A 226,596-nucleotide genomic window follows, 5' to 3' on the forward strand; every position below is an offset into this window, starting at 1 on the left:
AGACTCAGGTAGCGGTCGGCCATCGTCCAACTCCCAGCTCGGTCGTATTCTTACTCTGGAGTAAGGTTACCCGAGGTAAGACTACGTCACGGTGAGGAGCAGGTCGAGATGAGCCCCCTGGAACCCCTGCCGGAACCCCTGTCGGAACCCACCCGGGAACCCTTCGGGGAGCCCCTCCGGGCGCCGCGGCCGCGTCGCGTCGCGGTCGTCGGCGGCACCCGTATCCCCTTCGCCCGCTCGGACGGCCCGTACGCGACCGCCTCGAACCAGGAGATGCTGACCGCGGCGGTCGACGGACTCGTCGAGCACGTCGGGCGCCGCAGCCGCTTCGGGCTCGAAGAACCAGGCGCGGTGGGGGAGTTGGTGGCCGGTGCCGTGCTCAAGCACAGCCGGGACTTCAACCTCGCGCGCGAGACGGTGCTCGGGTCGAGGCTGGACGCCCGCACCCCCGCGTACGACATCCAGCAGGCCTGCGGCACCGGCCTCCAGGCCGTCGTCGCGGCGGCCAACAAGATCACCCTCGGCCAGACCGAGTCGGCGATCGCGGGCGGCGCGGACACGGCCAGCGACGCCCCGCTCGGCGTCAACGACCAACTGCGGCGCATCCTGCTGGAGGTCCGGCGCGCGAAGTCGGCGGGCGCCCGGCTGAACGCGCTCGCCCGGATCCGCCCCGGCCACCTCGTCCCGGACATCCCGCGCAACGCGGAGCCCCGTACGGGCCTCTCGATGGGCGAGCACGCGGCCGTCACGGCCCGCGTCTGGGGTGTCACCCGGGAGGCGCAGGACGAGTTGGCGGCCGCGAGCCATCAGCGGCTGGCGGCGGCGTACGAACGCGGCTTCTTCGAGGACCTGGTCGTGCCGTTCCGGGGGCTGGCCCGCGACCAGAACCTCCGGCCCGGCTCGACCGTCGGAAAACTCGCCTCCCTGAAGCCGGTGTTCGGGCTGAAGGTCCCGGGCAGTCCCGATGGCCCCGACAACCCCGGCCCGACCATGACCGCCGGGAACTCGACGCCGCTGACGGACGGCGCGGCGCTCGTGCTGCTCGCGAGCGAGGAGTGGGCCTCGGTGCGCGGTCTGGCGCCGCTCGCGTATCTGACGGCGTACGAGACGGCGGCCGTCGACTTCGTGAGGGGTGATGTGGCCGGTGGCGAGGACGGGCTGTTGATGGCGCCCGCGTACGCCGTGCCGCGCATGCTGGAGCGGGCCGGACTGGGCCTGGACGACTTCGACTTCGTCGAGGTGCACGAGGCGTTCGCGTCACAGGTGCTGGCCACGCTGGCTGCCTGGGAGAAACGGGGGCTCGGCACGGTCGACCGGGCCCGGCTGAACGTGGCGGGCTCCTCGCTCGCGACCGGTCACCCCTTCGCGGCCACCGGGGCGCGGATCGTGGCGACCCTCGCGAAACTGCTCGCCGAGCGGGACGCTCCCGGGCGCGGCCTGATCTCGGTCTGCGCCGCGGGAGGGCAGGGTGTCACGGCGATCCTCGAACGCCCGTGAGGGGCCGACTCGAACGCCGGTGAGGGGGCCGAAGGGCACGAACTCGGCGGATGCGCGGGCAACGCCCTTGTTGCGTCGGTATGTTGGGCAAAAGATGAACAGGCGTCCGAACGTGCACGAACCTCTCACTCTTCCGCACAGAAGCACCTCACTTTCCCAGGTGAACCCGCCACTTCACAGGTCCGTAATGGGGGGAGTGCAAGAGTTAGGAGCCGTCAGTGTCCCGCGATCCCTCCGACAATCCCGAGCTCGTCATCCCTGAACCCGAGGTCAGGCGGCTCGACGGGGTCGTGCGCGAGGTCTCGGTGCCCCCGATGGTCCACCCCGTGACGCACGGCTCGCTCGCGGACATCCCCTTCGACAACGCGGAACAGGCTCCCGACGCCCCGGTGCTCAGCCGGAAGGGGGCGGACGGCAGCTGGACGGACGTCACGGCCGCCGAGTTCGCGGCCGAGGTCCTTGCGGTCGCCAAGGGGCTGATCGCGGAGGGTCTGCTGCCGGGCGACCGGCTCGCGATCATGGCGCGTACGACGTACGAGTGGACGCTGCTGGACTTCGCGGCCTGGGCCGCCGGGCTCGTCACCGTCCCGGTCTACCCCACCTCGTCGATCTTCCAGACCCGCTGGATCCTCCAGGACTCCGGCGCGGTGGCGATCGCCGTCGAGCACGTGGCGCAGGCCGCCGCGCTCGGCCCGGAGCGCGACCGGCTCCCCGACGTCCGCCACATGTGGGTCTTCGAGAAGGGGCACACCGAGCGCCTCGCCGAGCTCGGGCGTGACGTGCCGGACCAGGAGGTCGCGGTACGCCGTGGCGTCCTCGGCCCCGACTCGCTCGCGACGATCATGTACACCTCGGGCACCACGGGCCGGCCCAAGGGCTGTGCGCTGACCCACGCCAACTTCTTCGCCGAGGTCGACAACGCCGTCCAACTGCTCCACCCGGTCTTCAAGTCCAGCTTCAAGGACCCGGCGTCCACGCTCCTCTACCTGCCCCTCTCGCACGTCTTCGGCCGGATGGTCGCCGTCGCCTGTATGCGCGCGCGAGTGCGTCTGGGCCATGCACCGAGCATCCGTACGGAGGAACTGCTGGCCGACCTCGCCGGTTTCAGCCCGACCTTCCTCCTGGCCATCCCCTACGTGCTGGAGAAGGTCTACAACACCGGCCGTGCGACCGCCGAGAAGATGGGCCGCGCCGCCTCCTTCGACCGGGCGGCCCGGGTGGCGCGCGGCTACGGCGAGGCGCTGGAGGCCCAGCAGCACGGCACGGGTCCGGGGCCGGGTGCCAAACTCAAGGCGGCCCGCGCCCTCTACGACCCGCTCGTCTACCGCCGGATCCGCGCGGCCCTCGGCGGGAAGGTCCGCCAGGTCGTCTGCGGCGGCTCCCCGCTCGGGCGCCGCCTCGCCTCCTTCTACGCCGGCGCGGGCATCCAGGTCTTCGAGGGTTACGGCCTGACCGAGTCGACGGCCGCCGCGACCCTCACCTATCCGCACCGGCCGCGGCTCGGCACGGTCGGCTGGCCGCTGCCCGGTACGCGGGTCCGGATCGCCCAGGACGGGGAGATCCTGCTCAGCGGGGAGCAGGTGTTCCGCGGCTACTGGGATCCGCGGGCGGGCGGGGTGGTGCCGGCCGACCAGGAGGGCTGGTTCGCCACCGGTGACCTCGGTGAACTGGACGACGACGGCTACCTCACCATCACCGGCCGCAAGAAGGACATCCTCATCACCACCAGCGGCAAGAACGTGGCCCCCGCGCCGCTGGAGGACTGGCTCCGGGCCCATCCCCTCATCAACCAGTGCGTGGTCGTCGGTGACAACCGGCCCTACATCACCGCGTTGTTGACCCTCGATGCCGAAGGGATGGCCCACTGGTGCCGCATGACCGCCAAGTCGGATGTTCCGGTCGCCACGCTCGTCACCGACCCCGAGCTCCTCACCGTCCTCCAACGCGCCGTCGACGACGCCAACCGCCTTGTCTCCCGGGCCGAATCCATCCGCAGCTTCACCGTCCTGCCCCTGAATTTCACGGAGACGGCGGGCCACCTGACCCCGACGATGAAGCTTCGCCGGGCCGTGGTCACAAGAGAGTTCGCCCGAGAAATAGACGAACTGTACGCGGAGTAGGCCCCCGGCCGGGGCTTTTCCTCGCCCCCGCCGCCCCTACCCATTCCCGTCCCTTACTCAGGGGCTCCGCCCCCGAACCCCCGCATCGCGCTGAACGCGCTCGTCCTCAAACGCCGGACCGGCTGGGTGGGGGCTGGCGGGGGTGGGTGGGTTGACGTGGGTGGGTGGGGAATCGGCCTGAACGGCCTCGTCCTCAAACGCCGGACGGGCTGGGTATTTCAGCCCCTCCGGCGTTTGAGGAGCGGGGGTTCGGGGGCTGGCCCCCGAAAAGGGACGGGAATGGGTAGGGGCGGCGGGGGCGAGGAAATAGGTCGTCGCTATCTGCGCTTCGGTTTCAGCAACTGTTCACGCAACGCCGTCAGTTGATGGGACGTCTCCACCGCCCGCGTCTCGTCGAGAGCCGTCAGCGCGAGCAGCAGCGCGTCGGCGACCACGACCGCGGTGAGGGCCTCCGCCGTTATGCCCGTCGGCGTGTGCGGGGCGATGAGGACGGCGTCCACACTCGGCCCGTACAGCTCGGCGAGCTCGTCGGTGACGAGGATGACCCGGGCACCCACCGATCGGGCCCGCTCCGTGATGACCGTCAGCTCGGCCAGCGCACGACCAGGCTGGAAGATGACCACCGCGTCACCCTGGCGCAGCCGGAGCAGCGGATCGGCCAGCGCGAAGCCCGTCTCGCCGAGATGCCGGGCCCGGCACCCGATGCGCCCGAGCGCCAACGCCAGGTGGCGCGCGGCGAGTTCGGAGGCCGCGACGCCGTAGCAGTGGATCTCTCCGGACTCCGCCGCCTCGGCCAGGATGCCCACCGCGTCCCGAAGCGCGTCACCCGGCGTGAGCCGCCGCGCGTGCTCGATCCGCTCCTGGGCCTCGTCGAAGACCTCGCCCCAGATACCGTCCAGGTCCCGCCCCACATGGGCGATGCGCTGCTGGAGACGGACCTCGGGCGCCACGGCGGAGGTGAAGTCGGAGGCCAGCTCCCGCTTGAGCGCGGGCAGCCCCGCGTAGTCGAGGCGCTGGAGGGTGCGTACGACGCTGGCGTTGCTGGTGCCGCTCGCGCTGCCCAGCTCCTGGGCGGACGCGAACAGCAGGGACTCCACAGGCGCGCTGACCAGGTGCTGCGCCACGGCCCGCTCGGAGGCGGACAGCGACTCCCACTTCTCGCGCACGGTCGCGCGCAGCCGTGCGAGACCCTCGCCGCCGCCCGGCTCCTCTGAAATATTCATTACGGGTATTGACTCCGGTGTGATTGCCGTTACTCTCCTGGGCAACGCATTCCAAAAGGAGAGTATCTCGTAACCAACGTTACAGGACGGTTGCGGAGAGCTCTCCACCGCGAGGAGAAGAATGGCACCCCGCACCCTCCCCATCATCGAGATCTCAGGCAACCCCCTGGACCGCGGCCGCCAGTACGGCGAAGCCGTCCGCCCCCGGCTGCACACCGCACTCGCCTACTACGAGGAGGCGTTCGGCCACTCGTCGGGCCTCACCTGGCAGCAGGTGACCGCCCGCGCCGCCCGCTGGCTGGACCCCGTACGCGACTACGCCCCCGACCTCGTCGAGGAGATGCAGGGGATCGCCGAGGGCGCGGGCGTGGACCTGCTCGACGTCCTCGCCCTCAACGCCCGCGGCGAGGTCATCTACGACCGGTCCTTCGCCAGGATGGCCGAGGGACGGCAGGAGCTGGAGACCCCGGCGGAGGTGGCCGTCGAGGAACGCTCCGAGGGCTGCACCTCCTTCGCCGCCTACGGAGAGGCCAGCGGCGACGGCCGGGTCTGGGCGGGCCAGAACTGGGACTGGCGGGCCGGTGTCTCCGACACGGTCGTCATGCTCCGCGTCGTCCAGCCGCCGAAGCCCACCCTGATCATGCAGGTCGAGGCGGGCCAGATCGGCCGCCAGGGCGCCAACTCGGCGGGGATCGCGCTCAACGCGAACGGCCTGGGCGGACGGTTCGACGACGCGGTGGGCCTGCCGCAGACCGTCGTACGCCGCCGGGTCCTGGACCAGCACACCATCACCGACGCCCTCGAAGTGCTGTGCCGCACCCGCGCGCACATCGCCAGCAACGCCCTGCTGACCTGCCGCGAGGGGTACGCCATCGACCTGGAGACCACCCCGGCCGGGCACGGCTGGATGCATCCGACCGACGGGCTCCTCGTGCACGGCAACCACTACCAGGCGGGCATCCCCGCCGCCCTCGCCGCCGGCTACCGGCCGCTGTCGTCGGACTCCCTGGTCCGGGTGCCGCGCGCCGAACAGGGCCTGCGCGTCCTGCGCGGCTCCACCGGCCCCGACGAGAGCCGCAAGCTGATCAAGCAGGCCATGTCGGACCACCTCGGCCTCCCCGAGTCGCTGTGCACCCACCCCGACAGCCGCATGCCCGCGGTCCAGCACTGGACCACGCTCGTCTCCTCCTGCGTCGACCTGACCGGCGGCGACTACCACGTGACCGCGGGCACGCCCTGCGACCGCGACTACCAGCACCTGCCCTGGAACCTGTACGACGGCCCTTACGGAGATGCCGGATGACGACCCACAGCGACAGAAGGCGGGGCGCCACCGCGGTCCTCGCCGCAGCGACCCTCCTGACCGTCGGCGCCTGCAGCGGCGCAGACACCACCAGCGGCACCGGCGGCGCGTCCGCCGACGCCGCCAAGCTGGAGCTCAGCCCCACCACCCCGGCCGCCAAGGGCACGCTCGCCAGGGCCGACTGGCTCCTGGAGGACGAGCCCGACTCGCTCGACCTCGACACCCAGGGCACCAGCGCGGGCCGCGTCGTCCTCACCAACGTCTGCGAGCGGCTCTACCAGCTCCAGCCCGACATGACGACCAAGCCGTTCCTCGCCTCGTCGGCGAAGACCTCCACCGACGGCAGGACCCTCACCCTCACCGTCCGCTCCGGCGTCACCTTCCACGACGGCTCCAAGCTCACCGCCGACGACGTCCTGTGGTCCCTGAAGCGGCACGCCGACCCGGACATGGAACAGTCCGACGAGTTCGGCAACGTCTCCTCGATGAAGAAGACGGGCGCCGACGAGATCACGATCGGCTTCAAGGCCCCCGACGCCCTCTTCACCAAGGCCCTCGCCGGAGACGCCGGAATCGTCTGGAACAAGGAGCAGGTCGAGCAGTCCGGCCAGGACTTCGGCACCCCCGGCCAGGCGGACGCCTGCTCCGGACCGTACGCGCTGAAGAACTGGAGGTCCGGCGACTCGATCACCATCGCCGCGTACGACGACTACTGGGGCAAGCAGCCGATGACCCGCGAGGTCGTCTTCCGCTGGGCCGCCGACAGCGCGCTCGTGAACGCGCTCAAGACCGGCGCCGCGGACGGCGCGTACGCCGAGACTCCCAACACGGCCGCCGCCCTCCTCAAGGACAAGGACATCGCCCAGCACTACGGGCCGTCCACCGCCTCCCTCGTCCTGATCCCGACCGCCCGCGGCGGACTGGGGGACGAGCGGATCCGCCGTGCGCTCTCCCTCTCCCTCGACCGCAAGGGCATCGCCGACTCCGGGTACGGCGGCCTCGTCGAACCCTGGGCCACCCCCGTCGGCTCCGGCGCCTGGGGCTACGAGAAGGCCGAATTCCAGTCCGCACAGAAGCAGTTGGCGTCGCTGGCCCCCGCGTCACCCACCGCCGACGACCTCGCCGAGGCCAAGAAGCTGGTCAAGGAGGCCGGCACACCCGGAGCGCCCCTCGTCATCGGCACCGACGCCAGCCAGGGCCGGACCGTCACCGCCAACGCCGTACGCGCCGCACTCCAGCGCATCGGACTCAAGGCCCAGATCAAGACCGTACCGACGTCCCAGTTCGAGGAGTTCTACAGCGACCCGCAGGCCCGTGACGAGATCGACCTGCTGGTGGGCGACTGGTACATCTCCAAGGCCGACCCCATGGGCTTCTACGACAACGGCCTGTCCGACTCCTCCAACAACTGGGTCGGCTTCAAGGACGCCACGTACGACAGGAACGTGAAGAAGGCGCTCGCCACCCTCGACGACGCCGAACGGGCCTCGCTCGCCATCGACGTACAGAAGCGCTTCGCGGACGCGGCGGTCTGGATCCCGATCGCCCAGGTCCCCACGATCCTGCTCCTCGACGCGAAACTGACCGGCCCGCCGGCCTCCCAGGCCTACCTCTACTACCCGTGGGCAGCCGAACTCGGCTCCAGGAAGAGCTAGTTCGCCAAGCAAGGCTGGTTGGAGACACCACTCATGCTCGCTCGCATATCCCGGCGGCTGGCCGGCCTGCTGGCCACCCTGTTCGCCGCGTCCTTCGTCATCTTCGCCGCCGTGTACGCGGCTCCCGGCGACCCCGCCGTGTTCCTCGCGGGCGGCCGCGACAAGCTCACCCCCGAACGGCTCGCCTCGGTCCGCGCGCAGTACCACCTCGACGAGCCGCTCGTCGTCCAGTACGGGCGCTGGCTGTGGGACTGCGTCCACCTCGACCTCGGCCGTTCCTTCCAGTACAGCGACCAGGTCGGCGACCTGGTCTCCGCCCGCCTGCCGACCACCCTGCAACTCGTCGCGTACGCCACCGTGCTCTTCGTCGTCCTCGGCGTCGGCGCCGGAATCCTGGCCGCCGTGCGCCGCTCGACCTGGGTCGACTCGGCGGTCGTCGGCGGCACGACCCTGGCCGCCTCCGTGCCGTCCTTCGTCGCCGCGATCGCACTCGTCTCGCTCTTCGGCGTACAACTGGGCTGGTTCCCGGTGACCGGCAGCGGTACGGGAATCGCGGGCACCCTGCACCATCTGACGCTGCCCGCCCTGTCGTTGGCACTCGGCGCGCTCGCGATCATCAGCCGCGTCACCCGCCAGGCCATGGCGGACGCCGCCGCCTCCGACCACGTGGAGGCGGCCCGCGCCTCCGGCGTCCCGGAACGCGACATCATCCGCCGCCATGTCCTGCGCAACGCCCTCGGCCCCATCGTCACCATGTGCGGCCTGGTCATGGCGGGCATGCTCGCCGGCACGGTCGTCGTCGAGACGGCCTTCGGCCTCAGCGGCATCGGCTCGCTGCTGGTCGGCTCGATCAACGCGCACGACTTCCCGGTGGCCCAGGCGGTCCTGCTGCTGATGGTCACCGGCTATGTCGTGGTGACGACCGTCGTCGACCTCGTCCATCCGCTGCTGGACCCGCGCGTCAAGGAGGTGCGCCCCGCATGACGACCACGACGACCACGACGATCACAACGACCCCAGCCCGGCCGAAGGAGGCGCGCACCGCATGACCACCCTCGCCCTGCGGCCCGTGGCGACCGGTCCCCGCCCCCGCAGACGCCCCCTCGGCGTCCTGATCGCCGCCGCCGTCCTCGCCCTGGTCGTCCTCGCGGCGGCCCTCGCCCCGCTGATCGCGCCCTACGCCCCCGACGCCATCGACCTCTCCGCGTCCCTCGCCGGCACCAGCGCGGACCACCTTCTCGGTACCGACTCCTCCGGCCAGGACCTGCTCTCCCGCGTGCTCCACGGAGCCCGTACGAGCCTGATCGCACCGCTCCTGCTCCTCGCGGTCGCCGCCGTGCTCGGAGTCACCCTCGGCGTGCTCTCGGCCTGGCACGGCGGCTGGATCGACAGCCTCGTCTCCCGGATCACCGACGTGATGTACGCCTTCCCCGGCCTGCTCTTCACCGTCCTGATCATCGCCGTCTTCGGCACCGGGACCACGACCTCCGTGCTCGCCCTCGGGCTGGCCTTCACCCCGACCGTCGCCCGGTACACCCGCTCGCTCGCCCTCTCCGAGGTCCGCAAGCCGTACGTCGACGCCTACCGCGTCCAGGGCATGGGCGGCACCCGCATCTGCGCCCTGCACCTGGTGCCCAACCTGGGCCGCGCGGTCCTCGGCTACCTCGTCGTCCTCTTCGGCGAGGCCGTGATGTCCCTCGCGACCCTCTCCTACCTGGGCTTCGGTGCCCAACCACCCTCCTCCGACTGGGGGTTGATGGTCCAGGAGGGCCAGTCCGCCGTCGTCCAGGGCGCCCTGCTGCCCGCCCTCGTCCCCGGCACGGCCATCGCCCTGGTCGTCGTGTCCGTCAACGTGGCCGGCGTCTGGGCCGCCGACCGCCTAGGAAGTCAGGACTGAGCCCATGCTCCTCTCCCTCGAAGACCTCACGGTCCAAGTCCCCGGCACGGCCCGCCCGTTGCTCGACTCCGTCACCCTGACCGTCGCGGAGGGCGAGGTCGTCGGCCTGGTCGGCGAGTCGGGCTCCGGCAAGTCGACCACCGCGAAGGCGGCGCTCGGCCTGCTGCCCACGGGCGCCGACTTCGACGGGTCGGTCCGCGTCGACGGCACGGACGTACTCGGCCTGCGCGGCGAAGCCCTGCGCGCCCACCGCGCCGACACCGTCGCGATGATCCACCAGGACCCGCGCGCCACCCTCAACCCGGTCCGCCGCATCGGTGACTTCCTCGTCGAACGCGGCGCCACCAGGGAACGGGCCGTCGAACTCCTCGCCGCCGTCGGCCTGTCCGACCCCGAACAGCGCGTCCGCCAACGCCCCCACGAACTCTCCGGCGGCATGCTCCAGCGCGTCGTCATCGCCGGCGCTCTCGCCGCCCGCCCCCGCCTCCTGCTCGCCGACGAGGCCACCAGCGCCCTCGACGTCACCACCCAGGCCGAGATCCTCGCCCAACTCCGCACGGCCCGTGAGGAACAGGGCGCGGGCCTGCTCTTCATCACCCACGACCTGCACCTGGCGGCGGCGTACTGCGACCGCGTGTACGTCATGTACGCCGGCCGAGTAGTCGAAGAACGATCGGCCCGCGCCCTCTTCACGACCCCGGCCCACCCCTACACCCAAGGCCTCCTCTCCTGCTCCCCAACCCTCGGCGACACCCACCCCCTGACCCCCATCCCGGGCCGCCCCCCATCCCTCTCGGACACGTTCCCGGGCTGCCCCTTCGCCCCGAGATGCGGGGAGGTGGAGGAGGAGTGCGAGACGTGGCTCCCGGAGCCGATACCACTGGAAGAGGGCGGCTCGGCAGCATGCCTGCACGTTGTGCCCACCCGTTCCGCAGGGCGGAACGGGTGGGCACAACGCACCACGGCGGGTCAGCCAAAAGACAAGGTGAGCCACAAATGACAAGCCCCCTGCTGAAGGTAGAAGGCCTGGGCAAGACCTACCCCCTCCCCGGAGGGGGCCGCCACACAGCCGCGGAGGGCATCTCCTTCACCCTCCGGCCCGGCGGAGCCACAGGCATCGTCGGCGAATCGGGCTCAGGCAAAACCACAGTCGCCCGCATGCTCGTAGGCCTGACCACCCCCGACACCGGAACGATCACAGTCGAGGGCCGCCCTCGCGAACCCCGCACACCCCGCCGCCGAGCAGCACGGCTCACCCGAGCCCGCGAGATCCAGATGGTCTTCCAGGACCCGTACGTCTCCCTGGACCCCAGACTCACCGCGACCCAGTGCCTCCGCACGGCCCTCCGCCTGCACGGCCGCGCCGAGTCCCTCGCGGCAACGCTCCTGGACCAGGTGGGCCTGGGGGAACGCGAGGCGGAGGCCCGCCCCCGCCACCTCTCCGGCGGCCAACGCCAACGACTCGCGATCGCCCGGGCCCTGGCCGTGGACCCACGCATCCTCGTCCTGGACGAGGCGGTCGCCGCGCTTGACGTGTCGATCCAGGCCCAGATCCTGCGGCTCCTCGACGACATCCGCCGGGACACCGGGGTCGCCCTGGTCTTCGTCAGCCACGATCTGGCCGTCGTCCAGCACGTCACGGACGAGGTCCTGGTGATGCGCCGCGGCCGGACGGTGGAGCAGGGGCCCACCGCCCGCGTACTCACCGACCCGTCGGACCCGTACACCCGCCTGCTGCTCGCCTCCGTACCGGGCGAGGGCTGGGACCCGGCGGACGCGGTCGCGGCGCGGTCATCTCTCAGTGTCTGAACGGCAGGAAGTGTCCGAACGGCAGGAGCCGTGAGAAAAGGCAGGAGCCCCGACACCTGACGGTGTAGGGGCTCCTTGGGTACTTCTACTCGGTTCCGGATCAGAGTATTGGGCTCATGGAGCCAAGACTCGGCCGAAGGATCAGACGGGGGTGACGTTCTCCGCCTGCGGGCCCTTCGGACCCTGGGTCACGTCGAAGGTAACCGCCTGGTTCTCTTCGAGAGAGCGGAATCCGCTCGCGTTGATCGCGGAGTAGTGGACGAAGACGTCCGGGCCGCCGCCTTCCTGGGCGATGAAACCAAAGCCCTTTTCAGCGTTGAACCACTTCACGGTTCCGGTAGCCATAAGCCCTCCTTGGGCCCAAAGGGTTGCCCTGCTCCAGAACCTGCAAGGTGTAAACAAAAGCTTGTAAACAACTGCATTCGTCTGAAAACGACGAGAGCCCGCGGTCACATGCTCCGCAGGCTCTGTACTGCAAGGGAAACCAAACTGCAACTTGCGACGAGCCTACCCACGAGGGCAGCCGAAAGCAATAGAGGGCAAGATCACGTCACCCGGAAGTTTGGCGGGGTCGCCCGATGGGTTGACGTCGCGGTATCACTTGGCGTCACAGGGGTTGACAGGAGCGGGCCAGATCGCTTCGGAAACCACTCGGGACCCTGAAGCCTGCACCGTACCCCATGGGCGCTAGCCTCGCGATGTGGACAATTCTCCCGAGTCTCCCGAGGGGCGTCCCGACGCCCGCCCGTCCAGGCCGCGCGTCGGCCACATCCAGTTCCTGAACTGCCTGCCCCTCTACTGGGGGCTCGCGAGAACGGGCACGCTGCTCGACTTCGAGCTCACCAAGGACACCCCGGAGAAGCTCAGCGAGCGGCTGGTGCGGGGTGATCTCGACATCGGCCCGATCACCCTCGTCGAGTTCCTCAGGCACGCCGACGAACTGGTCGCCTTCCCCGACATCGCGGTCGGCTGCGACGGCCCGGTGATGTCCTGCGTACTCGTCTCCCAGGTCCCGCTGGACCAGCTGGACGGAGCCAGGGTCGCCCTCGGCTCGACCTCCCGTACGTCCGTACGTCTCGCGCAGCTCCTGCTGTCGGAGCGGTACGGCGTCACGCCGTCCTATTACACGTGCCCGCCCGACCTCAGCCTGATGATGCAGGAGGCCGACGCGGCGGTGCTGATCGGTGACGCCGCCCTGCGGGCCAACCTCCTCGACGGCCCGCGCTACGGACTCCAGGTGCACGACCTGGGCACGCTGTGGAAGGAGTGGACGGGCCTGCCGTTCGTCTTCGCGGTCTGGGCGGCGCGCCGCGAGTACCTGGAGCGCGAGCCCGTCCTCACGCGCCAGGTCCACGAGGCCTTCCTCTCCTCCCGGGACCTCTCCCTGGAGGAGGTCGGCAAGGTCGCCGAGCAGGCGGCCCGCTGGGAGGCCTTCGACGAAAGCGTCCTTGAGCGCTACTTCACGACCCTCGACTTCCGCTTCGGGGGCCCGCAGCTGGAAGCGGTCACCGAGTTCGCGAGGAGGGTGGGGCCGACGACGGGGTTCGCGGCGGACGTGAAGGTGGATCTGCTCCAGCCGTAGGGGAGGTCACCGGCGTACGGCACGGCATTACCCTGCTGGACAGTGCGGGTGCGGCACGGCGGACCGTGCGGCACGTACGGGGGACGGGTAGGGGACGGGTAGTGGAACACGGGGGAGGTGCGGGCACCATGCAACCGCTCGGAGTCGATGAACCCACCGTCGTGGGGCCCTACCGGCTGCTGGGCCGGCTCGGCTCGGGCGGGATGGGCCGTGTCTATCTGGGCCGCAGCGCGGGCGGCCGTACCGTCGCGGTCAAGATCGTGCATCCGCACTTCGCGCTCGACGAGGAGTTCCGGGCCCGTTTCCGCCGGGAGGTGGAGGCGGCGCGGCGGGTGGGCGGCGCGTACACGGCTCCGGTGCTGGACGCCGGTCCGGACGCACCGGTCCCTTGGGTCGCCACGGCCTACGCCGCAGGACCGTCCCTCGCCGCCGCGGTCGCCGACGCGGGCCCGCTCCCGGAGCACTCCGTACGGGTCCTCGGTGCCGGCCTCGCCGAGGCGCTGTCGGCGGTGCACGGCCTGGACCTCGTCCACCGTGACGTCAAGCCGTCGAACGTCCTGCTGACCCTCGACGGCCCCCTCCTCATCGACTTCGGCATCGCCCGCGCGACGGACGGCACGGCCTCCCTGACCTCGACCGGCGTCTCCGTCGGTTCGCCCGGCTACATGTCGCCCGAGCAGATCCTCGGCAAGGGGGTCACGGGCGCGGCGGACGTCTTCTCGCTGGGCGCGGTACTGGCGTACGCGGCGACGGGCTCGTCCCCGTTCCCCGGCGACTCCTCGGCCGCGCTCCTCTACAAGGTGGTCCACGAGGAGCCCGAACTGGGCGCGCTGTCGGGCGACTTGAGGGACGTGGTCGCCGACTGTCTCTCGAAGGACCCGGCCGCCCGCCCGTCCCCCTCCGCTCTCGCCTCCCGCCTCGCCTCGGAGGGTGCGGCGCGGCTGGTGACTGCGGGATGGCTGCCGGGACCGCTGGTGGAGCAGGTCAGCCGCAGCGCGGTCCAGCTCCTGAACCTGGAGGCGGCGGACGTCACGCCGTCAGGAGTGGTGGGCTTCAGCAGCCCTTCGGTGGGCGACTCCAACGGATCGGCGCGGGCGGAAGGTCCCGGAGCGGCGGTGGCGGATGGGCCCCGGGCGACGCCGGTCCCGTCCCCGTCCCCGGCCGACTCCGCACCTCCCGCCGGCGTGTTCGGCCCCCCGGACCCGTCGTACGCGCCCTACGCGCCGCACGCATCCCAGTCACCCCATGCATCCCAGTCACCCCATGCACCCCTGTCCGGCCCCCCGACCCATGTTCCGGAACCACGCGACGCGGCAGGCCAGGACACCTCCCCCGGGAAGGTGTCCGTCAGCGTGGCGGCGACCTCCGTGCCGACGGCCAACGGCCGTGGCCGCAAGCTGAGTTGCACGGTGGCGCTCGCGGTGGCGGGAGCGCTGGCGGCGGTGGTGATCGGCGGGGCGTTCGTGGGCGACCTGCTGCCGGGCGGGGACGACGACAGCGACAGCGGCAGTGACGCGGGCGGCCCGGCCAACTCCCAGCCCGCGGCCACCCCGAGCGCCTCCGCCCCGGACGGCAACGACCTCTCCGCCGTTCCCAGCTCCTACCTCGGCACCTGGGAGGGCGACGGCTTCGCCCTCGACGGCAAGCTCCCCATGGGCACGTTCCGCGTCACCGTCCGCCAGGCCGCGCCGGGCGACCAGCTCGGCACCTTCCGCCAGACCGACCTCATCGGCGGCGCCTGCGACACCGACCTCATCCTCAAGAAGGTCACCCCCAAGCAACTCGTCGCCACCAGCATCTCCAAGCCGTCCACCACGTCCGAGTGCACGACGGGCCGCCACGAGGTCCGCCTGGTCCCGGTGGGCGACGACCTCCGGTACGAGACGGACAACGCGGACGCGGGGGATCCGGTGGCCCGGATGTCGAAGGTCGAGTGAGCCGCTGAGAGGTTGAGCGGCTACAGAGGCACGGTCACCGTGACCGGCTCTCCGTTGCCCAGGTGCAGCATGCCCTTGCCCGGGGTGATCGGACCGCCGACCATGCTGCGGGTGGTGCGGATGCCGATCAGTTCGCCGGCGCCGGAGTCCTGGGGGGAGAGGAGGATGCCGCGGCGGCCCTTCTTGGCCTCGACCTGCCAGCCGGAGAAGCCGCTGCAGACCTCTTCCTCGTCGCCGCCGATGACGAGCGCGAGGCCGCGGTCGGCGCCGCGCTGGACGAGTCGCTTCAGCTCGCGCTCGCAGTCCGCGTCCTCCAGGACCTCGCCGTCGTCGACGATGACGACGATCGGCTCCTCGGGGGACGCCGACTCGATGGCCTCGTTGAAGTCGTCGCTCTCGATGTCGTCGTCCGTGAAGACCTTCAACACGCCGTCCTGGCCGTCGAGTTCGCGGAGTGGCGAGGGCCGCGGGGCGGCCACGACGATTCGTACGCCCTGGAGGAGGTACGAGCGGGCGAGGTTCAACAGGGCCGTGCTGCGGCCGGACTTCGCGGGGCCCGCGACGACGAACGTCGGCACGCCCTGCGAGAGGTCCGGGCCGAAGGCCATGATGTCGTCGCCGCCGATGCCCGCCAGACCCCACAGCTTGGACTGTGCGACCGCCGGGTCCCGCATCTCCCAGGCGTCCGCGAAACCGATGCGGGAGGGCAGGGAGTCCACCCGGAACGGGCGCCTGGCGCGCGGGACTTCGGCGTCCCGGGCCGTGGCCGCCTCGCCGATCGCGGCGAGCGCCGCCGCCTGACCCTGACCGCTCAGGTCGTCCGACAGCAGCGCGAACTGCGTCTCGATCGCCGTCTCGTTCTTGAAGCCGCGCCCGGGCGGGATCTCCTCGGGCACCTTGCGTGCGTTGATGCCGAGCATCGAGAAGTCGGACTTGTCGGCGAGCCGCAGACCGTACTTCTCCTCCGTGAGCGAGGCCATCCGGCCGAGCAGCACCTGCCGGTCACCGGTGACGACGAGGTGGATGCCGACGCTCGCGCCCTCGCGCATCATCGTCTGCAACTCGTCAGTCAGCTCACCGTGGTTGTACTCGCCGAGCGTCGGCAGCCAGCCCTCCCACCGGTCGAGCAGTACGACGATGTGCGGCAGCCGCTCCTCCTCGGTGACGGACGCCCGCTGCTCCCCGATGTCGGCGAACCCCTTGTCGGACAACAGGTCCTGACGCCGCGTCAACTCGCCCTTGAGGCGCGTGACCAGTCGTACGGCCCGCTCCGTCTGGTTACGTGCGACGACGGCACCGCAGTGCGGCAGCCGCGTCAGCGCGTTGAGCGCGCCGTTGCCGCAGTCGATGCCGTACAGGTGCACGTCCGACGAGGAGTGCGTGCGGGCGATCGACCCGGCGAGGGTCCGCAGGATCTGCGAACGGCCACTGCGCGGAGCGCCGCCCACGATGAGGTGCCCGAAGGAGGAGAAGTCGACGACGACCGGGCGGCGGGCCTGGTCGGCGGGCAGGTCCTCGACACCGAACGGGGCCGGCGGCAGCTTGCCCGCAGACAGCGCGGCGACCGCGGGCATCTCGACCTCGTCCAGCAGCAGCGTCTCGGAGAGGGCGGGCAGCCACGGGCTGTGCTGGGAGGGGATGCCGAGCGCCCCGTTGGCGTCGCGGATCGCGTCCACGAGCACCTTCAGGTCGGTGATCTCCTCCTCCTCGCGTGCCTCGGCCTTCGGCTTGACCAGCGCGGCCCGCCCCAGGTCCTCCCAGGCCAGCGGCCCGGCCCAGGGCGCGAGCACGGTCGGGTCGGCGGCTCCGGGCCGCCGACCGCCCACGCGGCCGGACTGGAACGGCACGAGCGAGGCGTGCCCGAGCCGGACGTACGCGCGACCCGGCGTGCTCTTGGAGATGTGCCCGGCCTCGGGCGAGTCGATGACGTCGCTCGACTCGCCGCCGTCCGTCACCCGCAGCGCGATACGGAGGTTGGTGTTGGCCCGGATCTCGGGAGACACGACACCGCTCGGCCGCTGGGTGGCCAGCAGCAGGTGGATACCGAGCGAACGGCCTCGCTGGGCGATGTTGACCAGACCCGTGACGAAGTCGGGCAGATCGCGCACCATCGAGGCGAACTCGTCGATGACGATGAGGAGTCGGGGCAGCGGCCGGTTGTTCGAGGGATCGCGTCGTACGAGGTCCTGGTAGTCCTCGATGTCCTTGGCGTCGGCGGCGGCCAGGATGTGCTCGCGCCGGTGCAGCTCGGCGCCGAGCGACTCCAGGGCCCGCTCGACGAGGTGCGCGTCGAGGTCGGTGACCATGCCGACGGTGTGCGGCAGGTTCACACAGTCCTTGAAGGCCGCGCCACCCTTGTAGTCGACCAGCACGAACGTCATGTTCTCGGGCGTGTTCGCCACGGCCAGCGCGGCCACGATGGTCTGCAGCAGCTCCGACTTGCCCGAACCGGTCGTACCCGCGATCAGACCGTGCGGCCCGTCCCGCCGGATGTCGATGCCGAACGCCCCGTCGTACGACTCACCGACGACCGCCATCGTCGACTGCCCGCCCATGCGCCAGCGGGCGGAGATCGCGTCGCTCGTCGGCGGCTCCAGCTGGAGCACGTCGAGCAGCCGGCTGGAACCGGGCAGCGCCGAGTCCTCGGTCTCGCCGCTGATGTCGCGGATGGGGGAGAGGGACCGGGAGAGACGGGCGCACCAGGCCGCCGACACGAAATCCGGCCGTACGTTCTTGACCCGGGCCGTGCCCGTCTGCTCGACGCGCAGCCGCAGTTCGAGCGGCTTCTGCTCGCCGGACTGCTGGTCGTCGGGCTCGGCGGTGTGCCAGGCCTGGAAGGAGGGGAAGCCGCCGCCCTGGGCCGCCGGTTCCCGGGACGCCGTGACCGCGGTGACGTGCTCCTCGGGCTTCGGCTCGGCGATGACGATGGCCTGGCACTCGCCGGGCAGGAACCGCTCCTCGGCGTCGAGGCAGATCGCGTACATGCTGACGCCGGGACCTTCGCGCAGCAGCCGCACCACACCGGGCATGGACCGCAGCCGCCGCGAACCGTCCCAAATGACCACAATGTCCGGGTCGGTGAAGCTGGTCTGGCGGCCGTTCTCCTTGGCGGCCTTCTGGCGGGCGTCGAGGAGCTGGGTGAGTTCGCCGATGCGGGCGCCGACGGTCTCGGCGTCCGTACCGATCAGGACGTTGGCGTCCTGGGCGCCGGAGGGACGCGAGTGCGGCAGCCAGCGGACCCAGTCCCAGGTGGTCTGGGCGCTGTTCTCGGTGAGGACGTAGAACTGCACGTCGAGAGGGCTGTGCAGGACGGCGCTCTGCGCGACGATCCAACGGCCGATGGCCTGCGCCGAGTCGCCGGGCCCGGCGATCCCGACGACACCGCGCTCGCGCAGCGGCAGCGTCACCGGGGCGTCCTGGATCTTCCAGGTGACCTCGCGCTTGTGGTCGTCCTGCTCGGGGTCGTCGAGCACGACCTCGGAGGGCAGCTGTCCCGTGCCGACGCGGAGGACGAGATGGTCGGCGTCGGTGCGCCGCCGTTCCCAGAGCCGCGTACGGGGCCCGGTGCTCATGGAGAGCACGGAGGCGGGATCGGGAACGGCGAGCCGCCGATCAAGCCGCTCGGCTATCAACGCGTCCTGAGCGTCCTTCTCGATCCGCTCCTTGTGCTCCTTGTACTCCTTGACCTGCTTCGCATGGGACTTGCGCCCGTGCTTCTTGTCCATGAAGTAGTTGCCGAAGAGGATCAGCGGGCTCAGCAGAGCCATGATCAGGTAGTACCAGCGCCCGAAGATCATCACGGCCACGACCGCGCCGACCAGCGGGGTCAGGGCCATCAGCCAGGGCAGCGGCCGGGCCTCGAAGTCGCGCGGCGGGGTGGGCAGCTTGAACCGGGTCTGGCGCTCGGGGGGCTGGAGCCGGGGCGGCCGGTTGTAGTCGAGCCCCGCGCCGTCGTCGGACCACTTCAACGCGGCGTTGGGCGGGGAGTAGCGGTCGAGTTCGAGAAGGGTGTTGCCGACGGCGACCTGGGCACCGAGGGGCCAGTCCTTGCCGTCGAGGGGCTCGCCGTCGAGGGTGACGCCACCCTTGTCCTTGTCGTCCTTGTCATCCCTGTTGTTCCGGTCGTCCCCGTGTGCGACGACCTGACAGGTTCCGTCCGTTGCAACTGACAACGTCAGCGCGCGGGAGGGAAGCTCGGGATCGTCGATCCGTACGTAGGAGGCGGGGCCGCTGCCGATGTCGTACCGCCCGATGCCGAGCCGGTGCACGGCGCCGGCGGCGGGCCCGCTCGCCACGCGCAGCTCGACGAGGCCGGTCGGCTCGCCCGGCAGGCAGCCGGCGGGGTCGTGCAGGCTGACGACGGCGCCTTCGCGCAGGGGTGAGGTGCCGATGGTGGAGGCCGGGTCGACGGGATGGCCGTCGACGTAGGCGAGGGGCGCTCCGCCGCTGCCCGCCTGCTGTCCGTGCTGTCCGTGGTGTCCGATGGGGATGATCTGCGCGCCGCCGCTGTAGCCGACGTGCGCGGCCAGCTCTTTCGCGATGTCCCCCACCGAGGACTCGGGATCCGCGTCGAGCACCACGTCGGCGTTGGCGCCGCCCAGTGGATCGACGACGGTCAGAGTCAGGCGCACGATCGTCCTCCCCGTTGACTGCTCTCCTACTGCCCAGTTGCTGCCCAGTGACGATATCCGCTCCACCCTTCCCACAGGCAACGGCGTATGTGCTGGTTCCCTGAAGGCTCTTGAAGGATCCGGGGTGTGCGGCTGCAAGCGTCCTGCGTAAGCTGCAGACTCGGCGGACGATCGCATCATCCGCAACGGGAGCCACGGGGGTTGGCCCTGCGGCAAGTCGAGTTGTTATGGAGGACGCCACATGGCCGGCGGCAAAGACGCAGATATCACTTATGACGAGATGCACAAGGCGGCTACCAAGCTGACCGACGCCAAGGACAAGATCGACGAGAAGCTCGACGCCCTTGAGCGCTACATCCAGGGCCTCGTCAAGGACGGCTACACCACCCGCAAGGGCTCGCAGGCCTTCGAGGACTCCTTCACCGAGTTCAAGAAGGGCGCGAAGGACACGATCGAGGGCCTGACCGGCATGTCCAAGTTCCTGACCAGCGCCGCGAAGGCGTACCAGGACCTGGATGACGAGCTGGCCAAGGGTGTCAAGGGCTGAAGTGGCCCTTTTGAGTGGTTGAGATCGCCTTCTGGCGGCTGGGGCCGCTCGGTGATGGTGTGGTCTGGTGCGGTGGGAAGCTGCGGCGTCCCACCGCACCGGTCTGTTTCCGGGGCCGGTGTGACTGCTGTGGGTTGGTGCAGGGGGTGCCATGGGTGACGAAGTCGGGCATACGAAGCTTGATCTTGACGTGATCAAAGGGATGGGCGCTGGTCTCGGCAACGTCAAGAAGGCGTTTGAAGGGCTGGAGAAGCTCACCCAGAAATATGGCGACGACTTCGGGCAAACCGATCTTGCCGAAAAGTTCGAGGACTTCGCCGGCAACTGGGAGATCAAGCGCGAGGAATTGACGGCCGAGATCGACACGTTGGCCAAGATCGCCAAGGCCGCCGCCGAGGCGTACGAGGACATCGATCACCAGTTGGCCGAAGCCATTCGAGGCGCTCAGGACCCCAAGCCCTCGAAGAAGGGGAAGTAGTCGTGGGGGGACGGCCGCGCGACTGGCACCCCGTAGCGGATGACGATCCTGTTCCTGGTGATCCCGACCAGCTGGCTTCTCTGGGACGGAAACTGCGTAAAACTGCCGAGGAGTTGCAGCGGCAGATCCGAAACCTCAATGCCGTCGCCAAGGTCGAGGCGTGGGACAGCAAGGCGGGCAAGGAGTTCCGGGAGAAGGCGAAAGGCAACGTCAAGAAGCTTGAGGCTGCCTTCAAGAGGTACGACGCGGCCGCTGACGCCATCGGATCCGAGGTGACGGAGGTGGGCGGCGGTTACCAGGACAAGCTGCATGCGAAGCCGAAGAACTACGCCTCCGATTTGAATCGTGCCCAGGAGATTGCGGACGCCGCGCTCAAGGAAGCCAGGGATGCCGACGAGAGGAAGGGGGCGGCCCAACGCAGCCTGGATGGGCTGACGGAGAAGCAGAAGGACGACAAGAAGAAGATCGAGGAGAAGCGGGATGCCGCTGGAGATGAGATCCAGGCGGCCAGGGAGAAGGTCGGAGAGGCTGAGCGGATCCGAAACGAGGCTGCGCGGAGAGCACGCGAGGCCATCGACGACGCAATCAGCAACGATTCACTGAAGGACGGATTCTGGGATAAATTTGATGATTGGGTCAATGAAATTGGAGAGTGGACAGGGAGCATCGCCACATGGCTCGGCGTTGCGTCACTCCTGATTGGTTGGATTCCCATCATCGGGCAGGCCCTGGCTGGAGTTCTGGGTAGCCTTGCCATGGTTCTCACCCTGGTGAGTACGCTGGCCACTCTTATCCAGTTCGCGCGAGGCGACAAGGGGTGGATGGATCTCGGAATGGCCGTGGCAGGCTTCCTCATGATGGGAGTCGGTAAAGCTTTTTCCAAGATGGCAGGCAAGTACGCGAAGACCGCTCTTGGTCGTATGGGAAAGGTGATTGGGTCCGCCACCTCGAAACAGTACAGGCGAAGTGCCAAGAGGGTGAACAAGCTTGCTGCCGGCCCGATCAAGTGGCAGCGAGGGGAGTTCGTCAACTCGGTGAAGGGGAGGCTGCAGAATTCCAAACTGGAGAAGGGAGATGGCTGGAAGTCCATGACGGAGCCGTTCACGGAGCCCTTCTCAGGGAGGGCGTGGGGGGACAATCTCGGCACGTTGAGGAGCGCCGGAAGTTATCGTGACGCTTGGCGAACGGTGGTTACCAGAGGAGACGGCAACGCAGCGCTGGGAGTCGGGCGGTCTGTTTCTGCGGCTGATGCGGGTGTCGCATCGCAGCTCAAGGACGTCAAGTTTGCTTCGCAAGGCCTGAACAGTTCGGAGGCGGTCAACAGGATCTCGCGGACGGCTACGGGCATCTCGCTCGCCGGCGCTGGGGTCACGGTCGGAGGAATGGCCTTGGACAGCAATCTCAATCCGCTTCTCGACTGAAAGGAAGAACGATGACCTCAGGAGGCGTTCCCTTGGGTGCTGACGACTTCGCGTGCCGCTTCGATCTCGGGGCGGGTTGGGTGGATCTGACACTCCAAGGCGGGTCGAAGGGCGAAGCGACGGGTCTGGCCGGTGCGGCGCTCGACGGGTTCAACCCGCTCGAACTCCAGGTCGGACGACGGGAGCTGTTGGGTGACCTGATCGATCGGGCTGTGGATCTCAACAGTGACGATCCGATCTTCGCGGCCTCCTACTATGGAAAGGACGGGGTCGGCCTGATCAATTTCGTGGTCGACGCCTATGGCGAAGAAGATGAGCCCCGGCCATCTCGCGAAGAGGTTCAGCCATTGCTGGTCCGATCGGGACCGGATCGTACGGTGGTTGCCGGCGAACCGGAAGTTTCATACATGGATCTTCCTGCCGGACCTGCTGTCCGGATTCAGGCGATGGCGAAGGCCAAGCGAATGTTCGGCTTCGGGAGTCGCCTTAACGAGTTCGTCAAGTATGCCGTGTTCCCGCCAGGGATCGAACAATTCATTGTCATCACAGCGAATTGGCAAGACATCCAGCTCACGGATGAACTCACGCAAGTGACCGATGAGTTGGTGGCCACGATGAGGAATGTTCCGCTCGACGCCAACGGCCAAGAGATCGCCTCAGGCCCCGTGGAGTGACAGCAGCGTGAAGACAGCCAGTGAGTTCAGTTCGCCGCCGCAGGACTACAACGTGATTGTTCCGGATGGCTGGTTTCAGCTGTCGCTTGACCCCGAACAGCGCGATCGAGGCATTGCAGCCCTTGCCGATCTGCAGTTTCGTGGAATCGACAACGCTCCGCACCTCAGAGAGCAGTTCATGCGAGATGTGCAGAGAAAGGCGAAGGACGCATACGACGTCGGAGGTATGGAGCTGTACCTCTCGACCCTTGTCGTTGGACCTGTCCCGCTCGCTTCCTCGCTGCTCACCAGCTTGCCGGGCCCTGACGAGTGGCCGAAGTGTTCGGATGCCGAAGAGCTCGCGGAACACCTTGCGGTGCTCGATGGCGGCGAACCCGAGGGTGAACTGGGCGTCGTGCGTCTGGACGTGGCGGGCATGGCCGTACGCCGACGTCGCCGCGATGCCCCGGACCCCACCGCCCAGTTGGGCAACACGTTGCCCACCACGACCCTCACCTACTACGTCCCGATTCCGGCGACAACCAGATGGCTGATGCTGAGCTTCTCCACACCGGTGGACCCATTGGCGGACCAGATGGTCGAGCTGTTCGATGCCGTCGCAGGAACGCTGCACTGGGTGTGATCGCCGTTGAGCGAGGCGAGTCATGGGTTCCGGGCATGGGACTAGCCGGGCATGCCGTAATGATCATCGGCTGCCGTGTGCGGCAGTCGTGACGACCTGCGGTGTGTTGGCGTTCGGGAACCATGTGTCAGCATCTTTGCGTGTGTCCCTGTGCCCTCTCGTGCCACTCAAGTCCGTTTCAGTACGCGGCACTTCTTCGTTTCTCAACTTCCCCAACGCTTCCTGACCGCACGACCACCGGACATTCCGATCACTCAACCCTGGGATACGTACATGCTGACCACGCGACGGCGGACGGCCGTGGCCTGCCTTCTCGCTGCTGCCGCTCTTTCTCTCACCGGTTGCAGCAGCGATTCGGGCGACTCCGGGAACGACAAGATCGCAGGAGCGGGCGGGGACGGGACGAGTTCTCCGACGCCGTCGGCGTCCGCGTCCGCCGAGAAGGGGGCGCCGGACTTCGACCTGCCCTCGGACATCACGGTGGACGTTCAGAAGGAGTCGACCGGGGACGCGGCGAAGGACGCGATCGTGCGGGACGTGGCGTACGCGGCGCAGGCCCGTATCGAGGCCTTCGCCGAGGGAGACGGCCGGACCGCCAACATGAACCGCTACTTCGCGGCGAATGCCCTCGCCTACTGGGGCGATCGAGTGGCGACGGTCAAGAAGGACGGGCTGACCGTCACGGGCGACTACCGGTACTTCGACTTCGAGGTCACCGACGTCGCGAACGGCAAGAAGGCGGCGGCCCGTTACTGCGAGGACCAGAGCAAGGCGTACAACAAGGTGATCAAGACCGAGAAGGTGCAGCGCACCCAGCCGAGCGACAAGGACTTCGTCCTCTACACGCTCCAGGTCGAGAAGGACTCCCGCGGCGACTGGCAGGTGACGCAGCAGAACTGGAAGAAGGGGGACGCGTCGTGCGTGCAGGGATAGGTACGGGGATACGTACGAGTATCGGCACAGGGACGGGCGTGGTTCGTCCTGTTCTGCGGACGGCCGTGGTCGCGGGGCTGGTCATGGCACTGGGGACGGGCTTCCCGGCGTACGCGGGTGAGACCACCGGCGGAGACCAGGGGACCACCGCGCCCGACCAGCCGAACCAGGACTCCGGCGCCGGTTCCGGCAACGGCACCATCGGCGCCCACATCCGTATCGACCAGAGCAAGGCCGGTTCGGGCGGCCCCACCTCGACCACCACGTCCTCGAACGCGAACTGGAAGCCCCCGGTCTGCTGGTACGAGCCCATGTACACCTCTGAGGAGTACGAGGAGTTCATCAAGACCGCGTACGACGGGGCGCAGGAGCCCGCGGCGAGCTACGCCAGGAAGCGCGAGGAAGAGGGCTACCGCAAGGACGACAAGGGCCTGTGGTGGCAGGTGCAGTTCCGCAACGACGAGTACACCGACGCCTGCCCCGTCACCACGGACAACTGGGAGATCTGGGTCCCGCCGGCCGACCCGCAGCCCGATCCCAACAAGCTCACCCCCGAGACCCTTTCCGAACTCGCCTTCAACTCCACCAAGTTGCCCGCGCCGCCCGTCGAACTGAGCCCGCGCGCGGACCGGCTCATCGTGAACCTCGGTACGCGGGTGAAGTTCAAGGGCGACTTCGATCGCGTGTGGACGACCGCGAGCATCGACTACAAGGGCGTCCAGATGGCCGCGACCACCGTCGCGACCCCGGTCGCGCTCAAGGTCGAGGCCGGTACCGACGACGCCGACCCGGCGACCTGCACGTACGACCTCGTGAAGGGCAAGAACGGCTACACGGTCGACAGCGGGGACGCGGGCTGCAACGTCACCTACCGTCGCTCGTCCGGCACCGGAACCTACCCCTTCAAGGCGTCGATCACCTGGAAGGTGACCTGGACCGACTCCGCCGACCCGGACGGCCCGCCGCAGCAGCCCGCTCTGCCGGACGGTCTGTCCACGTACGAGGAGAACGTCACGGTCAAGGAGATTCAGTCCGTGAACCGCTAGGCGGTTGATTCCGGGGGCGGTGCGGGCGCCGGTCGGCTGTGCAGGGTGCTTCCGTATGGAGCCGCCCCCTCCGGTTCCGGCCCCCGCCCCACTCCTCCTGGCCGACCCGGCCAGCTATCCTCGTCCGGACCCCGCGAGGAATGGGAGAGTCCATGTCTGTTGGATCAGGGGCCGGGGAGTCCCCGGGGCAGAGTCCTGGGCGGTCGACGGCAGGGAACATCGCGTTCGGTGCGGGGCTGCTGCTCGTCCTGGCGACCATGACGCTCGGCGCCTTCGCGGGCGTTGCCCTGACCATCGGCCTGGCCGACGACTCGTTCCTGTCGTCTGCGGTCCCTGACGACGGACGGAACGCCGTGGGCATCGGCGGCATCGGCATGGGTGGCCTGCTGGGTCTGATGCTGCCCCTGCTCCTCCTCGCGGCGGTCCGCGGGACCGACGAGAAGCCCAGGCTCGGACCGGGCGAGGCCCTGCTCAAGGGGCTCGCCATCGTCGTGTTCAGCGTCTACCTGGTTGTCGTCTCGCTGTTTGCCGCCCAGCTCGGCTGGATCCTTCCCAAGGGACCGACGACCCTGGTGAGCTTCTTCGTCGTCGGCTTCAGCTGGATGCCACTGGCCTTCGTCCCGTGGGAACGGTTCGGGCTGGGAGGCGTGGGAGGGCTGCTCCCCAGCTCTGGCGGCACCTCTCGCGACACCTCTGCCGACACCTCTCCCGGCACTTCCCTCGGCACTTCTCTCGACAAGGACGGCGAGTCAGACAAGTCGGACTGAGTCCGCCAGCTCGTCGGCCATCTTTCCCAGCTCCTCGCCCAGCCCCGGAGCGCCCCAGAGCAGGCGGCACTCCAGCGCGGTGGGGTGCTCGCGCGGCAGCACGTAGTGCGCCACACCCTCCAGCACATTGCCGCTGTCCGCCTCGGGATCCGTGGGCTCCAGCCGGTGCACGCGCAGCGCGGCGCCCAGCGGCAGTTCCACCTCCGTGATCTCCGGAGGACGGAAGAACGGCCCCTCGGCGGCCTCGGCCTCCGCGCGCAGCACATCCAGGCGCAGCGACTCGGCCGGGGCGCCCCCCAGTTCCCGTACGCAGTAGAACGCGGCCACGCCGCCGTCCTGAGGCGCGAGGACCGCCGCGCAGAGCGCCTTCTGCCGGGCGGCGACGGCCCAGTACCAGAGCACGTCCTCGGCGAACGCCTCGCGCCAGTCGGCGGGGGTGTCGTCGGCCGAGAAGTGCTCGTCGGCCGCCGCCCGCGCCCACTGCTCGGGCCGCTCGGCGGTGAGGTCGAGTACGAGCCAGTTGTGCGGGGCGGGCAGTGTGACGCGGCACTCGTGCCAGTCGGCGGCCGCGGCCGTCTCCGGGGTGTTCACCGGCGGCTACCTCCCCGCCAGCGAGGCGTCGGGGCCGGTCACGTCGATGTCGTTGCTCTCGAAGAGCCCGATGAAGCTGTTGGAGTCGGAGGTGGCCCCGGTACCGGTCGCCCCGAGCGCCCACGAGTTGTACGACATGGCCTGCTTGAAGGCGTCGGGCGTGCCGATGAAGCTCAGGTCCGTCGGATCGATGTTCTTGATCCTGGAGAGCTCGTCGACCATTCCGGGGCCGACGTACATGCTCGCGAGGCCGCGCGCGCCACCCGCACGGTAGGCGTCCCGTACCGCCGAGACGTTGTCGCCGACCTTGAACAGGTCACTCCAGTTGCTCCGGATCGTGCCCAGGTCGTCGACGAAGGAGGTGCCAAGACCCCTGAACGCGCCCCCCAGACCCACTCGGGGCGCGGCGGCCGCTCCGGTCGCCCCGGCGCGCGCACCGACCATCTCGATGACCAGCGCGCGCCGCGCGGCCGAGCTCATAGCCGGATTCCACCCGCGTACGTACTGGGCCGCCGCGGTCCAGACACGACTGCGGCCGGCCGTGGCGGCGAGCTTGGCACCGGCGGAGAAGACCCGTCCGATACCGAAGGTCGCAAGGCCCAGTACGTCCATGGCGACGTCTCCCCACGACCCGTCGCCGTTGATGGCGAGGAGCAGATGGCAGACGAGTGAGATGGCGGTGGCGATCAGCGCGATCGTGCCGAGGACACCGGCGATCGCCTGGCCGATGATCGGGATCCAGCCGACAAGGAGCGCCACCACCCCGCAGACGGCGGCGACGGCACCCGCGATGTCGGCGACGATGTTCAGGGTGTCGCGCAGGTCGTCCAGCCAGGAGTCGTTGAGGTCGTCGCCCTCGGTGATCTCGTGGATGCGCTTGGCGGCGGAGTTGCCCGCCGTGTTGTGGCGGCTCTTGAGCGTGGCGAGCTGCCCGCGCAGGCCGTCCAGGTCGCCCTGCAGGTCCGTCACCGCGGTGTCGAGCGTCTTCTGCCCGGCCCTGTCGGTGTCCTTGGGCGGGTTGTCGGCCTTGGACTTCGCGGTCGTGAGATCGCCGCTCTTCGTCTCGGCCTGCCTCAGTAGCCCGTCCGCCTCGCCCTGGATCGTCGAGAGTTCGGTGTGGTACTCCTTCAGCGCGGCGCCGGCCTCCTCGTAGCGGCCGTGCGCCTTGCTCACGGTCTTCGCGGTGTCGTCGGCTTTCTCGGCGAACTCCCGGCCCGCCTTGGAGTCCCAGCTCTTCTGGTCGCCGAGCCTGCGCAGCGCGGCGGCGGCGTCCGAGATGGTCTTCGCGGTGGCGGTGAAACGCTTGGCGAGCGCCGTGAGGTCGTACACATCACCCGGTACGGGGTCCTCGCTCTCGCCCAGCACCTCCCAGCGGTGGTCGGCGGGGCGCGTCACTTCTGGTCCTTGCCGGTCTTGCTCTTGCCGTTCTTGTCCTGACCGACGAGCGCCTTGTAGAGCTCGTCGTCGATCTGGGTGTACGCCTCGCCGGCCGTCTTGGCGACCTCGCCCAGGCCCTTGATCTCCTCGATCATCTTCTCGCGGTTGTCGTTCCAGCCGTCGGAGAACTCCTGCAGCCTCTCCTGCAGCAGCTTGTGCCCGACCGTCCGCCGGTCGTACGCGTCCAGGAGCTTGTCGAGCCCCTCGAACTCCGTGGCCACCGTCCGCAGACCCACCCCGGCCGTGTGCAGATCCTCGGTGGAGACCCTGAGTCGCCCCTCCGTCATGCCTGTTGCCCCCGTGGTTGCTGAGTTGCTTGAGCTGCCTGACTTGTTTGAGTTGTCTGGGCTGGTTGAGCTGCCTGACTTGCTTGAGTTGTCTGGTCCGGTTGAGTTGGCTGGGCCTTTTTCTGCCAGCGCAGGGTCCCGGCGACCGCGTCGAAGAGCTCCACCATCGAGTCCGCGATGGGCTCCAGCGGGGTGCTGAACGTCAGCATCAGAACTTCGTCGCGATCCGGTACGGGCACGAAGTACTCCACGATCGTGTCCTCGAACTCGGTGCCGAGCCGCCGGGCCTCCCGGGTCCGCTCCGACCGTCGCCGCCGGGCCGCCCGCCCAGCGGCCGGCAGCCGTACGAGAGCCGCCTCGCCCTTGCCCCTGAGCGCCGAGACCGCGTCGAGGCTGTCGAACCGCTGGTGGATGCGGGAGATCAGCAGGGACGCGGAGAGAGGGATGCCCGCCGCTTCCAGGAACGACAGGTAGAGCACCACTCCGCCCTGCTCGACACCCGCCTCGGCGGCCCCCAGCAACTGTTCCTCCGCCTGACGGCGAAGCACCGGCTGGTCGTCCACACCTGCGAACTGCCTCTTGATCAGGGCACTCACGGACGCTTCACGCCGTTCCTCGGGAAGAAGCGGAATGCGAAACCAGTCCTCGGGCGTGATCAGGCCGAAGACGTTCTCACCGTCGGTCTCACCCTCGTTCTCGCCATCGGTCTTGCCATCGGCGGTCCGGTCGGCGGGCGCGGTCTGTCGCATGTCGCCCGACGCTAGCTGTGGGGGGCGGGTTTTCGCCACTGCGAAGTTCTCCGCGAGAGACAACAAGAGGCGGCAAACGGAGTCAATTCGGTTCGGGCGCACCGGCGTCACCGGCCGGCGACGTCCGCTTGTCGCGTGCCACGGCCAAGGCGATCAGCAGGGTGGCCGTGGCGATGGTGGACACCAGGCCGACCGCCCACAGCCAGGGGTAGTTGGTGAAGACCCAGCTGGGGGGAGTGTCGCGACCGCGGCCCCACTTGCCGGTGTCCTGGGCGTTGAAGATCAGCGACACGAGCTGCAGCATCGCCACTCCGCACATGACGGCCAGCAGCGTGCAGCCGAACGAGCGTGCCTTGTGAGCCTTCCAGGATTTCCAGTCCGTACGGGATGAGGTCAGGACGAAGAGCGTCGCCACACACGGCACCAACGCACCCAAGAACACCGCGAAGCCGTACGCGCCGCCAAGCCATGTGTCGGCCGACCATTCCCAGGTTTCGTCGCCCCAGAACATGTCCGAAAGGACGAGGAGGGCGAAGATGGCTGAAAGGGAGAGGAAGACGAGACAGCCGAACGCCTTGTCGCCCTTCTCGGAACCCTTGCCCTTGCTCCCCGACCGTTTGCCGGGCCGGTGCTCATACCGCAACGAAGGTGCGGCTGCCCTCGGCCGTCTTGGCTTGGCCGACCCTGCCATGTCCTTGTCCCCCAAGGTGTTCTGGTCCGCGTGTCCGCGGAGTTGGTCAGGCGATCCGAATGCTTCTTGCGAAGTCGTCGATGGCGTCGAAAGAGGCTTCGAGGAGCTCGGGGTCGTCGTAGTGGCCCTTGAGTACCAGGTCGATATCGCGGGCCGCGTCGTTCCATGCGTAGGCGACGGAGATGATCGGGCCACCGTCGGGGCGGGTCCAACTGCGCACGCAGCGCAGGCCCTCGCCGAAGTGGGGCGAGACGAAGGGGACCGTGTCCACGTGCCGACTCGCAGCGGCGGCCGCGGGGTCGGGGTCGGGTTCGACCAGCATGCTCAGGTGCAGGGGGCTGTGTTCCTCGTCGCAGACGAACTGCTTGGTGAAGAGGACCAGAGGTGACGCCTGCGGGGGCATCGGGCCGAAGAGGAACGCCTGGTCGGCCTCGACGCGGTCGCGCAGCATGGCGGCCGAACTCTCCAGGAACTTCTTCGTCTGCCGCTTCTCACGCCAGGTGAGCTTGCGCCGGTGGACCAGTGCTCTCGCCTTGAGTCGCAGGTCCATCCACTGCGCGAATTCCGCCCCGGTGCCACGCAGGGGCATGTGAAACCACACGGCTGGGTTGGAATCGGTCTCGACGATCACCATGCTTGGCTCTCCTCCGCACCCTCCGCACCCTCCGCACCCTCCGCACCCTCCGCACTCTCCGTCGGATCCGTGAAGGACACCGTCTGGAGGACGGCTGCCATCAGGTCGCAGAACTCGGTCCAGTAGTCCATGGACGCCGTGTGGAGCGTGAAGACCGCGGTGAACGGGCCCGTGGGGAAAGGGACATGGACCTGGATCTGTCCTGTGAGCAGATCGACCTGCTCGCCGGTCTCCGTCAGTTCCGGTTTGATCCTGTACTCGCGCAGCGTCACGCAGGACACAGCAGGACCGCAGGGCAGGTCGAGCCAGCGGGCGTCGTTGTACTCGTCGCCGGAGAGGATCGCGAGGATGCCCTGGGCCACGACGTCGGTGTCGGCATCGGCCTGGTCCGTCGGCACGGCGGCCACGGTGAGGGCGCACTGGGCGACTCCGTCGGCTCCTTCGTGCCGGGCGACTTCCCCGTCCTGCGTCCCGTCGACCTGCACCCCGTCGTCCTGCGTCCCGTTCTCGTCGGCCGTCGAGAACAGCCCCATCGCCGAGTACGAGACTCCGGTGCCCGCCATCATCTCGGCCATCGCCGCGTAGTACGGGGCGGCCGGTTCCCATATGTTCTCGTCGCCGCGGGAGTAGAGCTCTCGTACGAAGGACTGGGAGAGCTCGGCTCGTTCCTCTGCAGTGGCGGCGAGAGGGAGGGCGAAGAAGCCTTCGGGGGCCAGGAACCAGATGGGCGGGGGTTCTTGGGAGGAGGGGGCGGTGGGAAGGGGGCTCGTGGTCTCGGTGGGGGGAGTCATGGAAGGCGGGGCCGTTCTGGTCAGGCGTACGGGGAGTCAGAGGTCTTCGGGGCGGATGTCCTCGTGCGGTACCTCGACCCCGTCGGTGTCCATGACCAGACTGCGGCTGCCGGAGCCGAAGAAGGAGCTCAGCTCGCTCGGCACCGGAACCTCGACCCGGAAGTAGCCGGAGGAGCGACGAGTGACCACGGGGGCTCCGAGGTCAGGGGCGTGGGCCGTCGCGACGAAATTCTCGATGGCGCCGCGCTGTACCGGTGTCAGGTCGTCCAAGGGGATCAGGTCGAGGGGATGGACCAGATACCGGGTGACCTTCTGCCGCCTGATGCTGCTCAACCTGCACCACGAGCCGTCGGAGAAGACGATTCTTACGTCGTGTCCGTCCTTGTAGTCCCAGTGCTTGAACCCGCTGATGCTGGACCGGGGCGTCTCCCAGAGGACTTCGTCCTCGATGAGTCTGTCGTCCTTCTTGTGGTATGGGAGGCCTACGATGACCAGTCGGCGGTCGGTGATGATCGCGTGCGTTCGGTAGTGCTTCTCGTCGGAGCGACCAGGGTCCAGTTGCCAGGGCAGGGTACGGGCGAGCGTGTCCGGCGCGGCCCACATGACCGGAAAGTCCTCGACCTCGTTCTCGCGGTCGTCCGGGGTGTCCTTGCCCGAGTCGGGGCCGGAGGATCCGCTCACATTGCCTCCGGCCGAACTGAGGGCGGCCATGACGGCGACGCCCAGCGCCATCGCCGCTCCCTTCACGGTGTTCCTCGCGACCGCGTCCCCCGTGGACCTGCTCGTGTACACCGGTCCCTCGGGCCAGCCCGGCAACTCGCTCTGGATGTCGTTGCGCTCGGTGTCGCGGAACCAGCGCATGCCCTTGACCCGCATGGCGGCGCCCGTCGCGAAAGCAATCGGAGCGCGCCCGAGAAGTGTCTCCCCCGGTTCCGGCTGCCAGATGTTCATATTTTTGTGCATCTTCCTTACTCGGCGACTCAGGAGGGTCGTTCTGGGCTGTCCACTCTGTCACTCCCGGCCGGAGCCTCAGCCTCCGGTGGCCGACTTCTCGAACTGGTCGCCGGGGAACAAGGCATCCCCCACGTGCTGGTGGATGCTCGTGATCTTGGGGAAGATCTTGGCCCCCGCGTCGATGGCGATACCGGCTCCCAGGGGGTTGATGTTCACGCCCGGGATCAGGTTGAGGCCCTTGGAGCCGATCCACTGGCCCTCGTGGTAGCCGGCGGCGGCAAGGCCCCCCATACGTGATTTCAGGCCGCTGGCTGCGTGAGCGACCTCGTAGACGTCGTCGGCCTTGCCGCCGATTTTCACCAGGCCCGCCTTGCCAAGTCCCCCTGTGATCTCCGAGGAGTTCTTGCCGAAGGCCATCAGGATGCGTGAGCTGCCGATCGAGGTCTTCGTGAAACCCTGGCCGAGGTTCCCGGCCATCGTCGCGGCCTTGCCGGCGCCGACCACCTTGATGCCCTTGCTGAACATGCCGATGCCCGGCATCAGCCCCACCGCGTCGAGCCCCATCTGCATCCAGCTCACATCGGCCCCGCCCCACTTGGCCAACCCGTGTGCTGCCAGCGCGAGACCGCTCGCGATGAGGGCCGCGGTACCGAAGATCGCCGCCAGCGGCGGGAAGGGCAGAGTGATGATGGCCAACAGGCCCAGCACGGCGCTCAGATCACTCAGCAGATCGCCGATCAGCTTGATCATGTCGGCGTGGTCCTTGATCCACTGCCCGGTTGCGTCCCACGCGTCCGAGACGCCCTTGGTGAGCTTGTCCCAGAAGCCGGGCTCGTCAGGCGCGATGTCGCCGGCCTTGTCGAGCTCCTTGCTTATGTTGCCGGCGGCCCGCTTGTAGCGGTCCTCCAGGTCGTGGACCTTGCCCGTGATCTCGTCGACCGCGCCGGAGGCCTTGCCGAGTTCCTCGCTGCCCTTGCCGTCGCCTTTTGCGTCGGCTTTCTGCTGGGCCGTCTCCCTGGCTTCCAGCTTCTCCCCGGCGGACTTCTCCAGCCGGTTCGCCTCGTCCTGGAAGTCGAGGAGTTCGTTCGCCCACCGGTGCAGGGCGCGCGAGGCCTTGTCGAAGGAGTCGTGGCTCTTGCGGATGAGCGGGGTGACGTCCTTGCCGACGTACTCGGTGAAGGCGACCGCGGTCTTGCCCTTCCAGGCACCGGCCTCGATCCGCTCCAACTCGCGGAGAGTGGTGCCGAGGTCACTCGCCAGGCCGCCGAGTTTCTTGGCGAGGTCCTGGGTGTCGTCGACGTCTCCCGGCGTCGGGTCCCAGCCTATGTTCGGAAAGGCGGGGCGTTTGCCGGCCACGACTACTTGCCCTTCTTCTTCGTCTTGAGGGACTCGGCGAGATCGTGATCGAGCTTGCCGAACTCCTCACCTATCTTGTTGATCATCTTCACGGCGCCCTGAGTGTGCTTGCCGAGCTGCTTGATGCCGTAGCCCCAGTCGTCGGCGAATTCGTGGACCTCCTCGACGAGTTTGTTCTCCCCGACCGCGGAGCCGTCGGCACCGCGGAGGGTGCGGCGCGCGCTGTCCATCCGGTCGCTGATCGTCGAGAAGGTCTTCTTCAGGTCTTCGAAGACGGTGTCTTCGAGACGAAGGTCACTCATGTGATGGTCCAGGTTCCCTGAGTGGTTGGTCAGTGGGGGGAGGGAGGGGGAGACCAGTGGTCGGTGCGAGTCGCGGCCGGCTCCGTGGGGTTTGAACCGGCCGCGTACCCCTTGCTCCGCTCAGCGGTTGACGGCCTGGGCTTCCTGGACGGTGATGTCCTGGACGGCCTCGATCGTGCCGTCGGGCAGGGCCACCGGGCCGGCCTGGCCGGTGCCGGTCCAGCTGATCTCCCAAGTGAGGGAGGCCCTGAGCGGGAAGGTTCCGCCGTTGGAGGAGCGGTCGTAGACGATGCCGCAAGGCGGGGTTTCCCTGGCCTTGCCCTTGGCGTAGGGCTCGCCGATCCTGCCGTCGACGATGGGGCATTCGCCGTTGGCCGGGATGGTGGTGGCGTCTTCGGTTCCCGGATCGAGGGTGAGCGACTTGGGAGTGGCGGTCGTGGTCGCCTCGATGTTGAAACCGGGGACGTTGATGGCTGCCGTCGCCTGGACCTCGTCGAAGGCCGCGTCGTCGAGCCAGGCCCAGGTCGGCAGGTTCACCTTGGTGATGGCCTCCGGAGCCAGCGTGACCTCGGTGTCCGGGAGCTCCATGTGCTGGTACGCGAGGGCGGCGAGCATCTCCGGAGTGATGGCCTCTTCGTACTGGGGCGGCGGGGCCTCGCCGTTCTCGACCCAGAAGGGCAGGTCGGTGCACGATTTCCGCTTGAGGTAGTCCGGCTCGTCGGGGTTCTCGACGCCGGCCCAGAACATCCCCTCGCCGTCCTTCTCGACGTTGTAGTCCTTGTAGCCGGGGGTGTCGGTCCAGCCGAAGTCGTCCTCGTAGTGGCGCTCCATCTCGCCGATGGCCGAGCCGGCGGTGCCGCCCATGCCGGGCGTGTTCTTCGAGGTGTCGATGTCCTTGGACATCTTCTTCTTGAAGTCCTTGGCGCCGAGGTAGGGGGCGTACCAGCAGGGTGGTGGCGTCCAGTTGACGTCGGAGGAGGCCACGTTTCCGCTGCCGCCCTTGGCGACAGCTCCGGAGTACTGGATGCGGGCTGCGGCGTAGATGCCGGTTTCGTCTCCGCCGCCTTGTTGATCTGTGCTGGCTCCCTTGTCGGAACCCACCGGCTTCGCCGCGTAGGCGGATTCCGGGAGAACGAGGGCACCGAAGGCCAGTGTCAGAGCCGCGGTGCTGAGGACTGCGCGCCGCGGACTGTTCACTGGCACTTCGCCGCCTTCGTCTCGACGAACACCTTGGATGCCTGCCACAGGCCCGTGCCCGTGGGCAACTTGGTCATGATGATCTTGAAGTAGTCGAAGTCCTCAATGCTGGGCTTGGTCGTCAGGATCTTCTTGGTCTTGATTTCCTTGCCGTAGAACTTGCCCGCGTCCGCGCAGAACGCCACCTCCACCGCCTTGCCGTTGGTGGTGGACCGGGTGGTGGCGTCGTAGTGACGCAACGTGCCGGTGGCGGTCCAACCGCCGTCGATCCAGGCGTCGATCTGTGTCTTCGCGTAGTTCAGGCCGTCGCCGGTGGCGTAGGCGGCAACGGCCGCGTCCTTGGTCGTGCGCTTGTCGACGCCTCGGTAGATCGCGCGGAGGAAGTTCGCGGCGTCATCCATCGCCGCCGCCTCGTTCTCGTCCTTCGGCTTGTCCCAGTCGAAGACCAGGTCCATATCCGCGGGCAGCGACACGTCGACGCCGTCCGGCTTGTCCTCGGCCGGTGCCCCCGAGGGCTCCGCCGACTCCTTCGGCGTCTCCGCCCCCTGGTCGGAGCCCGCGATCTTGTCGTTGTCGCTGGACTTGTCGTCCCCGCTTCCGCAGGCCGTCAGCAGCAGGGCCGCGGTCGCGGCGAACGCGGCAGCAACGGGCAAAGAGCGGCGCTTCACAGTGAACTCCCCGTGAGACAAAAGTGCAGTCAAGAGCACTGACGGTATCCATGGGGCGATGGGTTTCGCTACCGCGAACTTCCCTACACGTTTGGGCGGATGGGGATGAATCGGGACAAGCGGAGGACGCTTGTGGCCTGATCGTGTCTGGGTACACAGCGGCCCGAACGCGGGGCGGCGTTCGGGCCGGGAGGGTGTGATGGGCGTCGGCTGACACCTGTCAGGATCAGGCTTCCTGAGTCGTCCCCCGCTCCCGCGTCCGGCAGCGCGGGCATCCGCACGGCGGGTACGCCGACGTTCGCGGGAGTGGGTCGCCACGGCCGGCGGTCCGGACTTCGACCTTGCCCCGATCCCCGGTCACGGCACCGTCCACGTCGACCGTGTAGACGCGAAGGGTGAGGCGGGAGCGGCGGCGGGGAGCGGGCTCCGGGAGTTCCAGTACGTCGGTCATGGGTGGGTAGAGGTCGGCGCACTCCGAGCATGCGTACACGTTGAAACCCGGCCCCGTCGCCGCGTGCACCTCGTGGACGAGTACCGGGTGGCTCGTCGTGCGGTGGCAGCGTGCGCACATCCGTACGGCGGGACGCGTCATCGGGCGGTCACCGGGACGCCGTGGATGCGGTCCGGGCCGATGTCGATGCCGAGCGTGGCGAGATAGAGGGCGCGGCGGCGTTCGCGTTGGCGGCGGTGTTCGGCGGCGCGGCCGCGGAGGACTCCGCTGAAACGGGGCGGTGGGACGAGGGTGAACCGGAGGGGCGGGATCACTCCGAGCCGGTGGCGGCCTCGGGGGTGGGGGTGCAGATGCTCAGCATCCGGGAGAGGCATCGGAGGGTAAGGTCCAGCACGTTGGCGCTCCATTTCAAGGGTTTAGCGTCGGCCATGCCCCGGGACGGTTGCCTCCGTCGCCGGGGTCTTTTGCGCATAAAGCACGTACAGGGTGCAGCTGGGAGGTGTATAGCGGTTTGCCGCGCTCCAGTGAGCCGTGGAGTTCTCTGCTGTCGTACGTTGTTCGAATGACATCAGAGTCAGGGCAGTCGCCGATCGACCCGACGAAGATTGCCTACGTCTATATGCAGATGGCGGACCACATCGCGGCCCGTATCGCTTCAGGGGAGCTGCGCCCCGGTGCGCGGCTACCGGGGGAACGGGACCTGGCCGAGGAGTACGGGGTCGCGCACCTGACCGCCCGCCGTGCCACCCGCGAACTCCGCGAACGAGGCCTCGTCGTAACGCTCCCCGCGAAGGGCACCTTCGTCGCGTATCCCGAGGTCGACGAGCCCGTAGGCAGGGGCCAGGAGCAGTAGCAGCTCAAGGAGCGGGGCGATCCTAGTTCCGACCAGATCGATGGCGGGGGCGTACCAAGCGTCTTGGTACGCCCCCGGCCGCAGTCTTCTGCGTCGCTGTCGTCAGCGGTTGACCGACTGGATCTCCTGGACGGTGATCTCCTGGTCGGCGCCAAAGGTGCCGTCGGGGAGGTCGCCGCCCGCGCCGCCGGTTCCCGTCCAGCTGATCTCCCAGGTGACGGTGGCCTGGAGCTTGAATGTTCCGTCGCCCGACGAGCGCAGGTACCTGATGCCGCACGGCGGTGTCTCGTCGGACTTGCCCTTGGCGTACGGCTCGCCGATCGAGCCGTCGTCGTTGATCACGCACTCGCCGGAGGCGGGGTAGGTCTCGGCATCCGTCGTGCCCGGCTCCAGTTTGAGAGACACCGGCTTGGCGGTGGTCGTGGCCTGGATGTTGAGGCCGCCCGCGTTGAGTTCGGCGGTGACGTCGACCTCCTTGAACGTGGCTTCGTCCAGCCAGGCCCATGTAGGAAGGTTCACTTTGGTATTCGCCTCGGGAGCGAGCGTGACCTCGGTTTCCGGGAGCTGAAGGCGGTTGTACGCGAGTTCGGCGAGGATTTGCGGGGTGACCGCGTTGGGGACGCCCGGGTCGTCACCGTTCTCGACCCAGAACGGCTGCTCGTCGCAGACCTGCGCCTCCGGCTCCATCCAGCGGTCCTCGTCACGGACGGCGACCCACCAGTTGCCCTCGTCCGCCACATCCTTGTTGTAGTCCTTGTACTCGCCGTCCTTGTACTTGTCCCTGAACTGGCCCACAGCCGTCTTGGCATAGCTGTGCTGGCCCGGATAGTTGACCGTCTCGTTGTACGTGTCCTCGACGTACTTGCCGAACTGGTCGGCCGTACGGGGCTCGTACCAGCAGGCCGGCGGGTCCCAGTCGCCAACTGGCTGTACGTTGCCCGTTTTTGCCTTGCCCCCGCCGCCTGTACTGCCGCTGAAGGTGACGAGGGAGTCGATGGCGCCGCCGCCCTGGCCGCCACTGGTCTGGGCCTTGCCGCTGCCCTGCGCGTTGTTACCGCCCTTGTCGGCGAATGCGGTGCCGGGAGTCAGTACCAACGCGGTGGCCGTCACTCCCGTCACGAACCATCCGCCCCGCAACGTCACGGAGCGCACTTCGCGTTCCCCCTCTCCGAGAGCAGACTCGTGGTCTGCCAGACGCCCTGATCGTTCTTCTGAACGCGCGTGCTGTAGGTGACGTACGAGTTCTTGGTGACGGTTGTCTTGTCGGCCTTGTCCGTCTTCCGGTCCTTGTCGTACGCCTTGCTCTCGTCGGAGCAGTAGGCAACAGCGGCCGTGTCCTTGTCCGCGATCTTGATCTCGGGGTTGAAGTAACGCGTCGTCCCTGTGATCGACTTGCCGTCCTTCTTGTAACCCTGGACCCACTCGACAGCATCGATGAGGGCGTCACCCTCGTAGTAGAACTTGATCGCCTCGGAGTCCGGCTCGCCTGCCGTGATGGACGCGTCCGTGGCGTTGATCCGCCGGGTGACGTCCGCGAGTACCGCGTCCTTTACCGCGTCGCCCGTCTTCCAGCTCTCGAAGACGTTATTGACGTCCCTGGGAAGCGTGACCTCGGGGCGCTCGACGGCATCCGATGCTTCCGCGCTCGGCGAAGCCGATTCCTTGGACGCCTGGTCGGCACCTGCGATCTTGTCGCTGTCGTCCGACTTGTCGTCCCCGCCGCCGCAAGCCGTCAGCAGTAGGGCTGCGGTCGCGGCCAACGCGGCAGCAACGGGCAAAGTGCGGCGCTTCACAGTGGACTCCCCGTGAGATATAGGTTCAGTCAAGAGCAGTGACGGTATCCGTGGGGCCAACGGTTTCGCCAGAGCGAATGTGTCCCGCTGATTCCCGTATGGGCCGGGTTCGGTGATTTGGTTGTGACGAGCGCCCCGGAAAGCCGGGCCTAGGCTGCCCGGATGTCGAAAGAGACCGCCCGCTGGCTCGCCTTCAGCCTCGCCTGTGCCCTGGGATCCGCCGGGCTCGGCTGGCTCGCACCCGTGGTGCCGTTGAAATCATGGGTCGGTGGAGCGGCCGTACTGACGGCGTGGTTCCTGCTGCCGCTGGCAACGGTGCTCGTGCCGATGCTCGGGCTGCGACGCGTTCCGCGTGCCCAGCGGAAGATGGCGTGGCAGCTCATCGTTCCGGTGGTCGCGGGCGTAGCTCTGGGTGTCGTGGCGGGGGAGGCCGGGCAGCAGTCGGCGCTCGCCGAGCGCGGACGGTGGACCACGGCCACGGTCGTGGACATAGAGGACGCCAAAACCGACCAGTGCACCCTGCGGCGGCGGGCGGACGGCACAAGGATCTCGCCGACGCTCTCCGAGGGCGATGGCTGCCGCTCGGCCTCGAAGGGCGACATCCTGCGCGTCCGGTACGACCCCGAAGGCGTCGCCGGCCCGGTGACCGACGCCGAGTCCGACTCGTACGGAGGATTCATCGCCGCCCTCGTCCTCGCCGCCGTGGCGATGGGCGCCTGGGGGAGTGTACGAATGAGCCGCTGGGACCTCGCGTACGCCGCCTCGTAGGCTTACGCGCACATCAGTACTGCAGTTTGTTTCGGAACCGGGGGAGACCAACCACATGGCCCGCTACATGGAGACGCTCACGATCGAGCGCGGCGGCTTCCTGATCAAGGTTCCGGAGTCGTGGTGGGAGTTCGACGTGCGGCCCGAGTCGCGGGACGACTCGATCCGGCGGATGGTGGCCGAACGGGTGCGGCAGCAGCCTGAGTTGGCCAAGTACCAGGACACGTACACCGCATTCCTCCGGAAGGCCGCGGCGGACGCCTGGAAGTCGGGCGCGCTGTACTGCGGCTGCATGGCCGAGAGTTTCGGCGGCGACACCCCCATCACCGGCTCGATCACCGTCTCGCTCGTCGGCGGGCGTACGCAGGCCGGCGAGCCCCTCTCCACCGACCCGCAGGTCATCGCGAGCCAGCTCGCCGTGCGCGAGGCCAAGAAGGAGGGCGACGCGTGGCGGAAGGTCACGACGGTCGACATCCCGGGCGTCGGCACGGCCGCGCGGACGTACGGCATCGAGGACATCCCCGTACCCGACGACGCCCTCAAGCGCACCATTCGCGCCGTGCTCATGCAAACGTTCATCCCCGTCCCGGGGCAGGAGGGCAAGGTCGCCCTCGTCGCGGGCAGCAGCCAGGTGCTCGACCTCGCCGACTCGTTCTTCGACATCTTCGACGCGATCACGTCGACGTTCCGCTTCGCGGAGTAGCCGGCGGACCACGGCGGCGGAGGGCCGTCGTGACCGTGAGGTAGCCCCGCCGCCATCGTGACCTTTTCATCGAACGCCCGTACCCAGTAACTTCACTTGTGCGTATGTGTGGTTGACGGGGTTGGCGTGACGGGGGTTGCGGCGTGGCGGGGTATCGGCCGACGGACTGGCATGTGCTGGATCTGGAGAAGGATCCGACGCCGGGGGATCCGGTCCGGGTGAAGTCGTTGGCGAAGAGCCTGCACGACTTCGCGGATGACGTGCAGGACGCCCTGCGCCTGGTGAAGGGGATGGCGGACGAGGATGCCGTCCTGACGATGGTGGGCAAGACCGCCGATGTGTTCCGGGACGAGTTCTCCGGTGTCCCGAAGAATCTCAAGAAGCTGAAGAAGTCGTACGACCTGGCGGGGGACGCGCTGGCCGCGTACTGGCCCGAACTCGAACGCGCCCAGGCTCTCGCCGACAAGGCGCTGGCCCAGGGGCGGGAGGCGCAGGCGGACCTCTCCTCCGCCAAGTCCCGTCTCTCCTCGGCCGATTCGTGGGTCACCCGGGCGAACAAGGAGGCGGACAAGTACAAGGACGACCCGGGGTCGGCGGGCAAGGACGTCCCCAAGCCGGACGAGTCCAAGGTCCGCGCCGCCACCCGCGACGCCCAGAGCGCCAAGGACGCCCACACCTCCGCCCAGTCCGACGTCACCACCGCGCAGAACGCGCTCGATGCGGCGAAGAAGATGGCCGGGGACGCGCGGAAGATGCGCGAGGACGCGGCCGGCGACGCCAAGCGGAAGCTGGACGAAGCCTCCGACGCGGGCATTCAGAACCGTAAGTGGTACCAGGAGGTCGGGGACTGGTTCACCGACAACTGGGACACCATCGTCGCCGTCTGCAAGGTCGTCGTGGCCGTCCTCGGTGTCATCGCCCTGATTATTGGCGGGCCGATCCTCGGCGCGATCGTCCTCATCGCCGCCCTCGTGGTCCTGGCCGACACCCTCAACAAATATATGAAGGGCCAGGCATCCCTGTTGGATGTGGCCTTTGCCGCGCTGGACTGTATACCCGGGATGAAAGGCCTGACGACTCTCGGCGGCCTCGCCAAGGGGCTCAAAGGGCTCGGCAAGCTAGGCCTGAAAGGTATGGCGAAAGGCCTCGGGAAAGGGCTGCGCCGCGGAGGTGATGACGCGCTCGCCAAGAGCAAGCCCACGAAGGGGCGTTGCAAGGGTGGCGACCCGATCGACATGGTCTCCGGCGAGATGCTCATGGAGCAGACCGATGTGGTGCTGCCCGGGCTGCTCCCGCTGGTTCTGCGTCGTACGCATCTGTCGACGTACCGGTGGGGCCGCTGGTTCGGCCCGTCCTGGGCCTCCACGCTCGACGAGCGCCTGGAACTCGATGCCGAGGGAGCGCTGTTCGCCACCGAAGACGGCATGATCCTGGTCTATCCCGTGCCGTCGCCCGGCACTTCGGTGCTGCCTGTCGAGGGGCCTCGGTGGCCGCTGGACTGGGACGGGGCGCCCGGCGCCCCCATCCGCATCACCGATCCGCAGACGGGCCACGTTCGGCACTTCGCCCCGGTCGGCAGATCCGCGCCCATGGATGAGGCGTTCACCCTGCCGCTGGCCGCGATATCCGACCGCAACGGCCACCGCATCGAGTTCGACCGGGCCGATGACGGCACGCCCGTGGCCGTTCGGCACACCGGTGGCTATCACGTCGACGTCGACGTCGAGAACGACCGGATCTCCCGTCTGCGGCTGCGCAACCCGGAGGACGGCCCGGACGGCACCACCCTGCTGCGCTACGCGTACAGCGACGGCGATCTGACCGAGATTCACAACTCCTCCGGCCTGCCCCTCCGGCTGACGTATGACGACCACGCGCGCATCACGTCCTGGACCGACCGCAACAACTCCTGGTACCGCTTCACCTACGACGGCCAGGACCGTTGCGTACGCGGCGAGGGCATCGACGGCATCCTCGACTGCACCATCGAGTACGACACCGAGCGCCGGGAAACGCGTTACACCAACTCGCTCGGGCACACGACCACACACTCCTACAACGAACTCCTCCAGCGCACGGTCGTCACCGACCAGCTCGGCAACACCACCCGCAGCGAATGGGACAGGCACAACCGCCTTCTCGCCAGCACGGATCCGCTGGAGAACGTCACGCGTTTCGCCTACGACGACGTGGGCAATCCGACCGCGATCCACCACCCCGACGGCACGATCGAAACCGCCGAGTACAACGAGTGGCACCAGCCGACCGTGGTCGTCGACGCCGACGGGGCGATCTGGCGGCACGACTACGACACGCGGGGCAATCGGATCGCCACGACCAACCCCGCCGGATTCACGACCAGTTACACCTACGACGACCAGGGCCACCCCTCCGAGGTCGTCGACCCGCTGGGCCGCACTCGGCGTTTCGTAACCGACTCGGCGGGCCTGGTGGTCGCCGCCGCTGACCCGCTCGGCAACTCCGCCCGCATCGAGCGGGACGCGTTCGGGCGGCCCAGGACGGTAGAGGACGTCCTGGGCCGTGCGATCCGCATGGGATGGTCCGCCGAGGGCAAGCTGCTCTGGCGCACGACACACGACGGCCGACGTGAGCGGTGGACGTGGGACGGCGAGGGAAACCTCGTGGACCACACGGATGTCGCGGGGCGTGCCACCCGCTTCGCGACCGGCCCTTTCGACCTGCCGCGTGCACGGACCGGGCTCGACGGAAGGGCGTACTCCTTCACGTACGACACCGAGAGGCGTCTGAGCCGGGTCACCAACCCACAGGGGCTCTCCTGGTCCTACGCGTACGACGGGGCCGGCCGTCTCGTGTCCGAGACCGACTTCAACGGCCGGTCGATCACGTACTCCCACGATGCCGCGGGGAACCTCACCTCACGAACCAACGCGGGCAGCGAGACCGTCCGGTTCACCCGCGACGCCATGGGACGGACCACGTCCCTGGAGACCGCCGACGAGACGACGACGTACGCGTACGACGCTGTCGGCCGGCTGATTCACTCGGTCGTCCATTCGGCCGACGAGGATGCCGAACTCCGTGTCGACCGGGATGCGTTGGGCCGCATCGTCGCGGAGAGCGTGAACGGACGCAGCACGGCGTACGCGTACGACGCGATCAGCCGACGCGTGTCCCGGACAACGCCGAGCGGGCACGTTTCCACGTGGTCCTACGACGACGCCGACCTGCCGGTGTCCCTGGAGACGGCGGGGCGGACGCTCACCTTCAGCCACGACGTCCTCGGCCGTGAGACCGGCAGGCGCCTTGGTGACGCGTTCGCCCTCACCCAGACATGGGACTCGGTCGATCGGCTCATCGGCCAGACCGTCGAGGCACACCCGGACAGTGTGACGGAGCTCCTTCAGGAACGCGTCTTCACGTACGAGGTGGACGGACGCCTGGCCGGGATCACCGACCGGTCGGCCGGAGCGCGACGCTTCGACTCCGAGCCCGACGGACGCATCACCGCCGTCGTCGCCCATGACTGGACCGAGCGATACGCCTACGACGGAGCAGGGAACGTCACCCACGCCGAGACACCGGGCGACGGTGCGGCGGAAGGGGCCCGGGAGTTCACCGGCACGCTCGTCCGGCGCGCCGGACGCACCGTCTACGAGCACGACGCTCAGGGCCGACTCGTCCGCAAGACGCGCCGTCTGCTCAACGGCCAGTCGCGCACGTGGACATACACCTGGAACACCGAAGACCGGCTGATCGGGACGGTCACGCCGGACGGACACCGGTGGAGTTACCTCTACGACCCCATCGGCCGCAGAATCGCCAAGCGGCGCGTGGCCGAGGGCGGCGAAACGCTCCAGGAGATCAGGTTCAACTGGGACGGCACCCGGCTCGCCGAACAGGTCGACGACACTGGCCGGGTCCAGACCTGGGACTACACGCCGGGGAGCCACCGACCGATCGCCCAGACGGTCGAGGACGGCGACACCGACACCCGCTTCTACGCCATCGTCGCGGACCTCGTGGGTGCTCCCACCGAACTCGTCGACGAGGACGGTGACGTCGCCTGGCGGCGGCTCGCCACGGTCTGGGGCTCCGGCGTCCGGGGCGACCCGGCCCCTGCGGAGCCCGGCGCCGTCGACTGCCCACTGCGGTTCCCCGGCCAGTACGCCGATCCTGAGACCGGCCACTACTACAACTACCACCGGCATTACGACCCCGAGACAGCCCGCTACATATCGCCGGACCCGCTCGGTCTTGAAGCGGCACCGAACCATCACGGGTATGTGGCCACACCCCAGCAGACCTCCGACCCGTTGGGCCTGGCTCCGGACGATTGTGTTCCAGAGGGGATGGATCCGGAGTTCCCGACCATTCGGCTGGAGAATTACCGGGGACGGTTCCAGGCAGCGCTGCACCGCGATGGCCGACAGCGACTGCCCGCTGACTGGGACGCGCATCACGCGATACCCCAGGAGTATCGTGGGCACCCCGATTTCGCAGACTTCGACTTCGACCACCCGTCGAACATGCGGGGAATTCTTGGTAGCAGGTCGGGGGGACGTGCAACCAATCACCATCAGGACATAACCAACCACTGGGCAGACTTCCGGACCGCGAACCCGAACGCGTCGCGGGCCGAGATCGAGAGTTTCGCCCGGACGATCGATGAGGGATTCCGTGACTATTACTGGTGAGTGGATCGGCGAATGGGCCGGGCGTATGGACGCGCTCGCTTCGACCTTCATGGAGCAGTTCACGTCCAAGTTCGGCTACCCGCCGGACGAGAACTACGTGGTTCGTGCCTCGACTTCTGGATCCGAGGAAATCACGGGCGTCGGTGGCGTGCCCGAGGATCTGGTCACGTTCTACCGATACGTGGAGCGGGTCAGCCTTCCGGACGTGGGCTCGGGGTTCTTCGTCCACCCGGAAGCCCAGACGGTGGCCGGGTTGCGCGGGGACCTGCCGACGCGGATCGTCGGCTCACGCGAGGACTCCGTCGTGGTTTTCGGGTCCGACGGCGGAGGGGCCCTGTTCGCCCTGAGCACCACCGACGGCTCGACCGTGTACCGCCTGCCCCCTTCCCGAGTCGAAGGGGATGTCTACACAGAAGGGCCGATCCCGTGCGAGATCGCCGCTCCGGACCTGGCCGGCTGTCTGTCTCTCCTCGAACGTGAACTGCGGGCGGGGATCTAGCAGTCCGCGATGCTGGGGCCTGCTTCAGCGGTGCCGGTCAGTCCGACGTGTCAGTGATCGTGAACAAGTCCCCGGCGGTCGTGACCGTGAGCGAGCGCCTGAGCCAGGTCCGAAGGACTTCCAGATCGATGCAGTCCGTGATCCGGGCGCGTACGTCGTCCGGGACCTCGATGCCGCGCTCGTCCAGGATCACCAGGATGTCCTCGACGCGGCCTTCCGCACGCAGGCGCTGGGACGTCTCCGAACGGAAGAAGGAGAGGTCGACGGACATCAGGTGCCTCCAGATCTTGGCGGACGGCATGGTGCCGAGGCCGAGTTCGGTGAGTTCGGCGAAGATACGCGCGGTCTCTTCGTCGATGGTCTTCAGGGCGGCGGCCAGGGCTTTCAGTATGGCAGTGGCGTTGTCGTCCTTGCCATGAGTGATGGCGGAGAGCGTGGCGAGGGGGATGTCGCGGGCCGCGGTGGACGGGTCGGTGATGGCCGGGACGTTGTGCGGGCCCAGGACGAGGGGGCGGAGAGTGAGGGTGCGCCACTGTCGAGGGCCGATGGTGACCGGCTCGGCGGCCCATGTGGCGGTCGCCTTGTCCTGGCAGGTGATGAGCAGGACGGGCGGGATGCGGTACTTCGCGTAGAGGTGGGCGATATAATAGGCCCAGCTGGCGGGCTTGTCCGGATCCCTCTTGCCTTGGGCCTCGACGACCAGGAGGTGGCTCTCACCGGAGGCGGTGTCCAGTCTCAGGAGGGTGTCGACCCGTCGCTCCAGCGGTTTAATCTCGGTGAGGTCGGTGGGCATGAGGGACACCGCGACCGGGTCCGGGAACGGGAGGTCGAGGGCCCGAAAGGTCCGCGCGAAAGCGCCGGGGTCCTCCTGGAAGATGCGGTGCATCGCCTCGTGGGATGAGCTGACCATGTGGCGGACGGTAGTGGCCACAGGTCAGGGGCGGTTTGGCATATGTCTATGACTCACTCGTACGGGCGAGTCGGCGAGTCATAGACAGGCCTCAACCCAGCTTCGCGTTCTGCGCCCCGACCACCCCGGTCGCGAGCTTCACATCGCTCGGTCGCGACTCCGCGATCGCCCTGCCGTCCACCGAGAAATAGACGGCGATGACGTCGTCGCGGCGTACGGCGGCCGAGTGGAGCGTGTGTGTGGTGTCCAGGACCGTCATCGTGGACTTGAAGGCGAGGGGCTCGTCGCCCGCCTTGGTGGTCGGTTCCCGCGGTGACCGAGTCGTACGGGCTGGTGCCGCTCTTCGACTTGGCGGTGAAGCCGTCGCCGCAGGAGGCCACCGCCTTGGAGAGGCCGGCCATGGCCGACTCCGCCCCGCCGTCCTCGTAGGCGGTGAGCGTGACGTAGGTGTAGCCGCCGTTGAGGCCGTCCTTCGAGGCGACCCGCGTGAGGTCCGCCTGCGGTTCGCCGAGCGGGAGTTGGTTCATCGCGTACGCCAGCGGGGCGCACATCTTCTTGTCCAGGGTTACCTCGTCCGCGGACTTGGCGAAGACGAACTCGTCGGAGGGCTTCTCGACCTCGTAGCCGTCCTCGTGGTCGTCCACGTCGGCCTTCGTGATCACGAGCTTCGCCAGGCGCTCCGCCGGGCTGACCTCTTTGGCCTTGGAAGCCGTGGCCCCGGCCCCACCCCCGCCCCGCCCCCGTGAGCGAGTAGTGCAGACCTGATGGACGGAGCGTGACGAACGCCCGTCGGAGCAGGGCCGGATGATTCGCTGGTGCACAGCGGCAGCCCCGTATGCAGGCCCTTCCTCAACCGGGAACCGAACGCCCCGCGTTGCGCGTGGATAACGTCGGGGCGTGTGAGATTCGAGGCCATGGGCGCGCCTTGAGGGGCTTATGCGCTGCTGATACGGTGCGATGACTTGACACTCAGTCCGGCCGTGGCTATTCGACCAGGTCGGGCGGTACGCCCGGTGCGGCCGAAGTGTTCCAAGTGTCCTGAATGACGAAACCTTCTTGGGTGTACGGGGAGCGGTTGCGTGAAGATCCAGGAGCGTACGGGGGCGGGCAACAACCGTTCCGCTGCGCCGGTTCAGCCGACGATGGGGGAGCGCCTTCCCTCGCCGCCTCGCGAGCGCAAACCGGCGTTGGCCGCGCTCGCGGTCCTGCTGATCCTCGTGGGTGCGCTCGGGGCGACGATGCTGGTGCTGCGCGCCGGCGACCGCATCGAGGTCGTGAAGGTGACCAGCGACATCCAGGCCGGTCAGTCCGTCGGCGACAACGTGGAGTCGGTGCTGGTCGCGGGCGACTCCGGGGTCAACTACATCAAGTGGACCCAGGTCGACACCCTGAAGAAGCTCAAGGCCAAGTCCACGATCTACGGGGGCACCCTCGTCATCGGCGAGATGTTCGGCACCGAGAGCGCCCTCCCGGCCGGCAAGGCCATCGTCGGTCTCTCCCTCAAGGAGGGGCAGTACCCCGAGGGCATCGAGCCGGGTGACCTCGTGGCCGCCTACCAGGTCGGCAACACCAGCTCCTCGAACTCGGACGACGAGACGGGTACCGGTGCCGCGGGCAGCGGCAGCACTCCGATCGTCTCCGACGCGCGTGTCAACACCGTGCCCTCGACCAAGAGTGACGCCACCATCAGCAGCACCAACAAGCGTTACACGGTGACCGTCGACGAGAGCGATGCCGCCGCGCTGGCCCGCGCCGCCGCGGCGAACCAGGTCGCCCTCGTCAAGGTCCCCGGCAACTAGCGGCGAAGAGAGTCACACACACCATGGCCCTCATCGCCCTAGCCGCCGACAAAGGTTCCCCCGGCGTCACCACGGCGGCCGTCGCCCTAGCCGCCGTCTGGCCCCGCAGGGTGCTGCTCGCCGAGACCGACCCGGCCGGCGGCGACCTCGTGTACCGCAGTGCCGCCGCGCACGGCGGGCCGCTGAACCCGAACACCGGCATGCTGTCCATCGCCGCCACCGCCCGCCGTGGCCTCGTACCGGACCAACTCTGGGACCACGTACAGCCGTTGAGCGGTGGGCTCGAAGTGCTCGTCGGGCTCGGGAACGCCGAGCAGGCCGCCGGGCTCGCGGGGCTGTGGCCCACGCTCGGCCGGGCCTTCGCGCAGCTCGCCGACTCCCCGCACGCGCCCGCCGACGTCATCGCGGACTGCGGGCGGATCAGCGGGGACACCCCGGCCGTCGAGATGTTCTCGCAGGCGGCCCTCGTACTCCTCATCTCCCGCACCGAGCCGGAGGCCATCGCGCGCGTACGCGACCGGGCCGCCGCCCTCGGCGCCAAGCTGCACGGCGGAGCACGGGGCGCGGCCGCCCTGGGCACGCCCCTCATCGGGGTCGTCCTCATCACCGACCCGGGCGAGTCCGGCAAGCTCGTCCACCAGGTCAACGACATGCTGGTGGCCGCGCAGACCGGCGCCCGCGTCGTCGGCACGATCGCCGAAGACCCGGCCGGGGCCGACCAGTTGGCCGGCCGCAAGCGTGGCCGGCTCGACAAGTCGCTGCTCATCCGCTCGGCGCGCAAGGTGACCTCGGATCTCTACCAGCAGTTCGGCGCGGCCTGGGCCGTACCGGCGGCCGGCGGTTCGAACGGTCAGGCCACCGCCGGAGCCGGCCGATGACGGCGGGGACGTACACGCGTAGGGCAGCGGGGGGCGGGCGATGACCGCCGTCGACCACCAGCTGGTCAAGCGGTTCCGGCAGGAGGCCGGCGACCGTATCGCCGAGCAGCGCCGTCTCGACCAGGTCTCCGGCGTCACGCCGATGTCCAACGAGGACGAGCGGCACTACGCCCGCGCGGTGATAGCCCAGATACTGGAGGAGTACGCCCGTACGGAGATCAACTCCGGGCGTACGCCGCTGGACGCGGAGACCGAGGAGCAGTACGCGGCCGCCGTGCACGCCGCGCTCTTCGGAGTGGGGCGCCTGCAGCCACTGCTGGACAACCCCGAGGTCGAGAACATCGACATCAACGGGTACGACCAGGTCTTCGTCGGCTACTCGGACGGGCGGGAGGAGAAAGGCGATCCCGTCGCCGAGACCGACGAGGAGCTCATCGAGCTGATCCAGATCCTCGGCGCCTACTCCGGTCTCTCCTCCCGGCCCTTCGACTCCGCGAACCCGCAGCTCGACCTGCGGCTGCCGGACGGGTCCCGGCTCTCCGCCGTCATGGACGTGACCCGGCGCCCGGCGCTCTCCATCCGTCGTGCGCGCATGGGCAAGGTCTTCATGTCCGACCTCGTGGGCAACGGCACGCTCACCCCCGACATCGGGCACTTCCTCGCCTGTGCCGTCCGGGCGCGCAAGAACATCATGATCGCGGGCGCGACGAACGCCGGTAAGACCACCCTCCTGAGGGCCCTGGCGAACGAGATCCCGCCGCACGAGCGCCTCATCACCGTCGAGCGAGCCCTGGAGCTCGGCCTCGACCAGTTCGCCGATCTGCACCCGAACGTCGTGGCGTTCGAGGAGCGGCTGCCCAACTCCGAGGGCCAGGGCACCATTTCGATGGCGGAGCTGGTCCGGCGGTCGCTGCGTATGAACCCCTCGCGCGTCATCGTCGGTGAGGTCCTCGGCGACGAGATCGTGACCATGCTGAACGCGATGTCGCAGGGCAACGACGGCTCGCTGTCCACGATCCACGCCAACAGCTCCAGCGAGGTCTTCAACCGTATTTCCACGTACGCGCTCCAGGCCACCGAGCGGCTGCCCATCGAGGCCAGCCAGATGCTCGTCGCGGGCGCGGTGAACTTCGTCGTCTTCGTCCAGCGGCGCAACAACTACCAGACGGGCGGCCGACTCCAGCGCATGGTCACCTCCATCCGCGAGGTCAACGGCGTCGACGGACGCGTCCTGTCCAGCGAGGTGTTCGCCGAGGCGGCGGACGGCCGGATCGTGCCGCACGCGCCCCTCGCCTGTCTCGAAGACCTGATCCAGCACGGCTATCGCCTGCCCGGCGGCGGGAACTGGGGGTGAGCTGACCATGAACCTCGACGGACTCGGCTCCATGGGCGGGCTGTTCTCCACCACGGTCCTGTACGCGCTCGGCTGCGGCATCGCCGTCGGCGGCGGTCTCGCGCTGTTCGCCGTCGCGGTCCGCGGACTGCCCGCCAAGCCCGAGCACGAGAAGCAGAAGGCGAGCGAACGGGCCTCCGAGCTCGTACGGTTCGCCGGGCAGCGCGGTTCGATCGCGGCCGGCGCCGGAATCGTCGTGCTGCTGCTCACGCGGTGGGCCGTCGCCGGAATCGCCACCGCCATCCTCGTCTTCTTCTGGGACAAGCTCTTCGGCGGCGCCTCCGAGGAGAAGTCCGCCATGCGCCGCGTGGAGGCCCTCGCCTCCTGGACCGAGTCGCTGCGCGACACCATCGCGGGCGCGGTCGGCCTGGAGCAGGCCATCCCCGCCTCCGCACGTGCCGCGGCACCGGTCCTGCGCCCGCACCTCGACGCCCTCGTCGACCGCCTCCGCTCCCGTACGCCGCTGCCGGAAGCCCTGCAGCAGCTCGCCGACGAGATCGACGACGCGTCCGCCGACATCATCGTGGCCGCCCTGATCCTCAACGCGCGGCTGCGCGGCCCGGGTCTGCGGCAGGTCCTGGGCGCGCTGGCCAAGTCGGCGCGCGAAGAGGTCGACATGAGGCAGAGGGTCATGGCGCAGCGCGCTTCGACCCGTCGCTCCGTACAGATCGTCGTCGCGGTGTCGGTCGCCTTCGTCCTCGGGCTGTCGATCTTCAACCGCGAATTCGTCGAGCCGTACGGCACGGCGGTCGGCCAGCTCGTACTCGCCTGTGTCTGCGGCCTGTTCGCGCTCGGCTTCGTATGGCTGCGCAAGCTGTCGACCATCGAGACGCCGGAACGCTTCCTGGTACGGGACGAGTCGTCCGTCCAGTTCGTCCGGCCCCGTACGTCGTCGCCGACGCCGTCCCAGCCCCAGTCGTTGCCGGAGGAGGGGGTACGCCGATGAACTCGTCCCTGACCATGCCCGTCGTGGTCGGCGCCGTCCTGGGCCTGGGCATCTACGCCCTCGTACGCGCCCTGATGCCGTCCAAGCGCAGCGCGGTCTCGCAGGTCGCGCGCATCGACGCCATGCGGGCGCGGGGAGCTGCGTACGAGTCCTCGCACCGCACCACCTCCGACAAGGGGCGGCTCGGCGGCGTACGGACCGGAGTCGGCGCGCGCGTCTCCGAGTTCTACATGCAGCAGGGCTGGGAACTGCGGTCGCTGCGGGCCGACCTGGCCGTGCTGGACCGGAGTTGGGAGAACTTCCTCGCGACGAAGGTGCTGCTGGCGGCCGCCGGGCTGTTCTTCGGCCCGTTCATGTTCGCCGTGGTCTGGACGCTCGGCTTCGGCAGCAGCCCCGTCATCCCGGTCTGGCTCGCGCTGATGTTCGCGACCCTCTTCTTCTTCCTGCCGGACCTGGAAGTACGCAGGGACGCGGCGGAGAAGCGGCGTGACCTGCGCCGCGTGATCGGCGCGTATCTGGACCTCGTGTCGATGAGCCTGGCGGGCGGCCGGGGTCTCCCGGAGGCCCTGATGGCCGCCGCCGAGGTCTCCGACGGCTGGGCCACGCAGCGCATCCGTAATGCGCTCGCGGACGCCCGGATCACCGGCATCAGCCAGTGGCAGGCGCTCGGCTCGCTGGGCGAGGACCTGGGGGTCGAGGAACTCAAGGACCTGTCGGCGTCGTTGGCGCTGGTCGCGGACGACGGCGCGAAGGTGCGCGAGTCGCTCGCCTCCCGCGCCGAGACGATGCGGCACCGCGAACTCGCCGAGATCGAGGGCAGCGCGGGCGAGAAGTCGCAGTCGATGCTCGTCGCGCAGCTGCTGCTCTGCGCGGGCTTCCTCGTCTTCCTGATCTTCCCGGCGGCGATGCGTGTGTTCCAGGTCTGACAGGTCTGACTCCGGTACCGACAACTGCACCAACTGCATCCCCGAACTGCTCTGAAATGACTCGAGAACTGTCTTGAGAGGACAACTCACCATGAACGGACGGAACTTCAGCACCGGGATCCCGGGGGTGGACTTCCTGATCACCTTCCTCCAGGGCCGGGTGCAGCGCGCCCGCTCCGGCGAGCTCGACCGTGGTGCGTCCGCGGTGGAGTGGGTCATCATCTCGGCGGTCGTCGTGGCGATCGTCGGCGTGGTCGCCGCGATCATCAACGCCGCGCTGAGCGACGGCGCCAACAAGGTCGGCGACTGCATCAAGGGCGCGGACGCGGGCAGCACCTGCTGATTCCGCCTTCCGACTCTCGCCCCTCTCATATCTCTCATATCTCTCATACGGGGTAACTGGTGAGCGTACGACGCTGGGTACGCCGCCGGGTGGAGGCCGCCTCCGCCCGCGGCGACTCCGGCATGACCGCGATCGAGTTCGTGCTGCTCACGCCCGTGCTCTTCTTCATGATCTTCGCCACCGTGCAGTTCGCGCTGTACTTCTTCGCCGACCACGTGGCCCAGGCGGCGGCCCAGGCCGGCGCCCGCAAGGCCCGCGCGACGGCCGACGAACAGCCGGGCGCGTGGCGGGGCGAGGCACGGGACGTCGTCGACAGCTACATCGCGCAGCTGGGGCCGCAGTTGGTGCTCTCCCCGAACGTGGAGATGCTCCAGCCGGAGCAGAACACGGTGGGTGTGGAGATCACGGCGAAGGTGCCGTCGGTGTTTCCGGGGCTGGACATGACGGTGCACGCGCAGTCCTCGGGACCGGTGGAGCGGTTCGTGCAGGAGGAGGGCAACTGATGCGTGCGCTTCCTGCCCGAGTGCGCTCGGCGGCACGGGCTTTCGTGGGGGACTCCGGTGGGGGCTTTGCACGAGACTCCGTACGGGGCTTTGTACGGCGGCGGGCTCGTGTCGCCGCCGCGGCCGCCGCGGGTGCCCGCGACCGGGGGCTGTCCACCATCGAAGTGGTCATCCTGGCCCCGGTGATGATCCTCTTCATCCTGGTCCTCGTGGCCTTCGGGCAGCTGGTGGACGGGCGCGGTGCGATCGACGGCGCCGCGCGGGACGCGGCCCGGGCCGGCTCGATCCAGAAGAACCACGCCATCGCCATGTCCGAGGCACGCAAGGCGGCCGCCGCGGACCTCGGCGACGTCTGCTCGGGCCCCGTGACCGTCAACCAGACCAGCGCGGGGTTCGAGCCCGACAGCATCTTCACGGTCGAGGTGAGCTGTGAGGTGCGGGGCCTGGCGATGCTCGGCCTCGACGTCCCCACGACGCTGACCGCGAGCTTCAGTTCGCCGATCGACCCGCTGCGGAGGGCCGCGTGAACATCCCTCCCGCCGTACGCGACTGGGTCTCCGCCCGCCGCACACGGCTCGACGACCGGGGCTCCGGCGCCGGAGCGGTCATCATCTTCGCCCTGGTGTTCCTGTCCCTCTCGGCCTTCGTCATCGACGGCGGCCTGTCGATCTCCAAGCGGGAACGCGCCGCCGACATCGCCGAACAGGCCGCCCGGTACGCGGCCCAGGACATCGACCGCGAGGCCCTGTACGAGAACGAGGGCGGCCCCGCCCCCATCCTCTTCGAGAACTGCGGCGCCCGGGTCAAGGCCTTCGCCCAGGAGATGGGCATGAACGGCGCGGACATCGCCGCCACCCACTGCGTTGCCGCCAACGCCGACGAGGTCGAGGTGGAGGTCCAGCTCACGTACTCGCCGGTCTTCACGGGGATGTTCTACGGCGGGGATGTGACGGTCCGGGGACGGGCGGTGGCGGAGAACGAGGTCGGCTGACAACGAGGTCGGCTGACAACGCCCCCTGCGGGGCGGCCTACTTGCCGCCCTCGCCGCCCTTGCCGTCGGACTTCACGCCCTCGGAGACCTGCTTCGCCAGGTCGTCGTCCAGCTTCTTGAACTCCCGGACGATCGCCTCGGACATCTGGGCCAGCGCGTCGAGCTGCTGGTTGATGTCCTCGCGGCCGTCCTCCCAGTTGGACTCGAAGTCCTCCAGCTTGTCGTAGACGCCGCCGTCACCGATGTCGTCCTTGTAGGACTCGAAGAGCTTCTTGGTGTGGTTCATCCGCGACTTGATGTCACGCAGCCGGGTGCCGTAGTCCTCCAGCTCACTGAGCGGCAGCGCGAGGTCGGGCTTGCCCATGTGCGTTCCCCCTGTGGTGTCCGTGCCTCGTGATGTCTACCGAAACGAAGGTACCCGTACCCGCGTCGAAGATGCCGTACGAGATCGGCTTCGGCGGCGGTGCGGGGAGACCGCCGCCGGTCTCGTCGTCTACTTCGAGTCCGTCATCCGGTACTCGTACGCGATCACCGAGGGCTTGCCCGACTTCGGCAGGGTGGCGAGCGTCATGCCCTGGAAGGTGTCGGTGACGAGGGCGCGCTTGGCGGGGTTGTAGACGGACTCCTGCTTGTTCGGGTTGATCTCGAAGCTGCCCATGTACTGCTGCTTGAGGAGCGTCTCCTGGGTGTGGGCGGTCGGGACGACCGCGAGCACCCCGCCGTCGGCCAGCCGCAGCGCGTAGGTCGTCCCGTACGCCGGGTCCTTGGCGAAGTACTTCTTGGTCGCCCACTTGGCCAGATCGAATGTGTCGCGCTCCTTGTAGAGCTTGAGGGCGTCCTTGGCCGGGTCCGTGGTGTGGGAGATCCCGGCGCCGGCCTTCTTCCCACCGGTCTCGTACAGGTCCTCGAAGGCCGCGCTCACGTCGTTCGGCGCCAGGGCTCCGACACGGGTGGAGGGCGCCACGGCGGTGGCGAGACCGTGGTTGCCCGTGTCGATCGCCGGGATCGGTGCCTCGGAGTAGACCGCCGACGTCAGCTTCCAGGCCCCGCCCTCCTTGTCGAAGACCAGGAGGGCGGGGGTCTTCGATCCACTGGCGGTGGCCTTGACGGCGAACCAGTCCTCACCCGCGGGGAGGTAGTACGTACGGTCCTGGTAGGTGAAGGGCTTCTCGTAGTCGCTCTGGTCCGCCTTCGTCCAGGTGCCGAAGGTCTTGTAGTCGGCTTTGCTCTGCTCGTGGACCTGGCCGCCTTCGACCGTCGCCAGCAGCTTGGCGTTCCGCGTCTTGTTCGCCTTGCCGTTGACAGCCGCGTAGTTGTCGACGATCTTCGCGGCCTGCTCGCGGGTCACGGCGCCCTTGGGGGCGGTGGAGGCCGGGTCCTTCGTGCCGGCCTTCCCGTCGCCCTCGTCCGTGGTGCCGCCGCACCCGGTGAGAGCGACGGTGGAGGTCAGACCGAGCATCAGCAGAGCGATACCGGTCGTGCGTACGGCGCGTGCCGAGTGGGGGGATGCCATGGTGTGCGCGTCTCTTCTTCTGTTGTGGGTGCCGGAGAAGTTGCGGGACTCGGAGCAGGGGAACGCCTGCCGCGAAGGGAACGACTGCCGCGAAGTGGTGGCCGCGCGTCAGCGGTTGATCGACTGGATCTCCTGGACGTTCATGTCCTGGGTGGTCTCGAAGGTGCCGTCGGGCAGGTCACCGCCCGCACCGCCGTTGCCCTCCCAGGAGATCTGCCAGGTGACGGAGGCCTTGAGCGCGTACGGCTCTCCGCTGGTGGCACGCAGGTACGTGATCCCGCAGGGAGGCGTCTGCTCGGCGTCGCCCTTCTTGTACGGGGTGCCGATGGAGCCGTCGTCGTTGATCTCGCACTCACCGGAGGCGGGGTAGGTCTCGGCGTCCGCCGTACCGGGTTCGAGATGAAGACTCACCGGCTTCGCGGTGGTCTCCGCCCAGATGCCCGTGTTGGGGAGTTCGGCACGGACCTGGACGTCTTGGAACGTGCCCTTGTCCAGCCACACCCAAGTGGGCAGGTTGACCGTGGACTTGGCCTCCGGCCGCAGCTCGATCTCCGTGTCGGGGACCTCGATCTTGTCGTAGGCGTACTCGGCCAGGGTCTTGGCAGTCGGCGCGTTGGGCACGTCGGGGATCTGGCCGGCGTCCTGCCAGAACATGATGAGGCCGCAGTCCCAGGAATCCGGGTCGGAGTCGTCGGGCGCGACGCTGCGCCAGAAGTAGCCGTCCTTACCCTTGTTGTAGTTCTCGTAGCCGGGGGCGGACGTCCAGTTGTCGTCCATGTTGTCTTCCGGCTTGCCGTCCTTGTAGTGGTCGGTCCAGAGCCCCTTGCCGATCCACGACTGGTGGATACCGACGTCTCCGACGCCGTCCGACTCGTCCACGAAGCGCTCAAGGCTCTCGGGGGTGAAGACGGGCTCGTACCAGCAGGCCGGGGGCTTCCAGTTCGGGTCGACCGCCCCGAGATTGCCCTTCTTCCCGCCGCCGTCCCCGCCCTTGGGGTACGAGATCCGGATCTGTGAGTGGGTGGCGGAGGCGTAGATGTCCTTTCCGCCCGCGCCGCCGGACGACTCGCCTTCGTGTCCCGGTTCGCCGAGGGCGAGTGCAGGTGACGGCGCCAGTGCGGTTGTCAGTGCCAGCGGGACGACCAAACCCACGAGGACGTACCGAGCCGTGCGCATCATCAGCACCCTCCCGGCTTCGTCTCGACGGTCTGGGTCTTCCAGACGCCGTTCGCCTCTCTCCCCAGGCTCGTCCGGTACTGCACCTTCGGGGACTCACCCTTGGGAGTGCCGGCCTTCTCGCCGGTCTTGAGGTCCTTGCTGAAGCCCTTGCTCTCGTCGACGCAGTAGAAGAGCGTGGCGCGCTTCTTCGTCTTGCCGATGTAGGTGATCTCGGGGGCGTAGGCCTTGACTTCGCCGACGATCGTCAGGCCCTTGTAGCCCTTGACCCACGCGGAGCCGGTGCTCATCGCCCCCTGCCCGCTGTAGAAGGACATGGAGGCGGCCTCCGGGTCGCCGTCGATGATGGCGGCGTACGAAGCCCGAAGCCGTTCCTTGCCGTCGTTCAGAGCGGCCTGGAGTTCGGGATCGCTGTCCGTCCAGCCCTCGAAGTCCGCCTGGAAGCTCTTCGGCAGCTCGATGACGGGCCGGTTTGCCTTCGAAGCCGCGGACGCTGAAACCGACGGACTGCTCGACCCCTTGTCCGCCCCCTTGATGTCGTCCGACGACGAGTCGTCGCCCCCACCACAAGCGGTCAGCAGAAGCGCCGCGGTGGCGGCGAGCGCGGCAGCGGTGGTCACGGTGCGGCGGGCCACGGGTGTACTCCCCCTGTATAAGGCATGTGTGCAACAGAGAACGAAGCTACCAGGGGCACGTAGAGGGCCTCGGGGCGGTGGTGGGGGATTGTGTGGGGATCGTGAGATCTGTGACGTGACAGTTGCGAAGTGCTTGGAGTCGAGGCGTGGAACGGCGGACGCCCGAATGGAAATCGCGGGCATAGGGGGCGGGCGGTGAGGAATCGGTCGGGCTCAAGGACTGCTTCTCTCCCCGCCCTTCGACACCCTCAATAGGATCTAAGTAGGCTCAGCACACCCCCGCTCTCCCTCCCTCCACACACGACACCAGGACACCCGCCATGGCGCGACGTACCACTTCCAACTCGACGGGAAGCTCGCCGGGTCCGAGGAATCGGACGCCGCAGCCCTTGCCTCGGCGGCGCCGTACGGTCGGGGACTTTCTGAAGGCGTTTCTCGCCTTCGTGGCCCTGCTCGTGCTGCTCATCGGGGTGCCCGGGGCGCTGGCCTCGCAGATCGGGTGGCCGCTGCCGAGCGGTTCGCCGAGTCTGGACTGGCTCCAGAAAGAGATCAGCGTCGATACGTTCGTCAACACGCTGACCGTCGTCGTCTGGTTCGCCTGGGCCCAGTTCACCGCGTGCGTGCTCGTCGAGGTGAAGGCCGCCCTGTCGGGTGTCGGGCTGCCGAACCGCGTGCCCGGCGCCGGCCCGAGCCAGCTGCTCGCGCGGCAGCTCGTCGCGGCCCTGCTGCTCGTCGGCGCGACCGCGGCGAGCTTCACGCCGGGGCTGTCGCAGCTCGGGCAGCAGCTGGACGGGAACCAGCGGCCGGTCGCCGCGGCCGCGCAGCAGACGCCGGGCGGGCTGCTGGGCCAGCAGCAGGAGCAGGCGGCCTCGACGGCCGCCGCCCTGGCCGAGCAGGCGGCCTCCGCCGCCGCGCACGCCGAGAGCGGGACCGGCGCCCACGCCTCCGACGACGACACGAAGTTCTACCGGATCCAGCCCCCCGAGGGCCGTCACCACGACTCCCTCTGGGAGGTCGCCGAGCGCCACCTCGGCGACGGGCGGCGGTACAAGGAGATCTACCAGCTCAACAAGGACCGTACGCAGCCCGACGGTTCGAAGCTCTCCGAGGCCAGCCTCATCCGGCCGGGCTGGATCATGGAGATGCCCGGCGACGCCCGCGGCGGCGAGCTGGTGGAGATGCCCGACGAGGCCCCGAAGGTCTCGGAGGAAGTGCAGCAGCAGATCTCCGACTACGCCCGGACCGGCGGTGCCGAGGGCGCCGGCGGCCGGCAGGGCGGCGGCTCCGGGTCCCTCGACCGCGACACCGCCCACATCAGCCTTCCCGAGCAGCGGCCCGCCCCCGACCAGGGACACCAGCAGGGTGGGGACGGGCGGCAGGGGCAGCAGGGGCAGGAGCATGCCGCACCCGCCGCCGGGGAAGACGGCGGGTTCGGGCTGCCGCAGGCACTGCTCGGCGCGCCCCTCCTCGCCGCCGGACTCCTCGGCGCACTCGGCCGGCGCCGCCGTCAGGCCCTGTGGCAGTCCGCCCTCGGTGCCGTCGGCGGACGGCGCGGCATGGAACCGCCGACGCCCACCGGCGCCGCCGCCGACGCGCAGGACGCGCTGCTGGTGGGGGCCGACCCCGAGGGCGTACGCCTTCTCGACCTCTCCCTGCGCGGGCTCGCCGCGTCGCTCGCGGGCGAGTCCCGCCCGCTGCCGACCGTCTACGCGGCCTGGATGAGCGGCAACGGCGACCTGCACCTCCAGCTCGCCCAGCCCGCCGGGAAGCCGCCGGCGCCCTGGCAGCTCGGACAGGACCAGACGTTCTGGATGCTCGCGAGGGCGGACGCCGAGCGGTACGAGGACGTCGACACGGCCGCCCCCTACCCCGGCCTCGTCAGCCTCGGCACGATGGACGACTCTCGGCTCCTCCTCAACCTGGAGGCCGTGCCCGGCATCGTCTCGCTGAGCGGCCGCGAGCAGGACCGGGCGGGCGTGTTCGCCTCCGTGGCCGCCGAGTTGGCCACCAACGGCTGGTCCGACCGCATGACGATCACGCTCGTCGGCTTCGGCGAGGACCTCACTCCCCTCGCGCCCAACCGGCTCCGCCACCTCGACGACATCGAGGCGCTCGTGGAGACCATGGAGGCGGAGACGCGGCAGCGGCGCGGTGCGCTGGGTGCCGCGGGGCACGACTCGGTGCTGACCGGGCGTACGGGCCCTGCCCAGCACACCCGTTGGGCCCCGCACCTCGTGCTGCTCGCCGCCGAACCGTCCGCCGAGGACGCCGTCACGCTCGCCGAACTGGCCGCCGACGCAAGCCGGTTGGGTATCGGGTACCTCGTGGGTACGCAGTCGGGCGATCTGCCCGGCGCCGCCTGGGAGATGGAGATCACCAGCGAGGGCAAGCTCCTCGCGCCGCTCCTCGGACTCGAACTCGACGCGCAGCTCCTGCCGGTGTCCCAACAGCGGGCCGTCGTCGAGCTGTTCACCGACGCCGACCCCGAGCGCGACGACGACCGCCCCACCACCACCCCGCCGTTCCTCGTCGACATCAGCGAGCAGGGGCGTCCCGCGGTGTACGCGCGGCTCGTCGGCCCGTACGAGATCATCGGCCTCGAAACGCCGGACGGTGAGCGCAGCCCGCTGCTGCACGAGGCGTTGGCGCTGCTCCTTCTGCACCGCGAGGGTGTGCATCCGCGGGTGCTGTCCTCCGCGCTGTGGCCGCGCGGGGTCACCGACGACGTGCGGGACGCGCTCGTCGAGCGGCTGCGCGCCTGGCTCGGCAACGACCCGGACGGTACGCCGCGGCTCGGCACCGACTCGACCGGGCGGCTCAAGCTCGCCAAGTCCGTCGTGTCCGACCTGGACGTGCTGCGGTCGCTGTACCACGAGGCCACGCAGGGGCGGGGCGCCAACAGCCGTGCCGTGCGCGGGCGTCTGCTGACCGACGCGCTGGTGCTGGTGCGGGGGCCGTTGCTGGCCGAGCGGCCCGCGGGGCGGTACGGGTGGCTGACCCACGAGATCATCGACGCCCAACTGCCCCTGCTCGTCGCGGACATCGGGCTCGCCCTGTCCGCGTTCCACCTGGAGAAGGACCGGGCGGAGAAGGCGATCGAGGCACTGAACGCGGCGCTGGGCTCCGCGCCTGGGGATGAGCGGCTGTGGAACGAGTTGCTTCGGGCCACGCATGCCACCGGTGACAGTGATCGCCTCAAGAGGCTCGCTGCGGATCTGGTGGCGCGGAGTGGGGCGCGTGGGCTGCCGCCCAGGACCGAGGCCCTGCTGGACGAGTTGCTTCCTGCTTGGCGGAGTGGTGTTGCTGCCGTCGGATGAGTTGGGGTTGGTTGGCAGGGCGCCCGGACCCGGTGGCTGTGCCCACCCGTTCCGCCCTGCGGAACGCCTGCCCACAGTGGTAGCGGGGAGCGCCCAGTGGACCTGTTGCTGATGATCGTCGGCGCCGCCCTCTGGGGCGGTGCCGCCGGGCTGCTCATCCCCCGCGCCGCCCACCGCTTCTCCGTCACCCCCGACGAGCCGTGGCAGACGCGATGTCCCGAAGGGCACCTCGTCGGCGGCTGGGTCGGCCCGGCCCGTTGCCAGGAGTGCGCAGGGCGGCGGACGTACGGGCCCAGCACCCCCCTCGTCGTCCTCGCGACCGCGCTCGTCTGTGCGGCGCTGGCCGCGGCGACCGGTACCCGGCCCGAGCTGGGCGTCTGGCTGTTGCTCGCGCCCCTCGGTGTGCTCCTCGCCGTCGTGGACTTCACCGTGCAGCGGCTGCCGGACGTGCTGACGCTGTCGCTCGCGGGAGCCGCCCTGGTGCTGCTCGCGGGGGCGGCCGCCGCCCCCGAGAACGCCGGGGACTGGCTGACCGCCCTGTACGGAGCCCTCGCCCTCGGCGGCGGCTACTTCGTCCTCTTCCTCATCAACCCCAACGGCATGGGCTTCGGCGACGTGAAGCTCGCACTCGGTCTCGGCGCCGTCCTCGGCTGGTACGGCTGGGGAGCCCTGCTGCTCGGCACCTTCGCCGGGTTCCTGTTCGGCGGGCTGTACGGGCTGGGCCTCGTCGTCGTCCGCAGGGCCGGGCGCAAGACCTCCATGCCGTTCGGGCCCTTCCTGATCGCGGGCGCCTTCGTGGGCCTGCTGATCGGGGCGTACGCGGCCTGACGTCGGGTGATCAGGTTGCCTGGCGTCGGGTGATCACATTGCCTGGCGTACGCTGGATCAGTCCGTCCACACCCCTATGAAAGGGACCGCTCCGGTGACCGAGAAGGCCGACCTTCAGTCCGTCCTCGACCGTGCCGCCGAGGGTGGGCGGATCACCCCGGAAGAGGCGCTCGACCTCTACCGCGACGCCCCGCTGCACGCGCTGGGCGCCGCCGCCGACGCCGTACGCCGTCGTCGGTACGCCGGTACGGAGCACATCGCGACGTACATCATCGAGCGCAACATCAACTACACGAACGTCTGCGTCACGGCGTGCAAGTTCTGCGCCTTCTACGCGCCGCCGAAGGACACCGCCAAGGGCTGGACGCGCGACCTGGACGACATCCTGCGCCGCTGCGCGGAGACCGTCGAGCTCGGCGGGACGCAGATCATGTTCCAGGGCGGGCACCACCCGGACTTCGGCGTCGAGTACTACGAGAAGCACTTCGCCGCGATCAGGGCCGCCTATCCGCAGCTCGTCATCCACAGCCTGGGGGCGAGCGAGGTCGAGCACATGGCCCGTATCTCCAAGGTCTCCGCCGAGGAGGCGATCCAGCGCATTCACGCCGCCGGGCTCGACTCCTTCGCCGGCGCCGGGGCCGAGCTGCTGCCCGCCCGGCCCCGCAAGGCCATCGCCCCCCTGAAGGAGAGCGGCGAGCGCTGGCTGGAGATCATGGAGGCCGCGCACAACCTGGGCGTCGAGTCCACGTCGACGATGCTCATGGGCACCGGCGAGACCAACGCGGAGCGCATCGAGCACCTGCGGATGATCCGTGACGTGCAGGACCGGACGGGCGGCTTCCGGGCCTTCATCCCGTACACGTACCAGCCCGAGAACAACCACCTCAAGGGCCGCACGCAGGCCACGCTCTTCGAGTACCTGCGCATGATCGCCATCGCGCGGCTCTTCATGGACAACATCGCCCACATCCAGGGCTCCTGGCTGACCACGGGCAAGGAGGTCGGCCAGCTCTCCCTGCACTACGGCGCCGACGACCTCGGCTCGATCATGCTGGAGGAGAACGTGGTGTCGTCCGCCGGCGCCAAGCACCGCTCCAACCGCATGGAGATCATCGACCTGATCCGCAAGGCCGGCCGTGTCCCGGCCCAGCGGGCCACGACGTACGAGCACCTCGTCGTCCACGACGACCCGGCGAACGACCCGGTCGACGAGCGGGTCCAGTCCCACATCTCCTCGACGGCGATCGAGGGCGGCACGGCCCACCCGGAGCTGAAGCTCCTCGCCTCCAACTGAGCCCTTACGAGGACCAGTTGGAGACGATCCACACTGCTGACGAGGTACGCGTCGTCTGGGACGGCGGAGAGCCGATCAAGGACGGCGCGGTCGTCGTGGAACGGGACCGGGTGGGGGCCGTAGGGACGTTCGCGGAGATCCGCGAGCGGTTCCCGGGCGCCCGCGTCCGGCGATGGCCCGGAGTGCTCGGGCCCGCCCTGATCCACGAGGGCCCGCTCCCGGACGCCCCGACACCGCGCGAACGGCTGCACTCCGTGCTGAAGCGGGGGGCGGTGGCGGTTCTGGAGGAGTACGCCGACACGGCCGAGCTGAGGGCGGCGGCCGGGCGCAATGACGTGGCCGTCCTGTCCCGGGTCCGCCCCGCGGCGATCGTGGCCGGGGGCCGGGCCGACCTCGCGGTCTTCGACGAGGACGGGGCGTGCGTGGCGACTGTTTGCGCGGGGCGCCTTGTGCATCGGCGCCGTTGAGCTTTCTGTTGCTTGAGGGTGCGGGTTCGTTGTGGCTGGTCGCGCAGTTCCCCGCGCCCCCGCGCCCCTAAAAAGCGGGTCGGCCTTCAAAACCGCGGTGCACCAGGCGCCCTGGTCTTTTGTCTTTCAGGGGCGCGGGGAACTGCGCGACCAGGCCCCACTCACCCGCAGCCGAAATGTGACGGTAGTCACCCGGTAAACGCCTCCGCGAAATCCCCGGCCCCTTGTTCCACCCCACTGCAATTCGTCGCCGCGTCATCCGAAGCCGCGTCGTCCCCCTCGCACGGCTGGTCCCGGAACGTCGACCACATCGACACCCACGCGACCCCCTTCTCCTCCGCGAACGAGCGAACCTGCGCCGCGTCGGACAAGGAGAACGTCTCGTTGTCCACGTCGTTGACGCCGATCATCGAGGTGAGGGCGAGCCCCTTCCAGGCCCCGTCGTCCGACAGCCCGAAGACGTCCTTGAGTTGATCGTGGGCGGCCTCGGCCGACGTCTTGGCGTAGTCACCCATGTCCTCGTCGTACGAACTGCCGTAGTTCATGGTCATGATATTGACCGTGGAGACCTGGACGCCGTTGTCGTTGGCGGACTCCAGCAGCGCCAGGCTGTCGTTGTCGAGCCCGGACGGCATCACGGGCAGGGTGAAGGTGACCGCGAGGTCGGAGCGCTCCTTCTGGAGCAGGGCGATCGCCTCGGAGCGCAGCGCGACCGAGTCGGAGTCGGTCAACTGCTTGCCCTCGATGTCGAAGTCGGCCTCCGTGGCCCCGGCCGCGTCGAGCGCGGCCCCGTAGGCCTCGGCCAGTTCGGAGGCGCTGTCGCAGGTCGAGGCGAGCTCCTTGCCGGAGGCGCCGCCGAAGGAGACGCGCACCGCGCCACCGGACTCCGTGAGCGCCGATATACGGGACTTGACCGCCGAGTCGCCGATCGCCGTCGTGCCGTTCCACTTCGGCGTGCAGCTGCTGCCGCCCGCGATGACGAAGGCGAGGTTGTACGTGGCCGGGGAGCCGGCCGAGTCGTTGTCGGAGGCGGTGGTGGCGCTGACGTACGGGGCGTACGTGGTGGCCACCGAGGCCGAGGCCGATGGCGATGACGACTCCGAGGCCGCCCCCGCCGCCGACGGCTGTGAGGACGACGAGGACGACGACTCCGAGTCCGGTTCCGAGGAGCACCCGGCGCAGGTCAGGGCCGCCAGACAGACGAACCCGGCAGTCGGCTTGAGGAAACTCCGCATTGCGTATGCACCGCTCTCTGGTTCACGTCGTGGACCGAAAACGTCTCACAGGCGACCGCGGTGCACGAAGCCGAGCCGGACTCTCTCAGGGAAACGACAGGATCAGGCATTTCTCATGGCTGTCTCACAAGGAAATCAGAGTTTCGGACACATAAAGGCTGCCTAATATCCGGGGAATGCATTCCGAGCCTGCCATCGAATCCCGCGCCGCTGGGCGCGACCGCCGCCGCAAACGCGGCAACGGGTCCAACGGGTCCGAAGACGGTCCCGTGTTCGTTGACAACTCCGGGCGCAGAGCCAGGCTGCTGCGCCGGATCGGTCTCCTCCTGGGCGTCGTCTGCATCGGGTACGCGGTCGTGCTCGGCATGGCGTTCATGGGCTGGGGCCCCTCACTCTCCCCGTCCTCGCTGCTGCCCTTCGGGGGCGGCGGCCCGGGCAACCAGAACTCCCGGCCCGGCGGCGGTGCCCAGCCGCAGGGCGGCACCGGCACCCCGCCCGCGCAGCCCACCGGCGTCCCGCCCACGGGCGTCGCCACCGGCGCCCCGCCGGCCGGAGCCGCGCCCACCGCCGCCCCGTCGGCGTCCGCGGATCCCGCCTCCGTCTCCGCTCCGTCCGCGTCCGCCTCGGCGGCCGCGGGCGCCAACTGACCGGAACGCACTCACACTCATGGCTACCACGACGCCCTCGCGCGGCCGCAGGCGCGCCCCGTCCCGGATGACACGGGCCGCGGGCAAGGCCGCGGCGCTGCAGAAACCGCGTGTCATCCTCGCCCTGCTGCTCCTTCTCGCGCTCACCAGCGTGATGCTGCTCGACGGCTATCTGCGCGCCGAGGTCGGCGGCGACGAGCGCGTACGCAGCAACGCCAGTTCGAGCAAGGTCCCCGACAAGGTCCTCGACGGCGGGCCGATCCTCTCTTTCCGGGGCGGAGAGGCACAGAGCCAGTCCGTCCCCGAGAAGACCATCGCGCTCACCTTCGACGACGGCCCCAACCCCACCTGGACTCCGCAGATCCTCAAGATCCTTGAGGCGAACGACGTCCCGGGCACGTTCTTCGTGGTCGGGTCGATGGTGTCGCGCTATCCGGGCATCGTGAAGGACCTGGTGGACCAGGGCAACGAGATCGGCATCCACACCTTCACGCACGTCGACCTCTCGTACCAGAGCGACGACCGGATCGCCCGCGAGATGGACCAGACGCAGCTCGCGCTCGCGGGCGCGGCGGGCATCACGACCACGCTGTTCCGTGCTCCGTACTCCTCCGAGGCGGACGCCATCGACAACTACAGCTGGCCCGTCTACAAGAAGCTCGGTGAGGAGGGCTACACCAGCGTCTTCGTCGACACCGACAGCGACGACTGGAAGCGCCCGGGCGTCTCGAAGATCATCAAGTGGGCCACGCCGTCGAAGAACAAGGGCGCCTCGGTCCTCTTCCACGACGCGGGCGGCGAGCGTTCGCAGACGGTCAAGGCGCTGGGGACGTACATCAAGAAGATGAAGGCGAAGGGTTACACCTTCACCACCATCAGCGGCGCCATCCGGCAGGGGAACGGCCAGAACACCGAGAACGCTCAGAGCGGCCAGGCCGCCCAGAACGGTCAGCAGCCCGGCAGCGAGCAGGGCGAGCAGAGTGGGCAGGCGGGCGATCAGGTGCCCGGCGGTCAGCAGGGCCAACAGGGCCAGCAGCCCGGCCAGTCGGGGCAGGCGGGCCAGGCCGGCGGAGTCAACAGCCTCCAGGCCGCCCACCGCACCGCAACCGGCACCACCCTCTACGAAGGCAAGGCCCTCGTCGCGGCCGTCGCCGTCGCCGAGTGGACCGTACCGGGGCTCGCGACCGGGCTCGCCGTCGTCGGCGTCGCCGTCATGGGCCGCTTCGGGATGATGCTGATCCTCGCCCGCAGGCACTACCGGCAACGCAACAAACGCCGGTTCAGCTGGGGGCCGACCGTCACACAGCCCGTCAGCGTGATCGTGCCCGCTTACAACGAGAAGGAGTGCATCGCCAACACCCTTGAGTCGCTGGCGAAGAGCACCCATCCGATCGAGATCATCGTGGTCGACGACGGCTCGACGGACAACACGTCCGAGATCGCGCGCAGCGCGGCCGAGTCCTTCGGCATGACGAACGTCCGGGTCATCCGCCAGGAGAACGCGGGCAAGCCGGCCGCCCTCAACAACGGTGTCCGCAGCGCCAGTTACGACATCGTCGTGATGATGGACGGTGACACGGTCTTCGAGCCGGACGCCGTTCACCAGCTCGTCCAGCCCTTCGCGGACCCGGAGGTCGGCGCGGTCGCGGGCAACGCCAAGGTCGGCAACCGCAACACGGTCATCGGCGCCTGGCAGCACATCGAGTACGTGATGGGCTTCAACCTCGACCGCCGTATGTACGACCTGCTGCGCTGCATGCCCACCATCCCGGGCGCGATCGGCGCGTTCCGCCGGGACGCCGTCCTGGAGGTCGGCGGCATGAGCGAGGACACGCTCGCCGAGGACACCGACATCACCATCGCGATGCACCGCGGCGGCTGGCGGGTCGTCTACCAGGAGCACGCCAGGGCCTGGACGGAGGCGCCCGCCTCGCTCAAGCAGCTGTGGTCGCAGCGCTACCGCTGGTCGTACGGGACGATGCAGGCGCTGTGGAAGCACCGCAAGTCCCTTACGGACAAGGGTCCTTCGGGCCGCTTCGGCCGCGTCGGCATGCCGCTGGTCGTCATCTTCCAGATCGTCACGCCGGTCTTCGCCCCGCTCATCGACGTGTTCACCCTCTACTCGATGATCTTCATCGACTTCAAGGCGGCCCTGCTCGCCTGGCTGGCCGTGCTCTGCGTCCAACTAGTCTGCGCCGCCTACGCGTTCCGGCTCGACCGCGAGAAGTACCGCTACCTGCTGATGATGCCGCTGCAGCAGCTCGCGTACCGCCAGATGATGTACCTCGTCCTCATCCACTCCTGCATCACCGCCCTCACCGGCGGCCGCCTGCGCTGGCAGAAGCTGAAGCGCACGGGCGAGGTCGGCACCCCGGCGGGGGTCGGCTGATGAGCTGGGGGACGGATCAGCCGGGCTACCCACAGGATCAACCGCAGGGCTACGGCTACGGGTACGACCGGCAGCAACAGCCGTACGGTCAGCCGCAGTACGGCGGCACGCCGTACCCCCAGCAGTACGCCGGCCACGACCAGCAGGGGTACGCATCGGAGTACGCGCCGCAGTACACGGCGTACCCCGTGCCGGAGCAGGCGCCAGAGCAGGTGTCGGGCGACACGGCACAGCTGCCTACGGTGGAACCTCCGCCGGTGGAAGGGAAGTTCGCGGCCGCCACCGGGGCCGAGGCCGGGCTTCGTGACCGCGGGCCGGAGTCCGAACCGGCCCCGGACGCGCCGCCGAAGCCCGTCGGCCGCGACCGCTACTTCGACACCCTGCGCGCGGTCGCCCTGGTCCGCGTCGTCACGTACCACACCTTCGGCTGGGCCTGGGCGGGCATGGTCTTCCCCTCCATGGGGATCATGTTCGCGCTGGCCGGCACGCTGATGGCGAAGTCGCTGGAGCGGCCCGCCCCCAAGGTGATCAGGAGCCGGATCCGCCGGCTTCTGCCGCCCTTCTGGTTCTGGGGCTTCTTCGTCGTGGTCGCGATGCTGATCCACGACTGGATGCCCGGCTGGCAGATCGTCTACTGGATCGTGCCGCTCGGCGACCCGCCGGGCAACGCGTGGGGCGAGCAGGCCTGGGAGATCCTCTGGTACCTGCGGACGTACCTGTGGTTCGTCCTGCTCTCGCCCCTTCTCCTGAGGGTGTTCCGGCTGGCCCCGGTCGCGGTGCTCGTCCTCTCCCTCACCCCGATCCTGGTCGTCCACTTCCTGTGGGAGCCGCCGGACAACCGCTTCGGGAGCGCGCTCACCGACCTGGCCGTCTTCCTCTTCTGCTGGATCCTCGGCTTCGCGCACCGTGACGGCGTCCTGCAACGGCTGAAGCCGTTCGCCGTCGTCGTCCTCTCGCTCGCCGCGATCGGCTACGGCGGCTGGTACGCCTTCACCCACCAGGCCGAGACGGGCTCGTACGACCTAGACGACATCCCGCTCGCGCAGGCCTTCTGGTCGGCGGGGTTCGTGACGCTCCTGATGTACGCGAAGGCGCACTTCGCGATCGACTTCGCCGGGCTGGCCCGCTTCAGGCGCCTCGACCGGATCGTGACGATCTTCAACGCCCGTGCCGTGACCCTCTACCTATGGCACGAGATCGCACTGATCCTGGCCGTCCCGCTGATCGACCAGTTCTGGAACGTGCCGGCCTTCGAGACGTATCTGCCGCTGGAGAGCCAGTGGTTCATGTTCGGCATCGGCTGGATCCTCATCGCCGTGTTCATCCTGCTCTGCGGGTGGGTGGAGGACGTGGCGGCGAAGAAGAAGCCGAGGCTGCTGCCCTGACGGGCCCGCTGCTGCCCCGAGGGCCCTTGCGAGAGCCGTCCTCGCGGCGGCGTTCCGACCGGCGTACGGGCCGGGTGCTGGAGAGTCACCCGGCCCGTACTGCCACAATGGGACCGTGACCCGCGCATCCCTGAACAAGCAGCCGCACGAAGTCGCCTCGATGTTCGACGACGTGGCGGAACGTTACGACCTGACGAACGACGTGCTGTCGCTCGGCCAGGACCGGGTGTGGCGCAAGGAGGTCGCGAAGGCGGTCGACGCGCGGCCCGCGCAGAAGATCCTCGACCTCGCGGCGGGCACCGCCACCTCGTCGTTGCCCTTCGCACGCACGGGTGCGTACGTCGTCCCCTGCGACTTCTCCCTCGGGATGCTGAAGGTCGGCAAGAAGAACCACCCCTGGCTGCCGCTCACCGCGGGCGACGCCACGAAGCTGCCGTTCAAGGACGACACCTTCGACGCGGTGACGATCTCCTTCGGCCTGCGGAACGTGCAGTCCACCAGCATGGACACCGCGCTGCGCGAGCTGTACCGGGTGACCAGGCCCGGCGGACGCGTCGTGATCTGCGAGTTCTCGCATCCGACTTGGGCACCGTTCCGCACGGTCTACACCGAGTACCTGATGCGCGCCCTCCCGCCGGTGGCCCGCGCGGTCTCCTCCAACCCCGACGCCTACGTCTACCTCGCCGAGTCCATCCGCGACTGGCCCGACCAGCCCGCCCTCGCCGAACGCCTCACCAAGGCGGGTTGGTCAAAGGTCGCCTGGCGCAACCTGACGGGCGGGGTCGTGGCCCTGCACAGGGGCTACAAGCAGGCTTCGTAAGCCAACGCGACCAGCCCCACCGGCCCGCGGTGTCCCCACAACCCGCAGCCCCAGCGGCTACCGCAGCACGGCAAACGGATCCCCCGGCTCATCAAGCTCCCGGTACAACCCCCCGGGCGGCGGCCCACCCCGCCGAGGCTCCCGCACACCCGCCCCGCCACCGCCTTCCCCCTCGCCGAAGTCGAACCACACGGTGACGACCGCACCCCGAGGCACCTCCGACCCGGGCAACGGGTACTGCCGTACGACGTAATCGACGACGGTCAGATGGAAGTCGGGCCGATCCGGCGCGGCGAGCAGCACCCCTCGCGCCTCGGCCGTCTCGCGCGCGTCCACGGCCATCAGACCGACGAGCCGCGGTACGCGCACTTCGGGTGTCTTGCGTGGTATGCGCACAGACGTCACCCCCAGCGGTACCGGCAGAGTAAGCCCTGCCGGGCCGTGCCGGAAGGTGTCGGAAGCCCGGCCGAAAGCCCCCGGAATTCCCCGGAAACCCGGTGGGAGCCTGGTCGGAAACCGTCAGAGAGCCAACCGGTAGCAGTGCCCCAGCTGGTCCGACGTCTCCGTCGTGAACGTCTCGGCGAGTTCCATCCCGAGGCGTCTGGTCACCGCGATCGAGCGTTCGTTGCGGGAGTTCACCATGGCCACCACGCTGGGTACGCCCGTCGCCCGCACCCGTTCCAGCGTGATCCGCGCGGCCGTGGTGACGTACCCCTTGCCCCAGTGCCTGCGCCCGAGCCGCCAGCCGATCTCGATCTCGCCCTTCGGCCCCCACTCGCGCGGCCACGGCTGGGCGCCGGTGAATCCGATGACCTGGCCCTCCTCGTCGAGCATGGTCCAGAAGCAGAATCCGTACTCGGCGTCGTGCCGGCGCTGCCGGGCGGTCAGTTCCTCGTAGAAGGACAGCTCGGCCGGCTTTCCGCCGTGGAACTCCATCACGTCCGGGTCGTCGAAGACCCGGTGCCAGGCGAACGCGTCCTCGTCGGTCGGGACGCGCAGGTGTACCACGGGGAGAGCTCGGTTCACGGGGCAGCCCTTCAGCCAGGTGATCAGTACCGCTGCATAGACTGCCCATGTCCCGTGCCCCTCAGCACGCGGATTTCGAGACTTCGCACTTCGAGACCTAGAGACCTAGAGCCTTCGAGACTTGGGGAGAACCCGCCGTGACCGAGTCCCAGCCCCTCTCCGAACACACCGCCGATGTGATCGTCGTCGGGGCCGGGCCAGCCGGTTCCACCACCGCCTACTACTTGGCCAAGGCCGGACTGGACGTCCTGCTCCTCGAAAAGACCGCGTTCCCGCGGGAGAAGGTGTGCGGTGACGGGCTGACGCCGCGCGCCACCAAACAGCTCGTCTCCATGGGCATCGACATCTCGGAGGAGGCGGGCTGGCTCCGGAACAAGGGGCTCCGCATCATCGGCGGCGGCGTCCGCCTCCAGCTGGACTGGCCGGATCTCGCCGCCTACCCCGACTACGGACTCGTACGGAAGCGGGACGACTTCGACGAGCAGCTGGCCCGGCAGGCGCAGAAGGCGGGCGCGCGGCTGCACGAGCGCTGCAACGTCGGCGCCCCGATCATCGACGACCGCACGGGCCGGATCACCGGTGTGCACGCGAAGCTCGGCGACGCCGACTCCAAGGAGAAGCGCGAGGTCACCTTTCACGCGCCCCTCGTGGTCGCCGCCGACGGCAACTCGACCCGGCTGTCGCTCGCGATGGGCCTGCACCGCCGCGAGGACCGTCCGATGGGCGTCGCGGTCCGTACGTACTTCACGTCCCCGCGCCACGACGACGACTACCTGGAGTCGTGGCTGGAACTCTGGGACAAGCGCGGCCCGGGCGAGGACCGGCTCCTGCCCGGCTACGGCTGGATCTTCGGCATGGGTGACGGTACGTCGAACGTCGGCCTGGGCGTCCTCAACACCACGTCCTCCTTCAAGGAGCTGGACTGGCGCGAGGTCCTGAAGGCCTGGTGCGCCTCGATGCCCGAGGACTGGGGCTACACCCCGGAGAACATGACGATCCCGATCCGGGGCGCCGCCCTCCCGATGGCCTTCAACCGCCAGCCCCACTACACGAAGGGCCTGTTGCTCGTCGGCGACGCGGGCGGCATGGTGAACCCCTTCAACGGCGAGGGCATCGCGTACGCCATGGAGTCCGGGCAGATCGCCGCCGACGTGATCGTCCAGGCGCACGCCCGCGCGACCCCCGCCCAGCGCGAACTCGCCCTCCAGCGCTACCCGAAGGTCCTCAAGGACACCTACGGCGGCTACTACACGCTGGGCCGCGCCTTCGTGAAGCTCATCGGCAACCCGAAGGTCATGAAGATCGCCACGCAGCGGGGTCTCACGCACCCCGTTCTAATGAAGTTCACGCTGAAGATGCTGGCCAACCTGACCGACCCGACGGGCGGTGACGCGATGGACCGCATCATCAACGGTCTCTCGAAGGTGGCCCCGAGGGCGTGATGCACGGACGGCCTGGAAGCGGACGCGCCGGAAGCTGGCGGGGTCCCGCTTCCAGGGGCGCGCCGGGGCGCGTCGTTCGGGTGGGGCCGCTGAGGCACGGCTGAGGGCCGCTCCCCGTGTTGGGGGAGCGGCCCTTCAATGTGCGTGGCCGGGGCCCGGAGAAGCCCGGTCAGGGGGCGGGAAGGCGTGACCGAGGTCAGAGGACGCGTACCGCGCCGCTCGCCGGGTAGCCCGACAGGTCCTGGATGACGACACCCTTCGAGGGGTTCGCGGCGTCCAGGTACTGGCCGCCACCGATGTAGACACCGGTGTGGTACGCCGAGCCAGCGCCACCCCAGTAGAGGATGTCGCCGACCTGGATGTTGGACAGCGAGACCGGGGTGCCGGCCACGGACTGGTCCTGGGAGACGCGCGGCAGGTCCACGCCGACCTGCTTGAACGCGGCCTGCACCAGGCTGGAGCAGTCCCACGCGTTGGGGCCGGTGGCGCCCATGACGTAGGCGTCGCCGAGCTGCGCCTTGAGGAAGTTGACGACCGTGCCGACGCTGCCGCTCGCGGGTGCGGGGACGTCACTGTCGGCCGACGTCGATGTCGAGGTGAGCGTGGTCCGCTCCGACGACCGGGTGGCGCGCTCGGCGGCGGCCTTGCGGGCGTCCTCGGCCTTCTGCTTGGCCTCCGCCTTCTTCTTGGCGTCGGCGAGGTCGGCCTTGGCCTGCTTGGCGGCCTTGGCGGCGGCCGCGTCGCGCTCGGCACGCAGCTGGTAGTCGGCCGCGGCCTGCTGGGTGACCTCCGCGGACTCGGCGACCTGAGCGGTCATGTCGGCCGTGAGGGTGGGCAGCTCGATGGTCTGGGTCACCGGCTCGGCAGCGTTCGCCGATCCGGCCGCACCGGCCACTGCCAGGGTGCTGAGGACGCCACCGGCAACTCCGGCGCGCATCGCGAGCGCCGAGCTGCTGCGAGGCCGGGGTTTCCGGTGGCTGCGTATGTGAGCGGTGTGGGACATAGGGACAACCGGTATCAGGGGCTCCTCCATACCTTCAAGAAACGTGTGGTGCGCCACAGTTGTTCAATGGGCCGCCCGAATCCCGGGCGTGGCGTTCCTTATTGACGCCGTAACGGGCATTGCGGACACTGCCCGTCAGGGCTGTGATCACGGCCTTTCCGCGTTACGCCCGAATTGCCCGCGACCTACCACCCGTTGGAGCCGTTGGCCAAGCCCGGTTGTTTCCCGGCCGTTACCAATGTGACGCAGGTCACGGAACGGCTGCCCCTGCGGCGGTGTCGCGCGCGTGAGGCGGGGGAGTCGTGGAGGTCGGGCCGGCGACCCTCTTTCGCTCGTGAACGGATGCACGCGCGATGCGCGCACCCGGGTCGTCCACACCGGGCACTCCAACTCCCCCCGAAGTGTGAACGAGTTCCTCTATCAAGCACCGATGTCCAAGGCCAATTTGCCTTGGATCTCACCGCCTTGATAGTGCGTCGAGGCCTGGACCAGCGATGACGGGCGAAAATGTCACCTCTGGTGATCACTCGGACGCTTCTCGTACGAAGATCGGCACTGATCCGACTTCATGATCGTTCGCCAGGTGGTGGAGATCACAAAGGCGTTGTCGTACCCCGTGTCGCAGATCACAGACCCGCAGGCATAAGATGCGAGGCAGTTGGGCTTGTGACCTGCTTCACATGTACGCGATCTTCGTGGAGCCGCACGGAGCTCGTGGGCCTCATGAGGTTCATGGGGCACGCGGGGCAGGGAACAACGCCTGATGCAACCGCCAGCAGTCAATGCCGACTGAGAGGAGCGAGGAGCGGTGAACGCGTATGCGCCCATCCTCGTACTGGGAGCCCTCGGAGCAGGCTTTGCGATCTTCTCCGTGGTCATGGCCACGCTTATCGGTCCAAAGCGATACAACCGGGCCAAGCTCGAAGCCTACGAGTGCGGTATCGAGCCGACCCCCACGCCGGCCGGCGGCGGGCGGTTCCCCATCAAGTACTACCTGACGGCGATGCTCTTCATCATTTTCGATATCGAGATCGTCTTCCTCTATCCCTGGGCCGTCACGTTCGACGCACTCGGGGTTTTCGGGCTCGTGGAGATGTTGCTCTTCGTGCTCACCGTCTTCGTCGCGTACGCGTACGTGTGGCGGCGAGGCGGCCTGGAATGGGACTGAAACCCGCATGGGACTGAACCCCGCAAGGGACTGAGCCCCGTATAGGGGACAGAGGAGCCACTGAGCATGGGACTCGAAGAAAAGCTGCCGAGCGGCTTCCTGCTGACCACCGTCGAGCAGGCCGCGGGATGGGTGCGCAAGTCGTCCGTCTTCCCCGCCACCTTCGGCCTCGCCTGCTGCGCCATCGAGATGATGACGACGGGCGCGGGCCGATACGACCTGGCGCGCTTCGGCATGGAGGTCTTCCGCGGCTCGCCGCGCCAGGCCGACCTGATGATCGTCGCCGGACGCGTCAGCCAGAAGATGGCGCCGGTCCTGAGGCAGGTCTACGACCAGATGCCGAACCCCAAGTGGGTGATCTCCATGGGGGTTTGCGCCTCGTCGGGCGGCATGTTCAACAACTACGCGATCGTGCAGGGCGTCGACCACATCGTCCCTGTCGACATCTATCTGCCCGGCTGTCCGCCACGGCCCGAGATGCTGATGGACGCGATTCTCAAGCTCCACCAGAAGATCCAGTCCTCGAAGCTCGGCGTGAACGCCGAGGAGGCGGCCCGCGAGGCGGAGGAAGCGGCGCTCAAGGCGCTCCCCACCATCGAGATGAAGGGCCTGCTGCGGTGAGCGACGCGAACGGCAACGGGGTGAACCCCGAGAAGGACCTCGGCGCCTCCAACCTCCCGGGCCAGCGCGGCGAGGGCGGCGAGGAGATCCGCGTCCAGCGCGGCATGTTCGGCGCCAACAACGGCGGGGACACCTCCGGCTACGGCGGCCTGGTCCGCTCGATCCGGCTGCCGGGAGCGGCCTCCCGCCCGTACGGCGGCTGGTTCGACGAGGTCGCCGACGAGCTCGAAGGCGCTCTGGAGGAACAGGGCCTCGTCCCCGAGAACGCGATCGAGAAGACGATCGTCGACCGCGACGAGATGACCTTCCACATCGACCGCGAGCACCTGCTCCAGGTCGCCCAGACCCTGCGCGACGACCCGGCCCTGCGCTTCGAGCTCTGCACCGGAGTGAGCGGGGTCCACTACCCGCAGGACAAGGGCCGCGAGTTGCACGCCGTCTACCACCTGCGCTCGATCACCCACAACCGGCTGATCCGCCTCGAAGTCAGTGCCCCGGACAGCGAGCCGCGCATCCCGTCCCTGGTCACGGTCTATCCGACGAACGACTGGCACGAGCGCGAGACGTACGACTTCTTCGGCATCGTCTTCGAGGGCCACCCGGCACTGACGCGGATCATGATGCCGGACGACTGGCAGGGCTTTCCGCAGCGCAAGGACTATCCCCTCGGCGGCATCCCCGTCGAGTACAAGGGCGCCCAGATCCCGGCTCCGGACCAGCGGAGGTCGTACTCATGAGCACGTCGCACGCATCTGCCCGCGAGACGACCGAGGGCACCGTATACACGGTCACCGGCGGCGACTGGGACGAGGTCGTCCAGACCGCGGCCAAGGCCGACGACGAGCGCATCGTCGTCAACATGGGCCCCCAGCACCCGTCCACGCACGGCGTGCTCCGGCTCATCCTGGAGATCGACGGCGAGACGGTCACCGAGGCCCGCTGCGGCATCGGCTATCTGCACACCGGCATCGAGAAGAACCTCGAGTTCCGTACGTGGACACAGGGCACGACCTTCGTGACGCGCATGGACTACCTGACGTCGTTCTTCAACGAGACCGCGTACTGCCTGGCCGTCGAGAAGCTCCTCGGCATCGAGGACCAGATCCCCGACCGCGCCACGATCATCCGAGTGCTCCTGATGGAGCTGAACCGGCTCTCCTCGCACCTGGTGTGCATCGCCACCGGCGGCATGGAACTCGGCGCCACCACGATCATGATCTACGGCTTCCGTGATCGTGAACTCATTCTCGACATCTACGAGCTGATCACCGGCCTGCGCATGAACCACGCGTACATCCGGCCGGGCGGCCTCGCCCAGGACCTGCCCCCGGGCGCGGTGGACCAGATCCGCGAGTTCGTGAAGAAGATGCAGAAGAACCTTCCCGAGTACGACAAGCTCGCCACCGGGAACCCCATCTTCAAGGCCCGTATGCAGGACATCGGTCATCTCGACCTGGCCGGCTGCATGGCCCTCGGCGCCACGGGCCCGATCCTCCGCTCGGCCGGCCTGCCGCACGACCTGCGCAAGGCGCAGCCGTACTGCGGCTACGAGACGTACGACTTCGACGTGCCGACCACCGACACCTGCGACGCGTACGGGCGCTTCCTGATCCGCCTTGAGGAGATGCGCCAGTCGCTGCGGATCGTCGAGCAGTGCCTGGACCGGCTGCAGCCCGGCCCGGTCATGGTCACCGACAAGAAGATCGCCTGGCCCGCCCAGCTCGCGCTCGGCCCCGACGGACTCGGCAACTCGCTCGACCACATCAAGCAGATCATGGGCACCTCCATGGAGGCCCTGATCCACCACTTCAAGCTGGTGACCGAGGGGTTCCGCGTGCCGCCGGGACAGGCGTACGCGGCCGTCGAGTCGCCGAAGGGCGAACTCGGGGTGCACGTCGTGTCCGACGGAGGCACCCGCCCCTACCGGGTCCACTACCGGGACCCGTCCTTCACCAATCTGCAGGCCATGGCGGCGATGTGCGAGGGCGGCCAGATCGCCGACGTCATCGTCGCCGTCGCGTCCATCGACCCCGTGATGGGAGGCGTCGACCGGTGACCACGACCCCCGAGGGCGTCAGCCTGGGCATGCCCCAACTGCCCGCGCCCGACTACCCGGACGACGTTCGAGCCAGGCTGGAGGCGGACGCGCGCGAGGTCATCGCCCGCTACCCGGACTCCCGGTCCGCCCTCCTGCCGTTGCTGCATCTCGTGCAGTCGGAGGAGGGCCATGTCACGCGCACCGGGCAGCGGTTCTGCGCGGAGATGCTCGACCTGACCACTGCGGAGGTCACCGCGGTCGCGACCTTCTACTCCATGTACCGGCGCAAGCCGAGCGGTGACTACCAGGTGGGCGTCTGCACCAACACCCTGTGCGCGGTCATGGGCGGCGACGCGATCTTCGAGTCCCTCCAGGACCACCTCGGTGTCGGCAACGGCGAGACCACCGACGACGGCAAAGTCACCCTGGAGCACATCGAGTGCAACGCGGCCTGCGACTTCGCGCCGGTCGTGATGGTCAACTGGGAGTTCTTCGACAACCAGACCGTGGCGAGCGCGAAGCGCCTCGTCGACGACCTGCGCGCGGGAACACAGGTCGAGCCGACGCGCGGTGCCCCCTTGTGCACGTTCAAGGACACCGCCCGCATCCTGGCGGGCTTCCCCGACGAGCGCGAGGGCGCGGTCGAGGCGAGCGGCGGCGCTGGCCCCGCCTCGCTGATCGGCCTCCGGCTGGCCAAGGGGGAGACGGGCCCCGCGCGCGTGGTGCACCCGCGAGGGTCCGGCGCTCCCCAGGACGAGGCGCCGCACGACCCGTCCCCGTCCGAGCACCTCAGTTCGCACGACGCACCGCAGGACACGTCGGCCTCCGACCCGTCCCACCCGGCCGGGCCCACTGCCGAGGAGGGGGAGTGATGACCTTGTCCACTCAATACGGGGGCACCTCTCAGCCGGAGGCCGGCGGAGAGACCAGCCCCGAGAAGCTGCTCTCACCGGTGCTGTCCGCCTTCTGGGACGAGGACAAGTCCTGGTCGCTGGACGTCTACCGGAGGCACGACGGGTACGAGGGCCTGCGCAAGGCGCTCGCGATGTCACCGGACGACCTCATCGCGTACGTGAAGGAGTCCGGTCTGCGCGGCCGTGGCGGCGCGGGATTCCCCACCGGAATGAAGTGGCAGTTCATTCCCCAGGGTGATGGAAAGCCTCACTATCTAGTTGTCAACGCCGACGAATCGGAGCCGGGCACCTGTAAGGACATCCCGCTTCTCTTCGCGAACCCGCACAGCCTCATTGAGGGCATTGTCATTGCCTGTTATGCGATCCGGTCGTCGCATGCCTTCATCTATCTGCGTGGTGAAGTCGTCCCCGTGCTCAGGCGGTTGCACGAGGCCGTCCGCGAGGCCTATGCGGCGGGCTACCTGGGCGAGAACATTCTGGGCAGCGGGCTCGATCTGCAGCTCACCGTGCACGCGGGCGCGGGCGCGTACATCTGCGGTGAGGAGACCGCACTGCTCGACTCGCTCGAAGGCCGCCGTGGACAGCCGCGACTTCGTCCCCCTTTCCCTGCCGTCGCGGGCCTCTATGCCTGTCCGACTGTTGTGAACAACGTCGAGTCCATCGCGTCGGTTCCCGCGATTCTCCACAAGGGCAAAGAATGGTTCCGGTCGATGGGAAGCGAGAAGTCCCCGGGCTTCACGCTCTACTCCCTCAGCGGGCATGTCACCAATCCAGGTCAGTACGAGGCCCCGCTCGGCATCACACTCCGTCAGCTCCTCGACATGAGCGGCGGCATCCGGCAGGGACACCGCCTCAAGTTCTGGACGCCGGGCGGCTCCTCGACCCCGATGTTCACCGACGAGCACCTCGACGTCCCTCTTGACTACGAAGGAGTGGGCGCCGCGGGTTCCATGCTCGGCACAAAAGCACTCCAGTGCTTCGACGAGACGACCTGCGTCGTCCGTGCCGTCACCCGGTGGACCGAGTTCTACGCCCACGAGTCCTGCGGCAAGTGCACGCCCTGCCGCGAAGGGACGTACTGGCTCGTGCAGTTGCTGCGCGACATCGAGGCCGGCAAGAGCGTCATGTCCGACCTCGACAAGCTGAACGACATCGCCGACAACATCAACGGCAAGTCGTTCTGCGCCCTCGGCGACGGCGCCGCCTCGCCGATCTTCTCCTCGCTCAAGTACTTCCGCGCGGAGTACGAGGAGCACATCAACGGCCGGGGCTGCCCCTTCGACCCCGCCAAGTCGACGGCCTGGGCCGACAAGGAAAAGCACACGGAGGTGAACGCATGACGGTAACCACGAGCGCTCCCTCCGGAGGCGGGGAGGCTGCGGTTCCGCCGGAGGATCTCGTCTCGCTGACCATCGACGGCGTCGAGATCAGCGTGCCCAAGGGCACCCTGGTCATCCGCGCGGCCGAACAGCTCGGCATCGAGATCCCCCGCTTCTGCGACCACCCGCTCCTCGACCCGGCCGGCGCCTGCCGTCAGTGCATCGTCGAGGTCGAGGGCCAGCGCAAGCCCATGGCGTCCTGCACGATCACCTGCACGGACGGCATGGTCGTCAAGACCCACCTCACCTCTCCTGCCGCCGAGAAGGCCCAGAAGGGTGTGATGGAGCTCCTGCTCATCAACCACCCGCTGGACTGCCCGGTCTGCGACAAGGGCGGCGAGTGCCCCCTGCAGAACCAGGCCATGTCGCACGGCCACTCCGAGTCCCGCTTCGAGGGCAAGAAGCGCACGTACGAGAAGCCCGTCCCGATCTCCACCCAGGTGCTGCTCGACCGCGAACGCTGCGTCCTGTGCGCCCGCTGCACCCGGTTCTCCAACCAGATCGCGGGCGACCCGATGATCGAGATGGTCGAGCGCGGCGCGCTCCAGCAGATCGGCACCGGCGAGGGTGACCCCTTCGAGTCGTACTTCTCCGGGAACACCATTCAGATCTGCCCGGTCGGCGCGCTGACCTCGGCGGCGTACCGCTTCCGCTCCCGGCCGTTCGACCTCGTCTCGTCGCACTCGGTGTGCGAGCACTGCTCCGGTGGCTGCGCGACCCGCACCGACCACCGGCGCGGCAAGGTCATGCGGCGCCTCGCCTCCCCGGACCCCGAGGTCAACGAGGAGTGGCTCTGCGACAAGGGGCGGTTCGGCTTCCGGTACGCCCAGCAGCGGGACCGGCTTCAGACGCCCCTGGTGCGCGGCGAGTCCGGTGAGCTGGAGCCCGCTTCCTGGCCGGAGGCCCTGGAGGCCGCTGCCCAGGGGCTGCTGGCCGCGCGCTCCCGGGCCGCCGTCCTCACCGGCGGCCGGCTGACCGTCGAGGACGCCTACGCGTACAGCAAGTTCGCGCGCGTGGCCCTCGACACGAACGACATCGACTTCCGCGCGCGCGTGCACAGCGGCGAGGAGGCCGACTTCCTGGCCGCCCGGGTCGCCGGACGCGGACGGGACCTCGACGGTACGGGCGTCACGTACACCGCACTGGAGAAGGCACCCGCCGTCCTGCTCGCCGGATTCGAGTCCGAGGAGGAGGCGCCCGGTGTCTTCCTGAGGCTGCGCAAGGCCTGGCGGGGACACGGGCAGAAGACCTTCTCGCTGACCACGCACGCGACCCGCGGCCTGGACAAGGCGGGCGGCACGCTGCTGCCGGCCGCCCCCGGCACCGAGACCGAGTGGCTGGACGCACTCGCCTCCGGGGCCGGCCTGGAGGGCGACGGAGCGAAGGCCGCCGAGGCGCTGCGCACCGAGGGCGCCGTGATCGTCGTCGGCGAGCGGCTGGCCGCGGTGGCGGGCGGGCTCACCGCCGCCGTACGGGCCTCCACCGCGACCGGCGCCCAGCTGGTGTGGATCCCGCGCCGGGCCGGGGAGCGCGGCGCGATCGAGGCGGGGGCACTGCCCTCGCTGCTGCCCGGCGGACGCCCGGCCACCGACCCGCGCGCGCGGGACGAGGTCACCCTGGCCTGGGGCATCGCGGCACTGCCGCACCGCCACGGCCGCGACACCGGACAGATCGTCGAGGCCGCCGCCACCGGGGAGCTCTCCGCGCTCGTCGTGGCGGGCGTCGAGGTCGCCGACCTTCCCGACCCGGCACGCGCGCGTGAGGCACTTTCCGCGGTGGGCTTCCTGGTGTCGCTCGAACTGCGCCCCAGTGAGGTCACCGAGCAGGCGGACGTCGTCTTCCCCGTGGCCGCGGTCGCCGAGAAGGCGGGCACCTTCCTCAACTGGGAAGGCCGTGCACGCCTCTTCGAGTCCGCGCTCAAGCCCGAGCAGCTGACCCGCCGGCTGTCGCCCACCGACGGGCGCGTCCTGCAGATGCTGGCCGACGCCATGGACGTACACCTGGGGCTGCCCGACCTGCGCACCGCGCGCGTGGAGCTGGACACGCTCGGCACCTGGGACGGGGCGAGGGCCACCGAACCCGTGGAGACCGCGGCCGTGCTGCCGCGGCCCGCCTCGGGGGAGGCCGTGCTCGCCGGACACCGGCTGCTGCTCGACCAGGGCCGCCTTCAGGAGGGCGACGAGGCGCTCGCCGGGACGCGGCACGCCGCACACGCGCGCGTGTCGGCCGCCACGGCCGCCGAGGCGGGCGTCAAGAACGGCGACCTGCTCGCCGTGACCGGCCCCTCCGGAGTGGTCGAACTTCCCCTGCAGGTCACCGAGATGCCCGACCGCGTGGTCTGGCTCCCGCTGAACTCCGCCGGAGGAGGCGTCGCCTCGGACACGGGCGCGCTGCCCGGCGCACTCGTCCGCATCGGTCCGGCGACGCTCGCCGCCGAGACCCCCAAGGAGGTGGAGGCATGACCGGAAACCTCGCCGCGCCCGTGTACCTGGCCGCGGAGGACCTCTCCATGTTCGGCCGCGACCCCTGGTGGCTCGTCGTCATCAAGGCGGTCTTCTGCTTCGCCTTCCTGATGATCACCGTGCTGTTCTCCATCGTGTGGGAACGCAAGGTCGTCGCCTGGATGCAGCTGCGCATCGGCCCCAACCGGCACGGCCCCTGGGGCATGCTCCAGTCGCTCGCCGACGGCATCAAACTGATGCTCAAGGAAGACCTGATCGTCAAGCGCGCGGACAAGGCCGTCTACATCCTCGCGCCTATCGTGGCCGCGATCCCGGCCTTCATGGCGATCGCCGTGATTCCCTTCGGACCGGCCGGCAACGAGATCTCGATCCTCGGCCACCGCACCACGATGCAGCTCACCGACCTCCCGATCGCGATGCTCTACATCCTCGCGGTCGCCTCAGTCGGCATCTACGGCATCGTGCTCGCGGGCTGGTCCTCCGGGTCGACGTATCCGCTCCTCGGCGGTCTGCGCTCCTGCGCGCAGATGATCTCGTACGAGATCGCCATGGGCGCCGCGTTCGCGTCGGTGTTCCTGTACTCCGGCTCGATGTCGACCTCGGAGATCGTCGCCCAGCAGCAGGACCGCTGGTACATCATCCTGCTGCCGGTGTCGTTCCTGATCTACATCGTGACGATGGTCGGCGAGACCAACCGCGCCCCCTTCGACATGCCGGAATCCGAGGGCGACCTGGTCGGCGGCTTCAACACCGAGTACTCGTCCATCAAGTTCGCGCTGTTCATGCTCGCCGAGTACGTGAACATGGTGACCGTCTCGGCGGTCTCCGTGACGCTCTTCCTGGGCGGCTGGCGGGCCCCCTGGCCGGTCAGCACCTTCTGGGAGGGAGCGAACCACGGCTGGTGGCCGATGCTCTGGTTCGTCATCAAGGTGCAGCTGCTGCTGTTCTTCTTCATCTGGCTGCGCGGCACGCTGCCCCGCGTCCGCTACGACCAGCTGATGAAGCTCGGCTGGAAGGTCCTCATCCCGGTCTCCGTGGTCTGGCTGATGTGCGTCGCGACCGTACGGACCCTGCGGAACGAGAACTACGACTTCGCCGACATCGCCCTGTACGTGGCGGGCGCGGTCCTTGTCCTGCTGTTGCTCTCCTTCATCGCCGACATGTACCGCGACCGGAAGGACGCCCAGGAGACGCCGGACGAACCCGTCGCCTTCGACCCGATGGCGGGCGGATACCCCGTACCGCCGCTGCCCGGACAGGAGCTGCCGCCGGTGCCCCGGCGACGCCCGCGCCGGGAGCGGGAGTTGATTGTCAGTGGTGGCGTGAATACTGACGGTGACGGAATCGATGGACCTCGTGATGGAAAGGAGGCGTCCGATGGCTGATGAGCAGAAGGAGACCAAACCCGGTTTCCAGAACCCCGTCGCAGGCTTCGGCGTGACCTTCAAGGCCATGTTCAAGAAGCGGCTGACCGAGCAGTATCCGGAGCAGCCGAAGACCACCGCTCCGCGGTTCCACGGCCGGCACCAGCTCAACCGCCATCCGGACGGCCTGGAGAAGTGCATCGGCTGCGAGCTGTGCGCCTGGGCGTGTCCCGCGGACGCCATCTATGTGGAGGGCGCGGAGAACACCGAGGAGGAGCGCTACTCCCCGGGCGAGCGGTACGGCCGCGTCTACCAGATCAACTACGCCCGCTGCATCCTGTGCGGCCTGTGCATCGAGGCGTGCCCCACACGCGCGCTGACGATGACGAACGAGTTCGAGCTGGCCGACAGCAGCCGCGCCAACCTCATCTTCACCAAGGAGCAGTTGCTCGCCGGTCTTGAGGAGGGCATGGTCGAGTCACCGCACTCGATCTTCCCGGGCATGGACGAGGGGGACTACTACCGGGGTCTGGTCACGGAGGCCGCGCCCGGCACGGTGCCCCAAGTAGCGGTCTCCAAGGGCGAGGTCGTGCAGGAGGGTGAGTCGACCTTCGGTGAGGGCGAGCCGGCGTCGGAGAAGGTGATCCGCCGATGATCGCGCAGCTCGCCACCCCGTCCACCTCCCTCGCGGCCTACTCGACGTCCACCGGCGAAGCCTTCCAGTTCTGGATCCTCGGCACCGTCGCCGTGATCGGCGCCCTGTGCACCGTCTTCATGAAGAAGGCCGTGCACAGCGCGCTCTGCCTCGCCGGGACCATGATCGTCCTGGCGGTTTTCTACCTCGCCAACGGCGCGTACTTCCTGGGCATCGTCCAGGTCGTCGTCTACACCGGCGCGATCATGATGCTGTTCCTCTTCGTGGTCATGCTCGTCGGTGTCACCGCGGCGGACTCCCTGAAGGAGACCATCAAGGGCCAGCGCTGGCTGGCCCTCCTGTGCGGCCTCGGCTTCGGCATCCTGCTCTGCGCGGGCATCGGCAACGCCTCGCTGTCGGAGTTCAACGGCCTGACCCAGGCCAACTCCGGTGGCAACGTGGAGGGTCTGGCGGCCCTCATCTTCACGAAGTACGTCTTCGCCTTCGAGATCACCGGCGCCCTGCTCATCACGGCCGCCGTCGGAGCCATGGTGCTCACCCACCGCGAGCGCACCGAACGGGCCAAGACCCAGCGCGAACTGGCCGGGGAGCGCGTACGGGCGAACAAGCAGCTCCCGCCGCTGCCCGCCCCCGGCGTCTACGCCCGGCACAACGCGGTGGACATCGCCGGTCTTCTCCCGGACGGCACCCCGTCCGAGCTCACGGTCATCAAGACGCTGCGAGACCGCGGCCAGATCCGTGACGTGTCGGACGAGGCGATCAAGGACCTCAAGGCGCTGGAGCAGCGCTCCGAGGAGCGGCTCGGCCGCGAAGAGCGGGAAGAGGAGGCAGCGAAGTGAACCCCGTCAACTACCTCTACCTCGCCGCCCTGTTGTTCACGATCGGCGCCACCGGCGTCCTGATCAGGCGCAACGCGATCGTGGTGTTCATGTGCATCGAGCTGATGCTCAACGCCTGCAACCTCGCGTTCGTCGCCTTCTCCCGGATGCACGGCAATCTCGACGGCCAGATCATCGCCTTCTTCACGATGGTCGTCGCCGCCGCGGAGGTCGTGGTCGGGCTCGCGATCATCGTGTCGCTGTTCCGTTCCCGCCACTCGGCCTCGGTCGACGACGCCAGCCTGATGAAGCTGTAAGGGGTCGCTGAATCGTGGAGAACCTGATTGCGCTGCTTGTGGCGGCGCCTCTGCTCGGAGCGGCCGTACTGCTGTGCGGCGGTCGGCGGCTGGACGCCGTCGGCCACTGGATCGGTACGGCTCTCTCGTCCGTCTCCTTCGTGATCGGCGCGATTCTGTTCGCCGACATGCTGGGGAAGGACGCGGAACACCGGGCCATCGGCCAGCACCTGTTCAGCTGGATCCCCGTAGAGGGCTTCCAGGCGGACGTGGCCTTCCAGCTCGACCAGCTGTCGATGACGTTCGTACTGCTGATCACGGGCGTCGGCTCGCTGATCCACGTGTACTCCATCGGGTACATGGAGCACGACGAGCGGCGCCGCCGCTTCTTCGGCTATCTGAACCTGTTCCTCGCGGCGATGCTGCTGCTCGTCCTCGCGGACAACTACCTGCTGCTGTACGTCGGCTGGGAGGGCGTCGGCCTCGCCTCGTACCTCCTGATCGGTTTCTGGCAGCACAAGCCCAGCGCCGCCACCGCCGCGAAGAAGGCCTTCCTGGTCAACCGCGTCGGCGACATGGGCCTGTCGATCGCGATCATGCTGATGTTCACCACCTTCGGGACCTTCGCCTTCGGGCCGGTCCTGGAGGCCACGGGTGAGACCGGCGAGGGCACGCTGACCGCCATCGCCCTGATGCTGCTGCTCGCCGCCTGCGGCAAGTCCGCCCAGGTACCGCTGCAGTCCTGGCTCGGGGACGCGATGGAGGGCCCGACCCCGGTCTCGGCCCTCATCCACGCCGCGACCATGGTGACCGCGGGCGTGTACCTGATCGTCCGCTCCGCCGACATCTTCAACGCCGCGCCGGACGCCCAGCTCGTGACCACCGTGGTCGGAGCGGTCACGCTCCTCTTCGGTGCGATCGTCGGTTGCGCCAAGGACGACATCAAGAAGGCGCTCGCCGGTTCGACCATGTCGCAGATCGGCTACATGATCCTCGCGGCGGGCCTCGGCCCCATCGGCTACGTCTTCGCGATCATGCACCTGGTGACGCACGGCTTCTTCAAGGCCGGGCTCTTCCTCGGCGCCGGTTCGGTCATGCACGGCATGAACGACGAGGTCGACATGAGGAAGTACGGCGGCCTCAGGAAGTACATGCCGGTCACCTTCGTGACGTTCGGCCTCGGCTACCTGGCCATCATCGGCTTCCCGGGCCTGTCCGGCTTCTTCTCCAAGGACAAGATCATCGAGGCGGCCTTCGCCAAGGGCGGCACCGAGGGCTGGATCCTCGGCAGCGTGGCCCTGCTCGGCGCGGCCATCACCGCGTACTACATGACGCGCGTGATGCTGATGACCTTCTTCGGAGAGAAGCGCTGGCAGCCTGACGAGAACGGCCACGAGCCGCACCCGCACGAGTCCCCCAGGTCCATGACGATCCCGATGATCGTGCTGGCCTTCGGATCGGTCTTCGCGGGCGCCTTCTTCGGCGTCGGCGACCGTTTCATGCACTGGCTGGAGCCCGTCACCGAGCACGCGCACGGCCACCCGCCGATCAGCGCGACGACGGTCACGCTCTCCACCATGGTCGTGCTCGTCATCGGCGCCGGTCTCGCGTACGTCCAGTACGGGCGCCGTCCCGTCCCGGTGGTCGCCCCGCGCGGCTCCCTGCTCACCCGGGCCGCCCGGCGCGACCTCCTCCAGGACGACTTCAACCACGTCGTCCTCGTACGCGGCGGAGAGCACCTCACGCGCTCCCTGGTGTACGTCGACCACACCCTGGTCGACGGGGTCGTGAACGGCACGGCGGCCTCGATGGGCGGCCTCTCCGGACGGCTCCGCAAGCTGCAGAACGGCTATGCGCGGTCGTACGCGGTCTCCATGTTCGGCGGTGCTGCGATCCTCATCGCCGCGACCCTGCTGATGAGGGCGGTCTGATACCGATGTCCTTTCCTCTGCTGACAGCGACGGCGGTGCTCCCGGCAGTCGGGGCCATCGCCACGGCAGCCGTGCCGGCCGCGCGCCGCACCGCCGCCAAGTGGCTGGCGCTGCTCGTCTCGCTCGCCACCCTGGTACTCGCCCTGGTCGTCCTGATCCGCTTCGACCCGGACGGCGACCGCTACCAGCTCACCGAATCGCACGCCTGGATCGCGGACTTCGGGGTGCGGTACGAACTGGGCGTGGACGGCATCGCGGTGGCGCTCATCGCGCTGACCGCCCTGCTGATCCCGTTCGTGATCCTCGCGGGCTGGCACGACGCCGACCCGCTGGAGACCAGCAGCAGCCGCTGGCGCCCGACCCAGGGCTTCTTCGCCCTGATCCTCGGTGTCGAGGCGATGGTGATCATCTCCTTCGAGGCCACCGACGTCTTCCTCTTCTACATCTTCTTCGAAGCCATGCTCATCCCGATGTACTTCCTCATCGGCGGCTTCGGGGACCGTGCCCACGCGGGCTCGGACGAGCACGCGGCGGCCCAGCGCTCGTACGCCGCCGTGAAGTTCCTCCTCTACAACCTGGTCGGCGGCCTGATCATGCTGGCCGCCGTGATCGGTCTCTACGTGGTGGCGGGAAACTTCTCGCTCCAGGAGATCGCCGAGGCCCGGGCCAACGGCACGCTGGACATGGCGACCAACACCGAGCGATGGCTCTTCCTGGGCTTCTTCTTCGCCTTCGCGGTGAAGGCGCCCCTGTGGCCGCTGCACACCTGGCTGCCCAACGCGATGGGGGAGGCCACCGCCCCGGTCGCCGTCCTCATCACGGCGGTGGTCGACAAGGTCGGCACCTTCGCGATGCTGCGCTTCTGCCTCCAGCTCTTCCCGGAGGCCTCGAAGTGGGCGACGCCGGTCATCCTCGTGCTCGCCCTGATCAGCATCATCTACGGGGCGCTGCTCGCGGTCGGCCAGCGCGACATCAAGCGGCTGGTGGCGTACGCGTCGATCTCCCACTTCGGGTTCATCATCATGGGCATCTTCGCCATGACGAGCCAGGGGCAGTCGGGCGCGACGCTCTACATGGTCAACCACGGAATCTCGACCGCCGCGCTGATGCTGGTGGCCGGCTTCCTGATCTCGCGGCGCGGCTCGCGTCTGATCGCCGACTACGGAGGGGTGCAGAAAGTCGCGCCGGTGCTCGCCGGAACCTTCCTGATCGGCAGCCTCGCGACGCTGTCCCTGCCGGGGCTCGCGCCGTTCGTGAGTGAGTTCCTGGTCCTGGTCGGCACGTTCACGCGCTACCCGGTGATCGGGATCATCGCCACCTTCGGCATCGTCCTCGCCGCGCTCTACACGCTCGTGCTCTACCAGCGGACGATGACCGGCCCGGTGAAGCCCGAGGTCTCCGCGATGCCCGACCTCCGGGTGCGGGAACTCGTGGTGGTCACCCCGCTGATCGCCCTGCTGATCTTCCTCGGTGTCTATCCGAAGCCGATCACCGACATCGTCAACCCGGCGGTCAAGCAGACCATGTCCGACGTACAGAAGAAGGACCCCCAGCCCGAGGTGGAGGCGGCCCCGTGAGCGCTACAGCCGTCCACAGCCTGTGGACAATGGCGGCCGACCCGATCGACAAGATCGACGCGCCGAAGATCGAATACGGGCAGTTGTCGCCCACCCTGATCGTCATCGGTGCGGCGATCATCGGGATCCTGGTCGAGGCATTCGTGCCCCGGAAGTCCCGCTACTACGTCCAGCTGTTCGTGTCCGTCGTCGCCCTCGCCGCCGCCTTCGCCGCGGTCGTGGGACTCGCGGCCGGCGGATACGGCACGACGAAGGCCGGTATCGCCGCGATGGGCGCCATCGCGGTCGACGGGCCCGCGCTGTTCCTGCAGGGCACGATCCTGCTGGCCGGTGTGCTCGGCGTGTTCACGTTCGCCGAGCGGCGTCTCGACCCGGTGGCCCACGGCAACCGCGTCGACTCGTTCGCCGCGCAGGCCGCGTCCGTGCCGGGCAGCGACAGCGAGCAGGCCGCGGTCAAGGCCGGGTTCGCCACCACCGAGGTGTTCCCGCTGCTGCTCTTCGCGATCGGCGGCATGCTCGTCTTCCCGTCGGCGAACGACCTGCTGACGCTGTTCATCGCCCTGGAAGTCTTCTCGCTGCCGCTCTACCTCCTGTGCGCCGTGGCCCGCCGCAAGCGGATCATGTCGCAGGAGGCCGCGGTCAAGTACTTCCTGCTCGGCGCCTTCGCCTCCGCGTTCACCCTCTTCGGCATCGCCCTGCTCTACGGCTACGCCGGTTCCGTGTCGTACGCGACGATCGCGCAGGTCGTCGACGGCACCATCGGGACGGTGAACCCGGCACTCGCCGACACCATGGGCAACGACGCACTGCTGCTCATCGGCGCCGCGATGGTCGTGATGGGCCTGCTCTTCAAGGTCGGCGCCGTGCCGTTCCACATGTGGACCCCGGACGTCTACCAGGGCGCGCCGACCCCGGTCACCGGCTTCATGGCCGCCGCGACCAAGGTGGCCGCCTTCGGCGCGCTGCTGCGGCTGCTGTACGTCGTGCTGCCGGGCCTGCGCTGGGACTGGCGGCCGGTGATGATGGGCGTCGCGGTCGTCACCATGCTGGGTGGTGCGATCGTCGCGATCACCCAGACCGACATCAAGAGGCTCCTCGCGTACTCGTCGATCGCGCACGCGGGATTCATCCTCGCGGGTGTCATCGCGACCACGCCCGACGGTGTCTCGTCGGTGCTCTTCTACCTGGGCGCGTACTCGTTCGTGACGATCGGCGCCTTCGCGGTGGTCACCCTCGTACGGGACGCGGGCGGCGAGGCCACGCACCTGTCCAAGTGGGCCGGTCTCGGACGCAGGTCACCGCTGGTGGCCGCCGTGTTCGCGGTCTTCCTGCTGGCCTTCGCGGGCATCCCGCTGACCTCCGGCTTCGCCGGGAAGTTCGCCGTGTTCAAGGCGGCGGCCGAGGGCGGCGCGGGCGCGCTGGTCGTGGTCGGTGTGATCTCGTCGGCCATCGCGGCGTTCTTCTACATCCGGGTGATCGTGCTGATGTTCTTCAGCGAGCCCCGTCCGGAGGGGCCGACGGTCGCCGTACCGTCGCCGCTCACGATGACGGCGATCGGGGTGGGCGTGGCGGTCACGCTGGTACTGGGTGTGGCGCCGCAGTACTTCCTCGACCTGGCCGGTCAGGCGGGCGTGTTCGTTCGCTGACCTGGTGTTCTTCGGGCCCCGGTTCCTTTGGGAGCCGGGGTCCGAGGTGTTTTTCGGGGCGTGGCGGAGGTGTTTCGGGGCGCGTCGGCGGGTGCGTTGCGCAGATACTCCGTCGCAGCCTGTGGATAACTCTGAGGCTGTCGGTGCGGACCCCTATCGTGGACGCAGTGGTCGAGGCACGACGCACGGGGGATGGGACGATGGGCGGGACGGGTGTGATGACAGAGGTGGCGGAGAGCGAAGCGCTCGGCACGCTCCACCGGGTCTTCGGTTACGAGGCCTTCCGAGGTGAGCAGGAAGCCGTCATCGAGCATGTGGTGAGCGGCGGGGACGCGGTCGTCCTCATGCCCACGGGCGGCGGAAAGTCGCTCTGCTACCAGATTCCGGCCCTGGTCAGACCGGGCACGGGAGTGGTGGTCTCACCCCTCATCGCGCTGATGCAGGACCAGGTGGACGCGTTGCGGGCGCTCGGCGTGCGCGCCGGGTTCATGAACTCCACGCAGGACTTCGGCGAGCGGCGCGCCGTCGAGGCCGAGTTCCTCGCGGGCGAGCTCGACCTGATCTACCTCGCGCCGGAGCGGCTCCGCCTGGAGTCCACGCTCGACCTCCTCAAGCGCGGAAAGATCTCCGTCTTCGCGATCGACGAGGCGCACTGCGTGGCGCAGTGGGGCCACGACTTCCGCCCCGACTACCTTTCGCTCTCGCTGCTGGGCGAGCGCTGGCCCGACGTACCGCGGATCGCGCTGACCGCGACGGCCACGGACGCCACGCACAAGGAGATCACCCAGCGCCTGGGCATGCCGGACGCCCGTCACTTCGTGGCGAGCTTCGACCGGCCCAACATCCAGTACCGGATCGTGCCGAAGGCCGACCCGAAGAAGCAGCTCCTGTCCTTCCTGAAGGAGGAGCACGCGGGCGACGCGGGCATCGTCTACTGCCTGTCGCGCAACTCGGTCGAGAAGACGGCCGAGTTCCTCGCCCGCAACGGCATCGCGGCGGTGCCGTACCACGCGGGTCTGGACTCCGGCACGCGCGCCGCCCACCAGTCGCGGTTCCTGCGCGAGGACGGGCTGGTGGTGTGCGCGACCATCGCCTTCGGCATGGGCATCGACAAGCCGGACGTCCGGTTCGTCGCCCACCTCGACCTGCCGAAGTCGGTCGAGGGCTATTACCAGGAGACGGGCCGCGCCGGCCGCGACGGACTGCCGTCCACGGCATGGATGGCCTACGGCCTGAACGACGTCATACAACAGCGCAAGATGATCCAGTCGAGCGAGGGCGACGAGGCGTTCCGGCGCCGGGCAGCCTCGCATCTCGACGCGATGCTCGCGCTGTGCGAGACGGCCCAGTGCCGGCGCGGTCAGCTGCTCGCCTACTTCGGCCAGGACCCGGGGGCCCCGGCCTGTGGGAACTGCGACACGTGCCTGCTTCCGCCCGAGACCTGGGACGGCACGGTCGCGGCCCAGAAGGTGCTGTCCACCGTGGTGCGGCTGCAGCGTGAGCGGGGGCAGAAGTTCGGGGCGATCCAGATCGTCGACATCCTGCTCGGGCGAAGGAGCGCCAAGGTCATCCAGTTCGACCACGACCAGCTGTCCGTGTTCGGCATCGGTGAGGAGCTGGCCGAGGGCGAATGGCGCGGTGTCGTCCGGCAGCTGCTGGCCCAGGGGCTCCTCGCGGTCGAGGGCGAGTACGGCACGCTGGTGCTGACCGAGGCGAGCGGGACCGTGCTGCGGCGCGAGCGGGAGGTGCCGCTGCGCAAGGAGCCGCCGAAGCCGGTGACTTCCCGTTCCTCGTCCTCCTCGTCCGGTTCCGGTCGGAGCGAGCGCAAGGCCAGGGCGGCGGCCGCGGCGGCCGAGCTTTCTCCGGATCTGCTCCCCGCCTTCGAGGCCCTGCGCGCCTGGCGTGCCGGTCAGGCCAAGGAGCAGGGCGTTCCGGCGTACGTCATCTTCCACGACGCCACGCTGCGGGAGATCGCCACGGTGTGGCCCGGCTCCGTCGCGGAGCTGGGCGGGATCAGCGGGATCGGCGAGAAGAAGCTCGGGACGTACGGGGAGGGTGTGATCGGGGTGCTCGCTTCCCTGGAGCGCCCCTCCGCCTCCGGCTCGGGCCCTGATTCCGGCTCGGGCCCGGGCTCCGGCTCCGGCGCTGGGCGAGTGGAGGATCCGGGGAGCGGCGAGCGGTCGGTCCCGGCGCCTCGGAGCGACGACGCCCCCGGGTTCTACTGGCCCGAGATGGAGCCGGAGCCGGAGGACTGGATATAGGTCTGGGCGTGGGTCTGGGCACAGGCCGGCTCGGTGGGCGGTGCGACGCGTGCTTCCGCACCGCCCGGGGCACGGCGTACGCGCTAGAGCGTGCGTGAGGCGTACGCCCTGACGTCCGAGTCCGTCGTGGCCGTGGCGAGAGCGGCCCGGGCGGCGGCGGTCGCCGAGGCGGTCGACGTGTCGGTGTCCCCGGACTGGGCGTGCCGGACGAGTGCGAGGACCGCGGCCTTCCGGACGTCCGCGTTCGGGTCGCTAAGGATCTTGGCGAGGGCTGGCAGGGCGACCTCGGCGTCGGCCGCGGACAGCGCGGTGGCGGCGCCGGCCCGGACCTCCCACGCGGGATCGGCCTGAGCACGGACGGCGCGTTCGGCCGACGGCGCCTGGCATCCCGTGCCGACCAGCGACGCGAAGGCGGCGCCGCGGACCAGGGCGTCGGTGTCCCCGGTGAGACGGTCGAGGGCGGCGAGTACGGCGTCGGCAGCCGTGGCGTCCGGCGCCGCAGCGGGGCCCGCGCCCGCCTCACCGCCTGCCGCGCCCGCGCCGCCCGCCGCGACAGCCACGTTCCGGCGGTCGGCGCCCGTGCCCACCGTCGCCAGTGCCTTGGCCACGGTTACCCGGACCTCGCGGGAGGTGTCGTCCGCCGCCCGGACCAGTTCGCCGGCCGCGTCGACGGAGACCAGTGCCCGGACCGCTTCGATACGGACGGAGATATCAGGATCGCCCAGTGAGCGGGCGAAGAGGCCGGCGTCGCCCAGCCGCAGGGCGCGCAGGACGTCGAGGGCGGCGGCGCGGACGACAGGGTCGGGCTGTGCGAGGGCATGGGTGAGCGGGTCGCGCAGGGCCGGTTCCGGTGTGAGCGTCTCGACGAGTTCGCGCAACGAGGCCGCCGCGGAGGCACGTACGGCAGCGTCGGTGTCGGCGAGTGAGGCGGCCAGCGCCGGACCGGTTCCGGGAGGCGTGGTCTCGGTGAGCACGCTGACGGCCGCTCGCCGGACGGAGGGCTCGGAGTCGGTCAAGTAGGGCTGCACGGCGGCGAGTTCGGGCTCCTCCTCGGCGAGGGCGAGAAGTTCGAGCAGCCGGGGTGAGGCGTTCTCGCGGGCGCTGTCGCTGCCGGCGCCCTCGCTGCTGGTGCCGTCGCTGTCGCCGTCGGGACCGGTGCTCCCGGCCGCGGCGGTGGACGGCCGCGCGGCCACGGGCGCCGCGTCCCGTGCGCCCGCCGTGGCCACACCCCCCCCGGTGGACCTCGCCGAGGTGCCGGGAGGGGCCGCCGGCCGGGTCGAAGCCGTCGACGGGGACGGCGTAGGGAGCCACGGGACGAGCCGTGAACTCCATCGAACCAGAGGGGGACTTGTGCAGGTCGAGGTGGAGGTGGTGGAACCAGGAGACGTCGTCGCGCGCGGGATGGTCCGTGCGGTCGTGGTAGAGACCCCAGCGGGACTCCGTACGGGCCAGCGAGGCGCGGGCCGCCATCTCCGCGCAGTCGCGGATGAAGGTGACCTCGGCGCACCGCATCAGTTCGTGCGGAGTGCGCCCGCCCATCGCGGAGATGTCGTCGCGCATCCGCTCGAAGGACTCGACGGCGAGCGACAGCCGGGCACCGGACTTGGGGGGCGCCACGTAGTCGTTCACGAAGCGGCGGAGCTTGTACTCGACCTGGGGCTGGGGCGGCCCGTCCGGGTTGCGCAGCGGGCGGTAGACCAACTCGTGCGCCTCGCGCAGCTGCTCCTGGGGCAACTCGCCCTCGTGGGCGCGGTACTGGGCTGCGTCCGCCCGTGGGTGACGAAGACGACGGTCGCCCCTGTGCCGTGCAGCACCTCCACCAGCAGGTCCTGCATGCCGGCGCGGGTCTGGGCGTCGAGGGCGCCGAAGGGTTCGTCCATCAGGACGGCGCGCGGGCGCGGGGCGAGCGCGCGGGCCAGCTGCGCGCGCTGGCGCTGGCCCCCGGAGACGCGATGCGGCAACTGCGTCGACCGGTCGGCGAGTCCGACCCGGCCGAGCCAGGACTCGGCCTGCCTCCTGCGTTCGCCGCGCGGCAGTCCCTGGATGGCCAGGGGCAGTTCGACGTTGGCGCGCAGGGTGCGCCAGGGGAGCAGGGCGTCCTCCTGGAAGACGAGGGCGCGATCTGCCACCGGCCGCCGCCCATGGTGCGTACGGCCTCCTCCCAGGCGGGAGTCAGCGCGCGGACCGCGTGCCGGGTGCAGACCAGGACCGGGAAGCAGGCGGCCGTGAAGGTGATGAAGACGATGCCCTGTTCGTTGGAGGGGAAGAGGAGGATCGCGACGGGGACGAGGGCGATCGCCGAGATCGGCCGGACGACCTCCAGCAGCGGGCCGAGCAGGTCCTCGGCGAGGCGGGAGCGGGCCACGAGCACGCCCGTGGCCACGCCCAGGACGGCCGCGAGCAGGAAGCCGGTGAGGATCCGGGTGAGGCTGTCGGTGAGGTCGGTCCAGTAGTCGGGGCCGCTCACCCGGTCGGCGAAGGCGTGGGCCACGTCGGCGACCGTCGGGAACTGCGAGAAGCGCGGCCACAGGTCGACGTTCAGGCTGGTCAGCAGCTGCTCGGCGTGCCCGAGCGGCTGTCCGGTGATGCCTTCCAGGAGGCGGAAGACGTCGGTGTTCTCCAGGTCGGCGCCGAGCAGGGCGGTGCCGAGGTCGAGTGGGATGTAGGTGAGGTCGAGGGAGAGCGGAAGGCCGTTGAGCCGTCGCAGCCGCTCGATGTAGAGGACGTCGGCGCCTACGGGCACCCGCAGCCGTTCGGCGACCGGTGCCGGTGCGGCGACCGGGCCCGCGGTGCGTACCTCGTTGCTCACCCGGCCGTGTTAGCGCAGGGTCTCCGCGAGTCTCATCAGCCGGTCGAGTCCGTGCGGGTACTTCTCGGCGACGACGACCGTGCCGACACCGGGCTGCCGTTCCACCAGACCCTCGGCCCGCAGCAGGTCGAGGGCCTGGCGCACGGTGTTGCGCGAGGCCCGGTAGTCGGCGCCGATGGCCGCCTCGTGCGGCAGCGTGCCGTGCGGGAAACCGCCCGCCAGCACCCGGTGGCGCAGCAGGTCGGCGAGTTGCCTGGCCCGGTCCGCGCGCAGCCGCCGCCGGCGGGCGGCGACGGTGGTCGCGCCCTGGCCGGCGTGGTCACGGATGCGTTCGGTGGGCATGAGACGGACCATACCGAGGGGGTACGGGATGTGGTGTTGCCGGAGTGTTGCGCCACCAGGGGCGCCGTCGGTCGAGCCGATGACCTGCGGGTTCTCCGAGGGCGCGGCAAGATCTGCCACTGCGGGCGCCGCCGGGGAGGGCACGTGCCCGTGGCGCGCCGCCTCGTGAAGGGCCGCCTCGGCAACGGCTCCCTTCAGGGGCGCGGGACTGTGACATTTTGCGGCTCCGCCGCGTGGGCGCGACAGGCCCCCACCGCCCCGCAGGTCCGAACAACCCCGCGTCAGCGAGCGCCGACGCGGACGCGCCCCACCGGAAAGGCCGCCCCAGCCAGGTGCGGACCGCTCCGGCTAGGTACATGGACCGCTCCGGCAAGGTACACGGACCGCCCCCAGCCAGGTACATGGACCGCTCCGGCCAGGTACGGGACCGGCCCGCGTACGGAACCCGGCCCGCGTACGGGACGGGCCCGCGTACGGGACGGGCCCGCGTACGGGACGGGCCCGCGTACGGAACCAGCCCCGCGTGCGGGACAGCCGCGCGGCCGGGCGCGCCCGCGTGCGGACAGTTACGCGCTCGCCGCGATGCGCCCGCTCACCTCGCCGAGGCCCACCCGTGTGCCATGCGGCCCGGGAGCCCACGCGGTCAGCGTCACCGTGTCCCCGTCCTCCAGGAACGTCCGCTTGCCGTCCGGCAGTTCGAGGGTGTCGCGCCCGTTCCAGGTCAGCTCCAGGAGGGAGCCCCGCTCGTTGTCCGAGGCCCCGCTCACAGTGCCCGATCCGTACAGGTCGCCGGTGCGCAGCGACGCGCCGTTCACCGTCATGTGGGCCAGCTGCTGGGCGGCCGTCCAGTACATGGTCGAGAAGGGCGGCTCGGAGACGACGTGGCCGTTGATGGCGACGGAGATGCGCAGGTCATAGCCGCCGGGGTCCTCCGCGGCGTCGTCGGCGTCGTCCAGGTACGGCAGCAGCGGATGCGTACGTGTCGGGGGCGCGACCCGGGCGTCGTCCAGCGCGTCGAGCGGTGTGATCCAGGCCGACACCGAGGTGGCGAAGGACTTGCCGAGGAACGGGCCGAGGGGGACGTACTCCCAGGCCTGGAGGTCGCGGGCGGACCAGTCGTTGAGGAGGCAGAGCCCGAAGACGTGGTCGCGGAAGTCGCTCAGCGGTACGGCCGTGCCCATCGCGGAGGGTGTGCCGACCACGAAGCCGACCTCCGCCTCGATGTCCAGCCGGACGGACGGCCCGAAGACCGGCGCCGGGTCGGCCGGGGCCTTGCGCTGGCCCGAGGGGCGTACGACCTCGGTCCCGGAGACCACGACGGTGCCCGACCTGCCGTGGTAACCGATCGGCAGATGCTTCCAGTTGGGGGTGAGGGAGTCCTCGGCGTCGGGGCGGAAGATCTGGCCGACGTTACGGGCGTGGTTCTCGGAGGCGTAGAAGTCGACGTAGTCGGCGACCTCGAAGGGGAGGTGGAGAGTCACCTCGGAGAGCGGGTGCAGCAGGGGCGCGATCGTCTCGCGGTGGGCCGGCACCGTCACCCACGCCGTGATCGCGCGCCGCACGTCCGACCATGCCGTGCGGCCGGCCGCGAGCAGTGGGTTCAGCGAGGGACGGGCGAGCAGCGCGGCGTACGGGGAGCCGAGTTCCACGGCCGCGGCCCCCGCGTCCAGCACGTGGTCGCCCAGCCGAACGCCCACGCTCCGCCGGCCGGAGTCGCTGTCGGACCCGCTGTCGGACCCGCTGTCGGATCCGCCAAGGGAGAACACGCCGTACGGAAGATTGTGCGGGCCGAAGGGATCGCCCTCGGGGACATCGAAGGGGGGCATGGGGTGCTGCCTCGCTTTCCGTGTGGGTGGGGCACACGTTACGGGGGAGTTGCCCTCCTTGGGCAGTGTCTAAAGGGTTCGCAATGTCCGTTCTAAGGGGTTCGCAAGAGTTCGCAATGTCCGATTGGGGCCCGGGGCGGAGTGGTTGATTCCGGCTTAGCGTCCATTCGGGGGGCACGGGCGAGTTGGGTCCGCGTCCGTAGGGGGGACACGTGGGGGGACCCGTGGCCAGAAGCTCCGCAGGCATGCCTTTCGACGTGCCTTTCGACCTGGACCGGGAAGTGCCGGGCCTGATCGTGAAGTTCGGCGACTACCCGCTGCACCACGGCGGAGTGGGCGCGATCCGCAGCCTCGGGCGCCTGGGCGTACCGATGTACGCGATTACGGAGGACCGGTACACGCCCGCCGCGGCCTCGCGGCATCTGCGGCAGGCGTTCGTCTGGCCGACCACGGGCACGGAGCGGCCGGAGCGGCTCGTCGAGGGACTGCTGCGCGTCGGACGCCGGATCGGCCGGCCCACCGTGCTGATCCCGACCGACGAGGAGGCCGCGGTGCTGATCGCCGAGCACCAGGCGGAACTCGCGGACCGCTTCCTGTTTCCCGGAGTGGACGCCGGCCTTCCGCGCCGCCTCGCCAGCAAGCAGGGCCTGCACGAACTCTGCCTGGAGCACGGCATACCCAGCCCGGAGTCCGCCTGCCCGGAGTCGTACGAGGAGATCGAGGACTTCGCGGCGAAGGCGACCTTCCCGCTCGTGGCCAAGAACCGCGAGGCCTTCGTGCGCCGCGCGCGACCGGCCGTGAGCGGGACGACCCGAATCGCGACCCGCGGGGGGCTGCTCGCGCTCGCGCACGGCTGGGGCGAGCGCCCCGGGGTGATCCTCCAGGAGTATCTGCCCAGGGAGGACGCCGAGGACTGGATCGTGCACGCGTACTTCGACGCGGACTCGACGCCGCTCGCGATGTTCACCGGTGTCAAGGTCCGCTCCTGGCCGCCACACGCGGGGATGACGGCGAACGCGTACGTGGTCGACAATCCGGAACTCTCGGACATCGCCGCGCGTTTCATCAAACAGATCGGCTTCAGCGGCGTCATCGACCTCGACCTGCGCTTCGACCGGCGTGACGGCCAGTACAAACTGCTCGACTTCAACCCGCGGATGGGCGCGCAGTTCCGGCTCTTCGAGAACGAGTCGGGGATCGACGTCGTCCGTGCCATGCATCTGGACCTGACCGGCCGCACCGTTCCGGAGGGGGAACAGCTCGCGGGCCGGCGCTACATCGTGGAGAACATCGACCTGCCCGCCCTGCTCGCGTACCGCCGCAGCGGCTACACGACGCCGCACGCCCCCGCCCGCGCGAGCGGCACGGAGCTGGCGTGGCTGGCGGCGGACGACCTGCGGCCGTTCTTCACCATGCTCGCGCGCTTCGTACGGCCCGGAGTCAAGCACATGTACCAGCTGTGGCGGACCAACCGCCGGCGCACCCGTCCGAGCACGGGGTGAGGGTTCCCGAGTACGAGCGAGTACGAGCCAGCAGTACGACGAGTCAGCAGCGGGACGAGTCAGCACTACGACGAGTCGGCACTACGACGAGCCAGCAGTGCACAGCACCTGTTGGTGCTGACCACGAGGTGACGAAGCAGCGTCCTGGGGAGGGGACTTCGTGATGGAGCCGGTGGCAGTGATCGGTGCCGGGCCCTTCGGCCTGTCCACCGCCGCGCATCTGCGAGCGCGCGGCATTCCTGTACGGGTGTTCGGTGAGCCCATGGTGAGCTGGCGTGCGCACATGCCTGAAGGGATGCTTCTGAAGTCGACCCCGGCCGCCTCGAACATCGACGCCCCGCAGCGCGGGCACAACCTCGTCGACTACTGCGACGCGGCCGGCATCCGCCGACTCGTCACGGACGAGGACATCGTCCCGGTCGAGACGTTCGTCGCGTACGGGGAGTGGTTCCGGCAGAAGCTCGTGCCGGACCTGGAGCGGGTGCGGGTCGTCTCGGTCGACCGGCGCGGCGATCAGGGGGATGCAGGTCAGGGCGGTCAGCGGGGTGGCCCGGGGGACGGTCGGCGTGGCTCGGGGGGCTTTGAACTCAAGCTGGACTCCGGGGAGTTGTTCACCGCGCGGGCGGTCGTGGTCGCGACCGGGCTGTCCGGACTGGCGTACCTGCCGCCCGAGCTGACCGCGGCCGCACCCGACGGACCGACCCCCACGGGGCCCGTCTCGCACAGCTCGCAGCTCCACGACCTGTCCCGGTTCTCCGGCAAGGAGCTGATCGTCGTGGGCGCGGGCCAGTCCGCCCTGGAGACGGCGGCGCTCGCGGCGGAGGCAGGCGCGCAGGTGCGAGTGGTGGCGCGCGGCAAGGGCTCGGTCGCCTTCGGTGCGCCCCCCTGGGCGCAGCCGCGGCTGCGCCCCGAGTCGCCCTTCGGACGGGCCTGGTCGCTGTGGGCACTCAGCTACTACCCCCACCCCTACCGCCATCTGCCGCCGCAGGCCCGGCACTTCCTCGTCCGCCGTGTGCTCGGTCCTCTCGGCGCCTGGTGGCTGCGGGAGCGGTTCGAGGGGAAGGTGCGGGTGAGCGAGGTGTCGCGGATCGTCCGCTCCGGATCGGCGGGCGGCCACCCGGCCCTCGCCGTCCGGAACCTCGACGGACGCGTCGAGGAACTCTCCGCGGACCACGTCGTCGCCGCGACCGGATACCGCGTCGACCTCGCCGCGATGGACTTCCTCGGGCACGAACTGCGTACGGAGCTGGCGGTGAGCCGGGGGACGCCGAAGCTGGGCGCCGGGTTCAGGTCCTCCGTACCCGGGCTGTACTTCACGGGGCTGCCGGCGGCGGCTTCGTACGGACCCGTGATGCGGTTCGTGTGCGGGACGGAGTTCGCCTCACCGAGGTTGGTCCGGCATCTGGTGGGGGCGCACGGCTGAACGGAACCTCCGCTTCGTGCGCGTACGCATCAATGCGTCACTGAAGCCGCCGAGCGGCGCGAAGGCCCGCGCGCGAGCCGTGTCCACGGGACGAGGCCGGGCACGGGGAGGCGGGGCCAGGGGGCGGGCGAGGGGCCGGTTGACCGGGGGCGGGGGAGCAGGGCGGGCATGGTCAACTGCTCCTCCTCGCCCGCGAATTGCCTTTCGGTGGCCGACGGATGGTGCCGGCGAGTACCCCTGTGCCTGACGAGATACCGGACGACGTCCGGTTCCCGTCGAGTCGTTGGGGCGTTCGATCCGTATTCTCTGATCATGGCCGCACCGATTGCATATTCACTCATCGCCACTGACCTGGACGGGACGTTGTTGCGAGGCGACGACACCCTTTCGGACCGGTCACGCGCCGCGCTGGCGATGGCAATCGGGAGAGGTGCCAGGCACCTCGTGGTGACGGGGCGCCCGGCGCCACGCGTACGCCCCCTGCTGGACGAACTGGGCAGCCAGGGACTGGCGGTGTGCGGTCAGGGGGCGCAGCTGTACGACGCCGGCGCCGAGCGCATGGTGTGGTCGGTCACCCTCGACCGCGAGCTGGCCGAGACGGCGCTCGGAAAGATCGAGGCGGAGGTCGGGGACGTGTACGCCGCGGTCGACCAGGACGGGGTCGACGGACTCACGCTCATCGAGCCGGGGTACGAGATGCCCCACCCGACACTCCCGGCGGTACGCGTCCTGCGCCGCGACGACCTCTGGACGGAACCCATCAGCAAGGTGCTGCTGCGCCATCCCCTGCTGTCCGACGACGAGTTGGCGTCCGCGGCCCGCGGAGCGGTCGGTTCCCTCGCCACGGTCACGATGTCCGGCCCCGGCACAGTCGAACTCCAGCCATGTGGCGTGACCAAGGCGACGGGGCTCGCCCTGGCGGCCGAACATCTCGGCCTCACCCCCGCCACAACGATCGCCTTCGGTGACATGCCCAACGACATCCCGATGTTCGACTGGGCGGCCCACGGCGTCGCGATGGCCAACGCCCACCCCGAACTCCAGGCGGTGGCCGACGAGGTGACCCTGTCGAACGAGGACGACGGCATCGCGGTGGTACTGGAACGGCTCTTCGGCCCGCGGGTCTAGTTCTCCGTCGCCGAGCAGGCGCGGCGGGCCCGCGGAGAGGTCGGTTCCCCTCGCCGCGGGCACATCCGGTGTCGGCTCATGCGGTGTCGGCTCGCGCGGTGTCGGTCCGCCCGGTACCGGCGGCCCGTTCGCTGCCGGCTCGCTCAGTAGGCCCCGAAGACGTTGTCGATCGAGCCGTACCTCGCGGCGGCGTAGTTGCACGCCGCCGTGATGTTGGCGACCGGGTCGAAGGGGTCCATCGAGGTGCCGGCCACGTGGTAGGCGTTGAAGGTCGGGTCGATGGTCTGGAGGAGCCCCTTCGACGGCGTACCGGCCGCGGCGTTGGAGTCCCAGTTGTTCATGGCCTGCGGGTTGCCCGACGACTCGCGCATGATGTTGCGGTAGATGCCGTCGTACGACCCCGGGATGCCCTGCTGGGCCATGATGTCCAGCGACTCCTTGATCCAGCCGTCCAGGTCGTTCGTGTACGTCTTCGCGGCGGCGGGGGTGACGGCGGACGCGGTGGTCGCCTTGGAGGCAGTTGCCGTCTTTGCTGAGGTTTGGGCGTTTTTCGTGCCGACCGTCAGCTTGAGGCCCGGGCGGATGACCGCCGGGTCGTCCCCGATGACCGCACGGTTGGCCTTGTACAGCTTCTGCCAGCCGCCGCTCGTGGAGTGCTTCTTGGCGATCTTGGTCAGGGTGTCGCCCGCGACCACCTTGTACGTGACGAGCGAGACCTGCGGGACCGCGGCCGGTGCGACCTGGGCGGCCTGCGTCGGCTGTGCGGCGTGGGCGCCTGTGGCCCCCACGATGGGGAGCGCGAGCGCGGCTCCGCCGGTTCCCGCGGCGACGATGCCACGCGTGAGGGTGTTCATTCTGGGGCGGCGGTGCTTGCCTCGTGCGGCCATGGCGCGTTTCCTCTCCGACGCCTGCGAGGTGAGCTGTCGGGTTCGGGCGGGAGCTGCCCGGCCGCATGCTGCACGCGGCTTCACCCCGAGCCGTTCCGGAATCCGGACCGGCGGCCTACCTGGGTCCCCCGCTCCTGCCGTACGCGAGTGAATGGGTGGTTGGGATCTCCGGGCGGCGGCAGGATTAGGCGGTCCATCCGGAGTGACGTGAACGTATGCGAGAGCACATGCCGTGAACAAGCCCAGAATTCACATCGCGATGCCATTTACCTGTTCGGGGCGGATGGGAATTCTTGATCCATTCGGAAGGCAAAGTTCAACTTGCTTTGAGCAAAGGTGAATCGACCGGCTCGGCAAAACTGCGGCCCCGGGCCGACGTGACTCAATTCACTGGCGCAGGTGGGGAATTAAGTGCGACACGTGCGTAATACGGGCAAGTCGGGCGGAGTCTGGATGTCCGCCCAGTCAGCATAAGGGGCTATTTATCCAGAAACGTTCTCGCTGCTCTTCGGGATTCCGGAGAGTTCAGTCCTCCGGGTTCCAGAGGGTCAGTACGTCACGCAGTTTCTGCCGGTGGCTGTCGATCCAGTTCCGGGGAAGATCGACGGGGACGCACACGGTGGCCATGGAAATCGTGTCGTCCTCCACGATCACCTCGGGGCAATCCCGTTCTCCCGTGAGCCGAATGGAAATCGACGGGCCTCGCTCCACCGTCATCCATGCGATGTCCTCGCCGCGGTGCAATGCGGCGTCCAGGGCGTGCCCCCAGGTCTCAAGTCGGCGGCGCCACAGAGCGAGTTCGAGGCGGCCGCTGACGAAAGGCGTCTCCACGACGATCTCGGCCGCGAGACCTGCCACCATCCGCGGGTGCCGGCCGAGGACCGTGATCCTGACCGAATTGCCCTCCTCGTCGGCGAGGAGCGCGAGGTCCGTCGGGCCGGTGCGGTGGTCGGCCGGGAGGTCGGCGTCGCAGAGGGCGCAGACGAAGTGGGCGTCCTGTACGGAGTTCCACTCGGCGCAGGACGGGCAGCGGCGGTAGGTGATCGGGTGTGTGTAGCCGCCGGTGTGGGCGCCGGCGCGGTCGATGCTCACACGGGTGAGGGCCGCCGCGAGCGACCGCCACGACTCGGGGTCGGGGCAGTAACCGGTGGACTGGTTGCTCGCGTACGTGACCGCCCAGCCGGAAGAGGTCCGCGCGAAGCCCAACTCCCCGGCGGCGCGCACCGGTTTCCCGTCCGCGCAGGCCACGTGTTCGGATCGGCGTGGAGCCAGGCGCAGGGTCATGGAGGTGTCGACGACGAAGGTGAACGGCTCGGCGAGTTCGTCGGCGGGGCGGGCGGACAGGAAGGCGTCGAGGTCGGCCGGGGTCCGTATCCGGGCGCCGCCCCCGCTGGACCGGACGGCCTCCCTTATGTCTTCGGGCCCCACATAGGCGTACGCGGTCATGGGGTCTCTACATACGCGTCTGCGGTCGCACGGCCTACGTACGCGTCCGCGGTCGTGGGACCTGCATACGCGACCGCAGTCGTGGGACCTGCACACGCGTCCGCGGTCGTGTGGCCCACGTACGCGTTCGCCGTCATGCGGGGAGCGTACGAGCTCACCCCGCGGTCCGCGGAATCCTTTTCTCCCAGGTGCGGTGGAACACCACCTCGTGACCGTCCTTGCAGATCACCTCGTTCGAGGTGATGAAGTCCGCCTCGTCGCAGGTGGTTTCGGAGTGCGCCTCGACGCTCGCGTCCCACGGCAGGTCCGGCCGGTGCAGCCGGACGAACCAGTCCGAGCGGGCGCGGGCCGACAGCGGGTCCGACTCGACGATCGTGTACGTGTCCAGGGCCTCCTCGGTGAATTCGAGGCCGTCGGGATACACCCGGGTGCCTCCGTACCGCGGGTCCACCTCCAGGCGCCACTCGCCCTTGGCGACATCGCGGACGACGAGACGCTCGGGGCGCGGCTCGTCCAGTGTCGCGGGGAAGTTGACCCCCATGGGTTCCGCCTGCTCCGGCTCCCCGAAGGAGATGGAAGGGTCCGACTCCTGTGCGCGGAGCGGGAGTTCCAGCACGCTCCCCGAAGGGGTGAGGGTGGAGCCCGCCTCCGAACCCGGCTGGGGCCAGATCCACGGCCAGTACGCGGAGGAGACGGCGAGACGGACGCGATGGCCCGGAGGGAAGGCGTGGCCGATCGCGTTCAGGTCGAAAGTCACATCCTCCGTAGAGCCCGGTTTCCAGGGAACGACCTGGTCACGGCCATGACGGGCTGACAGGTTCAGGACGCCTCGGGTGACGAGGGTCGAGGAGCCGTCGGGGGCCACGTCGCAGATTCGGGCCACTACTTGTCCTCGCGTCGCCTCCGTGGTGAGCCTCAGGCGCACGCGCGGGCGGCCCAGCACCCAGATCTCCTCCGGGACCTCGAAGTCGAAGCACGCCGACCTCGCGTCCTCGTCCCGCTGGTCGGGCGGCAGGTCCGCGTCGTTGCCGAAGGGGAAGAAACGGCCGGCGTCGACCCCCGTGTGCTGAGGGGACCGGACCACCACGGGCTCACCCCCGAGGGCGTACGTCACCGGGGCCACCAGGGGAGAGGGCCAGGACGGATCGCCGACCCAGCGGCCCGGCAGCGTCGGGTACACGGTCGCGGGCGGGTGGGAGTCGCTGACGTACGAGCGCAGCAGCGGCTCGGACATGATCCCGGTCTCGGTGCCCTTGAGCCAGTGGTCCCACCAGCGCAGCGTCTCCTGGAGGAAGCCGATCGCCGGGCCGGGCGGCAGGCCCCGGTCGGGGTACTGGTGCGACCACGGCCCGACGATCCCCCGTACGCGGTCCGCGGGGAGGTGTTCCACCAGGCGCAGGACCGTGTCCCGGTACGGGTCGTGCCAGCCGCCGACCGCGAGCACCGCCGCCCGGATCGCCGGGTAGTCCTCGCACACGCTGCCGCGGCGCCAGTGGTCGTCCCTCGTCTGGTGCGCCAGCCAGGTGTGCAGGAACGGATCGACGGTCTCCAGTCGTTTGATCCACAGGTCGTGCCAGGCCTCGCCCGCGTAGACCGGATCCGGCGGGCGGGAGACGAACGCGAGCATGGTCGCCGCCCACGCGTGCATGTCGACGGCGAGCACGGAACCACCCATGTAGTGCACGTCGTTGTCATAGCGGTCGTCCGTCGAGCAGACCGTGACGACCGCCTTGAGCGGCTCGGGCGCGAGGGCCGCGATCTGGAGGGAGTTGAAGCCGCCCCAGGAGATGCCGAACATGCCGACCTTTCCCGAGCACCAGGGCTGGGCGGCGAGCCAGTTGACGACCTCGACCCCGTCGGCCAGCTCCGTCGCCGAGTACTCGTCGCCGGGCATGCCCTCGGAGTTGCCGTGCCCCCGGATGTCCACGCGTACGGAGGCATAGCCGTGCCCCGCGTACCAGGGGTGGCGCTGCCAGTCGCGCGGGGCCGTCCAGTCGGTCAGGCGGTAGGGCAGGTATTCGAGCAGGGCCGGTACGGGTTCGTCGGTGAGCGGGCGCCACACGCGCGCGTAGAGCTTGGTTCCGTCCGGGAGGGGAACGCGGAAGTCCTCGTGAGTCGTCTCGTAGGGGAAGGACGTACGGATGCGCATGGCGGTGACCTCCAGGGCCTGTGGGGTCTCAGTGGACCGGGTGCATCGTGCGGCGCAGCCAGGGCGCGGCGGCGATCACGAGCAGGCCCGCAGCGACGGCGATCGCGCCGTTGACGCCGAAGTAGGCGGGCTTGGAGACGTCGTCGTAGAGCTTCACGGTCTGGGCCTGGATGCCGTTGGCGAGCGCCAGCGAGAGGAACCAGAGGGACATCGTCTGGCTGGCGAAGGCCCGCGGGGCGAGCTTGGTGGTGGCCGACATGCCGGAGGTCTCCAGGAGGACGTCGCCGAGCCCCAGCAGGAGGTACGAGCCGACGATCCACCAGGCCGACATCAGGTAGTCGTCGTTGTCATGGCCGGAGGTCGGCAGCACCATCAGGAGGAAGGACAGGCCTCCCAGCACGACCCCGAACGCGATTTTGTTGGAGGCGTGCGGCTGGCTGTGCCCCGTCCGCACCCACAGCGCGGCCACGACCGGCGCGAGTGCCACCTCGAAGGCGCCCAGGGCGGACGCGTACCAACTGGCGGGGAAGTCGAAGCCGAGGATCGTCGTCCCGGCGTTGGACGCGGCCAGCAGCATCATCGTCGAGTACGCCTGGAAGAGGATGAAGTTGAAGACCGTGGAGGCCAGGAACAGCACGATGTACGGGCGCAGTCGGCCCCGTTCCCCGGGCGTCACCCGGGGGCTCGTGAACATCACCGCGAAGTAGACCACCGGCGCGATCACCGAGATCAGGGTCAGCAGGTCCACGAACCGGCTCATGGTCAGCCATCCGGCGGCGGCCAGCAGGACCGCGAGGACGGCCGCCACCAGCAGGCCGAGGGCGATCAGGCGGACGGCCCTGCGCATGGACGCCAGCGGCAGCGCGAACTCGGCCATGTTCCTGCGTCCGGCCAGGTGACGGCGGCCCGCGACGTACTGGATCAGACCGAGGGTCATACCGACCGCGGCCGCCGAGAAGCCCCAGTGCCAGCCCTGGTGGTCGCCGAGCCAGCCGGTGATCAGCGGGCCCGCGAAGGCGCCGATGTTGATCGCCATGTAGTACACGGCGAAACCGGCGTCGCGGCGGTCGTCGTCGGTGCGGTAGAGCTTGCCGACCATGGTGGCGACGTTCGGCTTCAGCAGGCCCGTGCCCGCGCTGATCAGGCCGAGTCCCGCCCAGGTCATGGCCGCGGTGGGCACCGCCATCGCGTAGTGGCCGCAGGCGATCAGGACGCCGCCCCACAGGACCGCCCGGTACGAGCCGAGGATGCGGTCGGCCAGCCAGCCGCCGGCCACCGAGACCAGATAGACCAGCGTCCCGTACGCGGCCGAGACGGACGCGGCCGTTCCGGCGGACATGCCCATGCCGCCGTGGGCCACCGTGTCCGCGAAGTACAGGACGAGGATCGCCTGCATCCCCAGGAACGAGAACCGCTCCCAGACCTCCAGGCCCGAGAGGGTGAGCAGACCCCTGGGCTGTCCGAGGAAGGCATGGTCGTCGGCGGGGCCCGAGGGCGGGCCACCGGGCTCCGGATCGGGCTCCGGATCAGGGTCGGACTCGATCGTGTCGCGGGACAAGAAGCATCACTTCCTGAAAAATGGCTCGCTTTCAGGACGTACCGCATGTGTCGTCAGTACCGGATGTATCAGTCGTATCGGCAGATCAAGAACATACCTTCCGTGATCGGATACCGCCCGGCTGGGAGCGGGGGGCAAAAGGGGGCAGGTGGAGCGTGTCAGGCAGGGTGGTGGCAGGTGACGGGCGGGCGCTCACTGTGATCGAAAGGCGACCGGATACGCTGACTTGAGTGCCAGCAGCGACACATCGACAAACACCCACAGCATCCGCAGCACCTGTAGTACCCAGCAGGCACAGCACACTCAGAGCATCCAGAGACCGCCGCTGAGAGCGTCAGCAGACAGGAGACCCTCGTGACCGTCGTCGGGCCGTTCGGGCTGAGCGTGCGGGACCAGGCTCTCGAAGCCGATGTCCAGGCCGGATTGGCGGCTGTCGAGGAGGGACTGCTCGAAGCCACCAAGAGCGAGGTCCCGTTCATCACGGAGGCCGCGCAGCACCTCGTGCGCGCGGGCGGCAAGCGGTTCCGGCCGCTGCTCGTGACGCTCGCCGCACAGTTCGGCGACCCGTACGCGCCGGGTGTCGTGCCCTCGGCCGTGGTCGTCGAGCTGACCCACCTCGCCACGCTGTACCACGACGACGTGATGGACGAGGCGGACGTGCGCCGCGGAGTGCCCAGTGCCAACAGCCGCTGGGGCAACTCGGTCGCGGTCCTCACCGGCGACTTCCTCTTCGCGCGGGCCTCGCACATACTGGCCGACCTCGGCCCCGAGGCCGTACGCATCCAGGCGGAGGCGTTCGAGCGGCTGGTCACCGGCCAGATCCTGGAGACGGCGGGGCCGCGCGACGGGCGCGACCCGATCGACCACTACATGGACGTGCTCAGCGGCAAGACCGGCTCGCTGATCGCCGTGGCGGGACGATTCGGCGCGATGATGTCGGGCGCCGACGAGACGGTCGTCGACGTGCTGACGCAGTACGGCGAGCGGCTCGGCGTCGCCTTCCAGCTCGCCGACGACGTGCTGGACATCGCCAGTGACTCGCGCGAGTCCGGCAAGACGCCGGGCACCGACCTGCGCGAGGGCATCCCGACGATGCCCGTGCTGCGGCTGCGCGAGCGCGTGGAGCGGCTGGGGCTCGCCGAGGACATCGCGCTGTCGGAGCTGCTCGCCTCGGACCTGTCCGACGACGCGCGGCACGCCGAGGCGCTGGCCAGGCTGCGGGTGCACCCGGCCCTGGACCTGGCCCGCCGCGACACCGTGCGGTACGCGGAGGACGCCCGCGCCACGCTGGCGCCGCTCCCCGAGTGCGACGCGAAGGCGGCGCTGGTGGAGCTGTGCGACGCGGTGGTCCACCGGGCGGGCTGACCTGCGCGTCTCCCCGTTTTCCCAAGACCCCCTCGGGCAGTCTCCAAGATCCTCACTGCATGTGATGCAGGTCACAGACCTGGAACAAGTCCAATCTCGGATCCCGTCCGTAGTTCATTCATAGAAGCTGACGCAGGGGGCGTCAGTGGAACTACGGGGAGAAAAAAGAATCATGGGGACAATCGTTACGTTCGCACAGCGTCGTAAGAAGCTCGTCATGACCGGCGTCGCGGTGGCCACCGCGGCCGGAGTCGCCGCCGCCGTCATCCCGGCGGTCGCCGACAGCGGGAGCTCCGGCAAGGGTTCGAGCGAGAGCGCGAGCGTGGGCCACTCGGGGCACGGGGGCCAGTCCATCGAGGTACAGAGCGGCGCTCTCGCCGGCGGCAGCGGTGGCACCATCCTCGCCGCGAGCCTGAACGGTGCCAACGAGGTGCCGGTGCAGGGCGGCCCCGCCGTCGGTGACAAGGACGGCGCGGCGCTCCAGTTCGTCAAGGTCAAGGGGGACAAGGTGTCCGTCGCCGTCAAGTGGCGCGGCACCGGAAAGCCGACCCTGCTCCACATCCACCAGGGCGCCAAGGGGGTCAACGGCGGTATCAAGGTCGACTTCACCAAGCTGCTGGACAACGCCAGGGGCCGCACGGTCACCGGCACGGTCAAGGTCAAGGACGCCGCACTGCTCGGGCAGCTGAAGGCCGACCCGGGCGGTTTCTACGCCAATCTGCACACCGCCGAGTTCCCGGGCGGAGCCGTCCGCGGCCAGCTCCACAAGGTCACGACGAAGTTCGACTTCCGGCACGCGCTGAACAACTTCCAGGCGTCCGTCATCAAGGGCAAGCAGATCTACGAGTGCAAGAGGGCGGCCGACGGCACCACGTCCTTCGCCCAGCGTGACGTGGCCGCTGTGCTCGGCGGTCCCATCGCGCACTCGTTCGTGAAGCCCAACTCGGGTACTCCGCAGTGGATCGCGGCCGACCGCAGCGCCGTCACCGGCGCGCTGATCTCCAAGACCCCCAACGGCGACAAGAACATCCCCGAACTGGACCTCAGGGCCACGCAGTCCGGCAAGCACCGGGGGCTGCTCGCGGGCACCGCGGAGATCCTGCGGCTGAACACCGTGGGTGGGGTGGCTCCGGCCGGGTCCTGCAAGGTGGGCAAGATCGTGGGAGTTCCGTACGGGGCGGACTACGTGTTCGTGAACCGGTGAACAGCACGCTGACCACCGGCTGATTCGCCGGATCGCGAAGCCATCCACCCGGATCGGGAAGCCATCCACCCGGGATCAGGAAGTGATCCACCCGGATCTGAAAGGGTTTCACCCGGCTCCGGCGAGATACACGGACGGCGTCTTCCCCGCACGACCCCTACGGGTCGGGGGAGGCGCCGTCCACCCATGTCATACCGCAGGTGTACACGGAGTTGGCTCCGAGGTCTGATGCTTTCCGCCGGCCGATTTGGTCAGATTGGACACACCACTTCACAGGAGTTCGGGTGACAATGGCGGCCAGGGGTGGACGAGTGCATCAGCCGCCGACAACGGAGGTAGGGCACACATGGCACCGTACGAATCCGACGACAACACGAACGAGGACCTGCGCACCGGCCGACGCAAAGCCGCTCGGTACGTCGTCCCCGTCGCGGTGCTGGGGGTGGCGGCGGCGACCATCGGGCTCGTCCCGGCGTTCGCCGGTTCCGGCGACCCGGACCTGCCGGACATCACCGCCCAGCAGCTCATCGAGAAGATCGCGGCGTCGGACGTACAGCAGCTGTCCGGCACGGTGAAGATCAGCACGGACCTCGGCCTGCCGAACCTCGGCGGCCTGGAGAGCAGCCTCGGCGGCGGAATGGGCGGAGGCGGCGACGACTCGGGTTCCTCCGCGGACCCGTCGTCCAAGCTGCTTGAACTGGCGTCCGGTACGCACACGTTGCGGGTCGCGTCCGACGGCGAGGACAAGCAGAAGCTCTCACTGCTCGACAAGGCCGCCGAGTACAGCGTGATCCACAACGGCGACGAGGTGTGGGCGTACGACAGCGCGTCGAACGAGGCGTACCACATGAAGGACTCCTCCGGCGCCGACGAGAAGGGGACGAAGGGCAAGTCCGAGGACGTGCCGGCCACTCCCAAGGAACTGGCCGACGAGGCACTGAAGGCGGCCGACGACACGACATCCGTGACCGTCGACGGTACGGCGCAGGTCGCGGGCCGCGACGCCTACAAGCTGCTGATCAAGCCCAAGGCATCCGGTTCGACGGTCGGCGCGATCTCCATCGCGGTGGACTCGAAGACCGGGCTGCCCCTGAAGTTCACGCTGACCCCGGCGAGCGGCGGCGCGGCCGTCATCGACGCGGGCTTCACCAAGGTCGACTTCTCCAAGCCGGCCGCGTCCACCTTCGACTTCAGCCCGCCCAAGGGCACGAAGGTCACCGAGGGCGACGAGGCGAAGGCCGAGGGCAAGGCGGACCGGGCGCGGCCCAAGGGCGGCGAGGACCTGGGCAAGGAGTTCCAGGGCCTGAACGTCATCGGTGAGGGCTGGAGCTCCATAGCCCAGTTCGACACCGGCGGCGAGGGCCTGCCGTCGGAGTCCTCCGGCGCGGGCGACGCGGGTCGCTTCCTCGACTCGCTGGGCGACCACGTGACCGGCAAGTTCGGCTCGGGCACGGTCTTCTCGACCCGCCTGGTCAACGCGCTCATCACGGACGACGGCAAGGTCTACGCGGGCGCGGTCACCAAGGACGCGCTGGTGAAGGCGGCCAACGCGGCGAAGTAGCGCACGCGGTCCCGGAGCCCCTTGTGGGAAAGGCGAAGTGAGGGAGTCGATGGCGGAACTGTCCACCGCGGACGGGGACATGGCAGGTGAGAGCGGCACGGCCGACGCGGGCGACACGGCGGAGGCCGGTCACACGGCGAAGGCCGGTGACACGGCGGCGGACGCGGCAGCGACCGCGGACACGGGTGACACCGTGATCGCCACCCGCGCGCTCACCAAGCGTTACCGCGGCGGACAGCTCGCCGTCGACGGCCTCGACCTGGCCGTCCCGGCGGGCAGCGTCTTCGGCTTCCTCGGACCGAACGGCTCCGGCAAGACGACCACCATCAGAATGCTGATGGGCCTGATCGAGCCGACGTCCGGCACGGCGCGCGTGCTGGGGCAGCCCATGCCGCGCGCCACGAGCACCGTGCTGCCGCACGTCGGCGCGCTCATCGAGGGACCGGCTCTCTACGGCTTCCTCTCCGGCCGCGACAACCTCCTGCGCTACGACTCGGCCGACCCGACCGCCGACCCGCGCACCCGGCGTACGCGCGTCGCGGCCGCGCTGGACCGCGTCGGCCTGACGGCAGCCGCGGGCAAGAAGGCGAAGGCGTACTCCCTGGGGATGAAGCAGCGGCTCGGACTCGCGGCGGCTCTGCTGCAACCGCGCCGACTGCTGGTGCTGGACGAGCCGACCAACGGGCTCGACCCGCAGGGGATGCGGGAAATCCGTTCCCTGGTGAGGGAGTTGGCGTCGGACGGCACCACCGTCTTCCTCTCCTCGCATCTGCTGGACGAGATCGAGCAGGTGTGTACGCACGTGGCGGTGATGGCCCAGGGACGGCTGATCACCCAGGGGCCGGTGGCCGACCTCGCCGCGGGCGCGCGGGGCCGACTCGTCGTGACGACACCGGATCCTGGCGACGCGGCCCGGGTGCTGAAGGAACAGGGCGTGAGCGATGTCGTGGTCGCCGAGGACCGTGTGACCGCCGAGCCACCGGACCGCGAACTCGCCGAGGTGAACGCGGCACTGGTGACGGCGGGCGTCCGCGTCCGGGGCTTCGGGGTCGAACGGGCCTCGCTGGAGGACGCATTCGTGGCGCTCACGGGGGAGGGATTCGATGTCGCGGGCTGAACTCACCGAGCCGCCGGCCCAGGCCGCGAAGACCGCGGCCGGGGTACGGACGCCGACGCCGCTGTGGACCCTCGGCCTGCTGCGCAACGAGCTGGGGACCACACTCCGGCGGTGGCGGACGATCGCGCTGCTCGCCGTGCTGGCCGCGGTGCCGGTGCTGGTCGGGATCGCGGTCAAGATCGAGACGAGCGACGGTTCGTCGGCCGGAGGAGGCGGAGGCGAGGGGCCCGCCTTCATCGCGCAGATCACCAACAACGGACTGTTCCTGGTCTTCACCGCACTCGCCGCCACCCTGCCGTTCTTCCTGCCGATGGCGGTCGGCGTCGTCGCGGGCGACGCGATAGCGGGCGAGGCCAACGCGGGGACACTGCGCTATCTGCTGGTCGCCCCGGCCGGCCGGACCCGCCTGCTGATCACCAAGTACGCGACCACGCTGGCCTTCTGCGTCATCGCGACCCTCGTGGTGGCGACCTCGGCGCTCATCGTGGGCGCGCTCCTGTTCCCACTGGGCGAACTGACGACGATCTCCGGCACGCGGATCAGTTTCGGCGAGGGGCTCGGGCGGGCGCTGCTGATCGCCCTGGCCGTCGCCGCGTCACTGATCGGGATCGCGGCCCTCGGCCTGTTCGTCTCGACCCTGACGAACAGCGGGATCGCGGCGATGGCGACGACCGTCGGCCTGCTCATCACCGTGCAGATCCTCGACCAGATCCCCCAGCTCCACGCGATACAGCCGTACTTCTTCTCGCACTACTGGCTGTCCTTCGCCGACCTCATGCGCGACCCGATTTACTGGGACGACCTGATACGCAACCTGCAGCTCCAGGGGCTGTACGCGGCGGTGTTCGGCGCGGCGGCGTGGGCGCGGTTCACGGCGAAGGACATCACGGCGTAGCTCAGCCGTCGTACGGGAAGCGGGCGAGCGGGGGCTCCTGCGCGAAGAACGTCTTGGCGCGGGTCAGGGCGGCGGAGTCGGTCAGGACGTCCCCGGGCTTGCTGCCGTTGCCGAGGAGGACGCCGCCGAATCGCATCCCCATGTACGCGGCCGAGTGGTTGAGCGTGCCGATCAGCGGGTCGGCGACCTCTTCCTCCTCGTGCGCGAGGGCGGTGACGCCCCACAGCGTGCGCCCGGCCATCGTCTTCTTGAAGTCGAGACCCGGGGTGCGCAGCCAGCCCGACCAGTGGTCCAGGTAGCGCTTGGTGTGCGCGGACAGGGAGTACCAGTACAGGGGGGAGGCGATGACGAGGTCCGTCGCCGCGAGCGTGGCGTCGAGCAGCAGGGCCGTGTTGTCGCCGGACGGCCGGACATGGTCGCTGTCGTGGCGCAGGTCCTCGAAGTCGGGCACCGAATGCTCGGTGAGACTCAGCCAGCGCTGTGTGACGTCGGCCGGCAGTTGTTCCGCGGCCTTGCGGGCCAGGAGCTCGGTGTTGCCGCTGTCGCGGGCGCTGCCCAGGAGGAACAGGAAGTGGCGGGTCATGAGCGGCTCCGTCATGGAAGGCGTACGACGACTGCATGCGTACGCAGTATATGCACACGCATGCAGTCGTCGGCTACCCCGGAGATCGGGCCGCGGCGGACCGGAGTCGTCCGGAGTCGTCTGGAGCCGACCGGATCCGACCGGAGTCTGCCGGAGTGGATCCGCCTGTCCGGCTACTCCGATAGCTCCCAGACCGCGTACGCCAGTGCGTCGCTGTTCCGGTTCAGGGCGGTGTCGTTGATGTTCGACGTCGTGTCGCACGAGGAGTGGTAGCAGCGGTCGAACGACTGGCCCGCCGTGCCGCCCCACTTGGCGGCCTGGGCCGCGGACTTGGTGTTGCTCGCGCCGGTGAAGAGGCCGCCGACGGGGATGCCCGCGCTCTTGAAGGGGGCGTGGTCCGAGCGGCCGTCGCCCTCGGTCTCGATCTCGGTGGCGACGCCGAGACCCGCGTAGAAGTCCTTGAAGGTCTTCTCGATGGCCGGGTCGTCGTCGTAGACGAAGTAGCCGGGGTTCGGCGACCCGATCATGTCGAAGTTGAGGTAACCGCTGATCTTGGCGCGGTTGGCGGTGGAGAGGCTGTTGACGTAGTAGCGCGAGCCGACCAGGCCCAGCTCCTCCGCTCCCCACCAGGCGAACCGCAGATGCTTCGTGGGCTGGTACTGGGCGCGGGACACGGCGAGCGCGGCTTCCAGTACGGCCGCCGAGCCAGAGCCGTTGTCGTTGATGCCGGCCCCCGTCGTGACGCTGTCGAGGTGGGAGCCCGCCATGACGACCTGGTTGGCGTCGCCGCCGGGCCAGTCCGCGATCAGGTTGTAGCCGACGCGGCCGGAGGCGGTGAACTGCTGGATGGTCGTGGTGAATCCGGCCGCATCCAGCTTGGCCTTCACGTAGTCGAGGGAGGCCTTGTAGCCGGTGCGTCCATGGGCGCGGTTGCCGCCGTTGGCGGTGGCGATGGACTGCAGCTGGGTGAGATGGGCCTTGACGTTGGCGACGGGTATGTCGGGTGCGGCGGCCACGCGCGCGGGCGCGGCGTCGGCTATCGCGCTCGTCGTGAGGAGTGCGGCGACGGCTATGACCGCGGCACCCGTGACACGTCCGGGAACAGAGAGCTTCATGTGGGGGGCTCCGAATTCCATACGGGAATGGGTGCCTGATGGTGAAGCTGAGGCTGACGTTCCGTCAAGAGCGCAATCCGGTCAGGGCTGTTCGCATAGCGGACCCCTGGAGTTCACCTGACCGCGGTCGCTCATGACGCTCCGGGGCGTCATGGGGGATGGGGGACGGGGGCGGCCGTTTCCTCGTTGCCGTGTACGGGCGGATGCCCGGGCGGGCATCCCCGGTTGCCGCGTACGGACGGACACCTCGGCCCCCGGTGGGTCCTCGCGTGTCAGTGCACGCAGAACTCGTTGCCCTCCGGATCCGCCATCACGACCCACTCGCCGCCCTGCTCCTTCACCTCCCGGAGCGTCGCCGCCCCCAGCCCGGTCAGCCGTGCGACCTCCCCCTCCCGCGGCCTGTCCCCGGTGTGCACGTCGATGTGCACCCGGTTCTTCATCGTCTTCGGCTCCGGCACGCGCTGGAAGAGCAGCCGTCGTCCGAGTCCGGTTCCGCTGTCCTTGTCGTACGGATCGTCGGGGTGGCGCACGGCCGCGGCGTCGCGCCAGGCTCGGCGGCCGTGCGACTCGACGGTGATCTCGGGCGGTACGGCGCCGAAGCCGAGCAGACGCTCGACCAGGGCGCTGTGGTCCTCGACCAGATAGCCGAGGGTGGCGGCCCAGAAGTCGGCCTGCGCGTGCGGATCGCCCGCGTCGATGACGAGCTTCCAGTGCAGGGGCGCCGGTGCCGACGAGGGTGTCTGGGGCTGGGGCTGGGTCTCTGTCATGGTAACCAGTTATAGTGGTTACGTGAGTGAGCGTGCAATGAAATCGCCCGGACTGACTCTCGTGTCGTACGGGGGGAAGTCGTTCCGCTTCGACCCCGGGGCGCTGTGCATGGAGCTCGTCACGACGGGCGGGCCGGGGGAGTTCGCGCGGTACGAGGTGCTGCACGAGCCCGCGGATCTGGTGCGCTGGGTGGAGCGCAGCCGGTTGCCCGGCGGGCTTGAAGTGACCGTCACGGAAGGGGAGTTGACGCAAACGCGAGCCCTGCGCGACGCGGTCTTCCTGCTGGCCGCGGACCGGGCTCATGGGCGGCCTCTCCAGGCCCGTCAGCTTGACGTCGTCAACGCCGCCGCGGCCGGGGCGCCGCTTGCCGCCCGGATCGAGGCGGACGGGTCGCGCGGGTGGGCGCCGGGGGCCACCGGGGCGCGGTTGCTGGCCACCGTTGCGCGGGACGCGGTGGAGCTGTTCACCGGGCCGTACGCGGATCGGATCCGGGAGTGCGGGTCCCACAACTGCGCGTTGCTCTTCGTCGACACCTCGCGGCCCGGGCGGCGGCGCTGGTGCGCCATGGAACACTGCGGCAACCGCCAGAAGGCCCGCACGCATCGGGCCCGTCGGGCCGAGGGGGACGGCTGAGGCCTTCTTCCGCCTCCGCCGCCCCTACCCATTCCCGTCACCTCCTCAGGGGCTCCGACCCGGACGCCACCCTCTCCGCCTTCCGCGCGGCCCTGATCGTCCCGGTGGCGATGGTGACACTGGGCGCGCTGCTGTCGTCCTTCGGCCTCGGAAGCCGTACGAAGCCGCCGTCGGCCGGAGCGCCCTCCGCACCCACCACGGCCGCGGCCACCGCCACCGTTGCCGTGACGGCTACCTCGACCACCGCGGCCATTCCCGACGCGTCCGCCAACCCCACCCGGCAGGCTTCGAGTTGACAATCGGGCCACACCGGATTCGCCATACTGTTCGCATGACCGCAGACGCCTCCGCTCCGTCCGCTCCCGCTCCCGCCCGCCCCCAGCGCACCCGCGTCGTCATAGTGGGGGCGGGGCCCGCGGGACTCACCCTCGCCAACATCCTCCGGGCCGCCTCGGTCGACTGCGTGGTGCTGGAGAACGAGAGCAGGGAGTTCATCGAACAGCGGCCGCGTGCGGGCTTCCTGGAGGAGTGGGCGGTCCGCGCGCTGGAGGGGCGGGGCCTGGCGGACCGGCTCCTGGCGAACACCGTGGCGCACACCGAGTGCGAGTTCCGGTTCGCCGGGGAGCGCCACAGGTTCCCGTACGCCGATGTGTCGGGCCACCGCCACTACGTGTACCCCCAGCCGCTGCTGGTGACGGACCTGGTGCGGGAGTACGCGGACGTCCGGGGCGGCGACATCCGGTTCGGCGTCCTAGACGTCGAGCCGGCCGGGATCGACACGGACCGGCCCTCGGTGGCGTACACGGATCCGGAGACGGGTGAACGGGTCCGCCTGGACTGCGAGTTCATCGCGGGCTGCGACGGCGCACGCGGGGTGAGCCGGGACCGTATGCCCGCGGAGCACGTCACCGTCGCCCGGCACGACTTCGGTGTCGGCTGGCTGGCGCTGCTGGCCGAGGCGCCGCCGTCGTCCGACTGTGTCGTCTTCGGTATCCATCCGCGCGGGTTCGCCGGTCACATGGCCCGCAGTCCGCAGGTCACCCGCTACTACCTGGAGTGCCCGCCCGACGACGATCCGGAGAACTGGTCGCACGAGCGCGTGTGGGCCGAGCTCCACGCACGCCTCGGGGCGGAGGGGGCCCAGCCGCTCAACGAGGGCAAGCTGATCGAGAAGCGGGTCCTGGCCATGCACAACTACGTGGTGGAGCCGATGGCGTACGGGCGGCTGTATCTGGCCGGCGACGCGGCCCACCTCCTCGCGCCGATCGGTGCTAAGGGCATGAACCTCGCGATCCACGACTCCCTGCTGCTCGGCGACGCGCTCGTCGCGTACTACGGCAAGGGGGACGACAGCGGGCTGCGCGGCTACTCGGCGGCCTGTCTGCGCCGGGTGTGGCAGTACCAGGAGTTCTCGCAGTGGCTCTCCGACGTGTACCACGGCGCCTCGTCCGGCGATCCCTTCAAGGCGGGTACCTCGATGGCCAGGCTGCGGCGGATCCTCGCCTCACCCGCCGCGGCGACCGGCTTCGCGGAACTGTTCCTCGGCAAGGACACGGATTACTGACGCCGTCGGTTACGACGGCGTCACCGACTACGTGTTGCTGCTGGTGGCGGTGTCGCTGGTGGTGGTGCCGCGGGTGGCGGTCGGGCTCGCGGCCGCCGCCTCCCGGGCCGCTTCCGAGGCGGCGGTGGCAGCGGTGGCGGCGGTGGCCGCCTCGCGCAACACCATCCTGGACTTCCGCGCCGTCCGCAGCGCATCCCACGTCAGCAGCGACAACGCGGCCCACACCAGCGCGAACCCGGCCCACCGCTCGGCGGGCATCGCCTCGTGGAAGTACAGGATGCCGAGCAGGAACTGCAGCACGGGCGCGAGGTACTGGAGCAGTCCCAGTGTCGACAGCGGCACCCGGATCGCCGCCGCCCCGAAGCAGACGAGCGGCAGCGCGGTCACCACACCGGTCGCGGCCAGCAGCGCCGCGTGCCCGGTGCCCTCGCCGCCGAAGGTCGCGTCGCCCCGGGACGACGGCCACAGCAGATAGCCCAGCGCGGGCAGGAACTGGATCGCGGTCTCCGCGGCCAGCGACTCGATACCGCCGAGGTTGACCTTCTTCTTCACCAGCCCGTACGTCGCGAAGGAGAAGGCGAGACAGAGGGAGATCCACGGCGGTTGGCCGTATCCGACGGTCAGTACGAGCACCGCGGCGAAGCCGATGCCCACGGCCGCCCACTGCGCGGGCCGCAGCCGCTCCTTCAGGAGCAGGACGCCCATCGCGATGGTGACGAGCGGGTTGATGAAGTAGCCGAGGGACGCCTCCACCACGTGGCCGGCGTTCACGGCCCAGATGTAGACGCCCCAGTTGACCGTGATGGTGGCCGCCGCGATGGTGATCAGGCCCAGTCTGCGCGGCTGTCGCAGCAGCGGACCGGCCCAGGCCCAGCGCCGCATCACCACGAGCGCGATCACCACGACGCCCAGCGACCACACCATGCGGTGGGCGAGGATCTCCGCCGCTCCCGAGGGTTGCAGGAGCGGCCAGAACAGGGGCACGAGCCCCCACATGCCGTACGCCGCGAAGCCGTTCAGCAGACCGATCCGCTGTTCGCCCTTGGAATCCAGACCTATGTGCTGTTCACCCTTGGACTCCACCGGCACGGCCCCTCACTTTCCCCAGGCAGCGGACGCGCGGCTCACCACGCTGCGGACGCGCGGCGTCCGAACCACGCGCAACATCCAAGAAGGTAGCGCCGAGAGCCCCCGCCTGTCATGCCCGTATCGCCATACGGTCATGACAGACGGGGTGCTTCCCGTGGCTCGCGAGCGAGGGTGTTCCAAGGGGGGCGGCGATCAGCCCTTCAGCGCCGCCGCGATCGACTCCGCGATCGGCGTGGTCGGCCGGCCGGTCAGCCGGGACAGGTCACCGGTGGCGACGACCAGCTCGCCCTTCTCGATCGACGCGTCGACGCCGGCCAGGATCGTGGCGAAGGGGGCGGGCAGTCCGGCGCCGGTCAGGATGCCCTCGTACACCTCGCCGGGGACGGAGTTGTAGGCGATCTCCTTGCCGGTCTGCCGGCTCAGCTCGGCCGCGTACTCGGCGAAGCCGAACGCCGTGTCGCCGCCCAGCTCGTACGTCTTGTTCTCGTGGCCCTCGCCGGTCAGCACGGCCACGGCGGCGGCCGCGTAGTCCGCGCGGGAGGCCGCGGAGATCCTGCCCTCGCCGGCGGCCTGGACGACGGCGTTGTGCTCCAGGACCGGGGCCAGGTTCTCGGTGTAGTTCTCGTTGTACCAGCCGTTGCGCAGCAGGGCGTACGTCACGCCGGACTCCAGGATCGCCGCCTCGGTGCCGCGGTGGTCGTCGGCCAGCGCGGCGGACAGGCTGCCCGGAGCGCTGGTGTACGCGAGGAGCGCGACGCCGGCGGCCTTGGCGGCGTCGAGGACGACCTTGTGCTGGGCGACGCGGCCCTTGTCGAACTCGTTGCCCGAGATGAGCAGCACCTTGTCGCCGGCGGAGAAGAGGCCGTCGAAGGTCTCGGGAGCGTTGTAGTCGGCGATCGCGAGCTTCACGCCGCGGGCCGCGAAGTCCGCCCCCTTCTCCTCACTGCGGACGACGGCCGTGATCCGGTCGGCCGGGACCTTCTCCAGCAGGCCCTCGATGACGAAACGGCCGAGGTGTCCGGTGGCTCCGGTGACGACGATGCTCATGGTGGAAACAACTCCTTGTGGGGTGGGTATGGCACTAACCATAGGAGCCGCACTAACTCTGCGAAAGTACCCACTTTGAAGTAAGGTACTGGCATGGCCGTAAGCACCGAAGCAGTCAGCAAGGAAGCAGTCAGCAAGTACGACACCGGCGAGGCGATGTGTCCGTACCGCCTCGTGCTGGAGCACGTCACCAGCCGCTGGGGCGTCCTGGTCCTGATCGAGCTCCTTGAGCGGCCCTACCGCTTCAGCGAGCTGCGCCGCGCGATCGGCAGGGTCAGCGAGAAGATGCTCACCCAGACCCTGCAGACCCTGGAGCGCGACGGACTCGTGAACCGGGACGCCAAGCCGGTCATCCCGCCACGCGTCGACTACTCACTGACCGACCTGGGCCGCGAGGCCGCCGACCAGGTGAAGGCCCTCGCGGGCTGGACCGAGGAGCGGATGGACGCCGTACTGAAGGCCCGCCAGGCATACGACGAGCTGAAGGCGCGCCAGGTGAACGGCGACCTGTAGGCCGGCCGGGCAAACGGTGAGGCCCGGGCCTGAAGAGCCCGGGCCTCACCGAATCCGTACGACGGTGTGGGTGTCAGCCGACGACCGTCCAGGTGTCCCCGCCCGCGAGCAGTGCCGACAGGTCGCCTTTGCCGTTCTGTTCGATGGCCGTGTCGAGCTGGTCGGCCATCTGTGTGTCGTAGACCGGGCGGTCGACGGCCCTCAGGACGCCGATCGGCGTGTGGTGCAGCGTGTCCGGGTCGGCGAGCCGGGACAGCGCGAACGCCGTGGTGGGCGAGGCGGAGTGCGCGTCGTGGACCAGGATCTGCGGCTCGTTCTCCGGAGTGACGGTGACGACCTTCAGGTCGCCGGTCACCGGATCGCGTACGACGCCCTTGGAGCCGAGGCCGCTGTCGAGCGGGGCGCCGAAGCGGATCTGGCGTCCGTGTTCGAGGCGGATGACGGCTTCCTCGGCCTGTTGCCTGTCCTTGAGGACCTCGAAGGCGCCGTCGTTGAAGATGTTGCAGTTCTGGTAGATCTCGACGAGGGCGGTGCCCGGGTGGGCCGCGGCCTGCCGCAGCACCTCCGTCAGATGCTTGCGGTCGGAGTCCACGGTCCGCGCCACGAACGACGCCTCCGCGCCGATGGCCAGCGACACCGGGTTGAAGGGTGCGTCCAGGGAGCCCATCGGCGTGGACTTGGTGATCTTGCCGACCTCGCTGGTCGGGCTGTACTGGCCCTTGGTGAGTCCGTAGATCCGGTTGTTGAAGAGCAGGATCTTGAGGTTCACGTTCCGGCGGAGGGCGTGGATGAGGTGGTTGCCGCCGATGGACAGCGCGTCCCCGTCACCGGTCACCACCCACACGCTCAGGTCCCGGCGGGAGGAGGCGAGCCCGGTGGCGATGGCGGGGGCGCGGCCGTGGATGGAGTGCATCCCGTACGTGTTCATGTAGTACGGGAAACGGGACGAGCAGCCGATGCCCGAGACGAAGACGATGTTCTCCTTGGCGAGACCCAGTTCGGGCATGAAGCCCTGTACTGCCGCGAGGATCGCGTAGTCACCGCAGCCGGGGCACCAGCGCACTTCCTGATCGGACTTGAAGTCCTTCATGGACTGCCTGGCCTCGGCCTTGGGCACCAGAGTGAGCGCCTCGATCGTGCCCGGACCTTCCGTGGTCGTCTCAGCCATCGATGGCCTCCTTGAGAGCCGTGGCGAGCTGTTCGGCCTTGAACGGCATTCCGTTGACCTGGTTGTACGAGTGGGCGTCGACCAGGTATTTCGCCCGGACCAGGGTGGCGAGCTGGCCGAGGTTCATCTCGGGGATCACCACCTTGTCGTACGCCTTCAGCACCGTGCCGAGATTCGCCGGGAACGGGTTGAGGTGCCGCAGATGCGCCTGCGCGATCGCCTCCCCGGCCGCCCGCAGCCGCCGTACCGCCGCGGTGATGGGCCCGTAGGTGGAGCCCCAGCCCAGGACGAGGGTGGTGGCGGCGTTCGGGTCGTCGACCTCTACGTCCGGTACGTCGATGCCGTCGATCTTCGCCTGGCGCGTACGGACCATGAAGTCGTGGTTGGCGGGGTCGTAGGAGATGTTGCCGGTGCCGTCCTGCTTCTCGATGCCGCCGATGCGGTGTTCGAGACCCGGCGTGCCCGGGATCGCCCAGGGGCGGGCGAGGGTCCCCGGGTCGCGTTTGTACGGCCAGAAGACCTCGGTGCCGTCGTCCAGGGTGTGGTTGGGGCCCTGGGCGAACTGCACGCGCAGGTCGGGGAGTTCGTCGGTCTCCGGGATCCGCCACGGTTCGCTGCCGTTGGCGAGGTAGCCGTCGGACAGCAGCAGGACCGGGGTGCGGTAGGTGAGGGCGATGCGGGCTGCTTCGATGGTGGCGTCGAAGCAGTCGGCGGGGGTCCGGGGGGCCACGATGGGCACCGGTGCCTCGCCGTTGCGGCCGAACATGGCCTGGAGCAGGTCGGCCTGTTCGGTCTTGGTGGGCAGGCCGGTGGAGGGGCCGCCGCGCTGGATGTCGATGACCAGCAGCGGCAGTTCCAGCGACACCGCGAGCCCGATCGTCTCCGACTTCAGCGCCACACCCGGTCCGGAGGTGGTGGTCACGGCGAGCGAGCCGCCGAAGGCCGCCCCCAGTGCGGCGCCGATACCGGCGATCTCGTCCTCGGCCTGGAAGGTCCGTACGCCGAAGTTCTTGTGCTTGCTGAGTTCGTGCAGGATGTCCGAGGCCGGAGTGATCGGATAGGAGCCCAGGTAGAGGGGCAGGTCCGCCTGCTTCGAGGCCGCGATCAGGCCGTAGGACAGGGCCAGGTTCCCGGAGATGTTGCGGTAGGTGCCGGTCGGGAAGGCCGCGGTGGCCGGCGCGATCTCGTAGGAGACGGCGAAGTCCTCGGTGGTCTCGCCGAAGTTCCAGCCCGCGCGGAACGCGGCGATGTTGGCCGCCGCGATGTCGGGCTTCTTGGCGAACTTGGTGGCCAGGAACTTCTCGGTGCCCTCGGTCGGCCGGTGGTACATCCAGCTCAGCAGGCCCAGCGCGAACATGTTCTTGCTGCGCTCGGCCTCCTTGCGGGTGAGGTCGAACTCCTTGAGCGCCTCGACGGTGAGGGTGGTGAGGGGGACGGGGTGGACGCTGTAACCGTCCAGCGAACCGTCCTCCAGGGGGCTCGTGGCGTAGCCGACCTTCTGCATCGCCCGTTTGGTGAACTCGTCCGTGTTGACGATGATCTCCGCGCCGCGCGGCACGTCGGCGATGTTGGCCTTCAGCGCGGCCGGGTTCATCGCCACGAGGACGTTGGGCGCGTCGCCGGGGGTGAGGATGTCGTGGTCGGCGAAATGCAGCTGGAAAGACGAAACGCCCGGCAGGGTGCCTGCGGGCGCGCGGATCTCGGCGGGGAAGTTCGGCAGTGTCGAAAGGTCGTTTCCGAAGGATGCCGTCTCGGAGGTGAAGCGGTCTCCGGTGAGCTGCATACCGTCACCGGAGTCCCCCGCGAACCGGATGATCACCCGGTCCAGCCGGCGTACATCCTTTGTGCCCGCCGGTTTGCGCTGTTCTCCTACGACGGTTCCGTCGGCGTGCTCGGCTGGACTGCTGACCTGACTGGTCACTGAAGTGAACCTCCTTCGAGGCGGCTGGCCGGGATCGGCCCTCCCGCAGGCCATCCCGGGTCCAACCCTACGTCGCTAAGGGTCGCCTTCCCCTGACCGTTCGTACGGTGGACCCCTTTTTGAGACCGTCGGACACCCTGATTTGCCATGATTTATCCGCCCCCCGGCGTTACCTGTGAAGACGCTTGACGCTCATCCTTTGGTTCTCGTGCTCATGCCCGGCTCTCGTGCTTGCGTTGTGATGGATTTCTGACACAGTGTCAGGTCGTCAGGAGTTCAGGTAGGTGAGGACCGCGAGAACACGCCGGTGATCCCCGTCACTCTGGGACAGGCCCAGCTTCATGAAGATGTTGCTCACGTGCTTCTCGACCGCGCCGTCGCTGACCACGAGCTGTCGTGCGATCGCGGAGTTGGTCCGCCCCTCGGCCATGAGTCCCAGGACCTCCCGCTCGCGTGGCGTCAGCCCCGCGAGGACGTCCTGCTTGCGGCTGCGCCCGAGCAGCTGCGCGACGACCTCGGGATCCAGCGCGGTGCCGCCGCGGGCCACGCGGACGACCGCGTCCACGAATTCCCTCACCTCGGCTACCCGGTCCTTCAGCAGATAGCCGACGCCGTGACTGGAACCGGCGAGGAGTTCGGTGGCGTACTGCTCCTCCACGTACTGCGACAGCACGAGTACCCCGAGTCCCGGGTGCTGCTTGCGCAGCTGCACGGCCGCCTTCACGCCCTCGTCCGTGTGCGTCGGGGGCATCCGTACGTCCGCGACCACGACGTCCGGCAGCGCGTCCTGCGCAGCGAACTCCGTGATCGTCTTGATCAACGCCTCCCCGTCCCCGACTCCGGCGATCACGTCGTGCCCACGGTCGGTCAGCAACCGGGTCAGGCCCTCCCTGAGCAGCACTGAATCCTCGGCGATGACCACGCGCACCCTGTCCTCCACGATTGCTCGGCCCCCCACGCTCGTATGTCAACCCCCAGCATTCCAGCATTCGGGACCGACTGAGGGTGGGTGAGGGAATCGTTGTCGGTTCGTGGGTGGATGGGCCACCTACCGCACCCCGTCAGGGGCGCGGGGAACTGTTTCGGGAAGGGGCGGGTCCGGGGAAGGGAACGACTCACCCCCGCCAGGGCAGCTCCGCCGTGATGCGAGTCGGCCCGGCGACAGGGGAGTCCACCACGAGGATGCCGTCGACCGCGTCGAGCCGCTCCGCCAGCCCCGCGAGCCCCGAGCCGGCGGCGACGTCCGCGCCGCCCACACCGTTGTCGACCACCTGGATCATGAGCCGGTTCTCGATCCGCCAGACATCGACCGAGGCCCGGGTGGCCCGCGAGTGCTTGCTGATGTTCTGCAGCAGCTCCGAGACGGTGAAATACGCGATCCCCTCGATCGCCGGCGCCGGCCGGGCCGGCAGATCGACCTCGACCTGCACGGGAACCGTGCACCGGGACGCCACCGAGGACAGCGCGGCGTCCAGACCGCGGTCGGTGAGGACCGCGGGATGGATCCCGCGCGCCAGATCCCGTAGCTCCTGAAGCGCCGTCTTCACCTCACCGTGCGCCTCGCCCACCATCCGCGCCGCCGCCTCCGGATCCTCCGTGAGCTTCTCCTTCGCCAGCCCCAGATCCATCGCGAGAGCCACCAGCCGGGCCTGCGCCCCGTCGTGCAGATCGCGCTCGATGCGCCGCAGGTCGGCCGCCGCCGTGTCGATCACGACGCCCCGGTCCGACTCCAGCTCGACGACCCGCGTGGCCAGCCGCGACGGCCCGAGCAGCCCGTGCACCAGCAGCCGGTCCACCTGCGTCAGCGCCCGCACGATCCACGGCGTGGCCATCGTGAGCAGCAGGCCCACCAGCGCGGTCACCGTGATCTCGAAGGGGTTGTCCAGATAGATGCTGTGCCCCTGGTCCCCGTACAGCTGGATGCCGTCCTGCCCGCCGTAGACCGGGAACAGCCAGAACCAGAGCGGATACGTCAGCATCGCCCAGCCGTACACCCAGAAGGTGATGGCGACGGAGAAGGCGAACACGGCCCAGGGGAAGTGCAGCACCGCGTACAGCAGATGCCGCCAGGACGCGCCGCTCTTCAGCATCGCGCCCACCCACGCCATCGCGCCCTGCTTCGACATCCGCAGCGGCTCCGGCGCCGCGACGTCGAGCCCCAGCAGCCCGCGCGCCCGGGTCCGCTCCAGCGCGCCGAGACCGCGGCAGCCCGCGAGGCCAGCGGCGAGCACCGGTATGCCCAGGAACGTGACCAGCAGGCCCGCGCCGAGCGACACCATCGTCACGGCGAAGGTGAACATGATGATGCTGACCGGCAGGCTCAGCATCAGGTACCCGAACTCACGCCAGCTGCGCGCCTCGACCGGCGCCCGCAGCGCGGCCGGGAGCCGGTGCCGCCGCTCCTCGGCGCCCTCCCCGCGGAACCCGGGTCCGCCGTCCCACCCGTATCCCTGTCCGTACTCCGTGGCCATGGCCGCCGTCCGTTTCTACTCGTCCGCTGTTGTAACTCCACAGTGCTCGGTCGCGCGCAGCCGGGACATGGAGCGAGTCGGCGTCTTGGGGCGGGGGTTTTCCCTACCTTCTGGGGTCGGAGTTGGTGCCGGTGTCGGTGCCGGTCCGGGGTTGGGGTTCGGGCTGGGGCCGGGGGTACGGCTGGGCAGCGCGTCGGGTCCACGACGGTGGCAGGCATGAATACAGGCGGGCACGTGCGGGCGGGCGGGCGTGTGCAGGCCGGGCACGTGTGTGCAGGCAGGTGTGCGTGGGCCGGGCACGTGTGTGCAGGCAGGTGCGCGCGGGCCGGGCCCGGAGGACGCGAGGTCCGCATCCGCGCCTGTCCCGCCTGCTCGGCCCACTCGACGTGCTCAGCCCACTCCACCCGCTCCGCCCCACTCCACCGGTTCCGCCTACTCGGTCAGTTCCCGGTCCCGCCACGGCAGTTCCGCCGTGATCGTCGTCGGTCCCCCCACCGGTGAGTCGATGACGAACAAGCCGTCCACCGCGCCGAGCCGGTCCGCGAGTCCCGCCATTCCCGTGCCGCCGTCGAGGGCGGCCCCGCCGCGGCCGTCGTCCCAGACCTGTATGAGGAGGCGGTTGTCGGAGCGCCAGACGTCGACGGACGCGGACCGCGCCCCGCTGTGCTTGCTGACGTTCTGAAGGAGTTCGGAGACGGTGAAGTACGCGATGCCCTCGATGGCCGCGGCCGGCCGCATCGGCAGATCGGCGGTCACCTTCACCGGCACCGTGCAGCGCGAGGCGACCGAGGACAGCGCGGCGTCCAGACCGCGGTCGGTGAGGACCGCGGGATGGATTCCGCGGGCCAGATCCCGCAACTCCTGCAACGCCAGTTTCACCTCGCCGTGCGCCTCGTCGACCATGGCGGCGACGGTCTCGTCAGCATGGCCCTCCAGCAGCTTCTCCTTCGCCAGGCCGAGGCCCATCGCGAGGTTCACCAGCCGGGCCTGCGCCCCGTCGTGCAGATCGCGCTCGATGCGCCGCAGATCGGCCGCGGCGGTGTCGACGACCACTCCCCGGTCGGACTCCAGCTCGGCGATCCGCCGCTCCAGCTCGTCCGAGGGCGAGAGCAGTCCGCGCACCATCGCGCGGTCCGCGTTGGCCAGTCCTCGTGCGATGTACGGAAGCACCGGCCACAGCACGAACAACGAGACCAGGGTGACGGTGAAGGTGACCACGCCCCACGGCAGCCGCATGAACTCGTACAGCACCGTGCGCCAGCCGACCGGATCCTTCAGCGACATCCACAGCTGTGCGAAGAACCCGCCCCGCCCGCGCAACGGCAGCGGGCTCGGCTCGTCCACCCGCACCCCGAGCAGCCCCCTGGCCCGGCCCCGCTCCAGCTTGCCCAGCTGGCGGGCGCCCATCAGCCCGGCCGCGAGCAGCGGAAACCCGATCACCGTCAGGGTCAGGAAGGCACCCGTGAACAGCACGGTCACCACGTACGTGAACCCGACGAGCGACACCGGCAGGTTGGCCAGGAGATGCGCGATCTCCTTCCAGGTGTGCCGGTCGTACGCGAAGCGTGCGGGTGGCGGCCGGTCGGTGCCGCCGTCCGGAGTGTCGGCGGCGAGGATGCGTTCGGTCATAAGCGCCACCCTGCCGGGCTGCGGGCCGCTGCGCCATGAGGCGGACCGCCCGGATCCCCTGGGGAAAACCCCACCATGCCGTAGGACGACCGGAAGACGGCCCGAAGTCGGCCGGAAGACCACCGGAAGCCGACCGGAAGACGGTCGGAAGACGGCCGGAAGGCGGTTGGAAGGCGGCCGGAAGGCGGTTGGAAGGCGGTTGGAAGGCGGCCGGAGCGCGGCCCGGGAAAGCCGTCGCATCATGCCTACCCGTGACGGGCTGCTTACCGTCTCTTTATCAGGCCCTAGACTCCGGTGCGTACAGATCGTCGAACGCGGCGCATCGCACGGCGCACGCGTAGTCGGCGCGTAGTCAGTACGGGGTCATACGAGGTCAGGGAGCGAGGGGCGGACGTGCCGGAACCGACCATGGTCGTGGCGACCGGGACCGCTGGGGCCGCCGAGACAGCCGGGACCGTCGTCGCGGCGGACTATTTCGAGTCCTATTCGGTCGTCGGACTGCTCGCCGTGGTCGGCGTGCTGTTCGTCGCCGTCGCCTTCGGAGCGGGCCGTCTGCTGCGGCCCGTCGTGCCGACGCCCGAGAAGCTCATGACGTACGAATGCGGCGTCGACCCCGTCGGCGAGGGCTGGGCCCACACCCAGGTCCGCTACTACGTCTACGCCTTCCTCTACGTGATCTTCGCCGTCGACTCGATCTTCCTCTTCCCCTGGGCGACGGTCTTCGCCGCGCCCGGCTACGGCGCGGCGACGCTCGTGGAGATGTTCATCTTCCTCGGCTTCCTGGCCGTGGGCCTGCTGTACGCATACAAGAAGGGCGTCCTCACATGGACGTGACCCGTCCGCACCCGGACGCGACCTCTTCGGCCGCTTCGGCTCCCGAGCCGGTGCTTCTGCCGGAACCGAAGCGTCTGGGCGCGCTCGCCCGCCTGGCCCCCGAGCCGATGAAGGTGGTCCTGAACTGGGGCCGCCGCTACTCGCTCTGGGTCTTCAACTTCGGCCTCGCCTGCTGCGCGATCGAGTTCATCGCGGCGTCGATGGCCCGCCACGACTTCATCCGCCTCGGTGTCATCCCGTTCGCGCCGGGCCCCCGCCAGGCCGACCTGATGGTCGTGTCCGGCACGGTCACCGACAAGATGGCCCCGGCCGTGAAGCGCCTGTACGAGCAGATGCCCGAGCCGAAGTACGTCATCTCCTTCGGCGCCTGCTCGAACTGTGGCGGCCCGTACTGGGACTCGTACTCCGTGACGAAGGGCGTCGACCAGATCATCCCCGTCGACGTGTACGTCCCCGGCTGCCCGCCCCGGCCCGAGGCCCTCCTCCAGGGCATCCTCAAGCTCCAGGAGAAGATCGCCCGGGAGTCGCTGAGCGAGCGCTACGGAACCTCCCGCTCCTCCACGGCCGCCCTTCAGAGCGGCCTCGTACAGCCGCCGTCCGGGCAGCCGTCGACGCACACGCCGTCCACCCGACCGTCGGCCACGGGGGACGCCCGATGACCGGTTGGCTCCCCGCCCCCGTCGAGGAACTCTTCGGCCCGGACGCCACGGCCGAGGAGTCGTACGAGGTCCTGACGGTCGACGTACCGCCGACGTCCTGGCTCGCCTCCCTGGAGGCCGCCCGCGACGTGCTCGGCTGTACGTACTTCGACTGGCTGAGTGCCGTCGACGAACCCGGCACCGGTTTCCGCGTCTCGGCCCACGTCGTCGCCCTCGCCCCGGTCCGCCGCCTCCTCGTACGGACGACCGTCCCGCACGACGCCCCCGTACTCCCCTCCGCCGTCGAGGTCTACGCGGGCGCCGCCTGGCACGAACGCGAGACCCACGAGATGTTCGGCGTCACCTTCGAGGGTCACCCGGGCCTGGATCCGCTCCTGCTCCCCGAGGGTTTCGAGGGCCACCCCCTCCGCAAGGACTTCGTCCTGGCCGCTCGCGTGGCCAAGGCCTGGCCGGGCGCGAAGGAACCGGGGGAGTCGGAACACGGCGGCCCCAAGCGCCGCCAGATGCTCCCGCCGGGCGTTCCCGACCCCAACGAGTGGGGCCCCCTCAAGGGCCAACTCCCGCCGGCCCCGGCCCGCCCGGCCCGAGGCGCGGCCCGCGCGACCGGCGACCGCCCGGTACGGCGTGCCCGCACGACGGGGGAGGGCTCAGCAAGCCAGGCGACGGCACCGGGCACAGCCGCGGGGGGCGAGGTCCCCGCAGATGCGCAGGCTGGGCGTGCCGCGTCCGGCGGGGTGCGGGCCGGTGGTGCCGCGTCCGCGAGTGCGCAGGCTCGTGGTGCCGCGTCCGGTGGGGTGCGGGCCGGTGGTGCCGCGGCCACGGAGGGCGGCGGCGCGGCAGCGGAGGCTCGCCCCACGGCCCGTCGGGCTCGCAGCGCGAGTGAGGGCTCGGCGACCCAGCGCCGCCCAGCCCCGACCACGGAGGCGGCGTCGGCCTCGGCCTCGGAGGCCGCCCAGGCTCCGGCCCCTGCCACACCCGCCGACCAATCCGGTGACGACCGGTCGACCGGCCCGGCGCGCCCCCGCAGCTCGGACGCCCCCTGGCACCACGCACGCCCCGCCTTCGACGAGGCCGACCAGGACCCCGCCCCGGAGAAGCCGCCACCGACCGAGCAGCCACGACCGACCGAGCAGCCGGCACCGGAACCCGAGTCCGCTCCGGAGCCCGAGAGCACTTCGGAACCCGAGAGCCATCCGGAACCCGAGGTCACCGAGCCCTCCGAAACTCCTGAAGCCGACCCCACCCCCGCACCCGGCCCGACCCCCACCGACGACGAAAACCCCCCAGGAGGCCGGCAGTGAACGACGCGCTCGACGTCGCCCTGCGACTCCTGATCGTCTTCGTCGTGTTCCTCACCTTCCCGCTGATCGTCGGTCAGACGGAACACAAGGTGATGGCCCACATGCAGGGCCGCCTCGGCCCCATGTACGCGGGCGGTTTCCACGGCTGGGCACAACTCGTCGCGGACGGCGTGAAGTTCGCGCAGAAGGAAGACATCGTCCCCGCGGGCGCGGACCGCCGTATCTTTCAGCTCGCCCCCGCCGTCGCCCTCCTCCCGTACCTCCTCGTCCTCCTCGCCATCCCGATCGGCCCGGGCGAGGGCGCGGTCGGCGAGGTCATCGACGCGGGCATCTTCTTCGTACTCGCCGTGATGGGCGTGGGCGTCCTCGGCTCGCTCATGGCGGGCTGGGCCTCGGCCAACAAGTTCTCCCTCCTCGGCGGCCTCCGCACCGCCGCCCAACTCCTCGCGTACGAACTCCCGATGCTGCTGACCGCCGCCTCGGTCGCGATGGCGGCGGGCACGGTCTCCCTCCCCGGCATCGTCGACGCCTTCGAGTGGTGGTGGCTGCCCTGGCAGATCGTCGGCGCCATCGTCTTCTTCGTGGCGGGCCTCGCCGAACTCCAGCGCCCGCCCTTCGACATGCCGGTGGCCGACTCGGAGATCATCTTCGGCGCGTACACCGAGTACACGGGCCTCCGCTTCGCGCTGTTCCTCCTCGCCGAGTACGCCGGAATCGTCGTCCTGTGCGGCCTGACCACCGTGCTCTTCCTGGGCGGCTGGCACGGCCCGTGGGACGCCGACGGCCTCGGCTGGGTCTGGACCCTCCTGAAGACGGCCCTCCTCGCCTTCGTCGTCATCTGGCTGCGCGTCACCTACCCCCGCCTGCGCGAGGACCAGCTCCAGAAGCTCTCCTGGACCCTCCTCGTCCCCCTCTCCCTCGCCCAGATCGCCCTGACCGGCGTCGTGAAGGTGGTGATCTCGTAATCATGGCCCCCATTCCCGGCTCCGGCCTCGCCAAGGGCCTGGCCGTCACCCTCCGCACGATGACGAAGAAGACCGTCACCGCGCAGTACCCGGACGCCCAGCCCGAACTCCCGCCCCGCACCCGCGGCGTCATCGGCCTCTTCGAGGAGAACTGCACGGTCTGCATGCTGTGCGCCCGTGAGTGCCCGGACTGGTGCATCTACATCGACTCCCACAAGGAGACGGTCCCGCCCGCCGCCCCGGGGGGCCGCGAGCGCAGCCGCAACGTCCTCGACCGCTTCGCCATCGACTTCGCCCTCTGCATGTACTGCGGTATCTGCATCGAGGTCTGCCCCTTCGACGCCCTGTTCTGGTCCCCCGAGTTCGAGTACGCCGAGACCGACATCCACGAACTCACCCACGAGCGCGACAAACTCCGCGACTGGATGTGGACCGTCCCGGCCCCGCCGGCCCTCGACCCCGGCGCCGAGGAGCCCAAGGAGATCGCCGCCGCCCGCAAAACCGCGGGAAAGCTCGCCGCCGCAGCCCAGCCCGAGCCCACACCGGAACCGGGCACCCGGGCGGGAGCCACACCCGGCACGCAGGCCGCGGCCACGCCCGGCACCGAAGCGGGTCCCCAGCTCGGCACCGACGCCGGCCCTCAGCCCGGTCCCGCCCCGCAGGCCAAGCCCACCGATCCGCAGGGCGGTGAATCGTGACCCTCGCCGCAGCCACCGTCACGGCAGCCCACGCCGCGACCACCTCCGCCGCCTCCGAATCCCACGGCTTCCTCTCCCCGACCGGCGTCGAGATCGCCTTCCTCCTCGTCGGCCTGGTCACCTTCGGCGCCGCGGTCGTCACAGTCACCACGAAACAGCTGGTGCACGCAGCCCTGTGGCTGGTGGTGGCCCTCGGCGGTCTCGCCGTCGAATACCTCCTCCTCACGGCCGAGTTCATCGCCTGGGTACAGGTCCTCATCTACGTCGGTTCCGTCGTCGTACTCCTCCTCTTCGGTCTGATGCTCACCAGGGCTCCCATCGGCCGCTCCCCGGACGCCGACTCCGGCAACCGCTGGGCCGCCCTGACCGTGGCGATCGCCGCGGCAGCCGCCCTCGTCTGGGTCGTCGTCGACGCCTTCCGGACGACCTGGATCGACCTGGACGGTGCCGCCGCCGGCTCCACCGAAGTCACCGGCGCGAGCCTCTTCCAGAGCTGGGTGCTCCCCTTCGAGGCCCTCTCGGTCCTGCTGCTCGCCGCTCTGGTCGGCGCGATCGTCCTGTCCCGCAAGACGAAGGCGAACGCGGCAACCACCACGACTATCCCGAGCACCCGAACCGACGGCACCCGAAAAAACGGCACCCGAAACGACGCCACCCGGACCGACGGCCCCGGAAACGACACCCCCCGGAGCGACAAGGAAGGCGCCCGCTGATGCACCTCGCCTATCCCGCCGTGCTCTCCGCCCTCCTCTTCTCCACGGGCCTGTACGGAGTCCTCGCGCGCCGCAACGCGATCCTGGTCCTGATGTCCGTCGAGCTGATGCTCAACGCCGTCAACCTCAACCTCGTGGCCTTCGACGTCTGGCTCAGCAAGACCGCCCAGGACACCCTCCACTCCGGCCAGGCCCTGACCCTGTTCACCATCGCCATCGCCGCCGCCGAGATCGGCATCGGCCTGGCGATCGTCCTCGCCGTCCACCGCAACCGGGGCACCGCGGACATCGACAAGCTCCGCGACACCGCCGAGACCGACGACGACTCCGAGACCGACGACTCCGGCGCAGCCCGTCCCGAACCGGCCGAGAAGGCTGAGGCCACCGCGTGACCACGACCACCCTCGCCGTCCTCGTCCCCCTCCTCCCGTTCCTGGGCGCCGTGGCCGGCCTGCTGCTGGGCCGCACGGCACCCGGTTTCGTACGCCCCCTCGCCGTCCTGCCCCCGCTCGCGGCCCTCGGACTCGCCGTCGTCGTCGCCGTACGACAGGGCGGCGACCAGGCGGTGAACGCCGCCACCGAGCTCACCCCCACCGGCTCGGTCCCCATCGAACTCGCCCTGCACATCGACGGCTTCGCAGCCCTCGTCGCCGTGCTGGTCGGCCTGGTCGCCACCTGCGTGCAGATCTACTCGACGGGCTACCTGCGCGACGACCCGCGCTACCCCTCGTACGCCGCTCTCGTCTCCCTCTTCACCTCCGCGATGCTGCTCGTCGTCTACTCCGGCGACCTGATGGTGCTGCTGGTCGGCTGGGAGATCATGGGCATCTGCTCGTACTTCCTCGTCGGCCACTACTGGGAGACCCCGGAAGCCCGCGCCGCCTCCATCAAGGCCTTCCTGGTCACCAAGCTCGGCGACGTCCCCTTCCTGATCGGACTGTTCGCGCTCGCCGCCGACACCGGGTCCTTCCGCATCACGAAGATCCTCGGCAACGTCGCCAGCGGCGGACTCGACCACCCGACCCTGATCGCCCTGCTGCTCCTGGCCGGCGTGGCGGGCAAGTCGGCGCAGTTCCCGCTGCACACCTGGCTCCCCGACGCGATGGCGGGCCCCACCCCCGTCTCCGCGCTGATCCACGCCGCGACGATGGTCGCCGCCGGTGTCTACTTCATCGCCCGGCTCCTCCCGGTCTTCGCCGCCTCCTCGGCAGCCCTGGTCGTCCTCGCCGTCATGGCCGCCGTCACGATGGCCGGCTCGGCCCTCGCCGCGCTCGCGCAGGACGACATCAAGCGCGTCCTCGCGTACTCGACGATCGGCCAGCTCGGCTATATGACCGGCGCGCTCGCCGTCGGCGACCGCGGTGCCGCCGTCTTCCACCTCCTCTCGCACGGCGCTTTCAAGGCGCTGCTGTTCCTCGGAGCAGGCGTGATCATCCACGCCGCCGGCACCAACTCGCTTGCCGCCATGTCCCGAATGAAGGACCTGCGCGCCCGCGTCCCCGACGCCTACTGGACGATGACCGTGGCGCTCCTCGCCCTCGCCGCGATCCCTCCCTTCAGCGGCTTCTTCACCAAGGAGGCCGTCCTCGGCGCCGCCGAGCACGTGGCCACCGGCCACGCCGAGGGCATCCCCGGCGCCGTCGGCTGGATCGTCCTCGTCGCGGGCCTGGTCACGGCCCTGCTCACCGCCGCGTACGCGATGCGCCTGTGGCTCCTCGTCTTCCGCGGCCATGGACCGGAGGCCCCCGACCACGGCAGGCAGCCCTTCGCCATGAACGCCGTCCTCTGGGTGCTCGCCGTCCCGTCGCTCGCCTTCGGACTCGCCACCGGCCCACTGCCCGACTGGTTCGACGGACGCGACCTGACCCCGACCCTCACCACCTCCGTGCTGGGCACGGGTGTGGCTCTGGTCGGCGGCATCATCACGTACGGCGCCTGGCGGCACACCATGGCCATGGCTGCCCGCGTACCGATCGGTGCGGTCGCGGCCCACCCCGAGGGGGACGCCGGACTCGTCGAGGCCGAGGCCATCGCCAGCCACGCGCCTGCCTACGGGGACGTGGCTTCCGCGCCCGACCCGGCGGATCCGGGCCGCCTACTGCTCGGCCCGCTGCACCGCCACGCGGCGGTCGGTTTCCACCTCGACGCCGTGTACGCGGCCCTGTTCGTCCGCCCGGTCCAGGCCGCCGCCACGCTCGTACGGTTCCTCGACCGCGAGGTCGTCGACACCTACGTACGCGGCGCGGGCGCCCTGCCCCGCTGGCTCGGCACGGCCGTCCGGCGTGCCCAGACCGGCAATCTGCAGACCTACGTGAGCGCGCTGCTCGCCGGCACCGTCGTCCTGGTGGTCGCCGCCCTCCTCGTCGCCACCGCGGGAGCGTGAGCAGGCGTGATCGATATCAGTGAATCCGTGATGCAGGTCCTTCTGGCATTCATCGTCGTCGGCCCGCTCATCGGCGCCGCCGCGGCTCTCCTGCCGGCTCCGCCCGGACTGAAGGGGAAGTCGCCCGAACAGGCCGTGCTGCGACACGGCGTGACCGTCACCGGCGCCGTGCTCATCGCCGCGATCGTCCTCACGCTCGGCTTCGACCACGACACCCCGGCCAAGGCACAGCAGATGCAGGCAACGACGGACATCAGCTGGATCCCCGCACTCGACGTGCGGATCCACCTCGGCATCGACGGCATCTCGCTCCCCCTCCTCGTGCTGACCGCGCTGCTGACCTTCCTCTGCGCGCTGTACTCCTACTTCAAAATGCCGGCGGGCCCGTCCCCGAAGGCATTCGTGGCGCTCGTCCTCGTCCTCGAGTCCGGCACCCTCGCGACCTTCGCCGTCCTCGACCTGCTGCTGTTCTTCCTGGCCTTCGAGATGGTGCTCATCCCGATGTACTTCCTCATCGCCCGCTGGGGCGGTGAACAACGGCAGGCCGCCGCCTGGAAGTTCATCCTCTACACACTGCTCGGTTCCGTCGTCATGCTGTTGGGCCTGCTCCTGATCGGAATCAAGGCGGGCACATTCGACATGGTGGCACTCGCCACTGACAATCACCCGGCGCTGACCACATCGGTGCAGGTCATCGCCGTTCTGGCGATCGGGATCGGGCTCGCGGTCAAGACGCCGATGTGGCCGCTCCACAGCTGGCTGCCGGACGCGCACACCGCCGCCCCGACCGTCGGCTCGGTCCTGCTGGCCGGCGTCCTGCTGAAGATGGGTACGTACGGATTCGTCCGGATCCTCCTGCCCATCACACCGGACGGCATGAGCACGTTCGCGCCCTACCTCGCCGCCTTCGCGGTCGTCGGCATCATCTACGGATCCCTCGCCTGCCTCGCCCTCGCCAAGCAGGGCGCGAAGGGCGACCTCAAGCGCCTCATCGCGTACTCCTCCGTCGGCCACATGGGCTTCGTGCTCCTCGGCATCGCGTCGATGACGCCGACCGGCGTGAACGGCGCGCTGTTCGCCAACATCGCCCACGGCCTCATCACCGGCCTGCTCTTCTTCCTGGTCGGCGCGCTCAAGGACCGCACGGGCACGACCGACCTCGACACCCTCGCCCAGCAGACCGGCGCCGCGCTGTACGGCAAGGCACCCCGGCTCGGCGGCCTGCTCGCCTTCGCCGCCGTCGCCTCGCTCGGTCTGCCGGGTCTGGCCGGGTTCTGGGGCGAGATGCTGGCCCTGTTCGGTGCGTTCGACCCCGCCGACGGCCTCAGCCGCCCCGCGTTCCTGACCTTCATGACGATCGCCGCGTTCGGCACCCTGCTCACCGCCGCGTACATGCTCGTCGTGGTCCGCCGCGTCTGCATGGGCGCGGTCCCGCAGGAGGGTCCGAAGCTCGCCGACGTCCGGTCGTACGAGTTCGCCGCCTGGACCCCGCTCGTCGTCCTGACCGTCATCGCCGGGCTCTGGCCCAAGGCACTCCTCGGCCTGACCGACCCGGCCGTGCAGCAGCTCTTCGCAGGAGGCACCCGATGAGCTCCCAGGCCCAGTCCCTGGTCCAGTCCGTCGACTGGCTCGCGATCGCGCCGCCCACCATCGCGGCGGTCGTCGGACTCGTGGTGCTCGTCGCCGACCTGTTCGTGGGAGACAACAGGAAGGCCCTGCTCGGCTGGGTCTCCGTCGCCGGACTCGCCGCCTCCGCGCTCATGCTGCTGCCCCTCCTGGACGGCGACCGCTCCACCTTCTGTCTGACGGGCGACGCCGCCGTCTGCAGCTACACCGCGGACCGGTTCACGCTGGTCATCCAGTTCCTCGTCCTCGGCGGCGCACTCCTCGCGGCCCTCCTGTCGATGACCGCCCTCAAGGACGCCGACAAGGAACTCCCCGAAGGGGAGTTCTGGTTCCTGCTGCTCTCCTCCGCCGCGGGCGCCGCCCTGCTGCCCGCCTCCCGCGACCTCGCGACCCTGATCGTCGCCCTGGAGGTCGCCTCCCTGCCCGCCTTCGCCCTCGTAGGCATCAAGCACGGCGACAGGAAGTCCTCCGAAGCGGCCCTGAAGTTCTTCCTGTCCTCGGTCACCGCGACCGCCGTGAGCCTCATGGGCATCAGCTTCGTCTACGCGTCGACGGGCACCCTGTACCTCACCGAGATCGCCACCAGGATCGAGAACGTCGACGACCAGTTGCAGACGCTCGCACAGGCGGGCGTCGTCCTCACCCTGGTCGGCTTCGCCTTCAAGACCGCGGCCGTCCCCTTCCATTTCTGGGTACCCGACACCTACGTGGGAGCGCCTCTCCCGGTCGCTGCCTACCTGTCGGTCGTCGGCAAGGCGGTCGGCTTCTCCGGACTGATCCTCGTCACCGTGATCGCCCTCCCGTCGTACGCGGACGTCTGGGGTCCGGCGCTCGCCGCCCTGGCCGCGCTCACCATGACCGTCGGCAACGTCGGCGCCCTCAGACAGCAGTCCACGCGCGCGTACAGCGCGGTCCGCCTGCTCGCCTGGTCCTCCGTCGGCCAGGCCGGCTACCTCCTGGTGCCGATCGCCGCCGCCGCGTACTCCGAGGACGCCGAGAAGGCCATCGGCTCCACCGTCGCGTACGCCCTGATGTACGCCGCGGTGAACCTCGGCGCCTTCGCGGTGGCCGCCCTGGTGGCCCGTACGAAGCCGCTGAACCGCGTCAGCGACTACCGGGGCCTGTACGCCTCACGGCCCCTCGCAGCGCTCGTCCTCGGCTTCTTCCTGCTCTGTCTCGCGGGCCTGCCGCCGGGCGTCATCGGCCTCTTCGCGAAGGTCACCGTCTTCTCGGCCGCCGTCGACGCGGGCCTCGGCTGGCTCGCCGTCGTCATGGCAGTCAACGTCGTGATCGCGCTCTTCTACTACCTCCAGTGGACGACCCTCCTGTTCCGCGCCCCGGAGGGCGAGCCCGAGACTCACCGCGTCCCCGCCCCCCTCACGGCAGCGATCGCCCTGACCGCCGTCCTCGGGATCGCCCTCTCCGGAGCACCCCAACTGGTCCTGCGCTTCTCCGACACCGGCCTCTTCTGACCGCCGCCGCCCCAAAGCACGCGCACGCGCGCGTGAAGCATCCGAGCCCCACGCGCGCGTGCGATGTCCCCCTTCGTCACCCGGACGGCCCACGGGCGTCGCCGCGCGCACAAGGGAACTAGTGCTTCCCGCCTGGCGTTGACCAGTACGGGAGGGTCCACTGGACCGTGGAGCCACGGACCAGTGACGTCAGAGATCGACAAGCAAAGGGTTCCCCTGCCGCACGACTTGGAGGGCGTACCGTGCACCGCCGGCACAACGGGCTCAGGACCGCCGTACTCCTCGGGGGACTGTCCGCACTCATCATCGGCATCGGCAGTTTCTTCGGGCGTACGGGCCTCGTCGTCGCACTGGTCATCGCGATCGGCACGAACGCGTACGCGTACTGGAACAGCGACAAAATGGCTCTACGCGCGATGCGCGCGCGCCCGGTGAGCGAGTTCGAGGCCCCGGCTCTGTACAAGATGGTCCGCGAGCTCTCCACACAGGCCCGCCAGCCCATGCCCCGGCTGTACATCTCCCCGACGGAGGCGCCGAACGCGTTCGCGACGGGCCGCAATCCGCGCAACGCCGCAGTGTGCTGCACCGAGGGCATCCTGCGCATCCTGAACGAGCGGGAGCTGCGCGGCGTCATCGGCCACGAACTGAGCCACGTCTACAACCGCGACATCCTGATCTCGTCCGTCGCGGGCGCACTGGCCTCCGTCATCATGTTCCTGGTCAACTTCGCCTGGCTGATCCCGGTCGGACGGTCCAACGACGATGACGGCCCCGGCATCCTCGGCATGCTGTTGATCATGATCCTGGGCCCGCTCGCCGCCTCCCTCATCCAGCTCGCCATCAGCCGCTCCAGGGAGTACGAGGCGGACGCGTCGGGCGCCCAGCTCACCGGCGACCCGCTGGCCCTCGCGAGCGCCCTGAGCAAGCTGGAGGCAGGCACGAAACAGCTTCCACTGCCTCCGGAGCCGCGCATCGAGACCGCAAGCCACATGATGATCGCCAACCCCTTCCGTCCGGGCCAGGGACTCTCCAAGATGTTCTCTACGCATCCGCCGATGGCGGAGCGCATCGCCCGGCTCGAGCAGATGGCAGGTCGTAACCAGTGAAGACAATCCTGAACATCATTTGGCTCGTCCTGAGCGGCTTCTGGCTGTTCCTCGGCTACATGTTCGCGGGCGTGCTGCTGTGCATCACCATCATCGGCATTCCGTTCGGCATCGCGGCCTTCCGTATCGCCGTCTACGCGCTGTGGCCGTTCGGCCGGACGACGGTCGAGCGCCGTGACGCGGGCGCGCCGTCCTTCATCGGCAACATCCTGTGGGTGATCCTCGCCGGCTGGTGGCTCGCCCTCGCCCACATCGTGACGGGCTTCCTCCAGTGCATCACGATCATCGGCATCCCACTGGGGCTCGCCAACTTCAAGCTGATCCCGGTCTCCCTGCTCCCCCTGGGGCGCGAGATCGTACGTACGGACCAGCCGTTCGCGTCGACGCGCTGGTAGGGCGGCTCCGGAGGTGGAGCCGCCGAAGTACGCCCTTGCGGCGTACGGCGCCGAGGACGAGGTCGACGAGATCTGGGCCCTGTGCGCGGACGCCGAGAACCTCTTCGGCGATCCACCGCCTCCCGCGCGCGGGACGTACGAACTGCTCGGCTGCGCCCCCGAGGGGGAGCTGAGCAAGGCCCTCACGCGCGCGCGTGCCGATGGCTCGGCGCCCCTGGGCACCCTCACCCTGGAGATCCTCGACAAGGAGGGCGCACAGGTCGAGGAGTGGTCCCTGGAGGACGTACGCGTCCTCGGCGACCGTCCGTGCGCGCGTGACCTGTCGCTGCGCGACATCACGGTCGAGGCGAGCGAGTCCCCGGACAACCCGTACGACTATCCACAGGGCCCGCCGCTCTCCCCGGGTTACCGACTGCACGGCGCCCAGAGCGAACCATGGGGTGACTGCCGGGACTTGGCGCATGTCCTGGACGGGCAGCCGGATCTCGCCGAGCCGTCCGTGCGAGTGCTCGGTTGCGCCCCGCGCGGAGCCCTCCAGGAGGCCCTGGACGCGGGGGAGGAGGACCTCGGACACGCCAGGCTGATACGCCTCGACGAGTCCGGCCGCACCGTCCAGTCCGCCGTCGAGGGCGAACTCGTCGCATGGATCCCGTCCGCGCGCGGCCGCGGCCTGGTGGACCTCACGCTCGAACCCTGGTCGGAACGGCCCCCGACAGCGGCCGAGGAGGTCTGGGAGCTGTGGGACGGCGGCCGCCCCACCGAGCCCGGCCTCTGGGCCCGGTGCGGTGTGGGGGGCCGCCGCCACTGGCTCAGCATGGCGCTGGACCATCACGAGCCGGACAGGCCCGACGCGGAAGCCGGCGGCACGTTCCACCTCGACGGCCGCAGCGTCATCGACCTGCCGGGCTTCTTCTGCGCGCTCGGCGAGGCGGTGAACGGGCCCGGAGGCTATTTCGGTTGGGGGCTGGACGCGCTCGCGGACTGCCTCTGCGGCCGCTGGGGAGCCCAGTGGCCCTTCACCCTCGTCTGGCACGACGCGGAGGTCGCCCGTACCTGCCTCGGCCTCGTCCCGCGCACGCGTCTGCGACCCTGGACGTTCGAGGAACTCCTTGAATTCTTCGGGGAAAAGGGCATCGCCGTCCGCCTCGAATGAGGGTTATCCACAGGCTGCCCGAATGTCAGTGGCGACCTGCATCATGAACGCATGACCGAGATCGAGCAGCTGCTGGCACGTGTCTCCGCCGAGGCGCGCAACTCCCGGCCGTGGGGCTGGCCTTCGCTCCCCGAGCCCGTGGACGCGGCCACGCTGGCCCGCGCGGAGTCCACCCTGGGCTTCGCCGTCCCGCCGCTGCTCGCCGCCCTCTATCTGCGGATAGGTGACGGAGGATTCGGCCCGGAGTACGGTCTGCTTCCCCTGCTCGACAGCCCGCCGTCCGGCGAGCCCGCCGTCGTCGCGCAGTACCTCGCCCATCGCGAGAGCGGCCGCAAGGATCCCGAATGGCCCTGGCCCGAGGGCATCCTGCCGATATCCCACTGGGGCTGCGGCATGTACGCCTGCGTGGACTGCCGCAGCCCCGACGCCACCGTCCTCCTCTTCGAGCCCAACGCGGACGAGGCCGACCACGCCTGGTACGTGGACGCCCCCACCCTCACGGTCTGGCTCCACACCTGGCTCGACGGCACGGGCTGGTACGACGAGTCCCACGACGGCGCGGATCTGGAGCCGTGGGGAGACTTCCGCATACGCACGGGGGCGGCGCGGGCTTAGCAGAGGGCCGCCCGTTCAGGGGGCGGGGAACCCGCACATCCACCGTCGCGGCCAACGCGACGACCACCGCTCCGGCGACGGTCAACTCCGCCCGATGAGGCACCCGGAAGCGGGGATGCAAGGCGGTCGGCGCGCCCGGGAGATGCCGGTCTCGGGCCGTCACCAGCGTCGTCCGTGACACCCCCAGAATCAGCGCGAGAAGGGAGCCGTGCGCTGCGGCGCTCCGGGCCGGGCCGAACCTGTCCGGTCGGAATCGGACTGTGCCATGCGTCGCACCCTACTGATCAGTGCAACCGGTCACCGCCGCGCCGACGTCCTCCCCGGCAACAGCAAACGAACAAGCGAGCAAACAAGCGCGCGATCAGCAGCACGAGAGCGGCATGAACACAGCCTGGCCGGAGCAAGATCACAGCACAGGCACAGCGCGGAGAGGCAGGTTCACGGCATGGGCATCATCAGCTGGATCATCCTGGGGCTGTTGGCCGGCGCCATCGCCAAATTCCTGCTGCCGGGCCGTGATCCCGGTGGCTTCATCGGCACGACGCTGATAGGCGTCGCGGGCGCGTTCATCGGTGGCTGGATATCGGCCCGTTGGCTGGACCACCCGTTCGCCAAGGACTTCTACGACGGCGCCACCTGGGCCGCCGCGATCGGCGGCTCGCTCGTCCTGCTGATCGTCTACCGCCTCCTGTTCGGCAACTCGCGCAACTGAGTGCGCACGCCTGAGACCGCGGCCAGCAGGCGAGAAGGGTGGGCACCGCCGGTGCCCACCCTTCCTCGTGCTGCCTTACCCACGCGCAACGAGCACGCGGTCACCGGTAGTTGACGAACTGCAACGCGAAGTCGAAGTCCTGGCCCTTCAGCAGCGCCTGCACGGCCTGCAGGTCGTCACGGCTCTTCGAGCTGACCCGCAGCTCGTCGCCCTGCACCTGCGCCTTCACGCCCTTCGGGCCCTCGTCACGAATGATCTTCGCCACCTTCTTCGCGTTCTCCTGGGAGATGCCTTCCTCGATCGAGGCGAAGATCTTGTACTCCTTGCCGGAGAGCTGGGGCTCACCGGCGTCCAGCGCCTTGAGCGAGATGCCCCGCTTGACCAGCTTGGACTGGAAGACGTCGAGGATGGCCTTGACCCGCTCCTCCGAGTTCGCCTCCATAAGGATCTTCTCGCCGGACCAGGAGATGGAGGCGCCGACGTTCTTGAAGTCGTAGCGCTGCGAGATCTCCTTGCCGGCCTGGTTGAGGGCGTTGTCGACCTCCTGCCGCTCGACCTTCGAGACGATGTCGAAACTGGAGTCGGCCATGTCCTGTGGCTCCTTGTATCGGGGTACGTAGTGGCGGCCGTCGAGCACCGCGTCGCCCGGGCCGCATCCGCATAAGCCTAGCCACCCGCTCCCCTCCGAGCGCCGATCAATCGGGTGGCGAAGCACCCCCGAGCATCGGGTATCGTTTACGTCGTTGCCACGGAGCGCCGCCGAATAGCGGTTCGAACGGCAGCGACCCCGGCGGTGTGCCCGAGCGGCCAAAGGGAGCAGACTGTAAATCTGCCGGCTCAGCCTTCCCAGGTTCGAATCCTGGCGCCGCCACGCTGAGAGAAACCCCCTCAGGACTGCGTTCTCGCAGTTCGGAGGGGGTTTCTGCGTCTCTGGGCGGGGTGTTCTCAGGGGCGAACGCGGCCTTGGCCGCTGTTGCCGTCCTCTGTGGCGCCCCCTGTCGCCGTCCTCTTGTCGCAAGCAGCGTGGCGACCGATTCCCGGGGCCGGGGCCTCCCCGGCCTACCACCGCTTCCTTCGTACCCTGAGTTCATGTCCTCACGTCGCAGGAACTGCCCCGAGTGCCGTCGCGAGATTGCCGTTGTCGCGGGGCGGTTCGCCCGGCACGACCCGCCGGGGGCGCGGGGGAGTGGGGAGCTCGTGTCCTGTCCCGGGTCGCGCAGGCAGGCGGAGCTGGGCGCTGCGCAGCCGGCGCTGGACGGGTATGTCGTCGCGGAGTTCCCCGGCCAGCTGCCGCTCTTCTGACCCCGCTACGCGCTCGCTGACCCCGCCCGCCGACCCCGCAACCCCGGCTGGCCCTGCAGCCCCCTGGCTGACCCCATAGCCCGGCGCTGTACCGCTGATTCCCGTGCAGCGTCCCGCCCCGGCGGTTCAGGGCCGGCGTACGTCCATCCGGCTCACCAGTCCGTCCGCTCCGAAGACGTACACGTGCTCGACGGGCTCCTCCGCCCAGTGTTCGCCCGTGACGTCCCGCAGCCCGGGCCGCACCAGGGCGACCACGCGCCGCCCGTCCTCGTCGAGGTGCAGCCCCTCCAGTCGTACGAGAGGGTGTGCGGCTGCGAACTGCGCTGCCCAGTAGGCGCGTACCGCCTCGTGGCCGTGCAGGCGGACCCCGTCGGCGACGTTCGGCCAGTTCACGTCGGGCGCCAGGCAGTGGGGGATGAACGCCTCGCGTTCGGAGGTGCTGAAGACGTCGTACATCTTCCGCAGCAGGGCTTCCTGAGCTGCGGGTACCTCAACAGGCACGGAATCCCCCTGTCGCTCGTGGGGCAGGGGCGGCCGATCGCCACCCCATGCCCGCGTGCGTCCTCCCGGTCAGTTCCCGGCCACCGACTTCACTGCCACGGACACCGGCGCCGACCCGCTGATCAGCTCCAGCGTCAGCCCGGCCGTCGCCGGAGTGTCCACCAGTTCCGCGAGGACCGCCGCGACGTCGTCGCGCGGGATGGGGCCGCGTCCCGTGGCGGCCTCCAGGCGTACGAGCCCGGTGCCGGCGTCGCTCGTCAGCATTCCCGGGCGCAGGATCGTCCAGTCCAGGCCCCGGTGAGCGCGTACGTACGCGTCGGCCTCGCCCTTGGCGCGCAGATACGCGTCGAAGATGTCGTCCCCGGGGTGCTCCGGATCCGCGCCCATCGAGGAAACGACCACATGCCGACGCACTCCGGCCCGGGCGGCCGCGTCCGCGAAGAGCACGGCGGCGCCCCGGTCCACGGTGTTCTTGCGGTCCGCCCCGCTGCCCGGGCCCGCGCCCGCCGCGAAGACGGCGGCGTCCGCGCCCTCCATGTGCGTGGCGACCTCCTCCACCGAAGCGGACTCCAGATCGCACAGGACCGGTTCGGCACCGGCCGCCCGCAGATCCTCGCTCTGCTCGGCGCGGCGGATGATCCCCGCCACCTCGTCACCGCGCGCGGAGAGCAGCCGCTCCAACCGCAGCGCGATCTGACCATGACCTCCAGCAATGACAATGCGCATGTTTCCGACCGTACGCCCGGTCGACCCCACTCGCCGCACAACCCTGTGGATAACTCGTGGGTCTCATGAACGATCACTGTGTACGAGGGGTGACGCCACCCGGCGTCATGAAGGAGACCGTCATCACCACCACACGCGAGAGCCGCGCGATGCGCATGAGCCCTGCCACGCGCAACCGCCCTGCCCTGCGCAAGACCCTCACCGCGGCCGCATGCACCACGGCGCTGCTCGCCGGCGTGGCCGCCTGCGGCACGGTCGAGAACCTCACCGCCGGTCAGAAGGTCGACCGCGCCTTCGAAGGGCTCGGCGAAAAGAAGTCGCTGGCCTTCGAGTTGGGACTCGACGCCAAGCCCGCCGCCCTCACGAAACTGGCCGGAGAGGCGGAGCCCGGCGAGGAGTTGCCGCCCGAGCTCGCCGAACTCTTCACCGGCGTGCGGGTCAAGGTGTCCGTCGAGTCGCGGAAGCCGCTCGCCGACTCGGGTGAGAAGGATCTCGTCGGTACGGCCGTGACGATCTCGGGGCCGGACGGCGTTCTGGCCGAATACCGTCTCGTCGGCGACTACACGTACTACCGAGCCGACATGAAGGCGCTCGGTGGGGCCATGGGCTTCCCGCTGCCGTCGGCCGACGAACTCCCCGAGAGCGAGAAGGAGCTCAAGAAGGTACTTGAGGGCAAGTGGGCCAAGGTCGACACCAGCGAGCTCGACCGGGCCGGGAACGGCACTTCGGGCTCCGGGAAGGGCGACAAGGACGGCAAGGGTGGCAGGACCGACCAGCCCGGTGGGCCCGACGAGATCGACACCAAGACCCAGCAGAAGATCCTCAAGGCCGTACGCGGAGTCGTCGCCCGTGAGGTCACCTTCAGCAACGAGGGAGGCAGCGACGGCGTCGAACGGATCGTCGCCAAGGCCTCGTTCCGCGAGCTGCTCACCGGTGTCCTCGACAAGCTCCGTCCGCTGGCCGACGACCTTCCGGCGGGCGCCGAACTGCCCACCGACGAGGACCTCAAGGACGCCCCGGACAAGAAGATCGCCGTCAACTTCTCCCTGAAGAACGGCGACTTGACCCGTGTCTCCGTAGACCTCGCCGCCCTCGCGGACGGCCCGAAGGGCACCCGGCTCCCCCTGGTGGTCAAGTTCGGCGAGGCGGGCGACGTCAGCGCCCCGTCCGGTGCCACCGAGATACCCGCGGACGGCTTCGGGGGCCCGGGCAACCCGTTCACCGGCGGCATGCTGAGCGGCTTCTGACGGCTCGTCCGGAACTCGATGGCCACGACGACAGCCCGACGGCGACGGGCAGCCCGGCGACCACGGGTGCGCGGACTCAGAAAGCACCGGCACGCGCGCGTGGAGCCCGAACGGACCTCCACGCGCGCGTGCCCACGCACAAAGGCGCCCCGCCTCAGGTGACCCCTCACGACCCCTCAGGCGACCCCTCCGGACATCCCTCAAGCCACCCCTCCGGACATCAGGACGCCCCAAGCAGCCTCACGACGGCTCCTCCGCCCGCCCTGCCTGCCCCGTCCTCCCCTGCCGAGGCAGGTCCAACGCCACGGTCACAGCGGAGTTGCAGTACTCCCGCACCGCACTCGTACGCGCCACCACCCGCCCCCGATGCACCACGATCCGGCTGTACGCCAGGGACAACGCCGCGTCGAGCCGGTCCCCGCGCACCGCGAGCAACTCCGCGGGAAAGCCGGCCTCCACCCGCACCTCGGGCAGCCCCAGCGCGGCCCGCGCCGACGAACTCACCGCGTCGTAGGCGTCCCCGGCCCGCAGCCCGTACCGCGAGGCCAGCAGATACGCAGCCTCCAGCGGGTCCCCGCGCCCCACGGGGTTCGACACGTCCCTGAGGGCGCCGCTCCCGGCCGCCACGCGCACCCCGGCCGCCCGCAGCAGCCGTACCGGAGCCGTCCCGCGGCGGTCCACGCCCGAGCAGCCGCCCTGGGGCAGACAGATCACGCTCACGCCGGCTGCGGCGAGTTGGTCCGCCGCACGAGAGGCGACCTCGGTGGGCAGCCGCCCGAGTCCGCCGCAGGGGCCGAGCGTCACCCCGGGCCGCAGTCCGCCGGCCATCGCCGCGAGCCGTGCGAGCCGCGCCGGGTCGTCACCGTCCGTGTGCAGATCGACCGGGCAGCCGTGCTCGGAGGCAACCTCCAGGACCGCCTCCACGTATCCCGTCGGATCAGGGTCCAGATCTGGACAACCACCCACTACGGAGGCGCCCATTTTCACCGCGTCCCGCAGTATCGCCAGCCCGTCGGCCCCGGCGAGCCCGGTCAGTACCCGAGGCATCGCCACCACCGTCAACTCGGCCAGCCCCCGCAGCGCGCGCCGTGCCTGGAGCACCGCGCCCATCGAGCCCAGCCCCTGCACATCGCCCACGCGCACGTGCGAGCGCAGGGCGGTGGCGCCGTGCCCGAGCTGGAGCAACGCGGCCTCGGTCGTACGGCGCTGAACCTCCTGGGCCTCGTACGACACCGGTCCGTCGCCGTCCGCCGTCAGGGCCGTGTCCCCATGTGTGTGGGGCTCGGCCGGGGCCGGCAGGAGCAGATAGCCGGCGAGGTCCACGCGCGCGCTGTGCGCGGTGAGGCTGCCCGCCGTGCCGACCGCCTCGATGCGCCCGCCGCCCAGCCTTACGTCCACGGTCCGGCCGTCGGTGAGCCGCGCACCGCAGAGCAGCAGGTCGGAGCCGTCGCTCCGGCCGGACGAACCCGAGGAGCTCGACGAGGACGAGGAGGAGTGGGGCTGCTGCGGCTGACTGTCGGGCATCGCGCTCCTGGGGCTCGGCGGCGGCTGCGAAGGAGGGACACAAGATCACGCAGCGTGAGTCGAGCCTAGGGTGGCGACCGGCGTGCATCGAGGAGGAGCGGAATAGTCGTACCGGTGTGGTCCGTCGTGCGGGAGGGGCGCGTGAAACGCCCCGCGAGCGGCCCGGAACGGGCCGGGGCAGGTGCCGCGAAACGGATTTGGGCGTTCGGTGGCGGAGCGTGTAATGTCTTCATCGCTCGCCCCAATAGCTCAGTCGGTAGAGCGTCTCCATGGTAAGGAGAAGGTCTACGGTTCGATTCCGTATTGGGGCTCTGGTGTGGAAGGTTCCCGTCGCGAGACGGGAACCGATCACATCACAGCGGTGTAGCTCAGTCGGTAGAGCAAGCGGCTCATAATCGCTGTGTCACCGGTTCAAGTCCGGTCACCGCTACTGACAGTAGCCGATTGTGGGGTCGGTCCTTCGATCGGCTACTCTTCTATGTGTTAATGCGCCATTCGTCCCATCCGTTCGTCAAGGAGCACTCCTGTGGCTGCCACCGACGTCCGCCCGAAGATCACGCTGGCCTGCGTGGAGTGCAAGGAGCGGAACTACATCACCAAGAAGAACCGGCGTAACAACCCGGACCGACTGGAGATGAAGAAGCACTGCCCGCGTTGCAATGCGCACACCGCGCACCGCGAAACGCGATAAATCAGGCTCGTACACGAGGCCGTCCCCTGAAGCCGGGGGGCGGCCTCGCGTCGTTACACCCAGCTGCGAACCAGGAGGTGCCGGGCCCATGGCGCTCGACCAGTCCTTCGTGGGGCGGTCCTATCCGCCCACCGAGCCCTATGAGGTCGGCCGGGAGAAGATCCGCGAGTTCGCGGAGGCGGTGGGCGACACCAACCCCGCTTACACGGACCCGGAGGCCGCCAAGGCTCTCGGGCACGCCGATGTGATCGCCCCGCCGACCTTCGTGTTCACCATCACGTTCAAGGCCGCGGGACAGGTCGTCCAGGACCCCCAACTGGGGCTCGACTACAGCCGTGTGGTGCACGGCGACCAGAAGTTCGTCTACCGCCGCCCGGTGCGCGCGGGCGACCGGCTCACGGTCACCTCCACCATCGAGGCGATCAAGTCGCTGGCGGGCAACGACATTCTGGACATCCGCGGCGAGGTCCACGACGAGGCGGGCGAGCACGTGGTGACCGCCTGGACCAAGCTCGTGTCCCGCGCGGCCGAGGGGGCGTGAACAGATGACGGCGAAGATCTCGTACGACGACGTCGAGGTCGGCACCGAACTGCCGGCCCGGACCTTCGGCGTGACGCGCGCCACGCTCGTGCAGTACGCGGGCGCCTCGGGGGACTTCAACCCGATCCACTGGAACGAGAAGTTCGCCAAGGAGGTCGGCCTCCCGGACGTCATCGCGCACGGCATGTTCACCATGGCCGAGGCGGTCCGGATCGTCACCGACTGGACCGGCGACCCGGGCGCGGTCGTCGAGTACGGCGTCCGCTTCACCAAGCCCGTCGTCGTCCCGAACGACGACCAGGGCGCCACGATCGAGGTCAGCGGCAAGGTCGCGGCCAAGCTCGACGACAACACCGTCCGCGTCGACCTCGTCGCGATGAGCGCGGGCCAGAAGGTGCTGGGCATGTCCCGGGCCGTCGTACGCCTGGCCTGACAGGGCGAGGCTCGACGGGAGTGCGAGGAGCGCGAGGAGTGTGAGTAAGGGGCGTCCGCCATTGCGGGCGCCCCTTACTTCTTGTCTTCTTGCGTCTCTCGCTTCCTCTCTCCTCATCCCACCCCTTGACCTAGTTAGTGATTGAGTACTAACTTGTTCGCATGGTCAGGATGAGCGCAGAAGAGAGGCGCGAGAGCGTCATCCGTGCGGCGGTGAGCGAGTTCTCCCGGGGCGGCTACTACGGCACGTCCACCGAGGCGATCGCCAAGCGTGTGGGTGTCTCGCAGCCGTACCTCTTCCGGCTCTTCCCGGGCAAGAAGGCGATCTTCCTCGCCGCGGCCGAGCGGTGCATGGAGGAGACCATGCGCACCTTCGCCGACGCCGCCAAGGGGCTGGAGGGCGAAGAGGCCCTGCACTCCATGGCCAACGCGTACACCAGAGTCATCGCCGAGAATCCCGAACAACTGCTCATGCAGATGCAGATGTATGTCGCGGTGGCGGCGGCCGAGCAGACCGGTGACCACGAACTGGGCGAGGCGGTACGGGCGGGCTGGATGCGCCTGTGGGACACCGTCCATCTGCCGCTCGGTGCCGATGTCGACGAGACCACGACCTTCATGGCGTACGGAATGCTCGTCAACTGCCTGGTGGCCATGGGGTTCCCGCCCGAGCACCGGGTCTGGGAGGGGCTCTACCCCTCGGCCCGGATCAAGGGCCGGCTCGAACACTGAATCAAGGGCAGTGGAGATTGCTGCCTTTTCACGCCCGTGAAAGTTAGTCAGCAATAACTAATCGAAGTCAGCGATCACCCGCTGGGGGAAGCGATGTCACAGCAGACCGCACGTCGCGGGGGAGCCGTCTGGGCCCTCGTCATCACCAGCGTCGCCGGGTTCATGGCGGCGCTCGACAACCTCGTCGTCACCACCGCACTGCCCTCGATCCGCGAGGACCTCGGGGGAGACCTCCCCGATCTGGAATGGACCGTGAGCGCGTACACGCTCACCTTCGCCGTGCTGCTGATGTTCGGCGCGGCCCTGGGTGACCGGTTCGGCCGGCGCCGGCTCTTCCTCGTCGGCATCACCGTGTTCACCGGCGCGTCCGCCGCCGCGGCCATGGCGCCCGGCATCGACTCGCTGATCGCCGCCCGCGCTGTCCAGGGCGTCGGCGCCGCCATCATGATGCCGCTGACGCTGACCCTGCTCACGGCCGCCGTTCCGGCCGCCAAACGCGGGATGGCGTACGGGATCTGGGGTGCCGTCAACGGTCTCGCGGTCGCTTCGGGGCCGCTCATCGGCGGCAGCCTCACCGAGCACATCTCCTGGCAGTGGATCTTCTGGCTGAACGTTCCGCTGGGACTGGCGCTCCTGCCGCTCGCCCGGCTGCGTCTGTCGGAGTCGTTCGGCGTCGGCGCCCCGCTCGACATCCGCGGCACCCTGCTGGCCAGCGGTGGCCTCTTCGGGATCGTGTACGGGCTGGTCCGGGCGCCCGTCGTCGGCTGGACCGACGGGATAGTCCTGCTGGGGCTGTTCGCGGGCACCGCTCTGCTCGTCGGCTTCGTGCTCCACGGCATCAGCGCCAAGAACCCGATGCTGCCGATGCGGCTCTTCCGCAACCGGGCCTTCGCCGGGATCAACGCGGCAAGCCTGCTGATGTTCCTCGGGATGTTCGGCTCGATCTTCCTGCTCAGCCAGTACATGCAGGGAGTCCTCGGCTACTCGCCCACCCAGGCAGGGCTGCGCATGCTGCCCTGGACGGGGATGCCGATGCTCATAGCGCCCGTCGCCGGCTATCTGTCCGACCGGATCGGCGGCCGCCCGGTCGTCGCCGCGGGTCTGTTCCTGCAGGCCGTCGGGCTCGGCTGGTTCGCCACCGTCATCGCGCCCGACACGCCGTACGCCACGCAGCTGCCCGCCCTGATCATCAGCGGCGTGGGTATGTCCCTCTTCTTCGCCCCCGCCTCCAGCCTGGTCATGTCCAGCGTCCGGCCGCAGGAGCAGGGCATCGCGTCCGGCGCCAACAACGCACTGCGCGAGGTCGGCGGCGCGCTCGGTATCGCGGTGATGGCCTCGATCTTCTCCGCCCAGGGCGGCTACGGGACCGCGCAGACCTTCGTGGACGGCACCCAGCCGGCGCTCTGGGTCGGCTCCGCCGCGGTGGCCGTGGCGGGAGTCGCGGCGCTGTTCATCCCCGGTCGTCGCCGTGCGGCCGAGGCGGGGGACGAGAGCGCGGAGGCCGCGCCCGAGCGGGTGCTGGAGACGGCCTCCCACTGAGGACTCACCGAGTCCGGAAGCCAAACCCACGAGAGTTCGGAAATCAAACCGAAAGGGGTCCGGTCATGCCCACCCTTCCCTGGACCGTGCCGAACAAGCCGCCGCAGGGCGCCGAGGTGCACGTCTTCGCCTCCCGCTTCGAGACCCGCACCCGCTGGGGAGCGCTCAAGTTCTTCGCCAGGACACCGGCCGTCTGGCGCCAGGTGAGCAAAGCCCCCGGAGCGTACGGCGCCACGCTCAGGGCGGCCCCGCTGCGGCGGACCTTCTGGACCCTGTCCGCCTGGGAGTCGCCCGCGGCGCTCAAGGCGTTCGCCCGCTCCGGAACGCACGCGCCGACCGCCCGCGGTCTCGGCCCCCAGATGCGCGACGCGAAGTTCGTCTCGTGGACGGTCACGGCGGACGACCTCCCGCTCGACTGGCCGGAGGCGTTGCGCCGTCTGTGACCGACCGCCCCCGCGAACAGCTGCCCGGCCAGGAGAACGGCCCCGCCCCGACCGGCGGGGCCGTTCTCGTACTCTTGGGCACGTGCTGGAACTCCACGACGCCCCGCTCGCCCCGCTGACCACCTTCCGGCTCGGCGGCCCCGCCGCGCGCCTGATCACCGCCACGACCGACGCCGAGGTGATCGCCGCCGTCCGCGAGGCCGACGACTCCGGCACGCCGCTGCTGCTGATCGGCGGCGGATCCAACCTGGTCATCGGGGACAAGGGCTTCGCGGGCACCGCCCTGAGCATCGCCACCCGCGGCTTCGCCCTCGACGGTACGAAGCTGGAGCTGGCCGCCGGCGAGGTGTGGACCGACGCCGTCGCCCGCACTGTCGAGGCCGGCCTCGCGGGCATCGAGTGCCTCGCCGGAATCCCGGGCTCCGCGGGCGCGACACCCATCCAGAACGTGGGGGCGTACGGCCAGGAGGTGTCGTCGACGATCACCGAAGTGATCGCCTACGACCGGCGGACCCGCGAGACGGTCACCGTCCCGAACGCCGAATGCGCCTTCTCGTACCGCCACAGCCGCTTCAAGGCCGACCCCGAGCGCTTCGTCGTGCTGCGCGTCCGCTTCGGTCTGGAGAACGCGTCCGGGCTGTCCGCGCCGATCAAGTATGCCGAGACGGCCGGCGCCCTCGGTGTCGAGCCCGGCGACCGCGTGCCGCTGGAGAAGGCCCGTGAGACCGTCCTGAAGCTGCGCTCCGGCAAGGGCATGGTGCTCGACCCGGAGGACCACGACACCTGGTCGGCCGGCTCGTTCTTCACCAACCCGATCCTCACCCACGAGGAGTTCGCCGCGTTCCACGCGCGCGTGCAGGAGCGCCTCGGCGACGGCGTGCTCCCGCCCGCGTACCCGGCGGGCGACGGGCACACCAAGACCTCCGCGGCCTGGCTGATCGACAAGTCCGGCTTCACCAAGGGCTACGGCAGCGGCCCCGCCCGCATCTCCACCAAGCACACCCTGGCCCTCACCAACCGCGGCGAGGCCACCACCGAGGACCTCCTCGCGCTCGCCCGCGAGGTTGTCGCGGGCGTCCACACCGCCTTCGGGATCACGCTCGTCAACGAACCGGTGACGGTCGGCGTCAGCCTCTGAGGCGCCCCGGGGCGCCCCCGCCGCCCGCCGAGTGCGGCGGCGGGATATTTCGCTTGCCGGTCGCCCGGCCCGGCGATCACCCTGGGGTCATGAGAGAACTCCTGTGCGGCTGAGGGTCGATGAGTTCCGGCCGAGCGCCGGCCGGTACGCGTTCCGGGTGGTCCAGCCGCGCCCCGCGCTGCGGCACACCACGCTCAGCGACCCCTTGCGGGGCTGGGGCTATCTGGTCGGCGACCACGACGGACTGGCCCGCCTCGCCGCACTGTTCTCGTTCGCCGCGTACTCCCCGCACACGGTCGTCCACGTCCCGCTGCGGGACGGAGTTCCCCGGACGTTCGCGCCCGGAGTGCCGGTCGACCTGGTCCTCGCACACCAGTCGCTCGGCCTGCGTCCCTCCACCTGGCCTGCGCTGCGCCGCAGGCTGGCTCGGGGTACCCCGAGGACCGTTCGCACCGACGAACGGCGTACCGCGCGCCACGCCGCCGACTGGCAGGCGCGCTGGAACCAGCGCTGGGACCACCTCGACCGTGTCGACCGGATCCAGCCCGCCGTCCACGCCCGGACGCTGTTCCTCTTCGGCGCCCGGGACACCTTCGCCTCGGCGTCCGTCCACCTGGAGCTGGCGGCGGGTTTCGGCCCGCTCGGCAAGGGTGCCGCCAAGGGGCGGGACGTGCTGGTCGCCTCGCTCTCCACACATCTGCCGCTGACCTGGGGACGAGGGCCGGAGCTGGACATCGGCTTCCAGGCGTACCCGCCCTACGCCCACTTCAGACGACCGGGGCGGTCAGCCAGTCGTCGATCCCGGACAGCAGCTTCGCCTTGATGTCCTGCGGGGCCGCAGAACCCCGTACAGACTGCCGTGCGAGCTCGGCCAGTTCGGCGTCCGTGAAGGCGTGATACTGGCGCGCGATGTCGTACTGGGCGGCCAGCCGCGAGCCGAACAGCAGCGGGTCGTCCGCACCGAGTGCCAGCGGGACCCCCGCCTCGAAAAGTGTGCGCAGGGGGACGTCCTCCGGCTTTTCGTACACCCCCAGGGCGACGTTCGACGCCGGGCAGACCTCACAGGTGATGCCCCGGTCCGCGAGCCGCTTCAGGAGCCGCGGGTCCTCGGCCGCCCGCACCCCGTGCCCGATCCGCGAGGCGTGCAGGTCGTCCAGGCAGTCACGGACGGACGCAGGGCCGGTCAGCTCGCCGCCGTGCGGCGCGGCCAGCAGTCCACCCTCACGCGCGATGGCGAAGGCCCGGTCGAAGTCCCGCGCCATACCGCGCCGCTCGTCGTTGGAGAGCCCGAAGCCGACGATGCCGCGGTCCGCGTACCGCACGGCCAGCCGGGCCAGCGTGCGGGCGTCCAGCGGATGCTTCATCCGGTTCGCGGCCACCAGGACCCGCATCCCGAGCCCGGTCTCGCGCACGGCCGAGTCCACGGCGTCCAGGATGATCTCCAGCGCCGGGATCAGCCCGCCCAGCCGGGGCGCGTACGAGGTCGGGTCCACCTGGATCTCCAGCCACCCCGAGCCGTCCCTGAGGTCCTCCTCGGCGGCCTCCCGCACCAGCCGCTGGATGTCCTCGGGATCTCTGAGGCACGACCGCGCCGCGTCGTACAGCCGCTGGAAGCGGAACCAGCCCCGCTCGTCGGTGGCTCGCAGTTTCGGCGGCTCCCCGCTGGTCAGCGCGTCGGGAAGGTGGATCCCGTGCTTGTCGGCAAGTTCCAGCAGAGTGGTGATCCGCATCGACCCGGTGAAATGCAGGTGCAGATGAGCTTTGGGCAGCTCAGAGACATCACGTACGTGCTCCATTCCAGGATCCTGCCGTACGCCGCGTCCGTATCGGTAGCGCTTTCCCTGAACGTGGTCTTGCTCGCACTGAGACACGAACGCAAGTCACGAACCAGGACACGAAGAAGCGGGCCGCCTCCCAGGGAGGCGGCCCGCTCGTACCCACTCACGGTGAGGAGGTTCAGTCCTTGGCCTCGGCCAGCAGCTTCTGGATCCGCGAGACGCCCTCGACGAGGTCCTCGTCACCCAGCGCGTACGAGAGCCGCAGGTAGCCCGGCGTGCCGAAGGCCTCGCCCGGGACGACCGCGACCTCGGCCTCCTCCAGGATCAGCGCGGCCAGCTCGACGGAGTCCTGCGGGCGCTTGCCGCGGATCTCCTTGCCGATGAGGGCCTTCACCGAGGGGTACGCGTAAAACGCGCCCTCGGGCTCCGGGCAGAGCACGCCATCGATCTCGTTGAGCATCCGCACGATGGTCCTGCGGCGGCGGTCGAAGGCCTCGCGCATCTCGGCGACGGCTGTCAGGTCGCCCGAGACGGCGGCGATCGCGGCGACCTGGGCGACGTTCGACACGTTCGACGTGGCGTGCGACTGGAGGTTGGTCGCGGCCTTCACCACGTCCTTCGGACCGATGATCCACCCGACACGCCAGCCGGTCATCGCGTATGTCTTCGCGACGCCGTTGACCACGATGCACTTGTCGCGCAGCTCCGGCAGGATCGCCGGCAGCGAGGTGAACTTCGCGTCCCCGTAGACCAGGTGTTCGTAGATCTCGTCCGTCAGCACCCACAGGCCGTGCTCGACGGCCCAGCGGCCGATCGCCTCGGTGTCCTCGGCGCTGTAGACCGCACCCGTCGGGTTGGACGGCGACACAAAGAGGACGACCTTCGTCTTCTCCGTACGGGCCGCCTCCAGCTGCTCGACCGAGACGCGGTAACCGGTGGTCTCGTCCGCGACGACCTCGACCGGGACACCGCCGGCGAGACGGATCGACTCCGGGTACGTCGTCCAGTAGGGCGCCGGAACGATGACCTCGTCGCCCGGGTCGAGGATCGCGGCGAACGCCTCGTAGATGGCCTGCTTGCCGCCGTTGGTCACCAGGACCTGGGAGACGTCAACCTCGTAGGAGGAATCGCGCAGCGTCTTGGCGACGATCGCCGCCTTCAGCTCGGGAAGGCCGCCGGCCGGCGTGTACCGGTGGTACTTCGGGTTCTTGCAGGCCTCGATGGCGGCCTCGACGATGTAGCCCGGGGTCGGGAAGTCGGGCTCACCGGCGCCGAAGCCGATCACCGGACGTCCTGCGGCCTTGAGGGCCTTGGCCTTGGCATCCACGGCGAGGGTGGCGGACTCGGAGATCGCACCGATCCGGGCGGAGACCCGGCGCTCGGTGGGAGGGGTTGCAGCGCTCATGGGCCCATCGTTCCAGACACGAAACCTCCCCGGCACACCGGTTTCACAGAGTGAGCGTCGGCCGACAAAGTCCTTACGGACACTTTCTGTTCGACGACCGGCCGTCGACCACGTACACTCTCACCTCGTTGGCCTTCACCGGCCGCGCCCACCCGGTGCACACCGAGCACCCGGGCGGATGCGGTACGTTGTTGGGGAAACAAAGGGTCGTAGCTCAATTGGTAGAGCACTGGTCTCCAAAACCAGCGGTTGGGGGTTCAAGTCCCTCCGGCCCTGCTACACACTCCTTTCGCCAGGATGTGTGCGCATGTACGTACTGCATTGCACCGCCGTGCGGCTCATAACCGGGCGCGGCACGGCCACGACCCGGAATCAGGTGAGGACGAGTGACGGACGCCGTGGGCTCCATCGACATGCCTGATGCCCAGGATGAGGCGCCGGAGTCCCAGAAGAAGGGCCGCAAGGGCGGTAAGCGTGCCAAGAAGGGCCCGCTGAAGCGCCTTGCCCTCTTCTACCGCCAGATCGTCGCGGAACTCCGCAAGGTTGTCTGGCCGACCCGCAATCAGCTGACGACGTACACCACAGTGGTGATTGTCTTCGTCGTCATCATGATCGGTCTGGTGACTGTGATTGACTTTGGACTCGACAAGGCCGCCAAGTACGTATTTGGCTGAGCCAAGCGCGAAGGGCGCCGTACCCGGCGCCCGCTTTCGCGTGTTCCACCCCCATGATCCAGGAAGAAGCAGCCACCGTGTCTGACCCGAACCTGAACGACGCCGTCGAGCCGCGCGGACAGGAAGCCGAGTCCGTTGACGACGAGCTCGACATCGTCGAGGGCGCGGACGTCGAGGACGAGGTCGAGGCTGCCGACGCCGAAGTGGGCGAGGCCGCCGAAGAGGCTGCCCTGCACGTCGAGGACGAGTCCGGTGAGGACGTCGAGGCCGACGTGGACGCCGAGGACGCCGAGGACCTGGTCGTCTCCGACGAGGCCGAAGAAGCCGAGAAGCCCGAAGAGCCCGAGGAAGAGGCCGAGCCGGTCGACCCCGTCGTGGCGCTCCGCGAGGAGCTCCGCAGGCTGCCCGGCGAGTGGTACGTCATCCACACGTACGCGGGTTACGAGAACCGCGTGAAGACGAACCTCGAACAGCGTGCCGTCTCTCTGAACGTCGAGGACTTCATCTTCGCGGCCGAGGTGCCGCAGGAAGAGGTCGCGCAGATCAAGAACGGCGAGCGCAAGACCGTCCGTCAGAACAAGCTCCCCGGCTACGTGCTGGTGCGCATGGACCTGACGAACGAGTCCTGGGGCGTCGTCCGCAACACCCCCGGCGTCACCGGCTTCGTGGGCAACGCGTACGACCCGTACCCGCTGACGCTGGACGAGATCGTCAAGATGCTCGCCCCGGAGGCCGAGGAGAAGGCCGCCCGCGAGGCGGCCGAGGCCGAGGGCAAGCCGGCTCCGTCCCGCAAGCTCGAGGTCCAGGTGCTGGACTTCGAGGTGGGCGACTCGGTCACCGTCACCGACGGCCCGTTCGCGACGCTGCAGGCGACCATCAACGAGATCAACGCCGACTCGAAGAAGGTCAAGGGCCTCGTCGAGATCTTCGGCCGCGAGACCCCGGTCGAGCTGAGCTTCGACCAGATCCAGAAGAACTGACCCCTCGCGGGACGATCTTCCGGAACACACGCCTCCGACCAGGTCAGACGGGCCTTCACAGCCTGTCTGACCTGCTCGGTTTTTGGTCGCGCACAGATACCCGTTATCGTTGTGCGGTATGCCTCCGTCCGGATGATCCGGATCGGCGGCTGAAAACTCTCACTAGGACCCGGAGAGAGCAATGCCTCCCAAGAAGAAGAAGGTCACGGGGCTCATCAAGCTCCAGATCCAGGCCGGTGCGGCCAACCCGGCGCCGCCGGTCGGCCCCGCGCTGGGCCAGCACGGCGTCAACATCATGGAGTTCTGCAAGGCCTACAACGCCGCGACCGAGTCGCAGCGTGGCTGGGTGATCCCGGTGGAGATCACGGTCTACGAAGACCGCTCCTTCACCTTCATCACCAAGACCCCGCCGGCCGCGAAGATGATCCTCAAGGCCGCGGGCGTGGAGAAGGGCTCCGGCGAGCCGCACAAGACCAAGGTCGCCAAGATCACCCAGGCGCAGGTCCGCGAGATCGCCACCACGAAGATGCCCGACCTGAACGCCAACGACCTGGACGCCGCGTCGAAGATCATCGCCGGCACCGCCCGTTCCATGGGCATCACGGTCGAGGGCTGACCTCCACCCCGTAGGAAAGACCGTGGCAGGGCCTGCTCGGCCCACACCACGACTCCTCAGAACACACAGGAGCAGTAGTGAGCAAGCGCAGCAAGTCTCTCCGCGCTGCGGACGCCAAGATCGACCGGGACAAGCAGTACGCCCCGCTCGAGGCCGTCCGTCTCGCCAAGGAGACCTCCACGAGCAAGTTCGACGGCACCGTCGAGGTCGCCTTCCGCCTGGGTGTCGACCCGCGCAAGGCCGACCAGATGGTCCGTGGCACCGTGAACCTCCCGCACGGCACCGGTAAGACCGCCCGGGTCCTGGTCTTCGCGACCGGTGACCGTGCCGAGGCAGCGACCGCCGCGGGCGCCGACATCGTCGGCTCCGACGAGCTCATCGACGAGGTGGCGAAGGGCCGTCTGGACTTCGACGCCGTCGTCGCCACCCCGGACCTCATGGGCAAGGTCGGCCGTCTGGGCCGTGTCCTCGGCCCGCGTGGTCTGATGCCGAACCCGAAGACCGGCACCGTGACCCCGGACGTGGCCAAGGCCGTGACCGAGATCAAGGGCGGCAAGATCGAGTTCCGCGTCGACAAGCACTCGAACCTGCACTTCATCATCGGCAAGACCTCGTTCGACGAGACCCAGCTGGTGGAGAACTACGGCGCCGCGCTGGAGGAGATCCTCCGTCTGAAGCCGTCCGCCGCCAAGGGTCGCTACATCCGGAAGGCCGCGATCAGCACCACGATCGGCCCCGGCATCCCGCTCGACCCGAACCGCACCCGCAACCTCCTCGTCGAGGAGGACCCGGCCGCCGTCTGAGCCTGACGCTCACCGGCAGCCGCGTCGCACACGCGATTCCAGGACGGGCCCCGCAACCTTTCGAGGTGCGGGGCCCGTCCCTCTTTGTCAGATGCCCGTTTCCGGACCGGGTGTCAGTGCCCTGCGCTAGCGTGCAAGGCACAGGAATCGCATAGGGGGACGAATGAAGAGCACTGCCGTGCGACGCGCGACTGTCTCGATCGCGATGGCCGCCGCGCTGACGGGGGTCGCGGCCTGTAGCGGCTCGGACTCCGACGGGGGTTCGGGCGGGAGCTCGGGCGGAAGCTCCGGAGGGGGCGACAAGGCGGCCGGCAAGGCCAAGACGCAGGCGAACCCGATCGCGGCCCTGCGCACTGTCGAGAAGTCCACCGACAAGGCCGACTCCGCCAAGGTCGAGTCCACCACGACCATGGGCACGATCATGTCCATGGAGGCGGACGGCGCCCTCGGTTGGTCCGACGGTCTCACCGGCACCCTGACGATCACGTACACCGGCGGCACGATGGCCGACCAGATGCGTCAGCTGGGCACCACCTCCATGGAGGCCCGCTATCTGCCGGACGCCTACTACGCGAAGATGGGCGACAAGTTCGCCGAGCAGTCCGGCGGCAAGCACTGGATCAAGTACGCGTACGACGACCTGGCGGACCTCGCCGGCGGATCGGGTGCGTACATGAAGGACCAGATGCAGAACACCACGCCGAACCAGTCGGTGAAGCTCCTGCTGGCCTCCGGGGACGTCAAGAAGGTCGGCGAGGAGAAGGTGCGCGGCGAGAACACCACGCACTACTCGGGCACGGTCGACGTGGCGGACCTCGCGGGCGAGAGCTCGAACCTCACCGCGGACCAACTGGCCGACATGAAGCGCCAGTTGGAGCAGGCCGGAGTCACCACCGAGACCATCGACATATGGGTCAACGACGAGGATCTGCTGGTCAAGAAGGTCGAGAAGGGCGAGCTGGCGACCGGCTCGATGTCCTCCACGGCGTTCTACAGCGACTACGGCGTGAAGGTCTCCACCGAGGAGCCCCCGGCCGGCGACACCGCCGACTTCAAGGACCTGATGCAGACTCAGCCGGCGGCCTGAGAGCTCCGGTACGGGACGCAGGGGGCGCCATCCGGGCGGCCCCGGGCGTACCACAGGCGTCCCGGGCGTCACACAGGCCTCAAGGAACTCGGAGGACTGCCGAGTCCCTCTGGGATACGCTCGCGCCCTGTCTGTGAGTCGCTCATCTGTTCCTTGGGGGGAACCATGAAGTTTTCTGTGCGCGGATCCGTGCGTCGTAGGACGACCGGTGCGGCACTCGCCGCGCTGGTGCTCGCCGGGGGTGCCGTCGGCTGTTCGAAGGACGGCGCGAGCCAGGAGTCGCCGAAGATGACGCCCGCCGCGGCCGTGGCCAAGGCGGCGAAGAACACGGAGGACATCACCTCCATCAGCTACCGGATGACCGGCAGGACCCCTGAGGAGGGGCGCGTCAAGGCCGACGCCCAGATGCGCATGAAGCCCGACGTCGCCATGAGCATGAAGATGACTGCTCTGGACCAGGGCGCGGACGGCACCGCCGAGATCCGCCTCGTCGACAAGGCGATGTACATAGGCGGCGGCGCCGCGGCCGCCAAGGAGCTGGACGGCAAGAGCTGGATCAAGTTCGACCTGTCCACGCTGGGCGACGACGCGCTGGGGGGCGCGGCTCCGGGCGCCGGGACGGCCGACAAGAACCCCGCCCAGGAGTCCACCTTCCTCACCGGCTCCAAGGACGTGAAGAAGGTCGGCACCGAGAAGGTCGAAGGTGTCGAGACCACCCACTACAAGGGCACCGTCACCCTCGACGAGTTCCGCAAGTCCCTCAAGGACGAGAGCAAGACCACCCGCGAGCAGCGGGAGAAGAGCCTTGAGCAGTACGAGAAGATGGGCGTGGACGCGCTCACGATGGACATGTGGATCGACGGCGACGACCGCACCAAGCAGTTCCGTATGCAGGGCGACGCCGACAAGGGCAAGCTCGACATGACCATCACCTTCGTCGACTACAACAAGCCCGTGACGGTCGAGGCGCCGCCCGCCAAGGACGTCATGGACCTGGCCGAGATGATGGGCGACATCGAGAGCTGACATCGGCGTGGGCCGGCGTTCGGCGTCGGCCCACGTACGGATTTGCTTGACAGCGACCCGTTCACGTAACCTTCCACAGAAGCCAAAGACCGCTGGTCGTTGCCGTGTGCTTGTTAGAGGGCGCGGTGACCGAAGGATCCGCTGAAACTGCGGACGACCCGCGTAGGTGACTGTGGATGAACTCCCGGGCAGTCCCGTACTTCGTACGGATCCGTTCGGTCGAGTCACGCCCCGTGCGCCTGCGCCGGGGCGTTTCGTTTTCCCAGTCTCCTTCTGAGCGGTCCTCATCACCCGGAAGGAGGCCACGCTTATGGCAAGGCCCGACAAGGCTGCCGCGGTAGCCGAGCTCGCGGACCAGTTCCGCAGCTCGAACGCCGCTGTGCTGACCGAGTACCGGGGTCTCACCGTGGCGCAGCTCAAGACGCTGCGTCGTTCGCTCGGTGAAGACGCCCAGTACGCCGTGGTGAAGAACACGCTGACCAAGATCGCGGCCAACGAGGCCGGGATCTCGACGCTCGACGACCTGTTCAACGGTCCGACGGCGGTTGCCTTCATCTCCGGTGACCCGGTGACGTCGGCGAAGGGTCTTCGTGACTTCGCCAAGGACAACCCCAACCTCGTCATCAAGGGCGGTGTCCTTGACGGCAAGGCGCTGTCCGCCGACGAGATCAAGAAGCTTGCGGACCTCGAGTCCCGCGAGGTTCTGCTCGCCAAGCTGGCGGGTGCCATGAAGGGCAAGCAGACTCAGGCTGCGCAGCTCTTCCAGGCGCTTCCGTCGAAGTTCGTCCGCACTGCGGAGGCGCTTCGCGTCAAGCTCGAAGAGCAGGGCGGTGCCGAGTAATTCGGCTCGCGCATTGACCGCCGCCTGAGGCGACGGTCGTAGCGGGCCGAACGTACGCCCGCCTCACCAGTACATCCGGCACCTGCCGAATTAGTGGAAGGACGCCATCATGGCGAAGCTGTCCCAGGAAGAGCTGCTCGCGCAGTTCGAGTCCCTCACCCTCATCGAGCTCTCCGAGTTCGTGAAGGCCTTCGAGGAGAAGTTCGACGTCACCGCCGCCGCCGCGGTCGCCGTTGCCGGCCCCGCCGGTGCCGCCGCCCCCGCCGAGGCCGAGGCCGAGCAGGACGAGTTCGACGTCATCCTCACGGGTGCCGGCGACAAGAAGATCCAGGTCATCAAGGTCGTGCGTGAGCTGACCTCGCTGGGTCTGAAGGAGGCCAAGGACCTCGTGGACGGCGCTCCGAAGCCGGTCCTCGAGAAGGTCGCCAAGGACGCCGCCGAGAAGGCCGCCGAGTCCCTCAAGGGCGCCGGCGCCTCCGTCGAGGTCAAGTAACACCACGAGCCGTCCGCCAGGCGCCCTCAGGGGCGCCGTGGCAGCGGCTCCAGCGAGCCGACACAGCCGCTCCAGCAGGGGCTGTAACGCTGACGCACCGAAGAGCGATCATCCATCTGGGTGGTCGCTCTTCGGCGTTCGAGGGGGCCGTGCGGCGACTGCCTTGCGCTGTCGGTCGCGACGAGTATGGTGATCTTCGTTCGTGCCTCCGGCCGCCCTGTGACGGGCAGCGAGACAGGTTGCAAGACGGGTTGCAAGTGACGATGGCAGCACCCGGTTCGGGCATGGGGGGCCTTGACGAACCGCACGCAGCGCGCAATTCTCAGGACGCGTCGTCACAACGATCCGGATCCGAGGCATGGATCGGTGGCGAAGAGGGCAGTATCGATGTGCATCGAGGGCGTGGCTTGCAGCAGGGGTTGAGAACAACGAGGGTCTTCAAAAACCCGCACTGGACATCAGTGGGCCTAGTGGCTACACTGACCCTTTGCGCTGCCTGTTAGCTGCCTCCTGCCCGTCACCAGGGGCATGCCCTCGCTTCAGCACTGTGGATTGAACCGATCCTGACCTGGCCTTTTGGCTGATTCAGGAAACGGCTGTCCCGGTGTCCGGCTTGGGACCGGTACGCGCGTAGTGAGTCCGAGCCCTCGGAAGGACCCCCTCTTGGCCGCCTCGCGCACTGCCTCCGCGAATACGAACAACGGCGCCAGCACCGCCCCGCTGCGCATCTCTTTTGCAAAGATCAAGGAGCCCCTCGAGGTTCCGAACCTTCTTGCGCTGCAAACCGAGAGCTTCGACTGGCTGCTCGGAAACGACGCGTGGAAGGCTCGTGTCGAGGCGGCTCTGGACAGCGGACAGGACGTCCCCACCAAGTCCGGTCTGGAGGAGATCTTCGAGGAGATCTCCCCGATCGAGGACTTCTCCGGGTCGATGTCCCTGACATTCCGCGACCACCGCTTCGAGCCTCCCAAGAACTCGATCGACGAGTGCAAGGAGCGCGACTTCACGTACGCCGCCCCGCTCTTCGTCACGGCCGAGTTCACCAACAACGAGACCGGCGAGATCAAGTCCCAGACGGTCTTCATGGGCGATTTCCCGCTCATGACCAACAAGGGCACCTTCGTCATCAACGGCACCGAGCGTGTCGTCGTGACGCAGCTGGTCCGTTCGCCGGGTGTCTACTTCGACTCCTCCATCGACAAGACGTCCGACAAGGACATCTTCTCGGTCAAGGTCATCCCCTCCCGGGGTGCCTGGCTGGAGATGGAGATCGACAAGCGCGACATGGTCGGTGTCCGCATCGACCGCAAGCGCAAGCAGTCCGTCACCGTTCTCCTGAAGGCTCTCGGCTGGACGACCGAGCAGATCCTCGAGGAGTTCGGCGAGTACGAGTCCATGCGCGCAACCCTGGAGAAGGACCACACCCAGGGCCAGGACGACGCACTGCTCGACATCTACCGCAAGCTGCGTCCGGGCGAGCCCCCGACCCGTGAGGCCGCGCAGACGCTTCTGGAGAACCTCTACTTCAACCCGAAGCGCTACGACCTCGCCAACGTCGGCCGTTACAAGGTCAACAAGAAGCTGGGCAGCGAGGCCCCGCTGGACGCCGGGATCCTGACCGTCGAAGACATCATCGAGACGATCAAGTACCTGGTGAAGCTGCACGCCGGTGAGACCGAGACCGTTGGTCCCAACGGCGCCTCGATCGTCGTCGAGACCGACGACATCGACCACTTCGGCAACCGTCGTCTGCGCAACGTCGGCGAGCTCATCCAGAACCAGGTCCGTACGGGTCTGGCGCGTATGGAGCGTGTCGTCCGTGAGCGGATGACGACCCAGGACGTCGAGGCGATCACGCCGCAGACCCTGATCAACATCCGGCCGGTCGTCGCCTCCATCAAGGAGTTCTTCGGCACCAGCCAGCTGTCGCAGTTCATGGACCAGAACAACCCGCTGTCGGGCCTGACGCACAAGCGTCGTCTCAACGCGCTCGGCCCGGGTGGTCTGTCCCGTGAGCGGGCCGGCTTCGAAGTCCGTGACGTGCACCCCTCGCACTACGGCCGCATGTGTCCGATCGAGACCCCCGAAGGCCCGAACATCGGCCTGATCGGCTCGCTCGCCTCCTACGGCCGGATCAACGCGTTCGGTTTCGTCGAGACGCCGTACCGCAAGGTCGTCGAGGGCCAGGTCACCGACGACGTCGACTACCTCACCGCCGACGAGGAGGACCGGTTCGTCATCGCGCAGGCCAACGCCTCGCTCAATGACGACATGCGCTTCGACGAGGCCCGTGTCCTGGTCCGCCGTCGTGGTGGAGAGGTCGACTACGTCCCCGGTGACGACGTCGACTACATGGACGTCTCCCCGCGCCAGATGGTGTCCGTCGCGACCGCGATGATCCCCTTCCTGGAGCACGACGACGCCAACCGTGCCCTCATGGGCGCGAACATGATGCGCCAGGCCGTGCCGCTGATCACCGCCGAGGCCCCCCTCGTCGGTACGGGCATGGAGTACCGCTGCGCCGTCGACGCCGGCGACGTCATCAAGGCCGAGAAGGCGGGTGTCGTCCAGGAGGTATCCGCGGACTACATCACCGTCGCCAACGACGACGGCACGTACACCACGTACCGCGTCGCCAAGTTCTCGCGCTCCAACCAGGGCACCTCGGTCAACCAGAAGGTGATCGTCGACGAGGGCGACCGGGTCGTCGAGAACCAGGTTCTCGCCGACGGTCCGGCCACCCAGGAAGGCGAGATGGCGCTGGGCAAGAACCTGCTCGTCGCCTTCATGCCGTGGGAGGGCCACAACTACGAGGACGCGATCATCCTGTCGCAGCGCCTCGTCCAGGACGACGTCCTCTCCTCGATCCACATCGAGGAGCACGAGGTCGACGCCCGTGACACCAAGCTCGGCCCCGAGGAGATCACCCGGGACATCCCGAACGTCTCCGAGGAGGTCCTGGCCGACCTCGACGAGCGCGGCATCATCCGCATCGGTGCCGAGGTCGTCGCCGGCGACATCCTGGTCGGCAAGGTCACGCCCAAGGGCGAGACCGAGCTGACCCCGGAGGAGCGCCTGCTCCGCGCGATCTTCGGTGAGAAGGCGCGCGAGGTGCGCGACACCTCGCTGAAGGTGCCGCACGGCGAGATCGGCAAGGTCATCGGCGTCCGCGTCTTCGACCGTGAAGAGGGCGACGAGCTGCCGCCGGGCGTGAACCAGCTGGTTCGTGTCTACGTGGCGCAGAAGCGCAAGATCACCGACGGTGACAAGCTCGCCGGCCGTCACGGCAACAAGGGCGTCATCTCCAAGATCCTGCCGATCGAGGACATGCCGTTCCTGGAGGACGGCACCCCGGTCGACATCATCCTCAACCCGCTGGGTGTCCCGTCCCGAATGAACCCGGGACAGGTCCTGGAGATCCACCTCGGCTGGCTCGCCAGCCGCGGCTGGGACGTCTCCGGTCTGGCGGACGACTGGGCGCAGCGCCTGCAGTCCATCGAGGCCGACAAGGTCGACCCGGGCACGAACGTCGCCACCCCCGTCTTCGACGGTGCGCGTGAGGACGAGCTGGCCGGTCTGCTGCAGCACACCATCCCGAACCGCGACGGCGAGCGCATGGTGCTCCCCACCGGTAAGGCGCCCCTGTTCGACGGCCGCTCCGGCGAGCCGTTCCCGGAGCCGATCTCGGTCGGCTACATGTACATCCTCAAGCTCCACCACCTGGTCGACGACAAGCTCCACGCCCGCTCGACCGGTCCGTACTCGATGATCACCCAGCAGCCGCTGGGTGGTAAGGCCCAGTTCGGTGGCCAGCGCTTCGGTGAGATGGAGGTGTGGGCGCTGGAGGCTTATGGCGCCGCTTACGCCCTCCAGGAACTGCTGACCATCAAGTCCGACGACGTGACCGGCCGCGTGAAGGTCTACGAGGCCATCGTCAAGGGCGAGAACATCCCCGAGCCCGGCATTCCCGAGTCCTTCAAGGTGCTCATCAAGGAAATGCAGTCGCTCTGCCTCAACGTGGAGGTGCTGTCCTCGGACGGCATGTCCATCGAGATGCGCGACACGGACGAGGACGTCTTCCGCGCCGCGGAGGAGCTCGGTATCGACCTGTCCCGGCGCGAGCCGAGCAGCGTCGAAGAGGTCTGACGGGTCTGGCCGGGGCTCCCTGAACAAGAGCCCCGGCTAACCCCGGACCCCAGTCAGACCAGTGAAGAATCGACCCCGAAAGAGGGATTGACGACAAGTGCTCGACGTCAACTTCTTCGACGAGCTGCGGATCGGCCTTGCTACCGCTGACGACATTCGTCAGTGGTCACACGGTGAGGTCAAGAAGCCGGAGACCATCAACTACCGCACCCTCAAGCCCGAAAAGGACGGACTCTTCTGCGAGAAGATCTTCGGTCCGACCCGGGACTGGGAGTGCTACTGCGGCAAGTACAAGCGTGTCCGCTTCAAGGGCATCATCTGCGAGCGCTGCGGCGTCGAGGTCACTCGCGCCAAGGTGCGTCGTGAGCGGATGGGCCACATCGAACTGGCCGCTCCCGTCACCCACATCTGGTACTTCAAGGGCGTTCCGTCGCGGCTGGGCTACCTGCTCGACCTCGCCCCGAAGGACCTCGAGAAGGTCATCTACTTCGCCGCGTACATGATCACGTACGTGGACGACGAGCGTCGTACCCGCGACCTGCCGTCGCTGGAGGCTCACGTCTCCGTCGAGCGTCAGCAGATCGAGAACCGCCGCGACGCCGACCTCGAGACCCGCGCCAAGAAGCTCGAGACCGACCTGGCCGAGCTTGAGGCCGAGGGCGCCAAGGCCGACGTACGCCGCAAGGTGCGCGAAGGTGCCGAGCGTGAGATGAAGCAGCTGCGTGACCGTTCGCAGCGCGAGATCGACCGTCTCGACGAGGTGTGGACCCGATTCAAGAACCTCAAGGTCCAGGACCTGGAGGGTGACGAGCTCCTCTACCGCGAGCTGCGTGACCGCTTCGGGACCTACTTCGACGGCTCCATGGGTGCGGCTGCCCTGCAGAAGCGCCTGGAGTCCTTCGACCTGGACGAGGAGGCCGAGCGCCTCCGCGAGATCATCCGTACCGGCAAGGGCCAGAAGAAGACCCGTGCGCTGAAGCGGCTGAAGGTCGTGTCTGCCTTCCTGCAGACCTCCAACAGCCCCAAGGGCATGGTTCTCGACTGCGTCCCGGTCATCCCGCCGGACCTTCGCCCGATGGTGCAGCTGGACGGTGGCCGCTTCGCGACCTCCGACCTGAACGACCTGTACCGCCGTGTGATCAACCGGAACAACCGTCTGAAGCGGCTTCTCGACCTCGGCGCGCCCGAGATCATCGTGAACAACGAGAAGCGCATGCTCCAGGAGGCCGTGGACGCCCTCTTCGACAACGGTCGTCGTGGTCGCCCGGTCACCGGTCCCGGTAACCGCCCGCTGAAGTCCCTGAGCGACATGCTCAAGGGCAAGCAGGGTCGTTTCCGTCAGAACCTGCTCGGCAAGCGTGTGGACTACTCCGCGCGTTCCGTGATCGTCGTCGGTCCGCAGCTGAAGCTGCACCAGTGCGGTCTGCCGAAGGCGATGGCGCTGGAGCTCTTCAAGCCGTTCGTGATGAAGCGCCTGGTCGACCTGAACCACGCGCAGAACATCAAGAGCGCCAAGCGCATGGTGGAGCGCGGCCGCACGGTCGTGTACGACGTCCTCGAAGAGGTCATCGCCGAGCACCCGGTTCTGCTGAACCGTGCTCCCACCCTGCACCGCCTCGGCATCCAGGCCTTCGAGCCGCAGCTGGTCGAGGGCAAGGCCATCCAGATCCACCCGCTCGTCTGCACCGCGTTCAACGCGGACTTCGACGGTGACCAGATGGCCGTGCACCTGCCGCTCTCCGCGGAGGCACAGGCCGAGGCCCGCATCCTGATGCTGTCCTCGAACAACATCCTCAAGCCCGCCGACGGCCGTCCGGTGACGATGCCGACCCAGGACATGGTCCTCGGTCTGTTCTTCCTCACCACCGACGGCGAACTGCGGGACGTCAAGGGCGAGGGCCGGTCCTTCGGCTCCGCGGCCGAGGCGATCATGGCGTTCGACGCCGGTGACCTCTCGCTGCAGTCGCGCGTGGACATCCGCTTCCCGGTGGGCACCATCCCGCCGCGCGGCTGGACCCCGCCGGCTCAGGAGGAGGGGGACAGCCACGCTGGGGAAGGTGAGTGGCAGCAGGGTGACACCTTCCGCCTGAACACCACCCTGGGCCGCGCGCTCTTCAACGAGCTGCTGCCCGAGGACTACCCGTTCGTCGACTACGAGGTCGGCAAGAAGCAGCTCTCCGAGATCGTCAACGACCTCGCCGAGCGCTACCCCAAGGTCATCGTGGCGGCGACGCTCGACAACCTGAAGGCGGCCGGCTTCTACTGGGCGACCCGTTCCGGCGTCACCGTGGCCATCTCCGACATCGTCGTTCCCGACGCGAAGCGCGCGATCGTCAAGGGCTACGAGGACCAGGACGAGAAGGTCCAGAAGCAGTACGAGCGTGGTCTGATCACCAAGGACGAGCGCACGCAGGAGCTCATCGCGATCTGGACCAAGGCGACCAACGAGGTCGCCGAGGCGATGAACGCGAACTTCCCGAAGACCAACCCGGTCTCGATGATGGTCAACTCGGGCGCTCGCGGAAACATGATGCAGATGCGTCAGATCGCCGGTATGCGTGGTCTGGTGTCGAACGCCAAGAACGAGACCATCCCGCGTCCGATCAAGGCGTCCTTCCGTGAAGGCCTGTCCGTGCTGGAGTACTTCATCTCCACGCACGGTGCCCGTAAGGGTCTGGCTGACACCGCCCTGCGTACCGCCGACTCGGGTTACCTCACCCGTCGTCTGGTCGACGTGTCGCAGGACGTCATCATTCGCGAGGAGGACTGCGGCACCGACCGCGGTCTGCGTCTGGAGATCGCCGAGCGGGGCGCCGATGGTGTCCTGCGCAAGGCGGAGAACGTCGAGACCAGCGTGTACGCACGTGCGCTGGCCGAGGACATCACCGTCGACGGCAAGGTGCTGGCCCCGGCCAACACCGACCTGGGCGACGTCCTCATCGACGAGCTCGTCAGGTACGGCATCGAGGAGGTCAAGACCCGTTCGGTCCTGACCTGCGAGTCCGCCGTCGGTACCTGCGCCATGTGCTACGGCCGCTCGCTGGCCACCGGCAAGCTGGTCGACATCGGTGAGGCGGTCGGCATCATCGCCGCCCAGTCCATCGGTGAGCCCGGCACGCAGCTGACGATGCGTACCTTCCACACCGGTGGTGTGGCCGGTGACGACATCACCCAGGGTCTGCCCCGTGTCGTCGAGCTCTTCGAGGCTCGTACGCCGAAGGGTGTCGCCCCGATCTCCGAGGCCTCCGGCCGCGTGCGGATCGAGGAGACCGAGAAGACCAAGAAGCTCGTCGTCACCCCCGACGACGGCAGCGACGAGACGGCGTTCCCGATCTCGAAGCGTGCCCGTCTGCTGGTGGGCGAGGGCGACCACGTCGAGGTGGGCCAGAAGCTCACCGTGGGTGCCACCAACCCGCACGACGTGCTGCGCATCCTGGGTCAGCGTGCCGTCCAGGTCCACCTGGTCGGCGAAGTCCAGCGGGTCTACAACTCGCAGGGCGTGTCGATCCACGACAAGCACATCGAGATCATCATCCGGCAGATGCTCCGCCGTGTGACGATCATCGAGTCCGGCGACGCCGAGCTGCTGCCCGGCGAGCTCGTCGAGCGCTCGAAGTTCGAGACCGAGAACCGTCGTGTGGTCCAGGAAGGCGGCCACCCGGCCTCCGGCCGTCCGCAGCTGATGGGTATCACCAAGGCGTCGCTGGCCACCGAGTCGTGGCTGTCGGCGGCGTCCTTCCAGGAGACGACCAGGGTTCTGACGGACGCGGCGATCAACGCCAAGTCCGACTCCCTGATCGGCCTCAAGGAGAACGTCATCATCGGTAAGCTCATCCCGGCCGGTACGGGCCTGTCCCGCTACCGCAACATCCGGGTCGAGCCGACCGAGGAGGCCAAGGCCGCGATGTACTCGGCCGTCGGCTACGACGACATCGACTACTCGCCGTTCGGCACGGGCTCCGGCCAGGCCGTTCCGCTGGAGGACTACGACTACGGTCCGTACAACCAGTAAGCGGGTTGCTTGAGTTGAAGGGCGGTCACCCTGCGGGGTGGCCGCCCTTCGGCTTTCCCGTGACGGGAACCTATGCCGGAAATGCCGCGTTGGAGCATGATGGAAGCCCAGTCTTTCGGGGGGAGGTGCTCCCGTGTCGTACCCGTCGTGGCAGCCGGGGGAGGGGCCGAAGGATGCGCAGGCCCGGCAGGGGTCCGGTGGTGTGCCGTCCTGGCGTGGGCAGGGTGGTCAGCCGCCGGTCCGGTACGGGCAGGGCGGTCCTCCGCAGCCCGGGTACGGGGACAGTGCGCATTCCATGCTCGCCTCGCACGCCGACCGAGAGCGGGCCGTCGACGTGCTCAGAGCCGGCTTCGGCGAGGGGCGCATGGAGCAGGCCGAGTTCGAGAAGCGGGTGGCGCGGGCCTACGCGGCCCGTACGGTGGGCGAGCTGGCCCTTCTGGTGGCCGACCTGCCCCAGGGGCCCGTACCGCTGCCGGCGGCCGTAGGAGCCGTGCCACGGACGTTCCTGCCCCTTCCGGTGCCGAAGACGAACGAGAAGGCGATCGGGTCGGCGATCTGCGGTGGGCTGTGCCTGGTGACCTTCGGGCTCACCGGTCTTCCCGCGGTGATTCTCGGCCATTCCGCGCGCTCGGAGATCCGGCGCAGAGGCGAGAGCGGAGACGGTCTCGCGCTCACCGGACTCGTCATCGGATGGCTGGCCACGGCCAGCTGGACCCTTGTGGTGACGCTGCTGCTCATCGCCGCACTGACGACCGGATGAAGATCACGGACGGCGTGGCGGGTTGGCATGGTCCGCTCAGAGATGTTAGTGCGGCCCATTTGTTTTGACCGCAGCGTATGAGGTAGGTACGCTCAGACCTTGTGCCTGGGGTGTGCCCTGGCTCCCGTGCGTGCCTTCAAACCGCAAGGGGAGTCGTAAGCGGCCACCGTAAATCTGCGCTCTTCTCGCTTCACGGCGAGAGTCTGCAGGATTCGACACACCCGACCGCGTGGGTCGGCGACGTTCCAGGTTAGCTTCACCATTCGGCACACAGAAACCGGAGAAGTAGTGCCTACGATCCAGCAGCTGGTCCGGAAGGGCCGGCAGGACAAGGTCGAGAAGAACAAGACGCCCGCACTCGAGGGTTCGCCCCAGCGTCGCGGCGTCTGCACGCGTGTGTTCACGACCACCCCGAAGAAGCCGAACTCGGCCCTGCGTAAGGTCGCGCGTGTGCGTCTGACCAGCGGGATCGAAGTCACCGCTTACATTCCGGGTGAGGGACACAACCTGCAGGAGCACTCCATCGTGCTCGTGCGTGGTGGCCGTGTGAAGGACCTGCCGGGTGTTCGCTACAAGATCATCCGAGGTTCCCTGGACACCCAGGGTGTCAAGAACCGCAAGCAGGCCCGCAGCCGCTACGGCGCCAAGAAGGAGAAGTAGAAATGCCTCGTAAGGGCCCCGCCCCGAAGCGCCCGGTCATCATCGACCCGGTCTACGGTTCTCCTCTTGTCACGTCGCTCATCAACAAGGTGCTGCTGAACGGCAAGCGCTCCACCGCCGAGCGCATCGTCTACGGCGCCATGGAGGGCCTGCGCGAGAAGACCGGCAACGACCCGGTCATCACGCTCAAGCGCGCTCTTGAGAACATCAAGCCGACCCTCGAGGTCAAGTCCCGCCGTGTCGGTGGCGCCACCTACCAGGTGCCGGTCGAGGTCAAGCCCGGCCGCGCGAGCACCCTGGCGCTGCGCTGGCTGGTCGGTTACTCCCGCGCCCGTCGCGAGAAGACCATGACCGAGCGTCTGCTCAACGAGCTTCTCGACGCCTCCAACGGCCTCGGTGCCGCTGTGAAGAAGCGCGAGGACACCCACAAGATGGCCGAGTCCAACAAGGCCTTCGCGCACTACCGCTGGTAGTCGCTACCCCCATCGAGACCGAGAGAAGACCGAAGCCTTATGGCTACCACTTCACTTGACCTGGCCAGGGTCCGCAACATCGGGATCATGGCCCACATCGACGCGGGTAAGACGACCACCACCGAGCGGATCCTCTTCTACACCGGCGTCAGCTACAAGATCGGTGAAGTCCACGACGGCGCTGCCACCATGGACTGGATGGAGCAGGAGCAGGAGCGTGGCATCACGATCACCTCTGCTGCTACCACCTGTCATTGGCCGCTTGAGGACAACGACTACACGATCAACATCATCGACACCCCGGGTCACGTCGACTTCACGGTCGAGGTGGAGCGTTCGCTCCGCGTCCTCGACGGTGCCGTCACCGTGTTCGACGGTGTCGCGGGTGTCGAGCCGCAGTCCGAGACGGTGTGGCGTCAGGCCGACCGTTACGGCGTGCCGCGCATCTGCTTCGTCAACAAGCTCGACCGGACCGGCGCGGAGTTCCACCGCTGCGTCGACATGATCAGCGGCCGCCTCGGCGCGCAGCCGATCGTCATGCAGCTCCCGATCGGTGCCGAGGCCGACTTCAAGGGTGTCGTCGACCTGGTCACGATGAAGGCTCTCGTGTGGTCCGCCGAGGCGGAGAAGGGCGAGATGTACGACGTCGTCGACATCCCGGCCACCCACACCGAGGCTGCCGAGGAGTACCGCGGCAAGCTCGTCGAGACGGTCGCCGAGAACGACGACGAGATCATGGAGCTGTACCTGGAGGGCAAGGAGCCTTCCGTGGAGCAGCTCTACGCCGCGATCCGCCGCATCACCATCGCGTCCGGCAAGTCCGAGGGCACCACGGTCACCCCGGTGTTCTGTGGCACCGCGTTCAAGAACAAGGGCGTTCAGCCCCTGCTCGACGCGGTCGTGCGCTACCTGCCGACCCCGCTTGACGTCGAGGCCATCGAGGGCCACGACGTGAAGGACCCCGAGGTCGTCATCCAGCGCAAGCCGTCCGTGGACGAGCCGCTGTCCGCCCTCGCGTTCAAGATCATGAGCGACCCGCACCTGGGCAAGCTCACCTTCGTCCGGGTCTACTCGGGCCGCCTGGTGTCCGGCACTGCGGTGCTGAACTCCGTCAAGGGCAAGAAGGAGCGCATCGGCAAGATCTACCGCATGCACGCGAACAAGCGTGAGGAGATCGAGGCGGTGGGCGCCGGCGACATCGTCGCCGTGATGGGCCTGAAGCAGACCACCACCGGTGAGACGCTCAGTGACGACAAGCACCCGGTCATCCTGGAGTCCATGGACTTCCCGGCGCCGGTCATCCAGGTCGCCATCGAGCCCAAGTCCAAGGGTGACCAGGAGAAGCTGGGTGTGGCCATCCAGCGTCTCGCGGAGGAGGACCCCTCCTTCCAGGTTCACTCGGACGAGGAGACCGGCCAGACCATCATCGGCGGTATGGGCGAGCTGCACCTCGAGGTGCTGGTCGACCGTATGCGCCGTGAGTTCAAGGTCGAGGCCAACGTCGGTAAGCCGCAGGTCGCGTACCGTGAGACGATCCGCAAGGCCGTCGAGCGTGTGGACTACACCCACAAGAAGCAGACCGGTGGTACGGGTCAGTTCGCCAAGGTGCAGATCGCGATCGAGCCGATCGTGGACGGCGACGCCTCGTACGAGTTCGTGAACAAGGTCACCGGTGGCCGTATCCCGCGGGAGTACATCCCGTCGGTGGACGCCGGTGCGCAGGAGGCCATGCAGTTCGGCATCCTCGCCGGTTACGAGATGACGGGCGTCCGCGTCACGCTTCTCGACGGTGCCTACCACGAGGTCGACTCCTCCGAGCTGGCGTTCAAGATCGCCGGTTCGCAGGCCTTCAAGGAGGCCGCCCGCAAGGCCAGCCCCGTGCTGCTCGAGCCGATGATGGCCGTCGAGGTCACCACGCCCGAGGACTACATGGGTGACGTCATCGGCGACATCAACTCCCGCCGTGGCCAGATCCAGGCCATGGAGGAGCGTGCCGGTGCTCGCGTCGTGAAGGGCCTCGTGCCCCTCTCGGAGATGTTCGGCTACGTCGGCGACCTCCGCAGCAAGACCTCGGGTCGCGCAAGCTACTCGATGCAGTTCGACTCCTACGCCGAGGTTCCCCGGAACGTCGCCGAGGAGATCATCGCGAAGGCCAAGGGCGAGTAACGCACACCGTTTGCACGCTTTAGGCTTGACACCGACCGACGGGATTCATCCGGAAACGGAAATCCCGGCGGGCGGCATCCCAGCAAAGATCACCCTGGCGCCGATGAGTAAGGCGTACCAGAACCACTCCACAGGAGGACCCAGTGGCGAAGGCGAAGTTCGAGCGGACTAAGCCGCACGTCAACATCGGCACCATCGGTCACATCGACCACGGTAAGACGACCCTCACGGCCGCCATTACCAAGGTGCTGCATGACGCGTACCCGGACCTGAACGAGGCCTCGGCCTTCGACCAGATCGACAAGGCTCCTGAGGAGCGCCAGCGCGGTATCACGATCTCCATCGCGCACGTCGAGTACCAGACGGAGACGCGTCACTACGCCCACGTCGACTGCCCCGGTCACGCGGACTACATCAAGAACATGATCACGGGTGCGGCGCAGATGGACGGCGCCATCCTCGTTGTCGCCGCCACGGACGGCCCGATGCCGCAGACCAAGGAGCACGTGCTCCTGGCCCGCCAGGTCGGCGTTCCGTACATCGTTGTCGCGCTGAACAAGGCCGACATGGTGGACGACGAGGAGATCCTGGAGCTCGTCGAGCTCGAGGTCCGTGAGCTGCTCTCCGAGTACGAGTTCCCGGGCGACGACCTTCCGGTCGTCAAGGTCTCGGCGCTCAAGGCCCTTGAGGGCGACAAGGAGTGGGGCCAGTCCGTCCTCGACCTGATGAAGGCCGTCGACGAGTCGATCCCGCAGCCCGAGCGTGACGTCGACAAGCCGTTCCTCATGCCGATCGAGGACGTCTTCACGATCACCGGTCGTGGCACCGTCGTCACCGGTCGTATCGAGCGTGGTGTCCTCAAGGTCAACGAGACCGTCGACATCGTCGGCATCAAGACCGAGAAGACCACCACCACGGTCACGGGCATCGAGATGTTCCGCAAGCTGCTCGACGAGGGCCAGGCCGGTGAGAACGTCGGTCTGCTGCTTCGTGGCATCAAGCGCGAGGACGTCGAGCGCGGCCAGGTCATCATCAAGCCCGGCTCGGTCACCCCGCACACGGAGTTCGAGGCCCAGGCGTACATCCTGTCCAAGGACGAGGGTGGCCGTCACACGCCGTTCTTCAACAACTACCGTCCCCAGTTCTACTTCCGCACGACGGACGTGACTGGCGTGGTGACCCTCCCCGAGGGCACCGAGATGGTCATGCCGGGCGACAACACTGAGATGACCGTTGAGCTCATCCAGCCCGTCGCCATGGAGGAGGGCCTGAAGTTCGCCATCCGTGAGGGTGGCCGGACCGTGGGCGCCGGCCAGGTCACCAAGATCAACAAGTAGGTCTCGCTTACCTGTTGGGCTTGAACGCCTGGTAGCTCCAGCATCGCTGAGCTCCTTGAAGGGGCCCGTACGACTTCGGTCGTGCGGGCCCCTTTGCTGTAACGAAAGTATTCGGCGCCGACGACCCATTCCCCTCAAGGGCCCCTCCCTCCACCATTTGTCATGCCGCTGAGCAAATTCGGGATGACATGTTCGAGGGGTGAGGTATGTCTGGGCGCGTCAGCCGTAGAGCTGTTCTGGGGGCGGGGGTAGGGGCGGGGATCGGCGCGGGGGCCGGGTCGGTCGCGCTGTCCGCGTTGTCGGGTGCCGCGTGGGCGGCGGGGCCGAGGTCTGCGGGTCCGGCGCCCACGGATCCCGGCGCGTACATCTCCTTCTCGCCGGAGGTCGGGGCCTTTCCGCTGGTGGGCGCCCCGGTCGTGGTCAGTGATGACGACCACCCCGGAGTCGTACGGGTGGCAGGGGATCTGCGGGACGACATCGAGCGGGTCACGGGTGTGCGGCCGGGTTCGGCGGTGGCGCGGGAGGTCGTGCTCGTAGGGACGATCGGGCGCAGTCCGCTGATCGACGGGCTGGTCGCGGCCGGGAAGCTCGACGTCCGCGGGATCCGGGGCAAGTGGGAGACCTCGCTGCAGACCGTGGTCGAGCGGCCGATGCCCGGGGTGGAGCGGGCCTTCGTCGTCGCGGGCAGTGATCCGCGCGGCACGATCTTCGGGGTGTACGACGTCTCGTACGGGATCGGGGTCTCGCCCTGGTACTGGTGGGACGACGTGCGGCCGGTGCGGCGGAGTGAGGTGTACGTGCTGCCGGGGCGGTACAGCCAGGGAACGCCGGCGGTGAAGTACCGCGGGATCTTCATCAACGACGAGAACCCGGCGCTGGGGACGTGGGCGCCCGCGTTCTTCGGGCCGGGGAAAGCCCCTGGCCATCCCGGCGGCTTCAACGCGGACTTCTACGCCAGGGTCTTCGAGGTGCTGCTGCGGCTGAAGGCGAACTATCTGTGGCCGGCGGTGTGGGGGCGGGCCTTCGCCGAGGACGATCCCGAGAACCACGCGAGGGCGAAGGCGTACGGGATTGTCATGGGCACGTCCCATGAGGCGCCGATGATGCGGGGTATCGAGGAGTGGAACCGGCATGCGGTGCCGGCCGTGCGTGACAGTGCGGGGAATGTGGTGACGCCGGGTCGTGACCCGTACGGCGGTACCGGGGAGTGGTCGTACCGGCGCAACTCCGAGGCGATCAAGGCGTACTGGCGCGAGGGCGTGCGGCGCATGGTCGACCAGGACTTCGAGGGCGTCGTCACGCTCGGGATGCGCGGGAACGGTGACACGAGCCTGCCCGACGGTGACGGCATCGAGCTGATGCAGGAGATCATCGCGACGCAGAGATCGATCATCGAGGACGTCACCGGCCGTGCGGCCTCAGAGACCCCGCAGGTGTGGACGCTCTACAAGGAGGTCCAGCGGTACTGGGACCGCGGGCTGCGGGCGCCGGACGACGTGACCGTCGTGCTGACGGACGACAACTGGGGGAACATCCGCAAGCATCCGGATCCGGCGGAGGCGGTTCGGGGCGGTGGGTACGGGCTGTATTACCACTTCGACTACGTCGGCGTCGGCCGCAACTACAAGTGGGTGGACACCACTTCGCTGCCGAACATGTGGGACCAGCTCCACCAGGCGGTCGAGTACGGGAACCGGGAACTGTGGGTCACCAACGTCGGCGACTTGAAGGGGAACGAGCTGCCGACCGAGTTCTTCCTCAACTACGCCTGGGATCCTGGGCGTTGGCCGCTGGAGAGGCTGGGGGAGTGGGAGCGGAGGTATGCGCGGCAGAACTTCGGTGAGGGGTCTGCTTCCGAGATCGCGTCGGTGCTGGCGAGGTACGCGCAGCTCCAGTCGCGCCGCAAGCCGGAGTTGCTGAACCGCAGGATCACGCTGGTGGACGGGAAGGTCGTGTACGACGACCAGCAAACGCCCTTCTACTTCGGTCACCGTGAGCTGGAGAGGGTGACGGAGGAGTGGCGGCGGCTGGGGAAGGACGCGGAGCGGATCGGCCGACGGCTGCCGGCCGCGGACCAGGACGCGTGGTTCGAGCTCGTCGGGTACGAGGTGGCGGCGACGGCCAACCTGTACGGGCTGCGGGAAGCGGAGTTCACCAATCTGCTGTACGCGCGTCAGGGGCGGGCGGCGACGAATGACCTGGCGGCCGAGGCGGAGGACGGGTTGGCGCGGGACTTCGCCCTGGCCGAGCGCTTCAACTCCCGGGTGGCGGGCGGCAAATGGCGTGGCTTCCAGACGCAGCCGCACATCGGGTACGGGGATGTGGAGCGGTACGGGCCGAACGCGCCGTGGCAGCAGCCGGAGCGGGACAACGTGGCTTTGCCGGATGAGATCTTTCCGGCGGTGAAGCGGGTTGAGGTGCCGGTGGGGGCGGAGATGGGGGTGGCGGTGGATGGGGTGGAGTCGGGGGAGTGGTGGCCGGGGGTGGCGGATGAGTCGGCGGGTGCGGGTGCGCGTCCGGCTGCGCTGCCCGTTTTCAGCCCGTATCAGACCCGGCCCGACCAGTACATCGAGGTCTTCAACCGGGGGCGTACGGCCTTCGACTACCGGATCACGCCGTCGGTGCCGTGGATCAGGGTCGACCGTCCGCGGGGTCGGGTCGAGAAGCAGGTGCGGGCGGTGCTGACGGTGGACTGGGCCCGGGCTCCGCGGGGGCGTACGGAGGCGTCGGTGACCGTGGAGGGGGCGGGTGCGGTGGTGACGGTCGGGGTGGTTGCCGAGCAGCCGTCGGCGCGTGGGGTGAGTGGGGTGCGTGGACTGCGGGGGTTCGTCGAGGCGGGTGGGTACGTGGCCGTCGATGCCGAGCACTTCGAGCGCTCGGTGGGGACGTGGCGGCGTATCGACGGGATCGGGCGTACGGGGGCGGGGGTGACGCCCTGGCCGGTGACGGCTCCGCGGCGGACGCCCGGGGGCTCGTCTCCGCGGCTGGAGTACGAGGTGAGCCTGCTGTCCGCGGGGGAGGTCACGGTGTGGGCGTACCTGTCTCCGCGGAACCCGGCCTTGCCGACGGGCGGGCTGCGGTACGGGGTTTCGTTCGGCGGCGACGCCCCGCAGGTCGTCGACATCCACGCGGCCACGGGCGCCGATGACGGGCTGATGGACATCGAGTGGGCCCGCAACACATCGGACAACGTCAACCGCACGTCTACGCGCCACACGATCGGGGCTGCCGGGGTGCACCGGCTGAAGTTCTGGATGGTCGATCCGACGGTGGTGGTGCAGCGGCTGGTGATCGATACGGGTGGATTGACGCCGTCGTATCTGGGGCCGCTGGAGAGCTACCGCGTTCGTTGAACTGCGTTCGCTGAGGCGTACTCGTCGAGCCGTATTCATTGGAGGGACCGCACATGAAGAAGTTCCGCATGCCTGTTGTCGGGCTGCTCAGTGCGACGCTGCTGGTCACGGGCGTCACGGGCGTCACGGGCGTCACGGGCGCACAGACGGCTTCCGCGGATGAGGTGTCACCGGTTCCGCTGCGGGCGCTCGCCGAACGTGCCGACCTGCGGATCGGTACGGCCGTGGACATGGCGGCGCTGGGCGAGGACACGACGTACCGGCGGGCGACCGGGCGGGAGTTCAACTCCGTCACCGCCGAGAACGTCATGAAGTGGGAGGTCGTCGAGCCGACGCGGGGGACGTACGACTGGTCGGGGGCGGATGAATTGGTGCGCTTCGCGCGTGACCGGGGCCAGGTGGTGCGCGGCCACACGCTGGTGTGGCACAGCCAGTTGCCGGGGTGGCTGACGACGGGGGTGGCGGACGGTTCGATCGGAGCGGGGGAGTTGAGAGGCATCCTTCGGAAGCACGTCACCACGGAGGTCAAGCGGTACAAGGGCAGGATCCAGCAGTGGGACGTGGTGAACGAGGTCTTCGAGGAGGACGGTTCGCTGCGGAACTCGATCTGGCTGCAGAAGCTCGGACCGTCGTACATCGCCGACGCCTTCCGCTGGGCGCACGCGGCAGACCCGAAGGCGAAGCTCTTCCTCAACGACTACAACGTGGAGGGCGTCAACGCGAAGTCGACCGCCTACTACGAACTGGCGAAGCGGCTTCGGGCGGAGGGTGTTCCGGTGCAGGGCTTCGGGATCCAGGGGCACCTGGCCATCCAGTACGGCTTCCCGGGGGATGTGGCGGGGAACCTCGCGCGGTTCGAGCGCCTGGGGATGCAGACCGCCTTCACCGAGGTGGACGTACGGATGATCCTGCCCGCGGATGAGGAGAAGCTCGCCACGCAGGCGGCGTACTTCCGGGGGCTGCTGGATGCCTGCCTGGGGGCGCGGAGCTGCAGGTCCTTCACCGTGTGGGGGTTCACGGACAAGTACTCGTGGGTGCCGGGGGTCTTCGCGGGGCAGGGGGCGGCGACGCTGATGGGTGAGGACTTCGGGCGGAAGCCGGCGTACGGGGCTGTGGGGGAGGGGCTGGCGGAGGGGCGCTGACCTTGACCAGGGGCTGTGTCAGCCGGTGCCCTTGGGGTCGGATTTGGGCCGGTCCTTGTCCGCATAGCGCGGCAGGTTTTCCGTCGAGATCGTCCAGTCGCCGATGGTGACGTCCTCGCCGTAGACGAAGTCCTTGCGGGTCGCGTAGCGGGGGCCGTCGGGCGTGGAGTGGATGTCGGTCAGGACGGCACCTGTACCGGTGCGCGGATCGAAGACCGCGTAGATGGGAACACCGACCAGGGGATAGTCCCGTACTTTGCTCACCCAGTCGTTGTCCGGGTTGGAGTTGGACACGATCTCGACAGCTGCGAGGAGCGTGCGCGGATCGAAGGTCCCCTCGCCTTCCATGTCCGCCTCGGCGATCACCATCACATCAGGGCGCCGCATGATGCCTTCGGGCGCGTCCTCCACGTCGGGTTCGCCCGTATGAGCCACGATCTCCTCCGGCATCACCTGCTCAAGACGCTTCCGGAGGCGCAGCACGGTGAGCTCGTGCTGCTTCACGGGGGCCATCATGTCGTGGACGATCCCTTCCTTGGTGACCTCGAATTTGCCGGGAAGGGTGTCGTCCATGGACTGAACGAAGTCCCGCATGGCCCGGTACTGGTGGGAGGCGCCCTGCTGCGCGTCGTCCGGGGCGATGGTCATCGCGCTCGCTCCTCGTGCTCTGTGCCCAGGGGCAAGGATCGTCACGTTCATGCTAGGCGGCCTCCAGGAGATCGGATTGATCGAAGCGGCAGTCGCGGCAGCGGCGGCCGGGTTCAGGGGCGCGGAAGGCGCGGTCGCAGCCGTCGCAGTTCTGCAGGGGAAGCGGCGGGCGTACGGCTGCCCGGGTTGCCGGGGCTGCGGGGAGTGGGGGTGGGAGCAGTTCAGTGAGGCGGTGGGCCAGGAGGCCGGCCGGGTGGCGGAGGGAGGCCTCGGGGAGGCTCGCCGTCAGGGTGCGGCGTACGGCTTCGGGGGCGGCGCCGCGGTCCAGCCAGGCGGTGACGGCGGGGGCGAGGCGGCGTACGTCGCGCTCCGAGAGCAGCAGGCGGGAGTCGTCGCGGTGCAGGCTCGCGAGGAGGGTGGTGGCTGTGTGGTGGGCGGCTGAGTGGTGGGTGTGCGGTTCGGGGGTGGGGAGAGGGTTTTTGGGGTGGGGGTCTGGGGTGGGGCTCGGCGGAACCTTGGCGTCAGGCCGTACGGGGGTGGGAGTGGGGGCGGGCGCCGGGGCAGGGGTGAGCGTCGGCGTGGGAGCAGGCTTCGACTGGGGAGTTGCGGGTCGGGGGTCCTGGGCGTCGGCGTCCCTCGGCCGGTTGTACGACACCGTGTGTGTGACTACGCGGCCGCTCGGCAGGCGCTCGCGGGTGCGGGCGAGGTAGCCGTGCGCCTCCAACTCCCGTAGCGCCGCGGCGATTCTCGTCTCGCCCTCGGGGAAGCGGGCCGCGAGCGTCTTGATGTCGGCGCGGGCACCGGTGGGCAGCGACTGGATGTGGACGGCGAGCCCGATCGCGAGCCCCGACAGCTGCGGGTGCTGGGCGAGGTGGTTGCCGATCACCGTGAAGCGGGTGGTGTGGCGGACGTTGATATGGGTGATGCCCCGCGGAATCCGGGGCTGGGCGCACGGGGGCGCGCTAGGGTTCTGCTTATCCATCAGGAAGCGGCTTTCTTCCTCGGTGGTCAGGCCCTCGATCGGGATTGCAGTCCCGGACGAGGGCCGTCGCATGTTCTCAAGTTGTGGGGGTTGGTTGTTCTGTTTGTCGCGGGGCGAGCATATGCCCGCCAACCGGACGGAAATCCAGCTGAGTTGGGGATTGTCACCCTTGTGGGCGACGCGGCCGCGCGGTGCTGACGAGGTGCTGGCGCGGAGGGTCGGGTTGGGTTTGGTGGGGTTCTCTCCCGAAGTTCTTTGAAGAGCTTTGATGTCGTGCGGGACCGGTCTGCCATTTACCGGGACGGGAAGTTCCGGGGCTCGGTGGCGGCGGGACCGATCTCGGCCCAGACCGTTTTGCGTGGGGGTGGGCCGGGGATCACGCCCCAGCGGTCGGCCAGTGCCTCGACGATGACAAGGCCGCGTCCCGACTCAGCTGTGGGCGTGAGGTGTTGGGGGCGCGGGACCGGTCGGTCGCCACGGGTGTCGGTCACCTCGATACGCAGGGTGCCGCCGATCACGTACAGCGTGAGCCGGAAGTCTCGACCCGCCACGCGGCCGTGGGTCGCCGCGTTGTTCGCCAGCTCGGCCACGATGTGGCTCGCTGTCTCCAGTGGGAGCCCCCAGGTGCGGAGTTGCTCTGTCGCGAGGAGGCGGGCCAGGCGGGCGCCGCGTGGTGTGGGGGAGAGGAGCACGCTGAAGTTGCGGACGGTGCGGTGCGGTGGGCGGCCGGTCTCCGATCCGAGGCAGCTCCGGGTCCTTGAGCTGCGATATGGCATCATCCGGGCCCAGGCCCCGCCGCCTGGTCGTCGTTCGTGGCGCCCCTGTCGACGGCTCAGTAGAACGGGGCTGGTCACCCCGAGGCCAGCTGTTCCGCTATCTCCTGGATCCAATCGCCGGTCTTCGCCGGGTCGTTGAGGGTCTCAACCCACGCTTCCGGCTCCAGCTTGTGCTTGGCGGGGCCGGATTTGAGAGCGATGAGCAGGGATCTGGCGGACTCCCGCATCTCGGCCGTCGTGCTGCCGCTCCCGGAGATGTCGGGACCTGCCGCCAGGGCGTAGATCTCGCGCGCCATGGCCTGGCGTTCGCCCTTCGACACCTTCTTCCAGAACTTCAGGGCATGCTGCAGTGACTCCTTGCGGGACGCGGCCTCCGCGGGGGTCTCGCCCTTCGGCGCCCAGCGCTCGGGATGGTGGACCTCTTCGTAGCGCTTCGTGGCGGCGCGGAGCGCCTTGTACATGGTGACGCCGAGGACGAGGCCGGCTCCGGCCCCGGCGAGGCCCCAGCCGACCGGGTTGCTCGCGAGTCCGACCGTTCCCGCCGCGACCGCCGTCACGATGCCGGCTGCGGCCTTGGTGGACTCGCCCCCGCCGCTGACCGTCTCCTTGCCCATCTTGGTGAGCTGCTTCTTCTTCGCGTACCCCTGCACGGTGCTCAGCTTTTCCACGTCTCGTTCGGCGTGCTGGAGGGTCTCGGCGGCGTCACGGGCTTCGCCCATCGCCTCCCAGGCGGCGTCGATGGCCTCGGAGACGAGCTCCAGCCGTTCCGGGCCGTCGTGGGCCCAGTAGGCGTCCAGTGCGACGTAGGCCTCCGCGGCGGCCCAGCCGGCCTGCTCCCGCGACTCGTTCAGCCGGGCCAGTGACCCGGCCTGGACGACGTGGGGGTCTCCCAGCTTCTTGATCTGCCGGTACTTGCCGGCCGCTCCGCCGACGCGGAAGGCGGACCGCATGCCCTTGATCGCGCCGATGGAGGCGCTGGCGATACCGCTCGCCTCGGACGCCACCGCGGCGTCCGCCGCCTTCTGGACCTTGGTCACCTCCTTGGCGATGGCGGCGCTGTAGCTTCCCGAGTTGGCGGCGCCGACAACCGCGTCGGCCCCCTTGGTCTTGGCCTTCTTTTTCGCCGTGTGGTGGTTGGCCCCGGTCTCGTGCTTCTTTGCGTCCTTCATGTTCTTGTACGCGTCCATGCCACTGACCACGGTGCCGGCGGCCTCCGTGAGGAGGTTCCCCGACGCCGCGGAGGTCCCCGAGGCTGCGGTGGAGTGCTTGAGGCCCTCATTGGCCGAGACGGCGGCCTGCTGGGTGAAGGCCGCGTTGGTGGGGGTCTGGAAGCCCTTGATGAAGGTGTCGATGGGTTCGAGATTCTTCTTGAACCTGTCGAGGAGCGCGGCGATCCGGTCGCGATAGTTCTTCTTCGCTCCGGCGGACGCGCCGCCGTTCTCCGCCGCTCTGTCACTCTCGGTGTCCCGGGCGGGGTCTCGGGCGGTGTCCCGGGCGCGCTGCACCGCCGCGGTCGTGGCCCGGTTGCCGGCGCGGGACTGCATCGCGAGGAGAGCGTGCTCCGTCGAGCGTGCGGACGTACTCCCGGTCCGGCTCCCTTCCCGACGCTGCTGGGCCGACGTCAGGACGGCCGCAGACTGCCGTGTCGAGGCGCGGTGGATCGGGGTGCTCATGGATGGGCCTCTCCTGTACCGGACCGGGCGAGGCGAGGGTAGCCACTCCTGGCAAACAGAAGGGGAGCGGCGGGGAAACTCCTCGCGGATGCTGTGGGGCGCGTGCGGTGGGTTGCTCGGGCCGAGTACGCCGGCCGGCGGGGAGTTCGTGTTCACTGCGGCCACGACAAGGAGGCAGCGATGCTTGAAGGAGTGCTGATCGCCGAGAGTCAGCGGGCGGACGCTCCGTCGGAGTCCCTGAACAGCAACTCGACTGGCCTCGACTGGCAGGCCTGACCTCGGGATCCGAACTGTTCTTGCATGCGAGGGACGCCGTCGCCTAGTAAATTCGCTGCCGCGTACGGTTTCGTACGGGGCGGTTGTGACGGGGGTTGCGGCGTGGCGGGGTATCGGCCGACGGACTGGCATGTGCTGGACCTGGACAAGGATCCGACACCGGGGGATCCGGTCCGGGTGAAGTCGTTGGCGAAGAGCCTGCACGACTTCGCGGACGATGTGCAGGACGCACTTCGCCTTGTGCAGGGGATGGCGGGTGAGGATGCGGTCCTGTCGATGGTGGGCAAGACGGCTGAGGTGTTCCGGGACGAGTTCTCGGGTGTGCCGAAGAACCTGAAGAAGCTGAAGAAGTCGTACGACCTGGCCGGGGATGCGCTGGCGGCGTACTGGCCGCAGTTGGAACGTGCGCAGGCCCTCGCGGACAAGGCCCTTGCCCAGGGGCGTGAAGCCCAGGCCGATCTCTCCTCCGCCAAGTCCCGTCTCGCCTCCGCCGATTCGTGGGTGACACGCGCGAACAAGGAGGCGGACAAGTACAAGGAGGACAAGGACGCGGGCAAGGATGTCCCGAAGCCGGACGAGTCCAAGGTCCGTGCCGCGACGAGGGATGCGCAGAGTGCGGAGTCCGCGCAGACGTCCGCCCAGTCGGATGTCACCTCCGCCTCCAACGCCCTCGATGCCGCGAAGAAGATGGCCGCGGATGCGCGCAAGATGCGTGAGGACGCGGCCGGTGAGGCGAAGCGGAAGCTGGACGAAGCCTCCGACGCGGGGATTCAGAACCGCAAGTGGTACGAGGAGGTCGGCGACTGGTTCACCGACAACTGGGACACGATCGTCGCGGTCTGCAAGGTCGTCGTGGCTGTGCTCGGGGTCATCGCCCTGATCATCGGTGGGCCGATCCTGGGCGCGATCGTCCTCATTGCCGCGCTCGTCGTCCTCGCCGACACCCTCAACAAATATATGAAGGGCCAGGCCTCCCTGTTGGATGTGGCCTTCGCGGCGCTGGACTGCATCCCGGGTATGAAGGGCCTGACCAGCCTCGGCGGCCTCGCCAAGGGGTTGAAATCCCTGGGCAAGGTGGGCCTCAAGGGCATGGCCATGGGCCTCAAGGGCCTCGGTCCGCGTGTGCAGGGGCTCGGACGTCAGATGAAGAACCTCTTCACCTGCGGTGATCCGATCGACATGGCCACCGGCCAGATGGTGATGTCGATACCGGACGTCTCGTTGCCCGGCGTCCTGCCCCTTGTCGTCGAACGCAGCCACCGCACCGGCGTGAAGGCCGGGCGCTGGTTCGGAGCCGGCTGGACATCGACCCTGGACCAGCGGCTCCTGGCCGATGACGAGGGCATCCGGTTCATCGCGGACGACGGCACCGTGCTGTACTACGCCGTTCCGGAAGCCGCCGAGCCGGCGCAGCCGATCGTCGGCCCCAGCTGGCCATTGAGCTGGGACGGCACCCCCGACGGCGAGATCACGGTGTGGCGGCCGGACAACGGCACGACGCTGCGGTTCAAGCGAATACCGAGCGGCGGGGCGGGCGAACTGCTGCTGGCCGGCATCGAAGACCGCAACGGCAACACCATCGATGTCCGGTACGCCCCCGACGGCTCCCCGGAAGAGCTGATTCACCACTCCGGCTACCGGCTCGGAATCACCACGGCTTCGAACCGCATCACCGCCCTCACCTTGCTCAGCGCTCCCGGCCGGCCGCGCCTCATGGCCTACGAGTACGACGAGCAGGGCCGCCTCACCGGTGTCAGCGACTCGTCCTCGGTGCCCCAGCGCTACAGCTACGACGACCGGCAGCGGATCACGGGCTGGCAGAGCAGACAGGGCGACTGGTACCGCTACGCGTACGACGACGTCGACCGGTGTGTTCGCTCGGGTGGTGCGGACGGAGTCCTCGCCTACTCCTACGCGTACGACGACGAAACGCGCACCACCGTCGCGACCGACTCCCTCGGGCATTCCCTGGCGTACAGCTTCGACGAGGCATACCGGCCCGTCAGCGAGACCGATCCTCTCGGCCACACCACGTCGCGCACCTGGGACGATCGCGGCCGACTGGTCGCCCTCACCGACCCGCTCGGGCGTACCACCCGCTACAGCCATGACGTGGCGGGCAATGTCACGGAAGTCGTCCGCCCCGACGCGGGTGTCATCACCACCGAGTACAACGAACTCGATCTGGTCACCAAGGTGACGCAACCGGACGGCAGTTCATGGGAGTCGGTCTACGACGAGCGCGGCAACCGCGTGGCCGTCGTCGACCCGCTCGGTGCCACCACCTCCTTCACGTTCGACGAGCGCGGTGGTCTCACCGGCGTCATGGACGCGCTCGGCCACCAGCAGCAGACCGTCGTCAACGACGAGGCCGGCCTGGTCGTCGGCATGACGGACGCGTTGGGCGCGAGCAGTTCCTTCGTCCGGGACGCCTTCGGCCGGATCAACGAACTCACCGATCCTCTCGGGGGAGTCACCAGGGTCGGCTGGACGGTGGAGGGCCAGATCTCCTGGCGTGAGCTTCCGAACGGGACCACCGAGCGCTGGTCGTACGACGCCGAGGGCAATCCCCTGGAGTACTCGTCGTCGACAGGCCGCCACACCACGTACGAAAACACTCACTTCGACCTCTGCTCCGTGCGCGAGAACGAGGACGGGACGCTGGAGCGGTTCGAGTACGACACCGAACTTCGGCTGAGAAGCGTCACCAACGGAGCCGGGCAGGTCTGGAGCTACGAGTACGACCCAGTGGGCCGGTTGACGTCCGAGACGGACTTCAACGGCCGCAGACTGACCTACTGCTACGACGCGGTGGGCCGACTGGTCGAGCGTGTCAACGGAGCGGGACAGGTCACGGCGTTCAGCCATGACTCGCTCGGCAACGTCGTGACCATGGACGCCGACGGCGCGACGACGACGTACGCCTACGACCCGCTCGGCAGGCTCGTTCAGGCGCGGAACACCGATGTCGATCTCGGTATCGAGCGCGATGCGACGGGGCGGATCCTGGGGGAGCGGTGGAACGGGCAGGAGGTCCGCACCGAGTACGACATCGCCGGGCGCCGCACCCTTCGGAGGACGCCGAGCGGCGCGGTCACGCGCTGGACGTACGCGCCCGAGCGGCGTTCGCTGGTGCAGCGGCTCGGGCGGCACGACGTCACCTTCCAGTACGACGTCGTGGGACGCGAGATCGAGCGGGCACTCGGCGATGCGGCACGTCTGACCCATGACTGGGACGCGGACCGTCTGCGGACGACGCAGCAGGTGCGCTCGTCGGGCTCGGGCGAAGTGGTACGGCGTACGTACCAGCACAGTGTCGACGGCGGCCTTGTCGGGATGTCCGACCTCCGCCAGGGCGAGCGGTCCTTCGAGCTGGATCGGGCGGGGCGGGTGACCGCCGCGCGGGGCGGCGCCGGCTGGGACGAAACCTATCGGTACGACGGCCTCGGCAATCTCGTCGCCTTCGGTACGTCCGCGCCGGTGGACGACACCGAGACAGGCCCTGGGGACCGGACGTATTCGGGCACCCTCATCGACCGGGCGGGTCGTACGTTCTACCGGCACGACGGTCAGGGCCGGGTGGTCCGGCGGGTCACGAAGCTACTGTCCGGCGGCAGGCGTGAGTGGCGTTATGTGTGGAACGCCGAGGACCAGCTCACGGACGTCCGCACGCCGGACGGCGGCCACTGGCACTACGTCTACGATCCGCTCGGCCGGCGTGTGGCGAAGCAACTGCTCGGGGACGACGGCACGACCGTTGTCGAGCAGATCACCTTCTTCTGGGACGGTGACCGGCTCGCGGAGCAGACGGACGGGGTCGTCAGTACGTCGTGGGACTGGGGCAGCGGAACGACACCGGTCGGCCAGCGGGTCCGTGGCCGCGGACCGGTGGGGCCGGATTCGCCACAGGAAGAGATCGACGAGCGCTTCTACGCGATCGTCACCGACCTCATCGGAACGCCGACGGAACTGGTCGACGAGGACGGAGACGTCGTCTGGACGCGGTCGTCGACGCTGTGGGGCGTTCCAGCCGGTCCGGCCGGTCCGGCCGGTGGTGACCGCGCCGACTGCCCGCTGCGTTTCCCGGGCCAGTATTTCGACGCGGAAACCGGGCTGCACTACAACCATCACCGCTACTACGAGCCCGGCACGGCACGCTATTTGAGTCCCGATCCGCTGGGGCGCACACCCGCGCCGAATCACTACGCTTATGTGAAGAATCCCCTGCAGTGGATGGACCCCCTGGGGCTCAAGGCGCCGTGCATGGTGGATCTCTATCATGGAACTTTCGGGGGTGCCGCGGACAGCATTGTCAATGACGGAATCAATCTCGCGGTCAGTAATCGCAAGATGGACTTCGGCAGGGGAGGTTTCTATGTGACGAATGATCCCCGGCAGGCGCTCACCTGGGCCAAGAGGCTGGCCGATGACAGGGGTGATGTCCCTGCCGTACTACACTTCAGAGTTCCGAAGAGTGAAATGGACAAGTTGAACGGCAAGATATTCGATGGTCCGAGTGATGAACTCGCTTCCTTCATGAAGCACCACCGCAGCGGGGGCGCCATGCATAACTATGAGCTCGTGGAGGGGCCCATGCTGAGAAATCCCGGAAGCTTTGTAAGGGGCAAAGCCGACCCTGTGTTCTCAGGCCATCAGGTAGCGATCTATTCGGACCGGGCGGCAGAACTCTTCAATAATTCATTCCACCAAAGGTTTGGGCCGGCATCATGAGAACCGAAGAGTTCCTGACTCGACTCGATGGCGAGATGCTCGACTATTTTCGAGAAATGGTGGACGTGCTGGTCGAACACTTCGGAATCTCCAGAGCCGAGGCCGTGGCGAGGATTAATGAGAGGTATGCCGACGAGGAGATCAGCGGTATGAACCAGGACCTTATGTGTCATGAGTTCCCGGAATTCTGGGCCTACCATCTCTACTTCAAGGCGACACGTGACGCGCAACCGCTTCCCTCGGGTGATCCGGATGTGGACGGTGACCTCTCGGAGTGGGAGGTTCGCCCACCGCCACCCAGAGAGTCTCGCTTCTGGACCCTCAAAGACGAGTAGGGTCGCTGACGTCGTGACCGCAGAATTTCTTGTGAAGCTCGACGAAGGAATGCTCGAATATCTTCGTGAGATGGCGGGCGAGATGACGGAGCGTTTCGGGATTTCCCGTGCTGAGGCAGTGGCGAGGATCAACGACAGGTACGGAAACCTGGAGATCTCCCCGTACCCCGATCTCATGTGCCACGAGCTGCCGGAATTCTGGGCCTATGGCGCGTACTACCACGCCGACGAAGAAGGCCGCCTGCCGACGGGGGACGAGGACGAGGACGCGGACATCGACTTCACGAAGCTGTCGATCCGCCCGCTGCCGCCCAGGGACTCGCCGGTGTGGACTCTCAAGGACGAGTAGGTCGGACGAGGTGGTGGCTGCTGGGCGTGGTGCGATGTGATCTTCACGTCGAACGCCAGTGCCTAGTAACTTCACTTGTGCGTATGTGTGGTTGACGGGGTTGGCGTGACGGGGGTTGCGGCGTGGCGGGGTATCGGCCGACGGACTGGCATGTGCTGGATCTGGAGAAGGATCCGACGCCGGGGGATCCGGTCCGGGTGAAGTCGTTGGCGAAGAGCCTGCACGACTTCGCGGATGACGTGCAGGACGCCCTGCGCCTGGTGAAGGGGATGGCGGACGAGGATGCCGTCCTGACGATGGTGGGCAAGACCGCCGATGTGTTCCGGGACGAGTTCTCCGGTGTTCCGAAGAACCTGAAGAAGCTGAAGAAGTCGTACGACCTGGCGGGGGATGCGCTGGCGGCGTACTGGCCGCAGTTGGAACGTGCGCAGGCCCTCGCGGACAAGGCCCTTGCCCAGGGGCGGGAGGCGCAGGCCGATCTCTCCTCGGCCAAGTCCCGTCTCTCCTCGGCCGATTCGTGGGTGACACGCGCGAACAAGGAGGCGGACAAGTACAAGGACGACCCGGGGTCGGCGGGCAAGGATGTCCCCAAGCCGGACGAGTCCAAGGTCCGTGCCGCCACCCGGGACGCGCAGAGCGCCGAGTCCGCCCACACCTCCGCCCAGTCGGACGTCACCACCGCGCAGAACGCCCTCGACGCCGCGAAGAAGATGGCCGCGGACGCGCGGAAGATGCGCGAGGACGCCGCCGGCGAGGCCAAGCGGAAGCTCGACGAGGCGTCCGACGCGGGGATCCAGAACCGTAAGTGGTACGAGGAGGTCGGGGACTGGTTCGTCGACAACTGGGACACCATCGTCGCGGTCTGCAAGGTCGTCGTCGCGGTGCTGGGCATCATCGCCCTGATCATCGGCGGGCCGATCCTGGGCGCGATCGTCCTCATCGCCGCGCTCGTGGTCCTGGCGGACACCCTCAACAAATACATGAAGGGCCAGGCATCTCTATGGGATGTGGCCTTCGCCGCGCTGGACTGCATACCCGGCATGAAGGGGCTGACCACTCTTGGCGGGCTGGCCAAGGGGCTCAAGGGCCTGAATGGGCTCAAGGCCGGGATGAAGGGCATGGCCGCAGGTCTGCGAGGGCTCGGCAAGTCGGCGCGTGGGGCCCTCGCGGACGGTGCCAAGGGCGCCTACAACCGTCTCAAAAGTGTGGTCAGTTCCAAGGGCAGTGACCCGGTGGACATGGCGACCGGCGCGATGTTCCTCCCGCAGACCGACCTCACCCTGCCCGGTGTCCTGCCGCTGACCTTCACCCGTCGGGTCGCCTCTACCTACCGCACCGGCTGGTGGTTCGGCCCCAACTGGGCTTCCACCATCGACCAGCGCCTCGAAGTCGACGACGACGGAATCGTGTTCGTCACCGAGGACGGCCTGCTGCTCGTCTATCCCCACCCCACCGGCCCGGACACCCCGGTCCTGCCCGAGGCCGGACCCCGCCGGCCCCTCACCCGGGGAGACGACGGCGCGTATCGCCTCGACGATCCGCTCACGGGTCACGCCCGCCATTTCGCTCCTCCCCATGACGGCATCGCTCTGCTCACCCGTATCGCCGACCGCAACGGCAACGCGATCACCTTCGACTACGACGAACACGGCGCCCCTCTCGCCGTCCGCCACTCCGGCGGCTACCACCTCAGACTCACCACCGGCGAAGGCCGGGTCACTTCCCTGGTGCTGGCCGACGCCGCCGAAGACGGCTCCGACGTCACCATCAGGACGTACGGCTACACCGATGGGGCCTTGACCGCGGTCACCAACGCAACCGGTCACACGCTGAACTTCACGTGCGACGAGCGTTTTCGCATCACCTCGTGGACCGACAGCAACGATCGCAGTTACACCTACTCCTATGACGACCGGGACCGTTGCGTCGCCGAGGGCGGCGAGGCGGGTCACCTCACCATCGCCCTGGACTACGACGGAACCGACCCCGCCTGGCCCGAGTGCCGCGTCACGACCCTCACCACCGCCGAAGGAGCCGTCTCCCGCTTCGTCGTGAACACCGAGTGCCAGGTCGTCGCCGAGGTCGATCCCCTGGGTGGCATCGTCCGCACCGCGTACGACGGCCATCACCACCTGGTCTCGCGGACCGACGAACTCGGCCGGATCACACGCTTCGCCAGCGACGTCTACGGCCGTCCCACCGAGATGACGCGCCCGGACGGCCGTACCGTCCGGGCCGAGTACAACGAACTCGGGCTGCCGGTGAAGACCGTGAGCACCGACGGCACCGTCCGGCATCAGACGTACGACGCGCGCGGCAACCGTACGACGGTCGTGGATCCGGCGGGTCTGACCACGCACTTCACGTACGACGGGACGGGCGGTCTCGCCTCGGTCACCGATCCGGTGGGCAGCACCACGACGGTGCGCTGCGATTCCGCCGGACTCCCTCTGACGGTCAGGAACCCGCTCGGCGCGGTGATCAGCTGCGCGCGGGACGCCTTCGGCCGACCCACCGCGATCACGGACGCCACGGGTGCCACGACCCGTCTGGAGTGGACGGCCGAGGGACACCTGGCACGCCGGACCGCTCCGGACGGCTCAGTGGAGTCCTGGTCGTACGACGGAGAGGGAAACCGCACCGCCCACACGGACGCGGCGGGTGCCGTCTCGCGGTACGAGTACACCCATTTCGATCTTCTGGCCGCACGCACCGGACCCGACGGGGTGCGCCACGAGTTCGCGCACGACTCCGGACTGCGTCTCACCCAGGTGACGAACCCCCAGGGCCTGACCTGGAATTACACGTACGACCCGGCGGGCCGGCTGATATCCGAAACGGACTTCGACGACCGTGCCCTGATCTACACCCACGACAAGGCGGGCCGCCTGCGTTCCCGCACGAACGCCCTTGGCCAGACGATCAGTTACGAGCGCGATGTGCTCGGCCAGGTCATCCGCAAGGACGTGGACGGCAGCGTCACGACGTTCGCCTACGACCTGACCGACCAGCTTTCGCACGTCATCAGCCCCGACACCACCCTCACTCTCCTCCGTGACGAGTTCGGTCGGCTGCGGACCGAGACGGTGGGCGGGCGGACCCTCACCTACACGTACGACGACGACCTGGGCCGCCGCACCGGACGTACTACGCCCTCGGGAGCCCGGAGCACCTGGCGCTACGACGAGGCAGGCCGCCGGACCCACTTGACCTCGTCGGGCCGCACCGTCGAGTTCGGCTACGATCCCGCCGGCCGCGAACTGACCCGTCACACGGGTGACTTCGCGACTCTCCTCCACAGCTTTGACGACGTGGGTCGCCTCACGGCCCAGTCGGTGACCGCGGCGGACGGACGATTCGTACAGGAGCGGGCGTACACCTACCGCGCCGACGGCCACCTCACCGGCGTCGACGACCGGCTGGCCGGCGCCCGCCATTTCGATCTGGACGCCGCGGGCCGGGTCACCGCGGTCCACGCGGCGAACTGGACGGAGACATACGCGTACGACGAGGCGGGCAACCAGGCCGATGCCGCCTGGCCGGCCACCCACCCCGGCCACGAGGCCACAGGGCCCCGCGCATACGCCGGCACCCGGATCACGCGCGCCGGACAGGTCCGCTACGAACACGACGCGCTGGGCCGCGTCACTCTGCGGCAGAAGACGCGACTGTCCCGCAAGCCCGACACCTGGCGCTACATCTGGGACGCCGAGGACCGGCTGACGTCGGCCGTCACTCCGGACGGCACACTGTGGCGCTACACCTACGACCCGATGGGCCGTCGCACGTCCAAGCTGCGCATGGCCGCCGACGGCGAAACGGTCGTCGAGCGCACGGACTTCACGTGGGACGGCACGACGCTCTGCGAACAGACCACCACCGGTCCGCACCTGCCGAACCCGGTCACGCTCACCTGGGACCACCAGGGGCTCCACCCGATCACTCAGACGGAACGTATCTCCGCGGCCCACGCTCCACAGGAAGAGATCGACTCGCGCTTCTTCGCCATCGTCACGGATCTCGTCGGCACGCCGAGCGAGCTCGTCGACGAGGCGGGAGAGATAGCGTGGAGGGCACGGAGCACCTTGTGGGGCCGCACAGCCTGGTCGGCCGGCTCCAAGACATACACACCGCTCCGATTTCCCGGGCAGTACTTCGACCCCGAGACCGAACTCCATTACAACTACTTCCGGCACTACGACCCCGAAACGGCCCGGTACCTCTCACTCGACCCGCTGGGTCTCGAACCCGCGCCGAATCCTGTCGCCTATGTCAGCACACCGCACACACGGTCCGACAGCCTGGGACTGGCTCCCGACTACCACGAGTTCTTCACCGTGCAGGACGCCGAGAACGCCACCCGCCTGCGCGGAGACGGTACGCCGTGGCCCACTGCGGAGAACCGGGGTCACTACGGCGAAGGGGTCTACTCGTGGGGGTCGAGAGCCGAGGCCGACCGCTATGCCGATCGTCTTCGTGGGCGTGGAGCCGAGGTCGAGGTCATGCCGTTCAGGGTCAGCGCGAGCGACTTCGAGAACATGAAGAAAATAGACCTTCACGAGATCGGTGAGGACGCCGCGACGGAATTCGCTAATAAACACAGCCGTCTCTGGGGGGATGGGGCGCCGCATGACTATGACTATGTGCGGGCCCCCACCGGATTGGGTCCTGAGAACATCTTCAGTAAATCAGTTTTCCATCTCTTGAAATTCTAGAGTCGAGACAGATGAGTACCAATTTCAAGTATCGCCTACAGAGCCCTCTGGGCGGCCTGGCCGCAGACCTGACGGCGGAGCACCGCGCCCCTGGTACTGATGCGGGTGAAGGGTTCCGGCTGCAGATCTACCGCAACGTATGGCTGGTGCCTCCCCGCGGCATCAACTGGCGTGACGCCGCATGGCTCTCCTTCGGGCTCTCGGTTCACTCCTCCGACCTGTCCTCCGCGCACCCCGACGGTCTGCTCATCGAGGTCGCCGCGCTCACCTTCCCGCTCGCTCATTTCCGGTCCGAAGTGGCGGCACTGGCGATGGACGGCTGGTTGCGGAAGGAATTCGACCTTCCTGACCGCGGCCTCCTCGCCGTTTTCGACAGTGGAAGTGACGGCTACCGATTCCAGTGGGGAGGGAATTCCAACCCGTTTTCGGACGAATTCTGAGGGCCGGCCATCGCGTCGGAGTGGGATTGGGGAAGCGGCGAGGGCCTGCTGGGGCTCGATGACCCGGATGAGTGGGACGCCGCGTTCGAGCGCGGCGAACCGCATCTCGGTACAGCGGTGATCGGGCTGGCCTTCAACTGCACGCTGGCCGAGGGCGTTCGCGGCATGAGCGGCGTCTTCAAGGGCGGAGCCCGCATGCCGGGTGGCCAGATCCCTTACCGGGCGCTGTCCCCGAAGGCCAGGCAGCTCACCCGGGCGCTGGAGAACGGGCACATACCCGTCCGGCCCGGAGAGGTGAATGTTTCCCATCTCTCCGAACTCCAGAGCTTCCACGGGGTCGAGCACGCCATCATCCAGAATCCGGCGGGAGATCTGCGTCTCTTCCGGGGACGGAGCGGACGAGTTCCATTCCATGGGACCTCAGGGGACAGGAAGGGAAAGCTGTAATGAGTAATGAGTAATGAGTAATGAGTAATGAACACGCTTCGTGTGTCTTCTGCGGGGAATTCGTCCTGCACATCCCCGGGTGGGCCAGCAGTGTTCCTTCGTACCGCCTCATGCGGGCGACCTGGCAGGAGGACCACGCGTTCGTGGTCGGGTCGCTCCACTTCTCCTGCCTGCGTGCCTCGCCCGCCCGGTCGGAGTTCGCCGCCGAGTTCGCGCAGATCGCGACAGGGCACGGCAGGGAGATCACGTATCAGGCGGCCGGCGAGACCCAGACCCTGATCCAGCCCGGTCTCGGCTACGTCGAGCAGAACTTCCGGGGCGACGAATGCGCCATCCATCGCAGTGACACCCGGGACAGCTGGCTCGTGCAGGAGTATGCCGGGCCCTGGTACGTGCTGGACCGGCCCCAGTTGGAGGACATCGCGCAAGGGAAGCAGCCTCGTCTCGACCCCGGTGTGGAGCGGATCGTGCTCCCGCGTGAGCCGATGGCGAATCTCGCCGATGCCACGCTTCCCGAACTCCTGGACAGCCTCGGCGTCACGGACCGGTATCCGGGCCTCGCGGCGGGGGAGCCGGAGTACGAGTTCTGGAAGTACCTCGCCCCGAAGCGCGTACTGGAATACGCGGTGATCGCGACCCCGCCCCTGCCGACGGAGGCGGCCGCGTTCCTGCGTGACTACGCCCCGGGCTATCAGCCGATCGACTTCGACGCACTCGAACGCGACGAGCCCCGGAGCTGAGAAGCCGGACGACGTCGGCCAGGGCAGGCCGCCGGCCGTGAGCGACCGCGATCGTGTCGCGAGTGCGGGACGGCTGCGGGACCTGGCGGCGGGGGATCGTCCAAGCGGCCGGCGGTGGCGGTCGGCCGTGGGGCGGCTCACGGCCGGCGGCCCTGTGGAGGGTGCCCGCCCCGCTCCCCCTGCGAGCCTGTGTTTGACCTGCGTCACCCTGGGGGTATTCTCTCCGGCTCGATTGGCCAGCCGTATGCCCCGTATGGCAGACTGTCGGGGTTGCTCGGTTGAGTGCCGATGCTGCGCGCCTCCCGCCGGGAGGACCGGAAGCGAGTCCCACAGTACTCGTCGCTCCAACTGCCGTAAGGCAGCGCTGGGGCGGACGTACGGGAATCTTCCGGGAAGTGTCAGCGGGGTGCCGACCAGGCGCCCGGTGGGTGTTCAGCCCCCGGTCCAGCGGTTGTCTTTTGGGCTCGGCCGCGTCCCTCGGTAGGGAAATCCACTCGTGGATATCTCTGTCAGCAGGAGCGCGACACGCCCGACCGCGTGGGTCGGAGGCAAGGGACGCGAACCCCCGGGTTCCAGAGCGTTAAACGAGACTAAGGACTACTGAGTAGCCATGGCGGGACAGAAGATCCGCATCCGGCTCAAGGCCTACGACCACGAGGTCATCGACAGCTCGGCGAAGAAGATCGTCGAGACGGTGACGCGAACTGGTGCGTCTGTCGCGGGCCCGGTGCCGCTGCCCACTGAGAAGAACGTGTACTGCGTCATCAAGTCGCCGCACAAGTACAAGGACTCGCGCGAGCACTTCGAGATGCGCACGCACAAGCGCCTGATCGACATCCTCGACCCGACGCCCAAGACCGTTGACTCCCTGATGCGACTCGACCTCCCGGCCGGTGTCGACATCGAGATCAAGCTCTAGGGGCCGGTGATCTGAGAATGGCTAAGCAGATCAAGGGCATCCTGGGCGAGAAGCTCGGCATGACGCAGGTGTGGGACGAGAACAACCGTGTTGTTCCCGTGACGGTCGTCAAGGCCTCCCCCAACGTCGTCACCCAGGTCCGTACGAACGACTCCGACGGCTACGAAGCGGTCCAGATCGCCTTCGGCGAGATCGACCCGCGCAAGGTGAACAAGCCCCTCAAGGGTCACTTCGCCAAGGCCGACGTCACGCCCCGCCGCCACCTCGTCGAGATCCGCACCGCGGACGCCTCCGAGTACACGCTGGGTCAGGAGATCTCCGCGGAGGTCTTCGAGGCCGGCGTCAAGGTGGACGTGACCGGCAAGAGCAAGGGCAAGGGCTTCGCCGGTGTCATGAAGCGTCACAACTTCAAGGGCCTCGGCGCCGGTCACGGCACCCAGCGCAAGCACCGCTCTCCCGGTTCCATCGGTGGCTGCGCCACCCCGGGCCGTGTGTTCAAGGGCCTCCGCATGGCGGGTCGCATGGGCAACGAGCGGGTCACCACCCAGAACCTGACCGTCCACGCCGTTGACGCGGAGAAGGGTCTGCTGCTCATCAAGGGCGCGGTTCCCGGTCCGAACGGCGGCCTCGTCCTGGTCCGCACCGCGGCCAAGGGGGCCTGAGGTAACGATGAGCACTGTTGACATCCTTTCGCCGGCAGGCGACAAGACCGGGACGGTCGAGCTCCCCGCGGAGATCTTCGACGTCGAGAAGATCAGCATCCCGCTGATCCACCAGGTCGTCGTCGCCCAGCTGGCCGCTGCCCGCCAGGGCACGCACAAGACCAAGACCCGTGGCGAGGTTCGCGGTGGCGGCAAGAAGCCGTACCGCCAGAAGGGCACCGGCCGCGCCCGTCAGGGCTCGACCCGCGCGCCCCAGTTCGCCGGTGGTGGCGTCGTGCACGGTCCCGTGCCGCGTGACTACTCGCAGCGGACCCCGAAGAAGATGAAGGCCGCGGCCCTGCGCCACGCCCTCACCGACCGGGCCCGCAACGCTCGTATCCACGTCGTCACCGGCGTGGTCGACGGCGAGATCTCCACGAAGGCCGCGAAGTCCCTGCTGGGCAAGATCAGCGAGCGCAAGAACGTGCTCCTGGTCATCTCCCGCGAGGACGAGCAGGGCCTGCTCTCCGCACGCAACCTGCCCCAGGTGCACATCCTGGACCCGGGCCAGCTGAACACGTACGACGTTCTCGTCTCGGACGACGTGGTCTTCACCCAGGCCGCCTTCGAGTCCTTCGTGTCCGGCGCGCCCTCCGCAGAGCGGAACGCTGACACCGAAGGGAGCGAAGCCTGATGGCTACGCGTCACCCGAGCATCGCCTCGAAGGCCGCCAAGGCCAAGAAGGTCGCGCGCGTCGCCAAGGCGAAGCGCCACGCCACCGAGGGCAAGAACACCGTCGAGACCCCGCTGAGCAAGTCCTTCACGGATCCCCGTGACGTGCTCCTCAAGCCGGTCGTCTCGGAGAAGAGCTACGCGCTCCTCGATGAGGGCAAGTACACCTTCATCGTCGCGCCCGGCTCCAACAAGACGCAGATCAAGGAGGCCGTCCAGGCGGTCTTCTCGGTCAAGGTCACCGGGGTCAACACGATCAACCGTCAGGGCAAGCGCAAGCGCACCCGCACCGGCTTCGGCAAGCGTGCGGACAGCAAGCGCGCGATCGTGACCCTCGCTGAGGGCGACCGTATCGACATCTTCGGCCAGGCCTCCTAACGGAGCGCCCTGGTCCGAATATCGGACGAGGACTGAGAAATGGGAATCCGCAAGTACAAGCCGACTACGCCGGGCCGTCGTGGCTCCAGCGTCGCCGACTTCGTCGAGGTCACGCGGTCCACGCCGGAGAAGTCGCTGGTTCGCCCGCTGCACAGCAAGGGCGGCCGTAACAATTCCGGTCGTGTGACCGTTCGCCACCAGGGTGGTGGACACAAGCGCGCCTACCGTGTCATCGACTTCCGTCGCCATGACAAGGACGGCGTGCCGGCGAAGGTCGCGCACATCGAGTACGACCCCAACCGCACCGCGCGCATCGCGCTGCTTCACTACGCGGACGGCGAGAAGCGCTACATCCTCGCCCCCCGCAACCTGTCGCAGGGCGACCGCGTCGAGAACGGTCCCGGGGCCGACATCAAGCCGGGCAACAACCTGGCCCTCCGCAACATCCCGGTCGGTACCACGATCCACGCGATCGAGCTCCGTCCCGGTGGCGGTGCCAAGTTCGCCCGCTCCGCCGGTGCCTCCGTGCAGCTGCTCGCGAAGGAGGGCCAGATGGCCCACCTGCGCATGCCGTCCGGAGAGATCCGCCTGGTCGACGTGCGCTGCCGCGCCACCGTCGGCGAGGTCGGCAACGCCGAGCAGTCGAACATCAACTGGGGCAAGGCCGGCCGCAAGCGCTGGCTGGGCGTCCGCCCGACCGTTCGCGGTGTGGCGATGAACCCGGTTGACCACCCGCACGGTGGTGGTGAGGGCAAGACCTCCGGTGGTCGCCACCCGGTCTCGCCGTGGGGTCAGAAGGAGGGTCGTACTCGTTCGCCGAAGAAGGCTTCGAACAAGTACATCGTCCGCCGCCGCAAGACGAACAAGAAGCGCTAGGAGCGGGTTTAGATGCCGCGCAGTCTCAAGAAGGGGCCCTTCGTCGACGACCACCTGATCAAGAAGGTGGACGCCCAGAACGAAGCCGGTTCCAAGAACGTCATCAAGACCTGGTCCCGACGCTCGATGATCATCCCGGCCATGCTCGGCCACACGATCGCGGTGCACAACGGCAAGACCCACATTCCGGTGTTTGTCACCGAGTCGATGGTCGGCCACAAGCTCGGCGAGTTCTCGCCGACGCGCACCTTCCGGGGTCACGTCAAGGACGACCGGAAGTCGAAGCGCCGCTAACGCGGGGTGGAATGACCATGACAGACACTGGAAGGACAACCATGGAAGCCAGGGCCCAGGCGCGGTACATCCGCGTTACGCCCATGAAGGCCCGCCGCGTGGTGGACCTTATCCGTGGCATGGATGCCACGGAGGCTCAGGCGGTCCTGCGTTTCGCCCCGCAGGCCGCGAGCGTGCCGGTCGGCAAGGTGCTTGACAGCGCCATTGCCAACGCCGCACACAACTACGACCACACCGACGCCGGCAGCCTTGTCATCTCCGAGGCCTACGTCGACGAGGGCCCGACCCTGAAGCGGTTCCGTCCGCGTGCCCAGGGCCGTGCCTACCGGATCCGCAAGCGGACCAGCCACATCACCGTGGTCGTCAGCAGCAAGGAAGGAACCCGGTAATGGGCCAGAAGGTTAACCCGCATGGGTTCCGGCTCGGCATCACCACGGACTTCAAGTCCCGTTGGTACGCCGACAAGCTGTACAAGGACTACGTCAAGGAAGACGTCGCCATCCGTCGGATGATGACGTCCGGCATGGAGCGCGCCGGCATCTCGAAGGTTGAGATCGAGCGCACCCGTGACCGCGTCCGTGTGGACATCCACACCGCGCGCCCGGGCATCGTCATCGGCCGTCGTGGCGCCGAGGCCGACCGCATCCGCGGCGACCTCGAGAAGCTGACCGGCAAGCAGGTCCAGCTGAACATCCTTGAGGTCAAGAGCCCGGAGACGGACGCTCAGCTGGTGGCCCAGGCCGTCGCCGAGCAGCTGTCCTCCCGCGTCTCCTTCCGTCGTGCCATGCGCAAGAGCATGCAGGGCACGATGAAGGCCGGCGCCAAGGGCATCAAGATCCAGTGTGGTGGCCGTCTCGGCGGCGCCGAGATGTCCCGCTCGGAGTTCTACCGCGAGGGCCGTGTGCCCCTGCACACGCTCCGCGCGAACGTCGACTACGGCTTCTTCGAGGCCAAGACGACCTTCGGCCGTATCGGTGTGAAGGTCTGGATCTACAAGGGCGACGTCAAGAACATCGCCGAGGTCCGCGCCGAGAACGCCGCAGCCCGCGCGGGCAACCGCCCGGCCCGTGGTGGCGGCCCGGGCGGCGACCGTCCGGCCCGTGGCGGTGGCCGCGGTGGCGAGCGTGGCGGCCGCGGCCGCAAGCCGCAGCAGCAGTCCGCGCCGGCTGCCGAGGCCCCCAAGGCCGACGCTCCCGCCGCCGCTGCCGCTCCGGCTGAGGCAGCGCCCTCTTCTACTGGCGGAACGGAGGCCTGACCGAAATGCTGATCCCCCGTAGGGTCAAGCACCGCAAGCAGCACCACCCCAAGCGCCGTGGTCAGGCCAAGGGTGGTACGGAGGTTTCGTTCGGCGAGTACGGCATTCAGGCCCTCACGCCGGCGTACGTGACGAACCGCCAGATCGAGGCGGCTCGTATCGCGATGACCCGTCACATCAAGCGTGGCGGCAAGGTCTGGATCAACATCTACCCGGACCGCCCGCTGACCAAGAAGCCCGCCGAGACCCGCATGGGTTCCGGTAAGGGTTCCCCCGAGTGGTGGGTCGCGAACGTGCACCCGGGCCGGGTCATGTTCGAGCTGTCCTACCCCAACGAGAAGATCGCCCGTGAGGCCCTCACTCGCGCAGCCCACAAGCTGCCGATGAAGTGCCGGATCGTCAAGCGCGAGGCAGGTGAAGCGTGATGTCGGCCGGTACCAAGGCGTCCGAGCTGCGCGAACTGGGTGACGAGGAGCTTCTCGCGAAGCTCCGCGAAGCCAAGGAAGAGCTGTTCAACCTCCGCTTCCAGGCGGCGACCGGTCAGCTCGAGAACCACGGTCGGCTGAAGGCCGTCCGCAAGGACATCGCGCGGATCTACACCCTGATGCGTGAGCGCGAGCTGGGCATCGAGACGGTGGAGAGCGCCTGATGAGCGAGAGCAACGTGACTGAAGAGACCAAGACGAGCCGCGGTTTCCGCAAGACCCGTGAGGGTCTGGTCGTCAGCGACAAGATGGACAAGACCGTCGTCGTCGCTGTCGAGGACCGCGTCAAGCACGCGCTGTACGGCAAGGTCATCCGCCGTACGAACAAGCTCAAGGCGCACGACGAGCAGAACGCCGCGGGCGTCGGCGACCGGGTTGTCATCATGGAGACCCGGCCGCTGTCCGCGACGAAGCGCTGGCGCATCGTCGAGATCCTCGAGAAGGCCAAGTAAGTCTCCTGCGGGGCACCCCCCGCAGGACAGTTCCGCCAGGCTCGGCAGGGGTCCGAATCCCGTACAGGACAAGGCCCCTGCCGGGAACCGGCAGACAAACAGGAGATAGACGTGATCCAGCAGGAGTCGCGACTGCGTGTCGCCGACAACACTGGTGCGAAGGAGATCCTTTGCATCCGTGTGCTCGGTGGCTCCGGTCGCCGCTACGCGGGCATCGGTGACGTGATCGTCGCCACCGTCAAGGACGCGATCCCCGGCGGCAACGTGAAGAAGGGTGACGTCATCAAGGCGGTCATCGTTCGCACCGTCAAGGAGCGCCGCCGTCCGGACGGCTCGTACATCCGCTTCGACGAGAACGCCGCCGTCATTCTGAAGAACGACGGCGACCCTCGCGGCACCCGCATCTTCGGCCCGGTGGGCCGGGAGCTGCGCGAGAAGAAGTTCATGAAGATCATCTCGCTCGCGCCGGAGGTGCTGTAAGCATGAAGATCAAGAAGGGCGACCTGGTACAGGTCATCACCGGTAAGGACAAGGGCAAGCAGGGCAAGGTCATCGCGGCCTACCCCCGCGAGGACCGCGTCCTGGTCGAGGGTGTCAACCGGGTCAAGAAGCACACCAAGGCCGGCCCGACCGCTCGCGGTTCGCAGGCCGGTGGCATCGTCACGACCGAGGCGCCCGTCCACGTCTCCAACGTCCAGCTGGTCGTTGAGAAGGACGGCAACAAGGTCGTCACGCGTGTCGGTTACCGCTTCGACGACGAGGGCAACAAGGTTCGCGTTGCCAAGCGGACGGGTGAGGACATCTGATGACTACCACCACGACTCCGCGTCTCAAGACGAAGTACCGCGAGGAGATCGCGGGCAAGCTGCAGGAAGAGTTCTCCTACGAGAACGTCATGCAGACCCCGGGTCTCGTCAAGATCGTGGTCAACATGGGTGTGGGCGACGCCGCCCGCGACTCCAAGCTGATCGACGGCGCGATTCGCGACCTCACCACGATCACCGGTCAGAAGCCGGCCGTCACCAAGGCCCGTAAGTCCATCGCGCAGTTCAAGCTGCGTGAGGGCCAGCCGATCGGTGCCCACGTCACGCTCCGTGGCGACCGCATGTGGGAGTTCCTGGACCGCACCCTGTCGCTCGCGCTGCCGCGCATCCGCGACTTCCGTGGTCTGTCCCCCAAGCAGTTCGACGGCCGTGGCAACTACACCTTCGGTCTCACGGAGCAGGTCATGTTCCACGAGATCGACCAGGACAAGATCGACCGCGTCCGGGGTATGGACATCACCGTGGTCACCACGGCGACCAACGACGCCGAAGGCCGTGCCCTTCTCCGTCACCTCGGCTTCCCCTTCAAGGAGGCGTAAGCGAGATGGCGAAGAAGGCTCTGATTGCCAAGGCTGCTCGTAAGCCCAAGTTCGGCGTACGTGGCTACACGCGCTGCCAGCGCTGCGGCCGTCCGCACTCCGTGTACCGCAAGTTCGGCCTCTGCCGCGTGTGCCTTCGTGAGATGGCTCACCGTGGCGAGCTGCCGGGCGTGACCAAGAGCTCCTGGTAATCCCGTACTTCGGGATTTCAGAGGCTCTCGGTAAGTAAAGGGCGATGTCGGGCGCCCACCCCTCCATGGCTTAGGCTAGGAGGGTTGGGCGCCTGGACGCCCGTACGACTTACTACGCCGTAGGTCCCCGCACCGCACCCGTCCCGCCACTGAGTGGGGAGAGGGATGGCGCACTGGAAACCCCGGCGAGAGAGGCCGAAGGCCAATTCATGACCATGACTGATCCCATCGCAGACATGCTTACTCGTCTGCGTAACGCGAACTCGGCGTACCACGACGATGTCGCGATGCCGCACAGCAAGATCAAGTCTCACATCGCGGAGATCCTCCAGCAGGAGGGCTTCATCACCGGCTGGAAGGTCGAGGACGCCGAGGTCGGCAAGAAGCTCGTCCTCGAGCTGAAGTTCGGCCCGAACCGTGAGCGCTCCATCGCGGGCATCAAGCGGATCTCGAAGCCGGGTCTGCGTGTGTACGCGAAGTCCACCTCCCTGCCCAAGGTGCTCGGTGGCCTCGGCGTGGCGATCATCTCCACGTCGCACGGTCTCCTCACCGACAAGCAGGCCGGCAAGAAGGGCGTAGGCGGAGAAGTCCTCGCCTACGTCTGGTAGCGGAAGGGAACGGAAGAAGCTATGTCGCGTATTGGCAAGCTCCCCATCACGGTTCCCGCCGGCGTGGACGTCACCATCGACGGCCGTACGGTTTCGGTGAAGGGCCCCAAGGGCTCTCTCTCCCACACCGTCGCGGCGCCGATCGAGATCGCTAAGGGCGAGGACGGCATTCTCAATGTCACCCGCCCGAACGACGAGCGTCAGAACAAGGCCCTGCACGGCCTGTCCCGCACGCTGGTGGCGAACATGATCACCGGCGTGACCACGGGTTACGTGAAGAAGCTCGAAATCAGCGGTGTCGGTTACCGAGTCCTGGCGAAGGGTTCCAACCTGGAGTTCTCGCTCGGCTACAGCCACTCGATCACTGTCGAGGCCCCCGAGGGCATCACCTTCAAGGTCGAGAACCCCACGCGGTTCTCGGTCGAGGGCATCGACAAGCAGAAGGTCGGAGAGGTTGCGGCCAACATCCGCAAGCTGCGCAAGCCCGACCCGTACAAGGCCAAGGGCGTCAAGTACGAGGGCGAAGTCATCCGCCGCAAGGTCGGAAAGGCGGGTAAGTAAGCCATGGCATACGGTACGAAGATCGCTAAGGGCGACGCTTACAAGCGTGCTGCCATCAAGCGGCGCCACATCCGGATCCGTAAGAAGGTCAACGGAACGGCTGAGCGTCCTCGCCTGGTCGTGACGCGCTCGAACCGCCACATCGTGGCCCAGGTCATCGACGACATCAAGGGTCACACCCTGGCGTCGGCGTCGACCCTGGACACGTCGATCCGTGGCGAGGGCGAGAAGTCGGCGCAGGCCGGCAAGGTCGGCGCTCTTGTCGCCGAGCGTGCCAAGGCCGCCGGTGTCGAGGCTGTCGTATTCGACCGTGGTGGCAACCAGTACGCCGGGCGCATCGCCGCCCTGGCGGACGCCGCCCGCGAGGCCGGACTCAAGTTCTGAGTCTCGGTTCCGTAGCTAGCGGAAACAGAGAGAGGTAATTCCAATGGCTGGACCCCAGCGCCGCGGAAGCGGTGCCGGTGGCGGCGAGCGGCGGGACCGGAAGGGCCGTGACGGCGGCGCTGCTGCCGAGAAGACCGCGTACGTTGAGCGCGTTGTCGCGATCAACCGCGTCGCCAAGGTTGTGAAGGGTGGTCGTCGCTTCAGCTTCACTGCGCTCGTCGTAGTGGGCGATGGCGATGGCACCGTCGGTGTCGGCTACGGCAAGGCCAAGGAGGTGCCGGCCGCCATCGCCAAGGGTGTTGAGGAGGCCAAGAAGCACTTCTTCAAGGTCCCCCGTATCCAGGGCACCATCCCGCACCCGATCACGGGCGAGAAGGCCGCGGGCGTCGTCCTGCTCAAGCCTGCTTCCCCCGGTACCGGCGTTATCGCCGGTGGCCCGGTGCGTGCTGTCCTCGAGTGCGCCGGCGTCCACGACATCCTGTCGAAGTCGCTCGGCTCGTCCAACGCGATCAACATCGTGCACGCGACCGTGGCGGCCCTCAAGGGCCTGCAGCGTCCCGAGGAGATCGCGGCCCGCCGCGGTCTGCCCCTCGAGGACGTCGCCCCCGCGGCTCTGCTTCGTGCGCGTGCGGGAGCGGGTGCGTAATGGCTCGCCTCAAGGTCACGCAGACGAAGTCGTACATCGGCAGCAAGCAGAACCACCGTGACACCCTGCGCTCCCTTGGTCTCAAGGGCATCAACACGCAGGTCGTCAAGGAGGACCGCCCCGAGTTCCGCGGAATGGTTCACACCGTCCGCCACCTCGTGACGGTTGAGGAGGTCGACTGATCATGGCGGAGAACAACCCGCTCAAGATCCACAACCTCCGTCCCGCCCCGGGCGCCAAGACCGCCAAGACCCGTGTGGGTCGTGGTGAGGCGTCGAAGGGTAAGACGGCTGGACGTGGTACCAAGGGCACGAAGGCCCGTTACCAGGTTCCGGAGCGCTTCGAGGGTGGCCAGATGCCCCTCCACATGCGTCTCCCGAAGCTCAAGGGCTTCCGGAACCCGTTCAAGACCGAGTACCAGGTCGTGAACCTCGACAAGCTGGCGTCGCTGTACCCGGAGGGTGGCGAAGTCACCGTCGAGGGGCTCGTCGCCAACGGTGCGGTTCGCAAGAACAGCCTCGTCAAGGTCCTCGGCCAGGGCGAGATCTCCGTGGCTCTGCAGGTGACGGTCGACGCCGTCTCCGGCTCCGCCAAGGAGAAGATCACCGCCGCCGGCGGTACCGTCACCGAGCTCATCTGAAGTCACCAGGTGTCTCGATGACTTGAGCGATCCCGACCGGGGGTGCCCCACAAAAGGGGCATCCCCGGTTGGTCGTTCCTAGGGGAGCGGTGTCGCCGGTAAGGTGGCCTGCACTGCTAATTTCCGTCCGGTGTGACCTCTGGGAACTCAGGGCGGTTCTTAACTGTTAGTCAGCTGTCCGTTACTTATTCGTCGAACCTCAAGACCGTCACCTCTGGCGCACTTGCGCGGGGGTCGCAGGAGGCACCGTGCTCACCGCGTTCGCCCGGGCGTTCAAGACGCCCGACCTGCGCAAGAAGCTGCTCTTCACGCTCGGCATCATCGTGGTCTATCGGGTGGGCACACACATCCCGATCCCCGGTGTCGACTACAAGAACGTCCAGACCTGCATCGACGCCGCGAGCCAGAACACAGGCCTGTTCGGCTTGGTCAACATGTTCAGCGGTGGCGCGCTGCTGCAGATCACGATCTTCGCGCTGGGCATCATGCCGTACATCACGGCGAGCATCATTCTGCAGCTGTTGACCGTGGTGATCCCGCGTCTGGAGGCCCTCAAGAAGGAGGGTCAGGCCGGTACGGCGAAGATCACGCAGTACACCCGTTATCTGACGGTGGCGCTGGCCATCCTGCAGGGCACCGGCCTGGTGGCCACCGCCCGCAGTGGTGCGCTGTTCCAGAGCTGCCCGGTCGCGAGCGAGATCGTGCCCGACCAGTCGATCTTCGTCACCGTCACGATGGTCATCACCATGACCGCCGGTACGGCCACCGTCATGTGGCTCGGTGAGCTCATCACCGACCGCGGCATCGGCAACGGCATGTCGATCCTGATGTTCATCTCGATCGCCGCGACCTTCCCGTCCGCGCTGTGGGCCATCAAGCAGCAGGGCAACCTCGCGGACGGCTGGATCGAGTTCGGCACCGTGATCGCGGTCGGCCTCGTCATGATCGGCCTGGTGGTCTTCGTCGAGCAGGCGCAGCGCCGCATCCCGGTCCAGTACGCGAAGCGCATGATCGGCCGCCGGTCCTACGGCGGTACGTCGACGTACATCCCGCTGAAGGTCAACCAGGCCGGCATCATCCCTGTGATCTTTGCCTCGTCGCTGCTCTACATCCCGGCGTTGATCGCTCAGTTCGCAGGTGGGACGTCCGGCTGGAAGACCTGGATCGAGCAGAACCTTGCGGATACGGCCGCTCCGCCGCACATCACCCTGTACTTCTTCCTGATCGTTTTCTTCGCGTTCTTCTACGTGGCGATCTCGTTCAACCCCGAGGAAGTCGCGGACAACATGAAGAAGTATGGTGGCTTCATCCCGGGCATCCGGGCTGGCCGACCGACCGCTGAGTACTTGGGATACGTACTCAACCGGATCACCTGGCCGGGTTCGCTGTACCTGGGCCTGATCGCTCTCGTGCCGACGATGGCGTTGGCGGGCTTCGGCGCCAACCAGAACTTCCCGTTCGGTGGTACCAGCATCCTCATCATCGTGGGTGTGGGTCTGGAGACGGTGAAGCAGATCGAGAGCCAGCTCCAGCAGCGCAATTACGAAGGGTTCCTCCGCTGATGCGTATCGTCCTCGTCGGGCCGCCCGGTGCGGGCAAGGGAACGCAGGCCGCGTTCCTCGCCCAGAACCTGTCGATCCCGCACATCTCCACGGGCGACCTCTTCCGTGCGAACATCAGCCAGCAGACGGAACTCGGCAAGCTGGCGAAGTCGTACATGGACGAGGGCAACCTCGTGCCCGACGAGGTCACGATCGCCATGGCCAGGGACCGCATGGAGCAGCCGGACGCCGCGAACGGCTTCCTGCTCGACGGCTTCCCGCGGAACGTCTCGCAGGCCGAGGCGCTCGACCAGGCGCTCAAGGCCGACGGCGTGGAGCTGGACGCGGTGCTCGACCTGGAGGTCCCCGAGGACGAGGTGGTCAAGCGCATCGCCGGCCGCCGCATCTGCCGCAGGGATTCGAGTCATGTCTTCCACGTGACGTACAGCCCTCCGAAGAAGGCGGACGTCTGTGACGCCTGCGGCGGCGAGCTGTACCAGCGCGACGACGACACCGAGGAGACCGTCCGCAAGCGCCTGGAGGTCTACCACACGCAGACCGAGCCGATCATCGACTACTACCGGGCCCAGGGCCTGGTAGTGACGATCTCGGCGCTCGGCAAGGTGGACGACGTCACCAAGCGCGCGATGGACGCCCTCGACCGCCAGGTCGAGGACAAGGACCAGAGCGACGAGGACAAGAGCGACAGCGAGGGCGACGACAAGTAGTCGTCCTGGCTGGTTCGGCCGCGGTGCCCCTGTCGGGCGCCGCGGCCGTACTGTTGTGTACGTAACCGAGTAGGCAGAGAAGACGGAGAGCGCGGGCCCTCATGGTGCAGATCAAGACCCCCGAGCAGATCGCCAAGATGCGTGAGGCGGGCCTGGTCGTCGCCGCCGTCCACCGGGCGACACGGGACGCGGCGGTACCCGGGGCCACGACGAAGGACCTCGACGAGGTCGCCCGCAAGGTGCTGGCCGAGCACGGCGCCAAGTCGAACTTCCTGGGATACGGCGGGTTCCCCGCGACGATCTGCACCTCGGCGAACGAGGTCGTCGTGCACGGCATCCCGAGCGACGACGTCGTGCTGAAGGACGGCGACATCATCTCGATCGACGCCGGCGCCATCGTCGACGGCTGGCACGGGGACGCCGCCTTCACCGCCTTCGTCGGATCCGGTCACGCTCCGGAGCTCATCGAGCTGTCCCGGGTGACCGAGGAGTCGATGTGGGCCGGGATCGCCGCGATGAAGCTGGGGAACCGGCTCGTCGACGTCTCCCGGGCCATCGAGACGTACATCCGGCGGCAGCCGAAGCCCGGCGGCGGCAAGTACGGGATCGTCGAGGACTACGGCGGCCATGGCATCGGCACCGAGATGCACATGGATCCGCATCTGCTGAACTACGTGGAGCGGCGGCGGGGGAAGGGGCCGAAGCTCGTTCCCGGGTTCTGCCTCGCCATCGAGCCCATGGTCTCGCTGGGTACGCCGAAGACCGAGGTGCTGTCCGACGACTGGACGGTCATCACCACGGACGGTACGTGGTCGTCGCACTGGGAGCACTCCGTCGCTCTCACCGAGACCGGTCCGCTCGTGCTGACGGCTCCCGACGGGGGCAAGGCGAAGCTGGCCGAGTACGGGATCACGGCTGCGCCTGATCCTCTGGGCTGAGTCGCTGAGTCGCTGAGTCGCTCCGTAAGGAGCGGACTGGTGCGTGTCGCGGCTGCGGGCCCCTGAGGGCTGGTCGCGCCCACGCGGCGGAGCCGCACATCGATACAGTCCCGCGCCCCTTCGGGGGCGCCTGTGTCGAGCCCCGATCCCGGCGGTGGCGGCAAGCCCGCTGCTTAGGGATCTTCCGTGTGGGGCAGGCTATCTCGATTCGTCTTTCCGAGGGCCCTGGCGTAGACTGACTCGTCGGCTCTCGTGCATCTGCATGTCTGCGTGCAGTAAGCGCGGGGTCGATCAAGGTAGTCGATTCGAAGGGCGAAGCGTGGCCAAGAAGCAAGGTGCCATCGAGATCGAGGGCACTGTCGTCGAGTCTCTTCCGAACGCCATGTTCAAGGTCGAGCTCCAGAACGGCCACCAGGTCCTGGCACACATCAGCGGCAAGATGCGCATGCACTACATCCGCATCCTCCCTGACGACCGGGTCGTGGTGGAGTTGTCTCCGTACGACCTGACCCGTGGCCGGATCGTCTACCGGTACAAGTAGATCTTGCCTGTGTCCCGTATTCCGCGGGGCGGTGGCACTGACCCGGAGAACCTCACCCAATGAAGGTCAAGCCGAGCGTCAAGAAGATCTGCGACAAGTGCAGGGTGATCCGCCGTCACGGCCGGGTCATGGTCATCTGCGAAAACCCGCGGCACAAGCAGCGCCAGGGCTGACGCACGACCGAACCTTCTGCACCCGCAGAGCTTCGCGCGACGCAAGTAGTACATGTTCATACGCAGAGCCCGGATCCGCTGTTCACGGCGATTCCGATACCCCCGGTCGGAGGCTGGGGACCCAACTCGTACCTCATACGGCGGGCTGGGAACCGGTTCTGCGGAAGACCTCCGAACGACAACTGGAGCCATTGAATGGCACGCGTTTCCGGTGTTGACATCCCGCGCGAAAAGCGCGTGGAGGTTGCCCTCACCTACGTGTTCGGCATCGGCCGGACCCTCTCGCAGAAGACGCTGGCCGACACCGGCGTCAACCCCAACACCCGCGTTCGTGACCTCTCCGAGGAGGAGCTGGTCAGGATCCGCGAGTACGTGGACAACAACTTCAAGACCGAGGGTGACCTCCGCCGCGAGGTTCAGGCCGACATCCGCCGCAAGGTCGAGATCGGCTGCTACCAGGGTCTGCGCCACCGTCGTGGCCTGCCCGTCCACGGTCAGCGCACCAGCACGAACGCTCGTACCCGCAAGGGCCCGCGTCGCGCCATCGCCGGCAAGAAGAAGCCGGGCAAGAAGTAGTCCGCAGCGGACAACGCTTCATCAGCGGTCTTCGCTGTAGGACCGACCACCTCCCCGTAGGAGTTATAGATGCCCCCCAAGGGTCGTCAGGGCGCTGCCAAGAAGGTGCGCCGCAAGGAAAAGAAGAACGTCGCTCACGGTCACGCGCACATCAAGAGCACGTTCAACAACACGATCGTCTCGATCACGGACCCCTCGGGCAACGTGATCTCCTGGGCCTCCGCCGGCCACGTAGGCTTCAAGGGCTCGCGCAAGTCCACCCCCTTCGCCGCGCAGATGGCCGCCGAGTCGGCCGCCCGCCGCGCGCAGGAGCACGGCATGCGCAAGGTCGACGTCTTCGTCAAGGGCCCGGGTTCGGGTCGCGAGACGGCCATCCGTTCGCTTCAGGCGACCGGTCTTGAGGTCGGCTCCATCCAGGACGTGACGCCCACGCCGCACAACGGCTGCCGTCCGCCCAAGCGCCGTCGCGTCTGACGCACGGTTGTCTTGATTTTGCTGGGGTTCGGGCTGTATGGCCTTTCGGGGCCGTGCCGCCCGTACCCTTGTAGCTGAAACACAACGGGCTACCGCCCGGTGGCAAGGGCATCAAATAGTGGGTGCCCCTGACTGAAGGATTCACCACATGCTGATCGCTCAGCGTCCCTCGTTGACCGAAGAGGTCGTCGACGAGTTCCGCTCCCGGTTCGTGATCGAGCCGCTGGAGCCGGGCTTCGGTTACACCCTCGGCAACTCGCTCCGCCGGACTCTTCTCTCCTCGATCCCCGGTGCGGCTGTCACCAGCATCCGCATCGACGGTGTCCTGCACGAGTTCACCACTGTGCCGGGCGTCAAGGAAGACGTCACCGACCTGATCCTCAACATCAAGCAGCTCGTCGTCTCCTCGGAGCACGACGAGCCGGTCGTGATGTACCTGCGCAAGCAGGGCCCGGGTCTGGTCACCGCCGCCGACATCGCGCCCCCGGCCGGTGTCGAGGTACACAACCCGGACCTCGTCCTCGCCACGCTCAACGGCAAGGGCAAGCTGGAGATGGAGCTGACGGTCGAGCGTGGCCGTGGTTACGTCTCCGCCGTGCAGAACAAGCAGGTCGGTCAGGAGATCGGGCGCATCCCGGTCGACTCGATCTACTCGCCGGTCCTCAAGGTCACGTACAAGGTCGAGGCCACGCGTGTCGAGCAGCGCACGGACTTCGACAAGCTGATCGTCGACGTCGAGACCAAGCAGGCCATGCGTCCGCGTGACGCCATGGCGTCGGCCGGCAAGACCCTGGTCGAGCTGTTCGGTCTGGCGCGCGAGCTCAACATCGACGCCGAGGGCATCGACATGGGTCCGTCTCCGACGGATGCCGCGCTCGCCGCCGATCTCGCCCTGCCGATCGAGGAGCTGGAGCTCACCGTTCGGTCGTACAACTGCCTCAAGCGCGAGGGCATCCACTCCGTGGGTGAGCTCGTGGCCCGGTCCGAGGCGGACCTGCTCGACATCCGCAACTTCGGTGCGAAGTCGATCGACGAGGTCAAGGCGAAGCTGGCCGGCATGGGCCTGGCCCTGAAGGACAGCCCGCCCGGATTCGACCCGACGGCCGCGGCTGACGCCTTTGGCGCGGACGACGACGCGGATGCCGGGTTCGTGGAGACCGAGCAGTACTAAGAGCTCGGGTTCGATGGCCCATACTCGGGTGCGGGTGCGCTGTGGCTTGTCGCGCAGTTCCCCGCGCCCCTTCCGGGAGCGCCCCTTCGGGGCAGCTCCCGGATCTTCGACGGGCAGCCGCCCGCTCGGACACTGACCTCGGTACCTGATACGGCCGAGGCAGACACCTAGGAGAAACACCATGCCGAAGCCCACCAAGGGTGCCCGTATGGGCGGCAGCGCCGCGCACGAGAAGCTGCTTCTCGCGAACCTCGCGAAGTCGCTCTTCGAGCACGGCAAGATCACGACCACCGAGGCGAAGGCCCGTCGGCTGCGGCCGTACGCCGAGCGTCTGGTCACCAAGGCGAAGAAGGGCGACCTTCACAACCGCCGTCAGGTGCTGTCGGTCATCACGGACAAGAGCGTCGTGCACACGCTCTTCACCGAGATCGGCCCGCGCTACGAGAACCGCCCGGGTGGCTACACCCGTATCACCAAGATCGGTAACCGCCGTGGCGACAACGCGCCCATGGCTGTCATCGAGCTGGTGGAGGCCCTGACCGTGGCCCAGCAGGCCACCGGTGAGGCCGAGGCGGCGACGAAGCGCTCCGCGAAGGACGCCGAGGTCGAGACCAAGGCCGAGGAGACTCAGGTCGAGGACGCCAAGGTCGATGTGACCAAGGCCGACGAGGCCGAGGAGTCCAAGGAGGCGTAAGCCGTCCTTTGGCTGCCGGTCCGCTGTGGCTGGTTGCGCAGTTCCCCGCGCCCCTGAAGGGGCGCTTGAGCGGGCCCGTTCCCTTCACGGGGGGCGGGCCCGCTTTCATGTACCTGAGAGGATCCAGGGGTGAGTGACGAAGTTCAGCCCGGCCATGTCCGTGTCCGTCTTGACCTGTCGTACGACGGGAGCGAGTTCTCCGGGTGGGCCAAGCAGGCCGGCGGGCGCAGGACCGTGCAGGGGGAGATCGAGGACGCCCTGCGGACGGTGACTCGGTCGGGGGACACCACGTACGAGCTGACCGTGGCAGGGCGGACCGATGCCGGGGTGCATGCCCGGGGGCAGGTGGCGCATGTCGATCTGCCCGTCGAGGTGTGGGGCGAGCAGCGCGGGAAGCTGCTGAAGCGGCTGGCCGGGCGGCTGCCCAGGGATGTACGGGTGTGGGCGGTCAGGGAGGCACCGAGCGGGTTCAACGCCCGGTTCTCGGCCGTCTGGCGGCGGTACGCCTATCGCGTCACCGACAACCCCGGTGGTGTCGATCCGCTGCTGCGCAGCCATGTCCTGTGGCACGACTGGCCGCTCGACGTCGACGTCATGAACGAGGCCGCGGAGCGGTTGCTCGGCGAGCACGACTTCGCCGCCTACTGCAAGAAGCGGGAGGGCGCCACGACCATCCGTACGCTTCAGCAGCTGAGCCTGGAGCGGGGGAGTGACGGGATCATCACCGCCACCGTGCGGGCCGATGCCTTCTGCCACAACATGGTGCGGTCGCTGATCGGGGCGCTGCTGTTCGTGGGGGACGGGCACCGGGCGGCCGACTGGCCCGGGAAGGTGCTTGCCGCCGGGGTGCGGGATTCGGCCGTGCATGTGGTGCGGCCGCACGGGCTGACGCTCGAAGAGGTCGGGTATCCGGCCGACGAGCTGTTGGCGGCGCGGAACAAAGAGGCACGAAACCGGCGGACCCTGCCGGGGGCGGGGTGCTGCTGAGGGGAGCCGCGCCCCCTGTGTGACGGGAGCCGCGCCCCTGTACGGAGGGGCAAGTGGCTACATATGCCCGCTGTGGCGTGTGATGAAACCCCTGCGTAACACGTACGTTCGGACGTAACCTCTGAAACTCGGTTATGATTCCGCTGCTCGGCTGAAGGTTCGATTAGGGGTTGGCCGAGTTCGGGTGGGGGTAACGGGCCGCAACGGCCCCGGGGGTTTCGCATGAGTGCAGTGGGGACTGCTCGTGTTCCGCAGAACAGGAAACGAAAAAGGACGCCGCAGAGTCATGGGCTCCTGCCGACGCCGCCTGACGACGTCGAGAAGTACTCGTACTCCCGTCGGTACCTGTGGGTGCTGACGGTCGGTTCGCTGATCAGCTTCGCGTGTCTGGCGATGAGCCAGTTTCTGTTCACGGCGTCGAGTCCTTGGTTCTGGCTGACGCTGCCGCTGCTGGCGTTCATCATCGCGGACTACCTGATCTCGTTGTACCTCGACGGGCTCAGCAAGGACTTCGACATCAAGGGCCACAAGCGCCTCGTGCGCAAGTGGCAGCCCGCGGTGTATCCGAGCGTGGACATCTTCCTGCCGGTGTGCGGTGAGCCCCTGGAGGTGCTCCACAACACCTGGGTCCATGTGAACCGCCTCGCGGACAGCTACCAGGGTGTCGTGAAGACGTACGTCCTGGACGACGCGGCCGAGGAAGAGGTCGGGGCGATGGCCCGCGACTTCGGGTTCAACTACGTGGTGCGGCCCAACCGCGGCTGGTTCAAGAAGGCCGGCAACCTCAACTACTCCTTCGAGAGGACCGACGGCGACCACATCCTGATCCTGGACGCCGACTTCGCGCCGCGCGCCGACCTGCTCGACGAGCTGCTGCCGCACATGGACGACGACGAGAAGTGCGCCATCGTGCAGTCGCCGCAGTTCTTCCGCATCGTCGACGCGCAGAACTGGATCGAGCGCGGCGCGGGCGCCGTGCAGGAGCAGTTCTACCGGTCCGTACAGACCTCCCGTGAGGACAAGGACGGCTCCATCTGCGTCGGCTCGTGCGCGATCTACCGGCGCGCGGCCCTTGAGCAGACCAACGGCATCACGCTGATCGAGCACTCCGAGGACATGTACACCGGCTTCGACCTCAGGGCGCTGGGCTGGAAGCTGCGCTACGTGCCGGTCGCGCTGTCCGCCGGTGTGTGCCCGGACACGGCCGGTGCCTTCCACAACCAGCAGTACCGCTGGTGCATGGGCTCTCTGGAGCTCCTGACCAGCAAGCGGTTCTGGGAGATGGACCTCAAGTTCAAGACCCGGCTCTGCTATGTGTCGGGGTTCCTCTACTACCTTCAGACCGCGCTCGCCACGTTCATCGCGCCGGTCATCCCGCTCGCCCTGATGATCCTGCGGCCCGACCTGCTGCGCGCCGAGGCCGCCCTGTGGGTGCTGCCGAGCGTCGCGTACGTGACGTTGGTCCTGCCGCTGTGGCACCGGGCGCCCTACCGACTCGAGGCCTGGGCCGTCCGGATCATGTACGGGTGGTCGCACGTCTTCGCGGTCTGGGACGTGCTGCGGGGCCGTCCGATGGGCTGGAAGCCCACGGGCTCGGCGGGCGCCAAGAAGAACGGCATGCGCCGCTACTGGAACTGCATGATCCTCTGGACCGGCGGCACCGCCGTCCTGTGGATCATCGTCGCCGCCTGGCGCATGCTCACCCTCTATCCGCCGGACTTCGCGCTGATGCTGTCCGCCGGCCTCTTCTACGCGATGGTCGTCGGCCGTGTCCTCGTACAGCCGCGTGCCCAGGAAGTGCAGGAAGCGACCGCATGAGTTTTTCCGTACGCCGAGTGCGGGCATCACGTCCCGTGCGGGCGCTCGCCGCCACGCTCATCGCCGGTGCGCTGCTGGCCGGGTGCAGCACGTTCTCCGAGGAGGGCCGCGACCAGTACGAGCGTGGACAGGGCGAGAAGCCGGGTGCCGAGGGCACCGGTGAGGCCAGTGAGTCCGCGAAGCCGGAGCCGCCGTACGACGTGCGGCCGCTGCTGGACCCGAAGAAGAAGTACCTGGGCGTGGCCGCCGACGGCGCTCCCGCCAAGATGAAGGCCGTCGAGGACTTCGCGAAGCGCGCCGGCAAGAAGCCCAACCTGATCGAGTTCTACTCCGCCTGGGGCGACCAGTACGAGCAGGAGCTCGTGAAGAACTCCTGGGACTACGGTTCCGTGGCGTTCATCGCCTGGGAGCCCTTCGAGACCAGCATGAAGGACATCGCCTCCGGCAAGGAGGACGAGTACATCCGTGAGTACGCGAAGTCCGTCAAGGAGCTGAACCTGCCCGTCGCGATCAGCTTCGCGCACGAGATGAACGGCTTCTGGTACCCGTGGGGCACCAAGAAGACCAGCGCCGCCGACTTCACCGCCGCGTACAAGCACATCCACGACATCTTCGACGACGAGGGCGCCACCCAGGTCATCTGGGTGTGGAGCCCGAACGTCACCCACCCGATGCCGAAGGTGAAGCTGAAGCCGTACTGGCCGGGCGACGACTACGTCGACTGGGTCGGTGTCATCGGCTACTACGCGGCCACCGGCCCCAACACGTACCAGACGCTGTACGGGCCGACGATGACCCAGATCCGTGGTTTCACGAAGAAACCGTTCATCATCGCGGAGACGGCCGCGCAGGCCGGTGAGCGCAAGCCCGCCGACATCAAGAGCCTCTTCCAGGGGACGGCGGAGCGCGACGACGTCATCGGGTTCGTCTGGTTCAACTTCGACAAGGAGACGGACTGGCGCATCAACAGCGGTCCGCTGTCGGAGAAGACCTTCAAGCAGCAGGCGGCGAACTCCAGCTTCGGATTCGATGTGACGAAGCCATGAGCGACCGACGCACGCCCACCTGGGCGGACGACTCCGAGTTGCACGACGAGTACGGGTACGGACAGCAGCAGGGCCAGGCGCAGGGCCATGCCCAGGCGCAAGGGCAGCAGCAGGGTCAGCAGCAGTACGCCGACAACGGGTACCCGCAGCAGAACGAGCAGTACCAGCAGCACCAGCAGAATCAGCAGTACCAGCAGTACGGCCACGGAAACCAGCAGCAGTACGCCCCCACCGACGAGGACCAGCGGCGGTACGCGCAGCAGGAGAGCCTGCGGCAGTACGCGCAGCAGGCCCAGACCCGGCCCCGGGTGCAGCCGACCTACCCTCCGTACCAGGAGCAGGCCTACCAGGGCGGCTATGTCACGGAGACCGGCAGCTGGCGCTTCGACGTCCACGACCGGACGTCCTCGTACCCGGACCAGCAGACCTACGACACGTACGCGCCGTACGACCCGTATGCCTCGTACACGGCGGTGGAGCCGGAGGCGGTCGCCGAGCCCGTGGCGCCGGAGCCGGAGAAGCCCGGGTACACGCTGCCGCCGGTGCAGGAGTCGGCCTGGGCGGTGGACACGCGGCGCAGCAGGCTGCTGGGGCGCGGGGTGCTGCTGTGCGTCCTGCTCGTGCAGGCAGGGCTGTCCCTGCGGCTGAGCGGGACGGCCTTCCAGGACGAGGCGCTCTACATCGCGTCCGGCCACTACGAACTGGCCAACCTGCTGCACGGCACCAAGCTGCCGGTGGACTTCGCGGCCTACTTCTCCGGGCACCCCAAGCTGTACCCGGTGGTCGCGGCCGTTGTGGACAGCCAGTTCGGCCTGACCGGCGTACGCCTGCTCAGTCTGCTGTTCATGCTGGGCGCCACCGGGCTGCTCTACTCGCTCACCCGGCGCCTGTTCAACCTGCGGGCAGGGCTCGGGGCCGCCGCGCTGTTCTCGGTGCTCCAGTCGACGATGGTGCTCGGCAACTTCGCCACGTACGATGCCGCCGCCGTGTTCCTGCTCGCGCTGTCCGCCTGGGCGGTGGTGCGCACCGACCGGATGAACGCCGTGGCCGTGCTGCTCGCAGCGCCGCCGGCGGCACTGGCCTTCGGTGTGAAGTACGCGTCCGGTATGTATCTGCCGACCATTGTGGTTCTCGCGGTGATCACCGCGCACAGGCATCGCGGCATCCGCGCGCTCGGCCGCGGGGTGGTGCTGGGCGCGGGAATCGTGGCACTGCTGGGGATCGGCTACTACCTCTCCGGTCCGCTGGGCGGCATCAGCTCCACGACCACCGACCGTGCGAAGGGCACAGACACCGCGGCGACGATGCTCACGCACAGCGCGGAGTGGGGTGGGCTGGTCTTCCTGGCCGCACTTGGCGGTTCGATCGCGTACGTGCTCCGCGCACGGATGGGCGAGATGCCGTGGCTCGGCGGCGAGACCTCGGGGCGCTGGCGGCGCGTTGCGCTCGGCCTGCTGCTGACGGGGACCGCGCTGCTCGCCCCCGCGTACCAGATCCACCTCCAGACCGAGATCTCGCTCTACAAGCACGTCGGCTTCGGGTTGCTCTTCGCCGCGCCGATGGCCGGCCTCGGAATGGCCCGCCTGGTCGGTCCGCACTTCCGGCATCCGCAGCTCGGGATCCTGCTGTACGTCCTGACGCTGGTGTTCGGCATGGTGCAGGCCCAGCGGGCGTTCAGCTTCCCGGACTCCACGCAGATGACCACATACCTGCGCACGGTCGTCGACAAGAAGGGCACCTACCTCGCTGAGGAGCAGGAGGTCCCCGCCTACTACCTGCGGGACAAGACCAACTGGACCCAGTGGCAGAACTCGTACTTCATGGACTACCGCGGCAAGGACGGCAAGCAGTACACCGGCCCCGATGCCTTCCGGCAGGCGGTCCGTGACGGAAAGTTCGACGCGATCGTGATGCACGGCTCGGTCAGCCCGGCGACGTACGAAGCGGTCAAGGAGGGGTTGAAGAACAACTCCCACTACCGGCTGGCGGCCGTGTTCCCGTTCACCACGAGCAGCGGAGAGAACGCCTACCGGATTTGGGTGAAGCGATGAGTCTCAATGCCTCCGCTCCGTACGGTGGCGGCTATCCCGACGCCCAGGGAGGCCATGATCCGTACGCGGGTCAGGGTGCCTACGCCGGGCAGGGCGCGTACGCCGACGGTCAGGGCGGCTACGCCGCTCCTGGTCAGGGCACCTATGCCGACCCGGCGCAGGATGCGTACGCTGCCCCCGGTCAGTACGCCGACCCTGGTCAGTACACCGATCAGGGCGCCTACACCGCGCCCGGGCAGCAGCAGGCGCAGGCCGCCGAGCCCGTCGCGCCGACGGCGGTCGACCCGGAGCCGCCCGCGGACGAGCCCGGGGAGGACGAGCCCGAGGATGCGAAGGGCGGACGGCTCGCCACTGCCGTGACGTTTCTGCTGCCCACGGTGCTCGCCTTCGCCATGATCTGGCGCGGGATCGGCGACCGGCAGCTGTGGCGGGACGAGCACGCCACCTGGTGGGCGGCCACGCTGTCGTTCCACGATCTGAGCCTGCTGATCCGCTCGATCGACGTCGTGTTCACGCCGTACTACGTGCTGATGCACATCTGGATCTCGGTCGCCGGGGACTCCCCGACCGCGATGCGCATCCCCGGCGCGGTGGCCATGGCGGCCTCGGCAGGTCTGCTCGCCCTGCTCGGGCGGCGAATGTTCACCACACAGGCGGGACTGCTTGCGGGACTGGCTTTCGCCGTCGTCCCGTTCACCACGCGGTACGGGCAGGAGATCCGGCCGTACGCCTTCGCGGTGGCCGCGGTCCTGCTGTCGACGCTGCTGCTCGCCAGGGCGCTGGACAAGCCGTCGTTCAAGGTGTGGGTCGCCTACACGCTGTCGGTGCCGCTGATCGGCTGGAGCCATCTGGCCTCGCTCGCAGTGCTCGGCGCGCATCTGGTGATGATCCTGATCGCACGGCGCGCGGGCGACAAGATCGTGGGCTGGGCCTATGCCGCGGCCTGCACCCTGGGCATGTGCTTCGTCATCCCCATGGCCGTGTCGGGCTCTGGACAGAGCGGACAGATCGCCTGGAACAACCCGGTACTGAAGGACCTGATCGAGTTTCCCAAGAACCTGTTCGGGGCCTGGGCGGTGGCCGTACCGGTCATGGCACTCGGCGCGCTGGGACTGTTCTTCGCGGGCCGACGGGCTCTTCCGCTTGCCGTCTGGATCGTGCTGCCGCCCGTGGCGACGTACGTCACCGCCGCTCAGCTGCACCTCTTCCTGCCGCGCTATCTGCTGTTCACGGCGCCCGCGTGGGTGCTGCTCGCGGCCGTGGCCGTCGTCCGGATCGCGGGGCCCGTGGCCGGTGCGAAGGCCGGTACGGGGGCGGTGGCACGGCGTGGTTTCGGCTGGGTGCTCGTGGCGGCCGCGGTTGCCGGGATCGCCTTCCAGTCGCTGCCCGGCATCCGTGAGACCAGGCAGAACGCCTTGGGTGAACCGGACTACCGGGGCGCCGCGCAGCTCATCGAGGCCGGGCAGAAGAAGGGCGACGGCATCGTCTTCAGCGGTGTGCAAGCCGAGCGCCGGGCCATGGACTACGAACTGCGCAACGATGCCGATCGTCCGCGCGACTGGCTGATGTACCGCACTCCGCAGGAACTGGGCTCGTTCGGCGCGATCGAATGCCCCCAGGCCACGAAGTGCCTGGCGAAGGCCGACAGGCTCTGGCTCGTGTCGACGACTCTCGACGGACAGCCGTTCAGCGGCATGCCGAAGACAACGGCGACAGCGATCCAGAAGAGCTTCAAGGTCGTCAAGACCAAGAAGCTCAAATACCTCCAGCTCGTGCTCCTCGAAAGGACACGCGCGGCGACGGACGACTCGTCCGAGGAAAAGGACGACGCCGCCAAGCGCAAGGTGCATACCTGAGTTGGGTTGCCGGACGCGGGGCCAGTCCCGCGTCCGGTGGGGGGCGAACAGAGGAATGGGGAGGGAAAGAGATGTCGTACGACGTGGGGGCGGACGTGGCTGTCACCGTGGTGATGCCTACGTACAACGAAGCCGCCAATCTGCCGAGAATGGCCGAGGCTGTGCTTCAACTGCCGTTGAACGGGCTCCACTTGAAGATAGTGGACGACTCCAGTCCGGATGGTACAGGACGGATCGCCGAGGAGCTGGCGGAGAAGTACAACTGGGACGGGCGGCGCCGGATGAGCGTGCTGCACCGGACCGAGAAGGACGGCCTGGGGCGTGCGTACGTCGCGGGCATGAGCGCCGCCGTCGACGAGGGCGCGCAGTACGTCGTCCAGATGGACGCCGACGGCAGCCACCCCGTGGAAGCGGTCCCACGCATGCTCGGCACCGCCGTGGCCTCGGGCGTCGGCCTGGTCATCGGCAGCCGGTACGTCGAGGGGGGCCAGCTCGACGACGACTGGGGCGCGCACCGGGTGCTGCTGTCCCGCTTCGCCAACCGCTACGCGCGTACGGTGCTCGGCACGAAGATCCGTGACATCACCGCGGGCTTCAACCTGTGGTCCGCCCAGACCCTGCGCGACGTCGACCTGCACTCCCTGGACAGCGCCGGCTACAGCTTCCAGGTCGAGCTCAAGTTCAAGGCCGTACGGGCCGGTCACGCGGCCGTGGAGATCCCGATCCGCTTCGAGGAGCGGACCGAGGGCGTCTCGAAGATGACCCTGCGGACGCAGCTGGAGTCGGCCGTGGTGCCGGTGAAGCTGCGGCTCAAGCACAAGTAGGCATGCGCAACGCGACCAGGCATGCGGCAGTGCAAGCAGCAGCAGTAGGCGAGTAGACACGGGACGGCGGCCTGCCGGGGGGCGGGCCGCCGTTCTGTTCTCCGGCGGCCGTTCCGCCGGTCGAACCAGGTCTACCGGCGGGGTCTACTGGTTCGCGGCCGCCGACGCCTGGGCCTCGCCGCGGCGGTGGATCTGCCGGAAGGTGAACTCGGCCAGGTCGTCGCCGGTGGTGAAGACCTTGGAGTCCTTCTGGGTCACGTCCTTGCCGTTGGTGAAACCGGCGACCGTGAAGTACGTGTAGCGGCCGTACGAGTTGGTGGTCGAGCGGCAGATCGCCGAGCGGCAGAAGGTGGGGACGCCCTCGCCGGCCAGGGACTGGACGACGCTCTTGGCGTCGGCGTCGTTCTTCGCCTTGAGGGCCTGGCCCTCGGCGTCGAAGACGGCCACGCCCACGGTCACGGCGATCCCGTCCTTCGCGTACGTGACGCGCATGAACCGGGTGCAGTCGTTCTTGGTGAGAACCGGGCCGAGCGTGCCCTGGGCGGCCGACGCGCAGTTCTTCGTGGACGCCATCGCGCCCTTCTTGTAGACGGTCTCGCCCATCGTCAGCTGCGTACCCGGGAAGAGAAGGTCCGGGGCGAGCGGCGCGGTGTCCTTCTTGACGTTGCCTATGAAGTCCTTCGGATCCAGCGGCGGCGGCGCCGAGGTCTCCGCGAAGGACGGGCCGGTGCCCGTGGTGTCCGACGGGATGGCCGCGGACGTGGGCAGCTCGGAGGCAGGCCTGTTCGACGCCTGTTCGTTGCCGTCCGCCGAGACCACGGCCATGGCGACGGCCGTGCCGACCGCGACCGTGGCGAGCGCGCCTCCGCCGATCAGCAGCCATCTGCGGCGCCGATTGCGCGTTTCGGACGCCTCGGCCAGCGCCGCCCAGTCGGGTGACTGACCGCCCCACTGCGGCGGTTGAGAACCTGATCCCCCGGAACCCCATTGGGGTCCCCCCTGCCCAAAGCTCATGGGGCGCATCTTAGACGGGACAAGGGGCGTGCTGGTCCGTCTCCGGCAGCACCGGAGGCCCTAGCGTGTCAAGCGTGAATGAGGCCAAAGGGGGCATCTCAGGGTGGTTGGTACGAGCCGCGTCCTGGCACGCGTGGGCCGTTCTGGGGGTCGCGCTCGGTGCCGGCGCGGCCGAGACGTCCCTGCGTACACGGGACGGGGGTATGGACAACGCCATCGTCGTACGGGCCGCGAAGGCCTGGCTCGACGGTGGATCCCCGTATGACGATCCGCACTTTCTTTATTTGCCGGGAGCCGTGCTCGCCGCCGTTCCGCAGGCCCTTTTGCCCTGGGGTGTACTGCGGCTCCTCGTCCCCCTCGCCGTCACCGGCGGGCTCGTCGCCGGCTGGGCGTGCGCGCTGCGGCTGTACGGCGTCCCGTGGCGCAGCCGGTTCGCCGTGCTCGGCCTGACCGGGCTCGCCCTCGGGTTCGCGCCCTTCGGGCATCTCGTGCGGCTCGGGAACTGGACCGTCGTCGCGGTCGTGGCCCTGCCGTTCGCCCTGCTCCTCGCGAGCCGGGGGAGATGGGGTGCGGCGGGGGTCGTGATCGGTACCGCGATCGCCGTGAAGCCGCTGCTGGTGCCTCTTGTGCTGCTCTTCGTCTTCGCGCGGCGGTGGCGGGGGCTCGGGGCGGTGGTTCTCGTGCCCGCGGTGGTGTCCGGGGGTGCGGCGCTGTTGATGCCGGACCCTGCGGGGTTCTTCACGCGGACATTGCCGTTTCTGCTGCGGGGGGACGACGCGTTCGTACGGCTCTATGAGGCGTCGCCCGCGGCTGTGCTGCCGCGGGTGGGGGTGCCGGAGGGGGGTGCGGTGCTGTTGGCCTTCGGGGGTGCGGGGGTCGGGGTGTGGTGTGCGTATCGGTGCTGGCGGCGGGAGGGGAGGGTTGTGGACGCGGGGGTGATGCTGATGCTGTCGGCGTTTCTGGTGTCCCGGCCCTCGTACGACCACTATCTGCTGGTGGTTGTGCCGGTGCTGCTCGCGGGGGTGATGGAGGCGGGGAGCGTGGCTCGGGGTCCGTGGTTCTGGGTGGCACTGGTGCCGCAGGTTCCGGGGCTTGCCCTGCCCTACCTGGAGCCTGTGACCCGGCGGGCTTTTCGGGACTCGCTTACTCTGTGCCTGCTGGCGGGTGCGGTTGCCCTGAGGCTGTTTTCACGGGCACCCGGAGCCAGGGGTGCCCACCAGTCCCGCCCTGCGGGACGCCTGCCCACAGCAGCAGGGGAGGGGCGGAGTCACTCGTTTTGACCCTTCCGGGGCGGCGCGAGTACTCTTGCACTTCGTTATGCGTATCGGCTTGGTCGTTCTCACGCGAGAGGCCCTTACGTAGGTTCCCTGGAGCAGTTACCAGTGGGCGGCATACGGGCAGCGTCCCCGGCACTGTCGTCCCCAGCTGCACGATCGCTTCAGTGATGCCATGTGTCAGGACCCATCCACTGAAGAAGCGAAGGCTACGAAGTGCGTACGTTCAGCCCCAAGCCCGGCGACATCACTCGCCAGTGGTATGTCATTGACGCTCAGGATGTCGTCCTGGGCCGTCTGGCGACCACCGCCGCGAACATCCTCCGGGGCAAGCACAAGCCGATTTACGCCCCCCACGTCGACGCTGGTGACTTCGTCATCATCATCAACGCCGACAAGGTGCACCTCTCCGGCAACAAGAAGACCCAGAAGCTGGCGTACCGCCACTCCGGTTACCCGGGTGGTCTGCGCTCCGTCCGTTACGACGAGCTGCTGGCGAAGAACCCCGAGAAGGCCGTCGAGAAGGCCATCAAGGGCATGATCCCCAAGAACACCCTGGGCCGTCAGGTGCTCTCGAAGCTGAAGGTCTACTCGGGCGACCAGCACCCGCACGCTGCGCAGCAGCCGGTGCCGTTCGAGATCACCCAGGTCGCGCAGTAGTTCCGGCCACCCCCTAAGACGAAAAAGAATCTGAGGAGAATCGTGGCCGAGACCACTGTCGAGCAGCCGGTTGAAGAGACTGAGACCGAGCTCGTCGAGAACGAGAACGTCGAGAGCTACACCACGGAGTCCGAGGCGCCCGTCGAGGGCGAGTACAGCACGGACTCGGCGGACCTTGCCGGCCGCTTCGGCGACCCGCAGCCGGCCGCCGGCCTGGGCCGTCGCAAGAACGCCATCGCCCGC

Annotated in this window: 212 protein-coding genes, 4 tRNA genes, 4 pseudogenes and 1 riboswitch (2 of these 221 only partly in view); of the genes and pseudogenes, 159 read left to right on the plus strand and 61 right to left on the minus strand. The window is 68.6% G+C overall.

Going from position 1 to position 226,596, the window contains the following annotated elements:
• A protein-coding gene (locus tag ACZ5VQ_RS21125; RefSeq protein ID WP_469106233.1) for a 3-oxoacyl-ACP reductase crosses the window boundary here: on the minus strand, positions 1-23 show its start. 1,333 nt of this gene lie to the left of the window's left edge; only the first 23 of its 1,356 coding nucleotides appear in the window; it begins with the start codon at positions 21-23; its stop codon lies off the left edge, out of view.
• Positions 24-108: 85 nt separating this feature from the next.
• Between ACZ5VQ_RS21125 and ACZ5VQ_RS21130 the strand changes: the two genes are divergently transcribed.
• Both ACZ5VQ_RS21130 and ACZ5VQ_RS21135 read left to right on the plus strand, forming a co-directional pair.
• A complete protein-coding gene (locus ACZ5VQ_RS21130; RefSeq protein ID WP_469106234.1) occupies positions 109-1,497 on the plus strand; it encodes an acetyl-CoA C-acetyltransferase in 1,389 nt (462 codons plus the stop codon).
• 218 nt (positions 1,498-1,715) lie between these two features.
• Complete coding sequence (locus ACZ5VQ_RS21135) at positions 1,716-3,617, plus strand: AMP-dependent synthetase/ligase (RefSeq protein ID WP_469106235.1); 1,902 nt, start codon at positions 1,716-1,718, stop codon at positions 3,615-3,617.
• A 317-nt stretch (positions 3,618-3,934) separates the two neighbouring features.
• On the opposite strand, the gene ACZ5VQ_RS21140 is transcribed toward ACZ5VQ_RS21135, so the two are convergent.
• A complete protein-coding gene (locus tag ACZ5VQ_RS21140; protein ID WP_469106236.1) occupies positions 3,935-4,840 on the minus strand; it encodes a MurR/RpiR family transcriptional regulator in 906 nt (301 codons plus the stop codon).
• Between the two features lie 121 nt (positions 4,841-4,961).
• Here ACZ5VQ_RS21140 and ACZ5VQ_RS21145 point away from each other — a divergent pair, with 121 nt between their 5' ends.
• From ACZ5VQ_RS21145 to ACZ5VQ_RS21170, 6 genes are all read left to right on the plus strand, one after another.
• Complete coding sequence (locus ACZ5VQ_RS21145) at positions 4,962-6,143, plus strand: C45 family autoproteolytic acyltransferase/hydolase (RefSeq protein WP_469106237.1); 1,182 nt, start codon at positions 4,962-4,964, stop codon at positions 6,141-6,143.
• Positions 6,140-7,798 (plus strand): ABC transporter substrate-binding protein, encoded by a 1,659-nt coding sequence (locus ACZ5VQ_RS21150; protein WP_469106238.1) that lies wholly within the window; start codon positions 6,140-6,142, stop codon positions 7,796-7,798. Before ACZ5VQ_RS21145 ends, ACZ5VQ_RS21150 begins: the two co-directional genes overlap by 4 nt.
• Before the next feature lie 33 nt (positions 7,799-7,831).
• On the plus strand, positions 7,832-8,782 hold the full coding sequence (locus ACZ5VQ_RS21155; protein ID WP_190231001.1) for an ABC transporter permease: 951 nt from the start codon (positions 7,832-7,834) through the stop codon (positions 8,780-8,782).
• A 61-nt stretch (positions 8,783-8,843) separates the two neighbouring features.
• The gene (locus tag ACZ5VQ_RS21160; protein WP_469106239.1) at positions 8,844-9,695 is read left to right on the plus strand and encodes an ABC transporter permease; all 852 of its coding nucleotides are present in this window, start codon (positions 8,844-8,846) and stop codon (positions 9,693-9,695) included.
• A 4-nt stretch (positions 9,696-9,699) separates the two neighbouring features.
• Positions 9,700-10,695 (plus strand): ABC transporter ATP-binding protein, encoded by a 996-nt coding sequence (locus ACZ5VQ_RS21165; protein WP_469106240.1) that lies wholly within the window; start codon positions 9,700-9,702, stop codon positions 10,693-10,695.
• Entirely contained in the window at positions 10,692-11,504 is an 813-nt protein-coding gene (locus ACZ5VQ_RS21170; protein ID WP_469106241.1) for an ABC transporter ATP-binding protein, read from the plus strand. Before ACZ5VQ_RS21165 ends, ACZ5VQ_RS21170 begins: the two co-directional genes overlap by 4 nt.
• 141 nt (positions 11,505-11,645) lie before the next feature.
• Here the strand turns inward: ACZ5VQ_RS21170 and ACZ5VQ_RS21175 are convergent, their stop codons facing one another.
• Positions 11,646-11,849, minus strand: a complete 204-nt coding sequence (locus ACZ5VQ_RS21175; RefSeq protein WP_033319512.1) for a cold-shock protein — start codon at positions 11,847-11,849, stop codon at positions 11,646-11,648.
• Positions 11,850-12,204: 355 nt separating this feature from the next.
• Between ACZ5VQ_RS21175 and ACZ5VQ_RS21180 the strand changes: the two genes are divergently transcribed.
• Together ACZ5VQ_RS21180 and ACZ5VQ_RS21185 are read left to right on the plus strand one after the other, a co-directional pair.
• Positions 12,205-13,086, plus strand: a complete 882-nt coding sequence (locus ACZ5VQ_RS21180; protein ID WP_469106242.1) for a menaquinone biosynthetic enzyme MqnA/MqnD family protein — start codon at positions 12,205-12,207, stop codon at positions 13,084-13,086.
• A gap of 128 nt (positions 13,087-13,214) precedes the next feature.
• A complete protein-coding gene (locus ACZ5VQ_RS21185) occupies positions 13,215-15,023 on the plus strand; it encodes a serine/threonine-protein kinase (protein WP_469106243.1) in 1,809 nt (602 codons plus the stop codon).
• A 20-nt stretch (positions 15,024-15,043) separates the two neighbouring features.
• On the opposite strand, the gene ACZ5VQ_RS21190 is transcribed toward ACZ5VQ_RS21185, so the two are convergent.
• Positions 15,044-19,654, minus strand: coding sequence for an FtsK/SpoIIIE domain-containing protein (locus tag ACZ5VQ_RS21190; protein ID WP_469106244.1), 4,611 nt, complete (start codon positions 19,652-19,654; stop codon positions 15,044-15,046).
• Between the two features lie 241 nt (positions 19,655-19,895).
• On the opposite strand from ACZ5VQ_RS21190, the gene ACZ5VQ_RS21195 reads away from it, so the two are divergent.
• The 8 genes from ACZ5VQ_RS21195 to ACZ5VQ_RS21230 all read left to right on the plus strand — a co-directional run bounded on the left by ACZ5VQ_RS21195 (position 19,896) and on the right by ACZ5VQ_RS21230 (position 26,142).
• Positions 19,896-20,201 carry a WXG100 family type VII secretion target gene (locus tag ACZ5VQ_RS21195; protein ID WP_079053446.1) on the plus strand — a complete coding sequence of 102 codons (306 nt, stop codon included), beginning with the start codon at positions 19,896-19,898 and terminating at the stop codon, positions 20,199-20,201.
• Between the two features lie 151 nt (positions 20,202-20,352).
• The gene (locus ACZ5VQ_RS21200; protein ID WP_362073867.1) at positions 20,353-20,679 is read left to right on the plus strand and encodes a hypothetical protein; all 327 of its coding nucleotides are present in this window, start codon (positions 20,353-20,355) and stop codon (positions 20,677-20,679) included.
• Positions 20,680-20,792: 113 nt separating this feature from the next.
• The gene (locus tag ACZ5VQ_RS21205) at positions 20,793-22,100 is read left to right on the plus strand and encodes a hypothetical protein (protein ID WP_469106245.1); all 1,308 of its coding nucleotides are present in this window, start codon (positions 20,793-20,795) and stop codon (positions 22,098-22,100) included.
• A gap of 32 nt (positions 22,101-22,132) precedes the next feature.
• Positions 22,133-22,774, plus strand: a complete 642-nt coding sequence (locus tag ACZ5VQ_RS21210; protein WP_469106246.1) for a hypothetical protein — start codon at positions 22,133-22,135, stop codon at positions 22,772-22,774.
• A 7-nt stretch (positions 22,775-22,781) separates the two neighbouring features.
• Positions 22,782-23,396 (plus strand): hypothetical protein, encoded by a 615-nt coding sequence (locus ACZ5VQ_RS21215; protein WP_469106247.1) that lies wholly within the window; start codon positions 22,782-22,784, stop codon positions 23,394-23,396.
• A gap of 273 nt (positions 23,397-23,669) precedes the next feature.
• On the plus strand, positions 23,670-24,329 hold the full coding sequence (locus ACZ5VQ_RS21220; protein WP_469106248.1) for a hypothetical protein: 660 nt from the start codon (positions 23,670-23,672) through the stop codon (positions 24,327-24,329).
• A 38-nt stretch (positions 24,330-24,367) separates the two neighbouring features.
• The gene (locus ACZ5VQ_RS21225; RefSeq protein WP_469106249.1) at positions 24,368-25,375 is read left to right on the plus strand and encodes a hypothetical protein; all 1,008 of its coding nucleotides are present in this window, start codon (positions 24,368-24,370) and stop codon (positions 25,373-25,375) included.
• A gap of 152 nt (positions 25,376-25,527) precedes the next feature.
• Positions 25,528-26,142 (plus strand): hypothetical protein, encoded by a 615-nt coding sequence (locus tag ACZ5VQ_RS21230; RefSeq protein WP_469106250.1) that lies wholly within the window; start codon positions 25,528-25,530, stop codon positions 26,140-26,142.
• Here ACZ5VQ_RS21230 and ACZ5VQ_RS21235 read toward each other — a convergent pair.
• From ACZ5VQ_RS21235 to ACZ5VQ_RS21300, 14 genes are all read right to left on the minus strand, one after another.
• On the minus strand, positions 26,125-26,733 hold the full coding sequence (locus tag ACZ5VQ_RS21235; RefSeq protein WP_469106251.1) for a hypothetical protein: 609 nt from the start codon (positions 26,731-26,733) through the stop codon (positions 26,125-26,127). The two genes, ACZ5VQ_RS21230 and ACZ5VQ_RS21235, sit on opposite strands and share 18 nt — an antisense overlap.
• Before the next feature lie 6 nt (positions 26,734-26,739).
• Positions 26,740-28,128: a putative T7SS-secreted protein gene (locus ACZ5VQ_RS21240; protein ID WP_469106252.1), complete on the minus strand. Its 1,389-nt coding sequence runs from the start codon at positions 28,126-28,128 to the stop codon at positions 26,740-26,742.
• Positions 28,125-28,457 (minus strand): hypothetical protein, encoded by a 333-nt coding sequence (locus ACZ5VQ_RS21245; RefSeq protein ID WP_143643478.1) that lies wholly within the window; start codon positions 28,455-28,457, stop codon positions 28,125-28,127. The genes ACZ5VQ_RS21240 and ACZ5VQ_RS21245 overlap by 4 nt, the downstream gene beginning before the upstream one ends.
• Positions 28,454-29,206, minus strand: a complete 753-nt coding sequence (locus ACZ5VQ_RS21250; RefSeq protein ID WP_469106253.1) for a hypothetical protein — start codon at positions 29,204-29,206, stop codon at positions 28,454-28,456. The genes ACZ5VQ_RS21245 and ACZ5VQ_RS21250 overlap by 4 nt, the downstream gene beginning before the upstream one ends.
• An 82-nt stretch (positions 29,207-29,288) precedes the next feature.
• Positions 29,289-29,849 (minus strand): hypothetical protein, encoded by a 561-nt coding sequence (locus ACZ5VQ_RS21255; RefSeq protein ID WP_469106254.1) that lies wholly within the window; start codon positions 29,847-29,849, stop codon positions 29,289-29,291.
• Between the two features lie 94 nt (positions 29,850-29,943).
• A complete protein-coding gene (locus ACZ5VQ_RS21260; protein WP_469106255.1) occupies positions 29,944-30,531 on the minus strand; it encodes a hypothetical protein in 588 nt (195 codons plus the stop codon).
• Complete coding sequence (locus tag ACZ5VQ_RS21265; protein WP_469106256.1) at positions 30,525-31,322, minus strand: hypothetical protein; 798 nt, start codon at positions 31,320-31,322, stop codon at positions 30,525-30,527. Before ACZ5VQ_RS21265 ends, ACZ5VQ_RS21260 begins: the two co-directional genes overlap by 7 nt.
• Positions 31,323-31,358: 36 nt before the next feature.
• Positions 31,359-32,273 (minus strand): hypothetical protein, encoded by a 915-nt coding sequence (locus tag ACZ5VQ_RS21270; RefSeq protein ID WP_469106257.1) that lies wholly within the window; start codon positions 32,271-32,273, stop codon positions 31,359-31,361.
• A 78-nt stretch (positions 32,274-32,351) separates the two neighbouring features.
• Entirely contained in the window at positions 32,352-33,632 is a 1,281-nt protein-coding gene (locus ACZ5VQ_RS21275; RefSeq protein ID WP_469106258.1) for an enoyl-CoA hydratase/isomerase family protein, read from the minus strand.
• A gap of 2 nt (positions 33,633-33,634) precedes the next feature.
• Complete coding sequence (locus tag ACZ5VQ_RS21280) at positions 33,635-33,934, minus strand: hypothetical protein (protein ID WP_469106259.1); 300 nt, start codon at positions 33,932-33,934, stop codon at positions 33,635-33,637.
• Positions 33,935-34,054: 120 nt separating this feature from the next.
• Positions 34,055-35,131, minus strand: coding sequence for a hypothetical protein (locus tag ACZ5VQ_RS21285; RefSeq protein WP_469106260.1), 1,077 nt, complete (start codon positions 35,129-35,131; stop codon positions 34,055-34,057).
• Positions 35,128-35,799, minus strand: a complete 672-nt coding sequence (locus ACZ5VQ_RS21290; protein WP_469106261.1) for a hypothetical protein — start codon at positions 35,797-35,799, stop codon at positions 35,128-35,130. Before ACZ5VQ_RS21290 ends, ACZ5VQ_RS21285 begins: the two co-directional genes overlap by 4 nt.
• Positions 35,800-36,025: 226 nt before the next feature.
• Positions 36,026-36,391 (minus strand): hypothetical protein, encoded by a 366-nt coding sequence (locus tag ACZ5VQ_RS21295; RefSeq protein WP_469106262.1) that lies wholly within the window; start codon positions 36,389-36,391, stop codon positions 36,026-36,028.
• On the minus strand, positions 36,388-36,624 hold the full coding sequence (locus ACZ5VQ_RS21300) for a hypothetical protein (RefSeq protein WP_469106263.1): 237 nt from the start codon (positions 36,622-36,624) through the stop codon (positions 36,388-36,390). Before ACZ5VQ_RS21300 ends, ACZ5VQ_RS21295 begins: the two co-directional genes overlap by 4 nt.
• 188 nt (positions 36,625-36,812) lie before the next feature.
• Here ACZ5VQ_RS21300 and ACZ5VQ_RS21305 point away from each other — a divergent pair, with 188 nt between their 5' ends.
• On the plus strand, positions 36,813-37,103 hold the full coding sequence (locus ACZ5VQ_RS21305) for a GntR family transcriptional regulator (protein ID WP_469106264.1): 291 nt from the start codon (positions 36,813-36,815) through the stop codon (positions 37,101-37,103).
• 102 nt (positions 37,104-37,205) lie between these two features.
• Here the strand turns inward: ACZ5VQ_RS21305 and ACZ5VQ_RS21310 are convergent, their stop codons facing one another.
• Together ACZ5VQ_RS21310 and ACZ5VQ_RS21315 are read right to left on the minus strand one after the other, a co-directional pair.
• Positions 37,206-38,222 carry a hypothetical protein gene (locus ACZ5VQ_RS21310; protein WP_469106265.1) on the minus strand — a complete coding sequence of 339 codons (1,017 nt, stop codon included), beginning with the start codon at positions 38,220-38,222 and terminating at the stop codon, positions 37,206-37,208.
• Positions 38,223-38,242: 20 nt separating this feature from the next.
• A complete protein-coding gene (locus ACZ5VQ_RS21315; protein ID WP_362073812.1) occupies positions 38,243-38,896 on the minus strand; it encodes a hypothetical protein in 654 nt (217 codons plus the stop codon).
• A gap of 162 nt (positions 38,897-39,058) precedes the next feature.
• Between ACZ5VQ_RS21315 and ACZ5VQ_RS21320 the strand changes: the two genes are divergently transcribed.
• The 4 genes from ACZ5VQ_RS21320 to ACZ5VQ_RS21335 all read left to right on the plus strand — a co-directional run bounded on the left by ACZ5VQ_RS21320 (position 39,059) and on the right by ACZ5VQ_RS21335 (position 45,542).
• A complete protein-coding gene (locus ACZ5VQ_RS21320) occupies positions 39,059-39,664 on the plus strand; it encodes a hypothetical protein (RefSeq protein WP_469106266.1) in 606 nt (201 codons plus the stop codon).
• Positions 39,665-39,719: 55 nt separating this feature from the next.
• Positions 39,720-40,367, plus strand: a complete 648-nt coding sequence (locus ACZ5VQ_RS21325) for a hypothetical protein (RefSeq protein ID WP_306939383.1) — start codon at positions 39,720-39,722, stop codon at positions 40,365-40,367.
• Between the two features lie 143 nt (positions 40,368-40,510).
• A complete protein-coding gene (locus ACZ5VQ_RS21330; protein ID WP_469106267.1) occupies positions 40,511-45,043 on the plus strand; it encodes a DUF6531 domain-containing protein in 4,533 nt (1,510 codons plus the stop codon).
• Complete coding sequence (locus tag ACZ5VQ_RS21335; protein WP_469106268.1) at positions 45,015-45,542, plus strand: hypothetical protein; 528 nt, start codon at positions 45,015-45,017, stop codon at positions 45,540-45,542. The genes ACZ5VQ_RS21330 and ACZ5VQ_RS21335 overlap by 29 nt, the downstream gene beginning before the upstream one ends.
• A gap of 37 nt (positions 45,543-45,579) precedes the next feature.
• On the opposite strand, the gene ACZ5VQ_RS21340 is transcribed toward ACZ5VQ_RS21335, so the two are convergent.
• Entirely contained in the window at positions 45,580-46,452 is an 873-nt protein-coding gene (locus ACZ5VQ_RS21340) for a hypothetical protein (protein ID WP_469106269.1), read from the minus strand.
• A gap of 53 nt (positions 46,453-46,505) precedes the next feature.
• Positions 46,506-47,114 (minus strand): hypothetical protein, encoded by a 609-nt coding sequence (locus ACZ5VQ_RS21345; RefSeq protein WP_469106270.1) that lies wholly within the window; start codon positions 47,112-47,114, stop codon positions 46,506-46,508.
• A 417-nt stretch (positions 47,115-47,531) separates the two neighbouring features.
• On the opposite strand from ACZ5VQ_RS21345, the gene ACZ5VQ_RS21350 reads away from it, so the two are divergent.
• From ACZ5VQ_RS21350 to ACZ5VQ_RS21390, 9 genes are all read left to right on the plus strand, one after another.
• Complete coding sequence (locus ACZ5VQ_RS21350) at positions 47,532-48,251, plus strand: hypothetical protein (RefSeq protein ID WP_454349565.1); 720 nt, start codon at positions 47,532-47,534, stop codon at positions 48,249-48,251.
• Between the two features lie 23 nt (positions 48,252-48,274).
• On the plus strand, positions 48,275-49,129 hold the full coding sequence (locus tag ACZ5VQ_RS21355; RefSeq protein WP_469106271.1) for a hypothetical protein: 855 nt from the start codon (positions 48,275-48,277) through the stop codon (positions 49,127-49,129).
• Between the two features lie 40 nt (positions 49,130-49,169).
• Positions 49,170-50,483, plus strand: coding sequence for a CpaF family protein (locus tag ACZ5VQ_RS21360; RefSeq protein ID WP_143643498.1), 1,314 nt, complete (start codon positions 49,170-49,172; stop codon positions 50,481-50,483).
• A gap of 31 nt (positions 50,484-50,514) precedes the next feature.
• The gene (locus tag ACZ5VQ_RS21365) at positions 50,515-51,468 is read left to right on the plus strand and encodes a type II secretion system F family protein (RefSeq protein ID WP_469106432.1); all 954 of its coding nucleotides are present in this window, start codon (positions 50,515-50,517) and stop codon (positions 51,466-51,468) included.
• Positions 51,465-52,394, plus strand: coding sequence for a type II secretion system F family protein (locus ACZ5VQ_RS21370; protein ID WP_469106272.1), 930 nt, complete (start codon positions 51,465-51,467; stop codon positions 52,392-52,394). Before ACZ5VQ_RS21365 ends, ACZ5VQ_RS21370 begins: the two co-directional genes overlap by 4 nt.
• Before the next feature lie 91 nt (positions 52,395-52,485).
• Positions 52,486-52,737, plus strand: coding sequence for a hypothetical protein (locus ACZ5VQ_RS21375; RefSeq protein ID WP_055610899.1), 252 nt, complete (start codon positions 52,486-52,488; stop codon positions 52,735-52,737).
• 122 nt (positions 52,738-52,859) lie between these two features.
• Positions 52,860-53,240 (plus strand): TadE family protein, encoded by a 381-nt coding sequence (locus ACZ5VQ_RS21380; protein ID WP_260695784.1) that lies wholly within the window; start codon positions 52,860-52,862, stop codon positions 53,238-53,240.
• A complete protein-coding gene (locus ACZ5VQ_RS21385; protein ID WP_469106273.1) occupies positions 53,240-53,767 on the plus strand; it encodes a TadE/TadG family type IV pilus assembly protein in 528 nt (175 codons plus the stop codon). Before ACZ5VQ_RS21380 ends, ACZ5VQ_RS21385 begins: the two co-directional genes overlap by 1 nt.
• Positions 53,764-54,231, plus strand: coding sequence for a TadE/TadG family type IV pilus assembly protein (locus ACZ5VQ_RS21390; RefSeq protein ID WP_469106274.1), 468 nt, complete (start codon positions 53,764-53,766; stop codon positions 54,229-54,231). The genes ACZ5VQ_RS21385 and ACZ5VQ_RS21390 overlap by 4 nt, the downstream gene beginning before the upstream one ends.
• 37 nt (positions 54,232-54,268) lie before the next feature.
• Here ACZ5VQ_RS21390 and ACZ5VQ_RS21395 read toward each other — a convergent pair whose 3' ends face one another.
• The 4 genes from ACZ5VQ_RS21395 to ACZ5VQ_RS21410 all read right to left on the minus strand — a co-directional run bounded on the left by ACZ5VQ_RS21395 (position 54,269) and on the right by ACZ5VQ_RS21410 (position 57,555).
• Positions 54,269-54,595: a hypothetical protein gene (locus ACZ5VQ_RS21395; protein ID WP_469106275.1), complete on the minus strand. Its 327-nt coding sequence runs from the start codon at positions 54,593-54,595 to the stop codon at positions 54,269-54,271.
• A 129-nt stretch (positions 54,596-54,724) separates the two neighbouring features.
• Positions 54,725-55,744, minus strand: coding sequence for a DUF8094 domain-containing protein (locus ACZ5VQ_RS21400; protein WP_469106276.1), 1,020 nt, complete (start codon positions 55,742-55,744; stop codon positions 54,725-54,727).
• 108 nt (positions 55,745-55,852) lie between these two features.
• Positions 55,853-56,923: a hypothetical protein gene (locus ACZ5VQ_RS21405; RefSeq protein WP_469106277.1), complete on the minus strand. Its 1,071-nt coding sequence runs from the start codon at positions 56,921-56,923 to the stop codon at positions 55,853-55,855.
• Positions 56,923-57,555: a hypothetical protein gene (locus ACZ5VQ_RS21410; protein WP_469106278.1), complete on the minus strand. Its 633-nt coding sequence runs from the start codon at positions 57,553-57,555 to the stop codon at positions 56,923-56,925. Before ACZ5VQ_RS21410 ends, ACZ5VQ_RS21405 begins: the two co-directional genes overlap by 1 nt.
• A gap of 320 nt (positions 57,556-57,875) precedes the next feature.
• Between ACZ5VQ_RS21410 and ACZ5VQ_RS21415 the strand changes: the two genes are divergently transcribed.
• From ACZ5VQ_RS21415 to ACZ5VQ_RS21430, 4 genes are all read left to right on the plus strand, one after another.
• Positions 57,876-60,872, plus strand: a complete 2,997-nt coding sequence (locus ACZ5VQ_RS21415; protein WP_469106279.1) for a BTAD domain-containing putative transcriptional regulator — start codon at positions 57,876-57,878, stop codon at positions 60,870-60,872.
• Between the two features lie 111 nt (positions 60,873-60,983).
• Positions 60,984-61,700: a prepilin peptidase gene (locus ACZ5VQ_RS21420; protein WP_469106433.1), complete on the plus strand. Its 717-nt coding sequence runs from the start codon at positions 60,984-60,986 to the stop codon at positions 61,698-61,700.
• A gap of 94 nt (positions 61,701-61,794) precedes the next feature.
• Entirely contained in the window at positions 61,795-62,994 is a 1,200-nt protein-coding gene (mqnC, locus tag ACZ5VQ_RS21425; protein ID WP_469106280.1) for a cyclic dehypoxanthinyl futalosine synthase, read from the plus strand.
• A gap of 17 nt (positions 62,995-63,011) precedes the next feature.
• Positions 63,012-63,461 (plus strand): imidazolonepropionase-like domain-containing protein, encoded by a 450-nt coding sequence (locus ACZ5VQ_RS21430; protein WP_469106281.1) that lies wholly within the window; start codon positions 63,012-63,014, stop codon positions 63,459-63,461.
• Positions 63,462-63,649: 188 nt separating this feature from the next.
• On the opposite strand, the gene ACZ5VQ_RS21435 is transcribed toward ACZ5VQ_RS21430, so the two are convergent.
• Positions 63,650-64,696, minus strand: a complete 1,047-nt coding sequence (locus ACZ5VQ_RS21435; protein WP_469106282.1) for a chitinase — start codon at positions 64,694-64,696, stop codon at positions 63,650-63,652.
• Between the two features lie 176 nt (positions 64,697-64,872).
• Here ACZ5VQ_RS21435 and ACZ5VQ_RS21440 point away from each other — a divergent pair, with 176 nt between their 5' ends.
• The 4 genes from ACZ5VQ_RS21440 to ACZ5VQ_RS21455 all read left to right on the plus strand — a co-directional run bounded on the left by ACZ5VQ_RS21440 (position 64,873) and on the right by ACZ5VQ_RS21455 (position 69,937).
• Positions 64,873-65,343 (plus strand): hypothetical protein, encoded by a 471-nt coding sequence (locus ACZ5VQ_RS21440; protein ID WP_469106283.1) that lies wholly within the window; start codon positions 64,873-64,875, stop codon positions 65,341-65,343.
• Between the two features lie 19 nt (positions 65,344-65,362).
• Positions 65,363-67,732 (plus strand): bifunctional polysaccharide deacetylase/glycosyltransferase family 2 protein, encoded by a 2,370-nt coding sequence (locus tag ACZ5VQ_RS21445; protein WP_469106284.1) that lies wholly within the window; start codon positions 65,363-65,365, stop codon positions 67,730-67,732.
• Entirely contained in the window at positions 67,732-69,117 is a 1,386-nt protein-coding gene (locus tag ACZ5VQ_RS21450) for an acyltransferase family protein (protein WP_469106285.1), read from the plus strand. The genes ACZ5VQ_RS21445 and ACZ5VQ_RS21450 overlap by 1 nt, the downstream gene beginning before the upstream one ends.
• 115 nt (positions 69,118-69,232) lie before the next feature.
• On the plus strand, positions 69,233-69,937 hold the full coding sequence (locus ACZ5VQ_RS21455) for a demethylmenaquinone methyltransferase (RefSeq protein ID WP_469106286.1): 705 nt from the start codon (positions 69,233-69,235) through the stop codon (positions 69,935-69,937).
• A 57-nt stretch (positions 69,938-69,994) separates the two neighbouring features.
• On the opposite strand, the gene ACZ5VQ_RS21460 is transcribed toward ACZ5VQ_RS21455, so the two are convergent.
• The gene (locus ACZ5VQ_RS21460) at positions 69,995-70,342 is read right to left on the minus strand and encodes a PASTA domain-containing protein (protein ID WP_469106287.1); all 348 of its coding nucleotides are present in this window, start codon (positions 70,340-70,342) and stop codon (positions 69,995-69,997) included.
• Between the two features lie 114 nt (positions 70,343-70,456).
• A complete protein-coding gene (locus ACZ5VQ_RS21465) occupies positions 70,457-70,963 on the minus strand; it encodes a GNAT family N-acetyltransferase (RefSeq protein WP_362073732.1) in 507 nt (168 codons plus the stop codon).
• A gap of 137 nt (positions 70,964-71,100) precedes the next feature.
• On the opposite strand from ACZ5VQ_RS21465, the gene ACZ5VQ_RS21470 reads away from it, so the two are divergent.
• On the plus strand, positions 71,101-72,405 hold the full coding sequence (locus tag ACZ5VQ_RS21470) for a geranylgeranyl reductase family protein (protein WP_454349547.1): 1,305 nt from the start codon (positions 71,101-71,103) through the stop codon (positions 72,403-72,405).
• Positions 72,406-72,601: 196 nt separating this feature from the next.
• On the opposite strand, the gene ACZ5VQ_RS21475 is transcribed toward ACZ5VQ_RS21470, so the two are convergent.
• On the minus strand, positions 72,602-73,438 hold the full coding sequence (locus ACZ5VQ_RS21475) for a C40 family peptidase (RefSeq protein ID WP_469106288.1): 837 nt from the start codon (positions 73,436-73,438) through the stop codon (positions 72,602-72,604).
• A 778-nt stretch (positions 73,439-74,216) separates the two neighbouring features.
• Between ACZ5VQ_RS21475 and ACZ5VQ_RS21480 the strand changes: the two genes are divergently transcribed.
• From ACZ5VQ_RS21480 to recQ, 15 genes are all read left to right on the plus strand, one after another.
• Positions 74,217-74,576: an NADH-quinone oxidoreductase subunit A gene (locus ACZ5VQ_RS21480; RefSeq protein ID WP_033319564.1), complete on the plus strand. Its 360-nt coding sequence runs from the start codon at positions 74,217-74,219 to the stop codon at positions 74,574-74,576.
• Between the two features lie 66 nt (positions 74,577-74,642).
• Complete coding sequence (locus tag ACZ5VQ_RS21485) at positions 74,643-75,197, plus strand: NuoB/complex I 20 kDa subunit family protein (protein WP_018528252.1); 555 nt, start codon at positions 74,643-74,645, stop codon at positions 75,195-75,197.
• The gene (locus tag ACZ5VQ_RS21490; protein WP_469106289.1) at positions 75,194-75,934 is read left to right on the plus strand and encodes an NADH-quinone oxidoreductase subunit C; all 741 of its coding nucleotides are present in this window, start codon (positions 75,194-75,196) and stop codon (positions 75,932-75,934) included. The genes ACZ5VQ_RS21485 and ACZ5VQ_RS21490 overlap by 4 nt, the downstream gene beginning before the upstream one ends.
• Entirely contained in the window at positions 75,931-77,253 is a 1,323-nt protein-coding gene (locus ACZ5VQ_RS21495) for an NADH-quinone oxidoreductase subunit D (RefSeq protein WP_469106290.1), read from the plus strand. Before ACZ5VQ_RS21490 ends, ACZ5VQ_RS21495 begins: the two co-directional genes overlap by 4 nt.
• A gap of 29 nt (positions 77,254-77,282) precedes the next feature.
• A complete protein-coding gene (gene nuoE, locus ACZ5VQ_RS21500; RefSeq protein ID WP_143643554.1) occupies positions 77,283-78,107 on the plus strand; it encodes an NADH-quinone oxidoreductase subunit NuoE in 825 nt (274 codons plus the stop codon).
• Positions 78,107-79,489: an NADH-quinone oxidoreductase subunit NuoF gene (gene nuoF, locus ACZ5VQ_RS21505; RefSeq protein WP_469106291.1), complete on the plus strand. Its 1,383-nt coding sequence runs from the start codon at positions 78,107-78,109 to the stop codon at positions 79,487-79,489. Before nuoE ends, nuoF begins: the two co-directional genes overlap by 1 nt.
• Positions 79,486-81,990 carry an NADH-quinone oxidoreductase subunit G gene (locus ACZ5VQ_RS21510; RefSeq protein ID WP_469106292.1) on the plus strand — a complete coding sequence of 835 codons (2,505 nt, stop codon included), beginning with the start codon at positions 79,486-79,488 and terminating at the stop codon, positions 81,988-81,990. Before nuoF ends, ACZ5VQ_RS21510 begins: the two co-directional genes overlap by 4 nt.
• A complete protein-coding gene (gene nuoH, locus ACZ5VQ_RS21515; protein WP_469106293.1) occupies positions 81,987-83,375 on the plus strand; it encodes an NADH-quinone oxidoreductase subunit NuoH in 1,389 nt (462 codons plus the stop codon). Before ACZ5VQ_RS21510 ends, nuoH begins: the two co-directional genes overlap by 4 nt.
• Entirely contained in the window at positions 83,368-84,009 is a 642-nt protein-coding gene (gene nuoI / locus ACZ5VQ_RS21520; protein WP_362073708.1) for an NADH-quinone oxidoreductase subunit NuoI, read from the plus strand. The genes nuoH and nuoI overlap by 8 nt, the downstream gene beginning before the upstream one ends.
• The gene (locus ACZ5VQ_RS21525; protein ID WP_362073705.1) at positions 84,006-84,848 is read left to right on the plus strand and encodes an NADH-quinone oxidoreductase subunit J; all 843 of its coding nucleotides are present in this window, start codon (positions 84,006-84,008) and stop codon (positions 84,846-84,848) included. The genes nuoI and ACZ5VQ_RS21525 overlap by 4 nt, the downstream gene beginning before the upstream one ends.
• Positions 84,845-85,144 carry an NADH-quinone oxidoreductase subunit NuoK gene (nuoK, locus tag ACZ5VQ_RS21530; protein WP_003974374.1) on the plus strand — a complete coding sequence of 100 codons (300 nt, stop codon included), beginning with the start codon at positions 84,845-84,847 and terminating at the stop codon, positions 85,142-85,144. Before ACZ5VQ_RS21525 ends, nuoK (ACZ5VQ_RS21530) begins: the two co-directional genes overlap by 4 nt.
• A 14-nt stretch (positions 85,145-85,158) precedes the next feature.
• The gene (gene nuoL, locus ACZ5VQ_RS21535) at positions 85,159-87,054 is read left to right on the plus strand and encodes an NADH-quinone oxidoreductase subunit L (RefSeq protein WP_469106294.1); all 1,896 of its coding nucleotides are present in this window, start codon (positions 85,159-85,161) and stop codon (positions 87,052-87,054) included.
• Between the two features lie 5 nt (positions 87,055-87,059).
• On the plus strand, positions 87,060-88,631 hold the full coding sequence (locus ACZ5VQ_RS21540) for an NADH-quinone oxidoreductase subunit M (protein WP_469106295.1): 1,572 nt from the start codon (positions 87,060-87,062) through the stop codon (positions 88,629-88,631).
• On the plus strand, positions 88,628-90,277 hold the full coding sequence (nuoN, locus tag ACZ5VQ_RS21545) for an NADH-quinone oxidoreductase subunit NuoN (protein ID WP_307523723.1): 1,650 nt from the start codon (positions 88,628-88,630) through the stop codon (positions 90,275-90,277). The genes ACZ5VQ_RS21540 and nuoN overlap by 4 nt, the downstream gene beginning before the upstream one ends.
• A 200-nt stretch (positions 90,278-90,477) precedes the next feature.
• Positions 90,478-92,538 carry a DNA helicase RecQ gene (gene recQ / locus ACZ5VQ_RS21550; RefSeq protein ID WP_469106434.1) on the plus strand — a complete coding sequence of 687 codons (2,061 nt, stop codon included), beginning with the start codon at positions 90,478-90,480 and terminating at the stop codon, positions 92,536-92,538.
• An 83-nt stretch (positions 92,539-92,621) separates the two neighbouring features.
• Here recQ and ACZ5VQ_RS21555 read toward each other — a convergent pair.
• The 5 genes and pseudogenes from ACZ5VQ_RS21555 to fahA all read right to left on the minus strand — a co-directional run.
• A pseudogene (locus ACZ5VQ_RS21555) lies at positions 92,622-94,308 on the minus strand (HEAT repeat domain-containing protein); the annotation flags it as partial.
• A gap of 155 nt (positions 94,309-94,463) precedes the next feature.
• Positions 94,464-94,667 (minus strand): annotated as a pseudogene (locus tag ACZ5VQ_RS21560) (ATP-binding cassette domain-containing protein); the annotation flags it as partial.
• Positions 94,649-95,347: pseudogene (locus tag ACZ5VQ_RS21565) on the minus strand (UTRA domain-containing protein); the annotation flags it as partial. The pseudogenes ACZ5VQ_RS21565 and ACZ5VQ_RS21560, both read right to left, overlap by 19 nt.
• Positions 95,348-95,356: 9 nt before the next feature.
• Entirely contained in the window at positions 95,357-95,689 is a 333-nt protein-coding gene (locus ACZ5VQ_RS21570) for a GntR family transcriptional regulator (protein WP_469106296.1), read from the minus strand.
• 566 nt (positions 95,690-96,255) lie between these two features.
• Positions 96,256-97,515, minus strand: coding sequence for a fumarylacetoacetase (fahA, locus tag ACZ5VQ_RS21575; protein ID WP_469106297.1), 1,260 nt, complete (start codon positions 97,513-97,515; stop codon positions 96,256-96,258).
• A gap of 245 nt (positions 97,516-97,760) precedes the next feature.
• Between fahA and ACZ5VQ_RS21580 the strand changes: the two genes are divergently transcribed.
• The 3 genes from ACZ5VQ_RS21580 to ACZ5VQ_RS21590 all read left to right on the plus strand — a co-directional run bounded on the left by ACZ5VQ_RS21580 (position 97,761) and on the right by ACZ5VQ_RS21590 (position 101,568).
• On the plus strand, positions 97,761-99,017 hold the full coding sequence (locus ACZ5VQ_RS21580; protein ID WP_469106298.1) for a carboxylate--amine ligase: 1,257 nt from the start codon (positions 97,761-97,763) through the stop codon (positions 99,015-99,017).
• A 160-nt stretch (positions 99,018-99,177) separates the two neighbouring features.
• Entirely contained in the window at positions 99,178-100,440 is a 1,263-nt protein-coding gene (locus ACZ5VQ_RS21585) for an FAD-dependent oxidoreductase (RefSeq protein WP_469106299.1), read from the plus strand.
• A 312-nt stretch (positions 100,441-100,752) separates the two neighbouring features.
• Positions 100,753-101,568 carry an HAD family hydrolase gene (locus tag ACZ5VQ_RS21590; RefSeq protein WP_469106300.1) on the plus strand — a complete coding sequence of 272 codons (816 nt, stop codon included), beginning with the start codon at positions 100,753-100,755 and terminating at the stop codon, positions 101,566-101,568.
• A 143-nt stretch (positions 101,569-101,711) separates the two neighbouring features.
• Here the strand turns inward: ACZ5VQ_RS21590 and ACZ5VQ_RS21595 are convergent, their stop codons facing one another.
• From ACZ5VQ_RS21595 to ACZ5VQ_RS21610, 4 genes are all read right to left on the minus strand, one after another.
• Entirely contained in the window at positions 101,712-102,455 is a 744-nt protein-coding gene (locus ACZ5VQ_RS21595; RefSeq protein ID WP_469106301.1) for a transglycosylase SLT domain-containing protein, read from the minus strand.
• Between the two features lie 3 nt (positions 102,456-102,458).
• Positions 102,459-102,623, minus strand: a riboswitch (cyclic di-AMP (ydaO/yuaA leader).
• 357 nt (positions 102,624-102,980) lie between these two features.
• A complete protein-coding gene (locus ACZ5VQ_RS21600; RefSeq protein WP_469106302.1) occupies positions 102,981-103,901 on the minus strand; it encodes a DUF5959 family protein in 921 nt (306 codons plus the stop codon).
• 154 nt (positions 103,902-104,055) lie between these two features.
• A complete protein-coding gene (locus tag ACZ5VQ_RS21605) occupies positions 104,056-106,050 on the minus strand; it encodes a CocE/NonD family hydrolase (protein WP_469106303.1) in 1,995 nt (664 codons plus the stop codon).
• A gap of 28 nt (positions 106,051-106,078) precedes the next feature.
• Positions 106,079-107,608 (minus strand): peptide MFS transporter, encoded by a 1,530-nt coding sequence (locus ACZ5VQ_RS21610; protein WP_469106304.1) that lies wholly within the window; start codon positions 107,606-107,608, stop codon positions 106,079-106,081.
• Between the two features lie 354 nt (positions 107,609-107,962).
• Between ACZ5VQ_RS21610 and ACZ5VQ_RS21615 the strand changes: the two genes are divergently transcribed.
• The 5 genes from ACZ5VQ_RS21615 to ACZ5VQ_RS21635 all read left to right on the plus strand — a co-directional run bounded on the left by ACZ5VQ_RS21615 (position 107,963) and on the right by ACZ5VQ_RS21635 (position 113,750).
• Positions 107,963-108,973: a polyprenyl synthetase family protein gene (locus tag ACZ5VQ_RS21615; protein WP_362073669.1), complete on the plus strand. Its 1,011-nt coding sequence runs from the start codon at positions 107,963-107,965 to the stop codon at positions 108,971-108,973.
• 172 nt (positions 108,974-109,145) lie between these two features.
• A complete protein-coding gene (locus ACZ5VQ_RS21620) occupies positions 109,146-110,177 on the plus strand; it encodes a CHRD domain-containing protein (protein WP_469106305.1) in 1,032 nt (343 codons plus the stop codon).
• Between the two features lie 346 nt (positions 110,178-110,523).
• Positions 110,524-111,738, plus strand: coding sequence for a LolA family protein (locus ACZ5VQ_RS21625; RefSeq protein ID WP_469106306.1), 1,215 nt, complete (start codon positions 110,524-110,526; stop codon positions 111,736-111,738).
• Between the two features lie 49 nt (positions 111,739-111,787).
• A complete protein-coding gene (locus ACZ5VQ_RS21630) occupies positions 111,788-112,855 on the plus strand; it encodes an ABC transporter ATP-binding protein (protein ID WP_469106307.1) in 1,068 nt (355 codons plus the stop codon).
• Positions 112,842-113,750 (plus strand): ABC transporter permease, encoded by a 909-nt coding sequence (locus tag ACZ5VQ_RS21635; protein WP_469106308.1) that lies wholly within the window; start codon positions 112,842-112,844, stop codon positions 113,748-113,750. Before ACZ5VQ_RS21630 ends, ACZ5VQ_RS21635 begins: the two co-directional genes overlap by 14 nt.
• A gap of 1 nt (position 113,751) precedes the next feature.
• Here the strand turns inward: ACZ5VQ_RS21635 and ACZ5VQ_RS21640 are convergent, their stop codons facing one another.
• From ACZ5VQ_RS21640 to ACZ5VQ_RS21650, 3 genes are all read right to left on the minus strand, one after another.
• Positions 113,752-114,333: a flavodoxin family protein gene (locus ACZ5VQ_RS21640; protein WP_469106309.1), complete on the minus strand. Its 582-nt coding sequence runs from the start codon at positions 114,331-114,333 to the stop codon at positions 113,752-113,754.
• A 173-nt stretch (positions 114,334-114,506) separates the two neighbouring features.
• Positions 114,507-115,448, minus strand: a complete 942-nt coding sequence (locus tag ACZ5VQ_RS21645; protein ID WP_362073651.1) for a M28 family metallopeptidase — start codon at positions 115,446-115,448, stop codon at positions 114,507-114,509.
• A 272-nt stretch (positions 115,449-115,720) separates the two neighbouring features.
• Positions 115,721-116,215, minus strand: a complete 495-nt coding sequence (locus tag ACZ5VQ_RS21650) for a VOC family protein (protein ID WP_469106310.1) — start codon at positions 116,213-116,215, stop codon at positions 115,721-115,723.
• Between the two features lie 37 nt (positions 116,216-116,252).
• Between ACZ5VQ_RS21650 and ACZ5VQ_RS21655 the strand changes: the two genes are divergently transcribed.
• From ACZ5VQ_RS21655 to ACZ5VQ_RS21665, 3 genes are all read left to right on the plus strand, one after another.
• Entirely contained in the window at positions 116,253-116,849 is a 597-nt protein-coding gene (locus tag ACZ5VQ_RS21655; RefSeq protein ID WP_469106435.1) for a CGNR zinc finger domain-containing protein, read from the plus strand.
• Positions 116,850-116,953: 104 nt separating this feature from the next.
• Positions 116,954-117,145: a hypothetical protein gene (locus ACZ5VQ_RS21660; protein ID WP_469106311.1), complete on the plus strand. Its 192-nt coding sequence runs from the start codon at positions 116,954-116,956 to the stop codon at positions 117,143-117,145.
• 35 nt (positions 117,146-117,180) lie between these two features.
• The gene (locus tag ACZ5VQ_RS21665; RefSeq protein ID WP_469106312.1) at positions 117,181-118,413 is read left to right on the plus strand and encodes a 4-hydroxybenzoate 3-monooxygenase; all 1,233 of its coding nucleotides are present in this window, start codon (positions 117,181-117,183) and stop codon (positions 118,411-118,413) included.
• Between the two features lie 27 nt (positions 118,414-118,440).
• Here ACZ5VQ_RS21665 and rarD read toward each other — a convergent pair whose 3' ends face one another.
• Both rarD and ACZ5VQ_RS21675 read right to left on the minus strand, forming a co-directional pair.
• Positions 118,441-119,496, minus strand: a complete 1,056-nt coding sequence (rarD, locus tag ACZ5VQ_RS21670) for an EamA family transporter RarD (protein ID WP_469106313.1) — start codon at positions 119,494-119,496, stop codon at positions 118,441-118,443.
• A 198-nt stretch (positions 119,497-119,694) separates the two neighbouring features.
• Positions 119,695-120,549: an SDR family oxidoreductase gene (locus ACZ5VQ_RS21675; RefSeq protein WP_469106314.1), complete on the minus strand. Its 855-nt coding sequence runs from the start codon at positions 120,547-120,549 to the stop codon at positions 119,695-119,697.
• A 93-nt stretch (positions 120,550-120,642) separates the two neighbouring features.
• On the opposite strand from ACZ5VQ_RS21675, the gene ACZ5VQ_RS21680 reads away from it, so the two are divergent.
• Positions 120,643-121,062, plus strand: a complete 420-nt coding sequence (locus ACZ5VQ_RS21680) for a winged helix-turn-helix transcriptional regulator (RefSeq protein ID WP_469106315.1) — start codon at positions 120,643-120,645, stop codon at positions 121,060-121,062.
• Positions 121,063-121,135: 73 nt separating this feature from the next.
• Here ACZ5VQ_RS21680 and ACZ5VQ_RS21685 read toward each other — a convergent pair whose 3' ends face one another.
• The 5 genes from ACZ5VQ_RS21685 to ACZ5VQ_RS21705 all read right to left on the minus strand — a co-directional run bounded on the left by ACZ5VQ_RS21685 (position 121,136) and on the right by ACZ5VQ_RS21705 (position 128,251).
• Positions 121,136-122,230 (minus strand): 2-oxoacid:ferredoxin oxidoreductase subunit beta, encoded by a 1,095-nt coding sequence (locus ACZ5VQ_RS21685; RefSeq protein WP_469106316.1) that lies wholly within the window; start codon positions 122,228-122,230, stop codon positions 121,136-121,138.
• Positions 122,223-124,151 carry a 2-oxoacid:acceptor oxidoreductase subunit alpha gene (locus ACZ5VQ_RS21690; protein ID WP_469106317.1) on the minus strand — a complete coding sequence of 643 codons (1,929 nt, stop codon included), beginning with the start codon at positions 124,149-124,151 and terminating at the stop codon, positions 122,223-122,225. Before ACZ5VQ_RS21690 ends, ACZ5VQ_RS21685 begins: the two co-directional genes overlap by 8 nt.
• A gap of 268 nt (positions 124,152-124,419) precedes the next feature.
• Positions 124,420-125,079 (minus strand): response regulator transcription factor, encoded by a 660-nt coding sequence (locus ACZ5VQ_RS21695; RefSeq protein WP_281198604.1) that lies wholly within the window; start codon positions 125,077-125,079, stop codon positions 124,420-124,422.
• A gap of 187 nt (positions 125,080-125,266) precedes the next feature.
• A complete protein-coding gene (locus ACZ5VQ_RS21700; protein ID WP_362073625.1) occupies positions 125,267-126,622 on the minus strand; it encodes a sensor histidine kinase in 1,356 nt (451 codons plus the stop codon).
• A 432-nt stretch (positions 126,623-127,054) separates the two neighbouring features.
• Positions 127,055-128,251, minus strand: coding sequence for a sensor histidine kinase (locus ACZ5VQ_RS21705; protein WP_469106318.1), 1,197 nt, complete (start codon positions 128,249-128,251; stop codon positions 127,055-127,057).
• A gap of 393 nt (positions 128,252-128,644) precedes the next feature.
• On the opposite strand from ACZ5VQ_RS21705, the gene ACZ5VQ_RS21710 reads away from it, so the two are divergent.
• From ACZ5VQ_RS21710 to ACZ5VQ_RS21775, 14 genes are all read left to right on the plus strand, one after another.
• Complete coding sequence (locus tag ACZ5VQ_RS21710) at positions 128,645-129,085, plus strand: NADH-quinone oxidoreductase subunit A (RefSeq protein ID WP_469106319.1); 441 nt, start codon at positions 128,645-128,647, stop codon at positions 129,083-129,085.
• Complete coding sequence (locus tag ACZ5VQ_RS21715) at positions 129,076-129,744, plus strand: NADH-quinone oxidoreductase subunit B (RefSeq protein ID WP_469106320.1); 669 nt, start codon at positions 129,076-129,078, stop codon at positions 129,742-129,744. The genes ACZ5VQ_RS21710 and ACZ5VQ_RS21715 overlap by 10 nt, the downstream gene beginning before the upstream one ends.
• On the plus strand, positions 129,741-131,045 hold the full coding sequence (locus ACZ5VQ_RS21720) for an NADH-quinone oxidoreductase subunit C (protein ID WP_469106321.1): 1,305 nt from the start codon (positions 129,741-129,743) through the stop codon (positions 131,043-131,045). The genes ACZ5VQ_RS21715 and ACZ5VQ_RS21720 overlap by 4 nt, the downstream gene beginning before the upstream one ends.
• Positions 131,042-132,010, plus strand: a complete 969-nt coding sequence (locus ACZ5VQ_RS21725; RefSeq protein ID WP_469106322.1) for a complex I subunit 1/NuoH family protein — start codon at positions 131,042-131,044, stop codon at positions 132,008-132,010. The genes ACZ5VQ_RS21720 and ACZ5VQ_RS21725 overlap by 4 nt, the downstream gene beginning before the upstream one ends.
• 2 nt (positions 132,011-132,012) lie before the next feature.
• The gene (locus ACZ5VQ_RS21730; protein WP_469106323.1) at positions 132,013-132,708 is read left to right on the plus strand and encodes a NuoI/complex I 23 kDa subunit family protein; all 696 of its coding nucleotides are present in this window, start codon (positions 132,013-132,015) and stop codon (positions 132,706-132,708) included.
• Positions 132,705-133,421, plus strand: coding sequence for an NADH-quinone oxidoreductase subunit J family protein (locus ACZ5VQ_RS21735; RefSeq protein WP_469106324.1), 717 nt, complete (start codon positions 132,705-132,707; stop codon positions 133,419-133,421). The genes ACZ5VQ_RS21730 and ACZ5VQ_RS21735 overlap by 4 nt, the downstream gene beginning before the upstream one ends.
• Entirely contained in the window at positions 133,421-133,813 is a 393-nt protein-coding gene (nuoK, locus tag ACZ5VQ_RS21740; RefSeq protein ID WP_469106325.1) for an NADH-quinone oxidoreductase subunit NuoK, read from the plus strand. Before ACZ5VQ_RS21735 ends, nuoK (ACZ5VQ_RS21740) begins: the two co-directional genes overlap by 1 nt.
• On the plus strand, positions 133,810-135,804 hold the full coding sequence (locus ACZ5VQ_RS21745; protein WP_469106326.1) for an NADH-quinone oxidoreductase subunit 5 family protein: 1,995 nt from the start codon (positions 133,810-133,812) through the stop codon (positions 135,802-135,804). The genes nuoK (ACZ5VQ_RS21740) and ACZ5VQ_RS21745 overlap by 4 nt, the downstream gene beginning before the upstream one ends.
• A gap of 6 nt (positions 135,805-135,810) precedes the next feature.
• Positions 135,811-137,394, plus strand: coding sequence for a complex I subunit 4 family protein (locus tag ACZ5VQ_RS21750; RefSeq protein WP_469106327.1), 1,584 nt, complete (start codon positions 135,811-135,813; stop codon positions 137,392-137,394).
• Positions 137,391-138,902: an NADH-quinone oxidoreductase subunit N gene (locus ACZ5VQ_RS21755; protein WP_469106328.1), complete on the plus strand. Its 1,512-nt coding sequence runs from the start codon at positions 137,391-137,393 to the stop codon at positions 138,900-138,902. Before ACZ5VQ_RS21750 ends, ACZ5VQ_RS21755 begins: the two co-directional genes overlap by 4 nt.
• A gap of 242 nt (positions 138,903-139,144) precedes the next feature.
• Entirely contained in the window at positions 139,145-140,008 is an 864-nt protein-coding gene (htpX, locus tag ACZ5VQ_RS21760) for a zinc metalloprotease HtpX (protein WP_469106329.1), read from the plus strand.
• Positions 140,005-140,403, plus strand: a complete 399-nt coding sequence (locus ACZ5VQ_RS21765; RefSeq protein ID WP_362073596.1) for a YccF domain-containing protein — start codon at positions 140,005-140,007, stop codon at positions 140,401-140,403. Before htpX ends, ACZ5VQ_RS21765 begins: the two co-directional genes overlap by 4 nt.
• A 13-nt stretch (positions 140,404-140,416) precedes the next feature.
• Positions 140,417-141,556 (plus strand): barstar family protein, encoded by a 1,140-nt coding sequence (locus tag ACZ5VQ_RS21770; RefSeq protein WP_469106330.1) that lies wholly within the window; start codon positions 140,417-140,419, stop codon positions 141,554-141,556.
• Positions 141,557-141,607: 51 nt separating this feature from the next.
• On the plus strand, positions 141,608-142,171 hold the full coding sequence (locus tag ACZ5VQ_RS21775) for an SMI1/KNR4 family protein (protein WP_469106331.1): 564 nt from the start codon (positions 141,608-141,610) through the stop codon (positions 142,169-142,171).
• Between the two features lie 31 nt (positions 142,172-142,202).
• Here ACZ5VQ_RS21775 and ACZ5VQ_RS21780 read toward each other — a convergent pair.
• A pseudogene (locus tag ACZ5VQ_RS21780) lies at positions 142,203-142,394 on the minus strand (amino acid permease); the annotation flags it as partial.
• A 222-nt stretch (positions 142,395-142,616) separates the two neighbouring features.
• Here ACZ5VQ_RS21780 and ACZ5VQ_RS21785 point away from each other — a divergent pair.
• Positions 142,617-142,883 (plus strand): GlsB/YeaQ/YmgE family stress response membrane protein, encoded by a 267-nt coding sequence (locus tag ACZ5VQ_RS21785; protein ID WP_469106332.1) that lies wholly within the window; start codon positions 142,617-142,619, stop codon positions 142,881-142,883.
• A 100-nt stretch (positions 142,884-142,983) separates the two neighbouring features.
• Here the strand turns inward: ACZ5VQ_RS21785 and ACZ5VQ_RS21790 are convergent, their stop codons facing one another.
• Positions 142,984-143,472, minus strand: coding sequence for a YajQ family cyclic di-GMP-binding protein (locus ACZ5VQ_RS21790; RefSeq protein ID WP_189844605.1), 489 nt, complete (start codon positions 143,470-143,472; stop codon positions 142,984-142,986).
• Positions 143,473-143,672: 200 nt separating this feature from the next.
• On the opposite strand from ACZ5VQ_RS21790, the gene ACZ5VQ_RS21795 reads away from it, so the two are divergent.
• Positions 143,673-143,754 (plus strand) — tRNA-Tyr (locus ACZ5VQ_RS21795).
• A 218-nt stretch (positions 143,755-143,972) separates the two neighbouring features.
• Entirely contained in the window at positions 143,973-144,185 is a 213-nt protein-coding gene (locus ACZ5VQ_RS21800; protein WP_055614634.1) for a hypothetical protein, read from the plus strand.
• A 126-nt stretch (positions 144,186-144,311) separates the two neighbouring features.
• Here the strand turns inward: ACZ5VQ_RS21800 and ACZ5VQ_RS21805 are convergent, their stop codons facing one another.
• On the minus strand, positions 144,312-144,686 hold the full coding sequence (locus ACZ5VQ_RS21805; protein WP_469106333.1) for a nuclear transport factor 2 family protein: 375 nt from the start codon (positions 144,684-144,686) through the stop codon (positions 144,312-144,314).
• 69 nt (positions 144,687-144,755) lie between these two features.
• On the minus strand, positions 144,756-145,412 hold the full coding sequence (locus ACZ5VQ_RS21810) for an NAD(P)H-binding protein (RefSeq protein WP_362073519.1): 657 nt from the start codon (positions 145,410-145,412) through the stop codon (positions 144,756-144,758).
• A 65-nt stretch (positions 145,413-145,477) separates the two neighbouring features.
• Here ACZ5VQ_RS21810 and ACZ5VQ_RS21815 point away from each other — a divergent pair, with 65 nt between their 5' ends.
• Positions 145,478-146,659 (plus strand): hypothetical protein, encoded by a 1,182-nt coding sequence (locus ACZ5VQ_RS21815; protein ID WP_469106334.1) that lies wholly within the window; start codon positions 145,478-145,480, stop codon positions 146,657-146,659.
• Between the two features lie 240 nt (positions 146,660-146,899).
• Here the strand turns inward: ACZ5VQ_RS21815 and ACZ5VQ_RS21820 are convergent, their stop codons facing one another.
• On the minus strand, positions 146,900-148,183 hold the full coding sequence (locus ACZ5VQ_RS21820; protein WP_469106335.1) for an amidohydrolase family protein: 1,284 nt from the start codon (positions 148,181-148,183) through the stop codon (positions 146,900-146,902).
• A gap of 238 nt (positions 148,184-148,421) precedes the next feature.
• On the opposite strand from ACZ5VQ_RS21820, the gene ACZ5VQ_RS21825 reads away from it, so the two are divergent.
• From ACZ5VQ_RS21825 to ACZ5VQ_RS21870, 10 genes are all read left to right on the plus strand, one after another.
• A tRNA-Thr gene (locus ACZ5VQ_RS21825) sits at positions 148,422-148,494 on the plus strand.
• Positions 148,495-148,540: 46 nt separating this feature from the next.
• Positions 148,541-148,613: transfer RNA gene (locus ACZ5VQ_RS21830), tRNA-Met, on the plus strand.
• A gap of 96 nt (positions 148,614-148,709) precedes the next feature.
• Entirely contained in the window at positions 148,710-148,874 is a 165-nt protein-coding gene (rpmG, locus tag ACZ5VQ_RS21835) for a 50S ribosomal protein L33 (RefSeq protein ID WP_003948671.1), read from the plus strand.
• A gap of 88 nt (positions 148,875-148,962) precedes the next feature.
• Positions 148,963-149,415 (plus strand): MaoC family dehydratase N-terminal domain-containing protein, encoded by a 453-nt coding sequence (locus tag ACZ5VQ_RS21840; RefSeq protein WP_200397730.1) that lies wholly within the window; start codon positions 148,963-148,965, stop codon positions 149,413-149,415.
• A 4-nt stretch (positions 149,416-149,419) separates the two neighbouring features.
• A complete protein-coding gene (locus tag ACZ5VQ_RS21845) occupies positions 149,420-149,848 on the plus strand; it encodes a MaoC family dehydratase (RefSeq protein WP_469106336.1) in 429 nt (142 codons plus the stop codon).
• A gap of 161 nt (positions 149,849-150,009) precedes the next feature.
• Positions 150,010-150,579, plus strand: a complete 570-nt coding sequence (locus ACZ5VQ_RS21850) for a TetR/AcrR family transcriptional regulator (RefSeq protein ID WP_469106337.1) — start codon at positions 150,010-150,012, stop codon at positions 150,577-150,579.
• Between the two features lie 93 nt (positions 150,580-150,672).
• Entirely contained in the window at positions 150,673-152,118 is a 1,446-nt protein-coding gene (locus tag ACZ5VQ_RS21855; RefSeq protein WP_469106338.1) for a DHA2 family efflux MFS transporter permease subunit, read from the plus strand.
• Between the two features lie 65 nt (positions 152,119-152,183).
• Entirely contained in the window at positions 152,184-152,561 is a 378-nt protein-coding gene (locus tag ACZ5VQ_RS21860; protein ID WP_362073501.1) for a DUF3291 domain-containing protein, read from the plus strand.
• An 82-nt stretch (positions 152,562-152,643) separates the two neighbouring features.
• Positions 152,644-153,699, plus strand: a complete 1,056-nt coding sequence (locus ACZ5VQ_RS21865) for a UDP-N-acetylmuramate dehydrogenase (RefSeq protein WP_469106339.1) — start codon at positions 152,644-152,646, stop codon at positions 153,697-153,699.
• Positions 153,700-153,802: 103 nt separating this feature from the next.
• Positions 153,803-154,522: a hypothetical protein gene (locus ACZ5VQ_RS21870; protein WP_469106340.1), complete on the plus strand. Its 720-nt coding sequence runs from the start codon at positions 153,803-153,805 to the stop codon at positions 154,520-154,522.
• Here ACZ5VQ_RS21870 and ACZ5VQ_RS21875 read toward each other — a convergent pair.
• A complete protein-coding gene (locus ACZ5VQ_RS21875; protein WP_469106341.1) occupies positions 154,467-155,495 on the minus strand; it encodes an adenosine deaminase in 1,029 nt (342 codons plus the stop codon). The two genes, ACZ5VQ_RS21870 and ACZ5VQ_RS21875, sit on opposite strands and share 56 nt — an antisense overlap.
• Positions 155,496-155,655: 160 nt before the next feature.
• Positions 155,656-156,882, minus strand: a complete 1,227-nt coding sequence (locus ACZ5VQ_RS21880; protein WP_469106342.1) for a pyridoxal phosphate-dependent aminotransferase — start codon at positions 156,880-156,882, stop codon at positions 155,656-155,658.
• Positions 156,883-157,085: 203 nt separating this feature from the next.
• Here ACZ5VQ_RS21880 and ACZ5VQ_RS21885 point away from each other — a divergent pair.
• The 18 genes from ACZ5VQ_RS21885 to ACZ5VQ_RS21970 all read left to right on the plus strand — a co-directional run bounded on the left by ACZ5VQ_RS21885 (position 157,086) and on the right by ACZ5VQ_RS21970 (position 181,451).
• Positions 157,086-157,158, plus strand: a tRNA-Trp gene (locus ACZ5VQ_RS21885).
• Between the two features lie 110 nt (positions 157,159-157,268).
• Positions 157,269-157,556: a preprotein translocase subunit SecE gene (gene secE, locus ACZ5VQ_RS21890; protein WP_055610500.1), complete on the plus strand. Its 288-nt coding sequence runs from the start codon at positions 157,269-157,271 to the stop codon at positions 157,554-157,556.
• A 77-nt stretch (positions 157,557-157,633) separates the two neighbouring features.
• Positions 157,634-158,536 (plus strand): transcription termination/antitermination protein NusG, encoded by a 903-nt coding sequence (gene nusG, locus ACZ5VQ_RS21895; protein ID WP_469106343.1) that lies wholly within the window; start codon positions 157,634-157,636, stop codon positions 158,534-158,536.
• A gap of 181 nt (positions 158,537-158,717) precedes the next feature.
• Positions 158,718-159,152 carry a 50S ribosomal protein L11 gene (rplK, locus tag ACZ5VQ_RS21900; protein WP_030359033.1) on the plus strand — a complete coding sequence of 145 codons (435 nt, stop codon included), beginning with the start codon at positions 158,718-158,720 and terminating at the stop codon, positions 159,150-159,152.
• Positions 159,153-159,229: 77 nt separating this feature from the next.
• The gene (gene rplA, locus ACZ5VQ_RS21905; protein ID WP_143642867.1) at positions 159,230-159,955 is read left to right on the plus strand and encodes a 50S ribosomal protein L1; all 726 of its coding nucleotides are present in this window, start codon (positions 159,230-159,232) and stop codon (positions 159,953-159,955) included.
• Between the two features lie 163 nt (positions 159,956-160,118).
• Positions 160,119-161,042: an SCO4651 family lipoprotein gene (locus ACZ5VQ_RS21910; protein ID WP_469106344.1), complete on the plus strand. Its 924-nt coding sequence runs from the start codon at positions 160,119-160,121 to the stop codon at positions 161,040-161,042.
• Positions 161,043-161,207: 165 nt separating this feature from the next.
• Entirely contained in the window at positions 161,208-162,068 is an 861-nt protein-coding gene (locus tag ACZ5VQ_RS21915) for an SCO4651 family lipoprotein (protein WP_469106345.1), read from the plus strand.
• A gap of 310 nt (positions 162,069-162,378) precedes the next feature.
• Positions 162,379-162,909, plus strand: a complete 531-nt coding sequence (gene rplJ, locus ACZ5VQ_RS21920; protein WP_055610505.1) for a 50S ribosomal protein L10 — start codon at positions 162,379-162,381, stop codon at positions 162,907-162,909.
• 109 nt (positions 162,910-163,018) lie between these two features.
• Positions 163,019-163,402: a 50S ribosomal protein L7/L12 gene (gene rplL, locus ACZ5VQ_RS21925; protein WP_143642864.1), complete on the plus strand. Its 384-nt coding sequence runs from the start codon at positions 163,019-163,021 to the stop codon at positions 163,400-163,402.
• A 663-nt stretch (positions 163,403-164,065) separates the two neighbouring features.
• The gene (gene rpoB, locus ACZ5VQ_RS21930) at positions 164,066-167,548 is read left to right on the plus strand and encodes a DNA-directed RNA polymerase subunit beta (protein WP_200397742.1); all 3,483 of its coding nucleotides are present in this window, start codon (positions 164,066-164,068) and stop codon (positions 167,546-167,548) included.
• 97 nt (positions 167,549-167,645) lie between these two features.
• Positions 167,646-171,560 carry a DNA-directed RNA polymerase subunit beta' gene (locus ACZ5VQ_RS21935; protein WP_469106346.1) on the plus strand — a complete coding sequence of 1,305 codons (3,915 nt, stop codon included), beginning with the start codon at positions 167,646-167,648 and terminating at the stop codon, positions 171,558-171,560.
• 133 nt (positions 171,561-171,693) lie between these two features.
• Positions 171,694-172,320 (plus strand): DUF1707 and DUF4190 domain-containing protein, encoded by a 627-nt coding sequence (locus ACZ5VQ_RS21940; RefSeq protein ID WP_469106347.1) that lies wholly within the window; start codon positions 171,694-171,696, stop codon positions 172,318-172,320.
• A gap of 288 nt (positions 172,321-172,608) precedes the next feature.
• A complete protein-coding gene (gene rpsL, locus ACZ5VQ_RS21945) occupies positions 172,609-172,980 on the plus strand; it encodes a 30S ribosomal protein S12 (protein WP_003948652.1) in 372 nt (123 codons plus the stop codon).
• Between the two features lie 2 nt (positions 172,981-172,982).
• The gene (gene rpsG, locus ACZ5VQ_RS21950; RefSeq protein WP_030345396.1) at positions 172,983-173,453 is read left to right on the plus strand and encodes a 30S ribosomal protein S7; all 471 of its coding nucleotides are present in this window, start codon (positions 172,983-172,985) and stop codon (positions 173,451-173,453) included.
• A gap of 39 nt (positions 173,454-173,492) precedes the next feature.
• Positions 173,493-175,619, plus strand: a complete 2,127-nt coding sequence (gene fusA, locus ACZ5VQ_RS21955) for an elongation factor G (protein WP_143642861.1) — start codon at positions 173,493-173,495, stop codon at positions 175,617-175,619.
• Positions 175,620-175,762: 143 nt separating this feature from the next.
• A complete protein-coding gene (tuf, locus tag ACZ5VQ_RS21960; protein WP_055610510.1) occupies positions 175,763-176,956 on the plus strand; it encodes an elongation factor Tu in 1,194 nt (397 codons plus the stop codon).
• 206 nt (positions 176,957-177,162) lie between these two features.
• The gene (locus ACZ5VQ_RS21965; protein ID WP_469106348.1) at positions 177,163-180,309 is read left to right on the plus strand and encodes a glycosyl hydrolase 115 family protein; all 3,147 of its coding nucleotides are present in this window, start codon (positions 177,163-177,165) and stop codon (positions 180,307-180,309) included.
• A 53-nt stretch (positions 180,310-180,362) separates the two neighbouring features.
• On the plus strand, positions 180,363-181,451 hold the full coding sequence (locus ACZ5VQ_RS21970) for an endo-1,4-beta-xylanase (protein ID WP_469106349.1): 1,089 nt from the start codon (positions 180,363-180,365) through the stop codon (positions 181,449-181,451).
• 18 nt (positions 181,452-181,469) lie between these two features.
• On the opposite strand, the gene ACZ5VQ_RS21975 is transcribed toward ACZ5VQ_RS21970, so the two are convergent.
• The 4 genes from ACZ5VQ_RS21975 to ACZ5VQ_RS21990 all read right to left on the minus strand — a co-directional run bounded on the left by ACZ5VQ_RS21975 (position 181,470) and on the right by ACZ5VQ_RS21990 (position 185,530).
• Entirely contained in the window at positions 181,470-182,099 is a 630-nt protein-coding gene (locus tag ACZ5VQ_RS21975) for a Uma2 family endonuclease (RefSeq protein WP_469106350.1), read from the minus strand.
• Positions 182,100-182,151: 52 nt separating this feature from the next.
• Positions 182,152-183,081 (minus strand): helix-turn-helix domain-containing protein, encoded by a 930-nt coding sequence (locus ACZ5VQ_RS21980; RefSeq protein WP_469106351.1) that lies wholly within the window; start codon positions 183,079-183,081, stop codon positions 182,152-182,154.
• Positions 183,082-183,374: 293 nt separating this feature from the next.
• Positions 183,375-183,773 carry an ATP-binding protein gene (locus ACZ5VQ_RS21985; RefSeq protein WP_469106352.1) on the minus strand — a complete coding sequence of 133 codons (399 nt, stop codon included), beginning with the start codon at positions 183,771-183,773 and terminating at the stop codon, positions 183,375-183,377.
• 158 nt (positions 183,774-183,931) lie between these two features.
• On the minus strand, positions 183,932-185,530 hold the full coding sequence (locus ACZ5VQ_RS21990; RefSeq protein ID WP_469106353.1) for a hypothetical protein: 1,599 nt from the start codon (positions 185,528-185,530) through the stop codon (positions 183,932-183,934).
• 378 nt (positions 185,531-185,908) lie between these two features.
• Here ACZ5VQ_RS21990 and ACZ5VQ_RS21995 point away from each other — a divergent pair, with 378 nt between their 5' ends.
• From ACZ5VQ_RS21995 to ACZ5VQ_RS22200, 42 genes are all read left to right on the plus strand, one after another.
• Positions 185,909-190,537, plus strand: coding sequence for an RHS repeat-associated core domain-containing protein (locus ACZ5VQ_RS21995; protein ID WP_469106354.1), 4,629 nt, complete (start codon positions 185,909-185,911; stop codon positions 190,535-190,537).
• Positions 190,534-190,872 (plus strand): hypothetical protein, encoded by a 339-nt coding sequence (locus tag ACZ5VQ_RS22000; protein WP_469106355.1) that lies wholly within the window; start codon positions 190,534-190,536, stop codon positions 190,870-190,872. Before ACZ5VQ_RS21995 ends, ACZ5VQ_RS22000 begins: the two co-directional genes overlap by 4 nt.
• Positions 190,873-190,885: 13 nt before the next feature.
• Positions 190,886-191,221 (plus strand): hypothetical protein, encoded by a 336-nt coding sequence (locus ACZ5VQ_RS22005; RefSeq protein WP_469106356.1) that lies wholly within the window; start codon positions 190,886-190,888, stop codon positions 191,219-191,221.
• A 122-nt stretch (positions 191,222-191,343) separates the two neighbouring features.
• Entirely contained in the window at positions 191,344-195,936 is a 4,593-nt protein-coding gene (locus tag ACZ5VQ_RS22010) for a DUF6531 domain-containing protein (RefSeq protein WP_469106357.1), read from the plus strand.
• Positions 195,937-195,947: 11 nt separating this feature from the next.
• The gene (locus ACZ5VQ_RS22015) at positions 195,948-196,376 is read left to right on the plus strand and encodes a hypothetical protein (protein ID WP_469106358.1); all 429 of its coding nucleotides are present in this window, start codon (positions 195,948-195,950) and stop codon (positions 196,374-196,376) included.
• A 467-nt stretch (positions 196,377-196,843) separates the two neighbouring features.
• Positions 196,844-197,563, plus strand: a complete 720-nt coding sequence (locus ACZ5VQ_RS22020) for a hypothetical protein (protein WP_469106359.1) — start codon at positions 196,844-196,846, stop codon at positions 197,561-197,563.
• A gap of 610 nt (positions 197,564-198,173) precedes the next feature.
• Positions 198,174-198,482 (plus strand): 30S ribosomal protein S10, encoded by a 309-nt coding sequence (gene rpsJ, locus ACZ5VQ_RS22025; protein WP_003948644.1) that lies wholly within the window; start codon positions 198,174-198,176, stop codon positions 198,480-198,482.
• A 17-nt stretch (positions 198,483-198,499) separates the two neighbouring features.
• Entirely contained in the window at positions 198,500-199,144 is a 645-nt protein-coding gene (gene rplC, locus ACZ5VQ_RS22030; RefSeq protein ID WP_055614929.1) for a 50S ribosomal protein L3, read from the plus strand.
• A gap of 7 nt (positions 199,145-199,151) precedes the next feature.
• Positions 199,152-199,817, plus strand: coding sequence for a 50S ribosomal protein L4 (rplD, locus tag ACZ5VQ_RS22035; RefSeq protein ID WP_266501021.1), 666 nt, complete (start codon positions 199,152-199,154; stop codon positions 199,815-199,817).
• The gene (gene rplW, locus ACZ5VQ_RS22040; RefSeq protein ID WP_143642849.1) at positions 199,817-200,233 is read left to right on the plus strand and encodes a 50S ribosomal protein L23; all 417 of its coding nucleotides are present in this window, start codon (positions 199,817-199,819) and stop codon (positions 200,231-200,233) included. Before rplD ends, rplW begins: the two co-directional genes overlap by 1 nt.
• A gap of 39 nt (positions 200,234-200,272) precedes the next feature.
• On the plus strand, positions 200,273-201,109 hold the full coding sequence (gene rplB, locus ACZ5VQ_RS22045; protein ID WP_055614926.1) for a 50S ribosomal protein L2: 837 nt from the start codon (positions 200,273-200,275) through the stop codon (positions 201,107-201,109).
• Between the two features lie 12 nt (positions 201,110-201,121).
• Positions 201,122-201,403 carry a 30S ribosomal protein S19 gene (rpsS, locus tag ACZ5VQ_RS22050; RefSeq protein ID WP_010986346.1) on the plus strand — a complete coding sequence of 94 codons (282 nt, stop codon included), beginning with the start codon at positions 201,122-201,124 and terminating at the stop codon, positions 201,401-201,403.
• A gap of 41 nt (positions 201,404-201,444) precedes the next feature.
• Complete coding sequence (gene rplV / locus ACZ5VQ_RS22055) at positions 201,445-201,792, plus strand: 50S ribosomal protein L22 (protein ID WP_006604878.1); 348 nt, start codon at positions 201,445-201,447, stop codon at positions 201,790-201,792.
• On the plus strand, positions 201,792-202,658 hold the full coding sequence (gene rpsC, locus ACZ5VQ_RS22060) for a 30S ribosomal protein S3 (RefSeq protein WP_469106360.1): 867 nt from the start codon (positions 201,792-201,794) through the stop codon (positions 202,656-202,658). The genes rplV and rpsC overlap by 1 nt, the downstream gene beginning before the upstream one ends.
• Before the next feature lie 5 nt (positions 202,659-202,663).
• Entirely contained in the window at positions 202,664-203,083 is a 420-nt protein-coding gene (gene rplP / locus ACZ5VQ_RS22065) for a 50S ribosomal protein L16 (RefSeq protein WP_055614924.1), read from the plus strand.
• On the plus strand, positions 203,083-203,307 hold the full coding sequence (rpmC, locus tag ACZ5VQ_RS22070) for a 50S ribosomal protein L29 (RefSeq protein ID WP_003998824.1): 225 nt from the start codon (positions 203,083-203,085) through the stop codon (positions 203,305-203,307). The genes rplP and rpmC overlap by 1 nt, the downstream gene beginning before the upstream one ends.
• The gene (rpsQ, locus tag ACZ5VQ_RS22075; protein ID WP_307539704.1) at positions 203,307-203,594 is read left to right on the plus strand and encodes a 30S ribosomal protein S17; all 288 of its coding nucleotides are present in this window, start codon (positions 203,307-203,309) and stop codon (positions 203,592-203,594) included. Before rpmC ends, rpsQ begins: the two co-directional genes overlap by 1 nt.
• 111 nt (positions 203,595-203,705) lie before the next feature.
• Complete coding sequence (gene rplN / locus ACZ5VQ_RS22080) at positions 203,706-204,074, plus strand: 50S ribosomal protein L14 (protein WP_003992364.1); 369 nt, start codon at positions 203,706-203,708, stop codon at positions 204,072-204,074.
• Between the two features lie 2 nt (positions 204,075-204,076).
• The gene (gene rplX, locus ACZ5VQ_RS22085) at positions 204,077-204,400 is read left to right on the plus strand and encodes a 50S ribosomal protein L24 (protein ID WP_055614922.1); all 324 of its coding nucleotides are present in this window, start codon (positions 204,077-204,079) and stop codon (positions 204,398-204,400) included.
• Complete coding sequence (gene rplE / locus ACZ5VQ_RS22090; protein ID WP_469106361.1) at positions 204,400-204,957, plus strand: 50S ribosomal protein L5; 558 nt, start codon at positions 204,400-204,402, stop codon at positions 204,955-204,957. Before rplX ends, rplE begins: the two co-directional genes overlap by 1 nt.
• Before the next feature lie 5 nt (positions 204,958-204,962).
• On the plus strand, positions 204,963-205,148 hold the full coding sequence (locus ACZ5VQ_RS22095; RefSeq protein ID WP_003948630.1) for a type Z 30S ribosomal protein S14: 186 nt from the start codon (positions 204,963-204,965) through the stop codon (positions 205,146-205,148).
• 209 nt (positions 205,149-205,357) lie between these two features.
• Positions 205,358-205,756: a 30S ribosomal protein S8 gene (rpsH, locus tag ACZ5VQ_RS22100; RefSeq protein ID WP_055614920.1), complete on the plus strand. Its 399-nt coding sequence runs from the start codon at positions 205,358-205,360 to the stop codon at positions 205,754-205,756.
• A 21-nt stretch (positions 205,757-205,777) separates the two neighbouring features.
• Positions 205,778-206,317, plus strand: a complete 540-nt coding sequence (gene rplF, locus ACZ5VQ_RS22105) for a 50S ribosomal protein L6 (RefSeq protein WP_143642847.1) — start codon at positions 205,778-205,780, stop codon at positions 206,315-206,317.
• 3 nt (positions 206,318-206,320) lie between these two features.
• Entirely contained in the window at positions 206,321-206,701 is a 381-nt protein-coding gene (gene rplR / locus ACZ5VQ_RS22110) for a 50S ribosomal protein L18 (RefSeq protein ID WP_143642846.1), read from the plus strand.
• A 43-nt stretch (positions 206,702-206,744) separates the two neighbouring features.
• Positions 206,745-207,347, plus strand: a complete 603-nt coding sequence (gene rpsE / locus ACZ5VQ_RS22115; protein ID WP_055513610.1) for a 30S ribosomal protein S5 — start codon at positions 206,745-206,747, stop codon at positions 207,345-207,347.
• Entirely contained in the window at positions 207,347-207,529 is a 183-nt protein-coding gene (rpmD, locus tag ACZ5VQ_RS22120) for a 50S ribosomal protein L30 (RefSeq protein WP_055553514.1), read from the plus strand. The genes rpsE and rpmD overlap by 1 nt, the downstream gene beginning before the upstream one ends.
• Positions 207,530-207,531: 2 nt before the next feature.
• Entirely contained in the window at positions 207,532-207,987 is a 456-nt protein-coding gene (rplO, locus tag ACZ5VQ_RS22125; RefSeq protein WP_107022203.1) for a 50S ribosomal protein L15, read from the plus strand.
• A gap of 248 nt (positions 207,988-208,235) precedes the next feature.
• Complete coding sequence (gene secY, locus ACZ5VQ_RS22130) at positions 208,236-209,549, plus strand: preprotein translocase subunit SecY (RefSeq protein ID WP_469106362.1); 1,314 nt, start codon at positions 208,236-208,238, stop codon at positions 209,547-209,549.
• A complete protein-coding gene (locus tag ACZ5VQ_RS22135; RefSeq protein WP_469106363.1) occupies positions 209,549-210,256 on the plus strand; it encodes an adenylate kinase in 708 nt (235 codons plus the stop codon). Before secY ends, ACZ5VQ_RS22135 begins: the two co-directional genes overlap by 1 nt.
• Before the next feature lie 101 nt (positions 210,257-210,357).
• A complete protein-coding gene (map, locus tag ACZ5VQ_RS22140) occupies positions 210,358-211,194 on the plus strand; it encodes a type I methionyl aminopeptidase (RefSeq protein WP_189845068.1) in 837 nt (278 codons plus the stop codon).
• A gap of 319 nt (positions 211,195-211,513) precedes the next feature.
• The gene (gene infA, locus ACZ5VQ_RS22145; protein WP_003948620.1) at positions 211,514-211,735 is read left to right on the plus strand and encodes a translation initiation factor IF-1; all 222 of its coding nucleotides are present in this window, start codon (positions 211,514-211,516) and stop codon (positions 211,733-211,735) included.
• Positions 211,736-211,794: 59 nt separating this feature from the next.
• Positions 211,795-211,908 (plus strand): 50S ribosomal protein L36, encoded by a 114-nt coding sequence (rpmJ, locus tag ACZ5VQ_RS22150; protein WP_003998809.1) that lies wholly within the window; start codon positions 211,795-211,797, stop codon positions 211,906-211,908.
• Between the two features lie 195 nt (positions 211,909-212,103).
• On the plus strand, positions 212,104-212,484 hold the full coding sequence (rpsM, locus tag ACZ5VQ_RS22155; RefSeq protein WP_107022207.1) for a 30S ribosomal protein S13: 381 nt from the start codon (positions 212,104-212,106) through the stop codon (positions 212,482-212,484).
• Positions 212,485-212,553: 69 nt separating this feature from the next.
• The gene (rpsK, locus tag ACZ5VQ_RS22160) at positions 212,554-212,958 is read left to right on the plus strand and encodes a 30S ribosomal protein S11 (protein ID WP_003956432.1); all 405 of its coding nucleotides are present in this window, start codon (positions 212,554-212,556) and stop codon (positions 212,956-212,958) included.
• Positions 212,959-213,106: 148 nt separating this feature from the next.
• The gene (locus tag ACZ5VQ_RS22165) at positions 213,107-214,129 is read left to right on the plus strand and encodes a DNA-directed RNA polymerase subunit alpha (RefSeq protein WP_003966937.1); all 1,023 of its coding nucleotides are present in this window, start codon (positions 213,107-213,109) and stop codon (positions 214,127-214,129) included.
• Positions 214,130-214,310: 181 nt separating this feature from the next.
• Positions 214,311-214,823: a 50S ribosomal protein L17 gene (gene rplQ / locus ACZ5VQ_RS22170; protein WP_469106364.1), complete on the plus strand. Its 513-nt coding sequence runs from the start codon at positions 214,311-214,313 to the stop codon at positions 214,821-214,823.
• Between the two features lie 129 nt (positions 214,824-214,952).
• Positions 214,953-215,810, plus strand: a complete 858-nt coding sequence (gene truA / locus ACZ5VQ_RS22175; protein ID WP_469106365.1) for a tRNA pseudouridine(38-40) synthase TruA — start codon at positions 214,953-214,955, stop codon at positions 215,808-215,810.
• A 222-nt stretch (positions 215,811-216,032) separates the two neighbouring features.
• Positions 216,033-217,628, plus strand: a complete 1,596-nt coding sequence (locus ACZ5VQ_RS22180; protein ID WP_469106366.1) for a glycosyltransferase family 2 protein — start codon at positions 216,033-216,035, stop codon at positions 217,626-217,628.
• Entirely contained in the window at positions 217,625-218,674 is a 1,050-nt protein-coding gene (locus tag ACZ5VQ_RS22185; RefSeq protein WP_469106367.1) for a glycoside hydrolase family 26 protein, read from the plus strand. Before ACZ5VQ_RS22180 ends, ACZ5VQ_RS22185 begins: the two co-directional genes overlap by 4 nt.
• Complete coding sequence (locus ACZ5VQ_RS22190) at positions 218,671-220,725, plus strand: ArnT family glycosyltransferase (protein ID WP_469106368.1); 2,055 nt, start codon at positions 218,671-218,673, stop codon at positions 220,723-220,725. Before ACZ5VQ_RS22185 ends, ACZ5VQ_RS22190 begins: the two co-directional genes overlap by 4 nt.
• Positions 220,722-222,581, plus strand: a complete 1,860-nt coding sequence (locus ACZ5VQ_RS22195; protein WP_469106369.1) for a glycosyltransferase family 39 protein — start codon at positions 220,722-220,724, stop codon at positions 222,579-222,581. The genes ACZ5VQ_RS22190 and ACZ5VQ_RS22195 overlap by 4 nt, the downstream gene beginning before the upstream one ends.
• A 71-nt stretch (positions 222,582-222,652) precedes the next feature.
• A complete protein-coding gene (locus ACZ5VQ_RS22200; protein ID WP_143642837.1) occupies positions 222,653-223,405 on the plus strand; it encodes a polyprenol monophosphomannose synthase in 753 nt (250 codons plus the stop codon).
• Between the two features lie 144 nt (positions 223,406-223,549).
• Here the strand turns inward: ACZ5VQ_RS22200 and ACZ5VQ_RS22205 are convergent, their stop codons facing one another.
• Positions 223,550-224,419, minus strand: a complete 870-nt coding sequence (locus ACZ5VQ_RS22205) for a hypothetical protein (protein ID WP_469106370.1) — start codon at positions 224,417-224,419, stop codon at positions 223,550-223,552.
• Between the two features lie 74 nt (positions 224,420-224,493).
• Between ACZ5VQ_RS22205 and ACZ5VQ_RS22210 the strand changes: the two genes are divergently transcribed.
• From ACZ5VQ_RS22210 to rpsI, 3 genes are all read left to right on the plus strand, one after another.
• Positions 224,494-225,699 carry a glycosyltransferase family 87 protein gene (locus ACZ5VQ_RS22210; protein ID WP_469106371.1) on the plus strand — a complete coding sequence of 402 codons (1,206 nt, stop codon included), beginning with the start codon at positions 224,494-224,496 and terminating at the stop codon, positions 225,697-225,699.
• Between the two features lie 210 nt (positions 225,700-225,909).
• A complete protein-coding gene (gene rplM, locus ACZ5VQ_RS22215; RefSeq protein WP_055614906.1) occupies positions 225,910-226,353 on the plus strand; it encodes a 50S ribosomal protein L13 in 444 nt (147 codons plus the stop codon).
• 42 nt (positions 226,354-226,395) lie between these two features.
• Positions 226,396-226,596 carry the start of a 30S ribosomal protein S9 gene (gene rpsI / locus ACZ5VQ_RS22220; protein WP_362073396.1) on the plus strand. The gene runs 342 nt beyond the window's last position, so the window shows 201 of its 543 coding nt (coding positions 1-201); it begins with the start codon at positions 226,396-226,398; its stop codon lies beyond the right edge, outside the window.

The sequence above is a fragment of the Streptomyces sp. NPDC033178 genome (genome assembly GCF_055577685.1).

What these genes read in the sequence shown, in the direction of transcription:
- ACZ5VQ_RS21965 (WP_469106348.1), top strand. Translation starts at nt 177,163, where the DNA reads ATGTCTGGGCGCGTCAGCCGTAGAGCTGTTCTGGGGGCGGGGGTAGGG.
- ACZ5VQ_RS21640 (WP_469106309.1), bottom strand. Translation starts at nt 114,333, where the DNA reads ATGACCCGCCACTTCCTGTTCCTCCTGGGCAGCGCCCGCGACAGCGGC.
- ACZ5VQ_RS21620 (WP_469106305.1), top strand. Translation starts at nt 109,146, where the DNA reads ATGGGGACAATCGTTACGTTCGCACAGCGTCGTAAGAAGCTCGTCATG.
- fahA (WP_469106297.1), bottom strand. Translation starts at nt 97,515, where the DNA reads ATGCCCCCCTTCGATGTCCCCGAGGGCGATCCCTTCGGCCCGCACAAT.
- ACZ5VQ_RS21880 (WP_469106342.1), bottom strand. Translation starts at nt 156,882, where the DNA reads ATGAGCGCTGCAACCCCTCCCACCGAGCGCCGGGTCTCCGCCCGGATC.
- ACZ5VQ_RS21810 (WP_362073519.1), bottom strand. Translation starts at nt 145,412, where the DNA reads ATGCGCATTGTCATTGCTGGAGGTCATGGTCAGATCGCGCTGCGGTTG.
- ACZ5VQ_RS21855 (WP_469106338.1), top strand. Translation starts at nt 150,673, where the DNA reads ATGTCACAGCAGACCGCACGTCGCGGGGGAGCCGTCTGGGCCCTCGTC.
- recQ (WP_469106434.1), top strand. Translation starts at nt 90,478, where the DNA reads ATGGGCGGGACGGGTGTGATGACAGAGGTGGCGGAGAGCGAAGCGCTC.
- rplX (WP_055614922.1), top strand. Translation starts at nt 204,077, where the DNA reads ATGAAGATCAAGAAGGGCGACCTGGTACAGGTCATCACCGGTAAGGAC.
- rpsS (WP_010986346.1), top strand. Translation starts at nt 201,122, where the DNA reads ATGCCGCGCAGTCTCAAGAAGGGGCCCTTCGTCGACGACCACCTGATC.
- ACZ5VQ_RS22165 (WP_003966937.1), top strand. Translation starts at nt 213,107, where the DNA reads ATGCTGATCGCTCAGCGTCCCTCGTTGACCGAAGAGGTCGTCGACGAG.
- ACZ5VQ_RS21200 (WP_362073867.1), top strand. Translation starts at nt 20,353, where the DNA reads ATGGGTGACGAAGTCGGGCATACGAAGCTTGATCTTGACGTGATCAAA.
- rplE (WP_469106361.1), top strand. Translation starts at nt 204,400, where the DNA reads ATGACTACCACCACGACTCCGCGTCTCAAGACGAAGTACCGCGAGGAG.
- ACZ5VQ_RS21840 (WP_200397730.1), top strand. Translation starts at nt 148,963, where the DNA reads ATGGCGCTCGACCAGTCCTTCGTGGGGCGGTCCTATCCGCCCACCGAG.
- ACZ5VQ_RS22180 (WP_469106366.1), top strand. Translation starts at nt 216,033, where the DNA reads ATGAGTGCAGTGGGGACTGCTCGTGTTCCGCAGAACAGGAAACGAAAA.
- ACZ5VQ_RS21440 (WP_469106283.1), top strand. Translation starts at nt 64,873, where the DNA reads ATGCATTCCGAGCCTGCCATCGAATCCCGCGCCGCTGGGCGCGACCGC.
- fusA (WP_143642861.1), top strand. Translation starts at nt 173,493, where the DNA reads ATGGCTACCACTTCACTTGACCTGGCCAGGGTCCGCAACATCGGGATC.
- ACZ5VQ_RS21980 (WP_469106351.1), bottom strand. Translation starts at nt 183,081, where the DNA reads ATGGATAAGCAGAACCCTAGCGCGCCCCCGTGCGCCCAGCCCCGGATT.
- rpsQ (WP_307539704.1), top strand. Translation starts at nt 203,307, where the DNA reads ATGAGCGAGAGCAACGTGACTGAAGAGACCAAGACGAGCCGCGGTTTC.
- ACZ5VQ_RS21625 (WP_469106306.1), top strand. Translation starts at nt 110,524, where the DNA reads ATGGCACCGTACGAATCCGACGACAACACGAACGAGGACCTGCGCACC.
- ACZ5VQ_RS21195 (WP_079053446.1), top strand. Translation starts at nt 19,896, where the DNA reads ATGGCCGGCGGCAAAGACGCAGATATCACTTATGACGAGATGCACAAG.
- ACZ5VQ_RS21860 (WP_362073501.1), top strand. Translation starts at nt 152,184, where the DNA reads ATGCCCACCCTTCCCTGGACCGTGCCGAACAAGCCGCCGCAGGGCGCC.
- ACZ5VQ_RS21400 (WP_469106276.1), bottom strand. Translation starts at nt 55,744, where the DNA reads ATGGCATCCCCCCACTCGGCACGCGCCGTACGCACGACCGGTATCGCT.
- ACZ5VQ_RS21230 (WP_469106250.1), top strand. Translation starts at nt 25,528, where the DNA reads ATGTCTGTTGGATCAGGGGCCGGGGAGTCCCCGGGGCAGAGTCCTGGG.
- ACZ5VQ_RS21170 (WP_469106241.1), top strand. Translation starts at nt 10,692, where the DNA reads ATGACAAGCCCCCTGCTGAAGGTAGAAGGCCTGGGCAAGACCTACCCC.
- rpmC (WP_003998824.1), top strand. Translation starts at nt 203,083, where the DNA reads ATGTCGGCCGGTACCAAGGCGTCCGAGCTGCGCGAACTGGGTGACGAG.
- ACZ5VQ_RS21145 (WP_469106237.1), top strand. Translation starts at nt 4,962, where the DNA reads ATGGCACCCCGCACCCTCCCCATCATCGAGATCTCAGGCAACCCCCTG.
- ACZ5VQ_RS21360 (WP_143643498.1), top strand. Translation starts at nt 49,170, where the DNA reads ATGACCGCCGTCGACCACCAGCTGGTCAAGCGGTTCCGGCAGGAGGCC.
- ACZ5VQ_RS21130 (WP_469106234.1), top strand. Translation starts at nt 109, where the DNA reads ATGAGCCCCCTGGAACCCCTGCCGGAACCCCTGTCGGAACCCACCCGG.
- ACZ5VQ_RS21815 (WP_469106334.1), top strand. Translation starts at nt 145,478, where the DNA reads ATGAACGATCACTGTGTACGAGGGGTGACGCCACCCGGCGTCATGAAG.
- nuoH (WP_469106293.1), top strand. Translation starts at nt 81,987, where the DNA reads ATGACCGGAAACCTCGCCGCGCCCGTGTACCTGGCCGCGGAGGACCTC.
- rplF (WP_143642847.1), top strand. Translation starts at nt 205,778, where the DNA reads ATGTCGCGTATTGGCAAGCTCCCCATCACGGTTCCCGCCGGCGTGGAC.
- ACZ5VQ_RS21755 (WP_469106328.1), top strand. Translation starts at nt 137,391, where the DNA reads ATGAGCTCCCAGGCCCAGTCCCTGGTCCAGTCCGTCGACTGGCTCGCG.
- nuoF (WP_469106291.1), top strand. Translation starts at nt 78,107, where the DNA reads ATGACCTTGTCCACTCAATACGGGGGCACCTCTCAGCCGGAGGCCGGC.
- rpsE (WP_055513610.1), top strand. Translation starts at nt 206,745, where the DNA reads ATGGCTGGACCCCAGCGCCGCGGAAGCGGTGCCGGTGGCGGCGAGCGG.
- ACZ5VQ_RS21375 (WP_055610899.1), top strand. Translation starts at nt 52,486, where the DNA reads ATGAACGGACGGAACTTCAGCACCGGGATCCCGGGGGTGGACTTCCTG.
- rpmD (WP_055553514.1), top strand. Translation starts at nt 207,347, where the DNA reads ATGGCTCGCCTCAAGGTCACGCAGACGAAGTCGTACATCGGCAGCAAG.
- nuoE (WP_143643554.1), top strand. Translation starts at nt 77,283, where the DNA reads ATGCCCCAACTGCCCGCGCCCGACTACCCGGACGACGTTCGAGCCAGG.
- ACZ5VQ_RS21245 (WP_143643478.1), bottom strand. Translation starts at nt 28,457, where the DNA reads ATGACGGAGGGGCGACTCAGGGTCTCCACCGAGGATCTGCACACGGCC.
- ACZ5VQ_RS22190 (WP_469106368.1), top strand. Translation starts at nt 218,671, where the DNA reads ATGAGCGACCGACGCACGCCCACCTGGGCGGACGACTCCGAGTTGCAC.
- ACZ5VQ_RS21445 (WP_469106284.1), top strand. Translation starts at nt 65,363, where the DNA reads ATGGCTACCACGACGCCCTCGCGCGGCCGCAGGCGCGCCCCGTCCCGG.
- ACZ5VQ_RS21990 (WP_469106353.1), bottom strand. Translation starts at nt 185,530, where the DNA reads ATGAGCACCCCGATCCACCGCGCCTCGACACGGCAGTCTGCGGCCGTC.
- ACZ5VQ_RS22205 (WP_469106370.1), bottom strand. Translation starts at nt 224,419, where the DNA reads ATGAGCTTTGGGCAGGGGGGACCCCAATGGGGTTCCGGGGGATCAGGT.
- ACZ5VQ_RS21155 (WP_190231001.1), top strand. Translation starts at nt 7,832, where the DNA reads ATGCTCGCTCGCATATCCCGGCGGCTGGCCGGCCTGCTGGCCACCCTG.
- ACZ5VQ_RS21185 (WP_469106243.1), top strand. Translation starts at nt 13,215, where the DNA reads ATGCAACCGCTCGGAGTCGATGAACCCACCGTCGTGGGGCCCTACCGG.
- rplL (WP_143642864.1), top strand. Translation starts at nt 163,019, where the DNA reads ATGGCGAAGCTGTCCCAGGAAGAGCTGCTCGCGCAGTTCGAGTCCCTC.
- ACZ5VQ_RS21340 (WP_469106269.1), bottom strand. Translation starts at nt 46,452, where the DNA reads ATGGTCAGCTCATCCCACGAGGCGATGCACCGCATCTTCCAGGAGGAC.
- rpsJ (WP_003948644.1), top strand. Translation starts at nt 198,174, where the DNA reads ATGGCGGGACAGAAGATCCGCATCCGGCTCAAGGCCTACGACCACGAG.
- ACZ5VQ_RS21975 (WP_469106350.1), bottom strand. Translation starts at nt 182,099, where the DNA reads ATGACCATCGCCCCGGACGACGCGCAGCAGGGCGCCTCCCACCAGTAC.
- ACZ5VQ_RS21775 (WP_469106331.1), top strand. Translation starts at nt 141,608, where the DNA reads ATGACCGAGATCGAGCAGCTGCTGGCACGTGTCTCCGCCGAGGCGCGC.
- rpsG (WP_030345396.1), top strand. Translation starts at nt 172,983, where the DNA reads ATGCCTCGTAAGGGCCCCGCCCCGAAGCGCCCGGTCATCATCGACCCG.
- rplR (WP_143642846.1), top strand. Translation starts at nt 206,321, where the DNA reads ATGGCATACGGTACGAAGATCGCTAAGGGCGACGCTTACAAGCGTGCT.
- ACZ5VQ_RS21450 (WP_469106285.1), top strand. Translation starts at nt 67,732, where the DNA reads ATGAGCTGGGGGACGGATCAGCCGGGCTACCCACAGGATCAACCGCAG.
- ACZ5VQ_RS21420 (WP_469106433.1), top strand. Translation starts at nt 60,984, where the DNA reads ATGATCGTCGGCGCCGCCCTCTGGGGCGGTGCCGCCGGGCTGCTCATC.
- ACZ5VQ_RS21785 (WP_469106332.1), top strand. Translation starts at nt 142,617, where the DNA reads ATGGGCATCATCAGCTGGATCATCCTGGGGCTGTTGGCCGGCGCCATC.
- map (WP_189845068.1), top strand. Translation starts at nt 210,358, where the DNA reads ATGGTGCAGATCAAGACCCCCGAGCAGATCGCCAAGATGCGTGAGGCG.
- rplK (WP_030359033.1), top strand. Translation starts at nt 158,718, where the DNA reads ATGCCTCCCAAGAAGAAGAAGGTCACGGGGCTCATCAAGCTCCAGATC.
- ACZ5VQ_RS21335 (WP_469106268.1), top strand. Translation starts at nt 45,015, where the DNA reads ATGAGGGATTCCGTGACTATTACTGGTGAGTGGATCGGCGAATGGGCC.
- ACZ5VQ_RS21685 (WP_469106316.1), bottom strand. Translation starts at nt 122,230, where the DNA reads ATGGCTGAGACGACCACGGAAGGTCCGGGCACGATCGAGGCGCTCACT.
- ACZ5VQ_RS21320 (WP_469106266.1), top strand. Translation starts at nt 39,059, where the DNA reads ATGTCGAAAGAGACCGCCCGCTGGCTCGCCTTCAGCCTCGCCTGTGCC.
- rpmJ (WP_003998809.1), top strand. Translation starts at nt 211,795, where the DNA reads ATGAAGGTCAAGCCGAGCGTCAAGAAGATCTGCGACAAGTGCAGGGTG.
- ACZ5VQ_RS21355 (WP_469106271.1), top strand. Translation starts at nt 48,275, where the DNA reads ATGGCCCTCATCGCCCTAGCCGCCGACAAAGGTTCCCCCGGCGTCACC.
- ACZ5VQ_RS21720 (WP_469106321.1), top strand. Translation starts at nt 129,741, where the DNA reads ATGACCGGTTGGCTCCCCGCCCCCGTCGAGGAACTCTTCGGCCCGGAC.
- ACZ5VQ_RS21650 (WP_469106310.1), bottom strand. Translation starts at nt 116,215, where the DNA reads ATGACAGAGACCCAGCCCCAGCCCCAGACACCCTCGTCGGCACCGGCG.
- ACZ5VQ_RS21850 (WP_469106337.1), top strand. Translation starts at nt 150,010, where the DNA reads ATGGTCAGGATGAGCGCAGAAGAGAGGCGCGAGAGCGTCATCCGTGCG.
- ACZ5VQ_RS21510 (WP_469106292.1), top strand. Translation starts at nt 79,486, where the DNA reads ATGACGGTAACCACGAGCGCTCCCTCCGGAGGCGGGGAGGCTGCGGTT.
- ACZ5VQ_RS21385 (WP_469106273.1), top strand. Translation starts at nt 53,240, where the DNA reads ATGCGTGCGCTTCCTGCCCGAGTGCGCTCGGCGGCACGGGCTTTCGTG.
- ACZ5VQ_RS21570 (WP_469106296.1), bottom strand. Translation starts at nt 95,689, where the DNA reads ATGCCCACCGAACGCATCCGTGACCACGCCGGCCAGGGCGCGACCACC.
- ACZ5VQ_RS21700 (WP_362073625.1), bottom strand. Translation starts at nt 126,622, where the DNA reads ATGGCCACGGAGTACGGACAGGGATACGGGTGGGACGGCGGACCCGGG.
- ACZ5VQ_RS21140 (WP_469106236.1), bottom strand. Translation starts at nt 4,840, where the DNA reads ATGAATATTTCAGAGGAGCCGGGCGGCGGCGAGGGTCTCGCACGGCTG.
- ACZ5VQ_RS21175 (WP_033319512.1), bottom strand. Translation starts at nt 11,849, where the DNA reads ATGGCTACCGGAACCGTGAAGTGGTTCAACGCTGAAAAGGGCTTTGGT.
- ACZ5VQ_RS22015 (WP_469106358.1), top strand. Translation starts at nt 195,948, where the DNA reads ATGAGTACCAATTTCAAGTATCGCCTACAGAGCCCTCTGGGCGGCCTG.
- ACZ5VQ_RS21790 (WP_189844605.1), bottom strand. Translation starts at nt 143,472, where the DNA reads ATGGCCGACTCCAGTTTCGACATCGTCTCGAAGGTCGAGCGGCAGGAG.
- ACZ5VQ_RS21325 (WP_306939383.1), top strand. Translation starts at nt 39,720, where the DNA reads ATGGCCCGCTACATGGAGACGCTCACGATCGAGCGCGGCGGCTTCCTG.
- ACZ5VQ_RS21495 (WP_469106290.1), top strand. Translation starts at nt 75,931, where the DNA reads ATGAGCACGTCGCACGCATCTGCCCGCGAGACGACCGAGGGCACCGTA.
- ACZ5VQ_RS21800 (WP_055614634.1), top strand. Translation starts at nt 143,973, where the DNA reads ATGTCCTCACGTCGCAGGAACTGCCCCGAGTGCCGTCGCGAGATTGCC.
- rplD (WP_266501021.1), top strand. Translation starts at nt 199,152, where the DNA reads ATGAGCACTGTTGACATCCTTTCGCCGGCAGGCGACAAGACCGGGACG.
- ACZ5VQ_RS21220 (WP_469106248.1), top strand. Translation starts at nt 23,670, where the DNA reads ATGCTGACCACGCGACGGCGGACGGCCGTGGCCTGCCTTCTCGCTGCT.
- ACZ5VQ_RS21590 (WP_469106300.1), top strand. Translation starts at nt 100,753, where the DNA reads ATGGCCGCACCGATTGCATATTCACTCATCGCCACTGACCTGGACGGG.
- rpsM (WP_107022207.1), top strand. Translation starts at nt 212,104, where the DNA reads ATGGCACGCGTTTCCGGTGTTGACATCCCGCGCGAAAAGCGCGTGGAG.
- ACZ5VQ_RS22195 (WP_469106369.1), top strand. Translation starts at nt 220,722, where the DNA reads ATGAGTCTCAATGCCTCCGCTCCGTACGGTGGCGGCTATCCCGACGCC.
- ACZ5VQ_RS21415 (WP_469106279.1), top strand. Translation starts at nt 57,876, where the DNA reads ATGGCGCGACGTACCACTTCCAACTCGACGGGAAGCTCGCCGGGTCCG.
- ACZ5VQ_RS21475 (WP_469106288.1), bottom strand. Translation starts at nt 73,438, where the DNA reads ATGGAGGAGCCCCTGATACCGGTTGTCCCTATGTCCCACACCGCTCAC.
- ACZ5VQ_RS21250 (WP_469106253.1), bottom strand. Translation starts at nt 29,206, where the DNA reads ATGCGACAGACCGCGCCCGCCGACCGGACCGCCGATGGCAAGACCGAT.
- ACZ5VQ_RS21645 (WP_362073651.1), bottom strand. Translation starts at nt 115,448, where the DNA reads ATGAAGCTCTCTGTTCCCGGACGTGTCACGGGTGCCGCGGTCATAGCC.
- ACZ5VQ_RS21635 (WP_469106308.1), top strand. Translation starts at nt 112,842, where the DNA reads ATGTCGCGGGCTGAACTCACCGAGCCGCCGGCCCAGGCCGCGAAGACC.
- ACZ5VQ_RS22000 (WP_469106355.1), top strand. Translation starts at nt 190,534, where the DNA reads ATGAGAACCGAAGAGTTCCTGACTCGACTCGATGGCGAGATGCTCGAC.
- ACZ5VQ_RS21365 (WP_469106432.1), top strand. Translation starts at nt 50,515, where the DNA reads ATGGGCGGGCTGTTCTCCACCACGGTCCTGTACGCGCTCGGCTGCGGC.
- ACZ5VQ_RS22020 (WP_469106359.1), top strand. Translation starts at nt 196,844, where the DNA reads ATGAGTAATGAACACGCTTCGTGTGTCTTCTGCGGGGAATTCGTCCTG.
- nuoK (WP_469106325.1), top strand. Translation starts at nt 133,421, where the DNA reads ATGCACCTCGCCTATCCCGCCGTGCTCTCCGCCCTCCTCTTCTCCACG.
- ACZ5VQ_RS22095 (WP_003948630.1), top strand. Translation starts at nt 204,963, where the DNA reads ATGGCGAAGAAGGCTCTGATTGCCAAGGCTGCTCGTAAGCCCAAGTTC.
- ACZ5VQ_RS21630 (WP_469106307.1), top strand. Translation starts at nt 111,788, where the DNA reads ATGGCGGAACTGTCCACCGCGGACGGGGACATGGCAGGTGAGAGCGGC.
- ACZ5VQ_RS21600 (WP_469106302.1), bottom strand. Translation starts at nt 103,901, where the DNA reads ATGACCGCGTACGCCTATGTGGGGCCCGAAGACATAAGGGAGGCCGTC.
- ACZ5VQ_RS21680 (WP_469106315.1), top strand. Translation starts at nt 120,643, where the DNA reads ATGGCCGTAAGCACCGAAGCAGTCAGCAAGGAAGCAGTCAGCAAGTAC.
- ACZ5VQ_RS21915 (WP_469106345.1), top strand. Translation starts at nt 161,208, where the DNA reads ATGAAGTTTTCTGTGCGCGGATCCGTGCGTCGTAGGACGACCGGTGCG.
- ACZ5VQ_RS21875 (WP_469106341.1), bottom strand. Translation starts at nt 155,495, where the DNA reads ATGGAGCACGTACGTGATGTCTCTGAGCTGCCCAAAGCTCATCTGCAC.
- ACZ5VQ_RS21655 (WP_469106435.1), top strand. Translation starts at nt 116,253, where the DNA reads ATGAAATCGCCCGGACTGACTCTCGTGTCGTACGGGGGGAAGTCGTTC.
- ACZ5VQ_RS21305 (WP_469106264.1), top strand. Translation starts at nt 36,813, where the DNA reads ATGACATCAGAGTCAGGGCAGTCGCCGATCGACCCGACGAAGATTGCC.
- ACZ5VQ_RS21160 (WP_469106239.1), top strand. Translation starts at nt 8,844, where the DNA reads ATGACCACCCTCGCCCTGCGGCCCGTGGCGACCGGTCCCCGCCCCCGC.
- ACZ5VQ_RS22200 (WP_143642837.1), top strand. Translation starts at nt 222,653, where the DNA reads ATGTCGTACGACGTGGGGGCGGACGTGGCTGTCACCGTGGTGATGCCT.
- ACZ5VQ_RS21665 (WP_469106312.1), top strand. Translation starts at nt 117,181, where the DNA reads ATGACCGCAGACGCCTCCGCTCCGTCCGCTCCCGCTCCCGCCCGCCCC.
- rpsH (WP_055614920.1), top strand. Translation starts at nt 205,358, where the DNA reads ATGACCATGACTGATCCCATCGCAGACATGCTTACTCGTCTGCGTAAC.
- ACZ5VQ_RS21380 (WP_260695784.1), top strand. Translation starts at nt 52,860, where the DNA reads ATGACCGCGATCGAGTTCGTGCTGCTCACGCCCGTGCTCTTCTTCATG.
- rplC (WP_055614929.1), top strand. Translation starts at nt 198,500, where the DNA reads ATGGCTAAGCAGATCAAGGGCATCCTGGGCGAGAAGCTCGGCATGACG.
- rpsC (WP_469106360.1), top strand. Translation starts at nt 201,792, where the DNA reads ATGGGCCAGAAGGTTAACCCGCATGGGTTCCGGCTCGGCATCACCACG.
- rplJ (WP_055610505.1), top strand. Translation starts at nt 162,379, where the DNA reads ATGGCAAGGCCCGACAAGGCTGCCGCGGTAGCCGAGCTCGCGGACCAG.
- ACZ5VQ_RS21280 (WP_469106259.1), bottom strand. Translation starts at nt 33,934, where the DNA reads ATGAGTGACCTTCGTCTCGAAGACACCGTCTTCGAAGACCTGAAGAAG.
- ACZ5VQ_RS21605 (WP_469106303.1), bottom strand. Translation starts at nt 106,050, where the DNA reads ATGCGCATCCGTACGTCCTTCCCCTACGAGACGACTCACGAGGACTTC.
- ACZ5VQ_RS21485 (WP_018528252.1), top strand. Translation starts at nt 74,643, where the DNA reads ATGGGACTCGAAGAAAAGCTGCCGAGCGGCTTCCTGCTGACCACCGTC.
- rplW (WP_143642849.1), top strand. Translation starts at nt 199,817, where the DNA reads ATGGCTACGCGTCACCCGAGCATCGCCTCGAAGGCCGCCAAGGCCAAG.
- ACZ5VQ_RS21845 (WP_469106336.1), top strand. Translation starts at nt 149,420, where the DNA reads ATGACGGCGAAGATCTCGTACGACGACGTCGAGGTCGGCACCGAACTG.
- ACZ5VQ_RS21675 (WP_469106314.1), bottom strand. Translation starts at nt 120,549, where the DNA reads ATGAGCATCGTCGTCACCGGAGCCACCGGACACCTCGGCCGTTTCGTC.
- ACZ5VQ_RS21150 (WP_469106238.1), top strand. Translation starts at nt 6,140, where the DNA reads ATGACGACCCACAGCGACAGAAGGCGGGGCGCCACCGCGGTCCTCGCC.
- ACZ5VQ_RS21595 (WP_469106301.1), bottom strand. Translation starts at nt 102,455, where the DNA reads ATGGCCGCACGAGGCAAGCACCGCCGCCCCAGAATGAACACCCTCACG.
- ACZ5VQ_RS22185 (WP_469106367.1), top strand. Translation starts at nt 217,625, where the DNA reads ATGAGTTTTTCCGTACGCCGAGTGCGGGCATCACGTCCCGTGCGGGCG.
- ACZ5VQ_RS21165 (WP_469106240.1), top strand. Translation starts at nt 9,700, where the DNA reads ATGCTCCTCTCCCTCGAAGACCTCACGGTCCAAGTCCCCGGCACGGCC.
- ACZ5VQ_RS21265 (WP_469106256.1), bottom strand. Translation starts at nt 31,322, where the DNA reads ATGACTCCCCCCACCGAGACCACGAGCCCCCTTCCCACCGCCCCCTCC.
- ACZ5VQ_RS21270 (WP_469106257.1), bottom strand. Translation starts at nt 32,273, where the DNA reads ATGAACATCTGGCAGCCGGAACCGGGGGAGACACTTCTCGGGCGCGCT.
- nuoI (WP_362073708.1), top strand. Translation starts at nt 83,368, where the DNA reads ATGGCTGATGAGCAGAAGGAGACCAAACCCGGTTTCCAGAACCCCGTC.
- ACZ5VQ_RS21295 (WP_469106262.1), bottom strand. Translation starts at nt 36,391, where the DNA reads ATGACGCGTCCCGCCGTACGGATGTGCGCACGCTGCCACCGCACGACG.
- ACZ5VQ_RS21260 (WP_469106255.1), bottom strand. Translation starts at nt 30,531, where the DNA reads ATGGTGATCGTCGAGACCGATTCCAACCCAGCCGTGTGGTTTCACATG.
- rplQ (WP_469106364.1), top strand. Translation starts at nt 214,311, where the DNA reads ATGCCGAAGCCCACCAAGGGTGCCCGTATGGGCGGCAGCGCCGCGCAC.
- ACZ5VQ_RS21730 (WP_469106323.1), top strand. Translation starts at nt 132,013, where the DNA reads ATGGCCCCCATTCCCGGCTCCGGCCTCGCCAAGGGCCTGGCCGTCACC.
- ACZ5VQ_RS21705 (WP_469106318.1), bottom strand. Translation starts at nt 128,251, where the DNA reads ATGACCGAACGCATCCTCGCCGCCGACACTCCGGACGGCGGCACCGAC.
- rplV (WP_006604878.1), top strand. Translation starts at nt 201,445, where the DNA reads ATGGAAGCCAGGGCCCAGGCGCGGTACATCCGCGTTACGCCCATGAAG.
- ACZ5VQ_RS21395 (WP_469106275.1), bottom strand. Translation starts at nt 54,595, where the DNA reads ATGGGCAAGCCCGACCTCGCGCTGCCGCTCAGTGAGCTGGAGGACTAC.
- rplB (WP_055614926.1), top strand. Translation starts at nt 200,273, where the DNA reads ATGGGAATCCGCAAGTACAAGCCGACTACGCCGGGCCGTCGTGGCTCC.
- ACZ5VQ_RS21435 (WP_469106282.1), bottom strand. Translation starts at nt 64,696, where the DNA reads ATGCGGAGTTTCCTCAAGCCGACTGCCGGGTTCGTCTGTCTGGCGGCC.
- ACZ5VQ_RS22135 (WP_469106363.1), top strand. Translation starts at nt 209,549, where the DNA reads ATGCGTATCGTCCTCGTCGGGCCGCCCGGTGCGGGCAAGGGAACGCAG.
- ACZ5VQ_RS21580 (WP_469106298.1), top strand. Translation starts at nt 97,761, where the DNA reads ATGCCTTTCGACGTGCCTTTCGACCTGGACCGGGAAGTGCCGGGCCTG.
- rplP (WP_055614924.1), top strand. Translation starts at nt 202,664, where the DNA reads ATGCTGATCCCCCGTAGGGTCAAGCACCGCAAGCAGCACCACCCCAAG.
- ACZ5VQ_RS21715 (WP_469106320.1), top strand. Translation starts at nt 129,076, where the DNA reads ATGGACGTGACCCGTCCGCACCCGGACGCGACCTCTTCGGCCGCTTCG.
- rpsK (WP_003956432.1), top strand. Translation starts at nt 212,554, where the DNA reads ATGCCCCCCAAGGGTCGTCAGGGCGCTGCCAAGAAGGTGCGCCGCAAG.
- ACZ5VQ_RS21525 (WP_362073705.1), top strand. Translation starts at nt 84,006, where the DNA reads ATGATCGCGCAGCTCGCCACCCCGTCCACCTCCCTCGCGGCCTACTCG.
- rplO (WP_107022203.1), top strand. Translation starts at nt 207,532, where the DNA reads ATGGCGGAGAACAACCCGCTCAAGATCCACAACCTCCGTCCCGCCCCG.
- ACZ5VQ_RS21405 (WP_469106277.1), bottom strand. Translation starts at nt 56,923, where the DNA reads ATGATGCGCACGGCTCGGTACGTCCTCGTGGGTTTGGTCGTCCCGCTG.
- ACZ5VQ_RS21820 (WP_469106335.1), bottom strand. Translation starts at nt 148,183, where the DNA reads ATGCCCGACAGTCAGCCGCAGCAGCCCCACTCCTCCTCGTCCTCGTCG.
- ACZ5VQ_RS21370 (WP_469106272.1), top strand. Translation starts at nt 51,465, where the DNA reads ATGAACTCGTCCCTGACCATGCCCGTCGTGGTCGGCGCCGTCCTGGGC.
- ACZ5VQ_RS21540 (WP_469106295.1), top strand. Translation starts at nt 87,060, where the DNA reads ATGTCCTTTCCTCTGCTGACAGCGACGGCGGTGCTCCCGGCAGTCGGG.
- ACZ5VQ_RS21970 (WP_469106349.1), top strand. Translation starts at nt 180,363, where the DNA reads ATGAAGAAGTTCCGCATGCCTGTTGTCGGGCTGCTCAGTGCGACGCTG.
- ACZ5VQ_RS21910 (WP_469106344.1), top strand. Translation starts at nt 160,119, where the DNA reads ATGAAGAGCACTGCCGTGCGACGCGCGACTGTCTCGATCGCGATGGCC.
- ACZ5VQ_RS21300 (WP_469106263.1), bottom strand. Translation starts at nt 36,624, where the DNA reads ATGCCTCTCCCGGATGCTGAGCATCTGCACCCCCACCCCCGAGGCCGC.